The 230,686-nt window shown below is 70.6% G+C and carries 170 protein-coding genes, 2 tRNA genes, 3 rRNA genes, 8 pseudogenes and 1 riboswitch (2 of these 184 running past the window's edge); of the genes and pseudogenes, 79 read left to right on the forward strand and 104 right to left on the reverse strand.

The features are described 5' to 3' along the window. Together ACVW19_RS12925 and ACVW19_RS12930 are read left to right on the forward strand one after the other, a co-directional pair. Window positions 1-1,099: the 3' portion of a carbohydrate ABC transporter permease gene (locus ACVW19_RS12925; RefSeq protein WP_457459401.1), read on the forward strand. Its footprint begins 248 nt before the window's first position; only the last 1,099 of its 1,347 coding nucleotides appear in the window; its start codon lies beyond the left edge, outside the window; it ends in the stop codon at window positions 1,097-1,099. After that, entirely contained in the window at window positions 1,096-2,001 is a 906-nt protein-coding gene (locus ACVW19_RS12930) for a carbohydrate ABC transporter permease (protein ID WP_457459403.1), read from the forward strand. Before ACVW19_RS12925 ends, ACVW19_RS12930 begins: the two co-directional genes overlap by 4 nt. A 372-nt stretch (window positions 2,002-2,373) precedes the next feature. Here ACVW19_RS12930 and ACVW19_RS12935 read toward each other — a convergent pair whose 3' ends face one another. Beyond that, entirely contained in the window at window positions 2,374-2,787 is a 414-nt protein-coding gene (locus tag ACVW19_RS12935) for an organic hydroperoxide resistance protein (protein WP_457459405.1), read from the reverse strand. Window positions 2,788-2,924: 137 nt separating this feature from the next. Here ACVW19_RS12935 and ACVW19_RS12940 point away from each other — a divergent pair, with 137 nt between their 5' ends. From ACVW19_RS12940 to galE (ACVW19_RS12950), 3 genes are all read left to right on the forward strand, one after another. Further along, window positions 2,925-3,452, forward strand: a complete 528-nt coding sequence (locus ACVW19_RS12940; protein WP_457459407.1) for a MarR family winged helix-turn-helix transcriptional regulator — start codon at window positions 2,925-2,927, stop codon at window positions 3,450-3,452. 98 nt (window positions 3,453-3,550) lie between these two features. Continuing rightward, window positions 3,551-5,173, forward strand: coding sequence for a glycosyltransferase family 2 protein (locus tag ACVW19_RS12945; protein WP_457459409.1), 1,623 nt, complete (start codon window positions 3,551-3,553; stop codon window positions 5,171-5,173). Between the two features lie 62 nt (window positions 5,174-5,235). Next, on the forward strand, window positions 5,236-6,216 hold the full coding sequence (galE, locus tag ACVW19_RS12950) for a UDP-glucose 4-epimerase GalE (protein WP_457459411.1): 981 nt from the start codon (window positions 5,236-5,238) through the stop codon (window positions 6,214-6,216). A 10-nt stretch (window positions 6,217-6,226) separates the two neighbouring features. On the opposite strand, the gene ACVW19_RS12955 is transcribed toward galE (ACVW19_RS12950), so the two are convergent. Further along, window positions 6,227-6,865, reverse strand: coding sequence for a TetR/AcrR family transcriptional regulator (locus ACVW19_RS12955; RefSeq protein ID WP_457459413.1), 639 nt, complete (start codon window positions 6,863-6,865; stop codon window positions 6,227-6,229). A gap of 253 nt (window positions 6,866-7,118) precedes the next feature. On the opposite strand from ACVW19_RS12955, the gene ACVW19_RS12960 reads away from it, so the two are divergent. From ACVW19_RS12960 to ACVW19_RS12975, 4 genes are all read left to right on the forward strand, one after another. Further along, window positions 7,119-8,048, forward strand: coding sequence for an ABC transporter permease (locus ACVW19_RS12960; protein ID WP_457459415.1), 930 nt, complete (start codon window positions 7,119-7,121; stop codon window positions 8,046-8,048). Next, window positions 8,041-8,970, forward strand: a complete 930-nt coding sequence (locus ACVW19_RS12965) for an ABC transporter ATP-binding protein (RefSeq protein ID WP_457459417.1) — start codon at window positions 8,041-8,043, stop codon at window positions 8,968-8,970. The genes ACVW19_RS12960 and ACVW19_RS12965 overlap by 8 nt, the downstream gene beginning before the upstream one ends. Before the next feature lie 99 nt (window positions 8,971-9,069). Continuing rightward, window positions 9,070-11,358, forward strand: a complete 2,289-nt coding sequence (locus ACVW19_RS12970) for a CDP-glycerol glycerophosphotransferase family protein (RefSeq protein ID WP_457459418.1) — start codon at window positions 9,070-9,072, stop codon at window positions 11,356-11,358. Beyond that, a complete protein-coding gene (locus tag ACVW19_RS12975) occupies window positions 11,358-13,040 on the forward strand; it encodes a glycosyltransferase (RefSeq protein WP_457459420.1) in 1,683 nt (560 codons plus the stop codon). The genes ACVW19_RS12970 and ACVW19_RS12975 overlap by 1 nt, the downstream gene beginning before the upstream one ends. 9 nt (window positions 13,041-13,049) lie before the next feature. Here ACVW19_RS12975 and ACVW19_RS12980 read toward each other — a convergent pair. From ACVW19_RS12980 to ACVW19_RS12995, 4 genes and pseudogenes are all read right to left on the reverse strand, one after another. Continuing rightward, window positions 13,050-14,667 (reverse strand): annotated as a pseudogene (locus tag ACVW19_RS12980) (hypothetical protein). 168 nt (window positions 14,668-14,835) lie between these two features. Continuing rightward, window positions 14,836-19,764: an NAD-glutamate dehydrogenase gene (locus ACVW19_RS12985; protein WP_457459422.1), complete on the reverse strand. Its 4,929-nt coding sequence runs from the start codon at window positions 19,762-19,764 to the stop codon at window positions 14,836-14,838. A 463-nt stretch (window positions 19,765-20,227) separates the two neighbouring features. Next, window positions 20,228-20,893 carry an HAD family hydrolase gene (locus ACVW19_RS12990; protein WP_457459424.1) on the reverse strand — a complete coding sequence of 222 codons (666 nt, stop codon included), beginning with the start codon at window positions 20,891-20,893 and terminating at the stop codon, window positions 20,228-20,230. A 48-nt stretch (window positions 20,894-20,941) separates the two neighbouring features. Next, window positions 20,942-21,442: a DUF6912 family protein gene (locus ACVW19_RS12995; RefSeq protein ID WP_457459426.1), complete on the reverse strand. Its 501-nt coding sequence runs from the start codon at window positions 21,440-21,442 to the stop codon at window positions 20,942-20,944. A gap of 349 nt (window positions 21,443-21,791) precedes the next feature. Between ACVW19_RS12995 and ACVW19_RS13000 the strand changes: the two genes are divergently transcribed. After that, the gene (locus ACVW19_RS13000; RefSeq protein WP_457459427.1) at window positions 21,792-22,436 is read left to right on the forward strand and encodes an Rv3235 family protein; all 645 of its coding nucleotides are present in this window, start codon (window positions 21,792-21,794) and stop codon (window positions 22,434-22,436) included. A gap of 105 nt (window positions 22,437-22,541) precedes the next feature. Here ACVW19_RS13000 and secA read toward each other — a convergent pair whose 3' ends face one another. Next, window positions 22,542-25,379, reverse strand: coding sequence for a preprotein translocase subunit SecA (gene secA, locus ACVW19_RS13005; protein ID WP_457459429.1), 2,838 nt, complete (start codon window positions 25,377-25,379; stop codon window positions 22,542-22,544). A 278-nt stretch (window positions 25,380-25,657) separates the two neighbouring features. Between secA and ACVW19_RS13010 the strand changes: the two genes are divergently transcribed. Then, a complete protein-coding gene (locus tag ACVW19_RS13010; protein WP_457459431.1) occupies window positions 25,658-26,227 on the forward strand; it encodes a GNAT family N-acetyltransferase in 570 nt (189 codons plus the stop codon). 87 nt (window positions 26,228-26,314) lie between these two features. Further along, a complete protein-coding gene (locus ACVW19_RS13015; RefSeq protein WP_457459433.1) occupies window positions 26,315-27,502 on the forward strand; it encodes a winged helix-turn-helix domain-containing protein in 1,188 nt (395 codons plus the stop codon). A gap of 2 nt (window positions 27,503-27,504) precedes the next feature. Here ACVW19_RS13015 and ACVW19_RS13020 read toward each other — a convergent pair whose 3' ends face one another. From ACVW19_RS13020 to mtnA, 7 genes are all read right to left on the reverse strand, one after another. Then, window positions 27,505-28,284, reverse strand: coding sequence for a response regulator (locus ACVW19_RS13020; RefSeq protein WP_457459434.1), 780 nt, complete (start codon window positions 28,282-28,284; stop codon window positions 27,505-27,507). A gap of 207 nt (window positions 28,285-28,491) precedes the next feature. Beyond that, window positions 28,492-29,184, reverse strand: a complete 693-nt coding sequence (hpf, locus tag ACVW19_RS13025; RefSeq protein WP_109378276.1) for a ribosome hibernation-promoting factor, HPF/YfiA family — start codon at window positions 29,182-29,184, stop codon at window positions 28,492-28,494. A 373-nt stretch (window positions 29,185-29,557) separates the two neighbouring features. Then, window positions 29,558-30,529, reverse strand: a complete 972-nt coding sequence (locus ACVW19_RS13030; RefSeq protein ID WP_457459437.1) for a ComF family protein — start codon at window positions 30,527-30,529, stop codon at window positions 29,558-29,560. Window positions 30,530-30,617: 88 nt separating this feature from the next. Beyond that, a complete protein-coding gene (locus ACVW19_RS13035; protein ID WP_457459438.1) occupies window positions 30,618-32,501 on the reverse strand; it encodes an LpqB family beta-propeller domain-containing protein in 1,884 nt (627 codons plus the stop codon). Beyond that, window positions 32,491-34,683, reverse strand: coding sequence for an MtrAB system histidine kinase MtrB (gene mtrB / locus ACVW19_RS13040; RefSeq protein WP_457459440.1), 2,193 nt, complete (start codon window positions 34,681-34,683; stop codon window positions 32,491-32,493). Before mtrB ends, ACVW19_RS13035 begins: the two co-directional genes overlap by 11 nt. Window position 34,684: 1 nt before the next feature. Beyond that, on the reverse strand, window positions 34,685-35,374 hold the full coding sequence (gene mtrA / locus ACVW19_RS13045; protein WP_193478414.1) for a two-component system response regulator MtrA: 690 nt from the start codon (window positions 35,372-35,374) through the stop codon (window positions 34,685-34,687). 4 nt (window positions 35,375-35,378) lie between these two features. Next, complete coding sequence (mtnA, locus tag ACVW19_RS13050) at window positions 35,379-36,527, reverse strand: S-methyl-5-thioribose-1-phosphate isomerase (protein ID WP_457459442.1); 1,149 nt, start codon at window positions 36,525-36,527, stop codon at window positions 35,379-35,381. Window positions 36,528-36,683: 156 nt separating this feature from the next. On the opposite strand from mtnA, the gene ACVW19_RS13055 reads away from it, so the two are divergent. Genes ACVW19_RS13055 through ACVW19_RS13075 form a run of 5 tightly spaced genes read left to right on the forward strand, consistent with a single transcriptional unit; the run spans window position 36,684 to window position 42,339 of the window. Then, on the forward strand, window positions 36,684-38,060 hold the full coding sequence (locus tag ACVW19_RS13055; RefSeq protein ID WP_457459444.1) for a hypothetical protein: 1,377 nt from the start codon (window positions 36,684-36,686) through the stop codon (window positions 38,058-38,060). Window positions 38,061-38,064: 4 nt separating this feature from the next. After that, window positions 38,065-38,853 (forward strand): DUF4129 domain-containing protein, encoded by a 789-nt coding sequence (locus ACVW19_RS13060; RefSeq protein WP_457459446.1) that lies wholly within the window; start codon window positions 38,065-38,067, stop codon window positions 38,851-38,853. Then, entirely contained in the window at window positions 38,850-40,040 is a 1,191-nt protein-coding gene (locus ACVW19_RS13065; protein ID WP_457459447.1) for a DUF4350 domain-containing protein, read from the forward strand. Before ACVW19_RS13060 ends, ACVW19_RS13065 begins: the two co-directional genes overlap by 4 nt. Continuing rightward, window positions 40,040-41,029: an AAA family ATPase gene (locus ACVW19_RS13070; protein ID WP_457459449.1), complete on the forward strand. Its 990-nt coding sequence runs from the start codon at window positions 40,040-40,042 to the stop codon at window positions 41,027-41,029. The genes ACVW19_RS13065 and ACVW19_RS13070 overlap by 1 nt, the downstream gene beginning before the upstream one ends. Continuing rightward, on the forward strand, window positions 41,029-42,339 hold the full coding sequence (locus ACVW19_RS13075) for a DUF58 domain-containing protein (RefSeq protein ID WP_457459451.1): 1,311 nt from the start codon (window positions 41,029-41,031) through the stop codon (window positions 42,337-42,339). Before ACVW19_RS13070 ends, ACVW19_RS13075 begins: the two co-directional genes overlap by 1 nt. Window positions 42,340-42,434: 95 nt before the next feature. On the opposite strand, the gene rrf is transcribed toward ACVW19_RS13075, so the two are convergent. From rrf to ACVW19_RS13095, 4 genes are all read right to left on the reverse strand, one after another. Then, a 5S ribosomal RNA gene (gene rrf / locus ACVW19_RS13080) occupies window positions 42,435-42,551 on the reverse strand. 90 nt (window positions 42,552-42,641) lie between these two features. After that, window positions 42,642-45,763, reverse strand: a 23S ribosomal RNA gene (locus ACVW19_RS13085). Window positions 45,764-46,070: 307 nt separating this feature from the next. Beyond that, a 16S ribosomal RNA gene (locus tag ACVW19_RS13090) occupies window positions 46,071-47,596 on the reverse strand. Together the 16S, 23S and 5S rRNA genes form the textbook arrangement of a ribosomal RNA operon. 566 nt (window positions 47,597-48,162) lie before the next feature. After that, window positions 48,163-49,170: a stage II sporulation protein M gene (locus tag ACVW19_RS13095; RefSeq protein ID WP_457459453.1), complete on the reverse strand. Its 1,008-nt coding sequence runs from the start codon at window positions 49,168-49,170 to the stop codon at window positions 48,163-48,165. A gap of 189 nt (window positions 49,171-49,359) precedes the next feature. Between ACVW19_RS13095 and ACVW19_RS13100 the strand changes: the two genes are divergently transcribed. After that, window positions 49,360-50,289: an RDD family protein gene (locus tag ACVW19_RS13100; RefSeq protein ID WP_457459455.1), complete on the forward strand. Its 930-nt coding sequence runs from the start codon at window positions 49,360-49,362 to the stop codon at window positions 50,287-50,289. Between the two features lie 32 nt (window positions 50,290-50,321). On the opposite strand, the gene ACVW19_RS13105 is transcribed toward ACVW19_RS13100, so the two are convergent. The 9 genes from ACVW19_RS13105 to ACVW19_RS13145 all read right to left on the reverse strand — a co-directional run bounded on the left by ACVW19_RS13105 (window position 50,322) and on the right by ACVW19_RS13145 (window position 60,671). After that, window positions 50,322-50,936 carry a hypothetical protein gene (locus tag ACVW19_RS13105; RefSeq protein ID WP_457459457.1) on the reverse strand — a complete coding sequence of 205 codons (615 nt, stop codon included), beginning with the start codon at window positions 50,934-50,936 and terminating at the stop codon, window positions 50,322-50,324. 151 nt (window positions 50,937-51,087) lie between these two features. Continuing rightward, window positions 51,088-52,545 (reverse strand): adenosylhomocysteinase, encoded by a 1,458-nt coding sequence (gene ahcY, locus ACVW19_RS13110; protein WP_457459459.1) that lies wholly within the window; start codon window positions 52,543-52,545, stop codon window positions 51,088-51,090. A 312-nt stretch (window positions 52,546-52,857) separates the two neighbouring features. Continuing rightward, window positions 52,858-53,832: a cation diffusion facilitator family transporter gene (locus ACVW19_RS13115; RefSeq protein ID WP_457459461.1), complete on the reverse strand. Its 975-nt coding sequence runs from the start codon at window positions 53,830-53,832 to the stop codon at window positions 52,858-52,860. Window positions 53,833-53,977: 145 nt separating this feature from the next. Beyond that, window positions 53,978-55,129 carry a mannose-6-phosphate isomerase, class I gene (manA, locus tag ACVW19_RS13120; RefSeq protein ID WP_457459463.1) on the reverse strand — a complete coding sequence of 384 codons (1,152 nt, stop codon included), beginning with the start codon at window positions 55,127-55,129 and terminating at the stop codon, window positions 53,978-53,980. 188 nt (window positions 55,130-55,317) lie between these two features. Beyond that, window positions 55,318-56,454: an SIS domain-containing protein gene (locus ACVW19_RS13125; RefSeq protein ID WP_457459465.1), complete on the reverse strand. Its 1,137-nt coding sequence runs from the start codon at window positions 56,452-56,454 to the stop codon at window positions 55,318-55,320. A 78-nt stretch (window positions 56,455-56,532) separates the two neighbouring features. After that, window positions 56,533-56,703 (reverse strand): Trm112 family protein, encoded by a 171-nt coding sequence (locus tag ACVW19_RS13130; protein ID WP_109380987.1) that lies wholly within the window; start codon window positions 56,701-56,703, stop codon window positions 56,533-56,535. Between the two features lie 159 nt (window positions 56,704-56,862). Further along, the gene (locus tag ACVW19_RS13135; protein WP_457459467.1) at window positions 56,863-58,227 is read right to left on the reverse strand and encodes a phosphomannomutase/phosphoglucomutase; all 1,365 of its coding nucleotides are present in this window, start codon (window positions 58,225-58,227) and stop codon (window positions 56,863-56,865) included. 194 nt (window positions 58,228-58,421) lie between these two features. Then, the gene (locus tag ACVW19_RS13140; protein ID WP_457459469.1) at window positions 58,422-60,038 is read right to left on the reverse strand and encodes an L-lactate permease; all 1,617 of its coding nucleotides are present in this window, start codon (window positions 60,036-60,038) and stop codon (window positions 58,422-58,424) included. A 216-nt stretch (window positions 60,039-60,254) separates the two neighbouring features. After that, a complete protein-coding gene (locus ACVW19_RS13145; RefSeq protein WP_457459470.1) occupies window positions 60,255-60,671 on the reverse strand; it encodes a DUF3499 domain-containing protein in 417 nt (138 codons plus the stop codon). Between the two features lie 320 nt (window positions 60,672-60,991). Between ACVW19_RS13145 and ACVW19_RS13150 the strand changes: the two genes are divergently transcribed. Continuing rightward, window positions 60,992-61,441, forward strand: coding sequence for a metallopeptidase family protein (locus ACVW19_RS13150; protein ID WP_457459472.1), 450 nt, complete (start codon window positions 60,992-60,994; stop codon window positions 61,439-61,441). Between the two features lie 35 nt (window positions 61,442-61,476). Here ACVW19_RS13150 and ACVW19_RS13155 read toward each other — a convergent pair whose 3' ends face one another. The 3 genes from ACVW19_RS13155 to ACVW19_RS13165 form a co-directional block, all read right to left on the reverse strand. Next, window positions 61,477-63,096, reverse strand: coding sequence for a DUF5719 family protein (locus tag ACVW19_RS13155; RefSeq protein WP_457459474.1), 1,620 nt, complete (start codon window positions 63,094-63,096; stop codon window positions 61,477-61,479). Continuing rightward, window positions 63,093-66,836 carry a glycosyltransferase gene (locus ACVW19_RS13160; RefSeq protein WP_457459476.1) on the reverse strand — a complete coding sequence of 1,248 codons (3,744 nt, stop codon included), beginning with the start codon at window positions 66,834-66,836 and terminating at the stop codon, window positions 63,093-63,095. Before ACVW19_RS13160 ends, ACVW19_RS13155 begins: the two co-directional genes overlap by 4 nt. A gap of 256 nt (window positions 66,837-67,092) precedes the next feature. Further along, on the reverse strand, window positions 67,093-67,356 hold the full coding sequence (locus tag ACVW19_RS13165) for a WhiB family transcriptional regulator (RefSeq protein ID WP_109380992.1): 264 nt from the start codon (window positions 67,354-67,356) through the stop codon (window positions 67,093-67,095). Between the two features lie 820 nt (window positions 67,357-68,176). Between ACVW19_RS13165 and ACVW19_RS13170 the strand changes: the two genes are divergently transcribed. From ACVW19_RS13170 to ACVW19_RS13185, 4 genes are all read left to right on the forward strand, one after another. After that, window positions 68,177-68,725, forward strand: a complete 549-nt coding sequence (locus tag ACVW19_RS13170; RefSeq protein ID WP_457459477.1) for a cysteine dioxygenase — start codon at window positions 68,177-68,179, stop codon at window positions 68,723-68,725. 42 nt (window positions 68,726-68,767) lie between these two features. Further along, a complete protein-coding gene (locus ACVW19_RS13175) occupies window positions 68,768-69,826 on the forward strand; it encodes a 2-phospho-L-lactate transferase (protein WP_457459479.1) in 1,059 nt (352 codons plus the stop codon). 5 nt (window positions 69,827-69,831) lie between these two features. Further along, a complete protein-coding gene (locus ACVW19_RS13180) occupies window positions 69,832-71,181 on the forward strand; it encodes a coenzyme F420-0:L-glutamate ligase (RefSeq protein ID WP_457464588.1) in 1,350 nt (449 codons plus the stop codon). Between the two features lie 135 nt (window positions 71,182-71,316). Beyond that, window positions 71,317-72,318, forward strand: a complete 1,002-nt coding sequence (locus ACVW19_RS13185; protein ID WP_457459481.1) for a DNA-3-methyladenine glycosylase family protein — start codon at window positions 71,317-71,319, stop codon at window positions 72,316-72,318. A 140-nt stretch (window positions 72,319-72,458) separates the two neighbouring features. Here the strand turns inward: ACVW19_RS13185 and manB are convergent, their stop codons facing one another. After that, window positions 72,459-73,541, reverse strand: coding sequence for a mannose-1-phosphate guanylyltransferase (gene manB / locus ACVW19_RS13190; RefSeq protein WP_457459483.1), 1,083 nt, complete (start codon window positions 73,539-73,541; stop codon window positions 72,459-72,461). A gap of 131 nt (window positions 73,542-73,672) precedes the next feature. Next, complete coding sequence (locus ACVW19_RS13195) at window positions 73,673-75,319, reverse strand: peptidoglycan recognition protein family protein (protein ID WP_457459485.1); 1,647 nt, start codon at window positions 75,317-75,319, stop codon at window positions 73,673-73,675. A gap of 128 nt (window positions 75,320-75,447) precedes the next feature. Here ACVW19_RS13195 and ACVW19_RS13200 point away from each other — a divergent pair, with 128 nt between their 5' ends. The 5 genes from ACVW19_RS13200 to ACVW19_RS13220 all read left to right on the forward strand — a co-directional run bounded on the left by ACVW19_RS13200 (window position 75,448) and on the right by ACVW19_RS13220 (window position 83,521). Beyond that, window positions 75,448-76,203 carry a TIGR03089 family protein gene (locus ACVW19_RS13200; RefSeq protein ID WP_457459487.1) on the forward strand — a complete coding sequence of 252 codons (756 nt, stop codon included), beginning with the start codon at window positions 75,448-75,450 and terminating at the stop codon, window positions 76,201-76,203. A gap of 212 nt (window positions 76,204-76,415) precedes the next feature. Further along, window positions 76,416-77,693, forward strand: coding sequence for an LCP family protein (locus ACVW19_RS13205; protein WP_457459489.1), 1,278 nt, complete (start codon window positions 76,416-76,418; stop codon window positions 77,691-77,693). Window positions 77,694-77,932: 239 nt separating this feature from the next. Then, window positions 77,933-79,768 carry an LCP family protein gene (locus tag ACVW19_RS13210; RefSeq protein WP_457459491.1) on the forward strand — a complete coding sequence of 612 codons (1,836 nt, stop codon included), beginning with the start codon at window positions 77,933-77,935 and terminating at the stop codon, window positions 79,766-79,768. A 267-nt stretch (window positions 79,769-80,035) separates the two neighbouring features. Further along, entirely contained in the window at window positions 80,036-81,745 is a 1,710-nt protein-coding gene (locus tag ACVW19_RS13215) for an LCP family protein (RefSeq protein ID WP_457459493.1), read from the forward strand. A 153-nt stretch (window positions 81,746-81,898) separates the two neighbouring features. Then, complete coding sequence (locus tag ACVW19_RS13220) at window positions 81,899-83,521, forward strand: LCP family protein (protein ID WP_457459495.1); 1,623 nt, start codon at window positions 81,899-81,901, stop codon at window positions 83,519-83,521. Between the two features lie 63 nt (window positions 83,522-83,584). Here ACVW19_RS13220 and ACVW19_RS13225 read toward each other — a convergent pair whose 3' ends face one another. Then, window positions 83,585-84,622, reverse strand: coding sequence for a glycosyltransferase family 2 protein (locus ACVW19_RS13225; RefSeq protein WP_457459497.1), 1,038 nt, complete (start codon window positions 84,620-84,622; stop codon window positions 83,585-83,587). Window positions 84,623-84,792: 170 nt separating this feature from the next. Between ACVW19_RS13225 and ACVW19_RS13230 the strand changes: the two genes are divergently transcribed. Further along, complete coding sequence (locus ACVW19_RS13230) at window positions 84,793-86,277, forward strand: LCP family protein (protein WP_457459498.1); 1,485 nt, start codon at window positions 84,793-84,795, stop codon at window positions 86,275-86,277. Between the two features lie 117 nt (window positions 86,278-86,394). On the opposite strand, the gene ACVW19_RS13235 is transcribed toward ACVW19_RS13230, so the two are convergent. Then, window positions 86,395-86,952, reverse strand: coding sequence for an acyl-CoA thioesterase (locus ACVW19_RS13235; protein WP_457459500.1), 558 nt, complete (start codon window positions 86,950-86,952; stop codon window positions 86,395-86,397). A gap of 210 nt (window positions 86,953-87,162) precedes the next feature. Between ACVW19_RS13235 and ACVW19_RS13240 the strand changes: the two are divergent. Continuing rightward, window positions 87,163-88,363: pseudogene (locus ACVW19_RS13240) on the forward strand (LCP family protein). 59 nt (window positions 88,364-88,422) lie between these two features. Here ACVW19_RS13240 and ACVW19_RS13245 read toward each other — a convergent pair. Next, a complete protein-coding gene (locus ACVW19_RS13245; protein WP_457459502.1) occupies window positions 88,423-88,788 on the reverse strand; it encodes a four-helix bundle copper-binding protein in 366 nt (121 codons plus the stop codon). A gap of 238 nt (window positions 88,789-89,026) precedes the next feature. Continuing rightward, entirely contained in the window at window positions 89,027-90,184 is a 1,158-nt protein-coding gene (locus ACVW19_RS13250) for an acyl-CoA dehydrogenase (RefSeq protein ID WP_457459504.1), read from the reverse strand. A 206-nt stretch (window positions 90,185-90,390) separates the two neighbouring features. Here ACVW19_RS13250 and ACVW19_RS13255 point away from each other — a divergent pair, with 206 nt between their 5' ends. Then, window positions 90,391-91,734 (forward strand): UDP-glucose dehydrogenase family protein, encoded by a 1,344-nt coding sequence (locus ACVW19_RS13255; protein ID WP_457459506.1) that lies wholly within the window; start codon window positions 90,391-90,393, stop codon window positions 91,732-91,734. A 156-nt stretch (window positions 91,735-91,890) separates the two neighbouring features. Here the strand turns inward: ACVW19_RS13255 and ACVW19_RS13260 are convergent, their stop codons facing one another. After that, the gene (locus ACVW19_RS13260) at window positions 91,891-92,406 is read right to left on the reverse strand and encodes a CGNR zinc finger domain-containing protein (protein WP_457459508.1); all 516 of its coding nucleotides are present in this window, start codon (window positions 92,404-92,406) and stop codon (window positions 91,891-91,893) included. Window positions 92,407-92,533: 127 nt separating this feature from the next. Here ACVW19_RS13260 and ACVW19_RS13265 point away from each other — a divergent pair, with 127 nt between their 5' ends. Beyond that, on the forward strand, window positions 92,534-92,893 hold the full coding sequence (locus ACVW19_RS13265) for a VOC family protein (RefSeq protein ID WP_202280613.1): 360 nt from the start codon (window positions 92,534-92,536) through the stop codon (window positions 92,891-92,893). Between the two features lie 13 nt (window positions 92,894-92,906). Continuing rightward, the gene (locus ACVW19_RS13270) at window positions 92,907-93,293 is read left to right on the forward strand and encodes a VOC family protein (protein ID WP_457459510.1); all 387 of its coding nucleotides are present in this window, start codon (window positions 92,907-92,909) and stop codon (window positions 93,291-93,293) included. A gap of 91 nt (window positions 93,294-93,384) precedes the next feature. Here ACVW19_RS13270 and ACVW19_RS13275 read toward each other — a convergent pair whose 3' ends face one another. From ACVW19_RS13275 to ACVW19_RS13285, 3 genes are read right to left on the reverse strand one after another with little or no spacing between them, the layout of a single operon-like run. Then, window positions 93,385-94,578 carry a dipeptidase gene (locus tag ACVW19_RS13275; RefSeq protein WP_457459512.1) on the reverse strand — a complete coding sequence of 398 codons (1,194 nt, stop codon included), beginning with the start codon at window positions 94,576-94,578 and terminating at the stop codon, window positions 93,385-93,387. Window positions 94,579-94,583: 5 nt separating this feature from the next. Next, window positions 94,584-95,114 (reverse strand): 5-(carboxyamino)imidazole ribonucleotide mutase, encoded by a 531-nt coding sequence (gene purE / locus ACVW19_RS13280; RefSeq protein WP_457459514.1) that lies wholly within the window; start codon window positions 95,112-95,114, stop codon window positions 94,584-94,586. Beyond that, window positions 95,111-96,250, reverse strand: coding sequence for a 5-(carboxyamino)imidazole ribonucleotide synthase (locus ACVW19_RS13285; protein WP_457459515.1), 1,140 nt, complete (start codon window positions 96,248-96,250; stop codon window positions 95,111-95,113). Before ACVW19_RS13285 ends, purE begins: the two co-directional genes overlap by 4 nt. Window positions 96,251-96,465: 215 nt before the next feature. Between ACVW19_RS13285 and ACVW19_RS13290 the strand changes: the two genes are divergently transcribed. Next, the gene (locus ACVW19_RS13290; RefSeq protein ID WP_457459517.1) at window positions 96,466-97,029 is read left to right on the forward strand and encodes a GtrA family protein; all 564 of its coding nucleotides are present in this window, start codon (window positions 96,466-96,468) and stop codon (window positions 97,027-97,029) included. Window positions 97,030-97,078: 49 nt separating this feature from the next. On the opposite strand, the gene ACVW19_RS13295 is transcribed toward ACVW19_RS13290, so the two are convergent. Together ACVW19_RS13295 and ACVW19_RS13300 are read right to left on the reverse strand one after the other, a co-directional pair. Then, a complete protein-coding gene (locus ACVW19_RS13295; RefSeq protein ID WP_457459519.1) occupies window positions 97,079-98,350 on the reverse strand; it encodes an ATP-binding protein in 1,272 nt (423 codons plus the stop codon). Between the two features lie 38 nt (window positions 98,351-98,388). Continuing rightward, entirely contained in the window at window positions 98,389-99,066 is a 678-nt protein-coding gene (locus tag ACVW19_RS13300; RefSeq protein ID WP_406727230.1) for a response regulator transcription factor, read from the reverse strand. Between the two features lie 514 nt (window positions 99,067-99,580). On the opposite strand from ACVW19_RS13300, the gene ACVW19_RS13305 reads away from it, so the two are divergent. After that, on the forward strand, window positions 99,581-101,074 hold the full coding sequence (locus ACVW19_RS13305; protein ID WP_457459521.1) for an oligopeptide:H+ symporter: 1,494 nt from the start codon (window positions 99,581-99,583) through the stop codon (window positions 101,072-101,074). A 158-nt stretch (window positions 101,075-101,232) separates the two neighbouring features. On the opposite strand, the gene ACVW19_RS13310 is transcribed toward ACVW19_RS13305, so the two are convergent. Both ACVW19_RS13310 and ACVW19_RS13315 read right to left on the reverse strand, forming a co-directional pair. Then, window positions 101,233-101,796, reverse strand: coding sequence for an ATP-binding protein (locus tag ACVW19_RS13310; RefSeq protein WP_457459522.1), 564 nt, complete (start codon window positions 101,794-101,796; stop codon window positions 101,233-101,235). A gap of 320 nt (window positions 101,797-102,116) precedes the next feature. Beyond that, entirely contained in the window at window positions 102,117-102,494 is a 378-nt protein-coding gene (locus ACVW19_RS13315; protein ID WP_457459524.1) for an STAS domain-containing protein, read from the reverse strand. 239 nt (window positions 102,495-102,733) lie between these two features. On the opposite strand from ACVW19_RS13315, the gene ACVW19_RS13320 reads away from it, so the two are divergent. Together ACVW19_RS13320 and ACVW19_RS13325 are read left to right on the forward strand one after the other, a co-directional pair. After that, window positions 102,734-103,663, forward strand: coding sequence for an RNA polymerase sigma factor SigF (locus tag ACVW19_RS13320; protein ID WP_457459526.1), 930 nt, complete (start codon window positions 102,734-102,736; stop codon window positions 103,661-103,663). Window positions 103,664-103,871: 208 nt separating this feature from the next. Beyond that, the gene (locus tag ACVW19_RS13325; RefSeq protein WP_457459528.1) at window positions 103,872-105,440 is read left to right on the forward strand and encodes a ricin-type beta-trefoil lectin domain protein; all 1,569 of its coding nucleotides are present in this window, start codon (window positions 103,872-103,874) and stop codon (window positions 105,438-105,440) included. Window positions 105,441-105,449: 9 nt separating this feature from the next. Here ACVW19_RS13325 and hutI read toward each other — a convergent pair whose 3' ends face one another. The 4 genes from hutI to hutU all read right to left on the reverse strand — a co-directional run bounded on the left by hutI (window position 105,450) and on the right by hutU (window position 111,170). Continuing rightward, window positions 105,450-106,619, reverse strand: a complete 1,170-nt coding sequence (hutI, locus tag ACVW19_RS13330) for an imidazolonepropionase (protein WP_457459530.1) — start codon at window positions 106,617-106,619, stop codon at window positions 105,450-105,452. Between the two features lie 104 nt (window positions 106,620-106,723). Beyond that, window positions 106,724-108,100 (reverse strand): formimidoylglutamate deiminase, encoded by a 1,377-nt coding sequence (locus ACVW19_RS13335; RefSeq protein WP_457464589.1) that lies wholly within the window; start codon window positions 108,098-108,100, stop codon window positions 106,724-106,726. Continuing rightward, entirely contained in the window at window positions 108,100-109,302 is a 1,203-nt protein-coding gene (locus ACVW19_RS13340; protein ID WP_457464591.1) for an allantoate amidohydrolase, read from the reverse strand. The genes ACVW19_RS13335 and ACVW19_RS13340 overlap by 1 nt, the downstream gene beginning before the upstream one ends. Window positions 109,303-109,409: 107 nt before the next feature. After that, window positions 109,410-111,170: a urocanate hydratase gene (hutU, locus tag ACVW19_RS13345; protein WP_457459532.1), complete on the reverse strand. Its 1,761-nt coding sequence runs from the start codon at window positions 111,168-111,170 to the stop codon at window positions 109,410-109,412. A gap of 125 nt (window positions 111,171-111,295) precedes the next feature. On the opposite strand from hutU, the gene ACVW19_RS13350 reads away from it, so the two are divergent. After that, on the forward strand, window positions 111,296-112,786 hold the full coding sequence (locus ACVW19_RS13350; RefSeq protein WP_457459534.1) for a diaminopimelate decarboxylase: 1,491 nt from the start codon (window positions 111,296-111,298) through the stop codon (window positions 112,784-112,786). Window positions 112,787-112,823: 37 nt separating this feature from the next. Here ACVW19_RS13350 and ACVW19_RS13355 read toward each other — a convergent pair whose 3' ends face one another. Both ACVW19_RS13355 and ACVW19_RS13360 read right to left on the reverse strand, forming a co-directional pair. Beyond that, window positions 112,824-113,405: a hypothetical protein gene (locus ACVW19_RS13355; RefSeq protein ID WP_457464593.1), complete on the reverse strand. Its 582-nt coding sequence runs from the start codon at window positions 113,403-113,405 to the stop codon at window positions 112,824-112,826. 116 nt (window positions 113,406-113,521) lie between these two features. Further along, window positions 113,522-114,364, reverse strand: a complete 843-nt coding sequence (locus ACVW19_RS13360; RefSeq protein ID WP_457459535.1) for a MurR/RpiR family transcriptional regulator — start codon at window positions 114,362-114,364, stop codon at window positions 113,522-113,524. A gap of 228 nt (window positions 114,365-114,592) precedes the next feature. Here ACVW19_RS13360 and ACVW19_RS13365 point away from each other — a divergent pair, with 228 nt between their 5' ends. Continuing rightward, window positions 114,593-115,021: a hypothetical protein gene (locus tag ACVW19_RS13365; protein ID WP_457464595.1), complete on the forward strand. Its 429-nt coding sequence runs from the start codon at window positions 114,593-114,595 to the stop codon at window positions 115,019-115,021. 435 nt (window positions 115,022-115,456) lie between these two features. Here the strand turns inward: ACVW19_RS13365 and ACVW19_RS13370 are convergent, their stop codons facing one another. Continuing rightward, a complete protein-coding gene (locus tag ACVW19_RS13370) occupies window positions 115,457-116,845 on the reverse strand; it encodes a cystathionine beta-synthase (protein WP_457459537.1) in 1,389 nt (462 codons plus the stop codon). 176 nt (window positions 116,846-117,021) lie between these two features. Here ACVW19_RS13370 and ACVW19_RS13375 point away from each other — a divergent pair, with 176 nt between their 5' ends. The 3 genes from ACVW19_RS13375 (at window position 117,022) to ACVW19_RS13385 (ending at window position 120,655) form a co-directional block, all read left to right on the forward strand. Continuing rightward, entirely contained in the window at window positions 117,022-118,083 is a 1,062-nt protein-coding gene (locus ACVW19_RS13375) for an SGNH/GDSL hydrolase family protein (protein WP_457459539.1), read from the forward strand. Window positions 118,084-118,249: 166 nt separating this feature from the next. Then, on the forward strand, window positions 118,250-119,470 hold the full coding sequence (locus tag ACVW19_RS13380; RefSeq protein WP_457459541.1) for an acetyl-CoA C-acetyltransferase: 1,221 nt from the start codon (window positions 118,250-118,252) through the stop codon (window positions 119,468-119,470). Between the two features lie 330 nt (window positions 119,471-119,800). Then, window positions 119,801-120,655: a hypothetical protein gene (locus ACVW19_RS13385; RefSeq protein ID WP_457459543.1), complete on the forward strand. Its 855-nt coding sequence runs from the start codon at window positions 119,801-119,803 to the stop codon at window positions 120,653-120,655. A 24-nt stretch (window positions 120,656-120,679) separates the two neighbouring features. Here the strand turns inward: ACVW19_RS13385 and ACVW19_RS13390 are convergent, their stop codons facing one another. Beyond that, a complete protein-coding gene (locus ACVW19_RS13390) occupies window positions 120,680-120,991 on the reverse strand; it encodes a hypothetical protein (RefSeq protein WP_457459545.1) in 312 nt (103 codons plus the stop codon). 100 nt (window positions 120,992-121,091) lie between these two features. On the opposite strand from ACVW19_RS13390, the gene ACVW19_RS13395 reads away from it, so the two are divergent. After that, window positions 121,092-121,322 (forward strand): DUF4287 domain-containing protein, encoded by a 231-nt coding sequence (locus ACVW19_RS13395; protein ID WP_109382459.1) that lies wholly within the window; start codon window positions 121,092-121,094, stop codon window positions 121,320-121,322. 152 nt (window positions 121,323-121,474) lie between these two features. Here ACVW19_RS13395 and ACVW19_RS13400 read toward each other — a convergent pair whose 3' ends face one another. The 3 genes from ACVW19_RS13400 to ACVW19_RS13410 form a co-directional block, all read right to left on the reverse strand. Continuing rightward, window positions 121,475-122,383, reverse strand: a complete 909-nt coding sequence (locus ACVW19_RS13400; protein WP_457459547.1) for a Bax inhibitor-1/YccA family protein — start codon at window positions 122,381-122,383, stop codon at window positions 121,475-121,477. Between the two features lie 191 nt (window positions 122,384-122,574). Further along, window positions 122,575-123,801 carry an RCC1 domain-containing protein gene (locus ACVW19_RS13405; RefSeq protein WP_457459549.1) on the reverse strand — a complete coding sequence of 409 codons (1,227 nt, stop codon included), beginning with the start codon at window positions 123,799-123,801 and terminating at the stop codon, window positions 122,575-122,577. Window positions 123,802-124,062: 261 nt separating this feature from the next. Continuing rightward, window positions 124,063-124,150: transfer RNA gene (locus ACVW19_RS13410), tRNA-Leu, on the reverse strand. 467 nt (window positions 124,151-124,617) lie between these two features. Between ACVW19_RS13410 and ACVW19_RS13415 the strand changes: the two genes are divergently transcribed. Next, on the forward strand, window positions 124,618-125,388 hold the full coding sequence (locus ACVW19_RS13415) for an ABC transporter ATP-binding protein (protein ID WP_457459551.1): 771 nt from the start codon (window positions 124,618-124,620) through the stop codon (window positions 125,386-125,388). Window positions 125,389-125,509: 121 nt separating this feature from the next. Continuing rightward, complete coding sequence (locus ACVW19_RS13420; RefSeq protein ID WP_457459553.1) at window positions 125,510-128,038, forward strand: ABC transporter permease; 2,529 nt, start codon at window positions 125,510-125,512, stop codon at window positions 128,036-128,038. Window positions 128,039-128,142: 104 nt separating this feature from the next. Here the strand turns inward: ACVW19_RS13420 and ACVW19_RS13425 are convergent, their stop codons facing one another. Both ACVW19_RS13425 and ACVW19_RS13430 read right to left on the reverse strand, forming a co-directional pair. Continuing rightward, window positions 128,143-129,441, reverse strand: a complete 1,299-nt coding sequence (locus ACVW19_RS13425; protein WP_457459555.1) for a class I SAM-dependent methyltransferase — start codon at window positions 129,439-129,441, stop codon at window positions 128,143-128,145. A 234-nt stretch (window positions 129,442-129,675) separates the two neighbouring features. Further along, window positions 129,676-131,070 (reverse strand): NAD(P)/FAD-dependent oxidoreductase, encoded by a 1,395-nt coding sequence (locus ACVW19_RS13430; RefSeq protein WP_457459557.1) that lies wholly within the window; start codon window positions 131,068-131,070, stop codon window positions 129,676-129,678. 524 nt (window positions 131,071-131,594) lie between these two features. Here ACVW19_RS13430 and ACVW19_RS13435 point away from each other — a divergent pair. Both ACVW19_RS13435 and ACVW19_RS13440 read left to right on the forward strand, forming a co-directional pair. Then, window positions 131,595-131,867, forward strand: coding sequence for a type II toxin-antitoxin system Phd/YefM family antitoxin (locus ACVW19_RS13435; RefSeq protein ID WP_361454999.1), 273 nt, complete (start codon window positions 131,595-131,597; stop codon window positions 131,865-131,867). Next, complete coding sequence (locus tag ACVW19_RS13440) at window positions 131,864-132,133, forward strand: type II toxin-antitoxin system RelE family toxin (RefSeq protein ID WP_457459559.1); 270 nt, start codon at window positions 131,864-131,866, stop codon at window positions 132,131-132,133. Before ACVW19_RS13435 ends, ACVW19_RS13440 begins: the two co-directional genes overlap by 4 nt. A 19-nt stretch (window positions 132,134-132,152) precedes the next feature. On the opposite strand, the gene ACVW19_RS13445 is transcribed toward ACVW19_RS13440, so the two are convergent. From ACVW19_RS13445 to ACVW19_RS13485, 9 genes are all read right to left on the reverse strand, one after another. Further along, the gene (locus ACVW19_RS13445; protein WP_457459561.1) at window positions 132,153-133,115 is read right to left on the reverse strand and encodes a Ppx/GppA phosphatase family protein; all 963 of its coding nucleotides are present in this window, start codon (window positions 133,113-133,115) and stop codon (window positions 132,153-132,155) included. Further along, entirely contained in the window at window positions 133,112-133,663 is a 552-nt protein-coding gene (locus ACVW19_RS13450) for a DUF501 domain-containing protein (RefSeq protein WP_457459562.1), read from the reverse strand. The genes ACVW19_RS13445 and ACVW19_RS13450 overlap by 4 nt, the downstream gene beginning before the upstream one ends. A 201-nt stretch (window positions 133,664-133,864) precedes the next feature. After that, window positions 133,865-134,341, reverse strand: a complete 477-nt coding sequence (locus ACVW19_RS13455; protein ID WP_457459563.1) for an FtsB family cell division protein — start codon at window positions 134,339-134,341, stop codon at window positions 133,865-133,867. 103 nt (window positions 134,342-134,444) lie between these two features. Beyond that, a complete protein-coding gene (eno, locus tag ACVW19_RS13460; RefSeq protein WP_457459564.1) occupies window positions 134,445-135,728 on the reverse strand; it encodes a phosphopyruvate hydratase in 1,284 nt (427 codons plus the stop codon). Window positions 135,729-136,084: 356 nt separating this feature from the next. Further along, window positions 136,085-136,849, reverse strand: a complete 765-nt coding sequence (locus ACVW19_RS13465) for a transglycosylase family protein (protein WP_457459565.1) — start codon at window positions 136,847-136,849, stop codon at window positions 136,085-136,087. Window positions 136,850-136,853: 4 nt separating this feature from the next. Further along, a riboswitch (cyclic di-AMP (ydaO/yuaA leader) is annotated at window positions 136,854-137,022 on the reverse strand. A gap of 205 nt (window positions 137,023-137,227) precedes the next feature. Further along, complete coding sequence (locus tag ACVW19_RS13470) at window positions 137,228-138,208, reverse strand: transglycosylase family protein (protein WP_457459567.1); 981 nt, start codon at window positions 138,206-138,208, stop codon at window positions 137,228-137,230. A gap of 335 nt (window positions 138,209-138,543) precedes the next feature. Next, window positions 138,544-139,824 (reverse strand): cytochrome P450 family protein, encoded by a 1,281-nt coding sequence (locus ACVW19_RS13475; RefSeq protein WP_457459568.1) that lies wholly within the window; start codon window positions 139,822-139,824, stop codon window positions 138,544-138,546. Window positions 139,825-139,866: 42 nt separating this feature from the next. Beyond that, entirely contained in the window at window positions 139,867-140,859 is a 993-nt protein-coding gene (locus ACVW19_RS13480; RefSeq protein WP_457459570.1) for a nucleoside triphosphate pyrophosphohydrolase, read from the reverse strand. An 83-nt stretch (window positions 140,860-140,942) separates the two neighbouring features. Continuing rightward, complete coding sequence (locus tag ACVW19_RS13485; RefSeq protein WP_457459572.1) at window positions 140,943-141,587, reverse strand: SurA N-terminal domain-containing protein; 645 nt, start codon at window positions 141,585-141,587, stop codon at window positions 140,943-140,945. A gap of 460 nt (window positions 141,588-142,047) precedes the next feature. Here ACVW19_RS13485 and ACVW19_RS13490 point away from each other — a divergent pair, with 460 nt between their 5' ends. Further along, a complete protein-coding gene (locus ACVW19_RS13490) occupies window positions 142,048-142,419 on the forward strand; it encodes a hypothetical protein (RefSeq protein WP_457459574.1) in 372 nt (123 codons plus the stop codon). A gap of 19 nt (window positions 142,420-142,438) precedes the next feature. Here ACVW19_RS13490 and ACVW19_RS13495 read toward each other — a convergent pair whose 3' ends face one another. The 3 genes from ACVW19_RS13495 to ACVW19_RS13505 form a co-directional block, all read right to left on the reverse strand. Beyond that, window positions 142,439-144,175 carry a M16 family metallopeptidase gene (locus ACVW19_RS13495; RefSeq protein WP_457459576.1) on the reverse strand — a complete coding sequence of 579 codons (1,737 nt, stop codon included), beginning with the start codon at window positions 144,173-144,175 and terminating at the stop codon, window positions 142,439-142,441. 97 nt (window positions 144,176-144,272) lie between these two features. Continuing rightward, on the reverse strand, window positions 144,273-145,232 hold the full coding sequence (locus ACVW19_RS13500; RefSeq protein ID WP_457459577.1) for a hypothetical protein: 960 nt from the start codon (window positions 145,230-145,232) through the stop codon (window positions 144,273-144,275). A gap of 194 nt (window positions 145,233-145,426) precedes the next feature. Next, entirely contained in the window at window positions 145,427-145,846 is a 420-nt protein-coding gene (locus ACVW19_RS13505) for an ATP-binding protein (RefSeq protein ID WP_457459579.1), read from the reverse strand. A gap of 230 nt (window positions 145,847-146,076) precedes the next feature. On the opposite strand from ACVW19_RS13505, the gene ACVW19_RS13510 reads away from it, so the two are divergent. The 10 genes and pseudogenes from ACVW19_RS13510 to ACVW19_RS13555 form a co-directional block, all read left to right on the forward strand. After that, window positions 146,077-146,913: a helix-turn-helix domain-containing protein gene (locus tag ACVW19_RS13510; protein ID WP_457459581.1), complete on the forward strand. Its 837-nt coding sequence runs from the start codon at window positions 146,077-146,079 to the stop codon at window positions 146,911-146,913. An 8-nt stretch (window positions 146,914-146,921) separates the two neighbouring features. After that, the gene (locus ACVW19_RS13515) at window positions 146,922-147,137 is read left to right on the forward strand and encodes a DUF397 domain-containing protein (protein WP_457459583.1); all 216 of its coding nucleotides are present in this window, start codon (window positions 146,922-146,924) and stop codon (window positions 147,135-147,137) included. 104 nt (window positions 147,138-147,241) lie between these two features. Next, on the forward strand, window positions 147,242-147,571 hold the full coding sequence (locus ACVW19_RS13520; RefSeq protein WP_457459585.1) for a hypothetical protein: 330 nt from the start codon (window positions 147,242-147,244) through the stop codon (window positions 147,569-147,571). A gap of 34 nt (window positions 147,572-147,605) precedes the next feature. Further along, entirely contained in the window at window positions 147,606-147,953 is a 348-nt protein-coding gene (locus tag ACVW19_RS13525) for a DUF6247 family protein (RefSeq protein WP_457459587.1), read from the forward strand. After that, on the forward strand, window positions 147,950-148,273 hold the full coding sequence (locus ACVW19_RS13530) for a hypothetical protein (RefSeq protein ID WP_381207482.1): 324 nt from the start codon (window positions 147,950-147,952) through the stop codon (window positions 148,271-148,273). Before ACVW19_RS13525 ends, ACVW19_RS13530 begins: the two co-directional genes overlap by 4 nt. Before the next feature lie 606 nt (window positions 148,274-148,879). Next, entirely contained in the window at window positions 148,880-149,758 is an 879-nt protein-coding gene (locus tag ACVW19_RS13535; RefSeq protein ID WP_457459589.1) for a helix-turn-helix domain-containing protein, read from the forward strand. Next, on the forward strand, window positions 149,755-150,075 hold the full coding sequence (locus ACVW19_RS13540) for a tetratricopeptide repeat protein (RefSeq protein ID WP_457459590.1): 321 nt from the start codon (window positions 149,755-149,757) through the stop codon (window positions 150,073-150,075). The genes ACVW19_RS13535 and ACVW19_RS13540 overlap by 4 nt, the downstream gene beginning before the upstream one ends. A 137-nt stretch (window positions 150,076-150,212) precedes the next feature. After that, on the forward strand, window positions 150,213-150,521 hold the full coding sequence (locus tag ACVW19_RS13545; RefSeq protein WP_457459592.1) for a hypothetical protein: 309 nt from the start codon (window positions 150,213-150,215) through the stop codon (window positions 150,519-150,521). Next, on the forward strand, window positions 150,518-150,886 hold the full coding sequence (locus ACVW19_RS13550; protein WP_457459594.1) for a hypothetical protein: 369 nt from the start codon (window positions 150,518-150,520) through the stop codon (window positions 150,884-150,886). Before ACVW19_RS13545 ends, ACVW19_RS13550 begins: the two co-directional genes overlap by 4 nt. A 134-nt stretch (window positions 150,887-151,020) precedes the next feature. Further along, a pseudogene (locus tag ACVW19_RS13555) lies at window positions 151,021-151,463 on the forward strand (tyrosine-type recombinase/integrase); the annotation flags it as partial. Between the two features lie 371 nt (window positions 151,464-151,834). On the opposite strand, the gene ACVW19_RS13560 reads toward ACVW19_RS13555, so the two are convergent. The 4 genes from ACVW19_RS13560 to ACVW19_RS13575 all read right to left on the reverse strand — a co-directional run bounded on the left by ACVW19_RS13560 (window position 151,835) and on the right by ACVW19_RS13575 (window position 164,114). Further along, window positions 151,835-152,131 carry an Imm53 family immunity protein gene (locus ACVW19_RS13560; RefSeq protein ID WP_457459596.1) on the reverse strand — a complete coding sequence of 99 codons (297 nt, stop codon included), beginning with the start codon at window positions 152,129-152,131 and terminating at the stop codon, window positions 151,835-151,837. Further along, window positions 152,128-162,681 (reverse strand): LamG-like jellyroll fold domain-containing protein, encoded by a 10,554-nt coding sequence (locus ACVW19_RS13565; RefSeq protein ID WP_457459598.1) that lies wholly within the window; start codon window positions 162,679-162,681, stop codon window positions 152,128-152,130. Before ACVW19_RS13565 ends, ACVW19_RS13560 begins: the two co-directional genes overlap by 4 nt. A 237-nt stretch (window positions 162,682-162,918) precedes the next feature. Further along, window positions 162,919-163,614 carry a BMP family ABC transporter substrate-binding protein gene (locus ACVW19_RS13570; protein ID WP_457459600.1) on the reverse strand — a complete coding sequence of 232 codons (696 nt, stop codon included), beginning with the start codon at window positions 163,612-163,614 and terminating at the stop codon, window positions 162,919-162,921. Continuing rightward, window positions 163,611-164,114: a hypothetical protein gene (locus ACVW19_RS13575; RefSeq protein WP_457459602.1), complete on the reverse strand. Its 504-nt coding sequence runs from the start codon at window positions 164,112-164,114 to the stop codon at window positions 163,611-163,613. Before ACVW19_RS13575 ends, ACVW19_RS13570 begins: the two co-directional genes overlap by 4 nt. Before the next feature lie 165 nt (window positions 164,115-164,279). Between ACVW19_RS13575 and ACVW19_RS13580 the strand changes: the two genes are divergently transcribed. Then, window positions 164,280-165,515, forward strand: a complete 1,236-nt coding sequence (locus ACVW19_RS13580; protein ID WP_457459604.1) for an AHH domain-containing protein — start codon at window positions 164,280-164,282, stop codon at window positions 165,513-165,515. Between the two features lie 78 nt (window positions 165,516-165,593). Next, on the forward strand, window positions 165,594-166,055 hold the full coding sequence (locus ACVW19_RS13585; protein WP_457459606.1) for a hypothetical protein: 462 nt from the start codon (window positions 165,594-165,596) through the stop codon (window positions 166,053-166,055). Between the two features lie 93 nt (window positions 166,056-166,148). On the opposite strand, the pseudogene ACVW19_RS13590 reads toward ACVW19_RS13585, so the two are convergent. The 3 genes and pseudogenes from ACVW19_RS13590 to ACVW19_RS13600 all read right to left on the reverse strand — a co-directional run. Beyond that, a pseudogene (locus ACVW19_RS13590) lies at window positions 166,149-166,557 on the reverse strand (tyrosine-type recombinase/integrase); the annotation flags it as partial. 134 nt (window positions 166,558-166,691) lie between these two features. Further along, window positions 166,692-167,060: a hypothetical protein gene (locus ACVW19_RS13595; RefSeq protein ID WP_457459607.1), complete on the reverse strand. Its 369-nt coding sequence runs from the start codon at window positions 167,058-167,060 to the stop codon at window positions 166,692-166,694. Window positions 167,061-167,328: 268 nt separating this feature from the next. Then, window positions 167,329-167,511 (reverse strand): annotated as a pseudogene (locus ACVW19_RS13600) (IS701 family transposase); the annotation flags it as partial. 206 nt (window positions 167,512-167,717) lie between these two features. Between ACVW19_RS13600 and ACVW19_RS13605 the strand changes: the two are divergent. Then, window positions 167,718-168,152 carry a pentapeptide repeat-containing protein gene (locus tag ACVW19_RS13605; RefSeq protein WP_457459609.1) on the forward strand — a complete coding sequence of 145 codons (435 nt, stop codon included), beginning with the start codon at window positions 167,718-167,720 and terminating at the stop codon, window positions 168,150-168,152. Between the two features lie 130 nt (window positions 168,153-168,282). On the opposite strand, the gene ACVW19_RS13610 is transcribed toward ACVW19_RS13605, so the two are convergent. The 9 genes and pseudogenes from ACVW19_RS13610 to ACVW19_RS13650 all read right to left on the reverse strand — a co-directional run bounded on the left by ACVW19_RS13610 (window position 168,283) and on the right by ACVW19_RS13650 (window position 186,201). After that, complete coding sequence (locus ACVW19_RS13610) at window positions 168,283-168,723, reverse strand: SUKH-3 domain-containing protein (protein ID WP_457459611.1); 441 nt, start codon at window positions 168,721-168,723, stop codon at window positions 168,283-168,285. A 52-nt stretch (window positions 168,724-168,775) separates the two neighbouring features. Further along, a pseudogene (locus ACVW19_RS13615) lies at window positions 168,776-169,529 on the reverse strand (transposase family protein). Between the two features lie 235 nt (window positions 169,530-169,764). Continuing rightward, window positions 169,765-170,538: a tetratricopeptide repeat protein gene (locus ACVW19_RS13620; protein WP_457459612.1), complete on the reverse strand. Its 774-nt coding sequence runs from the start codon at window positions 170,536-170,538 to the stop codon at window positions 169,765-169,767. A gap of 66 nt (window positions 170,539-170,604) precedes the next feature. Then, the gene (locus ACVW19_RS13625) at window positions 170,605-171,111 is read right to left on the reverse strand and encodes a hypothetical protein (RefSeq protein WP_457459614.1); all 507 of its coding nucleotides are present in this window, start codon (window positions 171,109-171,111) and stop codon (window positions 170,605-170,607) included. A gap of 133 nt (window positions 171,112-171,244) precedes the next feature. Next, window positions 171,245-172,587, reverse strand: a pseudogene (locus ACVW19_RS13630) (IS1380 family transposase). Window positions 172,588-172,813: 226 nt separating this feature from the next. Next, the gene (locus ACVW19_RS13635) at window positions 172,814-173,326 is read right to left on the reverse strand and encodes a hypothetical protein (RefSeq protein ID WP_457459616.1); all 513 of its coding nucleotides are present in this window, start codon (window positions 173,324-173,326) and stop codon (window positions 172,814-172,816) included. 384 nt (window positions 173,327-173,710) lie between these two features. After that, window positions 173,711-174,214, reverse strand: a complete 504-nt coding sequence (locus ACVW19_RS13640; protein ID WP_457459618.1) for a hypothetical protein — start codon at window positions 174,212-174,214, stop codon at window positions 173,711-173,713. Further along, entirely contained in the window at window positions 174,214-184,854 is a 10,641-nt protein-coding gene (locus ACVW19_RS13645; RefSeq protein WP_457459620.1) for a LamG-like jellyroll fold domain-containing protein, read from the reverse strand. Before ACVW19_RS13645 ends, ACVW19_RS13640 begins: the two co-directional genes overlap by 1 nt. Window positions 184,855-185,490: 636 nt before the next feature. Then, a complete protein-coding gene (locus ACVW19_RS13650; RefSeq protein ID WP_457464597.1) occupies window positions 185,491-186,201 on the reverse strand; it encodes an HNH endonuclease family protein in 711 nt (236 codons plus the stop codon). Between the two features lie 299 nt (window positions 186,202-186,500). Here ACVW19_RS13650 and ACVW19_RS13655 point away from each other — a divergent pair, with 299 nt between their 5' ends. Continuing rightward, window positions 186,501-186,686, forward strand: a complete 186-nt coding sequence (locus ACVW19_RS13655) for an antitoxin (protein WP_457459621.1) — start codon at window positions 186,501-186,503, stop codon at window positions 186,684-186,686. Between the two features lie 150 nt (window positions 186,687-186,836). Here ACVW19_RS13655 and mfd read toward each other — a convergent pair whose 3' ends face one another. From mfd to ACVW19_RS13670, 3 genes are all read right to left on the reverse strand, one after another. Further along, complete coding sequence (gene mfd / locus ACVW19_RS13660; protein ID WP_457459623.1) at window positions 186,837-190,370, reverse strand: transcription-repair coupling factor; 3,534 nt, start codon at window positions 190,368-190,370, stop codon at window positions 186,837-186,839. A gap of 263 nt (window positions 190,371-190,633) precedes the next feature. After that, window positions 190,634-193,213 (reverse strand): ABC transporter permease, encoded by a 2,580-nt coding sequence (locus tag ACVW19_RS13665; RefSeq protein WP_457459625.1) that lies wholly within the window; start codon window positions 193,211-193,213, stop codon window positions 190,634-190,636. Beyond that, window positions 193,210-193,998 (reverse strand): ABC transporter ATP-binding protein, encoded by a 789-nt coding sequence (locus ACVW19_RS13670; RefSeq protein WP_457459627.1) that lies wholly within the window; start codon window positions 193,996-193,998, stop codon window positions 193,210-193,212. Before ACVW19_RS13670 ends, ACVW19_RS13665 begins: the two co-directional genes overlap by 4 nt. A 428-nt stretch (window positions 193,999-194,426) precedes the next feature. Here ACVW19_RS13670 and ACVW19_RS13675 point away from each other — a divergent pair, with 428 nt between their 5' ends. The 3 genes from ACVW19_RS13675 (at window position 194,427) to ACVW19_RS13685 (ending at window position 197,268) form a co-directional block, all read left to right on the forward strand. Then, window positions 194,427-194,960 (forward strand): GNAT family N-acetyltransferase, encoded by a 534-nt coding sequence (locus ACVW19_RS13675; RefSeq protein WP_457459629.1) that lies wholly within the window; start codon window positions 194,427-194,429, stop codon window positions 194,958-194,960. A gap of 173 nt (window positions 194,961-195,133) precedes the next feature. Then, the gene (locus tag ACVW19_RS13680) at window positions 195,134-195,646 is read left to right on the forward strand and encodes a DUF485 domain-containing protein (protein WP_457459631.1); all 513 of its coding nucleotides are present in this window, start codon (window positions 195,134-195,136) and stop codon (window positions 195,644-195,646) included. Window positions 195,647-195,651: 5 nt separating this feature from the next. Further along, window positions 195,652-197,268: a sodium/solute symporter gene (locus ACVW19_RS13685; protein ID WP_457464599.1), complete on the forward strand. Its 1,617-nt coding sequence runs from the start codon at window positions 195,652-195,654 to the stop codon at window positions 197,266-197,268. A 139-nt stretch (window positions 197,269-197,407) separates the two neighbouring features. Here the strand turns inward: ACVW19_RS13685 and ACVW19_RS13690 are convergent, their stop codons facing one another. Next, window positions 197,408-199,867, reverse strand: a complete 2,460-nt coding sequence (locus tag ACVW19_RS13690; RefSeq protein ID WP_457459633.1) for an SUKH-4 family immunity protein — start codon at window positions 199,865-199,867, stop codon at window positions 197,408-197,410. Window positions 199,868-199,876: 9 nt separating this feature from the next. Continuing rightward, the gene (locus tag ACVW19_RS13695) at window positions 199,877-200,866 is read right to left on the reverse strand and encodes an SMI1/KNR4 family protein (RefSeq protein WP_457459635.1); all 990 of its coding nucleotides are present in this window, start codon (window positions 200,864-200,866) and stop codon (window positions 199,877-199,879) included. 353 nt (window positions 200,867-201,219) lie between these two features. On the opposite strand from ACVW19_RS13695, the gene ACVW19_RS13700 reads away from it, so the two are divergent. Together ACVW19_RS13700 and ACVW19_RS13705 are read left to right on the forward strand one after the other, a co-directional pair. After that, window positions 201,220-201,750: a YwqJ-related putative deaminase gene (locus ACVW19_RS13700; RefSeq protein ID WP_457459637.1), complete on the forward strand. Its 531-nt coding sequence runs from the start codon at window positions 201,220-201,222 to the stop codon at window positions 201,748-201,750. Window positions 201,751-201,812: 62 nt separating this feature from the next. Continuing rightward, window positions 201,813-202,346 (forward strand): SUKH-3 domain-containing protein, encoded by a 534-nt coding sequence (locus ACVW19_RS13705; RefSeq protein WP_457459639.1) that lies wholly within the window; start codon window positions 201,813-201,815, stop codon window positions 202,344-202,346. Window positions 202,347-202,398: 52 nt separating this feature from the next. On the opposite strand, the gene ACVW19_RS13710 is transcribed toward ACVW19_RS13705, so the two are convergent. Then, window positions 202,399-203,718 (reverse strand): sensor histidine kinase, encoded by a 1,320-nt coding sequence (locus ACVW19_RS13710; protein WP_457459641.1) that lies wholly within the window; start codon window positions 203,716-203,718, stop codon window positions 202,399-202,401. Between the two features lie 1,050 nt (window positions 203,719-204,768). Between ACVW19_RS13710 and ACVW19_RS13715 the strand changes: the two genes are divergently transcribed. The 6 genes from ACVW19_RS13715 to ACVW19_RS13740 all read left to right on the forward strand — a co-directional run bounded on the left by ACVW19_RS13715 (window position 204,769) and on the right by ACVW19_RS13740 (window position 209,768). Continuing rightward, window positions 204,769-204,842, forward strand: a tRNA-Gln gene (locus ACVW19_RS13715). Window positions 204,843-204,954: 112 nt separating this feature from the next. Continuing rightward, complete coding sequence (gene glmU, locus ACVW19_RS13720) at window positions 204,955-206,400, forward strand: bifunctional UDP-N-acetylglucosamine diphosphorylase/glucosamine-1-phosphate N-acetyltransferase GlmU (RefSeq protein ID WP_457459643.1); 1,446 nt, start codon at window positions 204,955-204,957, stop codon at window positions 206,398-206,400. Window positions 206,401-206,572: 172 nt separating this feature from the next. Continuing rightward, window positions 206,573-207,553, forward strand: coding sequence for a ribose-phosphate diphosphokinase (locus ACVW19_RS13725; RefSeq protein WP_457459645.1), 981 nt, complete (start codon window positions 206,573-206,575; stop codon window positions 207,551-207,553). Window positions 207,554-207,762: 209 nt separating this feature from the next. Continuing rightward, window positions 207,763-208,347 (forward strand): 50S ribosomal protein L25/general stress protein Ctc, encoded by a 585-nt coding sequence (locus ACVW19_RS13730; RefSeq protein WP_457459647.1) that lies wholly within the window; start codon window positions 207,763-207,765, stop codon window positions 208,345-208,347. Between the two features lie 135 nt (window positions 208,348-208,482). After that, window positions 208,483-209,115 (forward strand): aminoacyl-tRNA hydrolase, encoded by a 633-nt coding sequence (gene pth, locus ACVW19_RS13735; protein WP_457459649.1) that lies wholly within the window; start codon window positions 208,483-208,485, stop codon window positions 209,113-209,115. Window positions 209,116-209,345: 230 nt separating this feature from the next. Further along, window positions 209,346-209,768 carry a hypothetical protein gene (locus ACVW19_RS13740; protein ID WP_457459651.1) on the forward strand — a complete coding sequence of 141 codons (423 nt, stop codon included), beginning with the start codon at window positions 209,346-209,348 and terminating at the stop codon, window positions 209,766-209,768. Between the two features lie 88 nt (window positions 209,769-209,856). Here the strand turns inward: ACVW19_RS13740 and ppc are convergent, their stop codons facing one another. Next, window positions 209,857-212,598, reverse strand: coding sequence for a phosphoenolpyruvate carboxylase (ppc, locus tag ACVW19_RS13745; protein ID WP_457459653.1), 2,742 nt, complete (start codon window positions 212,596-212,598; stop codon window positions 209,857-209,859). A gap of 289 nt (window positions 212,599-212,887) precedes the next feature. On the opposite strand from ppc, the gene ACVW19_RS13750 reads away from it, so the two are divergent. The 3 genes from ACVW19_RS13750 to ACVW19_RS13760 are packed head-to-tail and all read left to right on the forward strand — an operon-like array spanning window position 212,888 to window position 214,878. Further along, a complete protein-coding gene (locus tag ACVW19_RS13750) occupies window positions 212,888-213,919 on the forward strand; it encodes an acyl-CoA desaturase (protein WP_457459655.1) in 1,032 nt (343 codons plus the stop codon). Then, window positions 213,916-214,593 carry a TetR/AcrR family transcriptional regulator gene (locus tag ACVW19_RS13755; protein ID WP_363039416.1) on the forward strand — a complete coding sequence of 226 codons (678 nt, stop codon included), beginning with the start codon at window positions 213,916-213,918 and terminating at the stop codon, window positions 214,591-214,593. The genes ACVW19_RS13750 and ACVW19_RS13755 overlap by 4 nt, the downstream gene beginning before the upstream one ends. Window positions 214,594-214,626: 33 nt before the next feature. Beyond that, complete coding sequence (locus ACVW19_RS13760; protein WP_457459657.1) at window positions 214,627-214,878, forward strand: type II toxin-antitoxin system prevent-host-death family antitoxin; 252 nt, start codon at window positions 214,627-214,629, stop codon at window positions 214,876-214,878. A 22-nt stretch (window positions 214,879-214,900) separates the two neighbouring features. On the opposite strand, the pseudogene ACVW19_RS13765 reads toward ACVW19_RS13760, so the two are convergent. Next, a pseudogene (locus ACVW19_RS13765) lies at window positions 214,901-215,233 on the reverse strand (glyoxalase); the annotation flags it as partial. A 24-nt stretch (window positions 215,234-215,257) separates the two neighbouring features. Further along, the gene (locus ACVW19_RS13770; RefSeq protein WP_457459659.1) at window positions 215,258-216,079 is read right to left on the reverse strand and encodes a trans-aconitate 2-methyltransferase; all 822 of its coding nucleotides are present in this window, start codon (window positions 216,077-216,079) and stop codon (window positions 215,258-215,260) included. Between the two features lie 113 nt (window positions 216,080-216,192). On the opposite strand from ACVW19_RS13770, the gene ACVW19_RS13775 reads away from it, so the two are divergent. Next, window positions 216,193-216,690: a MarR family winged helix-turn-helix transcriptional regulator gene (locus ACVW19_RS13775; protein WP_457459661.1), complete on the forward strand. Its 498-nt coding sequence runs from the start codon at window positions 216,193-216,195 to the stop codon at window positions 216,688-216,690. On the opposite strand, the gene ACVW19_RS13780 is transcribed toward ACVW19_RS13775, so the two are convergent. Continuing rightward, complete coding sequence (locus ACVW19_RS13780; RefSeq protein ID WP_457459663.1) at window positions 216,649-217,428, reverse strand: LuxR C-terminal-related transcriptional regulator; 780 nt, start codon at window positions 217,426-217,428, stop codon at window positions 216,649-216,651. The two genes, ACVW19_RS13775 and ACVW19_RS13780, sit on opposite strands and share 42 nt — an antisense overlap. A gap of 321 nt (window positions 217,429-217,749) precedes the next feature. On the opposite strand from ACVW19_RS13780, the gene ACVW19_RS13785 reads away from it, so the two are divergent. Further along, complete coding sequence (locus ACVW19_RS13785; RefSeq protein ID WP_457459665.1) at window positions 217,750-218,235, forward strand: GNAT family N-acetyltransferase; 486 nt, start codon at window positions 217,750-217,752, stop codon at window positions 218,233-218,235. Between the two features lie 75 nt (window positions 218,236-218,310). Here ACVW19_RS13785 and galK read toward each other — a convergent pair whose 3' ends face one another. From galK to ACVW19_RS13820, 7 genes are all read right to left on the reverse strand, one after another. Beyond that, window positions 218,311-219,489 carry a galactokinase gene (galK, locus tag ACVW19_RS13790; RefSeq protein ID WP_457459667.1) on the reverse strand — a complete coding sequence of 393 codons (1,179 nt, stop codon included), beginning with the start codon at window positions 219,487-219,489 and terminating at the stop codon, window positions 218,311-218,313. A 30-nt stretch (window positions 219,490-219,519) separates the two neighbouring features. Next, window positions 219,520-220,491, reverse strand: coding sequence for a UDP-glucose 4-epimerase GalE (galE, locus tag ACVW19_RS13795; protein ID WP_457459669.1), 972 nt, complete (start codon window positions 220,489-220,491; stop codon window positions 219,520-219,522). Continuing rightward, on the reverse strand, window positions 220,488-221,552 hold the full coding sequence (gene galT / locus ACVW19_RS13800) for a galactose-1-phosphate uridylyltransferase (protein ID WP_457459670.1): 1,065 nt from the start codon (window positions 221,550-221,552) through the stop codon (window positions 220,488-220,490). Before galT ends, galE (ACVW19_RS13795) begins: the two co-directional genes overlap by 4 nt. 223 nt (window positions 221,553-221,775) lie before the next feature. Continuing rightward, the gene (locus ACVW19_RS13805) at window positions 221,776-222,468 is read right to left on the reverse strand and encodes a helix-turn-helix transcriptional regulator (RefSeq protein ID WP_457459672.1); all 693 of its coding nucleotides are present in this window, start codon (window positions 222,466-222,468) and stop codon (window positions 221,776-221,778) included. 220 nt (window positions 222,469-222,688) lie between these two features. Further along, window positions 222,689-224,656 carry an outer membrane protein assembly factor BamB family protein gene (locus ACVW19_RS13810; protein WP_457459674.1) on the reverse strand — a complete coding sequence of 656 codons (1,968 nt, stop codon included), beginning with the start codon at window positions 224,654-224,656 and terminating at the stop codon, window positions 222,689-222,691. 121 nt (window positions 224,657-224,777) lie between these two features. After that, window positions 224,778-226,586 carry an outer membrane protein assembly factor BamB family protein gene (locus ACVW19_RS13815; RefSeq protein WP_457459676.1) on the reverse strand — a complete coding sequence of 603 codons (1,809 nt, stop codon included), beginning with the start codon at window positions 226,584-226,586 and terminating at the stop codon, window positions 224,778-224,780. 286 nt (window positions 226,587-226,872) lie between these two features. After that, on the reverse strand, window positions 226,873-228,690 hold the full coding sequence (locus tag ACVW19_RS13820; protein WP_457459678.1) for an ABC-F family ATP-binding cassette domain-containing protein: 1,818 nt from the start codon (window positions 228,688-228,690) through the stop codon (window positions 226,873-226,875). Between the two features lie 144 nt (window positions 228,691-228,834). Between ACVW19_RS13820 and ACVW19_RS13825 the strand changes: the two genes are divergently transcribed. Then, window positions 228,835-229,443, forward strand: coding sequence for a Uma2 family endonuclease (locus ACVW19_RS13825; RefSeq protein WP_457459679.1), 609 nt, complete (start codon window positions 228,835-228,837; stop codon window positions 229,441-229,443). A gap of 5 nt (window positions 229,444-229,448) precedes the next feature. Here the strand turns inward: ACVW19_RS13825 and ACVW19_RS13830 are convergent, their stop codons facing one another. Together ACVW19_RS13830 and rsmA are read right to left on the reverse strand one after the other, a co-directional pair. Continuing rightward, on the reverse strand, window positions 229,449-230,345 hold the full coding sequence (locus ACVW19_RS13830; protein ID WP_457459681.1) for a 4-(cytidine 5'-diphospho)-2-C-methyl-D-erythritol kinase: 897 nt from the start codon (window positions 230,343-230,345) through the stop codon (window positions 229,449-229,451). Next, window positions 230,342-230,686, reverse strand: the end of a protein-coding gene (rsmA, locus tag ACVW19_RS13835; protein WP_457459683.1) for a 16S rRNA (adenine(1518)-N(6)/adenine(1519)-N(6))-dimethyltransferase RsmA. It continues 543 nt past the right edge of the window; 345 of the gene's 888 nt are visible here — the last part of the coding sequence; its start codon lies beyond the right edge, outside the window — the gene reads right to left on this strand; the stop codon is at window positions 230,342-230,344. The genes ACVW19_RS13830 and rsmA overlap by 4 nt, the downstream gene beginning before the upstream one ends.

A 230,686-nucleotide genomic window follows, 5' to 3' on the forward strand; every position in this document is an offset into this window, starting at 1 on the left:
CCTGAAGAACAACGTCATCTGGGTGGTGTTCGCGCCGACGGTCGCGACCGCGCTCGGTCTGGTCTTCGCGGTGCTGACCGAACGGATCCGCTGGGGCACGGCGTTCAAGCTGGTCATTTTCATGCCGATGGCGATCTCGATGCTGGCGGCGGGCATCATCTTCCGTCTGGTGTACGACCAGGACCCGGACAAGGGCGTCGCGAACGCGGTGTGGGTGGGGGTGCACGACACCTTCGCCGAGTCGTCGGCGTACCCGAAGGCGCACCCGGGCCGCGAGTCGCCGCTGGAGGCGGCCGGCGGGGGCGCCTTCGTCACCAAGCGGACGGTGCGCGTCGGGGACACCGTCACGCTGCCGCTGGTCGGTGTCGCCCCGGACCTGATCCCGGGCGACGCCGAACGGGCGGCCGCGCCGAAGCCGGAGCCGGACCGGATCACCGGCACGACCTGGCAGGACTTCACCCGCGGCAAGGGCGTCGGCACGCTGAACGGCGTCGACGCCGACGAGCTGGGCTATCCCGGCATGAGGATCGAGGCGGTCAGGGACGGCACGGTGGTGGAGACGGCCACGGCGGCGGCCGACGGCACGTTCTCCCTGTCGTCCAAGGCGGACGGGGCACAACTCCGGCTTCCGGCGAGCAACTTCAAGGAGCCGTACAACGGCCTGGACTGGCTGGGCCCGTCGTTGGTCACGCCCGCCGTCATCGGCTCGTACATCTGGATGTGGGCGGGCTTCGCGATGGTGCTGATCTCGGCCGGACTCGCGGGCATGCCCCGGGAGTTGCTGGAGGCCGCGCGGGTCGACGGCGCGGGCGAGTGGCAGGTGTTCAGACGGGTCACGGTGCCCCTGCTGGCGCCGGTGCTCGCGGTCGTCACCGTCACCCTGATGATCAACGTGCTGAAGGTGTTCGACCTGGTCTTCATCATCGCCCCCGGCTCCTCCCAGGACGACGCCGACGTCCTCGCGCTGGAGCTGTACCGCAAGGGCTTCTCCGAGGACCAGCCGGGCATCGCCAGCGCGATCGCGGTGTTCCTGCTGCTCCTGGTGATCCCGGTGATGTGGTTCAACGTGCGGCGGCTGAGGCGGGAGGTCAGGCGATGAGCCCACGTCTGCTCAAGGCGCGGCCACCGGTCGAGGCGCGTCCGCCGGGCTCCCGTTCGCTCGCCTCCCGGCTCGCCGACCGGGTCGGCGGGGGGCTGGTCCAGGCGTTCCTGATCGTCGTCGGGATGTTCTGGCTGGTCCCGACGATCGGGTTGCTGCTGGCCAGTCTGCGCACCCCCGAGGACATGGCCGCCGACGGCTGGTGGACGGTGTTCACCGAGCCCTCGCAGCTCACCTTCGGCGCCTACGAGACCCTGCTGGAGAACGGCGACATCACCGGCTCCCTGCTGAACACGGCGTACATCACCGTCCCGGCGACGGTACTGGTGGTGGTGATCGGTTCGCTCGCCGGATACGCCTTCGCCTGGATGGAGTTCCCGGGCCGGGACTGGTGGTTCCTCGGTGTGGTGGGGCTGCTGGTGGTGCCGGTGCAGGTGGCGCTGATCCCGATCGCCGAGCTCTTCGGCAGTCTCGGCATCTTCGGCTCGCTGGTCGGGGTGGTGCTGTTCCACGTCGGCTTCGGTCTGCCGTTCGCGGTGTTCCTGCTGCGGAACTTCTTCGCGGAGATCCCGAAGGAGCTGCTGGAGGCGGCCCGGTTGGACGGTGCGGGTGAACTGCGCCTGTTCGCCCGGGTGGTGATGCCGCTGGCCGGGCCGGCGGTCGCCTCGCTGGGCATTTTCCAGTTCCTGTGGGTGTGGAACGACATGCTGGTCGCGCTGATCTTCACGGACTCCGGGAGCCAGCCGATCACGGTCGCCCTGCAGACGCAGGTACGGCAGTTCGGCAACAACATCGACGTGCTGGCGCCGGGCGCGTTCATCTCGATGGTGATCCCGCTGGCCGTGTTCTTCGCCTTCCAGCGGCAGTTCGTCTCCGGGGTGATGGCGGGCGCCGTGAAGTGAACTGCACGGAGGCAGAGTTGGAGGACGGGCCCGGGGCTCCGCACAAAGGGCCCCGGGTCCGCCCCTTCGGGTGACGGATGCCCCCGGACGCCGTACACGGCGTAACCCGGGCGGCCCGGCGGCCGTTCCCGGGCCGAACCCCCGTGCCGACCGTTGGATGCCCCTTGCCCAGGTTCCGTGTCACCGTCCCCGTGCGCCCGGGGTGGGCGCACCCGCCGCACCGGGTCCGGGTGTGCCGGGCCGTCCGCCCGGCGCGGCCCGCTCCGACCCGGCCGCCCACCTGGCGGCCCTCCGGACGGCCTTCGGGACGACCCGGCCGGTGAGGCCGGGTCGGTGAGGCCGGGTCTGCTGCCCGACTGCTCGGCTACTCGGTCACTCGATGACGAGGTCGACCGGGACGTTGCCGCGGGTGGCGTTGGAGTAGGGGCAGACCTGGTGGGCCTGCTCGACCAGCTTGCGGCCGGTCTCCTCGTCCACGGTGTCGGGCAGCTCGACACGCAGCGTCACGGCGAGCGCGAAGCCCTCGCCCTGCTTGCCTATGCCGACCTCGGCGGTCACCGCGGCCTCGCTGACGTCGACCTTCGCCGCCCGGCCGACCAGGCCGAGGGCGCTGCCGAAGCAGGCCGCGTAACCGGCGGCGAACAGCTGCTCCGGGTTGGTGCCCTCGCCGCTGCCGCCCAGCTCCACGGGGGCGCTGAGACCGAGGTCCAGCTTGCCGTCGGAGGTGACGGCGCGGCCCTCGCGGCCGTGGGTGGCGGTGGCGACAGCGGTGTAGAGCGCGTCCATGGGAAACCTTCCCTCTCGAGTCGTGGCCGGGCAGCCGGCCCTCTGCCTTCAGGGGCTCCGGCCGCCGCACGACCGTAAGTAGAGCACACAATTAAATTGCACACAATCAAATGGCTCGAAAGGGCTACCCTGGAGCCATGACACCGACCCCGAACCCCCCGCCGGCCACGTCTCCGCCGTCGGCCACGGACCCGGCCGGTGCCCCGCCGCCCGGTCCCGCCGACGACTGGCTCCGCCTCGACCGGCAGATCTGCCTCTCCCTGCACGCCACCTCGCGCGCCTTCAACGGCGTGTACCGCGTGGTCCTCAAGGATCTCGGCCTCACCTATCCCCAGTACCTGGTGATGCTGGCTCTCTGGGAGCACGGCACCCTGCCCGTCAAGAAGCTCGGCGAACATCTGCGGCTCGACTCCGGCACCCTGTCCCCGCTGCTCAAACGGCTGGAGACGGCCGGCCTGGTGCGCAGGGAGCGCAGCGCGCTCGACGAGCGCTCGGTGGAGGTGCGACCCACCGAGGAGGGCACCGCGCTGCGCGAGCGGGCCGTGGACGTCCCGCGCCGGATCGTCGCCGCGACCGGCTTCGAGATCGACGAGATCCAGTCACTGCGGGCCCGCCTCGACCGGCTCACCGCCGCACTGGACACGGCGGCGGCGAACGGCGCCTGACGGCCGCCGCGGCGCCGCCACGGCGGACACGGGGGTACGAAGCACCTCTTAACGGGCAAAAGGTCAGTGACCAGTCACCCGAGCCCCAGGGGACGCCTATGCACCCCCACCGCCCCCAGACCGCCGACGACGGCGGCACCGGCGTCACCGTCGTGGTGATAGGCCACGACGACGCCGCCCATGTGACCGACGCCGTGCGCTCGGCGCTCGGACAGGGGCCGGCCGTGCGCGAGGTCGTGGCCGTCGACGACTGCTCGACGGACGGCAGCGCGGGCCTGCTCGCCCGGCTGGCCGGGACCGAACCCCGTCTCCGGCTGATCCGGCACCGCGCCAACAGCGGCGGCTGCGGCTCCCCGCGCAACACCGGGCTGGACGCGGCGACCTCGCCGTACGTGATGTTCCTGGACAGCGACGACGTCCTCCCGCCCGGTGCCGTGGACGCGCTCCTCGGCGCGGCGGGCGCGGCGGACGCGGACGTCACCGGCGGGCTGTGCGTGCGCCGCGAGCTGCCGTCGGGGCGCGAGGTGCCGTGGCAGCCCGGTCTGTACGCGGCGCCCCGGGTGCTCGCGCACCCCGCCCGGCGCCCCCGCCTGGTGCACGACACCCTCTGCGTCAACAAGCTCTACGCGACGGCGTTCCTGCGCGCGCACGGCATCCGCTTCCCCGAGGGGCGCTTCCCCTACGAGGACTTCGTCTTCACCGCGCGCCTGTGGTCCGCCGCCCCACGCGTCGCCCTGGTCCCGGACCGGGTCTACGTCTGGCAGGTGCGCCGGTCCGCCCGGCGGCTGTCGATCTCGCTGGACCGCGCGGGCCTCGACAACTGGCGGGACCGCACGCGCGCGTGCCGCACGGCGTACGAGATCCTGCTGGCCGCCGGGCAGAAGGAGCTGGCGCGGGCGGCGCGGGCCAAGTTCCTCGACCACGAGCTGCGCATGTACGTGCGGGAGCTGCGGCTGCACGACGCGGACTACCGGCGCGCGTGGTGGGCGCACACGCGCGCGTTCCTCGCCGAGTACGACGCGGCCGACTGGGCCCGCGACCCGGTCGCGCCCGGCCGGCTGATCGGGCGGGTCCTGCTGGCCTCCCCCGAGCCGCGCGACCTGCCCCGCCTCCAGGAACTGGCGGGCCGCCCGGCGCGGCTGTGCCCGCCGTACCCCCGCACGGCGGACGGTACGCCCTGCTGGTCCGCCGACCTGCCCGGGGTCACCCTGGAGCCCCTGCTGGCCCGCCCCGTGACCCGGCTGCCGCTCGCCGTCGACGCGGAACTGCGCCCCCGCGCCCGTGCCACCCGGCTGCGCCTGCACCTGCACGAGCTGTACGGCCTGCTGGAGCGGGCGCACCCGTCGGAACTGGAGATCGAGTGGCGGCACCGGGACGGCGGCGGCAGGAGGGCGTGCACGGTTCCGCTGCGGGCGGCGGCGGGGGGCGGCTGGTCCGCGGAGACGACCGTACGGCCGGCCCGGCTGGCCGCGCTCGGCGCCGGCGCCTGGGACCTGCGTCTGCGGGTGCGCTTCGGCGACGGCTCGAGCCGCGAGGTCACCGCGCACGCGCGTGCGGGCCCCGGCCTGCTGCGCCGCCGCGCCGTGCCGAGCGCCCGGCACGGCGTGGTGCTGGTCCAGCCGTACGCCACCCACTCGGGCGCGCTGGCACTGCGGGTCGCAAGCGGCGCACACGGTGCCGCCTCGGTCGTACGCGGGAGACTGCGGCGCCTGCTTCACTAGGATCCGGGAGAGCGGCGGGGACCGACCACCCACCGTGGCCAACGACGAGGGGACCTCCGCACATGACCTGGTTGATCACCGGTGGCGCCGGCTACATCGGGGCGCACGTCGTACGGGCGATGGCCGAGGCGGGCGAGCGGGCGGTGGTGTACGACGACCTGTCCACCGGCATTTCCGACCGGGTGCCGGACGGAGTGCCGCTGGTGGTCGGCTCGACCCTGGACGACGAGCGGGTGGCACGCGCCCTCGCCGACCACGAGGTCACCGGCGTCGTCCACCTGGCGGCGAAGAAGCAGGTCGCCGAGTCGCTGGAACTGCCCCTGCACTACTACCGGGAGAACGTCGAGGGCCTGCGCGTCCTGCTGGAGGCGGTGACGGCGACCGATGCCGTGTCGTCCTTCGTCTTCTCCTCCTCGGCGGCGGTGTACGGCATGCCGGAGACCGCCGCCGAACTCGTGACCGAGGACACCCCCTGCGCCCCGATGTCCCCGTACGGGGAGACGAAACTGGCCGGTGAGTGGCTGGTCCGTGCGGCGGGCCGGGCCACCGGTCTGTCCACGGCCTGCCTGCGCTACTTCAACGTGGCGGGCGCCGCGAGCCCGGAACTCGCCGACACCGGCGTCTACAACCTCGTCCCCATGGTCTTCGAGAAGCTCACCGATCAGGCGCCCCCGCGCATCTTCGGCGACGACTACCCGACCCCGGACGGCACCTGTGTCCGCGACTACATCCATGTGGTCGACCTGGCCGAGGCCCACGTGGCCGCGGCCCGCGCCCTGCGCGCCGCTCCCGGCCGGGACCTCACCCTCAACATCGGCCGCGGCGAGGGAGTCTCGGTCCGGGGCATGATCGACCGCATCAACGCCCTCACCGGCCACGACCTGCCGCCCACGGTCGCCCCCCGCCGCCCCGGCGACCCGGCGAGCGTCGTCGCCTCCGCCGACCGCGCCGCCACCGAACTCGGCTGGAAGGCCCGCCACACCGTCGACGACATGATCACCTCAGCCTGGAAGGGCTGGCTCCGCCTCCACCCGTCGGCGTGACCGCGCCCGCTCACAGCGCCTTCAGGGCCGCCGTCGTGGCGCGGGCGAGGGCGGGCAGGTAGCCCTTCGGCAGTTTCGGGTTGCGGATGACCACCGAGCGCCAGTACAGGGGGCCGGAGATCAGGTCGAGGGCCAGGGCGTGGTCGACGCCGGGGCGTACCTCGCCCCGCTGCTGCGCCGCCGTGACGACGCCCCTGGCGACCCCGTCCTGGCCCTCCCGCAGCGCCTTCTGGAGTGCCTCGGCGATGTCGGGGTTGCGGGCGGCCTCGGCCTGGAGGTCGGGGAGGATCTGCGAGGCGACGGGGTGGCGCAGGGCGCGTGAGGTGACCTCGTACAGCAGCCGCAGGTCTCCCTCCAGGGAGCCGGTGTCCGGCGCGGGCAGTCCCTGCACGGCGAGGGCGGAGACCAGGTCGAGGACCAGGTGCAGTTTGGAGCGCCAGCGGCGGTACACCGCGGTCTTGCCGACGCCCGCGCGGCGCGCGATCCCCTCGATGGACATCCGGGCGTAGCCGACGGCCGCGAGTTCCTCGAAGACGGCCGCCCGGATGGCCTCCGTCACGTCCTCCCGCAGTACGGCGGCCCCGGCGGGGGCCCTGCGGCGCGGACGCGGCTGGGGCTCGTCGGCGTTGGTCGTCATGCGGCTCAGCATAGGGCGTGACGACGATACGGGTCCGTTCTGACGCCGACACGTACACCGATCCGGCACAGACCGGCACCGCCCGCCTCGGTCGTTGCGACGGAACGGTTGCGTTCCGACGTGCGTTCACCCTACGCTCACGTTGCGACGATACGGTGCCGTCCCGACGTAAGTGAACGCGCGAAGACACGCGGGGAAACACCGGGCGGAACACGGCATCGCACCGCCCCGCCGCCACCCCCACCCCCTAGCGAAAGAAGCGGATGTGAGTCAGGCCCTCCACACACCGCCTTCCCCACCGGTCCGCCCGGCCCCGGTCGAGGACGATCTCCCGGCGCTCGCCGCCCGGTACGGGCTGACGGTCAGCGGCGCCCGCCCCACCCTGCCCGCCTACGTCCGCGAGCTGTGGGCGCGCCGGCACTTCGTCCTGGCCTTCTCCCGGGCGAAGCTGACCGCGCAGTACAGCCAGGCCAGGCTGGGCCAGCTGTGGCAGGTGGCCACCCCGCTGCTGAACGCGGCGGTGTACTTCTTCATCTTCGGGCTGCTGCTGGGCGCCCGCCGGGGCATCCCGCACGAGATCTACGTGCCGTTCCTGGTGACCGGGGTGTTCGTGTTCACCTTCACGCAGAGCTCGGTGCTGGCCGGGGTGCGGGCCATCTCCGGCAATCTGGGCCTGGTGCGGGCGCTGCACTTCCCGCGGGCGGCGCTGCCGGTCTCCTTCGCGCTGCAGCAGCTGCAGCAGCTGCTGTTCTCGATGGTGGTGCTGGTGCTGGTGGTGCTGGCGTTCGGCAGCCTGCCCGGGTGGTCCTGGCTGCTGGTGGTGCCCGCGCTGGGGCTGCAGTTCGTCTTCAACACCGGGCTGGCGCTGATCTTCGCGCGGCTCGGCAGCCGGACGCCGGACCTGGCCCAGCTGATGCCGTTCGTGCTGCGCACCTGGATGTACGCCTCGGGGGTGATGTTCAGCATCCCGGCGATGCTGGCCGGCAGGGACGTGCCGGGCTGGCTGGCCGAGGTGTTGCAGTGGAACCCGGCCGCGGTCTACATGGACCTGGTGCGCTTCGCGCTGATCGACGGTTACGGCTCCGGGTATCTGCCGCCGCATGTGTGGGCGGTCGCGGTGGGCTGGGCGCTGCTGGCCGGGGTGATCGGTTTCGTCTACTTCTGGAAGGCCGAGGAGACCTACGGTCGTGGCTGACAACACCGACAACACCGACAACACCGAAAATGCTGACACCGCTGCCGAGAAGGTCCCCACCGTCATCGTCGACGGCGTCGACATCGTCTACCGGGTCAACGGCACCGGCGCCGGGCGCGGCTCCGCCACCGCCGCCCTCAACCGCATCGTGCGGCGCCGGAAGACCGAGAAGGCGGCCGGCGTGCGCACGGTGCACGCGGTGCGGAACGTGTCCTTCGTCGCCTACCGGGGCGAGGCCATCGGCCTGATCGGCACCAACGGCTCGGGCAAGTCGACCCTGCTCAAGGCCGTCGCCGGCCTGCTCCCGGTGGAGAACGGCCGGATCTACACCGGCGGCCAGCCCTCCCTGCTCGGCGTCAACGCCGCCCTGATGAACGACCTCACCGGCGAGCGCAACGTACACCTCGGCGGCCTCGCCATGGGCATGTCCCGCGAACAGGTCCGGGAGCGCTACCAGGAGATCGTCGACTTCTCCGGCATCAACGAGAAGGGCGACTTCATCACCCTGCCGATGCGCACCTACTCCTCCGGCATGGCCGCCCGGCTGCGCTTCTCCATCGCCGCCGCCAAGGACCACGACGTCCTCCTCATCGACGAGGCGCTGGCCACGGGCGACCGCTCCTTCCAGAAGCGCTCCGAGACCCGCATCCGCGAGCTGCGCAAACACGCCGGGACGGTGTTCCTGGTCAGTCACAGCAACAAGTCGATCCGCGACACCTGCGAGCGCGTGCTGTGGCTGGAGCGGGGCGAGCTGCGCCTGGACGGGCCGACGGACGACGTGCTCAAGGAGTACGAGAAGTTCACCGGCGGCCCGGACAAGGCCCGCAAGCCCAAACCGAAGCCCAAACCGAAGCCCGAGCCGAAGGCAGCGGCCGAGCCCACGACGGTGACCGAGCCGGAGGCCGCCACCGCTCCCTCGTGAGGCGCCGCCCGTCCGTCTCCGGGCGGCCCCTTCGTCGCATTGATGCCACTATGACCGAAGGGAACGCCCGGATCGGTGACGAGACGAAGGAGCCCCGAGATGCCCGAGCTCAGCGTCATCGTCCACGGGCCGAACACCCAGGACCACCTGACCGGCCTCCTCGACTCCCTCTGCTCCCCCGGCTCCCTCGCCGCCTTCGAAGCCTCCCCCTTCCCGGACATCGAGGTCATCGTCGCCGCCGTGGGCGACTGGGCCCGGGAGACCGCCGAGCGGCACACCCCCGACGTCCAGGTGCTGCCCCTGCCCGACGGCACGTCCGACGCGGCGGCCAGGGCGGCGGGGGCGGCCCTGGCCACCGGCCGCTGGCTGCACTTCGTCCCCGCCAAGGACGGCCTGCCGCCCGGCGGTCCGCGGACCGTCGCCGAGCACCTCGCCCGGCTCCCCGACACCGTGGACGTCCTGCTCCTGGACCACGTCCGCAGCACCTGGCGCAGCCCCGGCCTGCCCTCCCCCGACGGCCCCCTGCTCGTCCGCGCGGGCCGCGCCGACCTCGCCCTCGACGACTGCGCGCGCCTGCTGCGCCTCACCCCGCTGCTCGGCACCCGCGTCCTGCGCGCCGCCTTCTGGCGAGCCCATCACACCCGGCTCACCACGGCCGGAGCCACGGACGGCACCCCGACCGGCACCACGGCCGACACCACGTTCGACGAACCGTACGCCGCCCGCGCCGCCCTCCTGCTCGCCGACCGCGTCGCCTGTCTGCCCCGCGTCGCCCACGAGGACCGGCGGCTGCGGCCCGCCGCTCTCCCGCCGGTCACCCCCGAGCAGCGCTACGCCCTCGTCGAGCACTACGAAGCCCTCCTCGGCCTCGCCGGTGACCGTCCCGTCGTCCACGGTGTGCTGTACGAGATCATGGTCCGCGACTGCCTGCGCACCTTCGTCCGCGGCGGCATGCCCGATCCGGTCGCCCGGGAGTTCTTCCGCCGCGCCTCGCTGGCCGCCGTACGTCACCGCCCCGAGGGCCACCGGCGCCCGGCAGGCATCGAGGGCGTACGGCGCTCACTGCTCGAGGAGGGCGCCTACACCCGGTACCGCGCCCTCCAGGCCGCCAACCGCACCCGCCGTGCCGCCGGGTCCGCGGCGCGCGCCGGCAGGCGGCAGCTCGGCGCCCTGCTCGGCGACCACCACTACCGCAGGGCCCTGCGCCGCCCCGTCGACCCGGACCTGGCGGTGTTCACGGCGTACTGGAACCGCGGGGTCGCCTGCAATCCGGCCGCGATCGCCGCCAAGCTCGCCGAACTCGCCCCGTGGATCCACCCGGTGTGGGTGGTGACCGCCCACCACGCCGCCCTGCTCCCGCCCGGCACGGACCATGTGGTGCCCGGCACCCGCCGCTACGGGGAGGTGCTCGCCACCGCGAAGTACCTCGTCAGCAACGTCAACTTCCCGGACGCCGTGGTCAAACGCCCCGACGCCGTCCACCTCCAGACACATCACGGCACCCCGCTCAAGCGCATGGGCGTGGACCAGATGCCGTTCCCGGCCGCCTCCCGGGGCCTGGACTTCCAGGCGCTGCTGGAGCGCGTCGACAAGTGGGACTACAGCCTCTCCAGCAACAGCCACACGACCCGCATGTGGCAGCGGGCGTACCCGTCCCGCCATGTCTCGCTCGACTACGGCTATCCGCGCAACGACGTCTACTACACGGCCGGCGCCGACGACGTCCGCGCGGTCCGCGAGCGCCTCGGCATCGCCCCGGGGCGCCGGGCCGTGCTGTACGCGCCCACGCACCGCGACTACGAGGCCGGCTGGGTCCCGCACCTGGACCTCGCCGCGCTCGCCGACCACCTCGGCGAGGACACCGTCCTGCTGGTTCGAGGCCACTACTTCTACGACGGAACCGCCGGGAGCGCCTCCCCCCTCACCGCGCTGCGACGCGGCGGCCGCAGCGCCCGCATCGTTGACGTCTCGTCCTACGACCCGGTCGAGGACCTGTGCCTGGCCGCCGACCTGCTGGTCACCGACTACTCGTCGATCATGTTCGACTACGCCAACCTGGACCGCCCCCTGGTGATCCACGCCGACGACTGGGACGTCTACCGGGAGACGCGCGGCGTCTACTTCGACCTGACGGCCGAGGCGCCGGGTCCGGTGGCCCGTACCCAGGAGGAGCTGACCGGGATCCTCACCACCGACGCCTGGCGCGACGCGAGCGCGGCGAAGGCGCGGGCCGTCTTCCGGCGCCGGTTCTGCGAGTACGACGACGGCCGTGCCGCCGAACGCGTCGTACGCCGGGTCTTCCTCGGCCAGGACGAGGAGTCGCTGCCGCCGGTGCTGCTCCTGGAGGAGCGCACTCCGGCGCCCGACCCCGAGGAGGCGAGCTCCTGATGAGGCCGCCCCCCGAGGCGAGCGACCTTCGAGAGGCACTCGACGCGCCCGACGTCACCGTGACGGTCATCGTCTACAACGACGCCGAACGCCTCCCCCGCGCGGTCGAGTCGGTCCGTCGGCAGACCCACCGCGACCTCGAGATCGTCATCAGCGACGACCACTCGACGGACGAAACCCCCCGGGTGGCACGGCGGTTGGCGGCCTCGGACCCGCGTATCCGGTATCTGCGCCTGCCGTACAACAGCGGCGGCTGCAGCGCGCCCCGCAACCGTGCCCTGGAGACCGCCCGCGCGCCGTATCTGATGTTCCTCGACAGCGACGACGAACTCCCCGCGAACGCCGTGGCGTTGCTGCTCGCCGCCCACCGCGAACGGGACATCGACTTCGCGATGGGCGCGGTACGACGCGTCCGCACCGACACCGGCCGCCGCTCCACCTGGATGCCGCATCTGGTGCGCGAGCGCCGCACCCTGGACGGCATCGAGGCCGATCCGCGGCTGTTCTTCGAGCACCTGTCGACCGGCAAGATGTACTCCCGGGCCTTCCTCGACCGGCACGGCCTGCGTTTCCCCGAGGGCATCCACTACGAGGACCAGTTGTTCTCGGCGCAGGCGTACTGCCTGGCGAGGAGGTTCACGATCGTCCCGGAGCCGGTGTACCTCTGGCACATAGCGCCCTACGCCGCCCAGGAGTCGGCTTCCATCTCCAACCAGCGGCACAAGTTGGACAACGTCCGCGACCGGATCCGCGTCCAGCACCTCATCGACGCCTTCCTCACGGAGAGCGGGCACGCGTCGCTGCGGGCGGACAAGGACCACAAGTTCCTCAAGCACGACGTCCGGATGTACACGGGCGACCTGCCCCACCGGGACGACGAGTGGCTCGCGGGCTTCGCGGACCTGCTGAACCCGTACCTGGAGACGCTGTCGCCCGGCGCGTACGCCCGCCTCCCGCGCGCCGAACGGGTCGTCCTCCGGTTGCTCCGTGACCGCCGCCTGTCCGAGGCCCGGCAGGCGGCCCGCGGCCTGGGCCACGACATCGCCCCGAGGCAGCTGACCGTGGGCCCGGACGGCCGCGCCTACTGGGGCGACCGGGTTCCCGCGTCCGCCGCCGCCCGCGCCGAACTGGACCTCTCCGACCTGGAGCCGGACACCCGCCCCTTCCCCACCGCCCTGTTCCGCCACGAGATCACGGACATCGCCCGGGGTCCCGGCGGATCGGTCGAACTGACGGTGCGCACCTACGATCCGGCGCTGCGCCTCCCGCTCGGCCCGCAGCGCGCGACCCTCCTCGTCTCTCCCGGCCGGCGCCGCCTCACCGTGCCCTTCCGCCTCTCTCCCGTCCGCCCCGGTGTCTTCGAGGGCCGCGTCGGCCTCGACCCGGCGGCCGCCTCCCTGCCGGTGAGCGGGTTCGCCGGGGTGCGCCATCCGCTGCTCCGCCTCACTCTCCGGGGGCAGGGCAACGCGGGTCTCCTGCTGGCGCCCCTGGCCTTCCCCTCGTTCACCGCCCGTGTCCCGTACCGCTGTGGCACGGCCCCGCACCTCGTCACCGTCGAACCGGAGGGCCACGGCGCGGGCCGCCTGCAGCTCCGCTGGGAACCCGTGGGCGTGACGGCCCGGGTGACCCGCCCGGCGGTACGGCGCCTGGCCCGCCCGGTGGCGAACGTGCTGGGGTGGTGAGGTGCCCGGTCAGCGCACCGCGTAGAGCGTCTGGCCCTCCGGTCCCCGGGTCACGGCCCGCAGCCCGGTGTCGTGCAGTGTGCCCGTCGTGTCCACCACCCACCGCACCCCGTAAGCCCGCTCGATGTCCCGGCGCACCCGCTCCGGTGTGCGCGGCGCGAAGTACTGCTCCGTGGCCGCCGCCCTGCGCTTCTCGTCCAGCAGGAAGAAGTCGGGGTAACCGGGGGCAACCGTGTAGGGCCCGTACGCGGGAATCCGGCGGGCCTGCTCCGTCGCGGCCATGACGACGTCCCCGTACTCCACCCACGGTGTCATCCAGTCGTACCCCGTCCACGGCTCCCGGTACCGGGCCTCGACCGCCCGGGGCAGTGCGTCGCGCGGGACGACGTAGCCCACCGCTCCCGCCTGCGCCCACGCGCCGACGGCCAGCGCACCGGCCAGGACGACGGCCCACCCCGCGCGCAGCGTGCGCCGCGCCGCGCCGAACGTCTCCAGGGCGGCCGCGAGCTGTGCCGGGATCAGCACGGCGGGCAGTGCGCGCCCCCACGCGTAGTGGCCGCTCAGCAGGCCCGCCGCGAAGACCGGCACGCCCAGCGCGAAGAACAGCGCGAGCGGATCCCACCGGTCGCGCCGCCACCGCACGGCCAGCGCGGCCACGCCGAGCAGGACGAGCCCGAACCGGGCCGGCAGGTCCCGGTACAGCTCCCGGTGCACCGACTCCAGCTCGGCGCCGGCGCCCATCAGCGCGAAGAAGTCGTAGTACGGCCAGGCCCACAGCACGAGGACGCCCAGCAGCAGTCCGGTGCCGAGCCTCGGCCACACCGCCCGCGGCAGTCGCGCGGGCCGTGCCGACAGCACCGTGGCGAGGGCGCCGACCGTGGCCACGACGCCGGCGAACTGGTGGCACAGCAGGATCACCGCCCACAGCGTGCCCAGTCCCGCCCACGTTCCCCACCCGGCCCGGCGGCGCAGCGCGGCCGTCAGCCAGGCCCAGAGGTGGAAGGCGAGGCCGAGGGTGAGGGTGCTCGGGTAGGACACCGTCAGTGCGAGCGAGTGGAGCCCCGGGAAAGCCGCTCCACAGGAACGGGGCCGTGCCCCACAGGAACAGCAGGCTCAGCAGGGCGAGTGCGAAGACCGCCCGCTGCCCCGGCCCGGGCGCGGTCCGTGGCCCGGTCTCGTGCGCTGCCCGGGCCCCGCCCGCGGGACGGCTCACGGTCCCGCCCGCGGCCCGGGGCCCGGTCCCGCGAGCCGTCCCGCATACGGTCAGTGCCCGTACGTAGCGCCATACGCCCGTCACCAGCAGCGCGAGTCCGGCCAGGGCGGCGAGCCGCAGCACTACGAGAACAGGCAGCCCCGTCAGCCGGGCGAGGCCGCCGAGCAGCACGGTCCACGGCGAGTAGTACGGGCTCTGCGTGTCCGCGTCGACCAGGGGGTTGCCGGGGTCGGCCAGGTCGTGCCGCAGGCGTTGCAGGGTCGCCGCGTGCATGCCGAGGTCACCGGCCCACGGGAGCCGGACGATCACCGCGAGCAGCAGGACCAGGGCCAGCCCGGCGGCGACCTGAACGGCGGTCCGGGCGATGTCCGCCGGCCGGGGCGCGGCACGCGGCCTGCCGGTCCCCCCGGACAGGGCGGACCGGGTACCGGAAGAACGGCCGGAGCGGGCAGGACGGACAGTCACTCTCCGAGCCTTAACACCACATCGGGTCCGGGGCACCCCGAGCACACCGCAGGGGTGCCCCGGACCCGACGGTCCGGGACACCCCTGTGTGCGTCAGTGCCGTGCCGGCGCCGTGGCCTACGCGTGCGGGCGCAGCAGCGTCCGCATCGTCCGCATCGCCACGGACAGGTTGGCCAGGTCGAACGTGTCCGAGCTGCGGATCTCCTCCAGGGTGGTGCGGGCCCGGCCGAGGAGGGCCTCGTTCTTCTCCTCCCACACCTGGAACCGCTGCTGCGGTGACGCCGTGCCGTTGCCCTGCGCCAGCACCTCGGCCGTCACCGCCGCGTGCGCCGCGTACAGGTCCTCGCGGATCGCCGCGCGGGCCATGGACTGCCAGCGGTCCGCGCGGGGCAGCTCACTGATCCTGTCCATCAGCTGGGTGATGCGCAGCCGGTCGGCGAGGTCGTAGTACACCTCGGCGACGTCCAGCGGCTCCTTGCCCAGGCGGTCGGCCACCGAGACGATGTCGATCGCCGCGAACGCGGAGGAGAAGCCGGCCACGCGGGTGGCGAGTTCGCCGGGGACGCCGACGCCCGTCAGCTCGTCGTGGATCTTCTGGAACCACTCCAGGTCCGCGCCGCGCAGCAGCTTGGGCAGCTGCGACCAGACCTGCTCGACGCGCTCGGCGAAGAACGCGACCGTCTCCTCGAGTTCCAGCGGCTGCGGCCGGTTGTTGAGCAGCCAGCGCGTGCCGCGCTCCACCAGCCGCCGCGAGTGCAGCCGGATCCGGGTCTGGACGTCCGCGTCGACCTTGGTGTCGAGCTCCTCGACGGCGTCCCACACCAGGGCGGAACGGAAGATCGCGCGGGCCGCGGTCTGGGCCCGGACGATCTCCTCCAGCGATGCTCCCGTCTCCTCGCGCATCCGGTGCAGGTACGTCGTACCGCCGGTGTTGACCGTGTCGTTGACCAGGACGGTCGTGGTGATCTCGCGGCGCAGCGGGTGGCCGTCGATCCGGTCGAGGAACTGCTCGCGCAGCGGGGTCGGGAAGTACGCGTGCAGCAGGCTCTTGAGGTACGGGTCGTCGGGCAGCGAGGTGCTCAGCAGCTCCTCGGCGACCGTGATCTTCGTGTACGCCAGCAGGACGGCCGTCTCCGGGCCGGTCAGGCCCTGCCCGGCGGCCAGCCGCTCGCGGATCTGGCGGTCGGTGGGCAGGAACTCCAGGGCCCGGTCGAGGTGGCCCTCGCGCACCAGGTGCTTCAGGAAGCGCTGCTGGGCGTGGAGCATGTCCTTGGACTGGGCCAGGGCGTTGGCGATGGCGGTGTTCTGCGCGTAGTTGGTGCGCAGCACCATCCGGCCGACCTCGTCGGTCATCGAGGCGAGCAGCTTGTTGCGCTGCTTGACCGTCATGTCGCCGTCCGTGACCAGGCCGTTGAGCAGGATCTTGATGTTCACCTCGTGGTCGGAGGTGTCCACGCCCGCGCTGTTGTCGATGGCGTCGGTGTTGATCCGGCCGCCGTGCAGCGCGACCTCGATCCGGCCGAGCTGGGTCATGCCCAGGTTGCCGCCCTCGCCGACGACGGCGACCCGCAGGTCCTTGCCGTCGACGCGGATCGCGTCGTTGGCCTTGTCGCCGACGTCCGCGTTGGACTCGGTGGACGCCTTGACGTACGTACCGATGCCGCCGTTCCACAGCAGGTCCACCGGCGCCTTGAGGATCGCCTTCATCAGGTCGGCCGGGGTCGCCTTGGTGACGCTCTCGTCGAGGCCGATGGCCTCGCGGATCTGGGCGTTGACCGGGATGGACTTGGCGCTGCGCGGGAACACCCCGCCGCCGGCCGACAGCAGGTCGGGGTCGTAGTCCGCCCAGGAGCTGCGCGGCAGCTCGAACAGGCGGCGGCGCTCGGCGTAGCCGACGGCCGCGTCCGGGTTCGGGTCGATGAAGATGTGCCGGTGGTCGAAGGCGGCGACCAGCCGGATGTGTTCGCTGCGCAGCATGCCGTTGCCGAACACGTCACCGGACATGTCACCGATGCCGACGGCCGTGAACTCCTGGCTCTGGGTGTCCACGCCCAGCTCCCGGAAGTGCCGCTTGACGGACTCCCAGGCGCCGCGGGCGGTGATGCCCATGCCCTTGTGGTCGTATCCGGCGCTGCCACCGGAGGCGAAGGCGTCGCCGAGCCAGAAGTCGTAGGACGCGGCGACCTCGTTGGCGATGTCCGAGAACCGCGCGGTGCCCTTGTCGGCCGCGACGACGAGGTAGTTGTCGTCCCCGTCGTGCCGGACGACGTCCACCGGGGGCACGACCTGGCCGGCCACCATGTTGTCGGTGATGTCCAGCAGCGCCGAGATGAACGTCTTGTAGGAGGCGACGCCCTCGGCCATCCAGGCGTCGCGGTCCACGGACGGGTCGGGCAGCTGCTTGGCGACGAAACCGCCCTTGGCGCCGACCGGCACGATGACGGTGTTCTTCACCATCTGTGCCTTGACCAGGCCGAGGATCTCGGTGCGGAAGTCCTCCCGGCGGTCCGACCAGCGCAGGCCGCCGCGCGCTACCTTGCCGTAGCGCATGTGCACGCCCTCGACGCGCGGCGAGTACACCCAGATCTCGAACGCCGGACGCGGCGCCGGCAGGTCGGGGATGGCCTGCGGGTCGAACTTCATGGAGATGTAGTCGTGCGGGCGGCCGTCACTCGCCCCCTGGAAGAAGTTGGTGCGCAGCGTCGCCTTGATCACGGTGAGGAAGGAGCGCAGGATGCGGTCCTCGTCGAGCGAGGCTACCTGGTCGAGGGCGGCGTCGATCTCCTCCAGCAGGGCGTCCAGCAGCTCGAACCCGGCGCCCTGCCGCTCCGGCGACAGCCGCGCCTCGAACAGGGAGACGAGCAGCCGGGTGGTGTGGACGTTGTTGCGGAGGGTGTCCTCCATGTAGTCCTGGCTGAACGTGGAGCCGGCCTGGCGCAGGTACTTGGCGTACGCGCGCAGCACCGTCGCCTGCCGCCAGTCCAGTCCGGCGCTCAGCACGAGGGCGTTGAAGCCGTCGTTCTCCGCCTTGCCGGTCCAGGTCGCGGCGAAGGCGTCCTGGAACCGCTCACGGGCGTCGTCACCGAAGTGGTCGGCGCCGCCGGGTGCCTTGGGCATCCGCAGCCCGAAGTCGTAGATCCAGGCGACGCTGCGGTCGGCGCGGCGCAGCTCGTAGGGCCGCTCGTCGACGACCTCGACGCCGAGCCGCTGGAGCACGGGCAGCACGGCGGACAGGGAGACGGCCTCGCCCTGGCGGTAGATCTTGAAGCGGCGCTCCTCGGGAGCCGCGCCCACCGGCTCGTACAGGCTGAGCTCGAAGTTCTTCTCCTCGTCGAGCTGTTCCAGCCGGACGACGTCGGCGACGGCGCTGCGCGGGGTGTGGTCGTCCTTGTAGCCCTCGGCGAAGGCCCCCGCGTAGCGGCGCAGCAGTTCGGCGCCGCGCTCCTCGCCCAGCTCGGCGGTGAGTGCCTCGCCGAAGCCGTCGGCCCAGGAGCGGGCGGCCTCGACCAGGCGGGCCTCGATGCGCTCCTTGTCGGCGTCGGACAGCTGGAGCAGCTCGGTGCCCTGCGGGACACGGACCACGAAGTGCAGCCGGGACAGGATCGACTCGGTGTTCCAGGCGGTGAAGTCGACGCTGGTGCCGCCGAGCTCCTCCTTGAGGATGTCGATGATCCTGAGGCGTACCCCGGTGGTGTAGCGGTCGCGCGGGAGGTAGACGAGGGCGGAGTAGTAGCGCCCGTACTCGTCCTGGCGCAGGTAGAGCCGCAGGCGACGGCGCTCCTGGAGGTAGAGCACCGAGGTGGCGATGGCCTGGAGCTCGTCGACCGGAGTCTGGAAGATATCGTCGCGCGGGTAGGTCTCCAGGATCTGCAGCAGGTCGCGCCCGTCGTGGCTGTGCGGCGAGAAGCCGGCCCGCTCGAGGACCTCCTCGACCTTGCGGCGGATCACCGGGACCCGGCGGACGGACTCGGTGTAGGCGGCGGAGGAGAACAGTCCGAGGAAGCGGCGCTCACCGACGACGTTGCCGTCGGCGTCGAACTTCTTGACGCCGATGTAGTCCAGGTACGACGGCCGGTGCACGGTGGCCCGGCTGTTGGCCTTGGTCAGCACGAGCAGCTTGTGCTCGCGCGCCTTGGCGCGGGCGTCGGCGGGCAGCCGCTCGAAGGACGGGCTGACCGGGTGGCCCTCCGGGGTGGCGTGGTGCGGGTCGGCACGCAGGATGCCCAGACCGGTGCCGGGGAGGGCGCCGAGGGAGTCGTCGTCGCGCAGCTGGTACTCGCGGTAGCCGAGGAAGGTGAAGTGGTCGTCGGCGAGCCAGCGCAGCAGCTCCCGGGCCTCCTCGACCTGCTGCTCCGGCACGTCCCCGGGGACGGGTTCGTCGGGCAGTCGCTCGGCCAGTTCGGTGGCGGCCTGCCGCATCTTGCCCCAGTCCTCGACGGCCTCACGGACGTCGGACAGGACGCGCAGCAGGTCGGCGGTGATCTGCTTGAGGTCGCCGCGGTCGGTCTCGCGGTCGATCTCGACGTGGATCCAGGACTCGGTGTGGGCGTCGTGCGGGAGGTCGGCGGCGGGCGGGTTGGCGAGCACCTCGATCAGCTGCCCGGTGAGGTCGCGGCGGACCACGATCTGCGGGTGGATGACGACGTGGATGCCCCGGCCCTGACGGGTCAGCTCGTTGGTGACGGAGTCCACGAGGAAGGGCATGTCGTCGGTGACCACCTCGACGACGGAGTGGCTGCAGGTCCAGCCGTTCTCCTCGACGGTCGGGGTGTGGACCTTGACGTTGGCCGTGCCCTGGGGACGGTTCCCGGCCAGCCGGAAGTGCGCGACGGCGGCTCCGAAGACGTCGACCGGGTCGCGGCCGAGGAGGTCCTCCGGGGCGGTGTGCAGGTAGTAGCGCTGGAGGAACGCGAGCACGGTGTCCCGGTCGGGCATGCCCTTGTCCGTCGTCCCGGTCGGCAGTTTCCCGCCGGCCGGGCTGTTCTCAGCTACCCGGGCGGCCTGTTCGAGCAGCTCGGCCTTTGCTTCGTCCAGCTTGGTCTGCATTGTCCTCTGACTCCTGTCGCGCGCCATTGCGTGACGTAGAAGGAAGTACTGTCTCCGCGCTTGCGGTGCGGTGGTACGACGCGGGGTGCCCGGTCCGTTCCGACGCTATGCCGCAAGATGAGACGAGCGGGGGCTTCTCTGCCAACTTCGACGCGCCCGCCGGGTGTGACGCTGCTCTCTGCCGCGTCCGTGCCCGGGGAGTGCCGCGCGCCCCTGGAACCCTTCGGGCCCTCTCCCGCCCGCGAGGACCAGCGAGTTCCGCCCGGCCACGGATGTCGTCCGTGCTCTCCGGGCGCACGGCGGGGACGACGAGGCCCCCGCGAGCTATCGCGCTGATCACGCCACCCAGGCTATCGCCCCCCGCAGGGGGCCCGTCATGAGCCGTATGTGTACAAAACATGGGGTGGAACTTGGACGTTCTGCACAGTGCGCGCCCGCGGTGCCGAGTGCGCGAGCCCGGTGTTCAGCCGACCAGGCGTTCCGCTTCCGCTACGGCCTCCGCCAGCGTGTCCACCACCGGCACCCCGACCGCTTCGAGGCTGGCCCGGCTGTGCGAGCCGCCGGTGTAGAGCACGGCTCCCGCCCCGATGTGCCGGGCGGCCAGCGCGTCGTCGGCGGCGTCCCCGATCACCATCGTGCGCGTCGGGTCGACGCCGGCCAGCGCGCCGAGGTGGCGCACCATGTGCTCCGCCTTGCCTCCGCCGGACGGCCCGGTCCGCCCGTCGACGCGTATGAAGTGCGGCTCGATGCCGAAGCCCCGGACCAGCGGCACCAGGTCGTCGTGCCCGTACATGCTGAGGATCGACTGGCTGCGCCCCGCCGCCGACCACTGCGCCAGCAGTTCGGCCGCGCCCTCGGCGAGCGCGCACCGCACCCGGTGCTCGGAGTAGTACCGGTGGAAGGTCGCGTCCATCAGCTCCCACTCGGCCCCGCTCGGCAGCCGCCCCATCAGCCGCTCGTAGAACTTCGGCACCGGCACGCAGTACAGCTCCCGGTACCGCTCCAGCGTGAGCGGCTCCAGGCCCAGCTCGGCGAAGGCCGCGTTCGTCGCGCCGATGACCGCGTCGACGTCGTGGAACAGCGTGCCGTTCCAGTCCCAGACGATGTGCGCGTCCGTGTGCATCCCCATGGAAGAAAAAGTACCCGCCGCCACTGACAATCGGGCTCCCGGCAGGCTCTAAGCCGTCGGGCCCAGCAGGTTCGGGATCTCCTGGGTGGCGTACCACAGCAGTTCGTGGTCCTCCGCCCCGTCCACGGTGGACTGGGCGACGGCGTCCCCGCCGTCCGCGGCCGGCAGCGCGTCCGCGGCCGACGCCACGTCCGCCTCCGCGTCCCGAGCGTCCACGTGCACCGCCGCCACCCCGTCCAGCCGGACGGGCCCGTCGATCCGCACCGCACCGGGGCCGGGGGCCGGATCGGCCGAGGCCGCCCGGTCGGGTACGTCCACGGCGACCACGACCCGGCGCCGCGGCGCCGCGGCGTCCGCCGCCAGCAGCCGCAGCGAGGCCAGCGCGGCACCGCCCAGCGCCGCGTACTCCAGCTCCTCGACGTCCTCGGAGCGGCACCACTCGCGCAGCGCGGGCGTCACACCGTAGGCGGCGAACGGTCCCGCGCCCAGCTCACCCGTCCGGTACGCCTCGGCGAGACCCGGGAGGGTGAGGGGGACGTAGACGCGCATGTCGGCCGCTTTCGTGGTCGGAGGTCCGCCGGCGTTCCGTCGAGGCGTGGTCGCACCCGGCCGGCTGGGCCTTCAGGATACGTGCGGCGTCCCCCATCGGGTCCCTGCCCACCCCCTGGGCCGCGTCCACCCCGAGTCCGGAATTCACCCGGTGCGCCCGCCCCAGTGCGGGGCCGAGGCGCCGCCATTCACTCGGATAAGTGAATTCCACTGCCGTCCCGACACGGCTCACGGCGCCTTGCCGCCGCACTCCACCGCCCCGTACAAGATCCCCAACCCCTAAGTTACTGCTCGGTATCGCCTCGGTCCCCCGGCCGACGGCGACTCCCGGCCCGTCGAACGGAGTCCTGTGAACAAGGTCATGACCAGGGCGCAGCACCGCACCGGCACCCGCCCTCCCGGCCGCCGCGACACGCGCCGCCCCACCGGCGGCACCGTCCCGCCGCGCACCCCTGCCGGAGGCACCGCACCCGCCCCGCCCCCCGGCGGGGGCCGCCCCTCCCCCGTGCCCGCCCCGGCGTCCACGCGTCCCGCCGACAACCGCCCGCCGTCCTTCACGCCGACGGCCAGGGCCACGGCCACGGCCATCGCCCCGCTGCGACGGCGCCCGGCTCTGCCGGCGGCCCCCGCACCCCGGCCTCCCCGGCCGGCGCAGCCCCGCCCCACCGACCGTTTCGCCGAGCTGCTGCTCGCCGTCCTGAGCGGTCAGCGGCCCGTCCACTCGATGCTCCGGCACACCGCGGGCCGCGCCTACGACGAACTGGCGGACCTCGCCGAGCGCGGTCCGCTGCGCACCCGTGGCACCCGCCCGGTGGTGCGGGACATCGGCTACTACGTCCCCCGCGAGGGCGCGCTCGAGGTGTTCGCCCGGATCGGTGCCGGTGACCGGCTGCGGGCCATGGCCTTCCGCCTGGAACAGGGCCAGGACCTGCGCTGGCGCTGCACCGCCGTGGAACTGGGCGGTACCCGCCCACCCCGCCCCCACGACCACTGACGCCGGAGGGCCGGGCGACCCTGGGGTCTGCCCGGCCCTCCGCCTGCTCTCACGGCTCCGTACGGAGCCTCACCGCTCGATCGGCTCAGAAGCCTCGCAGCTCGCTCACTTCTTGCGGCGGCGACCGCCCCGCGCCTGCTTGCGGCGCTCGGCGCGCGTGAGGCCGTCGGCCTCGGAGCGCACCGGCTCGTCCTCGGCGAACTCGCCCTCGATGGTGCCGCCCGCGCCGTCCACGGTCGGCGCGGAGAAGTGCAGGTTCCGCCGCTGCGGGGCGTCGAGCCCCTTGGCACGGATCTCCGGCCGGACACCCGCCTGCGCGGGCACCGCGTCCTGCGCCACCGGCTCCGGCTTGACCTCCTCGACCGGGACCTCCTCGACCTGCTGCTCGACCTGGACCTCCAGGTTGAACAGGTAGCCGACGGACTCCTCCTTGATGCCGTCCATCATCGCGGTGAACATGTCGAAGCCCTCACGCTGGTACTCGACCAGCGGGTCCTTCTGCGCCATCGCGCGCAGGCCGATGCCCTCCTGGAGGTAGTCCATCTCGTAGAGGTGCTCGCGCCACTTGCGGTCCAGGACCGACAGCACGACCCGGCGCTCCAGCTCACGCATGATCTCGGAGCCGAGCTGCGCCTCACGCTCCTCGTACTGCTTGCGGATGTCCTCCTTGATGGAGTCGCCGATGAACTCGGCCGTCAGCCCGGCGCGGTCGCCGGCCTCCTCCTCCAGTTCCTCCACGGTGACCTTCGCCGGGTAGAGCTGCTTGAAGGCGCCCCACAGCCGGTCCAGGTCCCAGTCCTCGGGGAAGCCCTCGGACGTCTCGGCCTGGACGTAGGCGTCGATGGTGTCGTCCATGAAGTGGTGGATCTGCTCGTGCAGGTCCTCGCCCTCCAGGACGCGGCGCCGCTCGCCGTAGATGACCTCGCGCTGCCGGTTCATGACTTCGTCGTACTTCAGGACGTTCTTACGGGTCTCGAAGTTCTGCGTCTCGACCTGCGACTGGGCCGACGCGATCGCGCGCGTGACCATCTTGTTCTCGATCGGCACGTCGTCCGGGACGTTCGCCATGGACATCACGCGCTCGACCATCTGGGCCTTGAACAGGCGCATCAGGTCGTCGCCGAGCGAGAGGTAGAAGCGGGACTCGCCGGGGTCGCCCTGACGGCCGGAACGACCGCGCAGCTGGTTGTCGATCCGCCGCGACTCGTGCCGCTCGGTGCCGAGCACATAGAGCCCGCCGAGCCGCTCGACCTCTTCCTTCTCGGCCTTGACGGCTTCCTCGGCCCGCGCCAGAGCGTCCGGCAGGGCGTGTGCCCACTGCTCGATGTGCTCCTCGGGGTCGAGACCGTGCTGGCGCAGCTCCGCCTCGGCGAGGTCCTCGGGGTTGCCGCCGAGCTTGATGTCCGTACCACGGCCGGCCATGTTGGTGGCCACCGTCACGGAGCCCCTGCGGCCCGCCTGGGCGACGATCGTCGCCTCACGGTCGTGGTGCTTGGCGTTCAGCACCTCGTGCTGGATGCCGCGCTTGCTGAGCTGCTGGGAGAGGTACTCGGACTTCTCCACCGAGGTGGTGCCCACGAGGATCGGCTGACCCTTGGAGTGCTTCTCCTCGATGTCGTCGACGACCGCCTCGAACTTGGCGACCTCGGTGCGGTAGATCAGGTCCGCCTGGTCCTTGCGGACCATGTCCCGGTTGGTCGGGATGGGCACCACACCGAGCTTGTAGATCTGGTGGAACTCGGCGGCCTCGGTCATCGCCGTACCGGTCATGCCGGACAGGCCGGGCTGTTCCTTGCCGTTGTGGTCGTGGCGCTTGTAGAGGCGGAAGAAGTTCTGAAGGGTGATCGTGGCGAGCGTCTGGTTCTCGTCCTTGATCGGCACCGACTCCTTCGCCTCGATCGCCTGGTGCATGCCCTCGTTGTAGCGGCGGCCGGCGAGGATACGGCCGGTGTGCTCGTCGACGATCATGACCTCGTCGTCGATGATCACGTAGTCCTTGTCGCGCTTGAAGAGCTCCTTGGCCTTGATGGCGTTGTTCAGGTAGCCCACCAGCGGGGTGTTGACCGACTCGTAGAGGTTGTCGATCCCCAGCCAGTCCTCGACCTTGGCGACCCCGGACTCGTGGATGGCGACCGTGCGCTTCTTCTCGTCGACCTCGTAGTCGCCGGTCTCCTCGATGCCCTTGAGCGGGTTGCCGGCCTCACCGCGCTTGAGGCGCTTGACCAGCTTGGCGAAGTCGCCGTACCACTTGGTGGCCTGGTCGGCCGGGCCGGAGATGATCAGCGGCGTACGGGCCTCGTCGATGAGGATGGAGTCGACCTCGTCGACGACGGCGAAGTTGTGGCCGCGCTGGACGAGCTCGTCCTTGGACCACGCCATGTTGTCGCGCAGGTAGTCGAAACCGAACTCGTTGTTCGTGCCGTAGGTGATGTCGCAGCCGTACTGCTCGCGGCGCTGGGCCGGCGTCATGTTGGCCAGGATGCAGCCGACCTCGAGGCCCAGGAACTTGTGGACGCGGCCCATCAGCTCGGAGTCGCGCTCGGCCAGGTAGTCGTTGACCGTGATGATGTGGACGCCCTTGCCGGACAGGGCGTTCAGATACGCGGGCAGGGTACCGACGAGGGTCTTGCCCTCACCGGTCTTCATCTCGGCGACGTAACCCATGTGGAGGGCGGCGCCGCCCATGATCTGCACGTCGTAGTGGCGCTGGCCCAGGACGCGCTTGGCGGCCTCGCGGACGGTGGCGAAGGCCTCGGGGAGCAGGTCGTCCAGGCTCTCACCGTCGGCGTACCGCTCCTTGTACTCATCGGTGAGGGCACGCAGCTCGGCGTCGGAGAGGTCGACGAAGTCCTCTTCGATGGAGTTGACCTGGCCCGCGATGCGGTGCAGTTTGCGCAGGATCTTGCCTTCGCCTGCACGCATGATCTTCGAGAGGACGGACACGGGGGGTGGTCTCCTTGCCGGTCGGGCCTGGGACGGTCGGTTTCCATTTCATTGCTGAGCAACGGCCATCGTATGCGAGGACCCCACCACGTCGGGAGGCCTGCCGCGACGGTGACCACGCACGGCTTCGTATCTGTTTCACGGCTGCTTCAAAGGGGACAACGTCCGGAGCCCACGGATGGTGCCGCTTCACCCATCGGGTTGTGCGAAGGGTGACCGTTTCCTCACGTACGGCAAAGGGTTGGCGCCGCTCACTCCTCCACGAGCAGAATCGGCCGATGGAACCCGTCACGCTCACCACCGACCGCCTTCTGCTGCGCACGGTCGGCCCGCAGGACACCGACGCGGTGTACGCCGCCTGCCAGGACGCCGACATCCAGCGCTGGACCACGGTCCCCTCCCCGTATCTTCCCGAGCACGCGCGGGGCTTCATCGAGCAGATGTGTCCGGACGGCTGGGCGAACGGTTCGATGTTCACCTTCGGTGTGTTCCTCCGCTCCGGGGAGTTCACGGGCATGCTCGGCGTCACGATGCGCTCCCTGGGGGTGGGCGAGATCGGCTACTGGGGCGTCAAGGAGCACCGCGGCAACGGCTACATGACCGAGGCCGTCGTCACCGTCTCCCGCTGGGCCTTCACGAAGATGTCGATCGACCGGGTGGAATGGCGCGCCGAGGTGGGCAACCGGGCCTCCCGCGCGGTGGCGGAACGGGCGGGCTTCGTCGTCGAGGGCACCCTGCGCTCCGCGGTCAACAACAAGGGCGTGCTGCGGGACTGTTGGGTGGGCTCCCTGCTGCCGTCCGACCTGGGACTCCCGTCCACGGCGCCGTACCTGCCCGCCGGGGAGTGAGCGGGTGAGGGAGCGGAAGAGGAAGAGGGGGCGGCGTCCGTCCGGACCCGGAGCCGGTGTCAGTGCCAGCCCCTATCGTGCGGACGTATGACGACTCTCCCGCGTCCGGCCACGGACCTTTCGGCGGCAGAGGCCCGCCGCATCGCCCTGCGCGCCCAGGGCTTCCTGGGCGCCCCCGACCGCCGTTCCGGCGTCCGGGGGGTCCTGCGTCACCTGGGCGCGGTGCAGCTCGACACCATCTCCGTCCTCGCCCGCTCCCACGAGCTCATCCCCTATGCCCGCCTCGGCGCCGTGGGCCGGGAAACGGTCGAGGCCGCGTACTGGAAGGCCGGCATCCAGCCGCCGCACGCGTTCGAGTACTGGTCGCACGCGGCCTGCATCCTGCCCGTCGAGGAGTGGCCGCACTTCGCCTTCCGCCGCCGCGCCTACCGCGGCCGCCCGCACTGGAACCACGAACTTCCCGACGGTGTCTACGACCAGGTCGTCAAGCAGCTCCGCACCCAGGGCCCGCTCACGGCCACGGAGTTGGGCGGCGCGAAACGCACCAGCGAGTGGTGGGACTGGTCCGGTGCCAAGGTCGCCGTCGAGCGTGCCCTGATGTACGGCGAGGTGGTGTGCGTCGAGCGTCGCGGCTGGAAGCGGGTCTACGACCTCGCCGAACGCGCGATCCCCGACGCCCTGCTGCACGACGAGCTGGACGACGCCGAGTGCCTGCGTCGGCTGGTCCGCCTGGCCGGCCGGTCCCTCGGCGTCGGGACCCGCGCGGACCTCGCCGACTACCACCGTCTCAAGGGCGATCAGGTCGACGCGGTGATCGCCGACTCGGGCCTGGTGCCGGTCACGGTCGAGGGCTGGTCCAAGCCGGCCTGGGCCGATCCGGAGGCCCTCGCCGCGCCTCCGCGCGGACGTCACCGCACGACGCTGCTGTCCCCGTTCGACTCCCTGGTGTGGGAACGGGCGCGCACCGAGCGGATCTTCGGCTTCACTCACCGCCTGGAGGCCTACGTGCCGAAACAGAAGCGGGTGCACGGCTACTTCGCGATGCCCGTGCTCGCCGGGGGCCGGCTGGTCGGCCGCGTCGACCCGGCGCGCGAGGGTCGCACGCTGGTGGCCAGGCAGATCACGCTGGACGGCCCCGAGGCGGTCCCCGCCGTCGCACAGGCCCTGGTCGAGGCGGCGAGCTGGGTGGACTGCACGAACGTCCGCGTGGAGCGCGTCGACGCGCCCGAACTGCGCGAACCGCTCACCCGGGAGCTGACCCGCGCCCTCGCCTGACGTCACCGGATCTCGAGGATCTTCTCCCGCATCGCGTAGACCACCGCCTCCATCCTGGAGTGCAGCTGCAGCTTCTCCAGGATGTTGCGCACGTGGTTCTTCACGGTGTTCTCGGAGATGAACAGCTCCTTGGCGATGTCGCGGTTGTTCATCCCCGTGGCGACGAGCTTGAGCACCTCGAGCTCACGGTCCGTCAGCCGGGGCGCGGGCACCAGCCGACGCTCGTCGGTGCGCTGGATCATCGACTTGAACTCGGTGAGCAGCTTCGACGCCATGGAGGGGCTGATCTGCGACTGTCCGTCGGCCACCGCTCGAATGGCGGTGGCCACCTCGTCCGTGGAGATCTCCTTGAGGAGGTAGCCGGTCGCACCCGCCTTGATGGCGTCGTAGAGATCGGCCTCCTCGTCACTGATCGTCAGCATGATGATCTTCGCGCTGGGGGCCACCTCCTTGATGGAGGTGCACGCCTCGATGCCACCCCGCTTGGGCATCCGCACATCCATCAGGACGATGTCCGGCAGCAGGTCCGCGGCCTTCTCCACGGCCTCGGCACCGTCCCCCGCCTCACCGACGACCTGGATGTCCTCCTCGGCCGCGAGGACGATCTCCAGTCCCCGGCGGAACAGCGCGTGGTCGTCCACCACCAGGACCCTGATCGGCTCCCTGCTCGCCTCCCCGGCCGGTTCACCGACCGACTCCTGGTACCTGGAGCCCGCGTGCGGGCCCATGCCGGTGACGCCGTCGGAGTCCTCTCCACGCATAGGGCCGAAGCTGTCCGCCATCGTTCCTCCCCCTGAAGGCTGTGGCCGTGGTCGTGAGCCATCGCCAACCCAAGGCAACGGCCCACCGATTGGGCCGTTGCCGCCATGATTCCATGCCCGGACGGCACCGGGGTGCCGACGTGGGACGGGAAGTGGTCGCACACCGGTGCCCCCGGGGGCGCACACGCGCGCCCAGGGGCACCGGTTCGGCCACTGTCCCCCGCAGGGTCAGCCGCCGAGGGGCCCGCCCGCCTCGGGAGCATGCGGCTGCGTGACCATGGTGTCCGTGCTGAGGTGGATCACGCCGTAGTCGTAGGCGTGCCGCCGGTAGACGACACTGGGTTCCTTCGTCTCGGAGTCGACGAACAGATAGAAGTCGTGCCCGACCAACTCCATCTCGTAGAGGGCCTGATCGAGGGTCATGGGGGCGGCCACGTGGGTCTTCTCGCGAACGACGAGGGGGCCGTCACCCTGCACTTCCAGTGTGCCGATCTTCTTGGTGGGGACTGCGTCCTGCCCCTCCTCGGGGGAATGCGCGCCCGTCCCGTTGAGCGTCGCCGCGCCCGGGACGTGGTCGGGGACCTCCGCTGCCGAGATCCTGCGCGCGCCACGCCGTGAATAACGCTTGTCGTGCTGCTTGCGCAGCCGTGCGTCCAGCTTCTCCGCTGCCAGGTCGAGCGCCGCGTACGGGTCGCTCGCCGCTGCCTCCGCCCGGATCACCGGACCGCGGGAGTGGAGCGTGATCTCCACTCGGGCGCTGCGGTCGGCCTGCCGGGGGTTGGGCTCCTTGGACACCTCGACGTCGAGGCTGATCACCTTGCCGTCGAGCTTCTGGATCCTCTCCAGCTTCAGCTTCTCGGCCACGTGCTTCCGGAACCGCTCGGGCACCTCGATCTTGCGGCCCTTGACGACGATGTCCACGCAGAACTCCGTTCCCGGATCACTCCGCCTCGGTGCGGAGCGTCTCCCTTTTGCACCAGGCCCCGGTCGATCCCGGAACCTCGGACTCGGTGACTTCCACCTCCATCCCCCATGGACGAGATCTCCAGTCCACCAGCCCGGGTGATAACAGAAAACCCGTGGCACGGCATTCGGATTCGAGAGGTGTGGCCTGCGGCTTTCCCTCTCAACCGAACATATCTCGCCCGGACGGATGTCGTCACCCTCTACTGCCGCGTACCTCCGTTCAGGTGAATTGACCCTCTCACTACCTGCAACGATGCAAGTTCCCAGTCAGTTCCGGTTTATTTCGAAATAATCTGGTGAAGCCGCAACAACCGCCGCGCACTTCACGTCAATGGGCCGATCGGCCCCACCCGTACCCGCCACCAGGGTCGAACGGCCCTGGCCCTTGATCCACCCTCTCGTGAGCCGATCCGTTTCGTCGTTCCCGTTGTTCCCGTCGTACCCGTCGTTCTTGTCCTTCCCCTCGTGCCCCTCTCCTTTCCCATGTCTCACCCCTGTACACGAACACGGGCGCCGAAATACTCGAATCAGGACCGACATCCACCTCCATGCGCGCCCCTCGCGCCCCCCGCGCCCCCACAAGCGCTCCCGCACGCGGCTCGGTGTGCGACGCGAGACGCACCGCGCGCGCGGCCTCCGCCAACGACGCCCCGGTCGTCATCAGGTCGTCGACGAGTACGACGGAGCCCTCGCTCAGCAGCCGGTCACAGCCCGGCGCCACCGCCAGCGCACCGGCGAGATTGGCCAGCCGCCGCCGGGCGTCGAGCCCCGACTGGTCGGCCACGTCCCGCCGATGCCGCAACGCGGGCAGCACCGAAACGGGCAGCCCCTGGCGCCGCAGCGCACCCGCCGCCGCCCGCGCGATCCGCAGCGCCGGGTCGTGTCCACGGGCCCGCACGGCCCGCCGCGCGGACGGCACGGGTACCAACAGGACCGCCCCGCGGTGACCGCGTACCGCCCCCGGGACCCCGTCGGGGCCCGACCGCGCCGCCTCCAGCAGACCCGTCTCCCGCAGCCCCGCGCGCACCGCTTTCGCCAGGGCCTCGCCCAGCGGCCGGGAGAGGGCCAGGGCGCCCCGCTCCTTGTGCGCCAGCAGCGCGGCACGCACCTCGTCCGCGTAGGGGGCGGCGGCGTGCACGACCGGCAGCCCGGCCGGCCGGGGCACCGGGCACACCCCGCGTGGCGCGGCGCCGCTCAGTGCCGTACGGCACCGCTCGCAGAGCACCGCACGAGGTCTGCCGCACCCGCCGCACTCGGCCGGGAGCACCAGGTCGCTCAGGTCCTGCCACCAGCCCCGCATGGCCCCACTGTGCCAACGCCCGCGGCCTCCGGCCACCCCTGTGGAAAACTCCGCACGGCCCGCAGACCGGTCACCCCGGACAGACCGGTCACCCCGGATAGACCGGCGCGGTTCCCTCCGTCACCTGCTGCCACTGCGCACCCGACGGCAGCCGCACGATCCCGTCCACCGAGTACGCCACCAGCGGCATCTGTTCGTCGGGAGAGGCGGTCACCGCCTTGACACCGGTCAGGGCGGCGGGCTGAGGCACCTCGGGTATGGAGCCGTCGACCTCGACGTACCGCATCTGCTCCACGCCCCCTTCCTCCCGCCCGACCACCACAAGCCGGCTGTCCCCGGTCCAGGACATGGCGGTGACCTTCTCCAGCTCCGGCGTCGCGGGCCGCAGTCCCAGCACGGTGACGGTCGGCTGCTCGCCCGTGGTCCGTTCCTGCCCGTCCTGCCCGTCCTGCCCGTCCTGCCTGTCCTGCCCGTCCCGCTCGATCCGTCCGATCACCAGGGACCGCCGGTCGCCCTTGGCCACGACGAGCGCGACCCTGACCCCGTCGGCGGCGACCCGGACCGCCTGGATCCGCCCGTCCAGGCCCGGTGTGCGTACCTCCAGCGGCTCGCCCCCGCCCTCCTCCAGCAGGAGCAGCCGGGGGTTCCGGGGGTCCTGATCGGCCACCCACAGGCCGCCGTGCGCGTCCCAACTGGGCGCGGTCAACCGGTCGCTCTCGGACTTGCCCCGGCTGGTCAGCACGGGTTCACCGAGCGAACCGCCCGGCACCAGCGATCCGACGTACAGCAACTTCCCGTCGAACGCGACCCCGGCCGCAGTGCGCTCGTCCCACGAGACCGCCACCGACCGCAGCGGCTCCGCGCCCTCGCCGAGCGGCCCCGGCACCGGCTCCGGCTGGGTGGCGCTGTTGCCCGCGGTGAGCCGTACCAGCCGGTGCTCCTCGTCGATGAAGTACAGGTAGTCGGGGTGGTTCAGCGACCCCCGGTCGGCCACGGTCTCGATGGCCTCCTGGTTCAGCGAGCACAGCTTCTTCCCGGCGGCCCGCAGCTCGACCTCGTCCACGACGGGGCTGAGGTTGCGCAGCGTGAACAGCAACTGGGCCGCCATCTCCCCGCATCTCCTGGTGCCGACGTCGGCCGCCTTGTCGTTGAGCGGCACGGTCAGCCTGCCCCGGTCGTCCGCCGTCAGCGGACCGGCGCCCTTGCGCAGCGCCGTACCCGCGGGGAAGCTCGACCTGACGGCCGGGTCCAGCCAGTTCGTGGGTCCGCCCAGAAGGGAGCGGACCATCTGGGTGGTGGGCTCCACGTGACTGCGCACGTAGACCGGGTCGGCGACCGCCATCGGCGGCCCGTCCGCATCGGACCCACCGACTCCCGCGATGTTCGAGGCGAAGTAGTACTTGCTGACGGACATGTAGTTGCGCTGGAAGTCCGACTTGCCCATGACGACGCCCTGCGGCACCCCGTCGATGCGCCACTGGCGGGTCTTCACGTCCCGTGTGAGATGTACGAGCTGGCCGTACGGCCCGGAGTCGGCCGTGTACGCCTGCTGCGCGTCCACGGTGGCGACCTTGTCGCCGGTCAGCTTGAAGGAGAGTTCCCCGGCGTCCTCGCGGCCCGGCGGGTCGGCCTGGGCGCCCGGTCCGTCCGCCAGCACCGTGGTGGACAGCTCCGGCTTCCAGGCCTTCGCCGCCTCGGCGGTCAGATACTGGCGCGCGGTGCTGTAGTCCGGATCGTCGCTGGTCAGCGCCTCCAGGAAACCTTGCACAATCTGGTTCGGCGACGCGTCCTCACTCGGCGGCATCGCGAACACCCGCACCTGCGCGTCCTGGCGGGGCGTGGATTCCACGCCCCGCACATCCCCGCTGTCGGGCATCGATGCGCACCCGGCCAGCAGTACGACACCGCTGGTGGCGCACGCCACCACTCGTGCCGGCGCCGTCCTGCCGCGCCCTGCGCGCTCACCACCCACGCGAAGCCTCCCCTTGCCTGTCCGCCTGCCGGTCCCCGGACCGGTCCTCGGGTTCGTTATCTCGCCGGTCCGTGGCCGCCGTCCCGCTCTCCCCTCCGGGGTCGCCGAAACCGGCGTCCGCATCGACGTCGGCCTGCTCCCCTGCCCCCGACGGCTCTCCCTGCCGCGCACCGTGCCCCGACGGCCGCGACACCACGCGCGCGCCGTTGCCGGGCAGTGCCGTCGGGTCGGCTGTGGGTGCCACGCTGGCCGAGAGCGTCGCGAGCGGATCGCGGGCCGCGCGGGCCGATCCGTCGGTGTCCACGGACCGCGCGGGCACGGTGGACTGTTTCTCGCCGTCCCCGCCGTCCCCGCCGTCCCCGCCGTCCCGGCCGCCCCGCGGCTCTCCGGCGCCGCCGAGTCCGCTGTTGCGCCGTGAGTCCCTGGGCTCCAGGGGGATCGGGGAGCCCCGCAGCGGCTCGTCGGCCGTCCTGGGCAGCGTCAGCCGGAACTGCGAGCCGCCGCCCGGCTCGCCCCATGCCTGGAGCCAGCCGCCGTGCAGCCGCGCGTCCTCCAGTGCGATGGACAGTCCCAGCCCCGTACCGCCGGTGGTCCGCGCGCGTGCCGGGTCCGCCCGCCAGAAGCGGCTGAAGACCCGGGTCGCCTCACCGGGCTTGAGCCCGACACCGTAGTCGCGCACCGCGACCGCGACCGCCCCGCCCGCCGCGGCGAGTTTGACGACGACGTCCTTGCCGTCGCCGTGCTCCACGGCGTTGACGACGAGGTTGCGCAGGACGCGCTCCACGCGCCGCGCGTCGGCCTCGGCGACGACGGGCTGCTGGTCGCCGACGATCTTGATCGTCGTGCCCTTGCGCTCGGCGAGCGGCTCGGCCCCGCTGACCACGCGCCGTACGACTTCGCGCAGGTCTATCGGCTCCGCCTCGAGCGCCGCCGCGCCCGCGTCGAAGCGGCTGATCTCCAGCAGGTCCGAAAGCAGCGACTCGAACCGGTCGATCTGGTCGGCGAGCAGTTCGGCCGACCGCGCGGTGACCGGGTCGAAGTCCTCACGCGCCTCATGGATGACGTCCGCGGCCATCCGTACGGTCGTCAGCGGCGTCCGCAGTTCGTGGGACACGTCCGACACGAAACGGCGTTGCATCCGCGACAGTTCCTCGAGCTGGTTGATCTTCAGCTGGAGGTTCTGCGCCATCTTGTTGAAGGCCTCGCCGAGCCGCGCGATGTCGTCCTCACCGGTGACCTTCATCCGTTCCTGGAGACGCCCGGCGGACAGCCGCTCCGCGATCCCGGCGGCCATCCGCACCGGCGTCACGACCTGCCGCACCACGAGCCAGGCGATCGCCCCGAGGAGGACGACGACGAACAGCCCCGCGGTCGCCAGAGTGCCCTTGACCAGGCTCAGTGACTTCTCCTCCTGCGTGAGCGGGAAGAGGTAGTACAGCTGGTACGGATCACCGTTGGGGTCGTTGACCTGCTTGCCGATGACCAGGCCGGGCTGCGAGTCCGCGCCGTTGCTGTAGACGATCCGCGTGTACCGCTGCGCCGCCGCGGTGTTGGTGTCGATCTTGTCCCGCAGGTTCCCGGGCACGCTCTGCGACGGGTCGACGTGCCCCGAGGCACGCGGACCGCGCCCGCCTCCGCTCTCGTCGCCCATGGGCAGGGTGACCACGTCGAAGGCACCCTGGCCACCGCTGGAGAGCGACTCCACGAGGTCACTCATCCACTGGATGACGCTCTGCGAGGACCGGTCGCCCACCGCGGCCACGTCCTCGCCTGCGCCGCTCGCGGCCTCGTCGGCCTGCTGCTTGGCCACCGCGAACCCGCCGGTGGCCTGGCTCTGCGACGCCTTCACCTTGGCGTCCAGCAGACCGTTGCGTACCTGGCCGATGACGACGAAGCCCAGCAGCAGGACCACGCCCAGCGACATCAGCAGCGTGGTGACGACGACCTTCAACTGGATGTTCCGCCGCCACAGCCGTATGACGGGCAACAACGGCCGGTGCACCCAGCGGACGAACAGGCGGATCACCGGGCTGCCCTGGACTCCGCCCTGCAGCAGCCCGTCCTTGAGCAGGCGCCCCCAGCGGGAGCGCCCTGATGCCCGGCTGCCGGACGACCGGCCGACAGGCCGCTCCGATCGGTCCCCGGACCGGCCGGGCGCCGAAGCGGCACTGTCCCCGGACATGTCAGCTCGGTCCTGCCTTGTATCCGACGCCACGAACGGTCACCACGATCTCCGGCTTCTCCGGGTCCTTCTCGACCTTGGAGCGCAGCCGCTGGACATGGACGTTCACCAGCCGGGTGTCGGCCGCGTGACGGTACCCCCAGACCTGTTCCAGCAGCACCTCCCGCGTGAACACCTGCCACGGCTTGCGGGCCAGTGCGACCAGCAGGTCGAACTCCAGCGGGGTCAGCGCGATCGACTGCCCCTCCCGCTTCACGGAGTGTCCGGCCACGTCGATCACCAGGTCGCCGATGGCGAGCTGTTCCGGCGCCGGCTCCTCCGACCTGCGCAGCCGCGCCCGGATCCGGGCGACCAGCTCCTTCGGCTTGAACGGCTTGACGATGTAGTCGTCGGCACCGGACTCCAGGCCCACCACGACATCGACGGTGTCGCTCTTCGCCGTGAGCATCACGATCGGCACCCCGGACTCCGCCCTGATCAGGCGGCACACCTCGATACCGTCCCGGCCGGGCAGCATCAGATCGAGCAGCACCAGGTCGGGCTTGGCCTCACGGAAAGCGGCCAGCGCCTTGTCGCCGTCGGCTACGAAAGACGGTTCAAAACCTTCACCACGCAGCACAATGCCGAGCATCTCGGCCAGTGCGGTGTCGTCGTCGACGACAAGGACTCGTCCCTTCATAAACGACATCATCCCATTAGCTCATCGTGACCGGGCGTGACCTGGCGCACAGCTCGGCCAGGGCCTCGGTCGTCACGGGTGAGACGGCACCTTCCTCCGTGACGATCGCCGTCACCAGTTCCGGTGGTGTCACGTCGAATGCCGGGTTGTACGCCTGGGTCCCCAGGGGTGCCACAAGAATCCCGCCTCCTGCTTCGGTTCCGGCCACCGGCACCCGCGGTGCGGTGACCTCGGTCACTTCTTGTCCGGGGCGCTGCTCGACCTCGATGGACGCCCCGTCCGGCGTCTGCGGATCCACCGTCGTCACCGGGGCCACGACGATGAACGGCACATGGTGGTACCGCGCCAGCACCGCGAGCGGATAGCTCCCCACCTTGTTCGCCACCGAGCCGTCGGCCGCGATGCGGTCCGCCCCTATGAGTACCGCGTCCACCTCCCCGGCCGCGAACAGCGATCCCGCCGCGCTGTCGGTGAGCAGGGTGTACGCCATTCCGCTACGGGCCGCCTCGTATGCCGTCAGGCGAGCACCTTGCAGCAACGGACGCGTTTCGTCCACCCACAGCCGCCTGAGACGGCCCGCCCGGTGCGCCGCCAGCGCCACCGCGAACGCCGTTCCCTCGCCGCCCGACACCAGTGAGCCGGTGTTGCAGTGGGTGAGGATCCGGTGCCCGCCACCGGGCAGCAGTTCGTCCAGCAGCGCCAGTCCGTGCCCGGCCATCCGCGCGCTGGCCTCGGCGTCCTCGCGGTGCAGCCGCCGTGCCGCGGCCAGCGCGGCCACCGCCGCCTCCCGCTCGTCGCCGCCCCGGGCGAGAACGCCCTGGTGGGCGGCGAGGGCCCGGCGCACTCCCACCGCGAGGTTCACCGCGGTGGGCCGGGCGCCCTCCAGCGCGGCCGCGGCGTCGTCCACGTCGAAGCCCCGTGCGGCGGCGAGTGCGACGCCGTACGAACCGGCGATGCCCAGCAGCGGCGCACCGCGCACGGCCAGCGAGCGGATCGCCTCCACCAGCGCGGGTGCGTCCGTGCAGACCAGCTCGACCTCCTCGGCCGGCAGTCTCGTCTGGTCGAGAAGGATCAGAACGGGCCCTTCGGGTGGCTCTTCCCAGCGGAGCGCAGGGATCTCGGTCGGCCGCTTGTTGTCGCCGCTGTGTGCGTACTGATCAGCCATGCGGCCAGTCTGCCCCCTGAGGCGCGGACAATTGAAGGTACGGCCCGTCCCTCGGCAGATCCGACAGGTCCGGCAGGTCCGTTGACGAACACCCCATGGCACGATGGCTGCGAACCTGCCGCCGCGACCGCGGACGGGCACCGTGAAGGAGCGACGATGAACGACACTCCGGGCTGGGCCTCGCCCGGATCCGCCCCGTCCGACGGGCAGCAGCCGGGCGAGTCCCGACCTGCCGGGCCCGCAGACCGCCCGGACCCCGAGCAGCCGGGGCAGAACGCGCCCCAGGGTCCGGGCGTCAAGTGGTCGAAGGAGCAGCCGCCGCCCAGCCAGTGGTCCGCGCCCACCGGCCCACCCGGCGCCACGGGCCCCGGCCAGGCTCCCCATCCCGCACCGCCCGGCCCGGGATGGGGCACCCCGCCCCCCGGCGGCCCCACAGGGCCCGGAGGATACGGCGGCCCCGGCGGCTACGGCGGTGGTCACGGCGGCCCCGGTGGCTACGGAGGTCCCGGTGGTTACGGGGCTTGGGGAGGCGGCTGGGGCGGTCCCCCACCTGCGGCAAAGCCCGGTGTGATCCCGCTCCGCCCGCTCGGTGTGGGTGAGATCCTCGACGGCGCGGTCTCCACCATGCGCACCCACTGGCGCACAGTCCTCGGCATCTCGCTGACCGTCGCCGTCCTCACCCAGATCGTCGTCGTCCTCGTCCAGGGACTCTTCCTGAACAGCTCCAGCGCCGCGGCACTCGGCGACCCGAGCTCCACCCTCGACGAGCTGACCAGCGCCATGGGCGACGCCATGCTCAGTAACGGGGTGGTCTCCGTGATCACTCTGATCGGCACCACCATCGCCACCGCCCTGCTCACGACGGTCACCAGTCGCGCCGTACTCGGCACGTCGGTCACCGCCGCCGAGGCCTGGCGCGACGCCCGCCCCCAGGTCCTGAAGCTGTTCGGCCTGATCTGCCTGCTGCTGCTCATCACTGTCGGCGTCATCGCCATGGGCGCGCTGCCCGGCATCCTCGTGGCCGTCACGGTGGGCGGTCCGCCCGGCGTAGCGCTCACCGTGCTGGGCATCATCGGTGCCGGCATCGTCGCCGTGTGGCTGTGGGTCCGCTTCTCGCTGTCCGCGCCCACGTTGATGCTGGAGAAGCAGGGCGTCATGAAGGCGCTGAGCCGGTCCGCGAAGCTGGTGCGCGGCTCCTGGTGGCGGATCTTCGGCATCCAGCTGCTCGCGTCGCTCATCGCGGGCCTGGTCGCGTCGCTCATCGTCATCCCCTTCGCCGTCCTCGCCACGGTGTTCAGCAGTGACGGCGCCTCCGGTTTCCTCTACAGCGCGGGCGGCGACATAGGCTGGGCGTTCCTCATCATCAGCGGGATCGGCTCGGTCATCGGCTCCACCATCACGTTCCCGATCACAGCCGGCGTCGCCGTGCTCCTCTACGTCGACCAGCGCATCCGCCGCGAGGCCCTCGACCTCGAACTGGGCCGCGCCGCCGGCGTCCAGGGCTACGGTCCCGGCACCACCCCGGGGAGCTGAGGGGGTGCACACCGCGGGGGGAGTTCTCACTTCGGCACGGGCGCTGCCCGAAGCCGCCGGCGGCGCCGTGCACACACTGCTGCGCGGCGACGGCGAGCCACCCCTCACCATCCCGCGCGATCCCGCACGGGAGGCGGCCCGGCGCGAGCTGTCCAAGCAGATGTACCACGAGAACGATCCCAGCTGGTTCCAGCGGGCTCTGGACGCCTTCTGGGAGTGGGTCGGCAAGCTGTTCGACACCGCCGCCACCGCGACACCCGGCGGTGCGCTCGGACTGATCGTCGTCATCGCCGCCGTGGTCGCCGTCCTGGGCGCCCTGTGGTGGCGGCTGGGCACCCCAGGGCGCCTGCCGACCTCCGCGCCCGCGCTGTTCGACGACCGGCCCCGCAGCGCCGCCGAACACCGTGCGGCCGCCGAGGCGCACGCCGCCCAGGGCCACTGGAACCAGGCCGTGCAGGAACGCATGCGCGCCGTCGTCCGCGCCCTGGAGGAACGCGCCCTGCTCGACATCCGCCCGGGCCGCACCGCTGACGAGGCGACAGCCGAGGCGGGCCGCGCCCTGCCCGCCCACGCCGACCGGCTGCACACCGCCGCGCGGAGTTTCGACGACGTCACATACGGCGGCCGGACCGCGACGGAACAGTCGTACCGGCACCTCACCGAACTCGACCGCGACCTGGAACGCAGCAAACCCCAGCTCGCGGGCACCGCTGCCGGCAACGGCAACGGCACGAACACCAGCGACCGCAGCGACAACACGGGCGGCAGCGCCCGCCAGGGAGCCGCCGGATGACGACCGAGGTCACGCTCCCCCCCACCTCGGCCTCGCCCACCGCCCGCCAGGTGTGGACCCGCGCGCGAGGTGTCGTCCTCGCGCTCGTCCTGCTGCTCGTGGCGGCCGTCGTCATCGCCGTGGTCCGCTCCGACGCCCGACACGGCGAACTCGACCCGCGCTCCGCCGACCCCTACGGCAGCCGCGCCGTCGCCGAACTCCTCGCCGAACGCAGTGTGGACACGCGCGTGGTCACCACCCTGCACGAGGCATCCGCCGCCGCGAATCCCGACACGACCCTCCTGGTCGCCGTCCCCGACCGCCTGACCCACCGCCAGCAGTCGAGACTGCACGCCGCGGTCGCCGACTCCGGCGGCCGCACCGTCCTGGTCTCCTCCGGCAGCGCGTCCGTCGACCGGCTCGCCCCGGGTGTCGTCGCCGACCCGGTCACCAGCTTCGGCTCCACCCTCTCCCCCCGCTGCTCCCTGCCCGCCGCCCGCAGCGCGGGCACCGCCGACACGGGCGGCATCCGCTACACCACCACCCATCTCGACGCCGACGAGTGCTACCCCAGCGAGCGCCTGGCCACCCTGCTGCGTGTCCCCGCGGCCACCGGCGGCGGGGACACCATCCTCATCGGTGCCCCCGACATCCTCCTCAACGACCGCCTCGACGAGCACGGCAACGCCTCGCTCGCCCTCCAACTCCTCGGCTCCCGCCCTCATCTGGTCTGGTACCTCCCCTCACTCGCCGACGCCTCCGAGGACGGCGAGAGCGGCTTCTTCGACCTGCTCCCCTCCGGCTGGCTCTGGGGCACCCTGCAGCTCTTCATCGCCGCAGCCCTGGCCGCCCTGTGGCGGGCACGCCGGCTCGGCCCCCTCGTGCCCGAAAGACTTCCCGTCGCGATCCGCGCCTCCGAAACCGTCGAAGGCCGCGCCCGCCTCTACCGCAAGGCGAACGCCCGGGACCGCGCGGCCGCCGCTCTTCGCTCCACCACACGCACCCGCCTCGCCCCCCTCGTAGGCGTCCCCGCCTCCCAGGCACACGCGCCCGAGGCCCTGCTGCCCGCCCTGTCCGCCCGCCTTCACGGCGACGGACAGCCGTCCCCGCACGATCTCCTGTTCGGCCCGCCGCCCGGCGACGACGCAGCCCTGACCTCCCTCGCCGACCGACTCGACGCCCTCGAAAGAGAGGTACGCCGTCCATGATGGACCCGACCACTGACAACGCCGCGCACACCGGGAATCCGGCCGCCGCCAGGGCCTCCCTGGAGGCACTGCGCGCCGAGATCGCCAAAGCCGTGGTCGGCCAGGACCCCGCTGTCACCGGCCTCGCCGTCGCCCTGCTGTGCCGCGGCCACGTGCTCCTCGAAGGCGTTCCCGGCGTCGCCAAGACACTGCTCGTCCGCACCCTCGCCGCTGCTCTGGAACTCGACACCAAGCGCGTCCAGTTCACCCCCGACCTGATGCCTAGCGACGTCACCGGCTCCCTGGTCTACGACGCCCGCACCGCGGAGTTCTCCTTCCAGCCCGGCCCCGTCTTCACCAACCTCTTCCTCGCCGACGAGATCAACCGCACGCCTCCGAAGACCCAGGCGTCGCTCCTGGAGGCCATGGAGGAACGGCAGGTCACCGTCGACGGCACCCCCCGCCCCCTCCCGGAGCCCTTCCTGGTCGCCGCCACCCAGAACCCCGTGGAGTACGAGGGCACCTATCCCCTCCCCGAAGCACAGCTCGACCGCTTCCTCCTCAAGCTCACCATCCCTCTCCCGTCCCGTCAGGACGAGATCGACGTCCTCACCCGCCACACCGAGGGCTTCGACCCCCGCGACCTGCGCGCCGCCGGCGTACGCCCCGTCGCGAGCGCCGCCGACCTGGAAGCGGCCCGCGCCGCGGTCGCCAGGACGACGGTCTCCCCCGAGATCACCGCCTACGTCGTCGACATCGTCCGCGCCACGCGCGAATCGCCGTCCCTCGCCCTGGGCGTCTCCCCCCGAGGAGCCACCGCCCTCCTGTCCACCGCCCGCGCCTGGGCCTGGCTGACGGGACGCGACTACGTCACCCCCGACGACGTCAAGGCCCTCGCCCTCCCCACCCTCCGCCACCGCGTACAGCTCCGGCCGGAGGCCGAGATGGAAGGCGTCACGACCGACTCGGTCATCAACGCCATCCTCGCCCACGTCCCCGTTCCCCGCTGATGGCCCTCACCGGACGCGCCGCCCTCCTCGCGGCACTCGGCTCTCTCCCCGTCGGCATCTGGGACCCCGGCTGGACGGGCATCCTCGCCGTCAACGCCCCCCTGGCGGTGGCCTGTGCCTGCGACTTCGCCCTGGCCGCCCCCGTACGCAGGCTCGGTCTGAGCCGCTCCGGCGACACCTCGGTGCGCCTGGGCGACAGCGCGGACGTCACCCTGACGCTCACCAACACGTCCCGCCGTCCGCTCCGTGCCCGCATCCGTGACGCCTGGCCTCCCAGCAGCTGGCAGCCCGGCACCGAGGTGGCGGCCTCCCGCCACCGCCTGTCGGTCCCCGCCGGTGAACGCCGGCGCATCACCACCCGGCTGCGTCCCACCCGCCGGGGCGACCGCCAGGCCGACCGCGTCACCATCCGCTCCTACGGCCCACTCGGTCTCTTCGCCCGCCAGGGCACGCACCAGGTTCCCTGGACGGTACGGGTGCTGCCGCCGTTCACCAGCCGCAAGCACCTGCCGTCCAAACTGGCCCGCCTGCGCGAACTGGACGGCCGCACCAGCGTCCTGACCCGCGGTGAGGGCACGGAGTTCGACAGCCTGCGCGAGTACGTTCCCGGCGACGACACCCGCTCCATCGACTGGCGTGCCACGGCCCGCCAGTCCGCCGTGGCGGTACGCACCTGGCGCCCCGAGCGAGACCGCCACATCCTGCTCGTCCTCGACACCGGCCGCACCTCCGCGGGCCGTGTCGGCGACATCCCCCGCCTCGACGCCTCCATGGACGCGGCCCTGCTCCTCGCGGCACTCGCCTCCAGGGCCGGCGACCGCGTGGACCTCCTCGCCCACGACCGCCGCCTCCGCGCCCTCGTACAGGGCCGGTCTGCAGGCGATGTTCTCCCGTCCCTGGTCAACGCCATGGCCACGCTCGAACCGGAACTCGTCGAAACCGACGCCCGGAGCCTCACCGCCACGGCCCTGCGGACGGCCCCCCGCCGTTCTCTGATCGTCCTGTTCACCACGCTCGACGCGGCCCCCATCGAAGAGGGCCTGCTTCCCGTACTGGCCCAACTCACCCAGCGGCACACAGTCCTGCTCGCATCGGTCGCGGACCCACATCTGGCCCAGATGTCGAAGGCCCGCGGAAACGCCGATGCGGTGTACGAGGCAGCGGCGGCCGCCCAGGCCCAGACCGAACGTGACCGGACAGCGGAGCAGCTCCGCCGCCACGGCGTCACCGTCGTCGACGCGACCCCGGACAGCCTGGCGCCGGCCCTGGCCGACGCCTATCTGGCGCTGAAAGCAGCGGGCCGCCTCTGACAAAGAACCCAATGACCAGAAAAGGCAGGTGGAAGGCCCGCCCCTGAAATGCAGAAAGCCCCGCACCATATCGGTGCGGGGCTCTCCCACAATTTGTTCGGCGGCGTCCTACTCTCCCACAGGGTCCCCCCTGCAGTACCATCGGCGCTCTGGGGCTTAGCTTCCGGGTTCGGAATGTAACCGGGCGTTTCCCCCACGCTATGACCACCGAAACACTATGAAACACGCAACCGCACCACACCACGGGCACGGGCGTGGGGTCGTTCGTGGTTTCAGAACCAACACAGTGGACGCGAGCAACTGAGGACAAGCCCTCGGCCTATTAGTACCGGTCAACTCCACACCTTACGGCGCTTCCATATCCGGCCTATCAACCCAGTCGTCTACTGGGAGCCTTACCCCATCAAGTGGGTGGGAGCCCTCATCTCGAAGCAGGCTTCCCGCTTAGATGCTTTCAGCGGTTATCCCTCCCGAACGTAGCCAACCAGCCATGCCCTTGGCAGAACAACTGGCACACCAGAGGTTCGTCCGTCCCGGTCCTCTCGTACTAGGGACAGCCCTTCTCAAGACTCCTGCGCGCGCAGCGGATAGGGACCGAACTGTCTCACGACGTTCTAAACCCAGCTCGCGTACCGCTTTAATGGGCGAACAGCCCAACCCTTGGGACCGACTCCAGCCCCAGGATGCGACGAGCCGACATCGAGGTGCCAAACCATCCCGTCGATATGGACTCTTGGGGAAGATCAGCCTGTTATCCCCGGGGTACCTTTTATCCGTTGAGCGACGGCGCTTCCACAAGCCACCGCCGGATCACTAGTCCCGACTTTCGTCCCTGCTCGACCCGTCGGTCTCACAGTCAAGCTCCCTTGTGCACTTACACTCACCACCTGATTGCCAACCAGGCTGAGGGAACCTTTGGGCGCCTCCGTTACCCTTTAGGAGGCAACCGCCCCAGTTAAACTACCCATCAGACACTGTCCCTGATCCGGATCACGGACCCAGGTTAGACATCCAGCACGACCAGACTGGTATTTCAACGACGACTCCACCACCACTGGCGTGGCGGCTTCACGGTCTCCCAGCTATCCTACACAAGCCGAACCGAACACCAATATCAAACTGTAGTAAAGGTCCCGGGGTCTTTCCGTCCTGCTGCGCGAAACGAGCATCTTTACTCGTAGTGCAATTTCACCGGGCCTATGGTTGAGACAGTCGAGAAGTCGTTACGCCATTCGTGCAGGTCGGAACTTACCCGACAAGGAATTTCGCTACCTTAGGATGGTTATAGTTACCACCGCCGTTTACTGGCGCTTAAGTTCTCAGCTTCGCCACCCCGAAGAGTGACTGACCGGTCCCCTTAACGTTCCAGCACCGGGCAGGCGTCAGTCCGTATACCTCGCCTTACGGCTTCGCACGGACCTGTGTTTTTAGTAAACAGTCGCTTCTCGCTGGTCTCTGCGGCCACCCCCAGCTCACCGAGTAAATCGGATCACCGGTGATGGCCCCCCTTCTCCCGAAGTTACGGGGGCATTTTGCCGAGTTCCTTAACCATAGTTCACCCGAACGCCTCGGTATTCTCTACCTGACCACCTGAGTCGGTTTGGGGTACGGGCCGCCATGAAACTCGCTAGAGGCTTTTCTCGACAGCATAGGATCGTCCACTTCACCACAATCGGCTCGGCATCGGGTCTCAGACTACGTGTCAGACGGATTTGCCTGCCTGACGTCCTACACCCTTACCCCGGGACAACCACCGCCCGGGCTGGACTGCCTTCCTGCGTCACCCCATCACTCACCTACTGCAGGTCTGGTCCGTCGGCTCCACCACTCCCCTTCACCCGAAGGATCCGGGGCGGCTTCACGGACTTAGCATCGCCTGGTTCGATGTCTGTCGCTTCACAGCGGGTACCGGAATATCAACCGGTTGTCCATCGACTACGCCTGTCGGCCTCGCCTTAGGTCCCGACTTACCCTGGGCAGATCAGCTTGACCCAGGAACCCTTGGTCAATCGGCGCACACGTTTCTCACGTGTGTATCGCTACTCATGCCTGCATTCTCACTCGTGAACCGTCCACAACTCGCTTCCGCGGCTGCTTCACCCGGCACACGACGCTCCCCTACCCATCACGATCCCCGTTGGGGGCACATATCGCAATGACACGACTTCGGCGGTACGCTTGAGCCCCGCTACATTGTCGGCGCGGAATCACTAGACCAGTGAGCTATTACGCACTCTTTCAAGGATGGCTGCTTCTAAGCCAACCTCCTGGTTGTCTGTGCGACTCCACATCCTTTCCCACTTAGCGTACGCTTGGGGGCCTTAGTCGATGCTCTGGGCTGTTTCCCTCTCGACCATGGAGCTTATCCCCCACGGTCTCACTGCCGCGCTCTCACTTACCGGCATTCGGAGTTTGGCTAAGGTCAGTAACCCGGTAGGGCCCATCGCCTATCCAGTGCTCTACCTCCGGCAAGAAACACGCGACGCTGCACCTAAATGCATTTCGGGGAGAACCAGCTATCACGGAGTTTGATTGGCCTTTCACCCCTAACCACAGGTCATCCCCCAGGTTTTCAACCCTGGTGGGTTCGGTCCTCCACGAAGTCTTACCTCCGCTTCAACCTGCCCATGGCTAGATCACTCCGCTTCGGGTCTTGAGCGTGCTACTGGGGCGCCCTGTTCGGACTCGCTTTCGCTACGGCTTCCCCACCCGGGTTAACCTCGCAACACACCGCAAACTCGCAGGCTCATTCTTCAAAAGGCACGCAGTCACGACGCGGGGACGAATCCCCGCGCGACGCTCCCACGGCTTGTAGGCACACGGTTTCAGGTACTATTTCACTCCGCTCCCGCGGTACTTTTCACCATTCCCTCACGGTACTGTCCGCTATCGGTCACCAGGGAATATTTAGGCTTGGCGGGTGGTCCCGCCGGATTCACACGGGATTTCTCGGGCCCCGTGCTACTTGGGTGTCTCTCCAACGAGCCGCTGACGTTTCGACTACGGGGGTCTTACCCTCTGCGCCGGACCTTTCGCATGTCCTTCGTCTACGCCAGCGGTTTCTGACTCGTCTCATGGCCGGCAGACCATGACCGAGAGATCCCACAACCCCGCATGCGCAACCCCTGCCGGGTCTTGCACGCATGCGGTTTGGCCTCATCCGGTTTCGCTCGCCACTACTCCCGGAATCACGGTTGTTTTCTCTTCCTGCGGGTACTGAGATGTTTCACTTCCCCGCGTTCCCTCCGCACTGCCTATGTGTTCAGCAGTGGGTGACAGCCCATGACGACTGCCGGGTTTCCCCATTCGGACACCCCCGGATCACAGCCTGGTTGACGGCTCCCCGGGGCCTATCGTGGCCTCCCACGTCCTTCATCGGTTCCTGGTGCCAAGGCATCCACCGTGCGCCCTTAAAAACTTGGCCACAGATGCTCGCGTCCACTGTGCAGTTCTCAAACAACGACCGACCACCCGTCACGCACCGCGTGCGCGGTGCTGTACCGGGGCCGGCACCGAGAGACAGGCCGTGCGGCCGTGCCCTCAGACACCCAACAGCGTGCCCGACACGGCCGGCCGACCAGATCAGCGTTCCACGCCCCGAGGGGCAGTACTAGCGCCTGGTCCGTCCTGGACCGTGCCGAATAATCAACGTTCCACCCATGAGCTGACCACCGCCGGACGGATGCCGGCGCAGTGGCTCTGGCTGCCTGCGGCAGCTAGATGCTCCTTAGAAAGGAGGTGATCCAGCCGCACCTTCCGGTACGGCTACCTTGTTACGACTTCGTCCCAATCGCCAGTCCCACCTTCGACGGCTCCCTCCCACGAGGGGTTGGGCCACCGGCTTCGGGTGTTACCGACTTTCGTGACGTGACGGGCGGTGTGTACAAGGCCCGGGAACGTATTCACCGCAGCGATGCTGATCTGCGATTACTAGCGACTCCGACTTCATGGGGTCGAGTTGCAGACCCCAATCCGAACTGAGACCGGCTTTTTGAGATTCGCTCCACCTTGCGGTATCGCAGCTCATTGTACCGGCCATTGTAGCACGTGTGCAGCCCAAGACATAAGGGGCATGATGACTTGACGTCGTCCCCACCTTCCTCCGAGTTGACCCCGGCGGTCTCCCGTGAGTCCCCAGCACCCCGAGGGGCCTGCTGGCAACACAGGACAAGGGTTGCGCTCGTTGCGGGACTTAACCCAACATCTCACGACACGAGCTGACGACAGCCATGCACCACCTGTACACCGACCACAAGGGGGCGCCCGTCTCCGGGCGTTTCCGGTGTATGTCAAGCCTTGGTAAGGTTCTTCGCGTTGCGTCGAATTAAGCCACATGCTCCGCCGCTTGTGCGGGCCCCCGTCAATTCCTTTGAGTTTTAGCCTTGCGGCCGTACTCCCCAGGCGGGGAACTTAATGCGTTAGCTGCGGCACCGACGACGTGGAATGTCGCCAACACCTAGTTCCCACCGTTTACGGCGTGGACTACCAGGGTATCTAATCCTGTTCGCTCCCCACGCTTTCGCTCCTCAGCGTCAGTGTCGGCCCAGAGATCCGCCTTCGCCACCGGTGTTCCTCCTGATATCTGCGCATTTCACCGCTACACCAGGAATTCCGATCTCCCCTACCGAACTCTAGCCTGCCCGTATCGACTGCAGACCCGGGGTTGAGCCCCGGGCTTTCACAATTGACGCGACAGGCCGCCTACGAGCTCTTTACGCCCAATAATTCCGGACAACGCTCGCGCCCTACGTATTACCGCGGCTGCTGGCACGTAGTTAGCCGGCGCTTCTTCTGCAGGTACCGTCACTTGCGCTTCTTCCCTGCTGAAAGAGGTTTACAACCCGAAGGCCGTCGTCCCTCACGCGGCGTCGCTGCATCAGGCTTGCGCCCATTGTGCAATATTCCCCACTGCTGCCTCCCGTAGGAGTCTGGGCCGTGTCTCAGTCCCAGTGTGGCCGGTCGCCCTCTCAGGCCGGCTACCCGTCGTCGCCTTGGTGAGCCGTTACCTCACCAACCAGCTGATAGGCCGCGGGCTCATCCCTCACCGCCGGAGCTTTCAACCCCCGCCCATGCGGGCGGGGGTGTCATCCGGTATTAGACCCCGTTTCCAGGGCTTGTCCCGAAGTGAGGGGCAGATTGCCCACGTGTTACTCACCCGTTCGCCACTAATCCCCACCGAGGTGGTTCATCGTTCGACTTGCATGTGTTAAGCACGCCGCCAGCGTTCGTCCTGAGCCAGGATCAAACTCTCCGTGAATGCTTCCGGGGTGTCCCGGTGACACACACGGGAGCGGAACCGCCGGAGGAATGATCCGGCGGTTCACAGCGTCCTCGCTGTGTTTTTTCAAAGGAACCTCGTCCCGGCCCTGGGGGCCGGAGACGGGGTATCAACATATCTGGCGTTGATTTTTGGCACGCTGTTGAGTTCTCAAGGAACGGTCGCTTCCTTTGTACTCACCCTCGCGGGTTTTCCTCCGGGCGCTTCCCTTCGGTCCTGCGTTTCCGACTCTATCAGATCTTTCCGATCCGGTTTCCTCGGGGTTTTGCTTTCCAGGTGTACGCTTTTCGCGTTTCCCTTTCCGGCGGGTCCGACTTTATCAGAAGTTTCGCGCCGGATTGACCGGCAGTAGCTTTCCGATTCATCGGGAGGGGCTTCGTCGAAAGTTTGAAGTATCGAGAAGCAGTCAGATGCTCACCGTTGCCGCTGCGGATCCAGGGACCCTGCTCCAGGCAACTGTTCAAATCTACCTCCCCACACCGCTTGTGTCAACGGCTCCTGCGGGGCGAAGAGGAGACTAGCAGCTCAACCGACCGGTCCGCACATCAGGCGGCTGTGGGTACGACCGCGCTGCGCTCGGCGGCCTCCAGGTCACCGGTCTCTCCGGCCCGTGCCGCACGTCCGCCCACTACGTAGACGTAGACGAGGAAGAGCAGCTCCGCGACGACGCCGATGCTGATGCGGGCCCAGGTGGGAAGGCCCGAGGGGGTGACGAAGCCTTCGATCGCGCCGGAGACGAAGAGGACCAGCGCGAGGCCTATCGCCATGGCCAGTGCTGCTCGGCCCTCCTCCGCGAGGGCCCTGCGCCGGGGCCGCGGACCGGGGTCGATGAGGGTCCAGCCGAGGCGTAGACCGGTGCCGGCGGCGACGAAGACCGCGGTCAGTTCCAGGAGGCCGTGGGGCAGCACGAGACCGAGGAAGGTGTCGAGTCGGCCGGCGGAGGCCATCAGACCGAAGCCGATACCCAGGTTGAGCATGTTCTGGAAGAGGATCCAGATCACCGGCAGGCCCAGGAAGACGCCCAGGATCAGGCAGAGGGCGGCGGCCCACGCGTTGTTCGTCCAGACCTGGGCGGCGAAGGAGGCCGCGGGGTTGCTGGAGTAGTACGTCTCGTACTGGCCGCCGGGGCGGGTGAGCTCGCGCAGTTCGCTGGGGGCGGCGATGGACGCCTGGACCTCGGGGTGGGTACCTATCCACCAGCCGAGGAGGGCCGCGACGGCGGTGGAGAGGAGTGCGGTGGGCACCCACCAGTGGCGCGCTCGGTAGACGGCGGCCGGGAAGCTGTGGGAGAGGAAGTGTGTGACGTCCCGCCAGGATGCACGGCGGGCTCCTGTCACGGCGCCGCGCGCGCGTGCCACCAGCTGGCTGAGCCTGCCGGTGAGCTGCGGGTCGGGAGCCGCGGACTGGATCAGCGACAGGTGGGTGGCCGTGCGCTGGTAGAGCACGACGAGTTCGTCGGCCTCGGCACCGGTCAGGCGGCGCTGGCGCCGGAGCAGGGTGTCGAGGCGGTCCCACTCCGCGCGGTGGGCGGAGACGAAGACGTCGAGGTCCATCGGTGTGCCTGCTCCTCGGCTGTTCGTCGGCTCTGGGCCGAAGGCTCGTCGTCGATCGTGCGGGCCGGCCTCATCGGTCGTACGGCATGAGTCGTACGACATGATCAGCTGGTCGTACCGCGGTGCGATGTGTCATCAGCTTGGCAGACTGGCGGTGTTCGGGGCAGGCCAGGGGAAGGACGTGCGGACATGAGTGAGCTGGTGACGGGCGAGGCGGTGGCGCTGGAGTTGCGCCCCGCGAAGGTGCCCAGCAGGGCGCTGGCCGTGCTGCTCGACCTGGCCGCGGCCTTGACGGTGTACGTCGTGGCGACGATCGCGCTGGTGGCCGCCACGGCCTCCCTGGACGAGGCGGCGCAGGCCGCGATCTTCATCGCGGTGTTCGTGTTGTTGCTGGTGGGCGGGCCGATCGCGGTCGAGACGCTCAGTCACGGGCGGTCGCTCGGGAAGATGGCGTGCGGGCTGCGGGTCGTACGGGACGACGGCGGACCGATCCGCTTCCGGCACGCGCTGGTACGGGGCTTGATCGGTGTGATCGAGATCCTCATGACGATGGGCGTCATTGCGTGCATCGCCTCGCTGGCGTCGTCTCGGGGGCGGCGGCTCGGGGATGTCTTCGCGGGGACCCTGGTCGTGCGGGAAAGGTTGCCGGTCGGGCCGATGGGGTTCGTACCGCCGCCTCCGCCCTGGCTGGCCGGTCGTTTCTCCGGGCTCGATCTGTCCGCGGTGCCCGACGGTCTGTGGCTCGCCGTCCGCCAGTACCTGACGCGGATGCGGCAGCTGGACCCGCAGGTGGGCCGGACGATGGCGGAGCGGTTGGCCGCGGACCTGGCGGACCGGACCGGGGCGCCGGTGCCGCAGGGCGTTCCGGCGGCGGCGTATCTGGCGGCGGTGGTGCAGGAGCGGCAGGCCCGGGAGGCACGGCGTGCCTTCGGACAGGCCTCGGCCGCGGGGAGCGGGACGGTCGGTGCCGTCGGCCCGGTGGGTGCGTACGGATCGCCCGCGCACCATGCGGCTCCGCCGTCCCCGTCTCCGTCCGCTCCCGCCGTGCCCCTCACACCTGCCTCGCCCGCCTCGCCGCCGACCGAGGGCCCCTCGACCGGGTTCGTGCCACCGGTGTAGGCCGGTTGCGGGTCGGTCGCTCGCGTCTTCGGTCAGTCGAAGACCGAGGGCGGTGATTCGAGGTCCTCGAGTTCGATGCCGGGGGCCGCGAGGACCACGTCCCCGGCGAGGTGCACGGTGTGCTGCTCGCCCGTGTCCAGGGCCGTGACCTGGTATTCGTCCACGGTCAGGGGTCCGTTGTCAGTGGCGTGTGCTTCTCTTCTCACCAAGGCCCAGGACTGGTCCACGGTGCGCGGGGCGAGCACCGGATCGGTGAGGGCGACGAGGCGTACGCGGGTGGCTGACGCGGAGGGGGTGAGGCGCAGCAGACGGGCGGTGGCGACGAGGAACGCCGGGGACGAGCCGGTGAAGGCGTGGGCGCGCACATTGCCTTCGGTGGCGTGGGTTCCGGTCGGGTCGGTACGGACCCAGGTGACGCCGTCGAGAGCGGCGCCGCGGACCTGCCAGCTCGCGGCGTGCAGTTCGAGGCGGATGGGACGGCCGAGCTCGTCGAGGGCGAGGTCGACCGAGCCCAGGTGATCGCCGGAGGGGGCGGTGAGCTGGGAGACGTAGCGCCAGCCGGAGGGGCCGGGGGCGCACTGGAAGTGCTCTTCGGCGAGGGGGGTGTGATCGTGCGGATCGTGGAGCGAATAACGGCCGCGGGGCATGGGGGTCCTGGATCTTGACGGGCTGGGCCGGTCGCCTGCCGACCCATGGGGCAGGCCCCCGACACGGGGGTGCGGGGGCCTGCCTCGGATGGGGCCGCTGCCGGGGAGCGCGCCGGTGGACCGGTGCGCTCTCCACGGCGGGTGCGTGGGCTCAGTAGCGGTAGTGGTCCGACTTGTACGGGCCCTCGACCGTCACACCGATGTACTCGGCCTGCTCGGGGCGGAGCGTGGTCAGCTTCACGCCGAGCGCGTCGAGGTGCAGACGGGCGACCTTCTCGTCCAGGTGCTTGGGCAGCACGTAGACGCCGGTCGGGTACGCCTCGGGCTTGGTGAACAGCTCGATCTGGGCCAGGGTCTGGTCCGCGAAGGAGTTGGACATCACGAACGACGGGTGACCGGTGGCGTTGCCCAGGTTCAGCAGGCGGCCCTCGGAGAGGAGGATGAGCACCTTGCCGTCGGGGAAGGTCCAGGTGTGGACCTGCGGCTTGACCTCGTCCTTGACGATGCCGGGGATCTGGGCGAGGCCGGCCATGTCGATCTCGTTGTCGAAGTGGCCGATGTTGCCGACGATGGCCTGGTGCTTCATCTTGGCCATGTCGGCGGCCATGATGATGTCCTTGTTGCCGGTCGTGGTGACGAAGATGTCGGCCTTGTCGACGACCTCGTCCAGCGTCGTGACCTGGTAGCCGTCCATCGCCGCCTGCAGGGCGCAGATCGGGTCGATCTCGGTGATGATCACACGGGCGCCCTGGCCCCGGAGGGACTCCGCGCAGCCCTTGCCGACGTCGCCGTAGCCGCAGACGACGGCGGTCTTGCCGCCGATCAGGGTGTCGGTGGCGCGGTTGATGCCGTCGATCAGGGAGTGGCGGCAGCCGTACTTGTTGTCGAACTTCGACTTGGTGACGGCGTCGTTCACATTGATCGCCGGGAACAGCAGGGTGCCGTCGCGGTGCATCTCGTACAGGCGGTGGACGCCGGTGGTGGTCTCCTCGGTCACGCCGCGGATCTCGGACGCCAGCTGGGTCCACTTCTGCGGCGACTCGGCCACCGTGCGGGTGAGGAGTTCGAGGATGACGCGGTGCTCGTCGGACTCGGCGGTGTCGGGCGAGGGGACCTTGCCGTCCTTCTCGTACTCGACGCCCTTGTGGACCAGGAGGGTGGCGTCACCACCGTCGTCCAGGATCATGTTCGGGCCGCCGGTGGGGGTGTCCGGCCAGGACAGCGCCTGCTCCGTGCACCACCAGTACTCCTCCAGCGTCTCGCCCTTCCAGGCGAAGACCGGGACGCCCTGCGGGTCCTCGGGCGTGCCGTTCGGGCCGACGGCGATGGCGGCCGCGGCGTGGTCCTGGGTGGAGAAGATGTTGCAGGACGCCCAGCGGACCTGGGCGCCGAGGGCGGTCAGGGTCTCGATGAGGACGGCGGTCTGCACCGTCATGTGCAGGGAACCGGTGACACGGGCGCCGGCCAGGGGCTGTGCCTCGGCGTACTCCTTGCGGATCGCCATCAGGCCGGGCATCTCGTGCTCGGCGAGGGTGATCTCCTTGCGGCCGAAGGCGGCCAGGGAGAGGTCGGCGACCTTGAAGTCCTGTCGGTTGTCGACAGTCGTCATGAAGAGCTGCTCCTCGGGGTGTGGGTCGAGGTGGGTACGGCTGGTCTGCGCGGCGGCGGACACAGGAGTGCCCGAGGAGGACACAGGCATGCCCGCGTGCGGCGCAGCGCAGTCCGTCGGAGGCCCTCTCTCCCTCGGCCGGTCCGCAGGGACCGCCCGACCGCCATCAGCAGCGACGTCTGGCTTCGTCCCAAGCTACACCGACGGGCCCGGTCATCCCCAGTGAGTCACCGAACACATCACGCCGACCGCCGACCGCCGAACACTGACCGCCGACCGCCGGCCGCCGAACACTGACGGCCCGGGCCTGGGTCAGTGTTCCGTCCGGGCCGGGCCGCCGGGGGTGGCCTCGGCGTCGGCGCCCTTGGCGGATTCGGCCTCGCTGTAGATGTCGGGCTCCAGGTAGATCACGCGGGCGATCGGGACGGCTTCGCGAATGCGGGACTCGGCGGCGTCGATGGCGGCGGCGACCTCCGCGGCCGTGTCGTCGTGCCGTACGGCGATCTTCGCGGCGACCAGGAGTTCCTCGGGGCCGATGTGGAGGGTGCGCATGTGGATGACGCGGGTGACGGTGCCGCCGTCGACGACGGCTGCCTCGATCTTTTGGGTCTCCTCGGCGCCCGCGGCCTCGCCGAGCAGCAGCGACTTCGTCTCGACGGCGAGGACCAGGGCGATCAGGACGAGCAGGACGCCGATGCAGAGGGTGCCGATGCCGTCCCAGACGCTGTCGCCGGTCAGCAGGGCGAGCCCGACACCGCCGAGGGCGAGGACGAGGCCGACGAGGGCACCGAGGTCCTCCAGGAGGACTACCGGCAGTTCCGGGGCCTTGGCGTGGCGGACGAACTCCTTCCAGGAGCGCTTGCCGCGCAGGGCGTTGGACTCCTTGATGGCGGTGCGGAAGGAGAAGGCCTCGGCGATGATCGCGAAGACGAGGACTCCGACCGGCCAGTACCAGTGCGTGAGCTCGTGCGGGTGCTTGATCTTCTCGTAGCCCTCGTAGAGGGCGAACATGCCACCGAGCGAGAACAGCACGATGGAGACGAGGAAGGCGTAGATGTAGCGCTCGCGACCGTAGCCGAAGGGGTGTTGCGGGGTGGCCTGCCGCTGCGCCCGCTTGCCGCCGACCAGCAGCAGGGCCTGGTTGCCGGAGTCGGCCACGGAGTGCACCGATTCGGCGAGCATCGACGAGGAGCCGCTGAAGAGGAACGCCACGAACTTCGCTACCGCGATCGCGGCGTTGGCGGCGAGTGCCGCGACGATCGCCTTGGTGCCGCCTGACGCGCTCATGTGTTCGCGTTGTCCCTTCGTACGCCGTTCACGGGCCCGGGCGGACGTCTTCGTACGCCGCCCGGGGCTCCGACTGTCCTTTGACGGGGGGACATTGTTGCAGCTCGATGGGGCGACGGTGGGCCAGAACGTCGCCATCGGGCGGTCAGACGACGACAGTTGCCCTGAACAGGATTCCGGTACCGGAGACTTCCGCCTTTTCGCCCGCCGGTACGAACACCGAGGTGCCCGGGGACAGCTCGTGCTCACCGGCCCGTACCGAACCTGCCGTGCAGAGCAGGATCTGCGGGGTGGCCAGCGTGAGGTCGTGGGTGGTGCCGCCCGCCGGGAGGACGTAGCGGGAGAGCCGGAACTCGTCGGTGGGGGTTTCGTAGAGTTCTTCGCCGTCCGGTGCGGCTTCCGGGCGCAGCACGCCGGGGTCGCGGGGCTCGAAGCGGACGATGCGCAGGAGTTCGGGGACGTCGACGTGCTTGGGGGTCAGCCCGCAGCGCAGGACGTTGTCGGAGTTGGCCATGATCTCGACGCCGAGGCCGTTCAGGTAGGCGTGCGGGACGCCGGCACCGAGGTAGAGGGCTTCGCCGGGCTGGAGCCGGACGTGGTTGAGGAGCATGGCGGCGATGACGCCGGGGTCGCCCGGGTAGTGGTGGGCGATCTCGGCGTACGGGGCGTGGTCGCCGCCGAGGCGTTCGCAGGCGGCGGCCGCTTCCGTGACGGTGTGGGCCATTTCGTCGCGGTCTGCGGTGAGGATCGCGGTGAGGACCTCGCGCAGGGCCGCGTCCTCGGGGCGGGCGCGCAGCAGGTCGACGTACGGCTTGAGGGAGTCCACGCCGAGGGCGTCGAGCAGTTCGGCGGCGTGCCGCGGGTCGCGGAAGCCGCACAGGCCGTCGAAGTCGGTCAGTGCGCAGACCAGTTCGGGCTTGTGGTTGGCGTCCTTGTAGTTGCGGTGCGGGGCGGTGACGGGGACACCGCGTCGCTCCTCGTCCGCGTAGCCCGCCTTCGCCTGGTCCAGGTCGGGGTGGACCTGGAGGGAGAGGGGCGCTCCGGCGGCGAGGAGTTTGAGGAGGAAGGGCAGGCGCGGGCCGAACTTCGCGACCGAGGCCGCGCCGAGTTCCCGTTCCGGGTCGGTGTCGATGACCTCGGCGAGCGTGCCCCGGTCGGTGCGCGAGGGCGCGCCGGGGTGGGCGCCCAGCCACATCTCCGCCTGCGGCTCGCCGGTCGGTTCGACGCCGAGCAGTTCGGCGATGGCGGTGGTGGAACCCCAGGCGTAGGGGCGGATGGTGTTGTCGAGGCGATCCATCGGGTTCTCTCTGGGTCCTTCGGCAGGTTCTCGTACGGAGGGGCGGGGCGCCCGTGCCGGGCCGCCCGACACGGGCCCGTCCGCGTCGGGGCTTGCGCGTCTGGACGTCCGCGTGTGGACGTCCACGTGCGGACGTCCGTGTCTGGACGTCCGGGCGGGTCGCCCGGGTCAGGCCGTCCCGGGCATGATCAGGCTCCCGAGGTGAGCGCCAGGTAAACGGCGGCGAAATCCGTGACGGCGATCAGTTCGGCGAGGGTCTCCAGTTCGCCGCCCTCCTCCGGTTCCAGTTCGCTGATCGGCGTGTCGTGGCTGAGGGCCAGTTCACGGGCGGCCGGGGCGGCGGTGAGGCCACCGATCGGGCGGTCGCGGAGCAGCACCACGCGCGCGTGCAGGGCGGGCGGCTCCTCCACGCGGTCGCGGAAGAAGTCGTCCGGGTTGGCGCGGGCGGCGAGCGGGCCTGCCAGCAGGGCGCTGTGCACGCCGAGCGCCTCGGGGAGTTCGGCGACGACGGCGGGGTTGCCGGACAGTTCCGCGAGCGCGGCGGCGAAGCGGCGGCCCGCCGGGCCGGCCGAGGTGCCCTCGGTCCATACGACGGGGAGCGCGTCGGCCAGTTCGGCGGCCAGGGTCTTGGCGGGGTTGTTGTAGATGGCGATGGCCGGGCCGCAGCGTTCGGCGACGCGGTCGAGGCGGTCGGCGACCTTCTCCAGGGCGTCCGGCGGGGCGGTGAGCAGGCCGGTGCGGTCCAGCAGCGCGAGCAGCGGGGTGAGCAGCGCCCACAGGACTCCGGGGGCTGAGGAGGCGAGCGGTTCCTCCTGCTCGTCCTGCTCGTAGGGTGCGGTCGCCATGGGGACGAACAGGCCGTGGGAGCCGTTGACCGCTTCGGCGAGCGGGGTGCGGGCGGGGGCCACGGCGACGACGGTGCAGCCGCGCCGGTAGGCCTGTTCGGAGAGCAGGGACAGGCCCGGTTCGGTGCCGTCCGGGGTGGTGATCAGGAGCAGGTCCACGGAGCCGGCCCAGCCGGGCAGCTCCCAGCGCAGCGCGCCCGCGGCGGGGGCCACGCCGGTGGGCGCGATCCGGGTGACGGGGCTGCCGGCGCCGGCGAGGGTGCCGAGGAGGTCGGCGGTCTGGGTGGCGGCGGCGCCGGGGCCCGCGATCAGGACGGCGCGGGGACGGCCGTCGGGCTTGAGGTCGTGGACTCCGGCCTCGGCGGCGTACCGGGCGGCGGTGCGGACTCGGGCGCCTGCTTCGGCGGCGCCGCGGAGCAGCCCGCGGTGGTCGGCCTCGGCGAGGCCCTCCGGTGAGTCGAGCAGCGATTCGTCGATCATGGGCGGCAGCCTTCGAACGGCGGGGCGTCGGTACGCGGGGCGGCGGGTCGCTGATGCGCAGGGTCGCCGGGTCGTCGGTTACACGGGGCGGCGGGCCTCGTCGACGAGGAGGACGGGGATGCCGTCCCGGATCGGATACGCCAGGCCGCATTCCTGGCCGGTGCAGATCAGCTCACTGTCCTGCTCCTTGAGGGGGGAGTGGCAGGCCGGGCAGGCGAGGATCTCCAGGAGGCCGGTTTCCAGCGGCATGGGGGTTCCCTTCGGGCGGGCGTATGCGGATGTGCCTGGTCAGGGTACCGCCGGTGGAGCCGGTGCGGGCGGGCAGCGGCTGTCGGGCCGACGCCCGGCCCGCCCGGACGCCACGAGGACGCCGGGCGGCCACCCGCGCGGGGCGGGCGTCGTGGGGCTTCAGCCTCGGATGATGTCCAGGGCCTCGTCGCGGACCCTGGTCATGGTGGCCTCGTCGCGGGCCTCGGCGTTCAGGCGCAGGAGGGGCTCCGTGTTGGAGGGGCGGACGTTGAACCACCAGTCGGCCGCGGTGACGGTGAGGCCGTCCAGTTCGTCCAGGGTGATGCCCTCGCGGCCCTCGTACGCGGCCCTGATCGCGGCGAGGCGGGCCGCCTGGTCGTCGACCGTGGAGTTGATCTCGCCCGAGCCGGCGTAGCGGTCGTACTGGGCGACCAGGTCGGACAGGGTGCCCTGCTGGCCGCCGAGGGCGGCGAGGACGTGCAGGGCGGCCAGCATGCCGGTGTCGGCGTTCCAGAAGTCGCGGAAGTAGTAGTGCGCCGAGTGCTCCCCGCCGAAGATCGCGCCGTGCGTGGCCATCTCGGCCTTGATGAAGGAGTGGCCCACGCGCGTGCGTACCGGTGTGCCGCCGTTCTCCTCGACGACCTCCGGCACCGACCAGGAGGTGATCAGGTTGTGGATGATCGTGCCCTTGCCACCGTTGCGGGCCAGTTCGCGGGCAGCGACCAGGGCGGTGATCGCGGACGGGGAGACCGGTTCGCCCCGCTCGTCGACGACGAAGCAGCGGTCGGCGTCGCCGTCGAAGGCGAGGCCGAGGTCGGCGCCCTCCTCACGGACCCGCTGCCGCAGATCGACGAGGTTGGCCGGGTCGAGCGGGTTGGCCTCGTGGTTGGGGAAGGTGCCGTCGAGTTCGAAGTACATCGGGACGACGGTGAGCGGCAGGTCCGCCAGCACCGTGGGAACGGTGTGCCCGCCCATGCCGTTGCCCGCGTCGACGACGACCTTCAGGGGGCGGCCGGCGGTCAGGTCCACGAGGGAGCGCAGATGCGCCGCGTAGTCGCCCAGCGTGTCCCGCCGGGTGATCGTTCCCATCGGGCCGACCGGCTCGGGGGCACCCGACTCGCTCCATTTCTCGACGAGTTCGCGGATCTCCACCAGCCCGGTGTTCTGACCGACCGGGGCGGCGCCCGCGCGGCACAGCTTGATGCCGTTGTACTGGGCCGGGTTGTGCGAGGCGGTGAACATCGCGCCGGGCAGGTTCAGCGCGCCCGAGGCGTAGTAGAGCTGGTCCGTGGAGCAGAGGCCGATCTCGGTCACGTCGACGCCGTGGGCCGCGGCCCCGCGGGCGAAGGCGCCCGACAGGCCGGGCGAGGAGGGCCGCATGTCATGGCCGGTGACGATGGCGCTCGCGTCGGTCACCCGGGCGAAGGCCGCGCCGAAGAGTTCGGCCAGGGGCTCGTCCCACTGGTCGGGGACGATCCCACGTACGTCGTACGCCTTCACGATCTGTGACAGATCAGCAGCCACGGCCAACCCTTCCGAAAGTCCTGTGGTCACCACAAACTACCCGCAGCGGATGACACTCCGCTGCGGGCGGTTCGGTGTGGCCCGACCGGGCTCACGGGACGTCGTCCCGGGTGCCCTCTCCGGTGTCGTCTCGGGTGTCCTCCCAGGTGTCGTTCCAGGTGTCGTTCCAGGTGTCGTTCCAGGTGGGTCTCGGGTCAGGGCAGCATCCACCCCAGCACCGCGGTGCTCTGGCCCACCACGACCAGGCACATCACGAACAGCAGGACGAGGCTCCAGGGCAGCACCTTGCGCAGCAGGTCTCCCTCCTTGCCCGCCAGCCCGACGGCGGCGCAGGCGATGGTGAGGTTCTGCGGCGAGATCATCTTGCCGAGGACACCGCCCGAACTGTTCGCGGCCGCCAGCAGGTCGGGCGACAGCCCGGACTCCCGGGCGGCGGTCACCTGGAGGGCGCCGAAGAGGGCGTTGGCCGAGGTGTCCGACCCGGTGACGGCGACGCCGAACCAGCCCAGCACGGGCGACAGGAAGGCCAGTCCGGCACCGGCGGCGGCCACGAAGTAGCCGATCGTCGCCGCCTGGCCGGAGAGGTTCATGACGTAGGCGAGCGCCAGCACGGAGGTCACCGTGAGGATGGCGAAGCGCAGTTCGTACACGGTCGCCGCCCATTCCCTGACCGCCACGCGCGCGTGCACACCGAGCACGACCGCGGTGGCCACCCCGGCGAACAGGACGAGGGTGCCGCCGGTCGAGACGATCGGCCAGGTGAACACGTTGGCGCCGACCGGCTCCCCGTTCGGCGCGGCGACGTCGAGGAAGGGCCAGTCGGTCCTCCGGGTCGCCCCGGCCAGCCAGTCCTTGATCACCGGGATCTGCGCGACGGAGAAGACCACCACGATCAGCGCGTACGGGGCGTACGCCCGCAGGACCTCGCCGCGCGGGTCCTCCTCGTCCAGCTCCTCGCTGCGTACGCCGGTCAGTACGGAGGTGCGTACGGCCTCGGAGGCCGGCACGCGCGAATGCGGTACGGCGACCAGGGCGCCCGCGCCCGCCATGGCCGCGGCGATGTCGGCGAGTTGCGCGGAGACGTAGTTGGACGCGACGAACTGGGCGATGGCGAAGGCGACCCCGCACACCACCGCGGGCACCCAGGTGTCCCGCAGCCCGCGCCGCCCGTCCACCAGCCAGACCAGCACCAGCGGCACCACGAGGGCCAGCAGCGGGGTCTGGCGTCCGACCACGGACGCCACCGAGTCCAGCGGCAGCCCGGTGACCTGGGCGAGCGTGACCACCGGTGTTCCCATGGCGCCGAACGCCACCGGCGCGGTGTTGGCGACCAGCGCGACGATCGCGGCGCGCACCGGATCGAAGCCGAGCGCCACGAGCATCACGGCGGAGATCGCGACGGGAGCGCCGAAACCGGCGAGCGCCTCCAGCAGCGCCCCGAAGCAGAAGGCGACGACCAGGGCCTGGATCCGCGGGTCGTCGGAGAGCCGGCCGAAGGAGCGGCGCAGGATGTCGAAGTGCCGGGTGCGGACCGTCATCCGGTACACCCACAGCGCGTTGACGACGATCCACATGATGGGGAAGAGACCGAAGACGGCTCCCTGGACGGCGCTGGAAGCCGCCTGGCCCCACGGCATGCCGTACGCCAGGCAGGCCACCAGTACGGCGCCCAACAGCCCGATCAGGCCCGCCAGGTGCGCCTTCATACGGAAGCCGCCGAGCAGGACGAGGACGATCACGAGGGGTAATGCCGCCACGAGGGCGGAGAGAGCGAGTGAGCCGGCGACTGGTTCCAGTTCCTGGACGTACACGGACGCGCCTCCCGAATTCCGCAATGCGAAAGAGGTTTCTCGCTACGTGCCCGGAATGGTCGTGTCCCCGACAAGCGCGCGTCAATGGGCGTGCGGCACCTTACTGACGGGACAGGTGGGACGGGAGGGACGGGAGGGACGAGAAGGGGAGAGCGGAGAAAGCCGGGAGAAGCGGGAAGAACGGCGAGAACAGGAAGCGGCGAAACGCGGCCGTGGTCAGTTGTCGGGAGAGCGGAGCACGCGCAGATGGCCGCGGCGTGCGACCTCCATCGGGTCCGCTCCGCGCCCCGCACCACCGACCGCTCGCTCCTGGGGGCGGGCGGCTTCGCGCACCGCGTCCGCGAGCGCTTCCAGATCGTCCCCGCTGGGCTGCGCGGGAGCCGAACCGTCGAGCAGGCGGACGACCTCCCAGCCGCGCGGCGCGGTGAGGCGCTCGGAGTGCTCGGCGCACAGGTCGTAGCAGTGGGGTTCGGCGTAGGTGGCGAGCGGGCCGAGGACCGCGGTCGAGTCGGCGTAGACGTACGTCAGCGTCGCGACGGCGGGACGGCCGCAAGCGGTGCGCGAACAGCGACGTACAGGGCTCACGATGTTGGACGGTACCGCACTCTTGAGCGGGTCGCGAAGACTCCCCACCCCGGCATTCCCTCGTGTCGTGGCCTGAAACACCTCACCCGCCCCCGCGGGCACACGCCGTTGACCTGCCTCGACGCCCGCGTTCGAGGTACTCGCGCCCCCTGTTCCGGTCATCAGTTGGTACAAACACCGTCAAATACCTTGAGATCACCGGCCCGCGAAAGATATCGAATCGAACCGAACCTTGGCCGGAATGGTCATGTGACGACATGCCGTTCCGGGCAGACCGGCACCGCGCCCCGACGCCATGCGGGTGTCGCGGTCCCGAGGCCGTGTGGGGGCCGGGCGCGCCGGACCGCCGGAGACTACCCTTCACCCTGATGGACACCCCTGTGACTCCCCGTGCCGCCGACCGCGGGCCCCGCCGCCGTGATCGCCACGGCCGGGGCATGCGTGGGCCGATCGCACCGCCCCAGGTGCCGCTCGCCGCCAGCCGCGCGGAGACCTTCGCCGATCTCGTGCAGGACTCCGTGGAGCGGCTGGAGCGGCGCTGGCCGCAACTGACCGACATCGATTTCCTCGTCCTGGAGGTGCCGCGGCTGGACGGGCCCGGACTTCAGTGGAGCGACGAGGCGGTGCCGCTGGGCGGCACCGTGCCGGGCCGGGAGGGGCACCCCGCGCGGGTCGTGATCTATCGCCGGCCGGTGGAGATCCGCACCAAGGGACGCGACGAGCGGGCGGCGCTGGTCCACGAGGTCGTCGTGGAGCAGGTCGCCGAGCTGCTGGGGCTGACGCCGGAGACCGTCGATCCCCGGTACGGGGAGGACTGAGCGGCGGCTCCGGCGCCCGCTTTGCCGAAGGGCCCCTACCTCTGCAGGACCGACAGGTTCTCCTCCGCCTTCGGCACCGCCACCAGGCCCCGATCGTCGGGAAGGGTCTGGACGGTGAAGGCCGGGAGGCTGTCGTCGGTGACGGAGAGGGTCCGCGACGCGTACACGGGGGTGCCGTCCGACTCGGGTTCGATCGTCAGGGCGTACGTGCCCTTGACGCCGTCCGGGGCCGGGAGCTCGATGTGCTGGGTGGTGCCGGCCTTGATCGTGTACGTCTCGGACACCGGGTCACCGCCCTCACTGCCCGCGGACGCGGTGACCTTGACCTTGGCGGCGCCCTCGGGCGCGGTCACGGCGAGGGTGCTGCCCTTGGCCGTGTTGCCGACGGCCGTGGCGCGCAGGCCGACCGGGCGGGCTGCCGGCACGAAGGCCGACTCCTGGTTGCCGTCCTTGCCGCGCAGCACCCGGACCGCCGCCACGACCGGCACCGAGCGGCCCGTCGGCGTGAGGACCAGGGAGCCCGCCTCGCCGCGCGTGACGTCGCCGAGGTCGACGGCGGTCGTCATGCCGCCCTTCACATGCACCGTCTCGTTGCCGGCCGGTGTGATCAGCCCGGAGGGCGAGGCGAGCCGCACCTTCAGGTCGGCGTCCACACCACCGGGGGTGAAGGCGACCAGGCGCACGGCGGTGGCGTCCTTGGGGATGCCGGGCAGGACCAGGCTGCCCGCGGGGTCGGCCGACGCGGTGAGCCAGTCACCGCCGAGCGTGTCGTCCAGGGCCTGCACGGCCGCGCCGATCCGCCCGCTGCGGACGACGACGTGCACGGTCACATCCGTCTGCTCCTCGTCGGTGAGCGTGGACAGCAGCACCGGCTCGGCGGAGTGCGGCTGGACCGTGATGCCCTCTCCCGCCTCCGTCTCGAGGGCGCCGTCCTTGCCGTAGATCTCGATGTCCACGACGGCCGCGGAGTCGTCGGGGTTGGTGAGGTGGACGTAGTCGGTGCGCTCGGTCGCGGTGCTCGCGCCGGGGAACCAGAACTCCGTGTCGGGGGCGGCGCAGTTGACGCCCTGCAGGCCCCGGCCGATGCCCGCGGCGACCTCGGTCGTCTGCTGCACGGTCCACCCCGGGGCGAGGCGGCCCTCGGCGGTGCCGACGAGCGCCGGCTCCTCGCCTCCGGAGACGTCCGCGACGACCGGCTTGCCGGGTTCCTTGGGCTCGAGAACCGGCTTCTCGGCCTTCTTGGCGTCCGCGGTCTTCTCGCCATCGGCGGCTTCTCCGCCGTCCTCGGCAGGCTCTTCTCCGTCGGCAGGCTCTTCGCCGTCGGCAGGCTCTTCGCCGTCGGCGGCCTTCTCGCCGTCGCCGTCCTTCGCGTCCTCCGCCGCGGACCGGCCCTCGGCAGCCGACCGGAGTTCGGCCCTGCCCTCGCCCTCCGCGCCCTTGGTGACGGGCGTGAAGGACGTGTACGTCGTCTCGGCGAGGTCGGAGGTGCTGGGCGTCGGGCACAGCAGGCTGGTGCGTTCCACGGGCAGGTGCGCCGCAGCGGCCTCGACGCCGTCCTCCGCGGCCGTGGGGTCCGGCGCGGACAGTACCGCGAAGCCGGTGACGGCGGCGAGTGCGGTGGCTCCCGCGATCAGGGACAGGGTGGTGCGGTTCACTGCTGGCTCCCGTCGGAACGCTCACTGCCCGGCTGAGGACGGTGCGGCTGCTCGGGGTCGTACGACGTGTCGTAGCCCTGCGCGTAGGTCTGGTCGTAGCCCTCGTAGCCCTGTCCGTACGTCGCGGGGTCGTACGGCGGCTGCTGCTGGGGCGTGCCGTCGTAGGCGTACGGGTCGTACTGGCCGCCCTGGTACTGATCCGCGGGGTACGTCCCGCCGTAGCCGTCCGTCACGTACTGCTGTTGCTGCTGGTACTGCTCGGCGGGGTAGGCGCCGTCGTACTCGGGCTCGGGGGCCGGATAGCTCGACGCGTCCCACTCGTCGTAGGACCGCTGTTGCGGAACGGCCCCGGAAGCCGGCTCCGGCTGGGTGTCGAACCCGTCGTCGTCCTCCGTGCCCGTGTCCTCACCCGCTTCCCCGTGCGTGCCCGCCGCCTCGGCGGCGGCCTCCGCCTCCGCCTCGGCCTGGGCGCGCAGACGGCGGGCGCGGCGGCCGTCACCGGCGAGCGCCTCGGCGGCGACGGCCGGTTCCTCGGGCAGGTCGTCGTCGATGTCGCGGCGCCGGCCGGGCAGGGCGAGGACGACGAGGACGACGGCGAGCAGGCCCTGCGCCCACAGCCACGCGGTGTGGGTGATCGGGTCGTCGTAGGTGACGTCCAGTTGTCCGCCGGTGGCGGGCAGTTCGAAGCCCTGGGCCCAGCCGTCGACCGTGGTGGGGGTCAGCGGCTTGCCGTCGAGGGTGGCGGTCCAGCCCTCGGCCGCGGAGTCGGCCAGGCGCAGGACGCGCCCCTCGGAACCGTTCGGGATCTTCGTGTGGATCTCGACGGGTCCCGCGGCCACGGGCTGCGACTCGCCCTCGCTCCCCTTGCCGGGGACGATGCTCGCGCGGGCCACGTCCTGGTCGACGCGCCACAGCGCGCCGCCTGCCTGCTGGCTGAGCCGGGTCAGGCCGGGAGTGGCGTCCAGGACGCGGGTCACGTCGCGGGGCGCGCCCGGGTGGACGAGGACGTAGCGCACCGCGAATCCGTCGAGCTGGTCGGCCTGGTCGGCGCCCGAACCGGCGACGAGGTTGGCGACGACCTTGTCGAGCCCGCTGTTCCCGCTGTCCGAGGCGGCGATCTCGGCGTCGCCCATCCGGGCGCCGGAGCCGCGGACCAGCACGTAGTCGACGCGGGCGGCGGAGTCGCTGTCGAGGACGAGGGTGCGGGCCTGGTCGCGGGTGCCGCTCTCCTCGGCGACGAACGCGGGCACCTGCACGGGGTCGCGCCGCTGCAACGGTCCGTCGGCGCCGCGGATCACCCAGCCGGCGGCGGCCAGCAGCGGGCCGACCGCGCAGGCGAGGGCGATCAGGACGGCGACCGGCTGACGCCAGCCGAAGCTCTGCTCGGCGACACGCGCGCGTGCCCCGTCGGCGCCGAGGGTGGCGGCGGCCAGCAGGGCGATGCCGTAGACGAGCGTCGCGGGACCTGCCCAGGTGGAGCCGTTGGACAGGACCGCGAAGACGAGTCCCACCAGGGCGGCCGTCCAGGCGGCGCGGATGGCGAGATTCCGCTCGGAGCGGAGCAGGGCGGCGAGGGCCGCGAGCACGATGCCGATGAGCACCGCCCCGCCGACCGCGCCGGGCCCGCCGGGGCTCGCGCCGAGCAGGTCGAGGGCGGAGGCGGCGGAGGGGCCGTACTCCAGGCCCGCCTCCTGGAAGAAGCCGAACGGGAGCAGCGACAGCGACCAGGGGGCCAGCACCAGCAGCGGAGTGCCGAGCTGGGCGAGGAAGCGGAGCCCGTACGCCGGGAGGTCGGACCTGCGCAGGGCGAGGACGCCGATGCCGAGGACCAGGGCGATGGGCCACACGATCGGGGTGAACGCGGTGGTGACGGTGAGCAGCAGCGCGTACGCCCAGGTCGCGCGCCAACTGCCGCGGACGTCCGGGGGGTTCGTGAGTCCGCTCGCGGCGATGCCCGCCCGGGCGATCAGCGGCAGCAGCACGGCGAGGACGGCGGTGCCGATCCGGCCGCCTGCCAGGGCGCCGGCGACGGCGGGCAGGAAGGCGTAGGCGACGGCGGCCCACGCGCGCAGCAGCCGGGACTCGACGAGCGGGCGGGAGGCGAAGTACGCGCTGAAGCCGGCCAGTGGCACCGAGCCGACGAGCAGGACCGTTACGGCAACCCCGGGGGAGCCGAGCAGCAGGGTGCCCAGGGCCGCCACCACGGCGAGGTAGGGCGGCGCGGACCCGGTGCCGCCGGCGCCCACCGCGTGCCAGGTGTCGGTGTACCGCGCCCAGAGGTCGGCGGAGTCGGCGGGGACGGGGAGCAGTGCGCCGCCCGCGAGCGCGCCGCCGCCGAGGAGCTCGCGGCAGGCCGCGAGGGAGATGAACAGCAGGGCCAGGAAGAGCACCGGGCCGGGCTTGCGGGCGATCCGCTTGAGCCGGGCGAACTGCTCGACCTGCAGGAAGTCGGCGTCGTCCCCGCCGGGTCCGGACTCGACGGCGCCGCCGTGCCGTCCGGCACCGGAGGTGGTTTCGGGGTCGGAGCGGCCGACGAGGCTGCTCGCGGCCTGCTCGACGGTCACGCGGATGGTCGCGCCGGGGGGCGGGAACAGCGGCCGCAGTTCGCCCTTGTCGACCTGCGGGCTGCCGCGGCGGCGCCGTCCGGCGAGGATGCGCTCGGGCCGCAGCAGGGTGCCCATGAGACCGCGGATCTCGTCGACGGCCTGCCCGGGGACCTTGCCGACGAGGTAGGCGAGGGTCCGCAGCAGGGTGCCGAGGACGACCCGCAGCAGCACCCAGGGCAGGGCCGCGGTACGGGTGTTGACGAGCAGGGTGTGGACGGCGCCCGCCTTGTCCACCTTGTGCGGGGAGGCGGCGGTGCGGCCCACGCAGTCGACGGCGCGGCGCTCGCGGGAGGCAGCCTCGGCGTGCCGCACGACCGCGTCGGGGGCTATGAGCACCCGGTACCCCGCCGTGTGCGCGCGCCAGCACAGGTCGACGTCGTCACGCATCAGGGGCAGGTGCCGGTCGAAGCCGCCGAGTTGTTCGAAGACGTCGCGGCGGACCAGCATGCCGGCGGTGGACACCGACAGCACGGACCGGACCTGGTCGTGCTGGCCCTGGTCCTGTTCGCGGCGGTCCAGGCCGGTCCAGCGGCGGCCGGAGTTGGCGATGGAGACGCCGACCTCCAGCAGTTGCCGGCGGTCGTACCAGCCGCGCAGCTTGGGGCCGACGACGGCGACGTCGTCACGGCCGAGCTCGTACTCGTTGTCCACGACGCTCAGCAGCCGGGCCAGCGCGTCGGGTTCGGGGGCGCAGTCGTCGTGCAGCAGCCACAGCCACTGCACCGGCTCGCCGTGCGGGAGGTCGGGCAGGTCGTAGGCGTCGTCGTGCCAGCTGCGCGTGACCGGGTCCCAGCCGCTCGGCCGCTTCAGGTAGGGCAGGTCGTCCGGGGTGAGGTGCGGCGCGGCGTGGTTGCACTCCTCGACGGCCTGGCCGAAGCCGGTGCGCCGGGCGAGGTGCAGGACGTGGTCGTCGCCGAGGGCTTCGGTGACCAGTCGGGCGGAGTCGTCACCGCTGCCGGTGTCGGCACCCATGGCGAACTGGACGGGACGTTCCTGGCCGAGTAGCCCGGCGAGCGCGTCGGGCAGCCAGCGGGCTCCGTCGTGGGAGACGAGGACCGCGGTCACCACATGACGCGGGAACTCTGGAGCGGCAGCTACGTCTTGACGGGCTGCCGGGTGACTGTGCACGGACATCGAGGTACGGGCCCCGGTTCGGTGGACTGTGGGGGACGCCCGTGCCCGGTGGGGGCGGCGTGACGTCTCGGACGAGCGCCCACACTATCGGCTGGGCGGCAAGGCGGCCCGCCGCCTGTGGACAACCCACCCGCGACGGGCCGCACTCGACACATGCACGATATGCACACATGCAGAACATCTGACACATACGCTGACATGGCGCGCATACGGATGCGGCGCATCGGATGTGACGCACCGTTCACCGGCGGCACCCTCAGACCACCGCCTTCTTCAGCCTGCGCCGCTCCCGCTCGGACAGGCCGCCCCAGATGCCGAAGCGCTCATCGTTGGCGAGGGCGTATTCAAGGCACTCGGAGCGAACCTCACAGGCGAGACAGACCTTCTTGGCCTCCCGGGTGGAACCGCCCTTCTCGGGAAAGAACGACTCGGGGTCGGTCTGGGCGCACAGCGCGCGCTCCTGCCAGCCGAGTTCCTCGTCCGCGTCATCGACCAGCAGTTGCTGCACCAGCTCCGTCATGTGCGCCCCTCGTCTGTCTTTCGTGTCCCCGTGACGCTGCCGTTACCTGTCCCGGCCAAACGACACGAGTGAAATTACAAGTGTGCTGCTTCGGGCGAGTCAAGCTGAGATCTGCTATTGGCGCCCTTATTCACTCTGCGGAACCAAGCCCAAGCCGAAAGTGTTCAAATCGCCATAAACCTTGACACACCGACGGCCCTGGCAGAGCCTCCCACCCCGCGCGAACCCTCCACCAGGGAGGACGCCCGGTCGATCGACCCCGTTGTCGCACCGGCACCACGGCGCGCCGGATCACATTCGGATCACAGGACCGCAACAGCACTTGCGTGCCCGGCTGTGCGCACCTTGTGTCCCCGGAATCACACGAACAAACCTTTCGCCCCGCAGGTGAACCGGATGGAGTGAACCGTGTCCCACGATCCGGGCGTCGAGTTGACACTGAAGGTGTGAACCGCTGTCCTTGTGGGCATGCTCGCGAACTTGGCACTCGCCTCGACCCGCTCCGCCGGGTCCCTCGGTGCTGCCCGCGCTCGCTGTAGCTGTCACTGTTCCGGTTGTTGAGCCCAACGCGCTCCGACCCTTCGAGTCACTCTCGACTCGAGGCCAGTTTTCTTCAGCCCGGTTCCCTCCGCTCCCACCGGGGCACTCCTCGCCGCCGTCCGCGACCCGGACGCACGCGACAGCACACGCTGTAGTCCCCCTCGCGTCTCTCCCCTTCCTCCCCTCCCTCCCCTCCCTCCCCTCCCTCCCCTCCTTCCCCTCCCTCCCTATTCCGCTCACTGCTTCCCGACCGCTTCTCCGCCGAGGAACACCGCATCCCATGAACAGCGACAGCGACCTCCAGATCGCCGGCGACATCCTCGAAGTCCCGCACCTGCTGCAGACCCCGCGCGAGCACCCGGCGACCGTCGCCGAGTTCGTCGGGCTGGCCCGTTCCCTCGCCGCCGACCGCTCATCGTGGGAGCACCTGGTGCGGTACGACGCGACCAGCCGCTGGTACCACCGGCTGCGCACCGTCCCCCGAGGCCTCGGCTCCGCTCGAGCCGAGGAGACCCCGATCGGCTACGAGGTGTGGCTGCTGTCCTGGATTCCCGGCCAGGGCAGCGGACCGCACGGCCACGGCCCCTCCTCCGGAGTCATGACCGTCCTGGACGGCACCCTCACCGAGCGCACCGGGCGCGGCACACGCGCGTTGACGACGGGTACGGAGCGGGTGTTCCCGCCCGGCTATGTGCACGAGGTCGTCAACGACACACTGGAGTCGGCGGTCAGCCTGCACGTGTACTACCCGGGCCTGACCGAGATGCCGATGCGCCCGCTCGCCCCGCACTGCGAGGCACGGCCGGTGCCCGGGACCCTGACCGTCTGAGACGGTGCCACGGCCGGCCCGGCGGCTGAGACACTGTTTCCCATGCGCATTGTGGTTCTGGCAGGCGGCATCGGCGGTGCCCGTTTCCTGCGCGGTCTGAAGCGGGCCGCGCCGGACGCGGACATCACGGTCATCGGCAACACCGGGGACGACATCCACCTCTTCGGGCTGAAGGTCTGCCCGGACCTCGACACGGTGATGTACACGCTCGGCGGCGGCATCGACGAGGAGCGGGGCTGGGGGCGGACCGACGAGAGCTTCCGCCTCAAGGAGGAGCTCGCGGCGTACGGCGTCGGCCCGGGGTGGTTCGGGCTCGGTGACCGGGACTTCGCCACCCACATCGTGCGGACGCAGATGCTCGCCGCCGGATATCCGCTGAGCGCGGTGACCGAGGCGCTCTGCGACCGCTGGCAGCCGGGCGTCCGGCTGATCCCGATGACCGACGACCGCGTCGAGACCCATGTCGCCGTCACCCTCCCCGCCGACGACTCGGCGGGGACCACGGCGGAGACCGGTGCGGGCTCGACCGCCTCGACGACGGGGCCGGCGGCGGGGTCCGAGGCGGGAGCCGCGGGACCCGGCGAGCGCAGGGCGATCCACTTCCAGGAGTACTGGGTACGGCTGCGGGCGTCGGTCCCGGCCGAAGCGGTCGTGCCGGTCGGCGCGGAGCAGGCCAAACCGGCGCCGGGCGTACTGGAGGCGATCACCGGGGCGGACGTGATCCTCTTCCCGCCGTCCAACCCGGTCGTCTCCATCGGCACGATCCTCGCCGTCCCCGGCATCCGTGAGGCGATCGCCGACGCGGGCGTGCCGGTGGTCGGCCTGTCGCCGATCGTCGGGGACGCGCCCGTGCGCGGCATGGCCGACAAGGTGCTCGCGGCGGTCGGCGTCGAGTCCACCGCACCGGCGGTGGCCGAGCACTACGGCTCGGGCCTGCTGGACGGCTGGCTGGTCGACACGGTCGACGCGGCCTGTGTGGAGCGTGTCGAGGAGGCCGGGATCCGCTGCCGGGCGGTGCCGCTGATGATGACCGACGCCGACGCGACCACGCGGATGGCGCGGGAGGCGCTGGCGCTGGCGGAGGAGGTGCGGTCGGTTTGAACGACGTGAACGACGCACGCGTGCACGACGACCCGCACGCGGGCGGCGCGGCGTCCGCGGGATACCGGGTGTGGGCCGTCGCGGGCCTGCCCGAGGTCCGGCAGGGGGACGACCTGGCCAAGCTGATCGCGGCCGCGGAGCCGGGGCTGGCCGACGGTGATGTGCTGCTCGTCACCTCCAAGATCGTCTCCAAGGCGGAGGGCCGGATGCTGGAGGCGTCCGACCGGGAGGCCGCGATCGACGCGGAGACGGTACGGGTGGTGGCCCGGCGCGGGGCCCTGCGCATCGTGGAGAACCGGCAGGGCCTCGTCATGGCCGCGGCCGGGGTCGACGCGTCCAACACCCCGGCCGGCACGGTGCTGTTGCTGCCCGAGGACCCGGACGGGTCCGCGCGGGCGATCCGCGAGGGCCTGCGCGACGCCCTGGGGGTCACGGTCGGCGTGCTGGTCACCGACACCTTCGGGCGCCCCTGGCGCGCAGGGCTGACGGACGTCGCGATCGGCGCCGCGGGCGTTCACGTACTGGACGACCTGCGCGGCGGCACGGACGCGCACGGCAATCAGCTCGGCGCCACCGTCGTCGCCACCGCCGACGAACTCGCCGCGGCGGGCGACCTGGTCAAGGGCAAGGCCGCCGGCCTGCCGGTGGCCGTCGTCCGCGGGCTGCCCGGCCTGGTCACGGCCGACGACGACCACGGCGACGGCGCACGGGCCCTGGTCCGAGACTCCCGCGACGACATGTTCCGGCTCGGCACGTCGGAGGCGATACGGCAGGCGGTGACCCGGCGCCGCACGGTACGGGCCTTCACCGACGAACCCGTCGACCCGGGGTCGGTGCGCCGCGCGGTGGCCGCGGCCGTGACGGCTCCGGCACCGCACCACACCACACCGTGGCGTTTCGTCCTGCTGGAGTCCCCGGAGTCCCGTGTCCGTCTGCTGGACGCCATGCGGGACGCCTGGATCGCGGACCTGCGCCGGGACGGGAAGACGGAGGAGTCCATCGCCAAGCGCGTCCGCCGCGGCGACGTCCTGCGCAACGCACCCTGTCTGGTCGTGCCCTGCCTGGTCATGGACGGCTCGCACACCTACGGGGACGCGCGGCGGGACGCCGCCGAGCGGGAGATGTTCGTGGTCGCGACGGGCGCCGGCGTGCAGAACTTCCTGGTCGCCCTGGCCGGTGAGCGGCTGGGCTCGGCCTGGGTGTCGTCGACGATGTTCTGCCGGGACGTGGTCCGCGAGGTCCTGGACCTGCCCGCGGACTGGGACCCGATGGGCGCGGTGGCGGTCGGCCATCCCGCCGAGGACCCCCGGCCACGACCGGAGCGGGACGCGAGCGCGTTCATCGAGGTGCGGTGAGCCGGGCGCGCGGGACGCCTACCCTCGTAGGAGCCCCCGCCCACCGGCCGGGCGGAGCCCCGCTCCGGTAGGGCTTCCCGCGCTCTCCTCTCTCTTTTCCCGCATCTCCCGTTTCCCCACTCCCCGGAACTCTCTGTGGCAGGACGTTTCGCTCCCCGGCCCGCTCGCACGACCGTGCGAGGCGGACGGGCCGCCGTACCCATGGGAGTGCCGCGCCAGGCACCGGTCCCGGCCCTGGTGCGGACCTGGGTGCCGGACGGGCCGCTGGACCTCGGTCTGGTCCTCGCGCCGCTGCGGCGCGGACCCGGGGACCCGACGTTCCGCGCGCTGCCGGACGGCTCCGTCTGGCGGGCGAGCCTGACGCCCACCGGGCCGGGGACGCTGCGGGTGACGCGGCACGGTGGCGAGGTGCGGGGCGAGGCCTGGGGCCCCGGCGCCGGCTGGCTCCTGGAGCGGCTGCCGGACCTGCTCGGGGCCGCGGACGACCCGGCGGCCTTCGTCCCCCGGCACAAGGTGCTGGCGCTCACCCGGCACCGGCGTCCGGGACTGCGGCTGCTGCGGACCGGGCTGGTACTGGAGTCGTTGATCCCGTCGGTCCTGGAGCAGAAGGTCACCACGGACGAGGCGTACCGGGCATGGCGGCTGCTGGTACGGAAGTACGGGGAGCCGGCACCCGGGCCCGCGCCCGAACGGATGTCGGTGATGCCGTCACCCCGGACCTGGGCGCTGATCCCCTCCTGGGAGTGGCACCGGGCCGGCGTCGACGACAAGCGGGCGTCCACGGTCCTGCGGGCGGTGCGCGTCGCCGCGCGGCTGGAGGAGGCGGCCGGGATGGCTCCGACGGCGGCGCGGGCACGGCTGGAGCTGGTGCCGGGCATCGGCCCGTGGACGTCTGCGGAGACGGTGCAGCGCAGTCACGGCGCGGCGGACGAGGTGACCGTGGGGGACCTGCACCTGCCGGGCATCGTGGGATGGGCCCTCGCCGGGGACCGGGACGCGGACGACGCGGTGATGCTCGAACTGCTGGAGCCGTACGCCGGGCAGCGGCACCGGGCGGCCCGGCTGATCCTGCTGAGCGGAAGAACGCCGGCTCGGCGGGCTCCGAAGAGGCCGCGCTGGGACATCGGACGGCTGTGAGGCCCGAGCCCCCAGCCGCCCGAGCCCCAGCCGCCCGAGCCTTCAACCGCCCGAGCCCCAGCCGCCCGAGCCTTCAACCGCCCGAGCCTTCAGCCGTCCCGGTCCCGCACCGGGCCGGTACACGGCCGGTTTCCGCCCGGCTACTCGTCCGAGGAGAACCGCACCGCCCCCGCCGGTATCCGCGCGTCGCACCACACCCGCACCCCGTCCCGGAGTTCGTTGCGGGCGCCGATGACCGCGCCGTCGCCTATGACCGTCCCGGTGAGGACCGACCGCTCCCCCACCCGCGCGCGTGTGCCGATCAGCGAGTCGGTGACCACCGCGCCCGGTTCGATGACCGCACCCGGCAGGATCGTGCTGCCGAAGACGCGTGCGCCCTCCGCCACGAACGCGCCCTCGCCCACCACCGTCCCGCCCGCCAGCTTGGCGTCCGGTGCCACCCTCGCCGTCGGCATGACCAGCCGGTCGCCGCAACGGCCGGGGACCGCCGGGGACGGGGCGCGGCCCAGCACCAGGTCCGCGGAGCCGCGGACGAAGGCGGCCGGGGTGCCGAGGTCCAGCCAGTACGTGGAGTCGACCAGACCCTGGAGGTGGGCCCCCGCCGACAGCAGGTCCGGGAACGTCTCCCGCTCCACCGACACCGGCCGGCCCGTCGGGATCGTGTCGATGACCGAGCGGCGGAACACGTACGCCCCCGCGTTGATCTGGTCGGTGACGATCTCCTCGGGCGTCTGCGGCTTCTCCAGGAACGCCAGGACCCTGCCCGTGTCGTCCGTGGGGACCAGTCCGTACGCCCGTGGGTCGGTCACCTTCGTCAGATGCAGCGAGACGTCCGCGCCCGTCGTCTCGTGGGTGCGCACCAACGCCCGGATGTCCAGGCCCGTGAGGATGTCGCCGTTGAAGATCAGCACGGGTTCGTCCGGGCCGGAGTGCAGCCGGGACGCGACGTTGCGGATCGCGCCGCCCGTGCCGAGCGGCTCCACCTCCGTCACGTACTCGATGTGGAGCCCCAGCGACGACCCGTCGCCGAAGTACGGTTCGAAGACCTCGGCCAGATAGGACGTGGCCAGGACGATGTGCTCGACGCCCGCCGCTCTCGCTCTCGCCAGCTGGTGCGTGAGGAAGGGCACCCCGGCAGCCCGGACCATGGGCTTCGGTGTGTGCACCGTGAGCGGGCGCAACCGCGTGCCCTTGCCGCCGACCAGGAGGATCGCTTCTGTCACCTGTCGTCTCTGCTTCCTGCCGGGACCGGCCGAACTGTCTTTCGGCCGGCCAGTTTATGCAGACCGTTCCACAGCGCTTTCGACGGTGTGTCTCCGGCAGGAAGGGACCCGGCCCGGCGGCTCCGCGCAGATCAGCGGCCCTGGTAACCGGCCGCCGTGGAGCGGGTGATGCCGAGCTGGTCGTAGAGCTTCCCCCCTGGGCACAGGGTGTTGAACCCGTCCCGGTGGCCGGAGATCACGTTCAGTCGTACCTTCGTGCCTTTTGCGTAGAGATTGCCACCGCCGGACGTCAGATATGTCTCCGCGTTCGGATCCACGCCGTACAGCCCGAGCTTCCACGCGGCGAGCCGGGCGACGCCCTTCACCGCCGAGTCCGACGGTTCCGTGGAGTCGTACGTGCCGAGAACCGCCACCCCCATGCTGTTGGAGTTGAACCCCAGAGTGTGGGCGCCCAGGACCGGCTCCGCCACTCCCCCGGCACGGCCCTCGTAGACCTTTCCGCACTTGTCGACGAGGAAGTTGTAGCCGATGTCCCGCCAGCCCATGCTCTCCGTGTGGTAGCGGTAGATACCGCGGATGAGCGAAGGCGCCTCCTCGCACGTGTAGTCGTTGCCGGAGGCGGTGTGGTGCACGAAGGCCGCACCGACCTCGTCCGTGTAGACGAACTCCTTCGCCCGCAGGCTCTCGTCCGCCCCCCAGTCGGCCCGTGTGACGATGTCGGGGCGCGGGCCGACGTACGGATTCGCCCGCTGTCGCGCGACTGCGCCCTTCCGCTGTGCGCCCGCGCCGTCCGCGGCGCCGTCTGCCGTGCCGTTCGCCGACGCGGTGCCCTCACCGGGGTCGATGAGTTCGAGGCGCATCCCGGACGGCAGCGGCAGCACTGCGTGCTCGGCGTGCTCGGCGTGCTCGGCGTGCTCGGCGTGCTCGGCGTGCTCGGCGTGCTCGGCGTTCTCGGCGTGCTCGGCGTGCTCGGCGTGCTCGGCGTGCTCGGCGTGCTCGGCGTGCTCGGCGTGCTCGGCGTGCTCGGCGTGCTCGGCGTGCTCGGCGTTCTCGGCGTGCTCGGCGTGCTCGGCGTTCTCGGCGTGCTCGGCGTGCTCGGCGTTCTCGGCGTGCTCGGCGTGCTCGGCGTTCTCGGCGTGCTCGGCGTGCTCGGCGTTCTCGGCGTGCTCGGCGTGCTCGGCGTTCTCGGCGTGCTCGGCGTGCTCGGCGTGCTCGGCGTTCTCGGCGTGCTCGGCGTGCTCGGCGTGCTCGGCAGCCGTACCGGTGCGCCCCGAACCTCCGGACTCCGCCAGGACCCTGATCTCCACGCCGTCCGAGTCGCCCACCCACAGCGGTGCGGTGGCGCCGCGGACCCGGCCCGAGGCACGTTCCCCGTCGCCGGGGGTGCCGGGGTCGGCCGCGTGGTCGGCGTTGCGGGCCTCGACGTCCCGCCAGTCGGACCAGGAGCCGGTGCGGGCCGCGCGGGTGCGGACCTGGACCTGGCCGTGGAGTTCGGCTGTGGGGTCGTCCCAGACGACGCCGAGGAGGGAGAAGTTCCGTACGGCCCGGGGGGTCAGGCCGAACGTGGCGGCGCCGGAGGCACGGTCGGGGTCGAGGGGTTGCAGAGGCAGCGACTCGGTGCCGCCCGTGGTACCGGACCCGGCCGTCACCGCCGCACGCGGGGCCGCCCGGGCCGGCTGCCCCGGCCCCGTGGTCGCCGCGACGGCGGACGGCGCAAGGGGGAGCGCGAGAGCGGTCGCGCAGGTGACACCGATGGCGGAAGCAGGAATTCTACGCATGCCCCTGATCTTGGACATATTCATACAAATATGTCCATCGGGGAGTTGACGGGTTGTCGGGGCCGTTCCACCGAACCGGCACCCCCGCCACTCGGTGCGCACAGCCGCGTCCGCGTACCCTTGCGCGGGTGAACGCCACCGACCGCACCCCCGCCGACCTGCTGGGTTCCGCGCTCGCCGCGGACCCGGGCCGCCCCCTGGTGACCTTCTACGACGACGCCACGGGCGAACGCGTCGAATTGTCCGTGGCCACCTTCGCCAACTGGGTGGCCAAGACCGCGAACCTGCTCCAGGACGAACTGTCCGCCGAGCCGGGCGACCGCGTGTCGCTCCTGCTGCCCGCGCACTGGCAGACGGCCGTGTGGCTGCTGGCGTGCGCGTCGATGGGCGCGGTCGCGGACGTGTCCGGCGACCCGGCGGCCGCCGACATCGTGGTGAGCGGGCCGGACTCGCTGGAGGCCGCGCGGGCGTGCTCGGGCGCGCGGATCGCGCTGGCGCTCAGGCCGCTCGGGGGACGATTCCCGCAGCCTCCGGAGGGCTTCGCCGACTACGCCGTGGAGGTGCCGGGGCAGGGCGACCGGTTCGCGCCGTACGCGCCGGTCGACCCCGAGGCTCCGGCGCTGATCGCGGCGGGGCGGGAGTTCACCGGGGCCGAGGTGGTGGAACGGGCCCGCGCGGAGGCGACGGACCTCGGGCTGACCGGACCGGGCTCGCGCATCCTGTCGGGCCTGTCGTACGACACGTGGGAGGGCCTGCACGCGGGCCTGTACGGGCCGCTGGCGACCGGCGGTTCGGTGGTCCTGTGCCGCAACCTGGACCGGCTCGGGGACGAGGCCCTGGACAAGCGCGTCGAGAGCGAACGGGTCACGGTCATCTCCCGCTAGCGGGAGGCTTCGCCGCGGCCCGGACCCGTTCGGCGCGGACGGACTCGTCCAAACCGAACCCGCCGGGCCGTACCCCGTTCGCCGCACCCCCTCCCCCGTACGGCTCAGCAGTGCCCGCCTCCGCCCCGCATCCGGGGCATCGTCGTATCAGCGGCACGCACGGCACGTACGGCCTCCACCGCACGCCGTACGCAGTGAGGGGTGGACCGGTCATGAGCGACACCGCAGGCACGTCCCCCGCGGGCGCGGAGGGCGTGCGTGCCCTCGGGCCGGGGACGGGAGCCTCGGCGAGCGGGACGGGGCTGACACGGCGCAGGCGGCGACGGTGGGTGCGGGGCACCGGGCTCGGTCTCGCCACGCTGCTCGTCCTGGCCGCCGGGGCCGGGTGGGCGGTGTACGTGAAGCTCGACGGGAACATCACGCCGGACGAGGCGGCCGCGGCCGAACTCGCTCGGTTCGAGAGGGAACGGCCCACCGCGCTGGTCAAGGAGGCCCGGAACATCCTGCTGATCGGCTCGGACTCGCGCTCCGGGGACGACAACCGCCACTACGGCCGGGACTCGGGGACGGAGCGGTCCGACACCGCGATCCTGCTGCATCTGTCGGCGGGCCGGCGCAGCGCCACCGCCGTGTCCCTGCCCCGTGACCTGATGGTGGCCGTGCCGGGCTGTCTGCGCGGGGACGGCACCCGCGCCGAGCCCGTGTTCACGATGTTCAACCAGGCCTTCCAGCGGGGTGGTTCGGCCTGCACCGTCCGCACCGTCGAGAAACTCACCGGCATTCGCGTGGACCATCACATCGTCGTGGACTTCCACGGTTTCAAGGAGATGGTCGAGGCCGTCGACGGCGTCGAGGTGTGCCTGCGCGAACCCATCGACGACAAGGCGGCGAAACTGAGACTGCCCGCGGGCCGGGTGACGCTGAACGGGGAACAGGCCCTCGGTTACGTCCGCGCCCGCAAATCGCTCGGTGACGGCAGCGACACACACCGTATGGAACGTCAGCAGCGGTTCCTCGGAGCGCTCGTCAACAAGGTGCGCGGCAATGACGTTCTGCTGAATCCGGTGAAGTTGTATCCCGTTCTGGACGCGGCCACTTCGGCGTTGACGACCGACCCGGAACTGGCGAGTCTGCGCGGTTTGTACGAACTCGTCCGCGGGCTGCGCGAGATTCCGACGGAACGTGTGCAATTCCTCACCGTCCCACGGGAGCCGTATGCCGCCGACGCCAATCGGGACCAACTCTCCCAGCCCGAGGCGGAGGCCCTGTTCGAGCGGTTGCGCAGGGACGCTTCGGTGACGGTCGCACAGGAGGCGACGCAGGGCCCCGGCGCCGGAACCGACTCCGTCACACCGTCCGGGAATTCGGACGACGGCGGCACGGACAGTGACGGAAAGGTCACTCGGGGGGAATCCGCGGAGCCGTCCGGGCCCCCTTCCCCCACGCCCACATTCTCCGGGAACACGGCGGCCGAGGACGGCTGCGCGTAAAGCCGACGCACAGTCGACCCCAAGATCGTGAAGTCACGTCAAGGGATATGCGCGAATTGCCCAGTTGTAGGGACATGGAATGTGCCACCGGCGTCGCCGGAAGTCATTCGGTGCCGTTAGTGTGAGCGCTCCGGTGCGCGCGCACCCGAGGTTCGTCCTGCAGTCGCGCACTGCGTGACCGACCGAGCGCCCAGGAGGGGAAGGGCGCCGCGTGGCACCGACGGAGGACTCAAACGACCGTGGACGCGCAAGGCCGTGAGCGGGGCAACGACATGGACCCCGCAGACCAGTGGGTGCTCAACCCGGACACCGGCGATTACGAACTGCGGCTGAACGATTCCGCACCGCAGTCATCGATCCCTTCTCCCCGTAGACCGCGCCCCGCCGGCGTGGGTGCGGGCAGGGGCGCGGGCGCACCGCGTGGTCGCGGCGACGCTCCCGGGCGCGCGGCCGCTTCCGGACGCGCGCCGGAACGGCCTCCCGGCCGCAGGGCGGCCGAACGCGGGGCGACCGAACCCGAGGCGGCTGGAAGTGAGGCACCGCCGCCGCGCAGGCGCCGGGGTGCGCCGGAGGAGCCGCCGCCGGGCCGGCGCGGACGCCGCCCGGCGAAGAAGAAGTCGAAGGCGAAGAAGGTCCTGCTCTGGACGGGCGGGGTGATGGCGTTCGTGGTGCTCGCCACCGGCGTGGGCGGCTACCTGTACCTGGAGCACCTCAACGACAACATCGACGCCATCCCCGACGACGGCGCGAGCACCGGTGGCTTCCAGAAGGACAAGGCCATCAACATCCTGCTGATCGGCACCGACAAGCGCACCGGTGCGGGCAACGAGGACTACGGCGACAAGAACAGCGTCGGGCACGCCGACACCACGCTGCTGCTGCACGTCTCCCAGGACCGCACCAACGCCACCGCGCTCAGCATCCCGCGCGACCTCATCGTCGACATCCCCGACTGCCCCACCACACTGGAGGACGGGACCCAGAAGGTGATCCCGGGCTCCCGGGACCGCTTCAACACCAGCCTCGGCCAGCAGGAACGTACGCCGAGCTGCACCATGCGCACCGTCACCGAGCTGACCGGGATCACACCGGACAACTTCATGGTGGCGGACTTCAACGCGGTCAAGACGCTGACCACAGCGGTCGGCGGGGTCGACGTCTGTCTCGACAAGGACGTCGACGACCGGGACTCCAAGCTCCAGCTGACCGCCGGCCCCCACACCATCGAGGGCGAGCAGGCGCTGGCGTTCGTCCGCACCCGGAAAGCGTGGGGCAACAAAGGCGACCTCGACCGCATCAAGGTGCAGCAGCAGTTCCTCGGCGCGCTGATGCGGCAGCTGAAGTCCAGCGACACCCTCACCAGCCCGACGAAGATGGTCAAGCTCGCGGAGGCGAGCACCGAGGCACTCACCGTCGACGCCCAGCTGGACAGCATCAACAAGCTGAAGGACCTCGGTCTGGAGCTGGGCAAGCTCAACGTCAAGAACCTGACGTTCACCACCCTGCCGGTGAAGGACAACCCCGCGGAGACGGTGAAGGCCACCGTCGTCGTGGACGAGTCCAGGGCGCCGCAGATACTCGACCTGATCAAGAACGACGTGTCGTTCACCGAGGTCGAGAAGAAGGAGAAGAAGGAGAAGAAGGAGGAGAAGGCCGCCGTCGCCGCCCGTCTCAAGGGCCCCAAGGCAGAGGCCTCCGAGGTCCGGGTGCGGGTCTTCAACGGCGGCGCCCCGTCGGGCAGCGCCCAGGACACTCTCAGATGGCTCCAGCTCGAGGAGGGCGTCAGCAAGTCGGAGAACGCCGGCAACGCCCCCAGGACGCTGAAGAAGACCACCCTCGAGTACGCGCCCGACCAGGCCGACCAGGCCCGCCGCCTCGCCGACATCCTCGGCCTGTCCGGATCCGGGATGAAACCCGGCGAGAGCGCCACCAACGCCCAGGGCCTGCCCACGATGACGCTGACCCTCGGCGAGGACTTCAAGGGCGCGGGCATATCCCTGACGGCTCCGTCCAAGGCACCGGACGACGTTGTCAAGGACGCGTCCACGGCGGACAAGGTCGAGTGCGCCAAGTGACCTGCCGGGCGGGGCGCCAGAAGCCTTGCCCGGCAGGCAGGCGCCGACGGTGCCGTTTCCCCACCCAATAGGGCGGTTTGCCCCGTTCCGGGGGCGAGGAATTCGTCACTGAAGCCACTTCCCGCTCAGCCGGGCGGCTAATGTGAACGCTCCAGTGCCCCGGCCGCGAGGACCGTCCTGGCGTCGCGCACGGTGGTGACCAGTACGCGCGGACACCCTCTGGAGGGGGAGGGCGCCGCGTGGCCCGGACGGAGGATTCGGACGAGCGTGGACGCGCAGAGCCGTGGGCGGGCGGACAATGTCGACCCCGCAGACCAATGGATACTCAACCCGGCCACCGGTGAGTACGAACTGCGGCTGGGCCCCTCCGCACCCCAGTCACCCGTCCCGGGCCCCCGCCGCAGCGGTCACTACCCCGCCGACGCCATGCCCGGCCGTACCCGGGCGCCCGGCCGTGAGGTCCCGCCGCCGCGGCGGCGCGGTGCCCCCGAGGTGCTGCCCGGACGGCGCGGCAACCGGCCGGCCCAGCGCAGGCCGAGGGCGAGGAAGGCCCTGCTGTGGGCGGGCGGGGCGATGGCGTTCGTGGTGCTCGCCACCGGCACGGCCGGCTACCTCTATCTGAAGCACCTCGAGGGCAACGTCCACACGACCGACGTCGGCGACGCGGGCTCGGGGAACTTCAGCAAGGACGAGGCCTTCAACATCCTGGTCCTCGGCACCGACAAGCGCACCGGCGCCGGCAACGAGGGCTACGGCGACAGGAACAGCGTCGGGCACGCCGACACCACGATCCTGCTGCACGTCTCCGAGGACCGCACCAACGCCACCGCGCTCAGCATCCCGCGCGACCTCATCGTCGACATCCCCGATTGCCCCACCACACTGGAGGACGGGACCCAGGAGGTGATCCCGGGACTGCAGGGCGCCCGGTTCAACCGCAGCCTCGGCGAGGGCGGCCGGGATCCGGGCTGCACGATGCGCACCGTGGAGGAGGCCACCGGCATCCCGGTCAACCACTTCATGATGGCCGACTTCAACGCGGTCAAGACCCTCACCACGGCGGTCGACGGCGTCAAGGTGTGCCTGGAGCACGCGGTCGACGACAAGCAGTCGAAGCTGAAGCTGCCGGCGGGCGAGTCGACGGTGGCGGGCGAGGACGCCCTCGCCTTCGTCCGTACCCGGCACAGCTTCGGCAACGAGGGCGACCTCGACCGGATCAAGGTGCAGCAGCACTTCCTGGCCTCGCTGATGCGCAAGATCTCCTCCGGCGACACCCTCACCAGCCCCACCCGGCTGGTGAAGCTGGCCGATGCCGCCACCAAGGCGCTGACCGTGGACACCGGTATCGGCAAGGTGAGCACGCTCAAGGACGTGGCCCTGGAGCTGAAGAAGGTACCGCCGAAGAACATCTCCTTCACCACGGTGCCGGTGAAGGACAACCCCGCGGAGACGGTGAAGGCGACCGTCGTCCTCGACGAGGCCAAGGCGCCCCAGCTCTTCGCGGCGATCGCGAACGACGTGTCGCTGACCGAGGTCGAGCAGCGGAAGAAGGAGAAGAAGACCGCCGTCGCCGCCCGCCTCAAGGGCCCCAAGGCAGAGGCCTCCGAGGTCCGGGTGCGGGTCTTCAACGGCGGCGCCCCGCCGGGCAGCGCCCAGCAGATGCTCAACCGGCTCCAGCTCAAGGAGGGCGTCAGCAAGTCGGAGAACGCCGGCAACGCCCCGAAGAAACTGAAGAAGACCACCCTCGAGTACGCCCCCGACCAGGCCGACCAGGCCCGCCGCCTCGCCGACATCCTCGGCCTGTCCGGATCGGGGATGAAGCCCGGCGAGAGCACCACCAACTCCCAGGGCCTGCCCGCGATGACACTGACCCTCGGCGAGGACTTCACGGACGCCGGGGCACAGCTCGACGGCTCCGCGGCAGGGGCTTTGGACGTGGAGAAGTCCACGGCCGACAAGGTGGAGTGCGCGAGCTGACGCTCAGCCGAGCGAGTGCGGAACCCTCGCCAAAAGTTGTTGAATCGGTTGCGTCCCGCGTGCAACTGACGGGCCCGTCGTGCGTCTAACACAACGCAGGACGGGCCTTGTTCCATGACGCGAGGAGTATCAGGGGTGGGGAGGACGGCGGTAGTGACGCAGAGCGCCGCGCGGAGGACACTCCGCGACGACCGGCGTGAACCGGACGACGGTTCGACCGACGGCCCGGCCGACAAAGCGTCCGACGGCGACGGCGGCGACATACCGGCGTCCGGTGCGGACGGCGGCCACCGCCCGCGGCGCCGGATGCTCAAGTGGTTCGCGGCGGTCCTCGCGTTGCTCCTCGTCGGCTCGGCCGGGGCCGGCTACGTCTACTACCGGCACCTGAACGACAACATCAAGCAGAACCCGCTGAACCTGGGCGACAACAAGGTCGCCGAGCCGACCCCGAACGCCGCCGGACAGACCCCGCTGAACATCCTGCTGATCGGCTCCGACGCCCGGGACAGCGAGGAGAACCAGCAACTCGGCGGCGCCCGCGAGACGTTCGGCTCGACCCCGCTGGCCGATGTGCAGATGCTGCTGCACCTGTCCGCCGACCGGACCAACATGTCCGTGATCAGCATGCCCCGCGACACCCTCGTCCAGATCCCCAAGTGCACCGACCCCGACGACGGGACCGTGTACGAGGCGAGCAACGGGCGGACCATGACCAACCAGAGCCTCGGGCACGGCGGTCCGGGCTGCACCGTGGCCACCTGGCAGGAGCTCACCGGCATCCACATCGACCACTTCGTCATGGTCGACTTCGCCGGCGTGGTCGCCATGGCGGACGCCGTCGGCGGCGTCCCGGTGTGCGTGGACGCCAACATCCTCTCCCGCGACAGCAAGGGCCACGGCTCCGGACTGAAGCTGCCCGAGGGCACCCACCCGGTCAAGGGCGAACAGGCCCTGCAGTGGCTGCGCACGCGCTACGGCTTCGAGGACGGCAGCGACCTCGCCCGCGCCAAGGCCCAGCACATGTACATGAACTCGCTGGTCCGCGAGCTGCGCGAGAACGCCACCCTGAGCAGCCCCAACAAGCTGCGCAGGCTGGCCGAGGAGGCCACCCGGGCGCTCACCGTCGACCCCGGCCTCGACACCGTCAAGAAGCTGTACGACCTCAGCAACGAGCTGCGCAAGGTGGAGCCGGAGCGCGTCACCATGACCACGATGCCGAACCGGTACGTGGGCGCCCGTGTGGAGCCGACCGAGGACGCCGAGCAGCTCTTCCGGCTGGTCCGTGAGGACATCGCGCTGGACGGCAAGGACGAGAAGTCGACGGAGGCCGAGGAGAAGGCCACGTCCACCGAACCGGCCGCCCCCGACGCCGAGATCGCGGTCCAGGTCGTCAACGGCACCCGCACCGACACCCTGGCCGCGGCGCCCGCCCGCGCGAGCACCGTGACCGGAATCCTGCGGGAGAAGGGCTTCACCGGTGCGTTCGCCGACACCGCCGGTTCCCTCAGCAGGGAGCGGACGGTGGTGCGGTACCCGAGCGCCGACCTGGAGGGCGACGCGCATCGCGTCGCCGAGTCCCTGGGGATTCCGGAGAGTTCGGTGCGGCGGTCCACCGACGTCTCCGGCGTCACGCTCGTCGTGGGCGCCGACTGGCGTGAGGGGACGACGTACGAGGCCCCCGAACAGGACGACACCACCCCCGAGTCGGCCGAGGCCCTCAACGGCGCGGACGACACGGCCTGCATGAAGGTCAACCCGGCCTTCACCTGGTCCTGACGCGGCAGGGCCCCCTCCCGAACTCGGGGAAGGGGGCCCTGTGGTGTCCGCGGTGAAGGCGGGTCAGGTGGCCGGGGCGTCCGCGTGGACCGCGGGCCGCCGGGAGGCGATGACCTTCTTCGCGAGCGAGCGCGGGCTCGTCAGAAAGCCCCAGCCCCACGACATGTGCATGGTGCCCAGCGCCACCGGTATCCGCAGCCGCGCCTTCAGCGGCAGCCCCTTGCCGGCGGGTATGGAGCCCAGCACGATCGCCGCGAGATACCCGCCGGGCACCACGAAGCCCCACGGCGTGAGCGCCGCGCCCACCACGGTTCCGGCCGCGATCGCGCACACCGCGGCCGGCGGGGCCAGATACCGCAGGTTGATGGAACCGGAGTGGTAACGGGCGACGACGTGCCGCCAACGGCCGTATTCCTTGTACTGCTTGGCCAGTGCCCGCACGCTCGGCCGGGGCCGGTACGACACCTTCAGCTCCGGCGAGAACCAGACCAGCCCGCCGGCCTCGCGGATACGGAAGTTCAACTCCCAGTCCTGGGCGCGGATGAACTCGACGTTGTAGCCGCCCTGCCGCTCCAGCGCCTCGCGCCGGAACACCCCGAGGTAGACGGTCTCGGCGGGGCCCGCCGCGCCACCGGTGTGGAAGGCCGCGTTGCCGACGCCTATCCGCGAGGTCATCGCGGCGGCGACCGCGTGCTCCCAGTCGTTCTCCCCCTCGGCGTGCATGATGCCGCCGACGTTCTGCGCGCCGGTCTCCTCGAGGAGCCGTACCGCGGTGGTGATGTAGCCCGGCGAGAGCATCCCGTGCCCGTCGACGCGGACCACGATCGGATGGCGCGAGGCCTTGATCGCCGCGTTGAGGGCGGCCGGGGTGCGGCCGGTCGGGTTGGGCACGGTACGCACCCGCGGGTCCTCGGCCACGAGTTCGGCGGCGATCTCGTCCGTGCGGTCCGTGGACGGACCGAGGGCGATCACGACCTCCATCTCGCCGGCGTACTCCTGGGCGAGGATCGCGTGGACGGCGCCACGCAGATACCTTTCCTCGTTGAGGACGGGCATGATCACGGAAACGGCGGGGTGCCGCACGTCGGGATTGGCGTTCATAGGGGCCTCACGTTACCGCGAACGGGGGACAGCGGTGCGCGCGCCGGGTGCGGCTGCGCCGGGCCGCAGATCGTATCGGCCTACGGTGCTCGGGATCCCGGGCACGGCTCCGTACGGCCCCGTACGGTCCCGCGGCCCTCGTACGGCCCTCGTTCGGAGGTGTCCTCCTTTTGCCCCCGCAGCCACCGTCCCCCCGCCCTCGTCCCCGCCCCCGCTCCGGGCCGCAGCGCCGCCCGCGACCGCCCGGCCGGGGCGGTCCGAAACCGGCGGGGCGCCGGAAGCCTCGCTGGGGCATGCGGGCGGTGACCACGCTGTCGGTCGTGGTGCTCGCCTCCGCCGGGATCGGGCACGCGGTGGTCACCAGCCTCGACTCGGGGATCGACCGGGTCGACCCGTTCCGGGACATGAAGAACCGTCCCGAGGCCGGCCACGGCATGAACGTCCTGCTCGTCGGCACGGACGGCCGCGAGAAGCTCGACAAGGAGCAGCGGCGGAAGTACCGGCTCGGCGGGACACCCTGCAACTGCACCGACACCATCATGATCGTGCACATCTCGGAGGACCGGGAGCGGGCCAGCGTCGTCAGCCTGCCGCGCGACTCGTACGCCATGACGCCCCCGCACACCGACCGGGTGAGCGGCGAGGAGCACGAGGGGCACCCCGTCAAACTGAACGCGGCGTACGCGGAGGGCGGGCCGCAGCTGACCGTGCGCACGGTGGAGAAGATGACCCGGGTGAAGATCGACCACTACCTGGAGCTCGACTTCACCAGCTTCATGAAGACCGTCGACGTGGTCGGCGGTGTCGAGCTGTGCACCACCGAACCGCTGAAGGACAGCCACACCGGCCTCGACCTGCCCGCCGGCCGGCACACCCTGCGGGGCGGCGAGGCCCTGCAGTACGTACGCGCCCGGTACGTCGACGGCGCCTCCGACCTCGGCCGGATGAAACGCCAACAGCGCTTCATGGCGGCGCTGGTGGACCGGGCCACGTCCTCCGGGATCCTGCTGAATCCGATGAAGTTCCGGGACGTGACCCGCGCGGTGCTCGGTTCGGTCCGCGCCGACAAGGGCTTCGGCACCGACGAACTGCTGGACCTGGGGCGGGCGATGCGGAACTTCTCGCCCTCCTCCTCCGAGTTCACCACCGTGCCGCTCGCGAAGCGGGGAGTCGCGGTCAAGGGCCTCGGCTCGACCCTGAAGTGGCATCCCGAGAAGTCGAAGCACATCTTCGAGGCGCTGCGCGAGGACAAGCCGCTCTCCGCGCACTCCTCGCCCGACGCGGCGCTGCGCGTCCCGGTGGACCCCCGGCAGATCCGCGTCCAGGTCGAGAACGGCACCGGGATCCAGGGGCTCGGCCGCCGCGTGGACGCGGCCCTCGCGGCGACCGGCTTCAACACCACCCGCGCCCCCGTCAACGCGGCGGACCGCTCCGTACGGCGGACCGTCGTCGCCCACGACCCCCGCTGGGACCGCTCCGCGAAGTCCCTCGCCGCCGCCCTGCCGGGCAGTGAGCTGCGTGTGGTGAAGGGGCAGGGCGCGACCCTGAAGGTGATCGCCGGCAGCGACTTCGAGAAGGTCCGCAAGGTCCGGGCCGAGGACCCCGGGAAGGACGAGTTCGGAGTGGTGCGGGGCGACGAGGTGGGGTGCTCGTAGGCCCGCGACGGAGGTGCGCGGGGCCGCGGGAAGCGGGCGCGCGGGTCGGCCGGGTCGGCCGGGTCAGTCGGGTCGGCCGGGTCAGTCGGGTCGGCCGGGTCAGTCGGGTCGGCCGGGTCAGTCGGAGATCCCCTCCGCCGCCCGCTTCTCGCGCAGCTCCATGATGGCGCGGCGGCGGGCCAGGCGGTGGGTGCGGCGGATCTGGGCCTCCTGGCTACGGCGCCGGTCCCGCTCGGTCTCCGGTATCACCGGCGGCACCCGGCGCGGCTTGCCGTCGGCGTCGACGGCCGCGAAGACGAGGTAGGCGGAGCCGACCTGAGTGGGCGGGGCGGACTCGTTCCAGCGCTCGGCCAGGACCCGCACGCCGACCTCCATGGACGTCCGGCCGGTCCAGTTGACCTGGGCCTTCACATGGACCAGGTCGCCGACGCGGACCGGCTCCAGGAAGGCCATCTCGTCCATGGAGGCGGTGACGGCGGGTCCTCCGGAGTGGCGGCCGGCGACCGCGCCCGCCGCGTCGTCGACCAGTTTCATGATCACGCCGCCGTGCACCGTACCCAGCAGGTTGGTGTCGTTGTGGGTCATGATGTGGCTGAGGGTCGTCCGCGACGCCGAGGTGGGCTTGCCCGGGATGTCGGGAATCTCCGTGGGTGCGGCTGGAGCCTGATCTGTCATGGCCTCCACCTTATGCCGAGGCCGCATCCGGGGAATTTGTGTCAGCTTGGCAACAGCGCCGCTGTTATTTTCCGGTGACTGGTACGGCACGCGGCCCGGACCTGCACACTGTTGCGCATGACTAACTGGCCCGAGGCATGGCCCCAGGACGACCGCGGCGCCCGCTACGGACGCGGGAGCGGGAGCGCACAGCCCGAGAGCGCCCGCGTCATGCGGCAGGTCCGCCGCGGCCCGGCGGTCCCGCCCGGCCAGGGGGCGTACGGCGGCGGAGTGCCGCAGCAGGCGTCGTACGTGGACGGCCGCGGGCACGGCGGCCACGGCGACTACGGCAACCATGAAGGCGATTACAACACCGGCCAGGTCTACGGGTCCCCCGCCGGGGGCGGCCACGGCGGACCGGGCGGCGACGGCCGTTACGCGCACGGTCCCGCGCCGGACTGGCGCCGTCGCATCAAGCTGACGGCGATCACGGTCGCGACGCTGCTGGTCGTGACGACCGTCGGCACCTACTTCTGGGCCGACTCCAAGCTCAACCGCGAGGTCGACCTGTCCATCGTCCTCGACCGGCCGGAGGCGGGCGAGGGCACGAACTACCTGATCGTCGGCTCCGACAGCCGGGCCGGGCTGACCGACGAGCAGAAGAAGAAGCTGCGCACCCGGGTCCGCCGAGGGCAAACGCACGGACTCGATGATGATCCTGCACACCGGCAGCAACGGCCCCACCCTGATCTCGCTGCCCCGCGACTCGAACGTGGAGATACCCACCTTCAAGGGCTCCGAGTCCGGCAAGACGTTCCAGGGCACGGGCCGACAGGTGAAGCTGAACGCCGCGTACGCGGAGGACGGTCCCGAACTCCTGGTCCGCACGGTCGAGTTCAACACGGGCCTGCACATCGACCACTACGTGGAGATCGGCTTCGCCGGCTTCGCGAACATCGTGGACGCGGTCGGCGGCGTGGAGATGGACATACCGCAGGACATCAAGGACACCAAGTCCGGCGCCGACTTCAAGAAGGGCAAGCAGACCCTGAACGGCGAGGAGGCCCTCGCCTTCGTCCGCACCCGGTACGCGCTGGCCGGCTCCGACCTGGACCGTACGAAGAACCAGCAGAAGTTCCTCTCCGCCCTCTCGAGCCAGGTGGCGACGCCGAGCACGGTCCTGAACCCGTTCAGGCTGTACCCGACCATGGGCGCGGGCCTGGACTCCCTGATCGTCGACAAGGAGATGGGCCTGTTCGACCTGGCCGGCATGTTCTGGGCGATGAAGGGCGTCAGCGGCGGCGACGGCACCTCCATGAACATGCCCATCGCGGGTTCCTCCGGCGGCAACCTGCTCTGGGACAAGGCGAAGGTCAAGCAGCTGGTGACCCAGCTGAACAACGACGAGAAGGTCACCGTCAAGGGCAACTGACCCCGCAACGGGCCGAGGGCACCGGCGAACGGCGCCCTCGGCCGTGTCGGACGGCGGTGTCACATCGTGGCGCCCGCCATGGCACGGCAGGACTCGGCACAGCGGCGACACGCCTCGGCGCAGCGCATCATCTGCTCGTCGTCCGGCATGGACATACACGCCTCGGCGCACAGGTCGCAGGCCCGCGCACACATCGCGCACATCTCGCCCGCGAGCGGCGAACGGCGCATCATCATGTCGGCGCACATACGGGTCATCTCCGAGCAGTCCATGAGCGCCCGCATGATCGGCATCTGGGCCTGGCCGCCCATCTGCAGACACGAGCTCATGGTCTCCTCGCACACACCGTGGCAGGACATGCACGCCTGGATGCAGTCCTGCATCTCCTTGCTCATCGGGGTCGCGGCGGCTGACTGCTGGGTCATGGTTCCTCCCGGGGACCGCGAGGGCCGGGGGTTCGACCCCCGCTTCTCCGTCCTACGCCTCCCCCTCCATGACCACCACAGGAGCCCCCGGCCCCCGGCTCCGGCACGGGACACGACGCGCCCGGCGCCTGCGGGAAAGCACCGACGGCGGAAAAGGTGTGGGAGCGCCCCGAGGCGCCCGGCAAAAAGTGAAGGGTGCCCGTCGCCGGGCACCCTTCGGTCGTCGGTCTGCCGACTGCTACGGCAGGTTGCGGGCCATGACGATCCGCTGGACCTGGTTGGTGCCCTCGTAGATCTGCGTGATCTTCGCGTCGCGCATCATCCGCTCCACCGGGTAGTCGCGGGTGTAGCCGTAGCCGCCGAGGAGCTGGACGGCGTCCGTGGTGACCTCCATGGCGACGTCGGAGGCGAAGCACTTGGCGGCGGCGCCCTGGAAGGTGAGGTCCGCATCACCGCGCTCGGACCTGGCCGCGGCCGCGTAGGTCAGCTGGCGGGCGGCCTCGATCTTCATGGCCATGTCGGCGAGCATGAACTGCACGCCCTGGAAGTCGGCGATCGGCTTGCCGAACTGCTTGCGCTCCTTGACGTAGCCCTTGGCGTAGTCCAGGGCGCCCTGGGCGATGCCCAGGGCCTGGGCGGCGATGGTGATGCGGGTGTGGTCCAGGGTCCGCATCGCGGTGGCGAAGCCGGTGCCCTCCTCGCCGATCATCCGGTCGGCGGGGATGCGGACGTCGTCGAGGTAGACCTCGCGGGTGGGCGAGCCCTTGATGCCGAGCTTCCTCTCCGGGGCGCCGAAGGAGACGCCCGCGTCGGACCTCTCCACGACGAAGGCGGAGATGCCCCTGGAGCGCTTGGTGGGGTCGGTGACCGCCATCACCGTGTAGTACTCCGACTCGCCGGCGTTGGTGATCCAGCGCTTGACGCCGTTGAGGACGTAGGTGTCGCCGTCGCGGACCGCCCGGGTCTTCATGCCGGCCGCGTCCGAGCCGGCCTCCGGCTCGGAGAGGCAGTAGGAGAACATGCCGTCGCCCTGGGCGAGCGGGGTCAGGTACTGCTTCTTCAGCGCCTCGGAACCGGAGAGGAGCACCGGCAGCGAGCCGAGCTTGTTCACGGCGGGGATGAGCGAGGAGGAGGCGCAGACCCGGGCCACCTCCTCGATCACGATGACCGTGGCGAGCGCGTCGGCGCCCGCGCCGCCGTACTGTTCGGGCACGTGCACGGCGTGCAGGTCGTTCGCGACCAGCGCGTCGAGCGCCTCCTGCGGGAAGCGGGCGTCCTCGTCCACCGCGGCGGCGTACGGCGCGATCTTCGCCTCGGCCAGCGAGCGGACGGCGTCGCGGAGCATGTCGTGCTCCTCGGACGGGCGGTACAGGTCGAAGTCAGCCGATCCGGCCAAGGTCTCTCACTCCAAAGACGACGAGGGCGACGAGGGCGACGCTCTGATGATGCTAACTACCGTTAAGTAACTCCCATAGTAGAACTCCCGCCCGTGCGGGAGTACGTGAGTTTGCCGACAACTGCCGGGTCGCCCGCTGCGGCGCGCCCGCCGCCCCCGGTTATGCTCGGGCCCGCACTACCTGCCGTATACCCCTTGGAGCACGCATGGCCCTCAGGATCACCGTGATCGGCACCGGTTATCTCGGTGCGACACACGCCGCGGCCATGGCGGAGCTCGGGTTCGAGGTGCTGGGCCTCGATGTCGTGCCGGAGAAGATCGACATGCTCCGGCGGGGCGAGGTCCCGATGTACGAGCCGGGTCTCGATGAGCTGCTGCGCCGGCATGTGGCGGGGATCGAGGGGTCCACCGGCAGGCTGCGGTTCACCATGGACTGGGCCGAGGTCGGGGCGTTCGGCGACATCCACTTCGTCTGCGTGAACACTCCGCAGCGGCACGGCGAGTACGCCTGCGACATGTCGTACGTCGACTCCGCGTTCGCCTCGCTGGCCCCGCACCTGACCGGCCCCGCGCTGGTCGTCGGCAAGTCGACCGTGCCGGTGGGCTCCGCCGACCGGCTGGCCGCCTACCTGGCCGAGCACGCCCCGGCCGGCGCGGACGCCGAGCTGGCCTGGAACCCGGAGTTCCTGCGCGAAGGCTTCGCCGTCCAGGACACACTGCACCCGGACCGGATCGTGGCGGGTGTGCGCAGCGAGCGGGCGGAGAAGCTGCTGCGGGAGGTGTACGCCACACCGGTCGGCGAGGGCACCCCGTTCGTGGCGACCGACTTCCCGACCGCGGAGCTGGTGAAGACCTCCGCGAACTCCTTCCTGGCCACCAAGATCTCGTTCATCAACGCCATGGCCGAGCTGTGCGAGGCCACGGGCGGTGACGTGGCCAGGCTGGCGGAGGCCATCGGGTACGACGACCGGATCGGCCCGAAGTTCCTGCGGGCCGGGATCGGTTTCGGCGGCGGGTGCCTGCCGAAGGACATCCGGGCGTTCATGGCACGCGCCGGTGAGCTGGGCGCGGACCAGGCGCTGACCTTCCTGCGGGAGATCGACTCGATCAACATGCGCCAGCGCGGCCGAATGGTGGAGCTGACCCGGCAGGAGCTGGGCGGCGGGGCGTTCCTGGGCAAGCGGGTCGCGGTGCTGGGCGCCACCTTCAAGCCGGACTCGGACGACGTACGGGACTCGCCGGCGCTGAACGTCGCCGGCCAGATACACCTCCAGGGCGGCCAGGTCACCGTGTACGACCCGAAGGGCATGGACAACGCCCGGCGCCTCTTCCCCACCCTGGGATACGCGGACTCGGCGCTCGAGGCGGTGCGCGGTGCCGACGTCGTGCTGCACCTGACGGAGTGGCGGGAGTTCCGCGAGCTGGACCCGGCGGCGCTGGGCGAGGTCGCGGCCCAGCGGCTGGTCCTCGACGGACGCAACGCCCTGGACGCCGAGGCGTGGCGCCGGGCCGGCTGGCGCCACCGCGCGATGGGCCGCCCCACCGCCTGACGGAGCGGGTGACGCCGGTTCGGCCGAGGCTCAGTCGGCCGAACCGGCGTCCGACTGCATTCTGCACCACGGGGTGGGCCGGGCGGGGCTCCCGGGGCCCATCGGCCGCCGCAGGGCTCCCTCGGGGCCCCTCCGCCCCTCTGCTCCTCTTCCCCTTCAAGCCCCCTTCGCGCGGTAGCGGCGCATCTTGGCGCGGGCCCCGCACACCTGCATGGAACACCAGCGGCCGCGCCCGGCGGGACTGCGGTCGTAGTACGCCCAGTGGCATTCGGCGGCCTCGCAGGCCTTCAGTCTGTTCCAGGTGCCCGCCGTGACCGCTTCCGCCACGGCCGCCGCGATCCGCGAGAGCAGGGGCCCCTCGTCGACGGGGGCGAGGGCGGCGGAGCCGTCCGCCGGGTCGACGGTGACCACCAGCGGGGCACGCGCGAGCAGCACGCCGAGCGGGACGACCTCGCGGTGCGGCGGATGGCCGGCGTGGGCGAGCAGGGCCGCGCGCAGCGCCTCGCGCAGCTCGCGTGCCGCCTCGACACCTGCCGCGTCGTCCTCCGGGAGTCCGAAGCGGGCGCGGCCGTCCGCCGTGTCCAACGCGTCGGCGCCCGTCTCCAGGTCGAGCGTGTTGACGAGGCCCTCGACCAGGGCCAGCCCACCGGGCGCAGCCGATCTCTCACTCATGTCCGGACGGTACCTCTCGCGTCCCCGTGCGTTTCCCCTTGCGACGTTACCTCCTGTACGGCAGCATGCAGTAACGGTTACTGGCTACCCGCCTTTACGGGTAACCGAGGGATTCGAGGAGGAAGTCATGTCCGTTGCCAAGGTGGGCGCCGTCGTCCTGGACTGCCCCGATCCGCGTGCGCTGGCCGGTTTCTACGCCGAGGTGGTGGGCGGCACGATCGTGGACGAGGGTGACTGGGTGGACCTCCGGGTGCCCGGCGGGCCCACGCTCGCGTTCCAGGCGGCCCCCGGACACGTACCGCCCCGGTGGCCGGCGCCCGACCACTCGCAGCAGTTCCACCTGGACCTGACCGTCGAGGACCTGGACGCCGCGGAGAAGGAGGTGCTGGCGCTCGGTGCGAAGCCGCTGGAGACGGAGGACCGCTCGCGGACCTTCCGGGTCTACGCGGACCCGGCGGGGCACCCGTTCTGCCTGTGCGCCTGCTGAACCGGGAGGACCCATGACCGCGGTGGCCCGTCCGCGATCCGTCGTCGACTGCCCCGAGCCACGCGAACCGGGCCGCTTCTACGCGGCCGTCGCGGGCGGCACGCCCGAGGAGCAGGACCCGGACCGGGTGGTGCTCCAGATCCCCGCGGGACCGCGGCCGGCCTTCCAGCGGGCACCCGGGTACGCCCCGCCGGACCGGCCGCGGGCCGACCACAACGCCCAGTGGTTCCACCTCGTCCTCGACACGGGCGGCACCTGGGAGGAGGTCGACGAGGCCCAGCAGAAGGTGCCGGCGCCGGGGGTGCGGGTACTGGACCGGGAGAATCCCGAGCAAGGCTTCCGGGTGTACGCCGATCCGGCGGGGCATCCGTTCCGCCTGTGCCGGATCGAACAGCCCTGATCGAGCAGCACCGACCGGGCGGGTACGGGAAACGGGGGCGGAGGGCGGGTACGTACCCGCCCTCCGCCCCCGTTCGGGTGCGCCGGTGCGCTCAGCCGTCGAGCGACTCGATGGTCGCGTGGGACGGTCCGCGGATCGCCCGGAGCTCCCGGGCCGTGTCCTCGGCGGCGCCCAGTACCCGTACCGCGTTCTGCCAGGTCAGCTTGGCCAGGTCGGACCTGGACCAGCCGCGGTCGTGCAGCTCGGCGATCAGGTTCGGGTAGCCGGAGACGTCGTTCAGGCCGTCCGGGGTGAAGGCGGTGCCGTCGTAGTCGCCGCCGATGCCGAGGTGGTCGACGCCGGCCACCTCACGCATGTGGTCCAGATGGTCGGCCACCGTGGCGACCGTGGCGACCGGGCGCGGGCGGCGCTCCTCGAAGGCGGCGTGCACCTTCATCGCCTCCGCGGTGGTCTCCAGGTGGTGGAAACCGTGGGCGCGCATGTTCTCGTCGGCCTCGGCCGTCCAGTCGACCGCCGCCTGGAGCACGAACTTCGGTACGAACGTCACCATCGCGACACCGCCGTTGGCGGGCAGCCGCTCCAGTACGTCGTCCGGGATGTTGCGCGGGTGGTCGCAGACCGCGCGGGCGGAGGAGTGGGAGAAGATCACCGGCGCGGACGTGGCGTCCAGAGCGTCCCGCATGGTCGTGGCGGCGACGTGCGAGAGGTCGACCAGCATGCCGAGCCGGTTCATCTCGCGGACCACCTCGCGGCCGAACGCCGACAGGCCGCCCACGCCGGGCTCGTCCGTCGCCGAGTCCGCCCAGTCCACGTTGTAGTTGTGGGTGAGGGTCAGATAGCGCACGCCGAGGTCGTACAACCCGCGCAGGGTACCGAGGGAGTTGGCGATGGAATGGCCGCCCTCCGCCCCCATGAGCGAGGCGATGCGGCCCTGTCCGCGGGCGGCCTCCATGTCGGCGGCGGTCAGCGCGGGCGCCAGGTCCTTCGGGTGTCGGGCCAGCAACTGCCGCACGCAGTCGATCTGTTCCAGAGTGGCCGGCACCGCGTCGGGCAGGTCCGCGCGGACGTACACCGACCAGAACTGGGCACCCACGCCGCCCGCGCGCAGCCGGGGGATGTCGGTGTGCAGGTGCGCGGTCTGGTCGTCGGCGATGTTCCGGGCGTCGAGGTCGTAGCGGACCTGTTCGCGCAGTGCCCAGGGCAGGTCGTTGTGCCCGTCCACGACGGGGAAGTCGGCGAGGAGGGCGCGGGCGGCGTCGAGTGAGGCACCGTCGGGAGCGGTCACGGGACTCACTTCCCGAAACCGAAGCCGTTGCCGGAGCCTTCGGCCCTGGCGCGCAGGCGCTTGCCCTTCTCCGTGGCCTGGTCGTTGAGGTCCTGCTGGAACTCCCGCATCCGGCCGAGGAGTTCCTCGTCGTGGGCGGCGAGCATACGGACCGCCAGCAGGCCCGCGTTGCGGGCGCCGGCCACCGAGACGGTGGCGACCGGGACACCGGCCGGCATCTGCACGATGGAGAGCAGGCTGTCCATGCCGTCGAGGTGCTTCAGCGGCACCGGGACGCCGATGACGGGCAGCGGGGTGACCGAGGCGAGCATGCCGGGCAGATGGGCCGCGCCGCCCGCACCCGCGATGATCACCTTCAGCCCCCGGTCCGCGGCCTGCTCGCCGTAGGCGATCATCTCGCGGGGCATGCGGTGCGCGGAGACGACGTCGACCTCGTGGTCGATCTCGAACTCGTCGAGGGCCTTGGCCGCGGCCTCCATGACGGGCCAGTCGGAGTCCGATCCCATGACGATGCCGACTACGGGGCTGGGGCTCATTCGGTGATCGTGCCTCTCAGGTAGCCGGCTGCGTGACGGGCGCGTTCCAGCACGTCGTCCAGGTCGTCGCCGTAGGTGTTGACGTGGCCGACCTTGCGGCCGGGCTTCACGTCCTTGCCGTACATGTGGATCTTCAGCTGGGGGTCGCGGGCCATGCAGTGCAGGTAGGCGGAGTACATGTCGGGGTAGTCGCCGCCGAGGACGTTGGCCATGACCGTCCACTTGGCGCGCGGGCGCGGGTCGCCGAGCGGGAGGTCGAGGACGGCGCGGACGTGGTTGGCGAACTGGGAGGTGATCGCGCCGTCCATGGACCAGTGGCCGGAGTTGTGCGGGCGCATCGCGAGTTCGTTGACGAGGACGCGCCCGTCGCGGGTCTGGAACAGCTCCACGGCGAGATGGCCGACGACGCCGAGTTCCTTGGCTATGTTCAGCGCCATCTCCTCGGCGCGCAGCGCGAGGGCCTCGTCGAGGTCGGGGGCGGGGGCGATCACCGTGTCGCAGACGCCGTCGACCTGCTGGGACTCGACGACCGGGTAGGCGACGGCCTGGCCGTGCGGGGAGCGGACCACGTTGGCGGCCAGCTCGCGCACGAAGTCGACCTTCTCCTCGGCCAGCACCGGGACGCCGGCCTTGAAGGGCTCGGCGGCCTCCTCGGCGGAGTCGACGACCCACACGCCCTTGCCGTCGTAGCCGCCGCGGACGGTCTTGAGGACCACCGGGAAGCCCGCGCCCTCCGCCGCGAACGCGGCCACGTCCTGGGGATCGGTGACGATGCGGTGCCGCGGGCAGGGCACGCCCATCGCGTCGAGCTTCGCGCGCATCACGCCCTTGTCCTGGGCGTGCACCAGCGCGTCGGGGCCGGGGCGGACGGGGATGCCGTCGGCCTCCAGGGCCCTGAGGTGCTCAGTGGGCACGTGCTCGTGGTCGAAGGTGATCACGTCGCAGCCGCGCGCGAAGGCACGCAGCGTGTCCAGGTCGCGGTAGTCGCCGACGACGACATCGCTGACGACCTGCGCCGCGGAATCCTGCGGAGTGTCACTGAGGAGCTTGAACCTGATGCCGAGCGGGATGCCCGCCTCGTGTGTCATACGAGCGAGCTGCCCCCCGCCGACCATGCCGACTACCGGGAACGTCACACCCCCAGGGTATCGGTCGAGCCACGGTGGCCGGTTCCGCGGCGGTTTCCCGGCCCCTTCGGTGATCAGCCCGCGCTCTCCGGCCTTTCGCCGGTCATTCCCGGACGGTCTGCGGCCGGGAGGGGCGTCCGCAGGAAGATCACGAGAAGGGGTGGTTAGCATGGTGTGGTTGACGCCACTTTGACGCCACTCTACGGACGGGGGCCGGCACGACCATGGGACGCGGTTCCTCGGGGCCTTCGACGGCCCCGGCCCCGCGCGGCACCGTGCGGCAGCGCCTCGATCGGCTCGTCCGTGAGGTCGTGAAGTTCGGCGCGGTCGGCGGAGCCGGGCTGTTGGTCAATCTCCTCGTGTTCAACCTGGTCCGGCAGGTGACCGACCTCCCGGTGGTGCGGGCGAGCGTCATCGCGACCATCGTCGCGATCGTCTTCAACTACCTGGGCTTCCGCTACTTCACCTACCGGGACCGCGACAGGTCCGGACGCACCAAGGAGATGTCGCTGTTCCTGCTGTTCAGCGTGGTCGGTCTGGTGATCGAGAACGGCCTGCTGTACACGGCGACGTACGGGTTCGGCTGGGACAGCCCGCTGCAGAGCAACATCTTCAAGTTCCTCGGCATCGGTGTCGCCACCCTGTTCCGCTTCTGGTCCTACCGCACGTGGGTGTTCCGCGCGCTGCCGGCCCGGGAACCGGGCACCGGGAGCGCGACGGCGGGAGCGAGCGCGGGTCCCCTCGCCAAGGGCGGGGCGAAGCCGCCTGCCCGGCAGCGCGTGCCGTAGGCGCCGACGGCCCCGCCCCGCCTGTCATCCGTCCTCCTCGGACCGTCCGCTACCTGACCGTGCGGCGGTCCTCGTCCCGGGACTTCCGCGGCGGGGTACGGGACAGGAACAGGCCGAAGACCGGGGGCTTGGCCTGGAGCATCTCCAGCCGGCCGCCGTCCGCCTCCGCGAGGTCCCGGGCGACCGCGAGGCCGATGCCGGTGGAGTTGTGGCCGCTGATCGCCCGTTCGAAGATGCGGGCGCCCAGTTCGGTGGGCACCCCGGGGCCCTCGTCCGTGACCTCCACGACGACCTGGTTGCCGGTGACCCGGGTGCGCAGGGCGACCGTGCCGCCGCCGTGCATGAGCGAGTTCTCGATCAGGGCGGCCAGCACCTGGGCGACCGCGCCCGGTGTGCCCACCGCCCGCAGGTTCCGCTTGCCGGAGCTGACGACGGCGCGGCCGACACCGCGGTAGGCGGGACGCCACTCGGCGAGCTGCTGCTGGATCACCTCGTCGAGTTCGAAGGTGACCGCGGAGCCGTTGCGCGGGTCGCGGGCGTTGGTCAGCAGCCGTTCCACCACGTCCGTGAGGCGTTCCACCTGCGTCAGCGCGATGGTCGCCTCCTCCTTCACCGTGTCCGGGTCGTCGGTGAGGGTGATCTCCTCCAGGCGCATGGACAGGGCGGTGAGGGGGGTGCGCAGCTGGTGGGAGGCGTCGGCGGCCAGTCGTCGTTCCGCGGTCAGCATGCGGGCGATGCGCTCGGCGGAGGAGTCCAGCACGTCCGCGACCCGGTCCAGCTCGGGGACGCCGTACCGCCGGTGGCGGGGGCGCGGGTCGCCCGAGCCGAGGCGCTCGGCGGTCTCCGCGAGGTCGGTCAGCGGGGAGGCGAGCCGGTTGGCCTGGCGGACCGCCAGCAGCACCGCGGCGATCACCGCCAGCAGCGCCACCAGCCCGATGATCAGCAGCGTACGGCCGACCTCCCGGGTCACCGAGGAGCGCGGCTCCTGGACGGTGACCGTCTCGCCCTCCTCACCCGGGGCCGTGGCGCTGATGACGTCGCCGTCCGGCTTGTCGCCCACCTCGATGGGCGCCCTGCCGGGGATGCGGATGACGGCGTAGCGGTCCTCGGTGATCTGGTCGCTCAGGACCTCGGCGGTGACCTTCTCCTCGACGAGCAGTCGGCTGTCGACGATGCTGGCCAGCCGTACGGCCTCGGACTCGACCCGTTCCCTGGCGGTGTCGCTGATGGTGCGGGTCTCCACGATCACCAGGGACACGCCGAAGACGGCGATCACGACGAGCACCACGGCGAGCGTGGACTGGATCAGTCGGCGGCGCATGACCTCTTACCTGAAAGAACCCCCTGCGGTGGCGGGGTTCAGCTCTTCTCGAAGCGGAAACCCACGCCCCGGACGGTCGCGATGTAGCGGGGGTTGGCCGCGTCGTCACCGAGCTTCTTGCGCAGCCAGGAGATGTGCATGTCGAGGGTCTTGGTGGACGACCACCACGTGGTGTCCCAGACCTCGCGCATCAGCTGGTCGCGGGTGACGACCCGGCCCGCGTCCCGGACCAGGACCCGTAGCAGGTCGAACTCCTTGGCGGTGAGCTGGAGTTCCTCCTCGCCCATCCACGCCCGGTGCGACTCGACGTCGATGCGCACGCCGTGGGTCGCGGGCGGTTGCTGCGGCTCGGTGGCACCGCGCCGCAGCAGGGCCCGTACCCGGGCGAGCAGTTCGGCGAGCCGGAACGGCTTGGTGACGTAGTCGTCGGCGCCGGCGTCCAGACCGACGACGGTGTCCACCTCGTCGGCGCGCGCGGTCAGGATCAGGACGGGAACCGTGTGGCCGTCGGAACGCAGTCGGCGGGCGACCTCCAGACCGTCCATGCCGGGCAGCCCGAGGTCCAGCACCACCAGGTCGATGCCGCCCTGCAGGCCTGCGTCGAGCGCGCTGGGTCCGTCCTCACGCACCTCCACCTCGTAGCCCTCCCGGCGCAGGGCGCGGGCCAGTGGCTCCGAGATGGACGCGTCGTCCTCGGCGAGCAGTACACGGGTCATGCACTGATGGTAGTCCCGCCGCGGCGCGGTCCGGGGTGTGATCACGGCGGCCGGTTCTCACCGCGCGCACACCTGTTCCTCACCTCGGGGACCCGCGAAAGGAGCCTGGAACTGTGGGGTGCGATCCTGAAAAGAACCTTCGAATGAGTGATCACGGTTCCCCCGGAACCTGTGATCCCTGTCTCAAGTCCTTCCATATCGGGCACTGTCCTGCCGTATGGTGAACCAACGCCTGTTGCACGGCGGGGACCTTTGGCGCAGTTGCCGCTGAAGGTCTCTTTTGCGTGCCGGTCGGCTTCCCGCCGACCTCGTAAGAAATGACCTGTGGCCGGGCCTCTACGCACATCGACGCGCGTAGAGGCGTGGATCCCGGTGGTCGCCGTCCCCCGCTCCGTGATCCGGAGCGGACTCCCCAAGGGCGTGGGGTGGACGGCACGGCCCGCCGGTGCCGGCCGCCCCCCCCACCGGGCGCGTACCCGCTTGCGCGACGCGTCCCGACCAGCAAGGAACGACCATGGCGTCCAGCCTGACGAAGGACTCGGTCTCACCCGGCACCCCCGGCTCCGAGAAGACCTTCTTCGGCCACCCCCGCGGACTGGCCACTCTCTTCATGACCGAGATGTGGGAGCGGTTCTCCTACTACGGCATGCGAGCTCTGCTCCCGCTGTACCTCGTCGCCCCGGGCGGCATGGGCCTGAACGCCGGCACGGCGACGGCCATCTACTCGGTGTACCTGTCGCTGGTGTACCTGCTCACGATGCCGGGCGGCTGGTTCGGCGACCGGGTCCTGGGCCCGCGCAAGACCGTCGCCGTCGCCGGTGCGATCGTCGTGCTCGGCCACCTGACGCTGGCCCTGCCGTCCGCCGGCACCTTCTACGCCGGCCTCGGCCTGGTCGCCATCGGTTCCGGCCTGCTGAAGGCCAACATCTCCACGATGGTCGGCCAGCTCTACGACGGTCCGGACGACCCGCGCCGCGACGGCGGCTTCACCATCTTCTACATGGGCATCAACCTCGGTGCCTTCTTCTCTCCGCTGATCATCGGCACCGTCGGTGAGGGCGTCAGCTGGCACCTGGGCTTCGGGCTCGCCGCGGTCGGCATGAGTCTCGGCCTGCTCCAGTTCATGCTGGGCAGCCGTCACCTCGCCGCGCACTCCAGCGTCGTGCCCAAGCCGCTGTCCGCCGCGGAGAAGTCCTCCACGCTGCGCAAGGCCGCCCTCTGGGCCGGCATCGCCGTCGTCGCCTACACCGTCCTCGGCTTCTCCGGCCACTACACCCTGAACTGGGTCCTGGTCCCGCTGACGCTGCTCGGCCTGATCATCCCGGTGCTGGTGCTGGTCCGGATCAAGCGCGACCGGGACCTGGACCAGGCCGAGCAGTCGAAGATGTCCGCGTACATCTGGTTCTTCGTGGCCGCGGCCGTCTTCTGGATGATCTACGACCAGGGCGGCTCGACCCTGGCGCTCTTCGCCGACTCGTCGGCCGAGAACAGCGTCCTCGGCTGGGAGTTCCCGGTCTCCTGGTACCAGTCGGTCAACCCGGTCCTGATCATGGCGCTGGCCCCGGTCTTCGCCTGGTTCTGGCTGGCGCTGAACCGGCGCGGCAAGGAGCCCAGCACGATCGTGAAGTTCGGCTCCGGTCTGGTCCTGGTCGGCGCGTCCTTCTTCCTGTTCCTCGCCCCGCTGTCCATCGCCGGGGGCGGTCAGAAGGCGGCGGCGATGTGGCTGGTGGCGATCTACTTCACCCAGACCGTCGCCGAGCTGCTGCTCTCCCCGGTCGGCCTGTCGGTGACCACGAAGATGGCGCCCGTGAAGTACGCCTCGCAGATGATGGGCGTCTGGTTCCTGGCCGTCACCGCCGGTACCGCCACGACCGGCCTGCTGTCCACCGCCGTCGACCTGAACAAGCCGGGTGTCGTCGCGATGGAGGCCACCCTCGCCGTGGTCGCCGGTGTCGCGGTGTGGATGTACCGCAGCAAGGTCAAGGCCCTCATGGGCGACGTCCGCTGACCCGCTGAGCCCGGCCGGCTGGCCGGCCACCGTCTCGCGACGGAGGGCCCCGCGTCCACGTACTTGTGGATGCGGGGCCCTTCAGTCGTTTGCGCGGCGGGCGGAGCGGTGATGCCCGTGACGGCCGGGACGGGGCCGGTCGGGGACGCCGCCGTCGGTCAGGCGGGTGCCCCGAGTTCCGCCCACACGGTCTTGCCCGCGATGCCCGGGGTGCGGACGACCCCCCAGTCGAGGCAGAGCCGCTGGACGATGAACATGCCGTGGCCACCGGGCCGGCCCGACCGGTGCGGGGTGCGCGGGGCCGGCTGTCCGGTGCCCCGGTCGGTGACCTCGAGCCGGATCATCTTGTTGTCGCAGACGATGCCCAACTGGTCGGGCCCCTCGGCGTGCAGGCAGGCGTTGGTGACCAGTTCGGACACGACCAGCAGGACGTCCTCTGCGGCGGCCCGCCGGTCGGCGGTGGCGGCGGGCAGCCAGCCCCACGCGTGCAGCGCCTGGCGGGTGAAGTCACGGGCGAGGGGCACGACGCCGCTCTGGTCGTCGAAGCTCAGCCGACGGACCTGACGCCCTCCCGGCGAACCCGGTGACCCGGACGACGCCCCCGCCGGCCCGGACGGCACGGCCACCTCTCCGGACGCGCTCGCCGTCGGCGCGCCGCCCCCGGGAGCGCCGCCGGGCTCCGGACCGCGGTCGCCCGGCGGATAGGGCCGGGTGGTGCTCATCAGCGCTTCACCTCACCGATTCACCAGTTCATGATTTCAAATAATCCGTATTCAGTCAGTCACACGGTGCGGGATCGTCCGGTTCTCGGCATCCCCGCGGCCATGGCAGCGGACACGTTCAGCTTGTCTCCTGCCCGGGGCGCCCCGGGGAACACTTCCGTGTTCGCACGAGGAGGGCGCGACGGCAGGCAGGTGACACGAAGGGGACTCAGGGAGGGACGCGTCGCGAGGCGCGCCCCGGGGCGCGAAGAAAAACGCTCCGGAAGGAGAACGCCGGCCCCGGGACCCGCCCCGGGGTGGCGCCGGCCTGCCCCGCGCGGTCATCCGGAATCGTCGGCGAGGGCCGCCTCGAGGCTGTCATGAAGGGTGAACACCGCTTCCGCCCCGGTGATTTCGAACACGCGTGCGACAACAGGCTGCATCCCCGCGAGGTGCACCCCGCCCCCCGCGGCGTCCGCCTTCAGCCGGGCACCGAGCAGCACGTTGAGCCCGGTGGAGTCACAGAACTCCAGTCCGGAGCAGTCGATGACAAGCCGGCTGAATCCCCTGGCGAGGCATTCCTCCAGCGGCTCACGCAACAGATCGGCGGTGTGGTGATCCAGCTCACCCGCCGGGGTCACGACGGCACTGGAACCCTCTTCCCGCACCTCCACCAGAAGCCGGCCCGACTGTGCGCTGCCGACCGTCCCGCGGTCCATGCCGACTCTCTCTCCCACCGGTCGTGACTGCTACTGACGTTGTCGAACATTACGCCCTACCGCCGCACTTCGACAGCCGAACAATCAGCAGCAAACGGACATATGGCAACAGAACTCACTTGCGATGAGTTCATGGAAACGGGTAGGGCTAGTAAGGACACGTACCCGACACGGCCGGCTTTGGAGGCGCCGCACACCGCAGTGCACGTAACGGCATCGGCAGCCATATGCCGAGAACGATGGAGGACATCATGTCACCCCGGCTCGACGAATCGCGTACCCAGAAAGCGACGTCGACACTCCCTCCGGAACATCTGGCTCCCATCGAGCAGGACGACACGGGTGTCGTCCCGGACGGCGACCTCCTCGCCGGTCTCCCGGAGATCCCTCCCTATGACGAGGTGGGCCCGGTCGACGCGCGGGCGTTGTCCAAGAGCCTCTTCGAGCGACTGGAGTCGCTGGAGGAAGGCACCCACGAATATTCGTACGTACGCAACACGCTCGTCGAACTGAACCTGGCCCTGGTCAAGTTCGCCGCCTCCCGGTTCCGCTCGCGCAGTGAGCCGATGGAGGACATCGTCCAGGTCGGCACCATCGGTCTGATCAAGGCGATCGACCGCTTCGAGCTTTCGCGCGGTGTGGAGTTCCCCACCTTCGCGATGCCGACCATCATCGGCGAGATCAAGCGCTTCTTCCGTGACACCTCGTGGTCCGTGCGCGTACCGCGCCGGCTGCAGGAACTCCGGCTCGACCTGGCCAAGGCCGGCGACGAGCTGGCCCAGCAGCTCGACCGGTCCCCGACCGTGGCCGAACTGGCCGAGCGCCTGGGCATCTCCAAGGACGAGGTCGTCGAGGGCATGGCGGCGTCGAACGCCTACACCGCCTCCTCCCTGGACGCGCAGCCGGAGGAGAACGACGTCGAGGGCACCTTGGCGGACCGGATCGGTTACGAGGACCACGGACTCGAAGGCATCGAGTACGTCGAGTCGTTGAAGCCGCTGATCGCCGAACTGCCGCCGCGCGACCGCACCATCCTCTCGCTGCGCTTCGTCGCCGGAATGACCCAGTCGGAGATCGGCGAGGAGCTGGGTATTTCACAGATGCACGTCTCCCGCCTGCTGTCGCGCACACTGGTGCGGCTGCGCAAGGGGCTGACCGTGGAGGAATGACGGTCGAGGACCGACGGGGCCGCGCCCCGTGCCCTGTCGGCGCCGGACGCCCCTCGCGGGTACCGGGCGCCGACAGGGCACGGGGCGCGACGCGTTACCCGCGGTCACCCCTTTCCCCGCGGGCCTTCTTCCTCCACTATGGGCACGCCCAAACCAGCTGGTATGTCAGGACCACCTGATCCGCCGGGCAGGCCTGAGGAGGCGGTGCATGGAGCGGGGCGACGGAGCCGTCCACGGCGACGGGGTCGGCGGGGGACACCCGGGTACGCACGCGGGCGCGTCCGACATCCGGCTGACCGAATCGCTGCGCGCCGACACCTCGGCCGCGTACTCGGCGCTTCAGGAACTCCGCGCCCGGCACGGCCCGTCCGTGCTCGCCTACGCCCGCCAGTGCACCACGGGTGACTCCGGCGCGCGTCAACTCGCCGCGCAGGCCTTCACGGACGCCGCCCGCGAGACCGCCCGCGGTACCGATCCCGGCGGCCCCCTGCGCCACCGGCTCCTGCTGCTGACCGCCCGGGCGGCAGCGACCTGGGCCACCGACGGACGGGCCGGCGGGCTCGACCCCGGACTGCACCTCGTACTGAGTTCGTCCGGTCCCGACGGCCCGGTCCCGTCCATGCTCGCCGCCTTCCGGACACTGCCGTACCGGGCGCAGGGCCTCATCTGGTACGGCATCGTGGAACAGGAACCCGCGGACCGTACGGCGACGCTTCTCGGCCTCGCCCCTCAGGACGTGGCCTACGGCACCCAGCCCGCGCTGCAGTCACTGGGCCGGGCCTGTCTGCGGTCCCGGCTGGCCGCCTCGGACGACCCCCGGTGCGTCGACTTCCGCCGGCTCATCGAGGAGGCGGTACGGCCCGACGGCCCCCGCGACAGCGCCGACCTGAACACCCACATGGCCCGCTGCGGGCACTGCGCCGCGGCGTACGAGGAACAGCGCGCCCTGCGGGAGGCGCCGCGCACCACCCTGGCCGAGGGGCTGCTGCCGTGGGCGGGCACGTCGTACACCGCCCCCCTGCCGGGGCCCGCCGAGCCGTCGCCCGGCCCCGGTACCGCGGTCGGGACGTGGCCGCTGTCCCGGCGCCTGGTGCTGGCCTCGACGGCACTCGGCGTGGCCGTGGTGCCGCTGCTGCTCCTGCTGTTGTCACCGGCCGGCACGCCGGCCGAACACGCTTCGGAACCGGGCCCCACCCTGGCGGTCCCACCGCCGGTGACCGTGACGGCCACCCCCTCACCGCCCCCCACCGCGTCCGCGACGCGCTCCCCCGCACCGTCCCCCTCGAAGACCGGGAGGCCCAGCCCGTCGGACACCCCACACCCCACGCCGTCCCCGACACCGCCTCCCACACCGTCCGCCACACCCGCGTACCCGCCGCCGGGCGGCGCGTACGCGCAGGTGGTGAATCTGGCGTCGGGCCTGTGCCTGGACATCGACGGCGACCTGGAGAACCGCACGGACGTGGTCACCGCACCCTGCGACTCCTCCCGGTCCCAGCGGTGGCGGGTCGACGCGGAGCGCGGTGTGCTGCAGTCCTACGCCGACTCCGACTACTGCCTGGACAGCCGTGGCGCGGTGGGCCGGGGGACCGGCATCTGGGAGTGCGACTCGGTGGACGGGCGCAACGGACAGAACCTGCGCTTCGCCGTCGACGCCCGTGGAGTGATCCGCCCGGCCATCGCGCCGGACCACGCGGTGACACCGACCGGGGGCGACTCGGTGTCCCTGGCCGAGGAGGCGGGGCGGGCGGATCAGCGGTGGCGGGCCGGGTCCTGAGCCCGCTGCTCAGAACGCGCGGACGCCGCGCCGCCACACTCCGCGGACCAGCGGGACGCCGGGGCGGTAGGCCAGGTGGACATGGCTCGGGGCGTCGAGGAGGACGAGGTCGGCGCGGGCGCCGGGGGTGAGACGGCCGATGTCGGTGCGCCGCATGGCCGCGGCGCCGCCCGCGGTGGCCGACCAGAGGGCCTCGTCGGGCGTCATCCCCATGTCCCGCACGGCGAGCGCGACGCAGAACGGCACCGAGGAGGTGAAGGACGACCCCGGGTTGCAGTCCGTGGAGAGCGCGACGGTGACGCCCGCGTCGATCAGCCGGCGGGCGTTCGGCCACTCGGCCCGGGTGGAGAACTCGGCGCCCGGCAGCAGGGTCGCGACCGTGCGGCTGTTGGCCAGGGCGTCGACGTCCGGGTCGGTGAGGTGGGTGCAGTGGTCGGCGCTGGCCGCGTCGAGTTCGACGGCGAGTTGGACGCCGGGACCGTGGGAGAGCTGGTTGGCGTGGACGCGCGGGTGCAGGCCCTTCGCCCTGCCCGCGGTGAGGACGGCGCGCGCCTGGTCGCCGTCGAAGGCGCCCTTCTCGCAGAAGACGTCGATCCAGCGGGCGTGCGGCGCGCAGGCGTCCAGCATCGCGCCGGTGACCAGGGCGACGTAGCCGGCCGGATCGTCGGCGTACTCGGGGGCGACGATATGGGCGCCGAGGTAGGTGACCTCGTCGGTGTGGCGGACGGCCAGCCGCAGGGCGCGGGCCTCGTCCTCGACGGTGAGGCCGTAGCCCGACTTGGTCTCGAGGGTGGTGGTGCCCTGGCGGAGCGCCTCGGTGAGCAGGCGGGTCAGGTTCGCCTCCAGTTCCGCGTCGCTCGCGGCCCGGGTGGCGGCGACGGTGGTGCGGATACCGCCCGCGCTGTAGGGGCGGCCGGACATCCGGGCGTTGAACTCGTCGGTGCGGTCGCCCGCGAAGACCAGGTGGGAGTGCGAGTCGACGAAGCCCGGGATCACCGCCCGGCCCTCGGCGTCGACCCGATTGTCAGTGGCGGGTGCTTTGCTTGTTTCACCGGTCCACACGATGCGGTCACCGTCCATGACGACGGCCGCGTCCCGGACCAGACCGAGGTGAGAGTCGCCGAGGGAGGGGTCGTTGGTGACCAGCGTGGCGATGTTGACGATGGCGGTGCTGCTCATGGCGTCCTCGTGGGTGGCGGCGGTTGCGGGGCCGGGGGGCGTACTCGGTCGCTCGATGTTCAGGCGCTGGTTGTTCAGGCGCTCGATGTTCAGGCGCTCGATGTTCAGTCGCTCAGTGCCTCGATCGCCTGCGCGAGGGCGTGCGGCACATCGGGGACGAGGGTGTGCGCCCCGTCGCGTACGACGTGCCGGCCGGCCACGATCGTGTGCCGTACGTCGGCCGCCGTCGCGGCGAATACGGCCGTCTCGGCGCCGAGTCGGGGCGGTGGCCCCGCAGTCCTGACCGACTCCAGCGTGAGGGTGGTCAGGTCGGCGAGCGCTCCGGGCTCGATGGTGCCCGCCCGCTCCCAGCCGAGTGCGGCGTGGCCGTCGACGGTGGCCGCCCGCAGCAGGGCGTTCGCCGTCCAGTGGCCGCGGGTGCGGGTGCGCAGGCGCTCGTTGAGCTCCAGGGCGCGCGCCTCCTCCAGCAGGTCGATGACGGCGTGGCTGTCCGAGCCGAGGGAGAGCGGGGAACCGCGGCGCTGGAGGGAGGCGGCGGGGCCGATGCCGTCGGCGAGGTCGCGTTCGGTGGTGGGGCACATGCAGGTGCCGGTGCCGCTGCCGCCGATCAGCGTCATGTCCTGGTCGGTGAGGTGCGTGTTGTGGATACCGGTGGTGCGCGGTCCGAGCACGCCGTGGTCGGCGAGGAGGCGGGCCGGGGTGCGGCCGTGCGCCTCCTGGCAGGCCTCGTTCTCGGCGGTCTGCTCCGACAGGTGCACATGCAGCGGAGCCCGCCGCTCCTCGGCCCAGCGTGCCACGGTCGCCAACTGACGGGCGGGCACGGCCCGTACGGAGTGGACGGCGGCACCGATCCTCGCGTGATCCCGTTCCTTGAGAACCGAACAGCGTTCCGCCCAGGCCTCGGCGGTGCCGTCGGAGAAGCGGAGCTGGTGGGCGCCCGGCGGCTCGCCGAAGCCGGCGGACAGGTAGGCGGCGTCGAGGAGGGTGATGCGGATGCCGGCCTCGGCGGCGGCCGCGATGAGGGCCTCGCCCATGACGTTGGGGTCGGCGTAGCGGGTGCCGCCGGGCGCGTGGTGGACGTAGTGGAACTCGCCGACGGCGGTGATGCCGGCGAGGGCCATCTCCGCGTACACGGCACGGGCGAGCCGGTGGTAGTTCTCGGGGGTGAGCCGGTCGGCGACCGAGTACATGACCTCGCGCCAGGTCCAGAAAGTTCCGGAGCCCACCTGGACGGTGCCGCGCAGCGCGCGATGAAAGGCATGGCTGTGGGTGTTGGCCAGGCCGGGGATCGTCAGGCCGCGCAGCGCCTCGGCGCCGTGCGGCGGGGCGGGTGTCCCCGGGCGGACGGCGGTGATGCGCCCGTCCGCGACCTCGACGGCGACACCCGGCTCGATGGGGGTCCCCCCTGCTCGAGCGGAGCCGAGAGCTTGGGGGAGGGTGCCGAGCCAGGCGTGCTCCAGCCAGTACGTCCGTGGGGTGATCACGTGCGGGCCAGTCCTTCCAGTACGTCGGCGAGGGCGAGCACCCCGGCCACGCAGTCGTCCTCGTCGGCGTGCTCGGCCGGGGAGTGCGAGACGCCTGTGGGGTTGCGCACGAACATCATGGCGGTCGGGATGCTTCCGGAGAGGATTCCGGCGTCGTGGCCGGCACCGGTGCCGAGGACGGGGACGGGCACCGCGCGGTCGCGGCCCAGGATGCGGGCGAGTTCGTCACGCAGGACGTGGTCGAACTCGACGACGGGCGTGCGGGACTCGCGGACCACGTCCAGTTCCACGCCGTGGGCGGCGGCGTGCTCGCGGGCCGCCTTCTCCACCGCGGCGACCACGGCGTCCAGGTTCGGCTGGTCGACGGCGCGGGAGTCGAGCCAGCCGCGCACCAGGGAGGGGATGGCGTTGACGCCGTTCGGTTCCACGGCGATCTTGCCGAAGGTGGCGACGGCACCGGCGAGTTCGGCCTCGCGGCGGGCGGCGAGGACGGCCTCGGCGTACGGCAGCATGGGGTCGCGGCGGTCGGCGAGGCGGGTGGTGCCGGCGTGGTTGGCCTCGCCGCGGAAGTCGAACCGCCAGCGGCCGTGCGGCCAGATGGCACTGGCGATGCCGACCCGGTCGCCGGACAGGTCGAGGGCCCGGCCCTGTTCGACATGCAGTTCGACGAAGGCGCCGATGCGGGCGAGCCGTTCGGGGTCAGGGCCGATGGCGTCGGGGTCGTGTCCGGCGGCCTCCATCGCCCGGGGCAGAGTGGTCCCGTCGCCGTCGGTGAGGCGGTGCGCCTGCGCGCGGGTGAGCCGGCCGGCGGTGAGCCGCGAGCCGACGCAGGCGAGCCCGAAGCGGGCGCCCTCCTCGTCGCCGAAGTTGACGATGCCGAGGGGACGGCTGAACGACGTTCCTCTCCGGCGCAGTTCGTCGAGGGCGGCGAAGGCGGAGACGACTCCGAGGGGCCCGTCGAAGGCTCCGCCGTCCGGCACGGAGTCCAGGTGGGACCCGGTGACGACGGCGTCCCCGTCTGCGGGGTCGCCCAGCCAGGCCCACTGGTTCCCGTTCCGGTCCACTTCGTGGCGCAGCCCCCGCAGTTCGGCCTGGGTGGCGAACCAGGCCCGGCATTCGGCGTCGGCGCCGGTCCAGGCGTATCGCCGGTAGCCGCCGGTGCCGGGGTGGCGGCCGAGGGGGAGCAGTTCGCGCCACATCGCCTGGAAGGTGGGGGGTGCGGCCTGCGGGGTCGGTGGGCTCGGTGGGCTCGTCGCTGTGGCCGGTGGGGCCGGTGCGGTGCCGTGGGTCCCGCTCTCGTCGTGGGTCACGCGCTCTCGTCCCCACCCTCGCGGCCTTCGTGGCCTTCGTGGCCCTCATGGCCCTCATGGCCCTCATGGCCCTCATGGCCCTCATGGCCTTCATGGCCTTCATGGCCTTCGTGCATCGGCACGCGCACCCCTCGCTCCGACGCCACCGAGTCCGCGATGTCGTACCCCGCGTCCACGTGCCGGATGACGCCCATTCCGGGGTCGTTGGTCAGCACGCGCCGGATCTTCTCGCCGGCCAGGCGGGTGCCGTCGGCGACCGTCACCTGGCCGGCGTGCAGGGAGCGGCCCATGCCGACGCCGCCGCCGTGGTGGATGGACACCCAGGAGGCCCCGGACGCCACGTTCACCATCGCGTTGAGCAGGGGCCAGTCGGCGATCGCGTCGGACCCGTCGAGCATGGCCTCGGTCTCGCGGTACGGAGAGGCGACGGAGCCGCAGTCGAGATGGTCGCGGCCGATGACCACGGGGGCGGACAGCTCGCCGCTCGCGACCATGTCGTTGAACCGCTCACCGGCCTTGTCCCGCTCGCCGTATCCGAGCCAGCAGATGCGCGCGGGCAGGCCCTGGAAGTGGACGCGTTCACCGGCCATGCGCATCCAGCGGGCCAGGGACTCGTTCTCCGGGAACAGCTCGAGGACGGCCCGGTCGGTCTTCGCGATGTCGGCGGGGTCGCCGGACAGGGCGGCCCAGCGGAAGGGGCCCCTGCCCTCGCAGAACAGCGGGCGGATGTAGGCGGGGACGAAGCCGGGGAAGGCGAAGGCCCGGTCGTATCCGGCGAGTTCGGCCTCGCCCCGGATGGAGTTGCCGTAGTCGAAGACCTCGGCCCCGGCGTCCATGAAGCCGACCATCGCCTCGACGTGCCGGGCCATGGACTCGCGGGCCCGGGCGGTGAAGCCGGCCGGGTCCTTGGCGGCGGCGTCGGCCATGTCCTCGAAGGCGACCCCGGCGGGCAGGTAGGCCAGCGGGTCGTGGGCGGAGGTCTGGTCGGTGACGATGTCGACGGGGGCACCCAGGGCGAGGAGCTGCGGGAGCACCTCGGCGGCGTTGCCGAGGACGCCGATCGACAGCGGCCGGCGGGCGTCGCGGGCCTCGGTGGCCAGCCGCAGGGCGTGGTCGAGGGAGTCGGCCCGCACGTCCAGGTACCGGTGCTCGATGCGGCGGTCGATGGCCCGGGGGTCGCAGTCGACGCAGATCGCGACGCCGTCGTTCATGGTGACGGCGAGCGGCTGGGCGCCGCCCATGCCGCCGAGGCCGGCGGTCAGGGTGACGGTCCCGGCGAGGGTGCCGCCGAACTTCTTGGCGGCGACGGCGGCGAACGTCTCGTAGGTGCCCTGGAGGATGCCCTGGGTGCCGATGTAGATCCAGGAGCCGGCGGTCATCTGCCCGTACATGGTCAGGCCGAGGGCCTCCAGGCGGCGGAACTCCTCCCAGTTGGCCCAGTCGCCGACGAGGTTGGAGTTGGCGATGAGGACGCGCGGGGCCCATTCGTGGGTCTGCATGACGCCGACGGGACGGCCGGACTGGACGAGCATCGTCTCGTCCTGCTTCAGGGTCCTGAGGGTGCGGACCATGGCGTCGAAGGAGCGCCAGTCACGGGCCGCCTTCCCGGTGCCGCCGTAGACGACGAGCCGGTCGGGGTGTTCGGCGACCTCCGGGTCGAGGTTGTTCTGCAGCATGCGCAGAGCGGCTTCCTGGGGCCAGCCCAGGGTGCTCAGTTCGGTACCGCGCGGTGCTCGGACGACTCTGGGTCCTGACATGGTCCGCCTCCTGGTGACGTGCTCCCGCCCTTACTGCAGATATTCACACATTCGCATCCTGAATAGAACTAGTCAATACGGCCGGTGTGTCGGCGCGGGCCGCCGGGCGGTGTTTGGCTGGATGTATGGGCACTGGCATGGAGAAGGCCGGGAAGGCCGAGCACGCTGAGAACACCGAGGAGGCGAGGGAGGCGGTGGCTCATGACGAGGGCGGGCCGGGCGACGAGGGTGGCCCGGACGGCGGGACCGAGCCGGGAGCCGGGCGGGCGGCCCGGCGGGACGAGGCGGTGCGGGCGGCGGTGGAACAGGGGCTGCTCGGTCCCGGCCGCCCCTTGGTGGCCCTGCTCGACGTCACCGGCATCCGGGAGTCGGCGGCCGAACTGCGGGCGGCCTTCGCGGCGGTGACACCGCCCGGCACACCCGTGCTGCACGCCTTCGCCGTGAAGGCCACCCCGCTGGTGCCGGTGCTGCGGCTGCTGCACACGGAGGGCATCGGGGCGGAGGTGGCGAGCCCCGGTGAGCTGGCGCTGGCGCGGGCGGCGGGAGTTCCCCCGGAGCGGACGGTACTGGACTCGCCCGCCAAGACACCGGCCGAGCTGCGGGAGGCGCTGGCACTGGGCATCGCCGTCAACGCGGACAACCCGCAGGAGCTGGCGCGTGTCGACGCCCTGCTGGCCGACGCCCCGGCGCGGCCGGCCGGTCCCCGCTCCCCCCGCTCCCCCCGCTCCTCCTTTGGCATTCGGGTGAACCCACAGGTCGGCGGTGGCGCCATCGAGGCGCTGTCCACCGCCACGGCGACCTCGAAGTTCGGGGTGGCGCTGCGCGACGAGGGAGCACGGGAGTGGGTCGTGCGGGCCTACCTGGACCGGCCGTGGCTGACCCGGCTGCACGCGCACACCGGCTCCCAGGGCATCGCGCTGCCCCTGATGGCGAGGGGGGTGGCGGAGACGTACGCGCTGGCGGAGGAGATCAACCGGCGCGCGGGGCGGCAACAGGTCGACACCGTCGACATCGGCGGCGGCCTGCCGGTGAACTTCGCCTCCGACGCGACCAGCCCGACGTACGCGCGGTACGCGCGGCTGCTGAAGGAGACCGTGCCCGGACTGTTCGACGGGCGGTACGGGCTGGTCACCGAGTTCGGACGGTCACTGCTGGCCAAGCACGGCACGGTCGTCGCCCGGGTGGAGTACACCAAGAGCGCCGGCGGGCGTCCGGTCGCGGTGACGCACGCGGGCGTGCAGGTGGCGACCCGGACGGTGTACGCGCCGGCCTCGTGGCCGCTCAGGATCGCCGCGTACGACGCCAAGGGGTTGCCGAAGGAGGGCCCCGCGGTGGTGCAGGACGTGGCGGGGCCGGCCTGCTTCGCGGGCGACCTGCTCGCCCAGGGGCAGGCGCTGCCCCTGCTGGAGCAGGGCGACTACGCGGCGGCGCTGGACACGGGCGCGTACTACTTCGCCCACCACTACGCGTACAACTCGCTCCCCCGCCCGGCCGTCCACGGCTTCACCGCCGACGGCCCCGGCCGGGTCGTGTTCGCACTCGTGCGCCCGGCCCAGAGCGTCGAGGAGATCGTGGCCGAATCGGGCGGCGCCCACGCGGACGCCCTGACCTCCTGACCGTCCGACCACCCGGCCGTCCGGCCCCTGACCCGGGTCAGGCCAGGGCGGAGGCGCGGCGGCGGGCCCCGCCCGGGGTCGCGTCGCCCGCCGCGATGCCGGTGGTGCGGTACGCCTTGACCGCCTTGCCGGCCGGGCTGCCCGCGCCCGCGCGCAGCCAGTCGACGCGGACCCACAGCAGGCTCTGGTCGGCCTCCTCCAAGCGGCCGATCCAGGACGCCTTCCACCACAGGCCGGCCCCGCACCCAGCGAGCAGCAGGCCGCCCGCCGCGGGCAGCGCGAACGAGCCGCCCAGGGCGGCGAGGAAGGCGAGCAGCAGCCACCAGCGGTGGCCGCGGCGCCAGTTGCGCACGCTGACCGCACGGTCCTGGAGCGCATCGTGCTTGCCCGCCCGGACCGCCGGCCGGGCCAGCGCGCGGTACCGCCCCCGCCGCGTGTACGCCACCACGGCCATGGTCACGAGGAACAGCGCCGTCCCCGCCAGCACACCGATCCGGCGGCCGGTCAGCCCCGGCACCAGCGCCCCGATGCCCGCCGCGAACACGCCCAGCCACCACAGCGGGGCGGCCCCGGCCCGTACGACGACGGCCACCCGAGCCAGCCCCTGTCCTCCGCGCATCACGTCCAGCCTCCCGTCCCACGTCAGTGGAGCGTCCTTATGCTCCCGGGGCGCAGGGTAGTGAACCGACGTGAGAGAAGTCTGAGACACCACCCCTGCCCGCCCCCGCCCCGCCGTCAGTCCACGAACAGACCGCGGGCCGCCGCCTTCGTGTCGAACTCCTCCAGCCGGGCCTGCGCGTCGGGCAGGTCGTCGCACATCGCCTCCAGCAGCACCCGGCCCAGCAGCATCGGCGCGCACGCCGTGTCGAAGGCGAGCCCGGTGCCGACGGCGGCGGGCAGCAGCAGGTCGGAGACCTTGGCGACCGGCGCGAAGGCGGAGTCGGCGACGGTGACGACGGTCAGCCCCGTCTCCCTGGCGTGCGTGAGGGCGTCGACGACCTCGCGGGGATGCCGGGGCAGCGCGAAGCACAGCAGGGCCCCGGCACCGGCCCCGGCAGCGGCGTCGATGCGGTCGTGCAGCATGGTGCCGCCCTCGTTGAGCAGCCGCACGTCGGGGTGGACCTTGGCGGCGAAGTAGGCGAAGCCGTGGGCCTGCGCCGCCGCCGCGCGCAGCCCGAGCACGGGCAGCGGCCTGCTGTCCGCGAGGATCCGTCCCGCCCGCCGTACTGGCTCCGGATCGGCCAGCACCTCCGCGAGGTGCCGCAGGTTCTCGATCTCGGCCTCGACGGCCTGCTGGTACTCGTTGTACGGGCCGGTCTCCGGCGTGGGCCCGGTGGGCGCGACCTCGCGCAGATGCCGCCGCAGCGCGGGGTAGCCGTCGAAGCCCAGGGCGACGGCGAACCGGGTCACGGAGGGCTGGCTGACCCCGGCCAGCTCGGCCAGTTCCACGCTGGACAGGAACGGGACGTCGGCGGCGCGCCGCACCATGCTGTGCGCGATGCGCCGCTGCGTGGGCGTCAGCCGGTGCCCCTCGAAGAGCGACTGCAGACGCGCGCCCGGGCCCTCGGTGACGCTCATGACGTGGCTCCCCCTCGACCTGTTCCTCGGTCTGTTACTCGGCCTGTTCCTCTGCCTATTCACATACCGCGATTCCTGTATGCCGTTATACAGGCGAACGGAGGGCGAACACGACCGGGAACGGGCCCCGAAGCGGGCGCCGGGCCCCTGCGGGCCCCCGGCCGACAACGGGGGCTACCCCCAGTGTCATGGGCCGCCGGCCTGCCTACCGTGGTCGGCATGAGCGGAATGGACGCGCGGGACGCCGAGCTGAAGAAGGAACTCAACGCCACCTTGCAGGCCCGCAGGGAACTGGGCGACGAGTACGAGTCCGCGCTGATCGACTCGTTCCTGGAGAAGGTCGACCAGCGCATCGACGGCGCGGTGGAGCGCCGGGTGCGCCGGCAACTCGCCGAGCAGCAGACGACGGTGGCCCGGGGCTCCCGGGTGCCGAAGGCCACGGACAGCTGGGGCGAGCGCTTCGGCTTCGGGATCGTCTCCCTGGTCCTGGCGGTGCCGCTGTCCGCGATCGGCGGGGGTGTGGGCCACCTGCCCGGTCTGGTGGTCGCCTGGCTGGGCATCGTCGGCGTGAACGTCGTCCAGGCCGCACGCGTCAACCCGGGCCTGTTCGGCGGCCGCCGCCGGCGACAGGAGCCGGACGACGCCTGGGAGGACTGAGCAGACCGGGCAGCCGTCGAGGACCCGCGGAAGGGCTGTACGCGGGGACCACCGCACCCCCGTCACCGGGGGGCGGGACGACGGCGGTCCCCGCGCGGGGACGCGGGCCGGCCGGGCCGCGCGTCCTGGCGTCCGTGGAGGTCCGGGAGCCGCTCCGGAGGCCCTGTGACGCCGTTCCCTGTCGGCCGGGGAAGGGAATTCCCCCCTCAGCGCTGAACGCCTGGGGAGGTGCCCCCGCCTTCCCGCCGACACCCCTCACTCTGCCGGACCGGTGTTAAGCGCGTGCTGCGCGCACATGACACCCGTGTGCCACTTCCGCGAAGTCCACGAAGATCGCGCACGAAGGTCGCGTACGGTGCTGCCCCGCGGTGTTCACGGCCGGTTCACCGGCACTTCGCCGAAGGCCGTCACGGGCCGTCCGTCGGTTCCCGTCCGTCAGTTCCCGTCCTTGGCGAGGAAGGACAGCAGGTCCTGGCGGCTGACCACACCGGTCGGCTTGCCCTCGACCAGGACGATCGCCGCGTCCGCCTTGCCCAGCACGGCCATCAGGTCCGCGACGGGCTCACCGGAGCCGACCTGCGGCAGCGGGGCCGACATGTGCTTCTCCAGCGGGTCCTCGAGCGAGGCGTGCTTGCTGAACAGCGCGTCCAGCAGTTCCCGTTCCACCACCGAGCCGACGACCTCGGCGGCCATCACGTCCGGGTGGCCGGCGCCCGGCTTGACGACCGGCATCTGCGAGACGCCGTACTCGCGCAGCACCTCGATGGCCTGCCCGACCGTCTCGTCGGGGTGCATGTGCACGAGGGACGGGATATGGCCGTGCTCCTTGTGGTCGAGGACGGCACCGACGCGGGCGCTCGGGCCGGCGTCCTCGAGGAAGCCGTAGTCGGCCATCCACTCGTCGTTGAAGATCTTGCTGAGGTAGCCGCGCCCGCTGTCCGGGAGCAGCACCACCACGACGTCGTCCTCACTGAGCCGCTCGGCCACCCGCAGGGCCGCCACGACGGCCATGCCGCACGATCCGCCGACGAGCAGGCCCTCCTCCTTGGCGAGGCGCCGGGTCATCTGGAAGGAGTCCTTGTCGGACACGGGGACGATCTCGTCCGCGACGGTCCGGTCGTAGGCGGTGGGCCAGAAGTCCTCGCCCACGCCCTCCACCAGGTACGGCCGCCCGGAGCCGCCCGAGTAGACGGAGCCCTCGGGGTCGGCGCCGATGACCTTGACGCGGCCGTCGCTGGCCTCCTTCAGGTAGCGCCCGGTCCCGGAGATGGTGCCGCCGGTGCCGACTCCGGCCACGAAGTGGGTGATCTTCCCCTCGGTCTGCTCCCACAGCTCCGGGCCGGTGGACTCGTAGTGGCTGAGCGGGTTGTTGGGGTTGGAGTACTGGTCCGGCTTCCAGGCCCCCGGCGTCTCACGGACCAGCCGGTCGGAGACGTTGTAGTAGGAGTCGGGGTGCTCGGGGTCGACGGCGGTCGGGCAGACGACCACTTCCGCCCCGTACGCCCGCAGCACGTTGATCTTGTCCAGGGAGACCTTGTCGGGGCAGACGAAGATGCACTTGTAGCCCTTCTGCTGGGCCACGATGGCAAGACCGACCCCGGTGTTGCCACTGGTCGGCTCGACGATGGTGCCGCCCGGCTGCAGCTCTCCGCTCTTCTCCGCCGCCTCGATCATGCGCAGGGCGATGCGGTCCTTCACCGATCCGCCGGGGTTGAAGTACTCCACCTTGGCCAGGACAGTCGCCCCGATGCCCTTGGTGACGTTGTTGAGCCTCACGAGCGGGGTGTCGCCGACGAGGCTGATCATCGAGTCGTGGAATTGCACCGTTGTCTCCGGATGCTGCAAAAGGTGTGGTTGTCGTGGTGCTGCCAGCCTAGAGCCTGCTCCTGAGTCACTGTCCGCCACGGCCCGGCCGGTCCGTTCACCCACCGTCGAGATTGGACCACGGTCCGTACGGGGCAAGCACTGGGTGTACGGCTTCGAGGAGGTGGCGGCGAGGCATGACACGCATGTCGAGGGCGAGAGCGGCCCGGCGGATCGCGGCGGGCGCGGCGTACGGCGGCGGAGGCATCGGGCTGGCCGGCGCGGCCGCCGTCGGGCTGCTGCTGGCCGAGGCCCGGCTGGCGCGGCGGCGGGTGGGCAACGGCGCGACTCCTCACGTACCGAACCCGGACGGCCTGTACGGCGCCGCCTACACGGTGCCCGGTGAACCGGCGCTGCGACTGACGATGCTGGGCGACTCCACGGCCGCCGGTCAGGGGGTGCACCGGGCCGGGCAGACCCCGGGCGCGCTGCTGGCGTCGGGCGTCGCGGCGATCGCGGAACGGCCCGTGGGGCTGAGCACGGTGGCGGTGCCCGGAGCCCGCTCCGACGACCTGGACCGGCAGGTGAGCCGGGCCCTGGCCGATCCGGCCCGGGTGCCCGACATCTGCGTGATCATGGTCGGGGCGAACGACGTCACGCACCGCCTGTCGCCCGCCCTCTCCGTCCGTCACCTGGCCTCGGCGGTACGCCGGCTGCGGACGGCCGGAGCGGAGGTCGTCGTCGGCACCTGTCCGGACCTGGGCACGATCGAGCCGGTTTGGCAGCCCCTGCGCTGGCTGGCCCGGCGGGCCTCCCGGCAGCTGGCGGCGGCCCAGACGATCGGCACGGTCGAACAGGGCGGGCGCACGGTGTCACTGGGCGATCTGCTGGGCCCCGAGTTCGCGGCGAACCCCCGTGAGCTCTTCGGCCCCGACAACTACCACCCCTCCGCCGAGGGGTACGCCACGGCCGCCATGGCCGTCCTGCCGACCGTCTGCGCCGTGCTCGGACTGTGGCCCGCGCTGGAGGAGCGTCCCGACGCGGCCCGCCGCGAGGGCTTCCTCCCTGTCGCCCGGGCGGCGGCCGAGGCCGCTTCGGAGGCGGGCACCGAGGTCACCGCGGCCGCGCCGACGGGCCTCCGGGGGCCCTGGGCCCTCCTCAAGCGCCGCAGGCGCCGCCGGGTGCCGGAACCGGAGCTCGAGCCGGAATCCGCTCCGGCGGCGGATTCCGGGGAATCCCAGGCCAAAGCAAGCGCTTAGTAAACTGCGGCCAGAGTCACACCGCGCCCCTCGTGACCCCGCCACTACGGCCGGGTAATTTCCCAAGCAGCCCTCCCGTCGCCCGACCACCACCCCTCAACGAGGCGCCACGCGCCGCCCCTTCCATTTCCGTTCCGTCGCCCGACCACCACCCTCAGGAGCCGTCATGCCCGAAGCCGTGATCGTCTCAGCCGCCCGCTCCCCCATCGGCCGCGCCTTCAAGGGCTCCCTGAAGGACGTGCGCCCGGACGACCTGACCGCCTCGATCATCCAGGCCGCCCTCGCCAAGGTCCCCGAGCTGGACCCGAAGGACATCGACGACCTGATGCTCGGCTGCGGCCTGCCCGGCGGCGAGCAGGGCAACAACCTCGGCCGCATCGTCGCCGTGCAGATGGGGATGGACCACCTCCCCGGCTGCACCGTCACCCGCTACTGCTCGTCGTCCCTGCAGACCTCCCGCATGGCACTGCACGCCATCAAGGCCGGGGAGGGCGACGTCTTCATCTCGGCCGGCGTCGAGACGGTCTCCCGGTTCACGAAGGGCAACTCCGACAGCCTTCCCGACACCCGCAACCCGTTCTTCGCCGAGGCCGAGGCCCGTACCGCCGCCGTCGCGGAGCAGGAGGGGACCACCTGGCACGACCCGCGCGAGGACGGTCTCGTCCCGGACGCCTACATCGCGATGGGCCAGACCGCCGAGAACCTGGCGCGCGCCAAGGGCGTCACCCGCCAGGACATGGACGAGTTCGGCGTCCGCTCGCAGAACCTCGCCGAGGAAGCCATCAAGAACGGCTTCTGGGAGCGCGAGATCACTCCGGTGACGCTGCCCGACGGCACGGTCGTCACCAAGGACGACGGCCCGCGCGCCGGAGTCACCATGGAGGGCGTCTCCGGCCTCAAGCCCGTCTTCCGCCCCGACGGCCTGGTCACCGCCGGCAACTGCTGCCCGCTCAACGACGGTGCCGCCGCGCTGGTCGTCATGAGCGACACCAAGGCCCGCGAGCTCGGCCTGACCCCGCTCGCCCGGATCGTCTCCACCGGCGTCTCCGGCCTCTCCCCCGAGATCATGGGCCTCGGCCCGGTCGAGGCGAGCAAGCAGGCGCTGTCCCGTGCCGGTCTCACCATCGACGACATCGACCTGGTCGAGATCAACGAGGCGTTCGCCGCCCAGGTGATCCCCTCCTACCGCGAACTCGGCATCCCGTTGGAGAAGCTGAACGTCAACGGCGGCGCCATCGCCGTCGGCCACCCCTTCGGCATGACCGGCGCCCGCATCACCGCCACGCTCATCAACTCCCTGCAGTTCCACGACAAGCAGTTCGGCCTGGAGACGATGTGCGTCGGCGGCGGCCAGGGCATGGCCATGGTCATCGAGCGCCTCAGCTGATCGGCTCGACTCGACCGACCGCCTCGACCGACCGCCTCCTCGGCCGACCGCCGCAGCGAGCCGCACAGTAGCCGGAGCGGCACGGTCGGTGAGACAACGGCCCGGAACCCCTGAACCACCGGGGTTCCGGGCCGTTCCGTGATCCAATCGCCCCCAGGATGTGACCTATCTCCCTCGTCGAGGAGATTCACGCAGGTCAGAGCCCTGCCCCCACCCAGTCCGGAAACCACACTCTGTCCGTTTCGTGACGTTACGCACTGACAGATGGTTAGTCCGCCCTTCAAGCTGATGTAGGAAGTCGGGGGTCGACTTTGAACCGGGAGTACGTCAGTGAGCGCCATGCCGATCGCCCTGCTGGTCACCACGGCCGCCACCGGCGCCGTGGGCGTCGCTGTCCTGCGCAGCATCTTGGTGCTGCGCCGACAGGTCGCGGCTCTGCACACCGAGCTGGCCAGGAACAACGCCGCCGCCCTGCGCGCGCTGCTGCCCACCGCCCGCTCGGCCCACGCCGACGAGATACGCGCGGCCGTGGCCGAGGCACTCGCGGAGGAACGGGAACGGGAACTCGCCGAGGCGCGGGCGTTCTGGGCCGCCCAGGAGGCCCGGGACAGCTCCGACGCGCCGACCCTGCTGGGCCTGGCCGACAGTGAGCTGTTCCTTCCCCGGCAGGCCGATTTCGTCGGTCTGGAGCCGGTGACCGAGCCGGGCGCCGACGCCGACACGTACGCCCCCAAGGAAGCCAAGGACTCCAGGGACTCCAGGGACTCCAGGGACCCCAAGGACTTCGTCCAGGGCGGCACCCCCGCGGACTCCCCCGAGCTGGCCGCGGCCCGCCGTCGGCACCCCTCACACCCGGACTTCGTGCCCAACCCGGCCCCGGCCGTCGCCGACGACGAGCGCACCGTGTCCACACTGGAGGAGCTGGCCGCCGCCGAAGTGGAGCTGACCGAGGTCCGCCCCGGCCCGCTGGGCACGCTGGACGTCTACGTCTTCGCCGACGGCACGACGCTGTGCATGACACCGGGGCACCGCGAGACCGCGGAGCGCCTGGCCGCGGCCCTGCGCAAGGGCGAGACCCCGTTCCTGCTCGGCGGCTCCGGCATCTCGGGCGCGTACACGCTGACCTTCGCCTGCGGCGAGGAGAACGTCTACATCCTGGCGGACCGCGTCATCGCGTCCCTCTGACCCGGGGCGCCTCCCCGCGGGCGCCTACACCCCGGCGCGTTTCTGCGCCTCCTCCACGAGCCGCACCGCCTCCTCGACCTCCCTCTCGTTCTTCAGTACGAGGGCCAGGTCGTGGCCGGCGACGGAGATCTGGTCGGCGGCGGCGAACATGCCCGCGTCGGGCATCTCTCGGGGCTCGGTGCCCGGCTCCTCGACGCGCTGGGTCCACCGCGCCAACTCCCTGGCCAGAGCGAGTGCCTCGGCAGCGGCTCCCCGCTGCAGCCGGCTCTGCGGCGCGGCCCGCAGGCGGTCGGCGAAATGGTCCACGGCACGGGTGAGGGGCGTCGTATCAAGCACGCGGTGAGCGTACGCGGCGTGGCAGGGCTGTTGCCAACGGACGAACACTCAGGCACGGTGACCTGAAGGACCGGCTCACACCCCTGCGCTGGAGGCGCCGATGTCCCAAGTCTTCTCCGAGGAGACCCATCGCAACCTGCTCGCCCGTATCCCGCACTGCACCGGTCGTGAGATCTCCGACTGGCTGCGCGCCGTCGAAGAAGGCCCGTCTCTCTTCCGTTTCGAGGAGAAGGTCAGCTGGCTCCGCCACGAATACGACCTGGCATACGGCCACGCCAAGGCGATCGTCCACGAGTACGACCTGAGAAGGGCCGCGCGCAAGCTGCTCTAGGCACGCGCGCCACCCCCGGGTCGGCACTTCCCGCTCCGCTCGCTTCCCGCTCCACCGTTCACCGTCCGCCGTTCACCCGTCCGCACCACGGCGAAGGGCCCCGGGGAGACCCGGGGCCCTTCGCCTGCACGTGCCACTGCCGTGGCGTGGTGTCAGTCGCTGCTGTTGAGGATCGAGATGAGCCTCAGGAACTCCAGGTAGATCCACACCAGCGTCAGCGTGAGACCGAAGGCCGCGAGCCAGGCCTCCTCGCGCGGGGCACCGTAGGCGAGGCCGTCCTCGACCTGCTTGAAGTCCAGGGCGAGGAAGCAGGCACCGAGGATGATGCCGACGACGCCGAAGACGATGCCGAGCGGGCCGCTGCGGAAGCCGAGGCCGTCACCGCCGCCGAACACCGCGAACAGCAGGTTCACGCCCATCAGCAGGATGAAGCCGAGCGCGGCCGCCATCACGAAGCCGTAGAAACGGCGGTTGACGCGGATCCAGCCCGCCTTGTACGCCACCAGCACGGCGGCGAAGACCGCCATGGTGCCGAGCACGGCCTGCATGGCCGCACCGTTGGCGACGTGGCTGTCGACGATGTTGGAGATGACACCGAGGAAGACACCCTCGACGGCGGCATACGTCAGGATCAGCGCGGGCGAGGCCTTGCGCTTGAACGACTGCACGAGCGCCAGGACCATGCCGAGCAGCGCGGCGCCGATGCCGATGCCGTAGGACCGGCTGATGTTGGCCTCGTCGACGGGCAGCAGGGCCCAGGCGAGGGCCGCGGTGACGATGAGCAGGCCGAGCGTGCTCGCCGTGCGCATGATGACGTCGTCGATGGTCATCCGGCCGGTCGCGGCCGGCGCCTGCGGCGGCGCACCGTGCTGCAGATCCTGCTGTCCGTACGGGTTCTGCGCGTAGGGGTTCTGCGCGTACGGGTTGCCGGTGGGCTGCGCGTACGGGTTACCCTGCGTGGCGACAGCGGGACCCCCGGCCTGCGGCGCGGTGTTGAAGCCCGCGTAGCCGTTGTCGCGGCTGAACCCCCGTCGCGAGAAGACCGGGTTTCTGCTCCTCATTGCACTCCTCCATGGCCACACAGCATGGCCTTGGGCTCAAGAGTAATGGGTAGGCAAAGGAATGACCCCCCTACCTCGGGAGGATCTTTCCCCTGTCATGCTGCGCAACACGCTACGCGGCCGCGTGATTCCCCTCACCACAGGGGCCCGAACCATGACGGACCTGGAACCTGTCCGGAACCGGCCGGAGATCACCCCCAGCCGGTCGCTCCCACGGCGCCCTCGGTTTCCTCGGAGGCCGCCTCGACGATCACATGCCGACCGGAGACGTCGAGGACCGGCCCGGGAGCGGGGATGCGCACGGGCGCCCCACCGGCCCGGCCCTTGCCGTGGTCGCCCAGCACCAGTCCGGAGCCCCAGCCCCAGAGCCCGCCGTCGGTGTCGATGGCGAGGCCGGTGTTCTGGAAGGCCCCGATACTCCGAATGGCGGGAAGGCCCCGCACCCGGACCGGCTTCGCCGAGGAGTGCTCCGAGGTGTCGCCGTCACCGAGGGCACCGCTCGCCCCGCGCCCCCAGGCCCAGACGGCGCCGTCCTCGTCGAGGGCGAGCGCGAGGTCGTTGCCGCCCGCCACCCGCACGATGTCCTCCAGCCCCGGTACCAGCACCGGACGCCCGGTCTGACCACCGCGCGGCTCCACGCCGAGCAACCCGTGAGCGTTGTTCCCCCAGGCGCAGACCCGGCCGTCGCCCTTCAGCGCGACCACCGCGCCGCCCGCCGAGGCCACGTCGACGACGCCTTCGACGCCGTCGATCTCCGTCAGGCCGGTGCCGTCCTCGTCCCCCAGGACGTCGGTGAGGTTGACGCCCCACCCGAGCACCCGTCCGTCGGACCGCAGGGCGAACATGGTGAGGGAGCCCGGCCCCATGGAGACGACGTGGTCGGCGCCGGGGACGGCCCGGGGCGTGGTCACACCGTCGTGCCCCTGCCGCTTTCCCGCGTTGACCAGGATGTTCTCCGCCCCCCAGGCCGTCACCGCGCCGTCCCGCCGTACGACGAAGAACGTCGAACCGCCGACGTGGACGGAGCGCGCGTCACTGATCCCGGCCACCCGGCGCGGCTCACCCTCGTAGACGCGTTCGTGTGCGCCGTGCCCCAGGGAACCCTTGATGTTGTGGCCGTACGCCCAGACGGTGCCGTCGGCCTTCACCGCCACGGTGGTGTGGCCGCTGTCGGCGACCGAGACGACGTCCGACCACCCCGGCACCGCGCCCCCGGCCCGCGCACCGGCGGGCGGACCGAAGTGCGGCCCGTAGGCCCACACCGCACCGGGCTCCGGACGCGCCGGCTCCGGACGCCCGGACCCCCCGTCCGGACAGCCCGGCGCCCCGATCACCGCCCGGTCCGCCTTGCTGCACCCGGCAAGACCCAGCACGGCCACCCCCGCGACCAGCACCCGCAGCCACGCCGAAACGACCACAGTCCCCACCCCCGTCGAGAGACCCCCGAAGCACGGACCGCCCCGGACACCCGGATCATCACATCCCCATGACCCGTTTCCGATGAGTCGCCGTACTCATATGCGAGTGCGCAGTCGTACGCGAGCACGTGCCCCGGCCGCTCAATGCGAACCGCTCAGCGGGTGCGGACGGGCGGACTCGTCAACGACGCCCCGAGCGTGCCGATCCCACACGGGCCGGGCCGCCTCACTGACGCCCCTGGAAGGCCCCCTGAGCGTGGATGGTGCCCGGAGCCGGACTTGAACCGGCACGCCCCTCGCCGGGGCAGCGAGGTTTAAGCTCGCCGTGTCTGCATTCCACCATCCGGGCAGGCCATGGGCTCCGCGTCGGGCACACGCCGAGCCTATCGGGACCCCTCTCCCCCGCAGCGGGGTGGTGACCCCATGTTGTCTTATTTTATTGGCGCCTGAGGGTGCATCAGGCCACGGAAAACGCCATCAGCACTTGCCACCAGCCTTGCGGGCGGGGGCCGGCCGCGCATGCGGAATGACGGAATTTCACCGTATGAACAAGGGCACTCCACCTGTTCTGACGATGTCCGCCGCTCGGGTTGTCTCCCCCCGGGGTCAGGGTCGGCCGTCATCCCCAGGTATGACGGCGGCCCCGGTGGTCAGCCCCGAGTCGCCCCCCACAACCGGAGCAGCGGGTGACTAAACGGCGGTGAGCGCGCGAAACGATGGACCACGTCCCCGTTCCCACGCAACGCGTCGTCGCACCACAGGCCGTCGCGAAAGACGTCGTCGCGAAACAGTCGTCCCGACAGGAGTGCCCATCCCGTGACCACCGCACCCATTGCCGACCGGACCATCGCCGTGGCCGCGCGCGCCACGGACCTGTCGAAGATCTACGGCCAGGGCGAGACCCAGGTGGTCGCCCTCGACCAGGTCTCCGTCGGCTTCCAGCAGGCAGAGTTCACCGCGATCATGGGCCCGTCGGGGTCCGGCAAGTCCACGCTGATGCACTGCGTCGCCGGTCTCGACACGTTCTCGTCCGGTTCCGTGCGCATCGGTGACACCGAGCTGGGCTCCCTGAAGGACAAGCAGCTGACCAAGCTGCGCCGGGACAAGATCGGCTTCATCTTCCAGGCGTTCAACCTGCTGCCGACCCTCACGGCCCTGGAGAACATCACCCTTCCGATGGACATCGCGGGGCGCAAGCCGGACAAGGAGTGGCTGGACACGGTGATCCGGATGGTCGGCCTGTCCGACCGGCTGAGCCACCGGCCCGCGCAGCTGTCCGGCGGCCAGCAGCAACGGGTCGCCGTGGCACGGGCGTTGGCCTCCCGGCCCGACATCATCTTCGGCGACGAGCCCACCGGCAACCTCGACTCCCGTTCCGGCGCCGAGGTGCTCGGCTTCCTGCGCAACTCCGTGCGTGAGCTGGGGCAGACGGTGGTCATGGTGACCCACGACCCGGTCGCCGCGGCCTACGCGGACCGGGTGGTGTTCCTCGCGGACGGCAGGATCGTGGACGAGATGCACGGGCCGACGGCCGACTCGGTGCTCGACCGCATGAAGAAGTTCGACGCCAAGGGCCGCACCAGCTGAGTAAGCGTCATCAGCTCTGTTTACGAAGCTGATTGAGGCCCAGTCACCGGTAGGCGTCCCGACGCCCCGCTGCACGTCCCGCACCCCCGCCCTCGTACCTCTGGACTCGAGAAGACACCCAATGTTCCGTACCGCCTTGCGCAATGTGCTCGCGCACAAGGCCCGGCTCCTGATGACCGTGCTCGCCGTGATGCTCGGCGTGGCCTTCGTGTCGGGGACCCTGGTCTTCACCAACACCATCTCCAACGCCCTCCAGAAGCAGTCCGCCAAGGGCTTCGACCACATCGACGTCGCCGTCACCGCCGAGTGGAAGGAGCCCGAGGGCGACAAGGTCGGCGAGTACCACGAGCTGACGCCGGCCATGGTCGACGACAGCGCCGGGGTGCCCGGCGCCGCGCGGGCCATCGGGGTCGTCCAGGGGTTCACCGCCCTCGCCGGCAAGGACGGCAAGCTGGTCGGCGACGGCTTCCAGTCGCAGGGCGGCAACTACTGGGGCGACGACGACCCCCGCTACCCGCTGACCGACGGACGCGCACCCAAGGGCGCCGGTGAGATCCTCATCGACTCCGAGACCGCCAAGCGCACCGGCTACCGGGTCGGTGACACCGTACGGATGTCGGTCGACGGTCCCGTGCTGGAGCCGGTCGTCACCGGTGTCTTCACCACGGACGACGGCAATGTCGCGGCCGGTGGAAGCCTCACCCTGTTCGACACCGCGACCGCGCAGAAGCTGTTCGGCAAGGCGGGCACGTTCGACGAGATCGCCGTCAAGGCGAAGGACGGCGTCTCCGAGGCCACGCTGCGGTCGCAGCTGGAGAAGGCGCTGCCCGCCGGCGCCGTCAGCACCAGGACCGGCGGCGAACTCGCCGACGAACAGGCGGAGATGATCGCCTCGTCGATGAGCGGTCTGAAGCAGGGCCTGCTGGTGTTCGCCGGTATCGCACTGTTCGTCGGTACGTTCATCATCGCCAACACCTTCACCATGCTGGTCGCCCAGCGCACCAGGGAACTGGCGCTGATGCGCGCGGTCGGCGCCTCCCGCCGGCAGGTCACGCGGTCGGTGCTGATCGAGGCGTTCCTGGTGGGGGCGGTCGCCGCCGTGGTCGGGCTGCTCACCGGTGTCGGCATCGGCGCCGGGCTGCGTTCCCTGGTGGGTTCGCTGGGTGCGACCATGCCCGACGGCCCCTTGGTGGTCACGCCGGGCACCGTCGGCACCGCGTTCGCGGTCGGCGTCCTGATCACCATGCTCGCCGCCTGGCTGCCCGGGCGCCGGGCCGCGAAGATCCCGCCGGTGGCGGCGATGAGCTCGGTGCACGCCCAGGCGACGACCAAGTCGCTGGTGCTGCGCAACACGCTCGGCGCGCTCTTCGCGGGGGCCGGTGTCGCGGTGGTCCTCGTGGCCACGACGATGGACGCCTCGGACGGCCAGGCCCCCATGGGGCTCGGCGCGGTGCTGCTGATCATCGGTGTGTTCGTCCTGACACCCCTGCTGTCCCGTCCGCTGATCGCCGCCGCGGCTCCGGTGCTCCGCGTCTTCGGGGTGTCCGGGAAGCTGGCCCGGCAGAACTCGGTGCGCAATCCGCGCCGCACCGCCGCGACCGCGTCCGCGCTGATGATCGGACTCACCCTGATCACCGGTATGACGGTGGTGGCGGGCAGCCTGCAGAAGTCCATCGACAAGATGGCGGCCTCCTCGATCAAGGCCGACTACGTGGTGTCCATGGCGAACGGTCACGGGCTGACGCCGGACGTGGGGCGCACGCTGCGGGAGGCCGACGGCGTCGCCGCCACCAGCCCCATGCGCAACGCGGCGGCCCGCATCGGCGGGGAGACCGTCTTCCTGACCGGCGTCGACGGCGCCGCGATCGGCGAGCTGACCGAGTTCCCGGTCCGGGAGGGCGCCTTCGAGGTGGGCGGCACGCGGATCGTCGTCGACCACGAAACGGCCGAGCGCCGCGGCTGGAAGGCCGGCTCCGGTCTCACCGTCGCCTACGAGGACGGCAAGAAGCAGAAGTTGACGGTCGCCGGGGTCTACGAGGGCAACGAGATGTTCCGCGGCATCATGCTCGACACCGCGACGCTCGCCCCGCACCAGTCGGACCCGGGCGACATGCTGGTCCTGGTGAAGACCTCCGGCGGCGCCTCCGACACGGCGAAGGACAACCTGGCGAAGGCCCTCGGCACCAACCCCGCGATCAAGATCCAGGACAAGCAGGACCTCTCCGACGAGTTGGCGCAGATGTTCACGCTGGTACTGAACATGGTCTACGGGCTGCTGGCCATGGCCGTGCTCGTCGCGGTGATCGGGGTCATCAACACCCTGGCCATGTCGGTGTTCGAGCGGTCCCAGGAGATCGGCATGCTCCGCGCGGTCGGCCTGGACCGCAGGGGCGTCAAGCGGATGGTCCGCCTGGAGTCCCTGGTGATCTCCCTGTTCGGCGGGGTGCTCGGCATCGGGCTGGGCGTGTTCTTCGGCTGGGCGGCCGGCCGGCTCCTGGGTACCAAAATGTCGACGTACGAACTGGTCCTGCCCTGGGACCGGTTGGCGCTCTTCCTGCTGCTGGCCGGTGTCGTGGGCGTCCTGGCGGCGCTGTGGCCGGCCCGGCGGGCGGCACGGTTGAACATGCTGCAGGCGATCAAGACCGAGTAGCCGAGTAACCGAACAGCACGCGCGGGCGGGCCCCGTTGCGGTGACCGACGACCGGTCACCGCAACGGGGCCCGCCTCTTCGCGTCAGGACCCGGGGTGAGCCGGTCAGTTCCAGGTGCGGGCGCGCAGGGGGAGGCCGGAGGTGCCGGAGTCGGGGGTCTTCACGGCCAGCACCTGGTTGACGCCGATGCGGCCGTGCTCGAAGGCGAGTGCGGAGGCGGCCATGTACAGCAGCCAGACGCGGGCGCGTCCCGGGCCGACGAGCGCGACGGCCCGCTCCCAGCCCGCCTCCAGGTTCGTCACCCAGCGGCGCAGGGTGAGGGCGTAGTGCTCGCGGATCGACTCGACGTCGCGCGCCTCGAAGCCGACCCGCTCCAGCAGGGACACCGTGGTGCCCACGGGGGCGAGTTCACCGTCGGGGAAGACGTAGGCGTCCATGAACGAGTTCAGGCGGTACGCCGATTCGTTTCCCTGCGGGCGGCGCGCGATCTGGTGGTTCAGCAGCCGTCCGCCGGGCTCCAGGAGGCGGTGCAGGGCCGTGGCGTACTCCAGGTACCGCTGGGAGCCGACGTGTTCGGCCATGCCGATCGAGGAGATCGCGTCGTAGGGGCCGTCCGGGACGTCCCGGTAGTCCTGGACCCGGATCTCGACGCGGTCGGTGAGCCCTTCGTCGGCGACGCGCTTACGGGCGTAGGCGGCCTGCTCCTCGGAGAGGGTGATGCCGACGACGTTCACCTCGTGCTCGCGGGCCGCGTGGATCGCCATGGAGCCCCAGCCGCAGCCGACGTCCAGCAGGCGCCGGCCCGGCGTCAGGGCGAGCTTGCGGCAGACGAGTTCCAGCTTGTCGCGCTGGGCCTCCTCGAGGGTGCCCTGCGGGGGCGGGGCCGGCCAGTAGGCGCAGGAGTACACCATGGACGGGCCGAGGACGACCTCGTAGAAGTCGTTGCCGACGTCGTAGTGGTGGCTGATGGCACGTCGGTCGCTGCGCTTGGTGTGCAGGCCGCGGCGGGGCCTGCGGGCCTCCTCCGGAGGCGGGCCGGGCGGCAGCGGCGGGCCGGCCAGCACGAGGAGGCCGCGGACGGCGGAGCGGACCTCGGGGTCGCGCAGCGACCGGGCCGGGGTGGGGGCGTCCTCATCGCGCTCCCAGACGAGGCCGGAGATCAGGTCGAGGGTGGTGTAGAGGTCGCCGTCGATGCCGAGGTCGCCGGTCACCCAGGCGCGGGCGAGGCCGAGTTCGCCCGGCTTCCACAGCAGATGGCGCACGGCCCGGCGGTTGCGTACGACGAGGGTCGGTGCGCCCGGGGGGCCGGCTTGTGATCCGTCCCAGGCGCGGATGCGCAGCGGGACGGGTGTGCCCAGCAACTGTTCGACGAGGCCCTTCAGCCGCGGAGCGGCGTCTCTCATGGTGTACACCTCCGCTAGGTGCGTCCCCTGCTCGAGCGAGGTCGAGAGCTCGGGGAAGGCAGTCCCGGAATGTCCTCACCACGTAAACACCTGCGGGCCGCCGGACGGTACCCGGCGCGCGTCAGGAACGGGCAAAAGCACCGAAGGGGCCGCCCGCACCACGGATGGCGGGCGACCCCTTCGGGTGACCGATGGTCCTGGGGCCGGACGGGTCCGGGCCCGAAGACCGGCGGGTCAGGAAGCCTTGGCCTCGGCCTTCTCGGTCTTCACCGGCTCGGCGGCCGCGGGCACCGGGGCCGGCTTCGCGGCCTCGTAGAACTCCTCGCGCGGGGACTGGATCGCACCCAGCGAGACGACCTCGCGCCTGAGGAACATGGCGAGCGTCCAGTCGGCGAAGACCCGGATCTTGCGGTTCCACGTCGGCATCGCCATGCCGTGGTAGCTCCGGTGCATGTACCAGGCGAGACGGCCCTTGAGCTTGATCTTCATCTTGCCGACGACGATCATCGCGACGCCCTTGTGCAGGCCCAGGCCCGCCACCGCGCCCTTGTTGGCGTGGCTGTACTCCTTCTGCGGGAAGCCCCGCATGGCGGAGACCACGTTGTCGCCGAGCACCTTGGCCTGGCGCAGCGCGTGCTGGGCGTTCGGCGGGCACCAGGCGTTCTCGTTGCCGGCCTTGCGGCCCACGAGGTCCGGCACCTGGGCGTTGTCGCCCGCGGCCCAGATGTAGTCGCTGCCGGTGACCTGGAGGGTCGGCTGGGTGTCGACGTGGCCGCGCGGGCCCAGCGGGAGGCCGAAGCGGGCCAGGGCCGGGTTCGGCTTGACGCCCGCCGTCCACACGATGGTGTTGGAGTCGACCTCGAGGCCGTTCTTCAGCACGACGTGGCCGTCGACGCAGGAGTCCATGGAGGTGGAGAGGTAGACCTCGACGCCGCGGCTCTCGAGGTGCTCCTTGCCGTACTGGCCGAGCTTCGGACCCACCTCGGGGAGGATCTTGTCGGCGGCGTCGACGAGGATGAAGCGCATGTCCTCACGGGACACGTTCTTGTAGTACTTGGCCGCGTCCCGGGCCAGGTCCTCGACCTCACCGATGGTCTCCGCGCCCGCGAAGCCACCGCCGACGAAGACGAAGGTGAGCGCCTTGCGGCGGATCTCCTCGTCCGTGGTGGAGTCGGCCTTGTCGAGCTGCTCGAGGACGTGGTTGCGCAGGCCGATGGCCTCCTCGATGCCCTTCATGCCGATGCCCTGCTCGGCGAGGCCGGGGATCGGGAAGGTGCGGGAGACCGCGCCGAGCGCGATCACCAGGTAGTCGAAGGGCAGCTCGTAGGCCTCGCCGACCAGCGGCGCGACCGTGGCGACCTTGCGGTCCTGGTCGATGGTGGTGACCCGGCCGGTGAGGACCTCCGCCTTGGGGAGCACGCGTCGCAGGGGAACGACGACGTGCCGCGGGGAGATGTTGCCGGCGGCGGCTTCGGGCAGGAAGGGCTGGTAGGTCATGTACGACCGCGGGTCGACGACGGTGACGGTCGCCTCGCCGTAACGCATCTTCTTCTGGATGCGCCGAGCTGCGTACAGGCCTACGTACCCACCGCCTACTACGAGGATCCTGGGACGCTCCGTGGTGCTCATGCCATCGAGTATCCCCCGCCCCTCGGGGGCGGGCTCGTGCGCCCCTTCACAAGCTTGTTCAGCGCCTGTGTTACACTTCCCGGCTTTTGTGATCAAGCCCATGCCGGGAAACGGGAACGAGTGCTCCGCGCGGCCCGTTGTCAATACCTCGCGAGCTGCCCCTCTTCGAATTTCGGGGCACCACGAGGCCGTAAACCAGACCCCTGCGGTGACCGATCCGGGGACACTCGCCCACACCTTCTGAACGTGTTCAAAGGGTGTTTGGCAGCCCGAAAGGGTCAACCGGGCCCTCTTCTTCGACTCGCCGGGCCCGATTCCTTGTGAAGAACTTCACGAACTTTCCCGCCGACACCCTCGGGAAGGGGCCGATCGACCCCTTCCCCTCACCGCTCGAACGCTGTCCACGCTGCTCAGCAGAGTGCTACGCGCCGGCGGCGACGGACCACGCGACGCCGTCGAGGATGTCCCGCGAACGCGACTCCCACGCCTGGCGACGTGTACACGAAAGTGCGTACACTTGATCCATGACCGACAACACCGTGACCGTCAGGGAAGCGCGCGCACACCTGGCGGAACACATCAACCGGGCCGAGGAAGGCACTCCGACCGTCATCACACGCAACGGCGCCCCAGTGGCCGCGGTCGTTCCGATCACCGACTTCGAGGCACTGGAGGAGGCCGCCGACGTGATGCTGGCTCGCGAGGCGGAAGCAGTCCTGGCCGACGGCGGGCCCACCGTTTCGATGGCCGAGCTGCTGGCGGATCTGTTCGACGAGCGCGGTGAAGGCGCGGCGTGAAGTACGCGTTCAGGTTCACCACGGCAGCACAGCGGCAGCTCCGGTCCATCAGCCGACTTGATGCCATGCGCATCCTGACCGCGCTGACCGCGCTCGGTGACGATCCGTACCGCGAGGACGCCGACGTCAAGAAGCTCACCGGCCCCTCAGGGCTCTACCGGCTTCGGGTCGGCAGCTACCGGATCGCCTACCAGATCAACGACGGTGAACTCGTCGTCCTCGTCGTCAAGGTGGGCAACCGACGGGACGTCTACCGAAACCTGTAACGTCCCGTCTCTCCTCGTCTCATCCCTCGTCGATCGCCAAAGACCAGCCGATACCGTCCAGGATGTCGTGCTCGCTGACCACGACCTCCTTCGCGTCGATCCGTTCCATGATCGAGAGGAGGACGAGAGCGCCCGCGCCGATCACGTCGACGCGGCCCGGGTGCATGGACGGGATCGCCGCGCGCTCGGCGTGGGTGGCACGCAGGAGCCACTCGGTGATCTCGCGGACGCGTTCCTGGGAGACCCGGGAGTGATGGATGGCCGCCGAGTCGTACGCGGGAAGCCCCTGGGCGATCGCCGAGACCGTCGTGACCGATCCGGCCAGGCCGACCAGGGTGCGCGCCTCGCGCAGCGGGACCGTCTCCTCGGCCCGGTCGAGGGCGGCCTCGATGTCGGCGCGCATCGCCGCGATCTGCCGCTCGGTCGGCGGGTCCGCCACCGCCCCGTCCCGCACCAGGTGCCGCTCGGTCATCCGCACACAGCCCACGTCGACGGACCGGGCCCCGCGCACGCGGTCGTCGCCGACGACGAACTCGGTGGAGCCACCGCCGATGTCCACGACCAGGAACGGGCGGCGCAGGTCCGCACGTCCCGTCAGTTCCTTGGTGGCACCGGTGAAGGAGAACTCGGCCTCCTGGTCGCCGGAGATGACCTCGGGCTCCACACCGAGGATGTCCAGCACCCCGCGTACGAACGCGTCCCGGTTCTCGGCGTCGCGGGAGGCGGAGGTGGCCACGAAGCGCAGGCGCTTCGCACCGTGCTTCTTGATGATCTCCGCGTACTCGCGGCAGGCGGTGAACGTCCGCTCCAGCGCCTCGGGGGCGAGCCGACCCGTGCGGTCGACGTCCTGACCGAGCCGGACGACCGTCATGCGCCGGTCCAGGTCGACGAGTTCACCCGTCCGCGGGTCGGCGTCGGCCACCAGGAGCCGGATCGAGTTGGTGCCGCAGTCGACGGCGGCCACCCGGGACCCCGCGCTCACTGCGCGTCCTCCTTCGGGGCGGTCGGCGTGTCGCCGGGCAGGGTCACGCACGGGCCCTTGCGCCACCACTCCGGCAGCATCGCGAGCGCCTCGTCGCCCAGCGGGTTGACGCCGGGGCCGGCGGCCAGCGAGTGGGCGACCAGGACGTGCAGGCACTTCACCCGGTCCGGCATCCCGCCGGCGCTCGGGAAGTTCTTCAGTTCCTCGATCTCGTCACGGCGCCGGATGTAGTCCTCGTGCGCCGCGCGGTAGGCGGCCGCCAGCTCCGGGTCCGTCGCCAGCCGCTCCGTCATCTCCTTCATCACGCCGTTCGCCTCCAGCGTGCCGATCGCGGAGTTCGCCTTCGGGCACGTCAGGTAGTACAGCGTCGGGAAGGGGGTGCCGTCGGGCAGCCTGGGTGCGGTCTCGACGACGTCGGGCTGTCCGCAGGGGCAGCGGTGCGCGATGGCGCGCAGCCCGCGCGGGGGCCGTCCGAGCTGCTGCTTGAAGGCCTCGACGTCCGCGTCGGTCGGCTCGGTGCGCGGGGTCGTGGGCGGGAGGGTGTCCATACGTGTCTTTCTGCGGGTCTCTGTACGGGGCGTGCGGGCTTTTCCGGACTCCTGGAGGACTCTTGGAGAACTCCTGAGGACTCCTGAGGACTCCTGGAGGACTCCTGAGGGCTTCAGAAGGCCCAGAGGGCTCCGGAAGGGGCTCCGGAAGGTTGGTGGCCCGGAACGACGGCTGAGGGTAATAAGGCTAAACCCGGGGGCTCACCGCGCGGCGGCGTCGGACTTGTCGACCCCGTCCCAGACGTTCGCGTACCAGGGGCGGTCCGCCGCTCCGAGGTCGGTGCGCGACTTCTCGGCCGTGCCCGGGTCGATCACGATGTAGCCGGTCTCGCCGGGCATGACGTAGTGCAGCCGCTCACGGGCCCGCTGCTCGGCGTAGGCGTCGTCCTGCCAGCGCGCCTTGAGGTCGCGCAGCTGCTCGACCCGCCGGCGGGCCTCGTCCTGCTCCTGCTGGAGGTCGGCGATCTCGGCGCGCTGGGACACGTACTGCCGCATGGGGTAGGCCAGCGCCACGATCAGCGAGCAGACCACCAGGGCGAGCAGCGCCGCCCGGCCGGTCAGCCGGGAGCGGCGGGCCTGGCGTTTGGTCTGCGAGCGGTAGACCCGGGCCGCGGTCTGCTCACCGATCAGCCGGATCCTGGTCGCGGTGGAGAAACGGTCCCGGTCCTTCACGGCCATGTCCCCGTCTCCCGTTCCCATGTCATACGCGCGTACGTCCCCGGACACGGTACGGGACCGTGTCCGGGGACGTACGGACGACCGGCAGAGCTGAGCCGCGTCGTCAGGCGTTGCGGAACCGCGGGAAGGCGCTGCGGCCCGCGTACACCGCGGCGTCGTCGAGGATCTCCTCGATGCGCAGCAGCTGGTTGTACTTGGCCACGCGCTCGGAGCGGGCCGGGGCGCCGGTCTTGATCTGGCCGCAGTTGGTGGCGACGGCCAGGTCGGCGATGGTGACGTCCTCGGTCTCGCCGGAGCGGTGCGACATCATGCACTTGAAGCCGTTGCGCTGGGCCAGCTCGACGGCGTCCAGGGTCTCGGTGAGCGAACCGATCTGGTTCACCTTGACCAGCAGGGCGTTGGCCGCGTCCTCCTCGATGCCGCGGGCCAGGCGCTCCGGGTTGGTGACGAACAGGTCGTCGCCGACGATCTGGACCTTGTCGCCGAGCTTGCCGGTGAGGGCCTTCCAGCCGTCCCAGTCGTCCTCGAACAGCGGGTCCTCGATGGAGACGAGCGGGTAGTCCGCGACGAGCCCCTCGTAGTACTCCGTCATCTCGGCGGCGGAGCGCTCCTTGCCCTCGAAGAGGTACGAGCCGTCCTTGTAGAACTCGGAGGCGGCGACGTCGAGCGCGAGGGCGATCTGCTCGCCCGGGGCGTAACCGGCTTCCTTGATGGCCTCGAGGATGAGGTCGAGGGCCTCGCGGTTGGAGCCGAGGTTCGGGGCGAAGCCGCCCTCGTCGCCGAGGCCGGTGGACAGGCCGCGGCTCTTCAGCACCTTCTTCAGGGTGTGGTAGACCTCGGTGCCCCAGCGCAGGGCCTCGGAGAAGGACTCCGCACCGATCGGGGCGATCATGAACTCCTGGATGTCCACATTGGAGTCCGCGTGCGAGCCGCCGTTGAGGATGTTCATCATCGGCACCGGCAGCAGGTGCGCGTTGGGTCCGCCCAGGTAGCGGAAGAGGGGCAGGTCGCTGGCCTCGGAGGCGGCGTGGGCGACGGCCAGGGAGACACCGAGGATGGCGTTGGCGCCGAGGGAGCCCTTGTTGTCGGTGGCGTCCAGGTCGAACATCGCCTGGTCGATCAGGCGCTGCTCGGTGGCGTCGTAGCCGACCAGCTCCGGGCCGATCTGCTCGATGACGGCCAGGACGGCCTTCTCCACTCCCTTGCCCTGGTAACGGTCGGGGTCGCCGTCACGGAGTTCGATGGCCTCGAAGGCGCCGGTGGAGGCGCCGGACGGGACGGCGGCACGACCCGTGCTGCCGTCGTCGAGGCCGACCTCGACCTCGACGGTGGGGTTGCCTCGGGAGTCCAGGATTTCCCGGGCTACGACGACGTCGATGGACGGCACGAGCATCTCCTTCATGGATGTGACGTGGATCAGCCGGGCCACCGGGGCCCTGCGGGACCGAGCCTATCCGGCTCCGGGCGATCGGCCATCCGGTCGGCCGCCCCTCGGACGGAACCGAGAGTAAATTGTTTCCGAACGGAACAAAGACGGGCCCGGAAACCGGGACCACCCTCGCGCCCGCCGGCCGGCACCGAGCAGCGAGCACCGAAAAGATCCGTTATATACGGAAAAGCCCCGCCCCGGTGCGTACGGGGAACACGCACCGGGGCGGGGAGCCCCCGTGGGGACGGGGGAGGCCCCGTGGGGACGGGGCGGGGGCTCCGCGGGGACGGAGCCCTGAGCCTGCGGCCGCCGCCTTACTTCAGGTGCAGCTGCTGGCCCGGGTAGATGAGGTCGGCGTCCTCGACGATGTCGTCGTTCAGCTCGAACAGCTTGTTCCAGCCGCCCTTGACGTCGTGCTCCTCGGCGATCGAGCTGAGGGTGTCGCCCTTGACGACCTTGTACTCGCCGTCGCCCTTCTCGACCTTCTCGCCGGTCGGGGTGGTGACGGTCTTCTTCTCGGCGGCCGGACGCTCGTCGGAGCGGGAGGCCTTCTGCTCGGTGGAGCGCTCGGGGGCGGAGCCGGTGTTCTGCTCCTGGGTGTTCTGCTTCTGGGCGTTCTGCTTCTGGGTGCCCTGCGAGGAACCGCTGTTCTGGTTCCCGGCGCTCTGGTTGCCGGTGCCCTCGGTCGAGCCGCCCCCGGTGTGGGCGGCGTTGGACAGGCCCTTGCCGCAGACGGGCCAGGCACCCTTGCCCTGACCCGCGAGGACCTTCTCGGCTATCTCGATCTGCTGGGCCTTGCTGGCCTGGTCGGCGGTGGCGGCGTACTGCGTGCCGCCGTAGCCGGCCCAGGTGGAGGCGGAGAACTGCAGACCGCCGTAGTAGCCGTTGCCGGTGTTGATGGACCAGTTGCCGCCGGACTCGCACTGGGCGACGGTGTCCCACTCGGAGGCGGTGGCGGCGGAAGCGTTGCCGACCGCCAGCAGCGGGGCGGCGACGGCGGCACCGGTGACGCCGGCTACGGCGATGACCCGGGTGGCCTTGGACGGACGACGGTGCTTGCCCTTGCCGGAAAACAGCATGGAAGGATCCCCTCACCGACGCCTACGAGGTGAGCTGTCGGGTTCGGGCCGGTTGAGTTGCCCGGCCGCGTCCCTCACGGGACGCGGCTCCACCCCTAGCCGAATCCGGCGTCAATCACCGGCTCCGGCGCCTACCTTGGTTCCCCCGCTCCTGCCTACGGCGCATGACGCGACGGCTGTTCCCGTGCTGCCACTGGCAGGATTCGGCGTGGCGGCAGCCGGGGCCCGCGGTGGCGAGCGGTCCTGACGGTAGACACGCGCCCGGCGGATAATCAAAGACGATCAGGGCTTCTGAGACCTATCTCTCATCGTCTTTATAACGGACATTCAGCGCGAACCGTGACCTCAACTGCCGCCATCGACGCACCTTTTCGAAGGTCAGCCTTCACTCGATCCGAAAAGGATGAGATGGGAAGCCGCCGCACCCGCACCCTCGCCGCCCCCGCCGTACTGGGCGAGCCATCCGCCGCCGAGCGCGAGGGAGTCGGCGGCAGCCGAGGAGTCGATTCCGGTGCCCGCGGGGGCCCTGTCGGCCGGGGACGAGACGTCGAGGCCTCGCGAGAAACCGAGACCGCCGCGTGAGGCGTGCCGGCCGGAAGCTCCGGACTCGCGGTCCTCGCGCACCTCCTCCTCGGCGCTGGCGCCGCGGTGGCGGCCGGTGGGGGCCTCGCTCGCGGACGCGTCCGAAGAACCCGCCTCCTGCCCCGACTTGCCCGAGTCCCCACCCTTGGCGGAGGCCGAGGCGGAGGGGGAAGCGGAAGCGGAGGGAGAGGCGCCGGGCTCGGCGTCCGAACCGCCGGACTTGGAGGCTTCGTCCGTCTTCTTCCCCTTACCGCTATCGGCGCCCTTATTGCCCTTGTTGCCCTTGTTGTCCGACGAGGCTTCGGAGGACTGCGAGGGCGACGGAGTGGCGGAGCTTCCGGTACCGGAGGAGTCGTACGACGAGCCGCCGTCCGCACCGGTGTCCACACCGGCCTTGCCCGAGTCGGTGTTCAGGCCCGCCAGCAGGCCGCAGGCCCGCCACGCGCCGACCCCCTGGTCGGCGAGGACCTTCTCGGCCACGGCTATCTGCTGGCCGCGGCTGGCCTGGTCGGCGCTGGACGCGTAGTCGAGGCCGCCGTACTTCTCCCAGTCCGTCTGGGTCAACTGCAGGCCGCCGTAGTAGCCGTTGCCGGAGTTCTGGCTCCATGAGCCACCGGACTCGCACTCCGCGACCCGGTCCCAGGTCGCGCCCTCGGCCGCGCTGGCGCCGCTGGCCCCGAGAAGCGGAATCGCGATGGCTGAGCCGGTCACTCCGGCAGCGACGACAAGAGCCGGAGCCTGGCGGGGGCGACGGTGACGACCGTTCCCGGAGAGCATGCGGAGACCTTTCGCAGGACAACAGTTACCCGCACGGCGAGTCGAACTGCGCAGCTGTGCAACCGAGGCACCGTGCTTGATGGGTGAACGTAGCCGCAGACAATCACTTGTCACAAGTTCATGCCGCGCAGATCACACGGAGATCACAGAGTTGAGTGGGTGTCACGTTTGTGCCACTTCGGCGACGAGGCGACGGACCGTGTCCGGAGGGGTCCCGACGGTCACGCCGGAGGCATGCGGAGGCTGCACAAAAGCCACTTCGGCGGCAACCCGGCGGCCGTCACGGGCCCGTCCGGCGGATCGCTACGTCAGACGTCCGGTGACCGTTCAGGAAATCACTTCGGCCATGGGCTGAATTCCACCGGCAGGGTGCGCAGTCCGCGCATGATGAGTCCGCCGCGCCAGCGCAGTTCGGCCGGATCCGACGCGAGCCTGAGGTCCGGCAGCCGGGTCAGCAGCGTGGCGAGCGCGGTCTGGCCCTCCAGCCGGGCCAGCGGGGCGCCCAGGCAGTAGTGGATGCCGTGGCCGTACCCCAGGTGCTGGTTGTCCCGCCGTGCGAGGTCGAGCACGTCGGGGTCGGCGAACCGCTCCGGGTCGCGGTCCGCGGCGGCCAGGACGACGAGGACCGGGTCGCCGGCCGCGATGTGCTGCCCGCCGAGGGTGAGCGCCTCGGTGGCGAACCGCCAGGTGGCCAGCTCCACGGGCCCGTCGTAGCGCAGGAGTTCCTCCACACCGGTCTCCAGCAGCCCGTGCTCCCCTGCGGCGAGTGAGGCTTGCAGGCGCTCGCGCTGCTCGGGGTGGGTGAGCAGCGCGTAGGTGCCGTTGCCGATCAGGTTGACGGTGGTCTCGAAACCGGCGAACAGCAGGATGAACGCCATGGCGGCGGCCTCGTTCTCGGTGAGGTGCTCGCCGTGGTCGGAGGCGCGGATCAGGCCGGAGATGAGGTCCTCGCCGGGGGCGGGTTCGGCGGGCAGTGCCTCCCGTTTGCGGTGGATGAGGTCGGCGAGATAGCCGCGCATCTTCTTCACCGACCGGGCGACCCCGCCCCGGGGCCCACCCTGATGCCGGATCATCATGCCCGCCCAGTCCCGGAAGTCGTCCTGGTCCTCCCGGGGGACGCCGAGCAGGTCGCAGATGGCGTAGATGGGGAGCGGGAACGCGAACTCGTGGATGAGGTCGGCGGAGCCGCGCTCCGCGAACCGGTCGATGAGCCCGTCGGTGAGCTCCTGCACCCGGGACTCGAACTCGGCGACGCGGCGCGGTGTGAACGCCTTGCTGACCAGTCTGCGCAGCCGGGTGTGGTCCGGCGGGTCGATGTTGAGCAGGTGCGTCATCAGCTCGGCCTTGCGCTCACCGGGGATGCCGGTCTTCCCCTTGGCGTGGGCGGGCTCGTCGTGGTGCGCCGGGTTCTTGGAGAGGCGGGGGTCGGCGAGGGTCTGCCGGGCGTCGGCGTACCGGGTGACCAGCCAGGCCTCCACCCCGCTGGGCAGCCGCGTCCGGTGCACGGGCGCGTACTCACGCAGCCAGGCGTAGGCGGGGTACGGGTTGCTCGCGAACTCCCAGGTGAAGAGTTCGGGCGCGGTGTTCTCGGGCTGAGGCTGGTGCTGGTCGGTCACGCCCCGACCGTATCTGTCCTCTTCTCCTCGAAGGCCCTCCCGTTATTTCCCACCCGTCTCCTCGCTGGCTCGTATCGCGTCCCGGTACGCGCGGGCCGCCGCGCGCAGGGCCGCCTCCGGGTCGACGCCCTCCGCCTCGGCCCGCACTGCCAGGGCGAGCAGGTCGTAGCCGATGCCCTCGGCCCGGGGCAGAGGGACGTCCAGGCCCGCGGTGCGGACGCGGGAGGCCAGCTTGGCGGCGAGGGCCAGGCCGGGCTGGCCGAGCGGGACGCCCTCGGTGACCGAGGTGCGCTGCTTCTCGACGGCCTTGGTGCGCAGCCAGTGCGCCTTGACCTCCTCGGGGGTGGTCGCCGTCTCGTCGCCGAAGACATGGGGGTGGCGGTGGATGAGCTTGGCGACGATGCCGCCGGCCACGTCGTCGACGGAGAAGGGCTCCTCCGGGTGCTCCTCGGCTATCCGGGCGTGGAAGACGACCTGGAGGAGGACGTCGCCCAGTTCCTCGCGCAGTTCGTCCCGGTCGCCCTCCTCGATCGCCTCGACGAGTTCGTACGCCTCCTCGATGCCGTACTTGGCCAGGCCCTTGTGGGTCTGCAGTGAGGACCAGGGGCATTCGGCCCGGATGCGGTCCATGACCTGGACGAGGTCGAGCAGGCGGGCGCCCGGCAGGTCGTAGGAGGCGGGGAGCAGTTCCAGCTCCGGCATCCGGACGCGGCCGGTGCCCGCGAGACGGGCCAGGCCGTCGGTCAGGGCGGGTTCGCCCTCTCCCGTCGCCACGACGACCACGGTCCGCCCGCCGGCGCAGGCCTCGACCAGGTCCTGGGCGGTCGGGGACGCCTCGTCGACCGCTATCTCCGCCTCCCGCAGATACGGCAGCTGCGGGTGGGCGCCGTCCGCGCACAGCACCCGGTCGGCGGCGTGCAGGGCCTGCCAGGCGGGCCAGGACAGCAGGCCGGGCGCGACGCGGTGGCTGGTGGTGAGCAGGACGATGCGGCCGGGCGGTGCGGCGGAGGGGGCCGCGGGGCTGGTTGCGTTCACGATCCGAAACTAACCCACGGCGCCACCGGCCCCCGAAAGTTGTCCACAGGGGGCCGGCATGGTGTGACGGTATGCCCGGCGCGTCAGGCGATCGGCTGGGTCCCGTCCACCGTGACGTCCCGGACCCACGGGGTCCTGGCGTCGACGCGGCTGCTCTTCTCGTCGTCCCAGGTGCCGTAGCGCGGATTGAGGTCGACGTCGAGCTTCCTGCTCGCCTCGGACAGGGCCTGCCAGAACTCCGGCCGGCTGGTGTCGGTGCCGAGCCGCTGCGCGAGCTTCTGCGCCTGGACCTGGAGGCGGAGGTTGTCGTCGAGGCGCCGCGGCGGGATGCCGTACTGCTGCAGCCAGGCCGTCTCCAGCGCCTCGGCTCCGCCGGCCTGCTGCTCCAGGCCGGCCCGCATCCCCTGGACCTCCTTGGGGGTGACGGTCACCCCGGCGTCACGCGCGGCGCGCTCCAGCACACGGTCGAGGACCATGCCGTGCAGGGTGTCGCGGGTGAGGCTGCCGGTGCGGGCGATGGCCTGCTCGTACTGGGCCTCCGGCACCGCCTCCCGCTGGGCCGCGCGGATCTCGCCGACCCGGTTCTCCAGCTGCGACACCGTGATCCGCTGGCCGCCCACGACGGCCGCCGCGCCGGGATGCGCGTCGTTCCCGCAGGCGGTGAGCAGGGGGGCCGCTGCCGTGAGGGCGGCGGTGAGGAGGAGCGCGGTGCGACGACGGCGGTGCAAGGAAACCTCCTGAGGAGAGCTTGTGCGGCGGTGCACAAAGTCCTGCGGTGATCGATAGTAGGCAGCGGCCGGGCTCTGGCCAACCCATTCGACCAACGATTCACCGCGACTTCCGGCACCGCCGCCGACATCGGCGCCCCGGCTTCGCCGTCGCCCCGGGCGAGGCCGGGGCGACGGCGACACCTGCACACCTGCGTCGACGGCCCTTGCCGCCAAGTCCGACCGCACCAAGCCGGGCGGCGCCGCCTGGAGAGAGATCACCGGGATCACCGGGGCACCCTTCGCGCAGAACGACTACGTCGACAAGAACGCCTCCGAAAACATCGGCCAGGAGATCACCGCTTACCGGAGCACAACGGCGGCGGACGCCCCGAAGGGCGTGAAGCAGACTTCCTGACCGGGCCCGCCCGCGCCGCCCGGTGGCTTAATCTTGCCCCCTGCACTGCCTCGGGGGGTAGAGATGGAAAAGCGTCTGGAAGCCGGCTGGTTCCAGCGGATCGCCTGGTCGGTCCTGGTGTGGGGCTCGCTGGGCCTGCTGGTGTGGGTTCCGTTCCTGTACGTGGCGATCCGCCGCGGTCGGGGCTCGGACTGGGGGGCGTTCGCCGCCTTCGTCCTCTACGAGTGCGTGACGCTGTCGTGGTCCTCCCTCACGTCCCGCGACGGAGACCCGATCCTGGGCGCCGTCGCCTTGCTGTGCCTGCTGACGGCGACGGTGATGCTGCTGTTCGCCGTCTTCGACGGACGGCAGCCGACGCAGGTGGTGCCGTCGGCGTACAACACACCGACAGCACCTGCTCAGGGACAGCCGTACGGATACCCGTACGGCCGATAGCGGCAGGCCCCGGTACCGGTCACACCCGCCGGGTGCGGCGCAGGATGCGGACAGCCGGCCAGGTCACCAGTCCGGTGAGTCCCCACATGAAGCCCGCGGTGGCGACCCAATCACCGGTACTGGTGTCCGGCTCGTCGGCCCCGAAGACCGTGACCGAGAGAGCCAGGAAGCCGAGCAGGACGCCGAACAGTGCGGAGACGACCAGGGCCGCCGTCTGGAGGCCGGTCCGCCGGGTGGCCGTGGCCCGCTCCGACGAACCGGCGCGGGTCGCGCCGCTCCCGCCAGGGGCCGGTTCCGGCGCGGGCGTCCGCTCCCGGGGCGGCAGCCGCACCACAGCGGTCGGCGGCACGGCGGCGTCCACGGTGGCCACGGTGTGTGCGTCGACGCCGTACAGACCGGGTTCCACGTCGACGACCAGACCGTCGGTGCCGATGAGCCGACGGCCGCCGTCCGGCCAGCTCAGCATGGCCGCGCAGGCGCGGTAGGGCACGGTCACCGCGCACTCCGTGCCGTCCTGCGCGCCCGCCGTCAGACTGACCCCCTCCGCTCCCACCGTCAGCGTCGAACCGTCACGGCTCTTCGAGGCGAACCGCCGCCCGGTCACGGCGTACGACGAGCTCGTCGGGGCCTCCGTGTACCCGGCCCAGTCCGCCCTGTGCCCACTGGGCACCTGCATCAGAGCCGTTCCCTCCGCCTCCACGGCCACCCTGTGCAGGTGCTCGGGCGTCACCGCCCGCAACTCGGCGCGCAGTTCGTCCGGGGTGCGCGAGGGCCGTCCGGCGAGCAGGTCCTCCGCCGCTCCGGGCAGCCTCAGTGCGGCCGCGTCGGGCGCGGTCAGCGCGCTGTCGGCCCGGGTGCGGACCGCGTCCAGGTCGCCCTGGCCGATCCGGCCCGCCCGGAGCGCGGCGAGGACGTCGACGAAGCCGCCGAGCACCGCGTCCTGCTTGGCCGGCAGGGCGTCCGCGAAGGCCGTCACCACGGCGAAACCGTCACGGCGCGCGGTGTAGTCGGCTGCCGCCGTGTACGAGAAGCCGCCCTCCTGGCGCAGGGCGCGGGACAGCTCCCGCTCGAGAACACCCGCGTACAGCCGGGCGGCGGTGCTGTCGGCGACGACGGCGTCCAGCAGCACGCCGCCCGTGCCGTCGGAGAAGTAGGCGGGGGTGGCGGGAAGGGCGGAGGTGACGGCGGGCAGGGAACGGCGCGGCCCGGCGGGCAGCTTGAGCGTGAGTCCGGCCGGCAGGCGCTCACCGGCGACCCACAGCACGGCGTTGCCCTGGGTGAACCAGTTCCGTACCCAGGCTTCCACGTCCTGCGGACCCAGGTTCCGCGCACCCCACTCCGGGTAGCTGACCAGACCGTATCCCTGGGCGCCGTAGCGCCACAGCGGCAGTCGGGGGGCCTCGCGCCGTGACTCCTCGGTGCGCAGGATCTCCTTCTCGGTCTCCAGGCGCTCCATGGGCAGGGCGGCGAGGGAGTCGCAGACGCCCTGCAGGGAGGCGACCACCTCGTGTTCGGCGCCCTCCACGTGGAAGTGGGTGAAGGCTGCCTTGGTGGCGCCGTTGAAGTGGTAGTCGGCCAGGCCCTGACGGTGCAGGGCCAGGTGCTCCACCAGGTGGGTGACGCCGACCTGGGCCAGCGTCTCGTCGGCGACGCCGACGCGGAAGACGAGTCCGGCGCGCATCGGTCCGGCGGCCTGTGCGAAGAGGGTGGGTATGCCGTCGGTCTCGGTGAGGTGGACGGCGTCCTGCGGGTTCATCTTCGGCCTCTGTTCGGCGCGTTCGTCAGGTTCATGGGATTCAGGCGGGTTCGGGCGGGTTCGGTCCGGTCCGACGCGCGCTCGGGGTCGTGGGCCGTCAGCCCGAGGCGAAGGCGGCGTCGCGGTGCTTGACGTAGGCGTCGGCCGGCTCACCCAGGTAGCTCCACGGGTACTCCGAGGCCAGGTTGCCCAGCGCGCGGAAGTGCGCGGCGGCCCGTGCGCGGTCCCCGATCAGCGAGAAGAGGGCGGCGAAGCACCCCTGGACGGTGACCCATCCGTAGGTGGGCCGGAAGTGCGGGTGGGACACGGAGTGCTCGGCGGCCTCCACGAGTTCGGCGTGGAGGTGGGGCTGCCGCAGGTACTCGGCGCGTTCCCGGTCGGTCGGCAGCTCCAGCCAGTGCTCCATGTGCATCTCCGCGACCAGGCCGCCGTTCAGGGCCCCGTCCGGAGCACCCCGCAGGCACTCCTGGGCGAAGCCGTGGGTGGCCTGCCAGCTCCCGCCCCATTTGGGAAGGAGCTGCTGGAGCAGGCGGGCCTGGCCGGTGAAGTGGTGCGGATGATGAGCGGCCAGCCGGTCGTACCGGCGCCGGGCCTCGTTCTGCCCGAGATTCAGTCCGCGAGCGGTGTTGAGCCGCTCGGCCCAGGCCGCGTCGTGGGACGGGTCGAGGGCGGTGGCCCGGATGAGCAGCTTCTCGGCTTCCCCCAAGCGCGCGTGGAAGGCGGCGAACTGCTCGCGGCTGACGTCCTCGGCGCGCGCCTCGGTGCGGATATCCCAGGCGGCCCCGACCTCATGGGAACCGAGCACGGTCAGGGCGAACACGTCGTCCGGAGCCTTGGCGATCAGTTCCCGCAGCAACTGTTCGATGCCAGGCACCTCGGTCAGCACGCCCACCGCGAAGGCCCGGTCCGTTCCCTGCGGCAGGGAGTCGACGTACTGACGCACCGAGGCCCAGTCCCCCGCGGCGGCGACCTGCCGCAGCCGGACGACCTCGGGAAAGGCGGAGGCGACCTCAAAGTCGGGCGGCGGCAGGGAGGACGCGGAGAAGGCGAACGACATGTGGCGGATCCTAAGCGAGGCCTGTGACAGTGCCGCCACCGGGAAGCCCGCAGGTCAGGCGACACAAGGACACGGCTGGGCCTGAGGGCCGTGTTCCCGGTCCAGTACCGGGGAGACAGGCCACGGTTCGCGGCGGCACTGCCGTTGACCGCGGACGGGGAGCCCGTCCCCGGGCCACAGGGCGAACCCTTCGGTCAGGCGGCGGCCAGCTCGCACCAGACGACCTTGCCCCGGTCGCCCTCCCTCGCCAGCGGCTGCCACCCCCACAGATCGGCGTAGGCCTTGACCAACGCCAGCCCGCGCCCCTCCTCCATGTCCATGACCCGTTCCAACGGCACCGGCGGCTCCGGCGGCGCGGGGTCCGCGTCCCACGCTCCGATCCGCAACACCCCCGCCGCCCACCGCACCCGCAGCGCGGCGGGTCCCTTGGTGTGCCGCACGGCGTTGGAGACCAGCTCGGCGGCGAGCAGCTTGGCGGTATCGACGAGACGGATCAGGCCGTGCATGGTGAGGATCAGGCGGAGGGTGCGGCGGCTGATCGTGACGGCGCGGGGGTCGTCGGGGATGTAGAGGCAGTACTCCCAGGGGTCGGTCGTGGTGCTGGTTTCAGGCATGGGTCAGCTCCGATCGTCGAGTGAGGGGTTGGGCCCTACGGCGGTGTGCGGGCGGTGGCATTGCCGCAGCCGTCGTGGCAGGACGGAGCGGTGCGCTTCCGGGGCCCCGGCGTGCCGCAGCGTGTGCGTCGCGTCACCGACGGTAGATCTAAATCTAGGGACGCGGCAAGCCGGTCGCGTAATCTGACGCCGAACGAGTCGCGTCTACAAGCACGTCAGGGAGCCGGACAATGGTGAAGAGGCGCGAACCAACGGCACGCCAGGTGCGGCTGGCAACTGAACTGCGCAGACTCCGCGAAACCGCGGGCCTCAACTCCCGCCAGGCAGCCGGGCTGCTCGGCGTGAGCCCCGCCCAGATCACCCATATCGAGTCCGCACTCGCGGGCGTGAGCGAGCAGCGACTTCGCCGCCTCGCCTCCCACTACGCCTGCACCGACAAGGAGTTCATCGACGCCCTGGTGACGATGGCCACCGATCGGACGCGCGGCTGGTGGGAGAAGTACCGAGGCCTCCTCCCCACGTCTTTCCTGGACTTGTCCGAGTTGGAGCACCACGCCCGGTTCCTGCGTCACGTGGCGGTTCTGTACGTGCCAGGCCTGCTGCAGACGGAGGACTACGCGCGTGCCGTCTTCTCATCCAGGCTGCCGGAACTGACTGCTGAGGAAATCGAGTTGCGCATCCAGCACCGAAGGGCGCGCCAGGAGTTCACCATCCCGTACGAAGCGGTGATCCATGAGGCGGCTCTCCGGATCAGAGTCAGCGACCGTGCCACCTCAAGGGCCCAGCTCACCCGGCTCCTCGAACTCTCCGAAGCGGACCACATCACCGTGCGCGTCATCCCCTTCGACCTGGACGACTTCGCCAGCGCCTCAGGCACGATGACGTACGTTGGCGGCCCCCTGCCCAAGCTTGACACCGTGGTCCGCGACGCGCTGCACGGCTCGGCCTTCATCGACTCCGAGGCTCAGCTCAACACCTACCGAACGAGTTTCCGTAAGGTGGAGGCCGCGTCACTCGAACCCGAACAGGCGCGTGAATTCGTCCACAGGCTGGCGAAGGAGTTGTGAGGAACCCCATGGACACCTGGCGGAAGTCGTCCTACTCGGGCCCGGGCGACGGCAACGAGTGCGTCGAGATCGCAAACTCCCCCACCCGCATAGCCATCCGCGACTCAAAGGCTCCGTCCAGGGCCATCCTCACCTTCCCGGCCGACGTCTTCAGCGGCTTCGTCCAAGCTCTCAAGGGCGAGGACCACTCGACGGGGACCAAACTCGCCGGATTCCACGACTGATCAGTCCGGCACGACTGGACAGGAGCCGGGAGCGCCACGGTGCAGCCGAGTGCATATCAGCAGAATTGATTGTTGCACGCAGGGCTGCATGGCATGCTGGGCGTGTGAATGCGGAGGACACCCGGTATCAAGCGGATCTGAAAAGTCCGGATCTGATCGCCATCGCACGCCAGCGGGAGGTCGTCCGCCGGGCAGAAGAGGAAATACAGAAGGAGCGGGAAAGGCTCGCCGAACTGGTCTGCACCGCTACGACCAGGACTCCGGGCAACCCCATCCCGTACGGTCGCGTGGAACACGTCGCGCGGTTGCTCGGTGTCAAGCGCGACCGCGTCGCCAAGATCCGCAATGCCGTGCGCAAGAGCCGGAGCGGGGAAGCGGAGCGGTACGTCGAAACCGACGGCCACGCGTCCCCCTCGCTTCCCGCCACCGCCTGACTGCTGCACTGCTTCAGAAAGGAACCCGCCGGCCATGACCACCGCGCCTCTCGGGGAGGGGACACCCGTCCCTCCCATGCCCGAGAGAACCCCGAAGGCACTCCGCGCCGCCATCGCCCAGCACGCACCGCAGCTGCTCGTCGACTTCGACCGCCACTGGCGGCGGGACATCGCCGACGCCTACGACCTCGCCCCCGTCCCCGCCTTCATGGCCCGTTGGTGGAGCGAGTACGCCCTCGCTCGTGACCCCCGGCTCGAAGCCAAGGTTCACCGCCTGGAGGACGAGGCCGCCCAGGAGCCCGACTACGTCCGCGCCAAGGCCCTCATCGAGGAAGCCGGCCACATCCGCCGCTCGGCCGCGAGGGCGGAGCCCGGCCGATGACCGGCGAATTCATGGGGCCACCCTGGCAAGCAGACTGGACGAAGGAAGCAGAGGGCAACAGAAACACTCTTCCCGCTCATGCCTGCGCGCTGGTCGACGCCGCCCGTGCCGAGCTCGTCACCGCGAAGGATCCGTACTTCCGTGGCATCGACAGCGACCGCGACCTGCCGGCCGGAATGAGCGTGGAGCCCGTCCAGTCCACCCGCCCCGGTGGTGAGCACGTCCTCTACTTCGACCATGGCCGCGGGTGGCTGCGCTACCACTTCACACCCCGCGCCACCGACCCCCAGATCGTGATCGACGAGTGCTTCTGGCAATGAGCCCGGGGGCGCTCCAGAGCTCTTGACGGGGTCAGCAGAGTAGCTTCACGGAACGCTGCCGATGCAGCAGCCGACCGCCTGGAACTGCTCGAAGGCCTCCGCACCCTGCCCGCAATATGCACGAGTGGCCCCCTGGCCTTGCCCGGCGCGGGCCCCGACCCGGGGCGGTGGGTAAAGCCCACGGAGCAGACCGTCCCCACCACCGGGCTTGCGCCCCGGCCAACTACCCGCCGTCGCCTCACCTTGAGCGTGGCGCTCACCGGGCGGGCGCGTCCCCTCTTCGCTTGCTTCTGTCTGGTCGTCCGCTGTGCTGTCTCTGCGCGGCCTGGTCGCCGGCCGGCCCGCGGTGTCGGAGCCGAGAGCGGCCGGGTGGGGCGGCCGCGCCACGCGCCAGCGGGTCGCCCTGAAGACGCGGAGAAAGTTCGGACGCATCCCGCTTCGGTGGTACGCCGCAGGCATCAGCTGGTCGTTCGGCTGGGGGCGTGGTCCGAAGCGTCGGGCCGGCGTGGTGGGGTCCTGCGGGTAGCCGGGATGATCTTTGTTCGGCCGGTCCGTGACTGTGCGGCAGGGGTACCGTCTGAGTGTTGCCGCAGAACGGAGTTCGCCGTGCCGCAGAGCATCGAGGAGCACACCGGCGCTCGGATCGCCCGTATCCGGAAGCAGCGTGGCCTGACTCAACAGGGGCTGGCGATGCGGGCTCACGTGTCGAAGTCGCTGTTGTCGAAGGCCGAGTGCGGACAGAAGCCCGCCTCTCCGGCTCTCGTCGCGGCCTGTGCCCGCGCGCTGGGCGTCTCCACGTCCGAGCTGTTGGGGCAGCCGTACGCCGACGAATTGCGCCGGGACCGGATGGATGCGCTGATCCAGCCGATCCGTGAGGGGCTGGAGAACTGGGACATCGCTCTGGACTGGGAGGCGGCTCCGCGCCCGGCCGCGTTGATCTGGTCGGATGTCCAGCGGGCTCTGGAGCAGCGCCGTCAGGCGCAGTACACGGACATGGTGCGCGACCTGCCCGTGCTGATCGACGAGTCGGTGCAGGCGGTGCACACCAGTACCGGGGAAGAGCAGCGGCTGGCTTACGAGTGTCTGGCGGAGACGTTCCGCTGTGTGTTCACCGTGGCGTGGAAGCTCGGCTTCCACGATCTGGCGACCGTCGCGCTGGACCGGCTGGCCTGGACCGCACCGCGCGCCGACGAGCCGGGACTGGCCGCCATGCATGCCTTCCTGCGTGCGCAGACCACGATGTCGTCGGGTCGGTACGACGTGGGGCTGCGGGTGGTCGACAAGGGTCTGCGTGACCTCGACGGCCAGGAGTCACGCCGCCCAGCGGGTATTGAGGCGATGCGGGGCATGCTGCACCTGCGCGCCGCGACCATCGCGGGTCGCATGAAGGACCGGGACCACGCCGACGCCCGCCTGGCCGAGGCCCGTGCCCTTTCCCGGGCCACAGCGAGTTGCCCGACTTCGGCGTCACCTGGGGGCCGGTGAACGTCGGTGTGCATGCCGTGGCCATCGCCTCGGAGGCCGACGACTTCGGGCGTGCGATCGAACTCGCCGAGAACGTACGCATCCCACGCGGCTGGACCCGCTCCCGGGCCGGGCACCACTGGATGGACCTCGGCCGGGCTCACGCCTGGTCAGGCCGCCCGGAGCAGGCATTGGACTGTCTGCATCAGGCTCGGCGCATCGCTCCGCAGCAGACCCGCTATCACCCGACCGTGCGGGAGACCGTGCTGGCCCTCAAGCGGCAGGAGCGGGCGCGCAACGGTTCGTTGGCGCAGTACGCGGAGTGGGTCGGGATATAGCGGATTCCTGGCAGGAGGAGTTGCACCCTTCGGTGCAACTGCCGTGCATCACCGGTCGGCAGGCTGACGTCCCGTCAGGACCTCCGCGACCGGGCAAACGGTCCGGGGCATGGCCAACGCTGACAAGGAGCGTCGACATGCCGCACCGTATCGCCCGCATCTTCGCACTGTCGCTATGGCTGCTGTGGCCCGCACCGGGCCGCCATCGCAGACCAGATCACCCGTCCGCCGGCCTTGCTGCAGAGGCATCGCCCGCATGTCCGGCTCGCGTCCCGGCCGCCCGGGTACTGCGCGGCGAGGAGAGCGGGCTGGTCCGCCCGTACCTGACCGCGCACGAGCGGCGGGAAGCACGGAAACAGCAGGCTCGGCGTCGCACGCTCCGGCTGGCAGCGCGCGGTATCGACATCTGTCCCCGGCTGATCCACGGAATGGAGGTCACAGCATGACCAGCAGGACCGGACAATTGCGCCTGCTGCCGTGGGCCGGGCCCGAGGGCAAGCCGTGTTACCTCGCAGGCGACGGGGCCGGATACCTGTCCCGGCTCGCCGACAACATGGAAGCGACCCAGCTCGGCCTGGCCGGGGAACTCTTCCAGGAGGCCAGGCACGTCCTGGACAAGCGGCAGTGGACGCAGGGGGAACTGCACCTGCTCGCAGTCCGGTTGACCGAAGCACTCGGCAATGTGCACCGCATCGCGGTCAGCCGCGGCACACGCCTTCCCACACCCGTCGACGACGATCTCGACACCGTGGACAACCTGGAGGACGAGGAAGACGGACAGGACAGCTCGTACCCAGCCGTCTGCCGCTGACCACGCCTCGCGGCCCCCTGGTCCCGGCCGGGTGGAGTGGGGTGCGGCGGCTACTCTCCTGAGTTGCTATCGGTACCGCTCACGTCTGCCGGTTCACCCCATAAGAGGCTTTCGCCAATGACGTAGGCCAACTCCTCCCGCTCTCGACCGAATGCGTTCCCTCCCTCAATCAACACAAGCAGCAGGACACGGAGCGCGAGACCGCAGGGCCAGCCTGGCAGGACAGCAGCCTGGCCTTCACCACGCCGACTGGACGACCTCTCGACCCAGCCAACCTCACTCGCCGTTTCCGCAGCTTCCTCAACCAGGCCGGGCTCCGGCGCATCCGTTTCCACGGCCTCCGGCGCTCGACCGCGACCCTGCTGCTGGAACAGGGGGGGGCGAACTCGTCGTCATCAAGGAACTCCTCGGCCACGCCCACATCGGCGTCACCGCCGACGTCTACGCCCACGTCCGGCTCCGCCTCCAGCGCGACGCCATCGACACCCTCAGCACCGCCCTCGACAACCCGGAAATCACCAAGACGACCAACGGCAACGGCAATGAACCGCCACCCTGCACCGCCTTCGTCCGCTGACGTTGCCGTCAACTACTGCCGTCATCCCACGCAGAAGCCCCGCCAGGACGAACCTGACGGGACTTCGATTTTACTACTGCTTGACTTGCTTCACGGGAGCGCCAACGTTCACGGCACTCTTAGCGGCAAACCCAGGGAAGATTCCCCGATCAGGTCGAATTGCGCCCCCGAAGGTTGGATGCCGCCCTCCCGGTCGTCTCCAACGGGCCAAAGAGCAACTTCTTTCGCTGCAGCTCCGACAGCAGGGCAGGTGCCGCGCCATGCAGCACCCGCCCTCTGAGGTTGCCGTCAACTACTGCCGTCAAAGGCTCCCCAAGGCCTATCCGGCAGCGGAGTTTTCATCCACTGGATTGCGGTCAAGCGGCCGGCCATCACGCAAGCTCAGGAGCAGAGAATTCGATGAAATAATCGATCACCCTCTCCAGTGAGCCTGGGTCACATGCCGCCACAAACTCGGTTCCGTCACTCTTTGCCGAAATCCAAGACCCGTCAACGGATTGCTCTTCCCTCTCGCAGATGCGACCCTGCAGCGGAGTTCGGACCAGGTCGACAATGAAGATCCAGCCAGGGTTATCGGCTGTTTCGATTCGAATGCCGTATGAATGCTCCCAGTCTCCGTCACAGACGGACGCGTACCACTTCTGGAGAATCTTCAAGGTCGAATTCATGGGTTCCTCCTAGGGATTTCCCAGGGTTCCGCAGGAATCGCCGATCCGTCCGGAAGGTTTACGTGCGGCGTCGGAACTCTGGTCTGAGTCTTCTTGTCGTAGTGAGGCTTACCCTTCACGTCGACTCGCTTCGTCGGAATCCATGGCCTCGGATCCCGGGGGTTTGACGGTCGGTCATAGGACTCATAGTGGTCGATCTCGCCAGTCGTTCCGTCCCGACGGAATGTCGTATGGGGCCCTTCCGCGTCTGGGTGCGGACACAGATTTCCAGCGCGAGAATTGTGGACGAGGACGGGTGTCTCGCCCGCCAGTACATGGTAGGTGTGCAGGCCGTCGATGCTGAGGTCATAGGTGGTGCGCTGGGCGGTGTAGGCGGCGGTGTCGACGATGGTGGCCGGAGCGCCGTCGCCGTCCTGGAGCTGCTGGCCGGGCTGGAGGTCGCCGGCCTGGGTCCAGGAGTTGCGGGTGATCTCGTAGAACTGGTGGTACTTGGTGGTCTCGATCGTCTTCGGGCCCGCGTCCGTGTACACGACGACGTCGACGTAGTTGCGGTCGGTCTTGGTGACGATCACCTCCTTGACCTTGCGCTTCTCCTTCTCCTTCTTGCCCGGTTCGGCGGTCAGGACGTAGTCGCCAGCCTTCACCTCGGAGATCGGCTTCACCGTGCCGTTCGCCATCAGCACGCCGGTCAGGCCGGTGAAGCTGTGCGGAGTCCCCTTCACAGGGCAGCTGGTCGGCCGCGGGGGTGCGGGCTGGGAGTTGGCCTGCGGCCGCGGCGGTGTGGGCTGGGAGTTGGCCTGCGGCTGCGGGTCGGCCTTGGGGCCGTAGCGGCTGGCCGCGGCGCCGAACGCGCCGCCGGTGACGGCGCCGGCCGCGGTCGCGGCCGCCGCACCGCCCGCGGTGCAGTTGCGCTGGGCCGCGCAGGAGACGCCGTAGCCGACGGCGCCCTCGGCCGCGCCGCCCGCGGCGCCCGTGACGGCGCCGGTCGCCACGCGGCTACCGACGTTGGCCAGCAGACGGCTGACCGCGCCGACCGCCGCGCCACCGGCCATGCCGCCCAGGGCGCCGGTCAGCGCGCCCACGCCGACCGCCGCGGCGAAGCCGCCCAGCGACTTCGGGCCGTCACTCATCGCGTAGCCGACCGCGCCGGCCGCCGCACCCGCGAGCATCCCGCAGCCGACGACACCCGCACCGGCCGTAGCGGCGGTGCAGCCGGCGAAGACCGCGACCCCCACGACGACCGACGCGATCGTGCCCGCGTGCTGCTTGACGAAGTTCGCGGTCGCCTTGGCCGCCTTCTTCACGGCCGCGCCGACCTTCTTCGCCTGTTTCACGACCTTCTTCGCCGCGCTCTTGACGACCTTGGCCGCCGCCTTCACCTTCCGCTTGACGGTCTGCGTGACCTTGTGCGCGACCTTCTTGACGGTCTTGTACGTGCGTTTGACGTACCTCTTGACCTTCTTCACGCTGTCAGCGACGTAGTGGACGGCCTTGCGGACCACCCTCTTCGCCTTCTGGACCACCTTCTTGACGGTCTTCTTGACGACCTTCGCGGCCTTCTTGACGACCTTCGCGACCTTCTTGACCGCCTTCTTGGTCTTCTTCCAGGCCGTCTTGACGGTCTTCTTGACGGTCTTCTTGATCTTCTTGACGGCCTTGTCGACGAAGCTCGGCCAGTGGCCGGTCGGGTCCGTGGCGGTCAGCGGGTTCTGGTCCGCGTACGCGTACCGGTTGGCGCTGACCGAGTTCGGCAGCGGGTTCAGCGAGACCGTGTCCCGGCTGTTGAACTGGCCCGTCTCCGGCGAGTACCAGCGCGCGGCCATGTTGACCTTGGCGGTCTCCGGGTCCGTCCAGCCCGACTGGTAGCCGAGCTGACCGAGCATGCCGTACGAGTCCATGACCTTGCCGAACGGCGAGTAGGTCGTCGAACCGGTCAGCGCCTCACCGGACTCCGTGAACTGCCCCACCACGTCGTCGTGCAGATCGGTCAGCACCAGCACCGCCGACGCCGTCGACTTCGTGCCCAGCACCGAACCGTCCGCGTTGCGGCTGTAGGTGGTGTATCCGTCCGAGGCGACGTCGTTGCCCGCACCGCTGTAGGCGAAGTCGGTCGCACCGCCGCCCTGGTTCTCGGCCTTGAGCACCCGGTCGAAGCCGTCGTACGTGTACCTCCGGTCGCCTTCCTCGATGATCCGGTTGAAGGCGTCCGCATTGATCGAGGTCTGCTGCCCGGACTCGTCGGTGAGCACGCTCAGCGTGCCGCGGGCCGTGTACTTGTAGGTGTTGTGGCCGTCCGAGGTGAGCCGGTTGCGGGCGTCGTAGGTGTACGTGTCACCGGCGACCCGGGTGCGGTTGCCGGAGGCGTCGTACCCGTACTGCTCGGTGGTGGTGCCGTTGTTCCAGGACGTGATCCGGTTGGCCCGGTCGTAGGTGTAGGTGTTGGTGGAGGCTCCCACGACCCCGGTGGTGGTCTTGGACGTCTCGTTGCCGTTGGCGTCGTAGCCGTAGGTCGTCGACGCCAGCAGCTTTCCGCTCGGTGAGGTCAGCCGGTCGGAGGTGAGGCGTTCCAGGGCGTCGTAGGAGAAGACCCGCCGGGACTTGTCCTGCCCGTAGTCCACCGACGTCACGTTGCTGTTGACGTCGTAGCCGTAGGTCATGGACGTGCCGGTCGAGGCGTCCTTGGCCGTCTTCAGCCGGCCGGCCGTGTCGTAGCCGTAGGTGGAGGTGCCGGACGCGTCGGTGCGCGAGGTGATCGCTCCGTCGGCGTTGTAGCTGAAGGAGGAGTCACCGGACGGTCCCCTGGCGCTCAGCAGCAGACCGCGGTCGTCGTACGAGAAGGTGTTGCGGTCCTCTTCGTAGCCGGTGATGGAGGTGATCCGGTCGTCGGAGTCGTAGGTGTAGCTGTGGTCGACGGTCTCCGCCTCCGCGCCCTTGCCGGTCTGCTTGGTGAGCCGTCCCTTGTTGTCGTAGGTGTTGTCGATGACCACGTTGCCGGGCGAACGGGACTGGCTGGGCCGTCCGTTGCCGTCGTAGATCATCGTGAAGGTGCGGTCCTCCGGGTCCGGGTGGGCCGGGGTGGCGGGCTCGATCTCCGATTCGGGCAGGCCCCAGTTGTTGTACGTGGTCAGGAAAGGGTTGCCGCGGCCGTCGGTGAAGCGCGTGCGGTTGCCCGCCGCGTCGTAGCCGAAGGTCGTGGTGATCGACTCGCTCTCGGAGACCGGCTGGACGGCCTTGGTGATCTGGCCGGTCGCGTCGGTGGTGAGGGTGACGGTGTTGCCGCGGTAGTCGGTGACCGTACGGGGGTTGCCCGCCCGGTCGTAGCTCGCCCGGCTGGTGCGGAGCACCTTGCCGTCCGCGTCCAGGTCGCTGGTGGCGGTCAGCTGGCCGAAGCCGTCGTAGGTGTTGCGGGTGCTGGTGCCGTCGGGCCCGGTGGAGGTCAGCAGCTGACCGTCCATGTCGTAGGTGAAGCGGGAGACGTTGCCGGCGCTGTCCGTGACCGAGGTGGTCTCGCCCAGTGCGTCGTACGTGTACGACTCGCTGGCCCCGCTGGGGCTGACGGTCCGGGACAGTTCACCGCCCGGAGCGTCGTACTCGTTGATCGCGGTGTACGCCCGCTGGGTGGGCTGACGCACGATGTCGGTGCTGGTCAGCGGACGTCCGAGGTAGTCCCAGGTGGTCTCCTCGCGGGCGCCGTCGGGCCGCGTCGCCGACAGCTGCTCACCGTTCGGGGTGTAGGCGAAGCGCGTGGTGTCGCCGCCCGGGTCGGTGACCGAGGCGAGGTCGCCGAGCTGGGTGTAGGTGTAGGTGGTGCGGTTGCCCAGCGGGTCCACTTCCGCGGTGACCTGGCCGAGCCTGTTGTACTCGTTCCACGCGGTCGCGGTGATGGGTGTGCCGGCGCCGGGCGGGGTGTAGTTCGGCAGCGTCGTCGAGGACTCCTGGCCCTCGGCGTCGTACGCGGTCACCATGACGTTGCCCAGCGGGTCGGAGTGCTCCGTCGGCTCGCCGTAGGTGTTGTAGCCGGTCATCGAGACGGGCCGGATGGTGACCGGGGTGCCGCCGTTCTGCTCGGACCGGACGGCCGGCTCGGTGACCGTGGTCTGCTGGCCGTTCTCGTCGTAGCCGTAGTCGGTGGTGTCACCGTTCGGGTCGGTGAAGGACACCGGCATTCCGCGCTGGTCCAGCTTCCAGGTGACCGTGCGCACCTCGCTGCCCTCGGCGGGCAGGGTGCCGCCGCGCAGTGCGGAGATCTGGGAGGCGGTCAGGGCCTCGCTGTAGATCTGGACGTCGGAGAGTCCGCCCCTGTGGTTCTCCTTGTGGGTGGCGTTGTGCCAGAGGCGGCCGATCTGGAGGGGGCCGTTGGCGTCCCAGGGTGCGCTGAAGGCGGCCGGAGTGCCGACGGCGGTGCCGTTGACGTACAGCCGCACCTGCCCGGCGTCCTTGTCGTAGACACCCGCGAGGTGGGTCCAGGTGCCGGTGGTGACGGCGGCGGCGCCGGAGGCGGCGCGGACGATCGCCGGGCTCGCGGTGTCCGTGACGTGCCGGTTGAAGGTCCAGCCGTGGGCCGTGGAGTAGTACAGCTGGAAGCCGCTGGCGTTCTTGCCGCTCTGGGCAACGAAGGTGCTGTTGGCGGCGGTGGAGTCCAGCTTGACCCAGGTGGAGACGGTGAAGCTGTCGGTGGTGTTGACCACCGGTGCGTCGGTCGCGCCGTAGGAGTCGGCCGAGCCGTTGAAGAGGGCCGAGCCGCCGCGCTCGGTGGAGCGGGTGACCGCGCTGCCGAGGACCACGTCACGCGTGCCGCCGGAGGAGTCCTCGGCGTCGGTGCCCGAGGTCTCGTTCAGCTTCCAGCGGCCGACCGGGGCGGTGGTCCCGTCGTGCACCGTTGTGCCGGTGACGTTGCCCAGGTTGTCGTAGGTGGTGTCGGCGGTGCTGGTCCGGCCGGTCGCCGGGTCGAAGTCGCTCTCGCTGACGACATTGTCGTCGGGGTCGTAGGAGACGGTCGTGGAGCGGGGCAGGCCCCCGGGGTCCAGCACGCTGGAGGTGACCCGGTCGGCCGCGTCCACCGTGAAGGTGTTGGTGGTCCGGCCGTCGTTGGTGACCTGCTTGATCAGGTTGCCGGCCGCGTCGTAGGTGTTGGCCTGCTCCGTGAACGAGGCACCGGTCTGCGGGTCCTTGCGGACCACGGTGGCCGAGAGCCCGTCGTCGGTGTAGGTGTACGCGGTCACCCAGCCCATCGAGTCGGTGAGCGAGGCCAGCCGTCCCGCCGGGTCGTAGGCGCGGGACTCCTGGACGAGGGTGGTGGGCTCGGTCGGGTCGGACGGGTCGCCCGTGTAGTCGAGCAGATTGGTGGTGAGGGGACGGCCCTCGGCGTCGAAGGTGTAGGTGTTGACGTTGCCCTCGGCGTCGGTCTCACGGATCTTGTTGCCGTAGACGTCGTAGGCGAAGGTGGTGGTCGCGCCGCCCGGGTCGGTGCGGCTCACCATCCGGTTGTACTCGTCGTAGGTCACCTCGGTGGTGCGCGGGGCGTCACCGCCGGTGAGGTCGGCGACGGTCTGTTCCAGGACGTTGCCGTCGGCGTCGTAGACCGTGGTGGACCGCGCGGTGTGGACCGCGCCGGTGACCCGGTTGGTGACGGCGGGGCTGGTCTCGGTGGCGACCTGGTCGTTCTTGTCGTAGGTGTAGCGGGTGGTGAGTCCGTCGGGGTGGGCGTCGGACACCTCGGTGCTCGTCGTCTGACGGCCGAGGGCGTCGTACCCCATCTTCAGCTTGGCGCCGTTGGCGTCCGTGATCTCGGCGAGGTCGCCGTTCTTGTTGTAGGTGTACGTGGTCCGCTTGTCACCCGGGGTCACCACGTCGGCGACCAGTCCGGCCGGGGCGTTGCCGCCGCCCGCCGCCGGGGTCGAGGCGGTGGTGTACGTGGTGGTGGCGGTGCGGCCCTGCGGGAAGCCCGGCACCGGCGGGGAGGTCACCGAGGTGAGATTGCCCCCGGCGTCGTAGGCGTAGCTGGTCAGGTACGTGTTGTCGGTGGGGCCGGAGGAACGGCCGTCGCGCTCGGTGAGCGGCAGGTCGTTGCGCGGGTCCATCGGCGGGAAGGCCGTGGTCGCGTCCGGGTAGTAGGTGTAGTACTCGGTGGAGCACTTGTCGGCGGCCGTGTCCTGGCAGGTGGTCGTGGAGACCGTGTTGCCGCGGACGTCGTGGCCGGTGATGCTGCGGTTGCCGTTGGCGTCGGTGACCGTGTGCAGGAAGCCGCCGGTGTCGTAGCCGTAGGTCGTCCGCTTGCCGTTCGTGTCGATCGCGGCCAGCAGGCGGTTGCCCATCTCCGCGTCGTACACGTAGGTCAGCGTCTTGTCGGTCGGATCGGTCAGCTTGACCGTGCGGACCGGGGCGATGCCGGAGGACGCCTTGTACGCGGACCAGTGGCGCTCGACGTCGTCGGCGCTCAGCGGTGCGGAGTAGACCGAGACGTCGGCCATCGCGCCGGTGAAGTAGCTGATCTCGCCGGGCGAGTTGAACCAGGACTTGGCGAAGCCCGCGCCGAGGAAGGTCCGGGTGTTGGACTGGTCCTTGGCGGCGCCGGTGAAGTCGGCCTGCTGGACGCCGTCGACGTAGAGGGTCTGCTTGGTGCCGCTCGCGGAGAGCACCACGTGGTGCCACTTGTTGTCGGTGACCGTGGCCTTGGAGCCGAAGTCGACGCTGCCGGAACCGGAGACGCTCCACCAGTGGCCGCGCAGCTTGCCGTCGCTGCCGACGTAGAGGGTCGGGGTCCAGGTGCCGCCGACGCCGGCCGGATCGTTGGGGGCGCGGTTCTGGTCCGCCATCAGGACACCGGGCTTGGCGGTCTTGAACCAGAGCTCGACCGCGCGGTCCTGCTTGCCGTGCCAGGGTCCGTACGGGATCTCCGCGAAGGAGGAGGTGCCGTTGAAGGTGACCGCGGTGGAGTCACCGGCACCGAAGGGTCCGGTGGTGCCCTGGGTGACGCTGTTGTAGGTGCCGAACCCGGTGTTGACCTCGTTCGCGGCCTGCGGAGCGCCCTGGGTGTCGTTCAGACGCCAGTAACCGGTGGGCGCGGAGCCCATCACGGCGGAGCGGTAGACCTGGGAGGAGCCGGTGACGGTGGCGGGGTTGAGCTTCCAGGTGCCGCCGTCGCTGTCGGTGGCCTGGAGGACCAGGTCGTCGGTGGTGCTGTAGGTGACCGAGGACTGGGTCCTGCCGCCCGGAGAGGTGATCTTGTTGAGAAGTCCGGTGGACCGGGTGGCGGCCTGGTGCTGAGCGGTGATGACCGAGGGCTGGAGGGCGTCGGAGTAGATGGCGACCTCGGCCAGCTGGCCGGAGTAGTGCCCGAGCTTGTCGTTCGGGTTCATGCTGGGCCAGCCGTCGGTGTTCACTCCGGCGCCGAGCGAGATGTAGGGCTGCTCCCAGTCGTTGATGGTGCCGGACAGGCTGCCCTGGCTGACGCCGTCGAGGTACAGGGTCTGGGTGTTGGCCGCGCCGGTGAGGACCGCCTGGTGCCACTTTCCGTCGGTGACGGTGGCGCTGGAGGTGATGGTGCTCATGCAGCCGGGGGACATGGCCAGGCAGCCGCGCAGCTTGCCGTCCATGCCGACGTACACCGCGGGGGTGTTCTTCGTCGTGTTCTTCACCGGGTCGGCATCGCTCAGCGGCTTGTCACCGTAGTAGAAGAGGACACCTCCCGGCTTGGTGGTCTTGAACCACAGGGAGACGGTGGCGTACGAGGGGGTGGCGCCGGGGGCGCTGGGCATCTCCACGTAGGAGGTCGTGCCGTTGAAGGTGGCGGCCTTCTGGGTGGAGCCCGCCAGCGGGCCGGCGGCCCCCAGGGTCACATTGCGGAACTGGCCGTCGTACTTGCCCTGGTTGAGGTCGACGGAGTCCTTGGCGAGGGTCTCACCCGCGGCTTCGCCGAGCCGCCAGTAGGCGTACGGGGAGGCGTCGAGGACGGTGGTGCGGTAGTGGTTGCCCGTCGTGTAGCCGTAGGTGGTGCACTTGGTGGCGTCCGCGGGCGGGCAGACCGTGGTGAGCTGGTCGCCGTCGTAGCCGTAGGACCAGGTCTGGGCCGTGCTCGCGTCGCCGGGGGTGGCCGGGTCGGTGGTCACGGTGGAGACGTGAGGGGCGGTGGCCCCGGAGGGCGTGTTCCAGGCCAGTGCCAGGGACCGGCCGGACGTCACATTGGTGATCTTGGACAGTCTGCCGGAGGTGTAGGTGAAGGTCTCCGTGCGGCCCGCGTAGTCCTTGATGCCGGATATCGCGAAGGAGCCCGCCTGCCCGGTGGCCTGCTGGAAGCTGTAGGTGGTGAAGTCCTTGTCGGTCAGCGTGTAGCCGCCGCCGCTGGTGGCCGGGGCGAGCCGGGCGTAGCGGCCCATCGGGGGGACGAAGGTGCCGTCGCTGTTGCGGCCGAAGGCGACCTGCTCGCCACCGGGGTAGGTGATGATGACGCTGGAGAGCGCGCCGGCGCCGTCCTTGACCTCGGTGGCCTTCATGTCGAGGGCGGTGGACCAGCCGGCGCCGAAGGCGCCGTCACGCCGGGGGTCGCGGCTGTTGTACGAGCGCTCGACGGACAGCGAGGGGCCGACGACCTCGATCTCGGCGTCCGTGTCGGTGGTGGTGTAGTTGCCGTCGCTGGGGTCGAATTCGTGGCCGTCGGTGTTCTGCGCGAGGCCCGAGGTGACCGGCGGCTGGGGGACGGTGGTGGAGAAGCTGCTGGCCGAGTACATCACCGAGTCGTAGCCGTCGGAGACGCTGACGAACCACTCGTAGTTCTTGCTCCACTTGAGCTTGCCGGCGGGGACCTTCCAGCTGCCCTTGGTGATCACGCCGGAGGTGGCGACGGGGGTGGTGCTGGTGCTGTCGGCGTCGTACACCTCGAAGGCGTAGCTGAGCTTGGGCATCGGCCACTTGTCGGCGTCGCTGGCGTAGACGAACAGCTCCGGGCGCAGAGTGGGCGCCTGGTAGTTCTCCGGCGGGTACTGGGCGTTGACCTGCGGCTTCGCGTTGGACGTGTAGGTCAGGTCCAGCGCCGGGCGGAAGTCGGCCTTGGTGGCGTTGTCGGAGTGGAACTTCTTCCAGTGCAGCCCGTCGTTGACGGGCGCGGTGACCGCGAGGCCGTAGTTGGCGCTGCCGGTCGCGACGGCGTCGAACCAGTCGGTGGAGAGAGTGGCCGGCATCTTCACGCCGACGCCGGTGCTGCCGCTGGTGTTGGAGCAGGAGGCCCCCGGAGCGACGGTGGCACCACCGATGGCCGGGGCGATGGCCGGGCCGGGGTATTCGGTGACTCCGGCAGGCGTCCAGGACTTGGCTATCGGGTGGACGGAGAACGGCTTGGCGGTGCAGGTCGAGGACCACAGGGCATGCAGATTGAGGGTGGCCGCGGTGACCCGCTTGCCCTTGAGGGTGGTGCCCAGGGAGGAGAACTGGAGGAAGGAGATGGCTCGGTTGACGCCCGCGTCGTACGAGCCGACCTTGATCTGGTCCTCGGTCGAGTGATTGCCGGGAATCGTGTTCTGGGCGTAGGTGGAGTTGCTGGCGGCGATGGTCGGGTCGACGGTGACGGGGTAGACGCGGGCGGGGTCGTCCAGCCAGGCGCGGTCGGCGGTCATCCGCAGAGCGGGCTTGTCGTCGACGGTGGTCAGTTCGTAGTCGACGGCCTGCGAGAGGGTCGGGTCGCCGGACCGCTCGTCGATCTTGGAGTCGGTCATGAAGGCGTGCGGGATGGTCGCGGTGACCTCGCCGTCGGCGTCGGTGAACTCCACGTCGCCGTCGTCGGTGATGCGCGGGGTCAGGCCCTTGAGGTCGAGGGGGAACACCCAGGAGTTCGCGGCGTCCTTCGAGTGCAGGACGAGGTGCTCCTTGAAGCCCTCGGTGAGCGGGGCGAGCAGCAGGTCGGTGCCGGGCAGGACATTCGGGTAGGTGACCGTGCCGTCGTCGTTCCTGACCGGGGACGCCGCGCGGGCGTCCTGCAGCGCGTAGGCGAGGGAGCGACCGGAGCCGAAGTCGACCGAGGCGAGCGCCTGGTCGGCGGCGTCCGGGGCGAATTCGACCTCCAGGGAGTTGGCGGTCTGCTCCAGCCGGCCGTCCTCGGCCTCGGTGAGGGTCGTGTCGATGGGCTGCCAGGTGTCGTCCGCGGCCTGGAAGTTCGTGCGGCCCGGGAAGTGCCGGACGGTGGTGGAGCCGTCGGCGTTGACGTAGTGGTCCGAGGTCGCGGTGGACTTCTTCGGGTCCCGCTCGCTGGTCTTCTCGTCGAAGCTGTCGGTGGTGCCGGCGCCCGGTGCGGTCGTGGCCCTGGCGGCGTCGGGCACCGGCCGCTCGTACGCGTCGAGTTCACCGTGGCCCTTGCCGGGCTTGCGCCCGGCGCCACCCTCGGCGGAGGTGTCGTCCGCGGAGGCGGTGTGGCTCTTCCCGCGGGCGGTTCCGCCCTGCTGGTCGGGGGTGTCCAGCGGGGAGGTGTTCACCCACTCCCAGAGCCCGGCCAGGGACACCTCGGGCATGGAGAGCCGGGGCAGCGTGGCACCCGTCGCGGCGGCCGTCTCCGTCGTGAGCATGAAGGAGAAGGCGACGAGAACGGACAGGGCTGTCCGTCTCAGTCGTGTGCGCCCCCGGGGGCCGGACGGAAATATTCGGGCCGTTCTGGCCCAACGAGAACGCATCAGCGCTGCCCTTTACTTATGCTCCGCTTACAAGATCTTCATAAGGGTGCACGAGATCCGAACAAAAAGATCATCACTCAGGGCATCGCTTTTGTGACTTAAATCACTTTCTGGCGGTATGTCACATTTCGGCTAGTTCTGCGCGGGGACGGCTTTCTGGATGATCTGGGCGATCCTTTCCTCCAGCCCGTCCCCGTCCTCCGCGACGACCGTCACGTTTTCCGGCGCGTCCCCCGCCGCATGCCCATCGGACTTGGCGGGCTCGGGGTCCGTCACCACGACGAAGTGGATCGCCGGGTGACGTCCCGCCTCCGCGCGCGCCACCTCCACCTGGCTCTCACCCACCGCCAGCACCACGTCGCACTGGCGCTGAAGCAGCGAATTCAGGTGGGGCAGTGCACTCTTCGACGACTGCTCGCCCATGACGGGTACGTAGTTCACGCGGGTCCGGGTCTCCAGCGACGCTTTCTGCATCCCCGCCCACACCGGCGCTCCGGGCGTACCGGCCGTGATGCCCTGCTCCCCGGTCAGCAGGCAGGAGTTGACGTCCCGGTACTGGCGGGCACGCGGGTCCGGCGGGCCCGGCTCCTCCCCCAGGAGCACCACGGCGCCTGCGACGGCGGCCAGCGCCACCACCGTGCCGCCCGCCACCCAGCGGCCCCGGCGCGAGCGCACCGCACGCCAGGCGGCGGCTGCTGCGGGGCGCACCCACAAGGACACCTTGTGGGCCGCGCCCGGCTCGCTCTTCGCCGAGTTGTTCCTCCATGTGCGTCGCGTACGCGGAGGCTTCGAGGTGCGCTGGGTGCCGGGGGTGTGCGAGGTCTTCACTGGTGGTCTCTCTCGAACGGAACGGCCCGTGCGGGCCAGGCGAACAGGCAGTGCACCGCCGCCCCGGCGGTGGTGAGGAGCAACAGCAGGAGATCCACGCCGAAGGACAGGCCGTGTGTCTCCTCCGGGGTGAACGCGATGTCCAGCAGCCAGGCCACGGTGACAGCGGTGAACAGGCCGCACAACAGCCAGTGGGTCCGGCCGCGACGCCGTATCGCGATCACCAGGGACGGCAGCGGGCCCAGCACGCCGAAGGTGGCCACCGGTACGGCGGCCAGCAGGGTCCGGGGTGCCACGTCCCGTAGCCGACGGAAAAGCCGGACCGCACGGCCGGGCGGCGGTCCCGGCCGGGACGGCGCGGACTCCTGCGGCTGCGACGGGCTCGGCAGGTCCGGCGGGCTCAGCGGGGACGGCTGATTCACCGGGCCGGACAGGCTCGCCGGGTCGGGCGGGCTCGTGACGGGAGCGGAGTCCGGGGCGGTGTCCGCGAAAGGCTTCACGGCTGGCTCCTCCCGGGCGGACGACGAGGTCGATGAGAACGCTCGTACGGTATCGCCTGCCCCTGCCGGACTTCCTCCGAGGTCAGGCACGGATTCGGCGGTGCGCCACGGGCCGGTGCGGCCTGCACCGCCGCTACGGCCGGTGCGGGTGTCGTCGGCTGCGGGATGCTCGCGGGTGCGGCGGCCGGCGCGGTCGGCTACGCGATGAGTGACGGCCCGAAGTCGCTGGGCGGCTTCGCCGCGGCGGTCGGCGTGGGCGCGCTGACCGGCGCCCTGGGCGGCATGGCCGGCGGCGCGGCGGTCGGCGCGGTCAGCCGCCTGCTGGCCAACGTCGGTAGCCGCGTGGCGACCGGCGCCGTCACGGGCGCCGCGGGCGGCGCGGCCGAGGGCGCCGTCGGCTACGGCGTCTCCTGCGCGGCCCAGCGCAACTGCACCGCGGGCGGTGCGGCGACCGCGACCGCGGCCGGCGCCGTCACCGGCGGCGCGTTCGGCGCCGCGGCCAGCCGCTACGGCCCCAAGGCCGACCCGCAGCCGCAGGCCAACTCCCAGCCCACACCCCCGCGGCCGACCGCCTGCCGGGTGAAGGGGGCTCGGACTTCGCAGCTCCGCACTCCGCACAGCTTCACCGGCCTGACCGGCGTGCTGATGGCCAACGGCACCGTCAAGCCGATCTCCGAGGTGAAGGTTGGCGATCACGTCCTGACCGCCGAACCGGGCAGGAAGGAGAAGGAGAAGCACCAGGTCAAGGAGGTGATCGTCACCACCACCGACCGCAACTACGTCGACGTCACCGTGCAGACGGACGCGGGCCCGAAGGCGGTCGAGACCACCAAGCACCACCAGTTCTACGAGATCACCCGCAACTCCTGGACCCAGGCCGGCGACCTTAAGCCCGGCCAGCAGCTCCAGGACGGCGACGGCGAGCCGGCCACCATCGTCGACGTCACCTCCTACACCGCCCAGCGCACCACCTACGACCTCAGCATCGACGGCCTGCACACCTACCATGTACTGGCAGGGGCAACTCCGATTTTGGCGCATAATGCTGACCCGGGTTGTGCCACCAAGCTCAGGAATGCCCTCAACGCTGCTGGCAACTTGGAACCGGCAACGCCCCACTCGCCGCACCACATCATGGCAGGGAATTCAGCGAAGACCGCTCCTGCAAGGGCTCAGCTGGACAGATTCGGAATCGGTGTAAACGATGCCGAGAACGGTGTCTGGCTGCCGCGAAGCAGTTCGTCTCCCAATCCGCACGGGTTGTCGGTGCACTCGAAGATTCACACGAATTACTACTATGCCTACGTGAATTACTTGATGAGTGGAGCCAGGAATAGGAGTGAAGCGCTTGACGTCATAGACCACGTCAGGCGGCAGCTGCAGGGTGGTCGCTGGCCGTAGGTCGAAAGTGCCCGCCCGCCGAGGGGTAGGCGGGCGGGCACTGGTCAGGGTGCGTACCGCTGGACTCGAAAGGTGATCATGTCTAGGAAACAGCAGGTCGATTCGGCGGAGGGCATCGCACGCCGACTCGTCGAGGAGATGGATGGCTTCGAACGGTCGCTCTCGGGGCTGACTCAGTTGGTGAGGCGATTTTCGGCGATCGAGTTTGAAGTGCCGGAACTCCCCGACGCGGACGGATATCTCTTTCAGTACGGGAAAGTGAACTGGTTTTCGGAGCCCACCTTCGCTCTCGGTATTGTCCGACAACTTGAAGTCGTTGACGCGGCCGGCGGGCACGAGTCTTACGTTCAGGTGCAATTAGAATTTAGGTACCCCTTGGATGACGTCCTTGATTCTGTAGGCAGTCATTCGGAGTGGTGGTTCCCCGGTGGTGGGACCTCGTTCGATAGTTGGCTGGATTCCGTGGATCGAGCTGAAATTTCGAATCGTATTGCTGCGAAAAGGCCTCGCGATTTTGCGATCTGGCAAGAGATGGTTTAGCTAGATCGTTGTTTCTCTTGAAAGCAGGAGGCTCCACCGGTTTGATTCCGGTGGGGCCTCGTGACGTATTTGACGGCAGCGCTGACGGCAACGTCAGCGGACAGCGGCTGTGGCGGGTAGATCGTCGGAGTCGTCGTCGGTGGGGCCGAGGGCGTCGTCCAAGCGTCGATGGCTTGGCGTTGAAGACGGAGCGGGACGGGGACGTAGACGGCGTGGTGACGCCGATGTGGGCGTGGCCGAGGAGTTCCTTGATGACAACGAGTTCGCCACCCTGCTCCAGGAGCAGGGTGGCGGTCGAGTGGTGGAGGTCGTGGAAGCGGATGCGTCGGAGCTCTGCTTGGTTGAGGAAGCTGCGGGTGAGATTCGCCGGGTCGAGAGGCCGTCCAGTCGGCGTGGTGAAGGCCAGGCTGCTGTCCTGCCAGGCTGGCCCTGCGGTCTCACGCTCCGTGTCCTGCTGCTTGTGTTGCTTGAGAGAGGGAACGCACCCGGTCGAGAGCGGGAGGAGTTGGCCTACGTCATTGGCGAAAGCCCCTTATGGGGTGAACCGGCAGACGTGAGCGGTACCGATAGCACCTCAGGAGAGTCGCCACCGCACCCCATTCCACCCGGCCGGAACCAGGGAGCCGCGAGACGCGGTCAGCGGCAGACGGCTGGGTACGAGCTGTCCTGTCCGTCTTCCTCGTCCTCCGGGTTGTCCACGGTGTCGAGATCGTCGTCCATGGGTGTGGGCAGGCGTGCGCCGCGGCTGACCGCGATGCGGTGCACATTGCCGAGCGCTTCGGTCAACCGGACTGCGAGCAGATGCAGTTCTCCCTGCGTCCACTGCCGCTTGTCCAGGACGTGCTTGGCCTCCTGGAAGAGTTCCCCGGCCAGGCCGAGCTGGGTCGCCTCCATGGTGTCGGCGAGCCGGGACAGGTATCCGGCCCCATCGCCTGCGAGGTAGCAGGACTTGCTCTCGGGCCCGGCCCACGGCAGCAGGCGCAGTTGTCCGGTCCCGCTGGTCATGCCGTGACCTCCATTTCGTGGATCAGCCGGGGACCGATGTCGATACCGCGCACTGCCAGACGGAGCGTGCGACGCCGAGCCTGTTGTTTCCGTGCTTCCCGCCGCTCGTGCGCGGTCAGGTATGGGCGGACCAACCCGATCTCCTCGCCGCGCAGTACCCGGGCGGCCGGCACGCGAGCCGGACATGCGGTCGATGCCTCTGCAGCAAGGCCGGCGGACGGGTGATCTGGTCTGCGATGGCGGCCCGGTGCGGGCCACAGCAGCCGTAGGCGTCGGCGTCCCAGACGGCCCGGCACAGCAGATGCTGCATGCCGTGCGGGCCGGCCTCCCGGGCCCACTCCGCGATCGTCCAGCAGTTCTTCCGCGGCAGGTCCGACAGCAGCCCCAGCACCAGCCGCCCGGCCCGGCGCCGGGGCTCAACTTGCTTGAACCGGCCCGCGACCCGCCCCATCAGGCCCTCGAACACCTCCCGTCACCACGCGGGATCTATGCTGTGACCCGCGGCCACCGTCTCTTCGTCAGTCCACACAACTCACGATGATCAACGGTGGCCGTACCCGTTCCCGGACCAGCCTGGACCTGTGTGATCGACTGGCGGGCGGCGAACCGTCGGAAATCCGGGCGACGGCCACCGACCCGGCTGACACCCTGGCGCACATGACCACGTCACCGACCGCGAGACAACGACTTGCCGCGCTGCACAGCCATGCGGCCGTGAACCGTGAGGACTTCACCGGCCAGAACCTTGCTTCCACTCGCACGTCACGGCTGCGGTTCACCCGCTGCTCGTTCAGCGGGACAGATCTACGCCACGCCACCCTGGACGGGTGCTGGTTCAAGCTCTGCGACCTCAGTGGCGCAGACCTGCGCGGGGCTTCACTGCGCGAGGTCAGCCTGGCCGGATGCGATCTACGGGGTGCTGACCTGCGCGACACCGATCTGACCGGCGCCAGACTCGGAAGCGTGAACACCGGTCTGTCCCCGCTCGGGCTGACCGACGTCACCGGGGCCCGGTTCGACGGAGCGACCCTGCGCAATGTTCAAACGGAAGGCGTCATCGGCTGGCCACCCGAGCACGAGAGGAACGAGTAGGGCCTGCCAGACGGCGCGCCGGCCTCAAACCCCACCAAGCTGAGGTTGGACACCAGCCCGCGCCAACCGAAGCACCCACGACACCACGTGAGATCACGACCTACAGCTGGAGTGCTAGGTTATTCAGCCACTACTCCTCCGCGACAACGGTCGGGGCGATTCCGAGGAGCAGCCCTTCCAGAGCTTGGACATGGGTACCGAGGCTCGCTACCCAGTCCGCCACGAGGTAAATCTCCCCGGTCTCGTCAATGGCCAGGAAGTAGCGACCTTGGTCGCCTTCGCCGATCGGGAAGAGTGACCTCCCGACCTCTTCACCCCACTCAGTGAACCTGTCGTGCTCGCCGTCCGCCAGCGTCGGATCCAGTTCGAACGGCTCGCACGCGCAGGAAATTCCAGGACCACTGATGTCGAACGCCAGGCCGCCGAATTCCGAGAGGAAGGCCTCTGCGGATTCGTGCATGCGGTAGCCGCCGGCTTCAAGCTGGGTACGCCACGAGGAAATATCCACCTTGCGTTCAGGACGCCATCCGACGTCGCGGAGCAACTGCTCCGCCTCGGTTGAGAATCTCACCTTCACCCCTCCTTGTCCCCTCGGGCACTTTCGCGGTCGTCAGTGAGGGTTTTCAGCAGTGCCGCTCCAGGGTGAGGACGGCCTCGGTGATTGACGTCATGCGGTTGGGGCTGCATCGGGCTCTGCGGAAGATTCGCCAGGATTTCAGGCGGGCGATTCCTCGTTCGAGGGTACGCGGACGGCGGACAAGGCCCGGTTGACCGTCTGCTCGGTCGGGGTGAATTCGCCCTGGGGCGGCCGGCGTTTGGGGGCGGTGACCTACTCGCCCGCGCCGATGGTAGGCCATGTCGGCGAGGACGGGGACGCGCTGGCGCTCGCAGATTCTGATGATCTTGTGGGTGCGGGCTGGGGGCGGTCAGGTCGTGCGTCCGACCGGGCAGGGCGGGTGAGAGCCACAGCATGCGACCGGCCGGATCCGCGATGACCCGCACGTTCACACCGTGCCGCTGGTGCCTCGTCGAACAGTCCGCGCGTCCGTCGCCGACCCGGTCGCACTCGGCGAGCGTGCCGTCCAGGAGAACGTGGTCGGGGTCTGACTCGCGTAGGACCTTCAGCAGGCCCGGCGCTTTGGCGGCCGGGTGCTCGACGCCCGTGGTGACGTAGGCGTGGGCGGTGCCGACGGAAATACGGAAACCCGCGGCGAGTTGAGCCAGGGGGTCGTGTCGGCGCAGGTATGCCAGAGCGATCACCGCACGCTCGGACGGCCGGAGTGTACAGCGTCGGTCACCCTCACGGGTGACGATCAGCATCGTCCCCCACTCCACGAGTGCGTGCGGCAGGTCGAGTGCGGCAGGATACGGGATCAACAGGGCTCCTGAGCTGGAGAGTTGAGATCTAGACACCTCCCTCAACGGCACGGGAGCCCTGTCCGTTGCCTACGGTCCCGCCGTCACCCGTCCGGGGGCCACCCTGAAAACCCTCAGTCTTCCTGGTGTACGGGGGTGCCGCGCCCACGCGGCGTCGAAGCTGTCGGACATGCCGCGGACGGCTGCATCGGCCGGCCAGGCTCAGCAGCCCCGGCCGCCGGGGGACGGTCGCGCGTCAGCGGTACTTCTGTACCGTCCCCACCATCGCCTCGGCTTCCCCGGGGCAGCCCGCCAGGTTCCCGGCACTGCGGATCTCCTGGTCGCTCATGCCGCGCGCTACGGTGATCGCCTCGTGCAGCCCGTCGGCGTTTCCGGCTTTGAGTACCTTGAAAAACCACTTCAGGGCCTCGACCTTGTCCGGGCGTCCGGCAGTGCCGTCCCGGTACCAGCAGGCAGCAACGTACATCGCCCCGTCATGGCCGGACTCGGCGGCCTTCAGATAACAGCGCAGCGCCTCGGCATCCTGGTCCATGGCCGCGAGCAAATCACCGAGGACGACATAGGCGTCGTCGACGCCTCCCTCCCCCGCCGACCGCAGCAGCTCGGCGATCATATGAGGGTCGCGCTTCCCCCACCACAGCTGCGCCAGATTGAACTGCGCGTAGGCGTCCCCCTGGTCGGCAGCTTCTTTGAACAACCGTTCAGCCTCCGCGAGATCCTGCGGGACTCCCAGCCCGTTCGCATAGAGATGTCCCAGGCTTCGCTTTCCCGTGGCACTGCCTCGGTCAGCAGCCTTCTTGAACCAGAAAGCAGCATCGGAAGGATTCCCCTCAAACTCGAGGAGAATCCCTCCGAGTGCATTCTGGGCATCCATTTCGCCCGACCCTGCCGCCGCCCTGAGCCGTGGAAGAATCTCGGCGAGCCGACCAGCGACATCCGGATCCCTTCCTCTCAGGGACTCCAAAAGAGCCACAGTAGTTGCTGTGATACTAGTAAGTTCGTCTGCCACTTCAGCATGATAAGGCCAGATTCCGGCGCACGAGGCAGCTGCGCTCCGGGACCGAAGCTGCAGACCTCAAGAGATTCCGCAAACATCCTGGATCGCCGTCAACTGAAGATCGACTGCCTGCCGACAGTGGGAACTTTCCCGCTCGGCATCAACAGTGACCTTTCGGCCGAGCGCAGCAAAGGAGAGCACCGACTCATAGCACGAGGAGAGAACTTCTAGGATTTCCTCCTCCGAATTACCCCCTCCGAGGATGAAGTCAGCGTATTGCGCCAGCGCTTGACACAGCGAGGCCGCCGTAAAAGGGGACTTGCTGTCCTGCCAGTCATAGGCATCCGCGAACAGTTGGTCCCACCTTCCCGAAACTCCCACCACGGAGCCCGCGAAGAGGTGGAACTCTTCGAGAGCATTCCGAAAAAGGGTCACTGTCGCTTGGTCAAACACCTCCTCCAGAGGCTGTCCGTAGACCCTCACCGTCTCCTCGATGACCCGCAGGCCGAGATTTCGCAGAGAATCGACAGAACACTCCAAAAGTTTATCCTCGAATCGCCCAACCTCAGCATCCCAAAGATTCATCAGATCCCCTTAGCCTCGATCTTTCTTGGCTGTTGGTGGGCAGGCCGTGGGCCCGAGCGTCGTCTCGGGTGGACGCCGGATTCTACTGCTCCGGGCTGGGTCTTCTTTTCGTAGGGACAGGCGAATCCGCTGGTCAGCCGGGGTTCGGCAGGAGCATGAGTCGTTCGAGGGCGCCTGTGATCTCACGTGTCCAGGGCCAGTGGCGGGTGAGGCGAAGGATCCGGCGCCGGCCGGTGGTGACGAGCTGGGCGGCCGCGAAGAGCAGGCGGAACCGCAGACGGCGGGGCTCCCAGAGCCTGGCCTTGCCGGTCAGGGCAAGCATGGGCAGCCTCCCACAGACTCCGTCCGGGGGTACCCCCAGCCGACAGGTCGAGAGCGATCTGGACGATCTCCAGCCAGATCTTGTTCTGCGCGGTGTGGCGGAGGGGCAGGTTGCGCAGGCAGGTGGACCGGGCGGCCCGGATCCGGTCCTCGGCGCGGGCCCGCAGCCGGTGACGGAGCTCGAGCTCGGCGATCGGCCGGTCAGGGGTGTTGGTGGCGAAGCACGTGATCCGCATGCCGTCCGCGTCGGTGATTCTCAACTGGGCCCCGGGATGCGGTCGTTCCTTGCGGACGATCAGCCGCATGCCCTTCGGCCGGCCGTCCAGCAGGCTGCCGGTGAGCTCGGCGCCCCAGGCCCCGTCGCGGACCGTGCCGCCGGCCTCGACGGCCGGCGCCCAGGCCGGGGCCGGGATCTTCAGCACATGCCGGTGGACGGTGTCGGTGATCACCATGCCGACCGGGTAGGACAGCCACCGGCCCCGCTTCGCGAGCCAGCACACGAAGTCGTGAGTGCCGCCCGCGGAGTCGCAGCGGATCAGCGTCCGGCACCCTCGCCGGTAGTGCTTGGGCAGTCGGGCCAGGGCCAGGTGGGCGGTGGTGATGTGATCGGCGGCCGTGTTCGAGCCCGCGTTTCCCGGGCCGAGGAAGGCGGCGACCGGCTCACCGGTTCCGCCCGGTCCGTGGTCGACGAAGGCCGTCAGCGGGCGATGCCCATAGGTCTTCTTCCCGGTCGCGGCCGCGTCCTCCTTCTCCGAGTGCGCGATCACGAGGACGCCGTCGAGATCGAATACGACCTGACCGTCGGCGTCCGGGGCGTGCTTGCCCGCCAACGGCCAGGCACGATGACGGACTTCGGACCGCGCGGACCGGATGGCCTGCAGGGCTTTCTCGCCGGAGGCCGCGAGGGTGTCGATCAGGCGGGAGACGGCCGGGTCGGAGGCGACCGGGCCGAAGACGGCCGGCTCACACCGCAGCATCGCGACGTCCGAGAGGCAGTCCCCGCCCAGTGCGACCGCCAGGGCGAGGTCCAGGAGGGCCTTGCCAGGGTCGTAAACGGCCCGCGGTGTGCGCCACGGCGCCAGAGCCTGGGATATGGCCTGGCGGCCGTCGTCCTGGACGCGGACCCGGGGGGGAGGACCCGATAGAGTGCTTCACCTGGGAAGTTCCTCTGCTTTCGGCGGGAGCAAGGACCTCGACGATCCTCATTCTTGCTGGTCAGAGGCGCTTTCTGCTTTCCTGACCGCCTGCCGGACAGCCCGCTTCATGAAAGCGCGAGGCTAACCGGGCGAGAGGCGGCGTACGGGTTATTCGCCTCCTCTGAAAATGAAGAGCCCCAGCCGGAAAGTTCGGTTGGGGCTCTGGTGTCACTTCGTCACTGTACTCATGTGCCGTCCGGTCGGGAGTTCGTCTCGATCGCGATCCACTGATCGTCGTCCGCGTCGAGGGTTCCATCCTCGGCCACGAAGAACACACCAGTTTGGTAAAGTTCCCGGAAAGTGTTCGTCATCTGTTCCAGGCTTCCGTACGCCATTCTTGATTCTCCGCCGATCATGACGCTGACTACGCGTGACGAAATTGACGAAGGCTCATGGATGGCCGCGTAGAAATCTCCACCACCAGTGGCAAGCAGTGGAAACCAGTTCTCCCCCAGAAGGGGATCCCCGATACCGTAAGACGCCTTGACGGCGGCAGCATCGCTTGCCGAAAGAGGTTCGTATCCCGGAATCAGTGCGGCGTCATCCTGAATCTGATCCGGATGCCACTCGACGCCGTTGCACCAGCCGAACCACGTGGCGACATCGCTGGGAAGAGAGGCGCCGAAGGTGTGCTCCAATTCGCCAGTGGTGATACCTGGAACCCGAAGTGAGACAACCGGGCGATTCAGCTTATCCACCTCTCGCCAGAGATTTTCGATAGATTTCGAGAGGGCCGTTTAAACCCTCCTTCCTGTCTAGTTAATCTTAATCATCCCGAACAGCTGGACTGTCGAAAATGGGGCCCGATAACCTGTAAGGCCCGCCGATGAAACGGCGGGCCGTTCCAGGAATAAGATCAAGAAGGTTTGCTGAACCTCCTTGCAGCCGCGTCGAGGAAGGTCGTGAGTGACGGACTGTCTGAAGCGACGCCGCAGATACCTTTACCTGAGGTTTCGCCTTGTGGTTGAGCGCCACCGGTGGAACAGGATCACTCAGTTTCCGGCCGCCACTTGACGGCCGGCTCACGCCTTGACAAGGACCAGGAGAAAGAAGGATCCGTGACCTTCGGGACCGCGGATCCTCTACGCATACCCCAACCGGCGCAACAAAAGCCACCACTCATCAGACTCTGAGGAGTTTACGAGTCGCAGGTAGCCAGAGCCGAGTCCGTAATGCAATACAAACTCGGCAAGACTGTCCGCCACTCTCTCGAATCGGTGACTCTCCCACCAGGAAGTCAACATGTCAGGGTAGGCCCAAATCGAGCCATCTTGCCGGTTGATCAGCACAGGGTTCTCATTGATCTTTCCAACGACGAACCAGCTACCTGGATCCTCAGGAATCTCGACCATGCCTGGCGAAATCAATGCCTGCGCCTTCACCACGAACTTCCTATCGAGGATCACCACTGACCCCATGATGGCCCCATCAGCAGCCAGCAAGAATTCCAGATACTCCTCCGGAGCATCCAACTCCGGCCGCCGAGAAACGCCGGCCGGAACAGAGTTGAAGATACTCAACTCGGCGCTGGAATCAATGGCTTCACGGACCCTCGAAAGGGTTCGCCTGAACTCATCTGTAATCACTAGGGCCCCTGAATGGTGACAGATATGGGTGTATAGTCTGGCAGTTTCATGATCTGTTGCCTAATCTGTCTACCTATTACCTGATTGGTGTGGGCATCGAGCATATGGAGATTATCTACGCTGTCAGGACCGCCCAACTGAAGCTCCCAGACGTGATCCGGGTTCATGTTTCCGAAGATCCTTCGACGGGCCGCCGCAACGAACTCCGGGTTCTTGTCATTGTATTGAGCATAAACCTTCCTGAAGAATTCCTGCTTGTAGCCCCGCTCGATGCCGACTCGCGGCGGAAGCGGATTGGGGGCTTTGAAAAGTTTTCCCTCGTCACTGAGTTGCTTGAGTGCGTCTGCCTTGACCTTGAACTGGGACTTGGGCATCCCTGGCTCCCAGCCAACCGTGATGTTAGTCGGGCAGGTTTCTTTGCCGCCTCCGTTCGTATTGTGGACGAGGACCGGAGTGTCGCCTGCGAGCACGTGGTAGGTGTGCAGGCCGTCGATGCTCAGGTCGTAGGTGACACGGGTCGCCGTGTATGCCTTGACCTTGACGATCGTGGTCGGGGCGCCGTCGGCGTTCTGGAGTGTGTGGCCGGCCTTGAGGTCGCCGGCCTGGGTCCAGGTGTCGCGGCCGGCCTCGTAGAACTGGTGGTGCTTGGTGGTCTGGATCGTCTTGGGGCCGGCCTTGGTGTCGACGACGACGTCGACGTAGTTGCGGTCGGTCGTGGTGACGATCACCGCCTTGACGCGGTGCTTCTCCTTCTTCTTCTTGCCGGGTTCGGCGGTCAGGACGTAGTCGCCGGCCTTGACCTGGGAGATCGGCTTGGTGAGGGCGTTGGCCATCAGGACGCCGGTGGAGCCGGTGAAGCTGTGCGGGGTGCAGCCCTTGCGGCCGAACTTGCTGGCCGCCGCGCCGAAGATGCCACCGGCCACGGCGCCGACCGCGGTGGCCTTGGCCGCGCCGGAAGCGCTGCAGCCCTCATCGCTGGCCGCGCAGGAGATGCCGTAGCCGACGGCGCCTTCCGCGGCTCCGCCGGCGGCGCCCATGGCCGCGCCCTGGGCGACCTTGCCGCCGGCGTTGGCGAGCAGGCGGCCCACCGCGCCGGAGGCCGCGCCGCCGACCACACCGCCCGCGGCGCCGGTGACGCCGCCGATGGCGACCGCGCCGGCGAGGCCGCCGAGGGTCTTGGGGCCGTCGCTCATCAGGTAGCCGACCCCGTTGGCCGCGGCGCCCGCCAGTGCCGCGCAGCCGATCACACCGACGCCGAAGGAGCCGGCGGTGCAGCCGGTGAAGACCGCCACGCCGACCGCGACCGAGACGATGGTCGCGGCGTGCTGCTTGACGAAGTTGGCCGAGGCCTTGGCGGCCTTCTTGACGCCTCTGCCGATCTTCTTGACGGCCTTCTTGACCGCCTTGACCGCTTTCCCAGCTACGTGTTTGACGGCCTTGGCGGCCTTCTTCGCTGTCTGTTTGACGTGGTGGACGACCTTGTGGACCTGGCGTTTGACCTTTTTATAGGTGTGTTTGACGTATCTCTTGACCTTCTTGACGCTGTCGCTCACATAGCGCACCGCCTTGCGGACCGTGCGCTGCGCCTTGCGTACGGTCTTCTTGACGGCCTTCTTGACCGCCTTGACCGCCTTGCTCACCTTCTTGGCGGCCTTCTTGACCGTCCTCTTGGTCTTCTTCCAGGCCGACTTGGCGACCTTCTTGACCTTCTTGGTGACCTTCTTGGCGACCTTCTTGACGGCCTTCTTCGCGAACTCGAACCAGTGGCCGGTCGGGTCCACGCCCGTCATCGGGTTCTGGTTGGCGTACGCGTACCGGTTGGCGTTCACCGACGCCGGCAGCGGGTTGTTGCCGACGGTGTCGCGGCTGTTGAACTGGCCGGTCTGCGGCGAGTACCAGCGCGCGGCCATGTTGACCTTCGCGGTCGCCGGGTCGGTCCAGCCGGACTGGTAGCCCAGGTTGCCCTGCATCCCGGCGGAGAGGGCGACCTTGCCGAACGGCGTGTAGGACGTCGAACCCGTCAGCGCCTCACCGCTCTCGGTGAACTGGGCCACCACGTCGTCGTGGATGTCGGTCAGCGCCAGCACCGACGACGAGCCGTTCCTCACGCCCACCAGCGAGCCGTCCACGTTGCGGCTGTAGGACGCCACACCGTCGAAGGCCACATCGTTCCCGGCGCCGCTGTACTCGAACGCGAAGACCTCGGCACCGGTCTCGTCCCTGGCGTTCAGGACCCGGTCCAAGCCGTCGTAGGCGTACCTCCGCTCGCCCTCGCTGATCACACGGTTGAAGGCATCGGCCCTGAGCGGTGTCTGGGTCCCGCCCTCGTCCGTGATCGTGCGCAGTGTGCCGCGCGAGGTGTAGGTGTACGTGTTGTGCCCGTCCGAGGTGAGCCGGTTGCGCGCGTCGTACGTGTACGTGTCGCCGGCCACCCGCGTGCGGTTGCCGGAGGCGTCGTAGCCGTAGGCCTCCGTGGTCATCCCGTTGTTCCAGGACGTCAGCCGGTCCGCCCAGTCGTACGTGTACGTGTTCGCGGACGCCCCCGCCACCCCGGCCGTCACCTTCGACGTCAGGTTGTCGTTGTCGTCCCAGCCGTACGTGAAGGAGGACAGCACCTTGCCGGTGGGCGAGGTCAGCTTGTCGCTGGTCATCCGCTCCAACGCGTCGTAGGAGAACGTCCGCCCGGCCTTGCCGGTGCCGTGGTCGATCTGCGTGACCTTGCTGTTGACGTCGTAGCTGTAGGTCATCTTGGAGCCGGTGGCCCCGTCGTCGACCGTCTTCAGCCGGCCCGCCGAGTCGTACCCGTAGGTCGACGTGCCCGACGCGTCCTTCCGCGACGTCATCGCCCCGTCGCCGTCATAGGTGAACGACGAGGTTCCCGACGGGCCGGACGTCGACAGCAGCAGACCCCGGTCGTCGTAGGCGAAGGTGTTCAGATCCGTGTCCGTCCCCGCGACGGCCGTGACGCGGTCGTCGGAGTCGTACGCGTAGGTGTGGTCGACCGTTTCGGCCTCCGCACCCCTACCGGCCTGCCGGGTCAGCCGGCTCTTGGCGTCGTACTCGTTGGCGATGACCACGCCGCCCGGGGAGCGCAGCTCCTCGGGCCGACCGCCCGCGTCGTACACCGTGGTGAAGGTGCGGTCCGCCGGGTCCGGGTGGGCCGGGGTGGACGGCTCGATCAGCGACTCGGGCAGCCCCCAGGTGTTGTACGTGGTGACGAACGGGTTGCCGCGGCCGTCGGTGAAGCGCGTGCGGTTGCCCGCCGCGTCGTAGCCGAAGGTCGTGGTGATCGACTCGGTCGCCGAGACCGGCTGGACCGCCTTGGTCACCAGACCCGTCGCGTCGACGGTGAACGTGGTGGTGTGGCCTCGGTAGTCGGTCACCGACACCGGGTTGCCCGCCCGGTCGTAGTCGGCACGGCTGGTGCGCAGCACAGCGCCGGTCTTGTCCAGGTCGCTGGTGGCGATCAGCTGGCCGTAACCGTCGTAGGTGTTCTTGGTGCTCGTGCCGTCGGGATCCGTCGCGGTGAGGACCTCGCCGTCCATGTTGTAGGTGAACCTCGACACCTGGCCCGCGCCGTCGGTCACCTCAGTGACCTCGCCGAGAGCGTCGTACTTGTACGACTCCGACACACCCGCCGGGCTCACCGACCGGGACAGCTCGCCGCCCGGCGCGTCGTACTCGTTGATCGCCGTGTACGCCCGCTGCGCCGGCTGGCGCACGATGTCCGTGCTGGTCAGCTCACGCCCCAGGTAGTCCCACGTGGACTCCTGACGCGCACCGTTCGGCCGGGTCGCCGACAGCAGGTCGCCGTTGGTGTCGTACGTGAAGGTGGACTTGCCGCCGCCGGGTTCGGTGACCGAGGCGACGTCGCCGAGTTGCGTGTACGTGTAGGTCGTGCGGTTGCCCAGCGGGTCGACCTCGGCCGTGACCTGGCCGAGCTTGTTGTACTCGTTCCAGGCCGTGGCCGTGATCGGCGTCGTGGACCCCGGCGGGGTGTAGTCCGGCAGCCTCGTCGAGGTCTCCTGGCCCTCGGCGTCGTAGGCCGTGACCGTGACGTTGCCCAGCGGGTCGGACGCCTCGGTCACCTCACCGAAGGTGTTGTAACCCGTCATCGAGACCGGACGTACGGCGACGGACGTGCCGCCTCCCGTCTCGGCGTTGACGACCGGTTCGGTGACCGTGGTCTGCTGGGCGGCCTCGTCGTACCCGTAGTCGGTGGTGTTGCCGCTTGTGTCGGTCATCGACACCGGCAGACCGCGCTGGTCCAGCTTCCAGGTGGTGGTACGCACCGAGCTGCCGTCCGCGGGCAGCGTGCCGCCGTACACGGCGGACACCTGCGACGCCGTCAGTGCCTCGCCGTAGACCTGGACGTCGGCGAGGCTGCCCTTGTGGTACTCGCCGTAGCCGCCGGCTGCCTTGCGGCGGCCGATCTGCAGCGGTCCCGTGGCCTCCCACGAGGAAGTGAACGCCTTGCTGTTGGTGAGCGCGCCGTTCACGTACAGGCGGATCTGGCCCGCGTCGGCGTCGTAGACACCGAGCAGATGGGTCCAGGTGTCAGTGGCGACGGCCGGATTACCCGACGACGTGTTCACGATGGTGCGGGTGGTGTCGTCGGACGTTATGCGGCTGAAGGACCAGCCGTTCGCGGTCGAGTAGTACAACTTGAATGCTGTGTCGACATCGCCGTCCTGCGACACGAAGGTGCGGTGTGCGGTGGTGTCGCTCAACTTCACCCAGGCGGCAACGGTGAAGCTGCCGTTGGTGTTCACCGCCGGACCGTCCGTCTGCCCGTAGGTGTTCGTGGTGCCGTTGAAGACCGCGGCGCCGCCCTTCTCGGTGGAGCGGGTGACGGCACTGCCGAGGGTCATCTTGCGGTTGCCGCCGGAGGAGTCCTGGGCCGTGAGGCCGCTGGTCTCCGACAGTTTCCACCGGGCCACGGGCGCGGTGGTCCCGTCGTGCACCGTTGTGCCGGTGACGTTGCCCAGGTTGTCGTACAGCGTGTCCACCGTGCTGACGTCACCGGTCGCCGGATCGGTCTCCGTCTCCGTCGCGACGTTGTCGTCGGGGTCGTAGGAGACCTTCGAGCTGTGGTTGGCTCCGGTCGGGTCGAGCACCGAGGACGTGACGCGGTCGGCCGCGTCCACCGTGAAGGTGGTCGTGGTCCGGCCGTCGTTGGACACCTGCTTGATCAGGTTCCCGGCCATGTCGTAGGTGTTGGACTGTTCGACGAACTGCTTGCCGTTCGCCGGGTCCTTGCGCACGACCGTGGCCGGCATGCCGTCGTCGGTGTAGGTGTACGCCGTCACCCAGCCCATCGAGTCGGTGATGGAGGCGAGTCGGCCGGCCGGGTCGTACGCCCGCGACTCCTGGACCAGCGTGGTCGGCGCCTGGGGGTTGTTCGGGTCCCCGGTGTGGTTGAGCAGGACGGTGGTCAGCGGCCGCCGCTCGGCGTCGAAGGTGTAGGCGTTGACGTTCCCCTCGGGGTCGGTCTCCTTCACCTTGTTGCCGTAGCCGTCGTACTCGAACGACGTGGTGCCGCCGCCCGGATCCGTCCGCGAGGCGAGACGGTTGTGGGCGTCGTACGTCATCGCCGTGGTACGCGAGGCGTCACCGCCGGTCAGGTCGGCGACGGTCTGCGAGGTGATGTTGCCGTCGTCGTCGAAGACGGTGGCGGTCCTCGCCTGGTGGACCGCACCGGTGACGCGGTTGGTGACCGGGGGGCCGGTCTCGGTGACCACCTGGTCGTTCTTGTCGTACGTCCATCTGGTGGTCAGGCCGTCCGGGTGGGCGTCGGACACCTCGGTCTGCGCGGTCCGCCGGCCCAGGTTGTCGTACGTGTACTTCACCTTCGCGCCGTTGGCGTCGACGGCCTCCGCGAGGTTGCCGTTCGCGAAGTAGACGTATTTCGTCTTCTTGCCGCCCGGTGTGGTGACCGTGTCCATCAGCCCCGCCGGCGCCACGGCCGTTCCGCCCTCCGCCGCGGGAGTCGAGGACGTGGTGTAGGTCGTGGTGGCGGTGCGGCCGTTCGGGTGACCGGCCACCGGCGGGCCGGTCACCGACAGCAGGTTGCCGCCGGCGTCGTAGGTGTACCTGGTCAGGTAGGTGTTGTCCGTCGCGGACGTGGAACGCGCGTCCCGCTCGGTCAGGAGCAGGTCGTTCCTGGGGTCCATCGGCGGGAAGGCCGTGGTCGCGTCCGGGTAGTAGGTGTAGTACTCGGTGGCGCACTTGTTCGCGGCCGTGTCCTGGCAGTCGGTCTGGGAGACCGTGTTGCCGCGGACGTCGTGGCCGTTGATGCTGCGGTTGCCGTTGGCGTCGGTCACGGTGTGCAGGAAGCCACCGGTGTCGTAGCCGTAGGTCGTCCGCTTGCCGTTCGTGTCGATCGCGGCCAGCAGACGGTTGCCCATCTCCGCGTCGTACACGTAGGTCAGCGTCTTGTCGGTCGGGTCGGTGAGCGTGACCGTGCGGACCGGGGCGATACCGGAGGACGCCTTGTAGGCCGACCAGTGCTGCTCGACCTGGTCCTCGGTCAGCGGGTGGCCGTACACGGAGACCTCGGCGATGGAGCCCTTGAAGAAGCTCACGTCACCGGGGGAGCTGTACCAGTGCTTGCCGAAGCCGGCGCCGACGAAGGTGCGGGTGTTGGACTGGTCCTTCGCCTCACCGGTGTAGTCGGCCTGCTTGACGCCGTCGAGATACAGGGTCTGGGTCGTGCCCGAGGCGGACAGGACCGCGTGGTGCCACACGTTGTCGTTGACGGTCTTCGTCGATCCGAAGGCGGTGCTGCCGGAGCCCGAGACGCTCCACCAGTGCCCGTGCAGCTTGCCGTCGGCGCCCACGTAGAGCAGCGGGTTCCAGCTGCCGGTCGGGGTGGCGCCGGTCGGCGGCTGCGACTGGTCGGACAGGATCACACCGGGGCTGCCGGTCTTGAACCACAGCTCGACGGCACGCTCCGAGGAGCCGTGCCAGGGGGCGTACGGGATCTCGGCGTACGAGGAGGTGCCGTTGAAGGACGCGGCCGTGACGTCACCGGCGCCGAACGGACCCGCCCCACCTTGGGTGACGGTGTTGTACGTGCCGGGTCCGGTGTGTATCTCGTTGGCGGCCTGCGGCGCGCCGAGGATGTCGGCCAGACGCCAGTAGCCGGCCGGGGCGGAGCCCATCACCGCTGAGCGGTAGACCTGTGAGGAGCCGGTGACGGTGGGCGGGTTGAGCTTCCAGGTGCCGCCGTCGCCGTCCGTGACCTGCTGCACCAGGTCGTCGCTGGTGCCGTAGACGACCTGGGACTGGGTCTTCCCTTCGGGCGTGGTGATCTTGCTGAGCAGCCCGGCGGACCGCTTGGCGGCCTGGTACTGCGCGGTGATCACCGACGGGTCGAGGGGCTCGGAGTAGATCGCCACCTCGGCCAGCTGGCCGGAGTAGTGCCCGAGCTTGTCGTTCGGGTTCATGCTGGGCCAGCCGTCGGTGTTCACCCCGGCGCCGAGCGAGATGTAGGGCTGCTCCCAGTCGTTGATGGTGCCGGACAGGCTGCCCTGGGCCACGCCGTCGAGGTAGAGGGTCTGGCTGTTGGCCTGGCCGGTGAGGACCGCCTGGTGCCATTGGCCGTCGGTGACGGTGGCACCGGAGGTGATGGTGCTCATGCAGCCGGGGGACATGGCCAGGCAGCCGCGCAGCTTGCCGTCCATGCCGACGTACACCGCCGGGGTGTTCTTCGTCGTGTTCTTCACCGGGTCGGCATCGCTCAGCGGCTTGTCACCGTAGTAGAAGAGGACACCGCCCGCCTTGGTGGTCCTGAACCACAGGGACACCGTCATGTACGAGGGCGTGGCGCCGGGGGCGCTCGGCATCTCCACGTACGACGTGGTGCCGTTGAAGGTGGCCGTCTTCTGGGTGGAGCCCGCGAGGACGGACGAGCTGCCCAGCGTCACGTTGCGGTAGAGACCGTTGTAACGGCCCTGGTTGGTGTCGACGGTGTCCTTGGCGACGGTCGCACCGGCCGCCTCACCGAGCCGCCAGTACGCGTACGGGTCGGCGTCCAGCACCGTGGTGCGGTAGTGGTTGCCGGTGGCGTACGTGTAGGTGGTGCACTTGGCCGGGGACGCGGGCGGGCAGACGGAGGTGAGCTGGTCACCGGAGTAGCCGTAGGTCCAGGTCTGCGCCGTGGACGAGTCGCCCGCGACCGCCGGGTCGGTGATGACGGTGGTGACGTGCGCGGTGGTGGCACCGGAGGGCGTCGACCAGGTCAGACCGAGTGATCGCTTGGACGTCTCGTTGGTGATTTTGGTCAGCTGCTTGGACGTGTTGTAGGTGAACGTCTCGGTACGGCCCGCGAAGTCCTTGATGCTGGATATCGCATACGTGCCCGCCTTGGCGGTCGCCTGCTTGAAGGCGTACTCCGTGAAGTCCTTGTCCGTCAGCGTGTAGCCGCCGGTCACCGACTGGAGCCGGGCGTACCGGCCGAGCGGGGGCTGGAAGGTGCCGTCGCTGTTGCGGCCGAAGGCGACCTGCTCGCCACCCGGGTAGGTGACGATCACGCTGGTGACCGTGCCCGCCGGATTCTTGACCTGGGCCGCCTGCATGTCGGCGATCGTCGACCAGCCGGCACCGAAAGCGCCGTCGATACGCGGGTCGAGGCTGTTGTACGAGCGGTCGATCTGCAGCGAGGGGCCGATGACCTCCACGTCCGCGTCGGTTTCCTCGGTGGTGTAGTTGCCGTCCGAGGGGTCGAACTCATGGCCGTCGGTGTTCTGGGCCAGGCCCGAGGTGACCGGCGGCTGCGGCACGGCGGTGGTGAAGTGGCTGGAGTACGTCACCTCCTCGTAGCCGTCGCTCACCCCCACGTACCACACATAGTTCTTCGACCATGTGAGCTTGCCCGAGGGAATCTTCCAACTGCCCTTGGACAGGGAGCCGGAGGTGGCGACCGGGGTGGTGCTGCCGGCGTCGGCGTCGTACACCTCGAAGGTGTACGTCAGCGTGGAGTTCGGCCACTTGTCGGCGTCGCTCGCGTAGACGAGCAGCTCCGGCTGGAGGGTGTTGGCCTGGAAGTTCTCCGGCGGGTACTGGGCGGTGACCTGCGGCTCGGTGTTCGGCGTGTAGGTCAGGTCCAGTGAGGGGCGCCAACCGGTGGTGGCCGAGTTGTCGGAGTGGAACCTCTTCCAGTGCAGGCCGTCGCCGGTCGGCGCGGCGAGGGCGAGACCGTGGTTGGCCCCACCGGTGGCGACCTGGGTGAACCACGACGTCGACAGCGTCACCGGCATCTTCACCCCGACGCCGGTGCTGCCGGTGGTGTTGGTGCACGAGGAACCCGGATTCACCGTGGCGGAGCCGATGGAGGAACCGTACGCCGGGCCGGGGTACGTCGTGGTCGTCGACGGGGACCACGACTTGGTCACCGGATACACGGAGAACGGCGTGGCGGTACAGGTCGAGGACCACAGCGCCCAGACGTTGAGGGTCGCCGCGGACACCTTCTGGCCGGCGACCTTCGAGCCCAGTGACGAGAACTGCAGGAACGAGTTCGCCTTGGTGGTGCCCGCGTCGTACGACCCGACCTTGATCTGGTTCTCGGCCGAGCGGTCGGCGCTGTAGTCGCTCTGCACGTACGTCGACTGACTGGCGGCAAGGACCGTCGTCGGGTCGACGATGACCGGATAGACCCGCTCGGGGTCGTCCAGCCAGTCCCGGTCGGCGGTCATCTCGAGCGCCGGCTCGCCGTCCACCGTGGTCAGCTCGTACGAGACCTGCTGGGAACGGGCGCCTTCACCGGAGCGAGGGTCGATCCCCGAATCCTCCATGAAGGCGTGGGGGATGGTGGCGGTCACCTTGCCGCCGTCATCCGTGAACTTCACGCTCCCGTCCTCCGCGATGTGCGGAGTCAGGCCCTTCAGGTCGAGCGGGAACACCCAGGAGTTGGCCGCGTCCCTGGAGTGCAGGACCAGGTTCTCCTTGACGCCGTCGGCGATGGGGACAAGCTGCACGTCCGTGCCGGGAAGCACATCGGCGTAGAGGAGAGTTCCGTTCTCGTCCTGGGACGCCGTGGCCTGCTGGGCGCCGCGCAGTGTGTACGCCAGGCTGCGGCCGCCCCCGAAGTCGAGGGAGACCAGCCGCTGGTCGGCGGCGTCCGTGGCGAACTCGACGTCGAAGGAGTTGGCGTTCTGTTCGAACCGGCCCTGCTCGTTCTCGACCAGGCTGATGTCGATCGGCTTCCAGGACCCGTCCGCCGTCTTGAAGTTGGTGCGGTCGGTGTAGTGCCGGATCGTGGTGGAACCGTCGGCATTGACGTAGTGGTCCGATGTCGCCGTGGACTTCTTGGCGTCACGCTTGCTGGTCCGGAGATCGAAGCTCTTCCCTGTGCCGGGGGCCTTGGCGGTCGTGGCCGTCTCGGTCCGGGCCGTCGGACGCTCGTACGGGTCCAACTCGCCGCGGCCCTTACCGGGTTTGCGGCCGACACCACCCTCGGCACTGGTGGCCGCGGCCGAGGCGTGGTGGCTCTTGCCTCGAGCGGTGCCGCCTTGCTGGTCGGGCGTCTTCAGCGGAGACTCGCCAACCCACTTCCACAAACCGGACAGGGACAACTCGGGCATGCTCAGCGCCGGCAGCGTGGCACCGGCGGCCGCCGCCGTCTCGGTGGTGAGCATGAACGAGAAGGAAACCAGGACAGAAAGAGCCGTGGCTCTCACTCTGCGCCTGCCGGTGCGGCCCGGCGGGAACAGGCGAGGGCCACGGTCCCAGCGGACACGCATGGGCAGCCTTCACTCTCGAAACCTACAAATTTTCGAGAGCTTCCCCAAAGATCAAACAAAGTATCTACACAGGATCAACAACTTTAGTTGATCTTTACCAACCTCCCTGTTTCACAAGGACGCTGGTCACGCGTCAGATGCCGAACGGCATGTTTGACCGCTTTCACCACCGTCTCCTCGAGACCTTCGTCGGGCTTCGCGACGGTGACGTCTCCGGCTCCGACCGCTCCCCTTCCCGGGGCCGAAGGGACAGGGTGCCGGCGTCGACGGGCGTACCGGTCCACGAGCTCGCCGTCGTCGCGGGGCGGACGGCGACCCGCCCGGCTCGACAGCCCACCGTGCCCGCTTCGCACCGGGCGTCGTGAGTCTCCCGGCGTCTCGGCCCGGCCGCATCGGCGGTGCCGGGGGCGCGCCGGTCGAACCGCCGCACCCCCGGCACCGCTCGTCACCGCCGCCCCGCCACGCCGCACGCCGACCGCGTGGCGGGGCGGCCGGTCCGGCAGGCGTGCCACTACGGCACGCGGCCGAAGTTCAGCCGCCGCACTGCTCCAGCATCATGCGCTTGTCGGCCGTGGTCACCGGCATCTCGTACTTGACGGCGACCTGCGCGAAGCGGACCGCGTACGCGCACCGTACGCGCTTGTTCGGCGGGAGCCAGGAGGCGGGCCCGGAGTCGCTCTTGGCGGAGTTGGCGCGGCCCTCGACCGGGATGAGGTTGAGGGTGTCGTTCGCCAACTGCTCCCGTTTCTCCTTCGACCAGCGGGAGGAGCCCATCTGCCAGCTGTAGGAGAGCGGAACCACGTGATCTATCTGGACCTCGGACGCGTTCTCCTTGCGCCACTCGATGGTCTTGCCGGTGTACGGGTCGGCCAGGGTCATGGCCACCACCACGCAGTTGGAACCGGAGCGGAAGCGCACCTCCTGCCCGTCGCGCTGCAGCAGGTCGTTCCGGGTGTCGCAGCCGTTGCGTGCGAGGGGGACGCCGTCGGCGGTGTCCTTCCAGGCGTAGCCGAACTCGTCGCGGTCGTAACCCGTCCTCGGTCCGCGGCCCTTGGTGGTCACCTTCTCGATGAGGTCGACGGCCGCCGCCCGGTCCGCCTCCCCGGTCAGCGGCGCGAGGCCCGGCTCGGTGCCGTCCGGGTTGCCCAGGGGGCTGACGGCGTGCCCGTCCACTGCCGCCGGGCTGTCCCCGGCGGGGGAGCCGGTGTCCACCACACCCTCGCAGCCGGCGAGGAGCGCCATGGCGGCCAGCGCCGACACCGCGGTCCCCGTACGGCGCGGAAGCCCCGGTTTGCCGCCGCGGCGTATTCGCCCGCCGGCCCGCCCCGCACGGTCCGTCCCGCCCCACGTCGAGTACCGCGTCACGGCACCCCTCCCTTGCTCCGCTGTTCTGCACGTTCTTCTTACCCGTCCGCGCAGGGTCGGTATCGCACCCGGTCCACCGTAGCCAGGGAGAGGTCCAGACCATATCGGCACAAAAGGAGCATTCCTCTCATGTCGCGCGTAGGGTCGATGCTGAGTCACCTCGGAAGGAGCTCCGGATGGGCATCTTCGACAAGTTCAAGAGCAACAGGTCGGCACAGGAGAAGGGCAGGAAAGCCTCCGACGCCGTCGAGAAGAAGATCAACGAGCGGACCGGCGGGAAGTACGAGGACCAGATCGACGCCGGGCAGCGGCAGGCCGAGGAGCGGCTCGGCATGAAGCGCGACCGCCCCGATCAGCCGTAGGCGTGCGTCCGGACCGGAAGCCGCCCACGGAATCCCCTGCCGTGGGCGGCTTCACTCATGCCTCGCGCGCCTCGCGTGCCTCTCGCGTCCCGCACGCCCGGCGTACCTCGCACGCCTCGCACATCCGGGCCGGCCGGCGGGGCTTTGCGGTCACGACCCCAGGATCGACGTCAGGAACTCCCCGACCCACGCCAGCAACTCCCGGCCGACCAGCGGCTTTCCGCCCACCTTCGCCGTCTTCGGCCGGGGCACCAGCGCCTGGTGGACGGCCGGCTTGAGGACCGTGCCCGGGTAGAGCCGCTTGAGGCGCAGTTCCTGGGACTCGCGCAGCTCCACCGGGGCGAACCGGATGTTGTTGCCCTGCAGGACGATCTCCCCGACACCGCACGCGCGCGCCAGCATGCGCAGGCCCGCCACCAGCAGCAGGTTCTCCACCGGCTCCGGCAACTTGCCGTAGCGGTCGACGAGTTCCTCGCGTACGGCCTTGACGTCCTCCTCCGAGTTGGCGGAGGCGATCGCCCGGTACGCCTGGAGGCGCAGCCGCTCGCCGGGCGCGTAGTCGTGCGGGACGTGCGCGTCGACGGGCAGCTCGATCTTGACCTCGAGCGGCGGCTCCTCCTGGATCTCGCCGGTCTCCAGCTGGCGCCGGTAGTCCGCGACGGCCTCGCCGACCATCCGGACGTACAGGTCGAAGCCGACGCCCGCGATGTGGCCGGACTGCTCGCCGCCGAGCAGGTTTCCGGCGCCGCGGATCTCCAGGTCCTTCATCGCCACGTACATGCCCGCGCCCATCTCGGTGTGCTGGGCGATCGTCGCGAGCCGCTCGTGCGCGGTCTCCGTCAGCGGCTTCTCCGGCGGGTACAGGAAGTACGCGTATCCGCGCTCCCTGCCCCGGCCGACCCGGCCGCGCAGCTGGTGCAGCTGGCTGAGGCCGAAGTTGTCGCCGCGCTCCACGATCAGGGTGTTGGCGTTGGAGATGTCGATGCCGGACTCGACGATCGTCGTCGACACCAGCACGTCGTACTTCTTCTCCCAGAAGTCGACGACGACCTGCTCCAGCGCCGACTCCGACATCTGCCCGTGCGCGGTCGCGATCCGCGCCTCGGGCACGATGTCCCGCAGCCGGGCCGCCGCGCGGTCGATCGACTCCACCCGGTTGTGGATGTAGAAGACCTGCCCCTCCCGCAGCAGTTCGCGGCGGACGGCCGCGCCGATCTGCTTCTCCTCGTAGGGGCCGACGAAGGTGAGCACCGGGTGGCGCTCCTCCGGCGGCGTGGTGATCGTCGACATCTCACGGATGCCGGTGACCGCCATCTCCAGGGTGCGCGGGATGGGGGTGGCGGACATGGTCAGCACGTCGACGTTGGCGCGCAGCTTCTTCAGCTGCTCCTTGTGCTCGACGCCGAAGCGCTGCTCCTCGTCGACGATGACCAGGCCCAGGTCCTTGAACTTGGTCTCGGAGGAGAACAGCCGGTGGGTGCCGATGACCACGTCCACCGACCCCTCGCGCAGGCCCTCCAGGACCGCCTTGGCCTCGGTGTCGCTCTGGAAGCGGGACAGCGCCTTCACGACCACCGGGAACTGCGCGTACCGCTCGCCGAACGTCCCGAAGTGCTGCTGCACCAGCAGCGTGGTGGGGACGAGCACGGCGACCTGCTTGCCGTCCTGGACGGCCTTGAAGGCTGCCCGGACCGCGATCTCGGTCTTGCCGTAGCCGACGTCGCCGCAGATCAGGCGGTCCATGGGAACCGTCTTCTCCATGTCCTCCTTGACCTCGGCGATGGTGGTGAGCTGGTCGGGCGTCTCCGCGTACGGGAAGGCGTCCTCCAGCTCCCGCTGCCAGGGGGTGTCGGCGCCGAAGGGGTGCCCGGGGGCGGCCATACGGGCGCTGTACAGCTTGATCAGGTCGGCGGCGATCTCCTTGACGGCCTTCTTCGCCCGCGCCTTCGTCTTGGTCCAGTCGGCGCCGCCGAGGCGGTGCAGGGTGGGTGCCTCACCGCCGACGTACTTGGTGATCTGCTCCAGCTGGTCGGTGGGGATGTAGAGGCGGTCGCCGGGCTGGCCGCGCTTGGCGGGGGCGTACTCCACCACCAGGTACTCGCGGGTCGCGCCCTGCACGGTGCGCTGCACCATCTCGATGTAGCGGCCGACGCCGTGCTGCTCGTGGACGATGTAGTCGTCCGTCTCCAGGGAGAGCGGGTCGATGGTCTTGCGGCGCCGGGCCGGCATCCGGGCGCCCTCGCGGCCGGAAGCCTTCTGGCCGGTCAGGTCGGTCTCGGTGAGCACGGCGAGCTTGAGCGCCGGGTCGACGAAGCCGTGGTCGATGCCGCCGCAGGCGACGTGCACGACGGACGGGGCGATCGCGCCGAGGTCCGCCTCCAGCCGGGCCGCGATGCCCTCGCCGCCCAGCACCTCCACCGTGCGGGAGGCCGGGCCGTGGCCCTCGGTGACGAACACCGTGCGCCAGCCGTCGGCGAGCCAGCCCTTGGTGTCGGCGAGCGCCCGCGCGGTGTCCCCGCGGTAGGTCTCGGGGGCGTGCATGCCGAGCTTGAGGGTGTCTCCGTCCAGCTCCTCGCCGGCGGCGAACGGCGACACCGACCACCACATCATGTCCAGCTCGCGCGCCCGCTCACGGACGTCCGCGATGGACCACAGGGAAGCCGCGCCGACGTCGATGGGGGCCTCCCCGCCTCCGGCGGTGGCCGCCCAGGACGCCTGCAGGAACTCCTGCGAGGTCGCCACCAGGTCGGCGGCCCGCGTACGCACCCGCTCCGGGTCGCAGACGACGGCCATGGCGCCCTCGGGCAGCACGTCCAGCAGCAGCTCCATGTCGTCGACGAGGACGGGGGCCAGGGACTCCATGCCCTCGACCGCGATCCCCTCCGCGATTTTGCCGAGCAGCTCGCCCAGCTCGGGGTGCTGTTCGGCGAGCGCACGCGCGCGCTCCCGCACGTCGTCGGTGAGCAGCAGCTCCCGGCAGGGCGGGGCCCACAGGCCGTGGTCGGCGATCTCCAGGGAGCGCTGGTCGGCGACCTTGAAGTAGCGGATCTCCTCGACGTCGTCGCCCCAGAACTCGACGCGCAGGGGATGTTCCTCGGTGGGCGGGAACACGTCGAGGATGCCGCCGCGCACCGCGAACTCGCCGCGCTTCTCGACCAGTTCCACGCGCGCGTACGCGGCGGCGGCGAGCGCCTCGACGACCTCGTTCAGGTCGGCGGTCTGTCCCGTCCGCAGCGCGACGGGCTCCAGCTCACCCAGGCCTTTGACCTGCGGCTGGAGCACGGAACGCACGGGCGCGACGACGACGGAGACGGGACCGGTCTCGGGGTCGTCCGACCGGGGGTGGGCCAGCCGGCGCAGGACCGCCAGGCGGCGTCCGACGGTGTCGCTGCGGGGGCTGAGCCGCTCGTGCGGCAGCGTCTCCCAGGACGGGTACTCCACGACCCCCTCCGGCGGGAGGACGGAACGCAGGGCCGCCGCCAGGTCCTCCGCCTCACGGCCGGTCGCCGTCACGGCCAGCACGGTACGGCCGGTGTCCCGGGCCAGGGCCGCGACCGCGAAGGGGCGGGCGGCCGGGGGTCCGACCAGGTCGACGTGCATCCGGTTGCCGTCGGCGGCCGCCGAGATCGCTTCCGCGAGGGCGGTGTCCTTGACGACGGCGTCCAGCAGACCGTGCAGGCTCATTCGAGGCGCTTCCATCCGGGGGTGTGCAACACGACAGGCCCGACACGCGCCGCGGGCCGGGGGTGTCCAGAGTACGACGCCACGCCCGCGGACGCCGGAAGCCTGTGGACAACGTCCGGTGCCCGTGGCCCGGTGCCGGCCCACCGCCCGAGCCGGCCGGCCGGAGGCCCGGGCACCAACGGGCCCGGCGCCGGGGAGTCCCTCAGGACTCCCCGGCGCCGGGCGCTCCCCCACTGCCCCGTGTGCGGTGGCCAGGGCGGTGGCTACTCGGTGGCGATGGCGTTCAGGACGTTCATCCGGCCCGCCCGGAACGCCGGGACCAGGGCCGCGAACAGACCCACGAACGCCGAGCCGATGAACACACCGATGATCGTCGGCCACGGGATCTCCAGGACCTTCAGCCCCTCCAGCGCGAGCAGCTGCTGGGCGGTGGCGCCCCAGCCCATGCCCAGCCCCAGGCCCAGCAGGGCGCCGAAGAGGGCGATGACGACCGACTCCAGGCGGATCATGCGGCGCAGTTGACGGCGCGAGAGGCCGATGGCCCGCATCAGGCCGATCTCCCTCGTCCGCTCGACCACCGACAGGGCCAGGGTGTTGACCACACCCAGGATCGCGACGACGATCGCCAGGGCCAGCAGACCGTAGATCATGTTCAGCAGCTGGCCGATCTGGTCCTTGAGCGCTTCCTTGTAGTCGGTCTGGTCGCGCACGGTGTACTGCGGGTACTCGTGCAGCGAGTCCTTCAGCGCCGTGTACGCGGCGTCCTGCCGGCCGTCCTTCGCCGAGACGAAGAGCAGCATGTCCAACGGCATCTTGTCGGCCGGAACGTACTTGGCCATGGTGTCGATCGACGTGTACATCGCACCCGCGTCGACCACGGCGTCGCTGCTGGTGATCGCCCGGACGGTCAGGCCGGCGGTCGACCCGTCCTTGAACGCGACGTCGATCTTCGATCCGAGGCCGATGCCGTGGTCCTCGGCGAACTTCTCGTGGACGGACATCGAGTCGGGCCGGTAGGCGTCCGCGAGCTGCCCCTCGACCGTCTCGACCCGCAGGTCGGTGGCGTACGTCGGGTCGGCCGCGGTGATCGCCGTGTTCTTGAGCGTCTTGCCGTCGGGCGTGGTGAAGTCGGCCTCGGTCCACTTGTACTCGGTGACCCGCTCCACCTGCGGGGTGTCCTTCACGGCCGCCACGGCCTGCGGGGTGATCAGCTGACCCGCGTCGTTCTGAATGATGAAGTCCGTGCCGACGCTCTTGTCCAGCTCCTCGGTCGCCGAGGCCACCATGGAGGCGCCGACCACCGACAGGCACGCCACCAGGGCCAGCCCGATCATCAGCGCGGCGCCCGTGGCACCGGTGCGGCGCGGGTTGCGCAGGGCGTTGCGCTCGGCCATCCGCCCCACGGGGCCGAAGACCCGCAGCACGACGACGCCGAGGACACGCACCACACCGCCGGCGAGCAGCGGACCGATGAGGACGAAGCCGATCAGCGACAGCACCACACCGAGGCCCAGCCACATCGAGCCCTCCGCGGCCTTCTCCGCGGACCCCGCGAGATACAGGGCGAACGCGCCGACCGCGGTCAGCAGCGTGCCGACGCCACCCCGGATCCAGCCGGCCCTGGCGTCCGCGGGGGCGCCCGCGTCACGCAGTGCGGCCATCGGGGAGATCCTGCCGGCCCGCCGGGCCGGCAGATAGGCGGCCAGGACGGTCACGACGACACCGAGGAGCAGTCCGATCGCCGGAGTCGTCCAGGCGACGGTGAGGTCGTCCGTGGACAGCTCCATGCCCGCCATGCCCATGAGCTTCATCAGCCCGACGGCGAGGCCGACGCCCGCGCCCGCACCGAGCACCGAACCGACGACGCCGAGGAGCAGCGCCTCGATCAGCACCGAGCGGTTGACCTGCTTGCGGGAGGAGCCGATGGCCCGCATCAGGCCGATCTCCCGGGTCCGCTGGGCGACCAGCATGGAGAAGGTGTTGATGATCAGGAAGATGCCGACGAGGAACGCGATCCCGGCGAAGCCGAGCATCGCGTACTTCAGGACGCTCATGAAGCCCTCGACGTCCTTCTGGCCCGCCTCCGCGCTCTCCTTCGCGGTCATCACCTTGTAGTCGCCGCCCAGCGCGGCCACGACGTCCTTCTTCAGCCGCGCCTCGCTGACGCCGTCGGCGGCCGTGGCGTTGACGTTGGTGAAGACGCCGCTCTCGCCGACCAGGACCTGCTGGGCGGTCTTCGTGTCCAGGTAGAAGATCGCGGCACCGGGGTTGGTGACGGTGAAGTCGGCGATGCCGGAGATCTTCGCGGTGTGCGTGCCGACCACGCTGATCACGCCGATCTCGTCACCGAGCTCCAGGCCGTGCTTGTCGGCGGTGTCGGCGTCCACCATCACCTGGTCGGAGCCCTCGGGCGCCGCACCGGAGGTGATCTTCATGGTGCGGGCGTCGTTGTCGTTCCAGCTGCCGACGATGGTCGGGGCGCCGCTGGTGGGCGAGAGGCTCTCCTTGTCGCCGTCGACGACGGTCACCGAGGTGGAGAACACCGCGCCCTCGGCCGACTGCACGCCGTCCACCTTCCGCACCTCGGCGAGCACGGAGGCCGGGATGACCGGCGGCTTGCCGTTGTCGGAGGTCGTCTCGCCGCCGTCGGAGGCGTCCTTGGCGCTGACCGTGACGTCCGACGACGTGGCCGCGAACAGCTTGTCGAACGTCGTGGACATCGTGTCGGTGAACACGAGGGTCCCGCACACGAACGCCACGGACAGCAGCACCGCCACCGCCGACAGCGCCATCCGCCCCTTGTGCGCGAGGAAGTTGCGCATCGAGGTCTTCAGCACGGTCATGACGTGCGCCCCCGGGCGTCGAAGTCCTTCATCCGGTCCAGGACCTGTTCGGCCGTCGGCTGGTGCATCTCGTCGACGATGCGGCCGTCGGCGAGGTACAGCACACGGTCCGCGTAGGAGGCGGCGACCGGGTCGTGGGTGACCATCACGATGGTCTGGCCCAGGTCGTCGACCGAGCGGCGCAGGAAGCCGAGGACCTCGGCGCCGGCGCGCGAGTCGAGGTTCCCGGTCGGCTCGTCACCGAAGATGATCTCGGGCCGGGCCGCCAGCGCCCGCGCCACGGCGACGCGCTGCTGCTGACCGCCGGAGAGCTGGGTGGGCCGGTGCTTCAGCCGCCCGGCGAGCCCCACGGTCTCCACGACCCGGTCCAGCCACTCCTTGTCGGGCTTGCGTCCGGCGATGTCCATGGGCAGCGTGATGTTCTCGAGCGCGTTCAGCGTCGGCAGCAGGTTGAACGCCTGGAAGATGAACCCGATCCGGTCCCGGCGCAGCTGCGTGAGCTTCTTGTCCTTCAGGCCGGTGATCTCGGTCTCGTCCAGATGGATCTGCCCGCTGGTCACGGTGTCGAGCCCGGCGAGGCAGTGCATCAGCGTGGACTTGCCGGACCCCGAGGGGCCCATGATCGCGGTGAACTGGCCGCGGGCGATGTCCACGTCGACGCGGTCGAGCGCGACGACGCGGGTCTCACCGGCCCCGTACGCCTTCACGACCTGCCGCGCCCGCGCGGCAACGGCCGTACGCTCTCCAGTACCCCCGTGCCTGGGAATGGTCACAGCCGATGTCACGGTAATTCTCCTATGTCGGTCAGTAATTGGGACAGTAGTGCCCGGCGCGACCGCCGTCGTGCCCGACGGCCGCTCCGTGCGTGTTCGTTCGACGTGGTTCAGTCTGACGGCGGGGAGGATCGTGCGCCCTGGTGCCCGGCGCAGTCTTCTCCTGAGGAAAACCCCACCCCCGGTGGTGTGCCTTGCCGCCCCCCAGCGGCGTAAAGCCAGGTTAAGTACCGCCCCCGCCCCGTCTCGTCATCCGCCGGTACGAACCCTCCCCGAGCCGCAGTACGGAGGTACCCCTAAGGGCTCTCCCCCGACAGGCGTAGTGCTTCTCAGGGTTGTCTCCTTCCGACGCCCCACTCAGCCTCCACCCTCCCGCCACGTCAGGGTCAAGCCGTGAAAACCCCGATGCTCCGGAAGCGGTCCCCGCATACCGTTCCGGCATGCCGATCCTGGAACGCCTCCGCGCGGAGCACGCGCCCGCACTGCTGGCCTTCGAGCACGACAACCGCGCCTACTTCGCCCGCTCGGTACCGGACCGGGGGGACGCGTACTTCACGCCGTCCGGCTTCGCCGCCCGCCACGCCTCGCTCCTGGCCGAACAGGAGGCGGGCACCTGCCACTTCCATGTCGTCCTGGACGGGGACGGGAGGGTCGTCGGCCGGGTGAACCTGATCGACGTCGTGGACGGCTCGGCCGAACTCGGCTACCGCGTGGGGGAACGTGCGGCGGGCCGCGGCGTGGCGACGGCAGCGGTGGCCCGGGTCTGCCGTCTGGCAGCGCGGCCGTACGGCCTCACGACGTTGACCGCGGTCACCACGTCGGACAATCCCGCGTCGATGACCGTCCTCACCCGCAACGGCTTCACGCGCGTGCGGGACGTCACACTCGACGGCCGCCCCGGGGTGGGCTACGTCCGCCGGCACCTCCCACCCGGAGACGGGCGCGGGCACGGGCACGGCAAAAGCCCGGGTTGACGCCGGCAACACCCTCCATTCGGCCCCCAGACGATCCGGACGTCACATACCGACCGATCAGTTTGGCCAAAACGCGGCGCAGGACCCTACGCGCGAGTAGCGTGCGTGGCTCGCTCCCCCACCCCCCAACTCCCTGCCGTCCCCGCACGGACCGAGCCTGCAAGGAGCACGGGATGTCCTACGACCCGTATCCATCACCACGGGACCGTTCCCCGTGGGAGCCCACCCCATGGGACCCGCCGACGCCCCCGCGCCAGAACCCGTATCCCCCCGCCCCGAACCGCGACGCGTACGCCCCCTCCCACGCCACCCACCCGTGGCAGCCCGCTCCCCCGCCCCACCCCCCGACCCCACCGCGGCGGACGGCGGCCCGGGCCCCGCTCGGGCACCACAGCGACCTGCGCATCCTGCGCGGTGCCTACCGCTGGCAGCGACGCGTGGCGACACTCACCGCGCTCGGCTACTTCACCGTCTTCTTGATCCTGTCCGCGTACGCGCCGTCGTTCATGACCGGCACCGTCACCGACGGAGTGCCCATCGGCCTGCTGCTCGCCCTGCTCCAGGTGCCCGTGACCTGGCTGGCGATCGCTATGTACGAAGGCACCGCACGCCGCCGTGTCGACCCCCTCGCGGATCTCATCCGCAGGCAGACCGCGCTGGACGCCAGGCGGGAGGAGGCGCGATGACCGCCATGAGCCCGGAGTTCACCGGGAACGCGCAGGCCATGGCGCTCGTCGGCTTCTGTGCCGTCGTCACGGTCACGCTGCTGCTGTGCGTGATGACCGGCCCCGACCGTGACGACCTCGACGAGTTCTACACCGGCTACGGTTCCCTGTCCTCCCTGCGCAACGGCCTGGCGATCGCCGGTGACTACATCTCCGCGGCGACCGTCCTCGGCACCGGCGGGGTGATCGCCCTGTTCGGGTACGACGGCATCGTCCTCGCGCTGAGCACCGCCCTGTCGTTGATGCTGCTGATGTTCCTGCTGGCCGAACCGCTGCGCAACGCGGGCCGGTTCACCATGGGCGACGCCCTGACCCGGCGGATGCCGCAGGGACGCGCGGTACGCGTCACCGCCTGCGCCGTCACCCTCGCCGCGCTGCTGCCCATGATGCTGGTGCAACTCGCCGGCACCGGGCAGCTGATGGCGTTCCTCCTGGGCTTCTCCGGCGAGTCGCTGCAGACGGGCTGCATCATCGGAGTGGGCGCCCTGATGATCAGCTACGCGGCGATCGGCGGCATGAAGGGCACCGCCCTCATCCAGATCCTGAAGATCGTGATGCTGCTCGGCTCCGGCATCGTCGTCGCCGCCCTCATCCTGCACCGGTTCGACTGGAACCCGGGCGCCCTGTTCGACGCGGCCGCCGACAACAGCGGTGCGGGCTCCGCCTTCCTCGCCTCCGGCCTCCAGTTCAGCGGCGGCGCCGGCCCCGGCCTGGACATGATCACCTCGCATCTGACGGTCGTCCTCGGCGGCGCCTGCCTCCCCCACGTCACCATGCGCATGTACACCGCCTCCAGCGCCCGCCAGATACGCCGCTCCATGTCCTGGGCGGTGTCGAGCGTCGCCCTCTTCGTCCTCGTCATCACCGTCGTCGGCTTCGGCGCGACCGCGCTGATCGGACGGGAGGCGGTCGCACAGGCCGACCCGCGGGGCAACACCGCCTATCTGCTCGGCTCCCAGGCCGCGTTCGGCGCCGAGGTGACCACGGCGGAGACCTTCCTGTTCACCACCGTCACCACGGCGATCTTCCTCACCGTCCTCGCCTCCGTCGCCGGCATGATCCTCGCCTGCGCCAACTCCCTCGCCCACGACGTCTTCGCGGCCCGTGTCCAGGAGATGTCACCGCGCCGCGAGATGACCCTCGCCCGCCTCTCCGCGCTCGCGGTGGGCGTCCCCGCGATCCTGCTCGCCACCCTGGTGCAGCACCACAGCCTGCAGCCCCTGGTCACCCTGTCGTTCTGCCTCGGCGCGTCCGCCATCGCACCCGCCCTCGTCTACAGCCTCTTCTGGCGCCGCTACACCCGGACCGGTCTGCTCAGCACCCTCATCGGCGGCGCGCTCGCCGTGCTGCTGCTGATGCCGGGCACCAACCTCGTCTCCGGCTCCCCCCTGTCCGCGTTCCCGAACGCCGACTTCAACTGGTTCCCCTTCACCACGACCGGCCTGCTGTCCATCCCCGTCGGCTTCGCCTGCGGCTGGCTCGGCACGATGGCCTCCGGCCGGGCCGAGTCGGAGCAACAGCGGCACCAGTACGAGGCGGTGGAGGGGCTGATCCTCGCCGGAGCGGCACGCCGGAAGCACTGACCGCACCGCCGGACATGGCTGTCGAAGGCAGCGGGAAGAGCCCGCCCGCCCCCACCCCCGCACACAGCCGAGCCGGGCCCGGTCGTCCCATCCGACCGGGCCCGGCTCCCGCCTGTTCGCCGCCCTCAGCGGCGAGGGGTCACAGCAGGCCGTCCCACATCTGCTCCAGCAGGACCGACCACCAGCTGTCCGGCGAACCGAGAGCCGCCGGGTCCAGCGCCGCCAGTTGCATCTGGAAGTCGACGGTCCAGCGGCCCGCCTGCTCCTGGTTCAGCCCGTACCGCAGCCGCCACATCCGCCCCAGCAACGCCAGGCAGCGCGCGAACTCCGGCAGACCCGTGTTCACGAACTGCGGCGGTACGGGCGCACCGCCCGGCCCCGGCTCCACCGGCACCGCGACGATGTTCGCCGTGCCGTACTGCACACAGATCGCCTTGCCGAAGTCGCTGCCCATCACCAGGTACGAACCCGCGTCCGAGGCCGGCTGCACACCCCGCTCCACGGCCAGCTCCGCCAGCGTGGGCACCGGACGCCCCGGCTGGGCCTGCGCCCAGAAGAACGGACCCATGTCCAGCGGCAGTCCGGCCACCACCAGCGTGTGCGCCACCACCGGCGGCACCCCCTGCCGGGACACCGCGGCCTGCTCGAACCGGAACACACCCGGCCCGAACGCCCCCGCCAGTTCCTGTCCGATGACCTCCGGAGGAACCGGCGGCGCCGGCGGAACCGGCGTCAACGGCGCACGCACCGGCGCCGGCCGGGCAGGACCGTCTGCCACCTGATGCAACTCGCCCTGATGCGCCAGTAGTTGCTGCATGCCCTGCTGCCGGCTCGCGTGATCCGTGCCGTACGGGGCGATGTTCGTGATCCGCGCCTGCGGCCACTGCTCCCGGATCATCCGGGCACAGTACGCACCCGGCAGCTCACACGACTCCAACTCCGTGTGCAGCTCAAGCACTTGGTTCGGCGGCACATTCATCGCACGCAGCTCGTGGAAGATCTGCCACTCCGGGTGCGGCGTACCCGGCGCCGAACGCCGGATCAGCTGCTGCTCGGAACCGTCCTGCGCGCGGTAGCGCAGAACCGCCTGATAGCCGGGGCCGACCGTCGGCTGTCCGACGGGCTGCGGCGGACAGCCGTACGCCGGAGGCACCGCGCCGGGCACACCGCCGGGGACGCCGGGGGGTGCGGGAGGCGGCGGCATCCCGGGGACACCGGGCGGCGGCGGAGGTACGCCGGGGCCGCCGACCGGAGGACCGGCCAGCACGGTCTCGGCGTGGTGCACGGGACCACGCCCTCCTACGCCACCCGGGGCACCCGCAGCACCCGGGTGCCCCGGGTGCTGCGGCGCGCCGGGGACACCGGGCGGGGCGGGAGGCTGCGGCGCGCCCCCGCCGGACTCCGGCCGACCGGGGTCGGCGAACATCGTCGCGGCGTGATGCACCCCGCCGGGCGGCGTACCACCGGGCGCGGGCGGCGCCCCGGGCGGAGGCGGAGTACCGGGCGGCGGCGTCGGGCCGCCGGCCGGCGGCCGCCCGCTCGGGGCGCCTCCCGGGCCCTCGAAACCGCTGAGGCCGTTGGACCCCAGCGACGACACCATCTGCGTCGGTACGTACCCGCCCGCCGGACCACCCGGCGTGCCGGGGCCCGACGGGGGCGCGGACGGCGGCGGAGGCGTGGTCCCCGCCCGCACGCCCGGGGCGCCCGGCGGAGGCGGCGTCGTCGGGCCCGAGCCACGACGCGGCGGCGGCGCCTTGCTGGTCGCGGCATCGGCGATGTCCCCGGCGTCCGGCGCCGCCGGATGCGCCGGCGCACCCGGCGGAACCTGCGCGCCCGGAGCCTGGAGCGCCGGGCTCACCGCCGTCGGCGGCAGCCGGCTGCCTCCCGACATCAGCGCCGTCTGCGCATCCGGCGCCGACGGCGGCGGCGTGTCGTCGTCGGACTGGCTCAGCGGCGGAGCGAACACGGTCTCCGGCAGCGGCACGGAACGGTCCTCGCCGGCATCGGCGTTCGTATCCGTACCGGCCCACGGCGTCGCCTCGGCCGGCTCACCCGACGCACCGGAACCGGACCCGGCGGCCCCCGCCTGGGAGTCACCCCCACCGGCAGCGGGCCAGACAGCACCGGAGGAACCGGCCCCCGGACCCGCCGCCGCGGCGGCACCACCGGCGGTATCGCCGGTACCGGCCGCCCCCGCCGCACCGCTCGACGTCTCCCCCCGACGATCCGGAATCCCCAGCCGGTCCGCGGCCTCCTGCAACCACTCCGGCGGACTCAACAGGAACGACGTCTGATTCAGATCCACCCGCGCCGCGGGCGCCGGCTCCGGCACCGCCTCCGCACGGCCGTACTCCTCCTCGTACCGGCGGATCACCTCACCCACCGCCAGCGCGGGCCACAACGTCGCCTCACCACTGTCCCGGGCGATCACCAGCCGCTGCGCGCCGCCGTCCGAACGCGGCCCGTCCGCACGGTCCTCCGCCCACACCACGAACCCGAGGTCGAACTCCCTCACCCGCACCTCACGGTGCTGATACGACGGCACATCCCCGTTGATCCACTCTTCCGCACGCTCCTGCGCCTGCGCGAACGTCACCATCGCCAGACCTCACTCCCCCGCGGAGGAAACCGGAACGACCTGCGCGAAGCCGCCGTCCACCATCAGATTCGCCACCGTCTCCAACTCGGGCGGCGACCCCGCCAACCGTGCCAGAAACGCGTCGAAGTCGTCCCCGCACGGCAGCAGCAGCCGCTCCACCCGCTCCGCCGGCGTCCACGACGGATCCACGTCCCGCGCGTCGTCGTACGCGCAGAACCACACCGAACCCACCCGGTCGCCCTTCACCTTCACCGCCAGCAGACCGCCCTGGACGAAAGCGACCCCCAGGTAGTCCTTGGTGAGGTGATCACGCAGACACTTGTTGACATACACCAGGTCATTGACCGCGGCCTCGTCCCGCACCGTGAAGAACGGCTGGTCGACCAGCAGCCCCAACTCCGCGTCCAGCGCCGTCCCCACCGGGGCACAACCACCCGCCACCTTCAGGAACGACCGGTACGCGCCCGGCAGCCGGTACCCGAGGTCCTCCTCGACCTCCAGCACCTGCGCCTCGGTCACCGCGAGCCCCGACTTCGGCAGCCCGAAATGCGCCGGCCGCGTCTCCTGCAACGGCCGCGTCCCCCGCTTGTCCTGGTCCACGCCCGACGTCACCACACCACCGTGGTGCCGCAGCAACGCCTTCACCTCGACCGGCACCAGCTCCAGCCGCCGCGACGCCACCGCGTGATGCCACGTCCAGCCGTGCGGCGTCGCCACCGCCGGCACCGTGTCCCACAGCTCATGACCGGTCGCCGCCAGCGCCGCGTTCGCCGACACGTAGTCCGTCAGCCGCAGCTCGTCGACACCGAAACCCTCCGGCGGCTCCGCGATCTCCGCGGCCGCACGCGCGTACGGCGAGAAATCGGGGTAACCACGCTCGTCCACCCGCACCCCTCTCGGGTGACGGGCCGCCCGCACCGGATCCGGGAAGTGCACGACCTGCCCGGCATAGGCCGCATTCGGCGGCACGGTTTTCTGCCCGAGCCGACCTGTCGTCATGGCGGTTGCCCCCTGCGGCACTCTGTACGACCCACACCGACCACCCTCGGGCCGTTACGGAACGTATTCGACTGTCACGTCTGTTTCGACTGCTTACCGCCACTCCCCCGCCGGTGCCCCGCACGCCCTCCGCACGGCTCACCGCAGGAATCGCGGTGCCGACAGCCTATGCGGTACGACGACACCGGTCACCGGGCACCGGCCGCTCGCCCCTTCGGCTCCGTGACCAAACGTCACCCTCCCGTGACAGTCAGCCCAAACCTGGGCGTGTCACCCCGCCCCAGCTTCCCCATCAGCCACGCCATTTGGCACTCTGTGACCTTCCGGGGGATGCGCGGGAGGAAAAGACGATCATGAATATGACGCAAACAGGGACCCACCAGGGAACCCACACGGGTCGACCCGGCGCCCCCCGCACCGGCGACCCCCGCGTCGGCTGGAGCGCCACCGACGCCGCCCACACCCCCCTCCTCCACCACCGCCGCGACGGCATCCTGCCCACCATCGCCGCCGCCCTCTCCATCCGCGGCGCCACCCTCACCGGCACCGCCGCCCGCGGCGACACACCCCCCGACCTGCACCCCCTCGTCCAGGACTTCCTCGACACCCTCACCAGCGGCCAACGCGACCGCTTCACCGGCCGCTGCGCCGAAACCATCCTCATCTCCCGGCACATCACCGCCGCCGACAACGCCCGCAGCAAACGCGCCGCACGCAAACCCATGACCAACGGCGAAGCGCGCAAAGCACTCAAACAAGCCAAACTCACCGCCCGCCACATCCGCGAGGACGGCGACCCCCTCCACGGAGGCTTCGCCGCCCCCTGCCGCGCCTGCACCGCCCTCACCGCCCACTTCGGCGTCCGCGTCGTCGACCCCGGATAACCCCCGCCCCCCCTACCCCCCGGCACCGACCGGCCACCACCACGACGACGAACGAACGGCAGATGCACACCGACCGCACCCCCGCCCCCCACCACCCGGCCCCACCCGAGCCGGGGGGAACCCCAGCGCGCTTCCCCGACCCCGTCGACGCCGCCCTGCGCACCGCCGGCTGGAAACCAGGCCGCTGGGACATCAGACAAGCCGAAATCTGGGCCGACACCCTGCGCGACCACACCTCACCCGCCGGACACCGCCACGCCGTCTTCCCCTCCGCCGTCGAAGCCTGGGCCGAATTCGGCGGCCTCCACATCACCCCCACCGGCACCGGCCGCCAACTCGCCCCCGCCACCCTCCACCTCGACCCCCTGCACGGCCTCCACATGGCCCGCACCCTCGGCGACCTCGGCCGCGCCCTCGACACCGACGTCTGCCCCATCGGCGCCGAAACCGACACCCACACCCTCATCGCCATCGACACCCAGGGCCGCGTCTACGCCCTCGACCACACCGGCGACTGGTACCTCGGCCACCACATCGACCAGGCCCTCACCGCCCTCGTCACCGGCACCCGACCCGCCCGCCTCACCACCGGCTGACCACCCCTCCGGGCCCTGCCGGCCCGGCTCCCGGCCCCAGCCCGGCCCTCAGCTACGACGCCGGAATCACCGCCGACACCCGAAAACCCCCCGCATCCGTCGGCCCCGACACGAACACCCCACCCAGCGCCGACACCCGCTCCTTCATCCCCACCAGACCGTTCCCACCCGACGGCAACCGCGCCGACGCCCCCGCCTCCGGCGGCGGCTCGTTCTCCACCTGCATCGCGATCTCCGACACCCGATGCGCGAGCCGCACATACGTCTTCGCCCCCGGCGCATGCTTGTGGACGTTCGTCAACGCCTCCTGCACCACCCGATACGCCGTCGACTCCACCTCCCCCGCATACGACCGGCCCTCACCCTCCACCGACAGATCCACCACCACCCCCGCAGCCGCCGACTGCTCCACCAACTCGCCGATCTCCGCCAGCCTCGGCCCCTCGCCCCCCGCGCCCCGCGCCTCGTCCACCGCCCGCGACGCGGCCGCGGCCGCCGCCACACCCACCGCCACCAACGGCACCGCATCCCCCGCGCCCCGGCCCCCGCCGTCCCCACCGGACCGCAGCACCCCGAGCATCTCCCGCAACTCCGTCAACGCCTGCCGGCCCATGTCCCCCACCAGCGCGGCGTTCTTCACCGCCTTCTCCGGATCCTTCCGCGCCACCGCCTGCAACGCCGCCGCATGCACCACCATCAGACTCACCCGGTGCGCGACCACGTCGTGCATCTCCCGCGCGATCCGCGTCCGCTCCTCGTTACGCGCCCACTCGGCCCGCTCCTCGGCCCGCTCCGCCAACAACTGGAGCTCCCGCTCCAGACTGTCCGCCCGCTCCCGCAGACTCTCCATCAACCGCCGCCGCGCCCCCACGTACAACCCCAGCAGCACCGGCGGCGCGGTCAGCCCCAGCGACGTCGTGATCGACGCGAACGGAACGAACCAGTCCCCCAGGGTCAGCTCCCCGCGCGCCATGTCCTGCCGCACCCGCACGAACGTCACGATGAGCGTCCCCACCAGCGACATCCCCGCCAGCGACCCGATGATCCGGCGCGGCAACTCCGACGCGGCCAGCGTGTACAGGCCGACCAGGCCCATCAGAAAGCCCATCTGGGCCGGCGTGATGGCGATCACCACCAGCACCACGGCGATCGGCCAGTGCCGCCGCACCACCAGCACGGAACCCGCCAGCAGACCGAAGACCACCCCCGCGGCCACCGGAATCCCCGCGTCCCGCGCGAACGGGATCCCCTCCAGCCCGCACTCCAGCGCGGACACCGCCGCGAGGCTCACATCCAGCGCGGCACTCCGCCGCCTGCCCCACCACCACGGCCCTCCGCCGGCCGCCACATGGTCTTCCCCCGTCGTGGTCATGCCCTCCAGCCTACGGGCGCGCGGTGCCGCTTTTCCGGGCGGTTTCCCCGACTGAATCCCATCACGACCCGTGACCGTCCGGATGCGATACGGGCCGAAATCACTCGAACTACTGAATCGCACGCCGTTCGATCCCGGAAGCCCGCATTCCGCCCGGACGGTACGCGTATGACACACGCACCAGGCAAATACGCCGACTTCGAGGGGCTGCGGGAGCAGGCGGTGGCGCTGCGGCGGACGGGACTGAGCCGACGCCAGATCCGCGACCCCGGCTCCACGTCGACAACGACGACATCCCCAACCGCCTCCTGGAGGGCGAGCCGCCCCCGGAGTGGACGAAGCGCCCGAACGCGAAGGACGACCTACGGGACAAGGCGAGGGAGCTCCGACTCCAGGGCTGGACGTACGACCAGATCCAGGTCGAGCTGGGCTGCTCCAAGGGCTCGATCTCGCTGTGGGTCAGGGACCTGCCGAAACCGGAGCGACGCGACCCGACGGGACAGGCGAAGCTGGCGGCTCGGAAGAGGTGGGAGCACACGCTGGCGATCCGCGACGCGGAGCGCAAAGAAACCAAGGCGGCGGCACGCCAGGAGATCGGCTCCCTCACCGAGCGAGAGCTGTTCCTTCTCGGCGTTGGCCTCTACTGGGCAGAGGGTGCAAAGGACAAGGCATACAGCCGCCGCGAGTTCGTCCTCTTCGTCAACAGCGACCCAGGCATGATCACGGTGTTCATGGCATGGCTCGACCTGCTCAAGGTCGACCGTGAGCGCCTGCGCTTCCGCGTGATGATCCACGAGTCCGCCGATGTGGAGGGCGCGGAACGCCACTGGGCTGCCCTCGTAGGCATGGACAGCTCCCGCTTCAGCAAAACCACGCTGAAAAGGCACAATCCGAAGACAGTCCGCAAGAACGTCGGGGAGCACTATCGGGGCTGCCTCGTCATCAGCGTCACCCAGAGCGCCGACCTGTACCGGCGGATCGAATCGAGGGGTGGTGGAACGGAATCGTTCTTGGCACCCTGCCAGGCTCCGGTAAGGTCTGATGCAGCAATCCGCCGTAGTGTAATTGGCAGCACGGCACCCTTTGGAGGTGTTTCGGTCTAGGTTCGAGTCCTAGCGGCGGAGCTGTTCATCCGGGCCCTGACACCGCTGTCAGGGCCCGCACTCATACCCCCCTCGAACACCCCCGGTATCCTGCGGTTGTCCACCCCCACCCCATACAGCCGAAGGGCATCCCGTGAGCGCCAACCGCCCGGCAGCCGTCGTCGTACTCGCAGCGGGTGAGGGCACCCGTATGAAGTCGGCCACTCCGAAGGTCCTGCACGACATCTGCGGCCGTTCCCTGGTGGGCCACGTGCTCGCCGCCGCCGGTGAGCTGGAGCCGGAGAACCTGGTCGTCGTCGTGGGCCACGCCCGCGAGCAGGTGACCGCGCACCTCGCCGAGGTCGCCCCCGCCGTCCGCACCGCCGTCCAGGCGGAGCAGAACGGCACCGGGCACGCCGTGCGGATGGGGCTGGAGGAGCTGGGCGGTCCGGTGGAGGGGACCGTGGTGGTCGTCTGCGGCGACACCCCACTGCTGACGGGTGAGACGCTGCGGCAGCTGTCGGCCACGCACTCCGCCGACGGCAACGCGGTGACCGTGCTGACGGCCGAGGTGCCGGACGCGACCGGGTACGGCCGGATCGTGCGGGACGACACCGGCGCCGTGACGGCGATCGTGGAGCACAAGGACGCCACCGATGCGCAGCGGGCGATCCGGGAGATCAACTCCGGGGTGTTCGCGTTCGACGGGCGGCTGCTGGCCGACGCGCTGGGGAAGGTGCGGACGGACAACAGCCAGGGCGAGGAGTACCTGACCGATGTCCTGGGGATCCTGCGTGAGGCCGGGCACCGGGTGGGTGCGTCGGTGGCGGGTGATCACCGGGAGATCGCGGGGATCAACAACCGGGTGCAGCTCGCCGAGGCGCGGCGGATCCTCAACGACCGGTTGCTGACGGAGGCCATGCTGGCCGGGGTGACGGTGGTCGATCCGGCGACGACGTGGGTGGATGTGACGGTGACGTTCGAGCAGGACGTGCTCGTGCATCCGGGGACGCAGTTGCAGGGTGCGACGCATCTCGCCGAGGGCTGCGAGGTCGGTCCGAACACGCGGTTGGCGGACACGCGGGTGGGGGCCGGCGCGCGGGTGGACAACACGGTGTCGGCGGGTGCCGAGATCGGGCCGGAGGCGACCGTCGGGCCGTACGCGTATCTGCGTCCGGGGACGCGGCTCGGGCGCAAGGGCAAGATCGGTACGTACGTGGAGACGAAGAACGCGTCGATCGGTGAGGGGACGAAGGTTCCGCATCTGTCGTATGTGGGGGATGCCACGATCGGCGAGTTCTCGAACATCGGTGCGGCGAGTGTGTTCGTGAACTACGACGGACAGGACAAACATCACACGACGGTCGGGTCGCACTGCAAGACGGGGTCGGACAACATGTTCGTGGCACCTGTCACCGTCGGGGACGGGGCTTACACGGCTGCCGGCTCTGTGATCACGAAGGACGTGCCGCCCGGTTCACTGGCCGTGGCCCGTGGCCAGCAGCGGAACATCGAGGGCTGGGTGGCTCGTAAGCGTCCGGGGAGTGCTTCCGCGAAGGCGGCGGAGGCGGCTTCGCGGGGGTCGGCCGAGGAGGGTTGACCGGAAAGCGGCGCGTCCGATTCGGCGTACCGTGATAAATGCACATCTGCATCCCACCTGCTGAGACGGCTCCTCGCGTACGGACCGAGAGGCCGATCGTGACCGAGCCGCGTAACCCCTCGCCACCCGCGAGTCCCCGCGATACCTGCGAAACCTCTGAGGAGAAAGTGCTGTGACCGGGATCAAGACGACCGGCCAGAAGAAGATGATGTTCTTCTCCGGCCGCGCCCACCCCGAGCTTGCCGAGGACGTCGCCCGCCAGCTGGGGGTCGAGGTCGTCCCGACGAAGGCCTTCGACTTCGCCAATGGCGAGATCTATGTGCGGTACGAGGAGTCGGCCCGTGGTGCCGACTGCTTCCTGATCCAGAGCCACACGGCACCGATCAACAAGTGGATCATGGAGCAGTTGATCATGATCGACGCGTTGAAGCGTGCGTCGGCCAGGTCCATCACGGTCATCGTGCCGTTCTACGGTTACGCGCGGCAGGACAAGAAGCACCGCGGCCGTGAACCGATCTCGGCGCGTCTGATCGCGGACATGATGAAGACGGCGGGCGCGACCCGGGTGCTGACGGTGGACCTGCACACCGACCAGATCCAGGGCTTCTTCGACGGTCCCGTCGACCACCTCTTCGCGTTGCCGCTGCTCGCGGACTACGTGGGCGCGAAGGTGGACCGGGAGAAGCTGACCGTGGTCTCGCCGGACGCCGGCCGGGTGCGGGTGGCGGACCGCTGGTGCGACCGGCTGGGCGCGCCGCTGGCGATCGTGCACAAGCGGCGGGACAAGGACGTGGCGAACCAGGTCACGGTCCACGAGGTGGTCGGCAAGGTGAAGGGCCGCGTGTGCGTCCTGGTGGACGACATGATCGACACGGGTGGCACGATCTGCGCGGCGGCGGACGCGTTGTTCGCGCACGGTGCGGAGGACGTCATCGTGACGGCGACGCACGGTGTGCTGTCGGGTCCGGCGGCGGACCGGCTGAAGAACTCGCGGGTGAGTGAGTTCGTGTTCACGGACACGCTGCCGACTCCGCACGAGCTGAGCGGTGATCTGGACAAGATCAAGGTGCTGTCGATCGCGCCGACGATCGCGCGCGCGGTGCGCGAGGTGTTCGAGGACGGTTCGGTGACGAGCCTGTTCGACGAGCAGTAAGGGTTCTGCAGCCCGGCCCCCTGGTGGTCCGGGTGATCGTTTTGGGTGCGGCCTCCCTCGCCGAGTAGACTGCTGCAGTTGCTCGGCGAGGGAGGCCGTACCGCTTCGTGAGGAGCGGGGTACGGCGGTCCGTAATCGACGTGCTCTTCGTAGCAGGCCGTTCGTGGCCGGGTGACCACGTCCGTAACTGACTTCGAGGAGTGATGAGCATGGCCGATGTGAAGCTGCACGCCGAGACCCGTACCGAGTTCGGCAAGGGTGCCGCGCGTCGTGTCCGTCGTGACAACAAGGTCCCGGGTGTGGTGTACGAGCACGGTCTCGAGCCGCTGCACCTGACGTTCCCGGGCCACGAGCTGCTGCTGGCGCTGCGTACGCCGAACGTGCTGATCAACCTGGTCATCGACGGTGAGGGCAGCCAGCTGGCGATCCCGAAGGCGGTGCAGCGTGACCCGCTGCGCGGTGACCTGGTGCACGTGGACCTGCTGAAGGTGAAGCGGGGCGAGCGGGTCACCGTCGAGATCCCCGTGCACGCCGAGGGTGAGCTGGCCCCGGGTGGCAACCTGCTGGAGCACGTCCTTTCCGCGCTGCCGGTCGAGGCGGAGGCCACGAACATTCCGGACGGCCTGACCGTCTCGGTGCAGGGCCTGGCGGCCGGTGCCGCGGTCCTCGCCAAGGACCTGGTGCTGCCGGAGGGCGTGAAGCTGGCGGTCGAGGAGGACACCGTCGTGCTGCAGGTGCTGGCCGCGCAGGCCGAGGAGGTCTCGGGGGACGAGGACGAGGCCGCCGAGGCCTGATCGTCCTCGTGGGCTTCGTTGCCCGCGGAGGCTTCGCATTCTTCGATGCGCGTCGGCCGCTGTTCCCGTGCGGGGCAGCGGCCGACGCGCATTCAGGACTCGGATGCGCGGATGCGCGGATGTGTGAATGCGTGAATGCGTGAATACGTGGATGAGGGAGACACGGACGTGACGACCGATGACGCGGCGGCACCCTGGCTGATCGCGGGGTTGGGCAATCCGGGGCCGGAGTACGCGATGAACCGGCACAACGTGGGGTTCATGGTGGCGGACCTGCTGGCGGAGCGGGTCGGGGGCCGGTTCAAGCGGGCCGGGAAGGCCCAGGCGCAGGTGGTGGAGGGGCGGATCGGGCCGCCGGGTCCGGCGAGCCGGCGGGTGATCGTGGCGAAGCCGATGTCGTTCATGAACCTGTCGGGCGGTCCGGTGAACGCGCTGCGGGAGTTCTACAAGGTGCCGGTGGCTCATGTGGTGGCGGTCCACGACGAGCTGGACATCGACTACGGGACGCTGCGGCTGAAGCTGGGTGGCGGGGACAACGGTCACAACGGGTTGAAGTCGATGACGAAGGCGTTCGGGCGGGACTATCACCGGGCGCGGTTCGGGATCGGGCGTCCGCCGGGGCGGATGCAGGTGGCGGACTATGTGCTGCGGGACTTCTCGTCGGCGGAGCGCAAGGAGCTGGACTACTTCGTGGACCGGGCGGCGGACGCGGTGGAGTGTCTGGTGATCGAGGGGCTGGAGCGGGCGCAGGGCACCTACAACTCGTGAGCCGGATCCGGTGCCCCACACCCGGCCGAGGTTGACCGACCGTACAGGCATGGCCAAGGATCTCGGCCATGCCTTCTGCCGTCTCCTCCTCCCGGAGCGCTTCCCGGGGCTCTTCCCGAGGCTCTTCCCGAGGCTCCTCCCGGGGCTCTTCCCGAGGCTCCTCCCGGGGCTCCTCCCGAGGTTCCTCCCGGCGTTCCTCCGCCGCGCTGCGGCTGTGCCGGCTCGCGGCGATGGGCGCGGTCACCGTGCTGATCCTGATCGCGGGTGTGTGGGCGTCGTGGGGTACGGCGCAGTACGTGATGCTGACGAAGGGTCGGGAGCGGGGCACGGTCGCCGTGTCGTCGTGCGGTGCGGGGACCTGTGAGGGGGCGTACACGCCGTTGTCGCCGGGCTCGCAGCCGCGGGCCGCGGTCGTGCTGGAGGAAACGGTGGCGGTGGCGGAGGGACGGACGTACACGGTGGTGGTGAAGCCTGACGGGACCGAGGTGGTGCGTTCGGGTCCGGCGGGGGTGCTCTACGCGTGGGTTCCGCTGGGCGGGGCGCTGATGCTGGCGTCGGTGGTGGTGGCGGGCGGGTTGCTGCGGACACGGCCGGCGTGGGTGATGGGGTTGTCGGGCGTGGCGCTGGTGACGGCGGCGTTCCTGGTGAGGTGAGGGCGGGCCCGTACGCGGTCCGGTGTACGACGGACGACGGTGCCCCGGGCCGGTGCGCGGCTCGGGGCACCGTCGTGTGCCGCGGGGGTCAGCCGGTGTTGCGCAGGCCGGCGGCGACTCCGTTGACGGTGAGCAGGAGGGCTCGGGCGAGCAGGGGGTCGGGCTCCGTGCCGGCGGTGGCGGCGTCGCGCTGGCGCTTGAGCAGGGCCACCTGGAGGTAGGAGATGGGGTCGAGGTAGGCGTCGCGGATGGCGAAGGTCTGCTTGAGCACCGGTTCGGCGTCCAGGAGTTCGCTCTCGCCGGTGACGCGGAGCACCTCGGCGACGGTGAGTTCGTGTTCGACGCGGATGGTGTCGAAGACGTGCCCCAGGTGGTCGGGGACGAGGGTGTCGACGTAGTGCCGGGCGATGCGCAGGTCGGTCTTGGCGAGGGTCATCTCGACGTTGGAGATGAAGTTGCGGAAGAAGTGCCACTGTTCGTGCATCTCGTCGAGCACGGTGTCCAGGCCGGCTTCGCGCAGGGCCTTCAGGCCGGAGCCGACGCCGAACCAGCCGGGCACGATCTGGCGGGACTGGGTCCAGCCGAACACCCAGGGGATGGCGCGCAGTCCGTCCAGGCCGGCGCCGGAGTCGGGGCGGCGGGAGGGCCGGGAGCCGAGGTGGAGGTCGGCGAGCTGGTCCACCGGCGTGGAGGCGAAGAAGTAGGCCGGGAGGTCGGGGTCCTCGACGAGCCGGCGGTAGGCGGCGTGGGCGGCGTCGCTGACGACGTCCATGGCGGCGTCCCAGCGGGCGAGCGCGTCGTCGGACTGGCGGGGAGCGGTGTGCAGGGCGGACGCCTGGAGGGTGGCGGCGACGGTCAGTTCCAGGTTTTCCCTGGCGAGTGCGGGGATGAGGTACTTGTCGGAGATGACCTCGCCCTGCTCGGTGACCTTGATCTCGCCCTCGAGGGTGCCCCAGGGCTGGGCGAGGATGGCGTCGTGGGTGGGGCCGCCGCCGCGGCCGACGGTGCCGCCGCGGCCGTGGAAGAGGCGCAGGCGGACGCCGTAGCGGTGGGCGACGTCGCGCAGTCGGCGCTGGGCGCGGTGGATCTCCCACTGGCTGGTGGTGATGCCGCCGAACTTGGAGGAGTCGGAGTAGCCGAGCATGACCTCCTGGACGTCGCCCCTGAGCGCGACGAGGCGCCGGTAGGACGGGTCGGCGAGCATGTCCTCGAGGATGGTGTCGGCGGCCTTCAGCTCGTCGGTGGTTTCGAGGAGCGGGACGATGCCGATCTTCGCCCAGCCGGCGTGCAGGTCGATGAGTCCGGCCTCGCGGGCGAGGACGGTGGCGGCGAAGACGTCGTCGGCGCCCTGGCACATGGAGATGACGTAGGACTCGATGACCTCGGGGCCGAAGATCTCCAGGGCCCGCTTGACGGTCTGGAAGACGCCGAGGGTCTTCTCGCCGGCCGCGTCGACGGGCGCGGGGATGGGGGCGAGGGGGCGGCGTGAGCGCAGTTCCTTGGCGAGGAGCTTGGTGCGGTAGTCGCGGGGCATGTCGGCGTAGCGCCAGGATTCCTCGCCGAGCCGGTCGAACAGCTGGCCGAGGGCGTGGTGGTGGGCGTCGGCGTGCTCGCGTACGTCCATGGTGGCGAGCTGGAGGCCGAAGGCGGCGAGGGTGCGGATGGTGCGGGCGAGCCGGCCGTCGGCGAAGAGACCGCCGCGGTGTTCGCGCAGTGAGGCCTGGATGATCCGCAGGTCGGCGAGGAGTTCGCCGGTGCCGAGGTAGTCGCGGCCGGGCTGGTGCGGGGTGTCCTTGGCGAGGCGCTGCTTGGTGTTCTCGAGCTTCTGCCGGATGCAGGTGGCCTTGAGCCGGTAGGGCTCCTCGGCGTTGAGGCGCTTGTAGCGGGGGCTGATCTCGGGGAGGGCGTCGAGGTCGGCCTTCAGTGAGGTCAGCAGTTCCTCGGTGGCTCCGGCGTAGCGGATGGAGTTGGAGAGGAATCCGCGGAGTTCGTCGATCATCTCCAGGGCGTCGTTGATGCCGTGTTCGTGCTGGAGGATGAGGACGTCCCAGGTCACCTGGGGGGTGACGTTGGGGTTGCCGTCGCGGTCGCCGCCGATCCAGGTGCCGAAGGTGAGGGGGCGGGTGTCGTCGGGGAGCTTGACGCCGACGCGTTCGAGTTCCGCGGTGAGGTCCTCGAGGACGTCGCCGACGGCGCCGGCGTGGAGTTCGTCGAGGTAGTAGATGGCGTTGCGGGCCTCGTCGGCGGGTTCGGGGCGGACCACGCGCAGTTCGTCGGTCTGCCAGACGAGGTCGATGTTCTCGGCGAGGCGGATGTCGAGGCGGCGCCGGTCGGAGGCGATGACGGGGGTGTCGAGGAGGGCGGCGATGCGGCGCAGCTTGTTGAGGACGGAGCGGCGTGCGGCCTCGGTGGGGTGGGCGGTGAAGACGGGGCGGACGTTGAGGTGCCGCACGGTTTCCCGCAGGTGCTCGGGGTCGGCGTCCTTGAGGCGGTCGGCGGTGCGGGCGAGCAGTCCGCCCTCGGTGGCGCGCCGGGCGCGCAGTTCGCGGCCGCGGTGGACCTGCTCGGTGACGTTGGCCAGGTGGAAGTAGGTGGAGAAGGCGCGGACCAGCTTGGCGGCGGTTTCGAGTTCGGTGCCGCGCAGCAGTTCGGCTGCGGCCTCGCCGTCCTCGCGGGTGAGTCGGCGGACCTTTTCGACGAGGTCGAGGAGTTCGGGGCCGTCCTGGCGCACGAGGGTCTCTCCGAGGAGATCACCCAATCGGCGGATGTCGGCCCGCAGTTCGCTGCTCGTGGTCGCCGTGGACACGGTCTGGTCGTCGGCACTGCTCACAGGTGCGGCTCCTTGCAGTGTTGAAGCTGGTCTGGAGGGAACCCGGACGGCGTCTCGGGCGGCTGGTGCCGCATACGGGCCGGGCGTCCGGGAAGGAATCAGAGCGGACCGCGCTGTCCGACCGGCTTCCAGGATAGGTGTCAGCCGGGACGCGCAGGCTCGTGGGCTCGTGCCGCCGGGCCTCGCACTGCCATACTTACGATGCCGTAGGTTACGGGACCGTAGGGAGTGTCGCGCGGTTCCGCTGCCCGGCGTCGCCCTCAACCCTCATACCTCACAGGGGACACGCATGACCTCAGGCCCCGATGTCATCGACGAAGCCTCCAAGAGGCCCGCGCCCGACTCCGACACCGCCGCCGTCCCGTCCGCCACGCTGGGTGGCGAGCGCAAGCGTTCCATCGAGCAGATCACTCTGCTGCTCTTCATCATCGTGCCGTTCCTGGCACTGCTGGCGGCGGTGCCGCTGGGGTGGGGCTGGGGGGTGAGCTGGCTGGACCTCGGGCTGCTGGTGTTCTTCTACTTCCTCGGCTGCCACGGCATCACCATCGGTTTCCACCGTCACTTCACGCATGGTTCGTTCAAGGCGAAGCGGCCGTTGAAGATCGCACTGGCGGTGGCGGGGTCGATGGCGGTGGAGGGGCCGCTGGTGCGCTGGGTGGCGGACCACCGCAAGCACCACAAGTTCTCGGACGCGGAGGGCGACCCGCATTCGCCGTGGCGGTACGGGGAGTCGGTGCCGGCGCTGCTGAAGGGCCTGTGGTGGGCTCATCTGGGCTGGATGTTCGACGAGGAGCAGACCCCGCAGGACAAGTACGCACCGGATCTGATCAAGGACCCGACGCTGCGTGCGATCTCCCGCCAGTTCATTCTGTGGACGGTGTTGTCGCTGGCGCTGCCGGCGCTGATCGGTGGTCTGGTGACGATGTCGTGGTGGGGCGCGTTCACCGGCTTCTTCTGGGGGTCACTCGTTCGGGTGGCTTTGTTGCACCATGTGACGTGGTCGATCAACTCGATCTGCCACGCGGTGGGCAAGCGGCCCTTCAAGTCGCGGGACCGTTCGGGCAACGTGTGGTGGCTGGCGGTCCTGTCCTGCGGTGAGTCCTGGCACAACCTGCACCACGCCGACCCCACGTCCGCGCGGCACGGGGTGGAGCGGGGGCAGCTGGACTCCTCGGCCCGACTGATCCGCTGGTTCGAGCAGTTGGGCTGGGCGTACGACGTGCGGTGGCCGTCACGCTCGCGTATCGATTCGCGCCGTAACAGCCGTAACAGCGGGGAGGGCGGCTCCCGGCGCGGGCGGGAGACGGCTGAGGCGGCATGATGGTCGCTGTGGCGACCGACTCCAGCAACACCTCGAGCAACGACAAGCCGCGGCGGACTCGCCGCACCCGGATGACCGGTGCGGAGCGCCGTCAGCAGCTGCTGGAGATCGGCCGCACGTTGTTCGCCGCGAAGGGTTTCGAGGCCACGTCGGTGGAGGAGATCGCGGCGAAGGCCGGGGTCTCCAAGCCGGTGGTGTACGAGCACTTCGGCGGCAAGGAGGGCCTGTACGCGGTGGTGGTGGACCGCGAGATGCGGCGCCTGCTGGACATGGTGACGGGTTCGCTGACCGCGGGCCATCCGCGGGAGCTGTGCGAGCAGGCGGCGTTCGCGCTGCTGGACTACATCGAGGAGTACACGGACGGTTTCCGCATCCTGGTCCGCGACTCCCCGATCCCGCAGTCGACGGGGTCCTTCGCCTCCCTCATCTCGGACATCGCCACCCAGGTGGAGGACATCCTCGGCCGCGAGTTCAAGAGCCGCGGCTTCGATCCCAAGCTGGCTCCGCTGTACGCGCAGGCGCTGGTGGGGATGGTCGCGCTGACCGGCCAGTGGTGGCTGGACGTCCGCAAGCCGAAGAAGGCGGAGGTGGCCGCGCACCTGGTGAACCTGGCCTGGCACGGCCTGGACGGCCTGGAGCCGAAGCCGCGGCTGATCGGACACCGCAAGAGCTGAATCCTCGGCCCGGACACGTGGCGTCGTGTGCCCATGACCGAGATGACGATCAGCGCGGCCGCCTCCCGGCCGGAGGATCCGGTCCGCCGGCCGGGAGGCGGCCGCGAGCCCGTCGCTCTCACCGACGAGGGCGGCGTGACCGCGCTCCTCGTCGCTCCCCAGGTGATCGAGGATCCGGAAGACGCCCCGGCCGTCGCCGACCACCGGCGCCGGAAGGCCGAGGGGACCCTCGAAGAGGGCATCCCGCACGCGGAGGTCGGACGTCTGCTGGGCCCGCGTCCGTGAGCCGACGGGAACGCCAGCCGGCCGGCTCCAGGAACTCCAGCCGGTCGCCCACCGGGTCCTCGGAGTGGAAGCGCCTGTGGCCGGGGAGGTCGTCGTCCCGGATGACCGGGGCACCGCGGCCCGCCAGGCGGGCGGCGTACGCCTCGATGCCGGCCACCCTCAAGCCGGGGTGAGCCTTCCCGGCGGGCCGGAAGTCGTCCTCGATGCCCAGACGGAGCTGTACGCCTCCCGCCCGGAACCAGCAGCCGCCGCGCACGGCCGGAGCAGGCGGCTTCGGCGCCTCGGTCATGCCGAGGATGTCGGCGCAGTACGCGCGGAGGCGGCCCTCGGAGCCGGGCGGTGCGGCGAGCTGCACATGGTCGACGGCGGTGAGCGTCCGTCACGCCTCCTTGACGGCGACCGCGAAGACGCGGCGGAAGGGGAACGGGGTGCCGTGCGGGCCCGCCGGGTAGGCGGCGCGCAGGGCGGTGCGGTACTCCTCGACGAAGGCGTCCCGTGCCCCGGGGTCGTCGGCGAGGGCGGTGAGGACGGGCCGCAGGCCGGTGCCCCTGACCCAGTCCAGGACGGGGTCCGGCCCGTGCAGCAGGTGGATGTACGTCGTCTCCCACACGTCGGCCGTGCAGCCGGCGCCGGTGAGGTGGTCCAGGTAGGCGGCGGGGGTGAGGACGGCGCCGGCGTGGCGCAGGGTGCCGGAGAGGCGGGCCCGCCAGCGCGGGGAGTCGGCGAGTCCGCGCATGAGGGTGTGGCTGGGGGCGTCGAAGTTGCCGGGCACCTGGAAGGCGAGGGCGCCGCCGGGGGTGAGCGAGGCGATCCAGTCGGCGAACCGGTCCGTGTGCCCGGGGATCCACTGCAGGGTGGCGTTGCTGATGATCAGGTCGTACGGCCGGCCGGGCGTCCAGGTGCGGACGTCGGCGCGGGCGAAGTCCAGCCGGCCGCCGCCCGGGGTCGGGCCCTGGTGGTCGACGTGGGCCTTGTCGAGCATCTCGGGCGAGTTGTCGTAGCCGGTGATGCGGGCGGCCGGCCAGCGGTCGGCGAGCAGGGCGGTGACGTTTCCGGCGCCGCAGCCGAGGTCGGCGATGCGGGGCGGGTCACCGGGGAGCTCGGGGACGCGGGCGAGGAGGTCGAGGAAGGGGCGGGTGCGCGGACCGGCGTGACGCAGGTACTGGAGGGGGTCCCAGGTGGGATCGGTGACCGCGGGCATGGAGCCTCCTGGAGTCGGCCGACGGGTACCCAGCGTCCCGCACACACTGTCTCGCCGTCAAGAAACTTGACCTCAAGAGACTTCACATCGACACAACCACTACACTGATCGCCATGGAGGACGAGGTCGATCGGCTGGTCGCAGCATGGCGCCGGGAGCGCCCGGACCTCGACGTGGAACCGCTCGAGGTCCTCAGCAGGGTGAGCAGGCTCGCCCGGCACCTGGACCGGGCCCGCAGGCTCGCGTTCTCCGAGCACGGCCTGGAGCCCTGGGAGTTCGACGTACTGACCGCGCTGCGCCGCGCGGGCACCCCCTACCAGCTCTCGCCGGGGCAGCTGCTCACCCAGACACTGGTGACCTCGGGCACGATGACCAACCGCATCGACCGCCTGGCCAAGAAGGACCTGGTCGCCCGGCTGCCCGATCCCAACGACCGGCGCGGCGTCCTGGTCCGCCTCACGGACGAGGGCCGCGACCGCGCCGACCAGGCACTGGCCGGGCTGCTGGCGCAGGAGCGGGCGATCCTCGCCGAGCTCTCCCACACCCAGCGCGGCGAACTGGCGGGCCTGCTACGCCGGCTGACCGCCCCGTTCGACAACGTCCCGGGCTGAGGCCTGCCCGAGGTCGACGGGCCCCACGCCCGCCCGCCGGGCGAGGGCGACGGCGGCGAGCGTGGAGTGCACGCCCAGCTTGCCGAGCACGTTCTGCATGTGCGTACGGACGGTGTGCGGGGACAGGTACAGGCGCTCGGCGACGGCCTTGCGCCCCAGGCCCGCCACCATGCACCGCAGCACCTCCCGTTCCCGCGGGGTCAGGGACTCCACGAGCCGTTCGCTCTCCGTGCGGTGCTTGCGCGCGGCGGTCAGTTCACGCAGGACGCCGGTGAGCAGGGCGGGCGGCAGATGCGTCTCGTCGCGCAGCACGCCCCGGATGACGGTGAGCAGCCGGCTCAGCGAGCAGTCCTTGGCCACCCAGCCGCCGGCGCCGGCCTGCAGGGCGAGCGCGGCGCGGCGCGGGTCGTCCTTCTCGGCGAGCACCACGATCCTTACCTGCGGGTGGACCGAACGCACCCCGGTGACCAGGGACATTCCGTCGACGAGGCCGTCCTCGTCGGCCGCCTGCACCGGTAAGACGGACCGGCCGCCCGTCATCGTGCCGCCCAGGTCGGCGTCGACGAGGATCACGTCGAACCGCCGCCCCTCGCCGACGGCGCGCTCCAGGCAGCGCAGCGCGGCCGGGCCGCTGCCCGCCGCGGACACCTCGACGTCGGGCTCCGCGGCCAGGGCCGCGGCGAGCGACTCGGCGAAGATGCGATGGTCGTCGACGACCAGGACTCGGACACGTTGCACGAAACCCCCTTCCCCGAGCTCTCTGCAGAGCTGGGGACTACCCCATGGTCGGAGGACGACACCCACCCGGCGCGGGTGCGAACCCGAAGCCCGGTCCCGGACTCACCGGACCGGCCTCGACCGGACCCGGGACGGACCGTTCGGCACCGCCCGGCCGCCGCCGTGCGCCCCCGCCGCCCCGCCCCGGGCCTCGTACCCGAGTGTCTCGCCCCCCTGAACGGCGCCGGCCCCCACCGGCGCTGTTCATCAGAGTACGGGCGGGGGCGGTCGGCGGAAGGTTATTTGCAGAACTGGCGGCCTTGCGCGTTTATGGTGAGCCGCATGTTTCGTCTTGAGGCAGAAGTCGACAGAGCCCGACGTGATCTGCTCCGCAGGCGGCTGCGGGACACCAATACGGCTGCCTCACCGGTGCTGCGCGCCCTGCGCGGAACCCCCGACGAACGCGAGTCCCCTTTGCACGTGTGGGCATCGGACCCGGCCGGCGTTCTGGCGGGCGGCCTGGTCGGCCACACCTGGACGACCTGGCTGCACGTGACGTACCTGTGGGTCGACGAACGCCACCGCGGCGCGGGCCTCGGCGCCCTCCTCCTCTCCACGGCGGAACGCATCGCCGCCGACCGGCGCGGCTGCCGCGCCTCCCGCGTGGAGACCTGGGACTTCCAGGCCCCGGAGTTCTACCGACGCCACGGCTACGAGGTGGTCTGCGCCATCCCCGACTACCCCCCGGGCATCACGGAGTACACCCTGACCAAGCCCCTGGAGCCGGCCGCTGAAACCCGCCGAACCCGCCGAACCCGCCGAAGGTGACACCGCCCCGCCGCCACATCACGCCATTCGGCGCCCGAGCGCTTCTTCCGTCGCGCGGGACGGTGCGTCCGGCGCTCAGCGCACCCGTCGTGCCCCGGCCGAAGGCACCGCCTCGAAGATGCGGGGGGTCTTGAAGCCGGCCGTCGTGAAGGTTTTCCGTATCGCCTCGGTGATGGTGTCCACCTCCGTCGCCTCGGCCAGGACGATGGCGGAGCCGCCGAAGCCGCCGCCGGTCATGCGGGCGCCGAGGGCGCCGGAGGCCAGGGCCGTGTCGACGACCAGGTCGAGTTCGGGGCAGGAGACGCGGAAGTCGTCCCGGAGGGAGGCGTGGCCGGCGGCGAGGACCGGGCCGATGGCGCGGGTGTCGCCCGACTCCAGCAGGGCGATCACCCGTTCCACCCGCTCGTTCTCGGTCACGACATGGCGGACCAGGCGGCGGACCTCCTCCTCGTCGCCCAGCCGGGCCAGGGCCGCGTCCAGGTCCGCGTGGGCCACGTCGCGCAGGGCGTCGACGCCCAGCAGGGCGGCGCCCTTCTCGCAGCCGGCCCGGCGCTTGCCGTACTCGCCCTCGCTGTGGCTGTGCTTGACGCGGGTGTCGACGACCAGCAGGCGCATGCCCTCGGCGGCCAGGTCGAAGGGTATCTGCCGCTGGGAGAGGTCGCGGGTGTCGAGGAACAGCGCGTGGCCGCTCTCGCAGCAGGCGGACGCCGTCTGGTCCATGATGCCGACGGGGGCGCCGACGTAGACGTTCTCCGCGCGCTGGCACAGGCGGGCCAACTGCCAGCCGCGCAGGCCCAGTTCGTACAGGTCGTTCAGGGCCAGGGCGACGGCGACCTCCAGGGCCGCCGAGGAGGACAGGCCGGCTCCGGCCGGGACCGTGGAGGCGAGGTGGATGTCCGCGCCGGTCACCGGGTGGCCTGCCTCGTGCAGGGCCCAGACGACGCCCGCCGGGTAGGCGGTCCAGTTCTTGTCCGTGCCGGGGGTGAGGGAGTCCACCGTCAGTTCCACGACGGGCGCGTCCGCGTCCGCGGAGTGCAGGCGCAGGACGCCGTCGTCGCGCCGGGAGACCGCCGCGACCGCGGTGTGCGGCAGGGCGAACGGCATGACGAAGCCGTCGTTGTAGTCGGTGTGTTCGCCGATGAGGTTGACCCGGCCCGGCGCCGCCCAGACGCCGTGCGGTGCGGCTCCGTACAGTTCCCGGAATCGCTCGCCGACCGTTCCCTCGGCCGTCTCGCCGGCGTTGGACTCGCGCATACCCTGCCCCTGACCCTTCGTCACGTACTGCTAAACGCCTTGCCCGGTGTGCCGCTGCGCGAACTCCCACGCGTCCGCGACGATGCCCGGGAGGTCGGCGCGGGACGGCTTCCAGCCCAGTTTCTCGCGGGCCGTGGCGGCCGACGCCACCAGGACCGCCGGGTCGCCGCCCCGACGGGGGGCCACGACCTCGGGGATCGGGTGACCGGTGACCTGACGGACCGTCTCGACGACCTCGCGGACGGAGAAGCCGTTGCCGTTGCCGAGGTTGCAGATCAGGTGTTCACCCAGGGCCGCCGCCTTCAGCGCCAGCAGGTGTGCCTCGGCCAGGTCGGCGACGTGGATGTAGTCGCGTACGCAGGTGCCGTCCGGCGTCGGGTAGTCGTCGCCGTAGACGCTGATCGCCTCGCGCCGGCCCTGGGCGACCTGGAGGACGAGCGGGATCAGGTGGGACTCGGGGTCGTGCCGCTCGCCGAAGTCGCCGTACGCGCCGGCCACGTTGAAGTAGCGCAGCGAGACCGCGCCCAGGCCGTGCGCCGCCGCCTCGCCGGTGATCATGTGGTCGACGGCGAGCTTGGAGGCACCGTAGGGGTTGGTGGGCCGGGTCGGGGCGGATTCGAGGATCGGGACCTGTTCGGGCTCGCCGTAGGTCGCCGCGGTGGAGGAGAAGACCAGCCGGCGCACGCCCGCCGAACGCATCGCGTCCAGCAGCGCCATGGTGCCGCCTACGTTGTTCTCCCAGTACTTCTCGGGCCGCACGACCGACTCCCCGACCTGGGAGAACGCGGCGAAGTGCAGGACGCCGTCGAAGGAGGGGTCCAGCCAGGTGGCGGCGGAGCGGATGTCGCCCTCGATGAAGGACGCACCGGCCGGGACGGCCTCGCGCAGTCCGGTGGAGAGGTTGTCGAGGACGACGACCTCGTGGCCGGCTTCCAGCAGATGCTGGGCCACGACACTTCCGACATAGCCCGCGCCACCGGTGACCAGATACTTCCCGCTCATGAACTCGCTACCTCCCGCAGTCGCTCGGCCGCGCGCTCCGGCGGCACGTCGTTGATGAACACGTTCATACCGGACTCGGAACCCGCGAGGAACTTCAGCTTGCCGGGGGCGCGGCGAATGGTGAAAAGCTCGAGGTGGAGCGCGAAGTCGTCGCGCGTGACCCCGTCGAACTCCGCCGGCATGCCGAACGGGGCCTGGTGCCAGGCCGCGATGTACGGCGTCGGGGACCCGCCCTCCCCGCCGAAGATCCGGTCGAACCGCCGCAACAGTTCCAGGTAGATCCGGGGGAACTCCGCGCGTGCCGCCTCGTCGAGTCCGAGCAGGTCGGGCACCCGGCGCCTCGGGTACAGGTGGACCTCGTAGGGCCAGTGCGCCGCGTAGGGCACGAAGGCGGCCCAGTGTTCCCCCTCCAGGACGACCCGCTCGCCCGCGAGCTCCTCCGCCAGGACGGCGTCGAACAGATTTCCCCCTCCGGTTTCCTCCTTGTGCGCGGCCACCTGGCGCAGCATCAGGGCGGTGCGGGGGGTGGTGAACGGATAGGCGTAGATCTGCCCGTGCGGGTGCTGGAGGGTGACGCCGATCTCGGCTCCCCGGTTCTCGAAGCAGAACACCTGCTCGACGGAGGGCAGATGGGACAGCTCCGACGTCCTGTCCGTCCAGGCGTCCAGGACCAGCCGGGCCTGCCGCTCGCTCAGGTCGGCGAAGGAGGCGTGGTGGTCGGAGGTGAAGCAGACGACCTCGCAGCGGCCGGAGTCACCGGCCAGTGAGGGGAAGCGGTTCTCGAAGACCACGACGTCGTACGAGGAGTCCGGGACCTCGCTGAGCCGGTCGCCCTCGGAGGGGCACAGGGGGCATTCGTCGGCCGGGGGGTGGTAGGTGCGGCCCTGCCGGTGGGAGGCGACGGCGACACGGTCGCCGAGCAGCGGGTCGCGGCGGATCTCGGACGTCGTGACGGTGGCGGCCAGTGGGCGGCGGTCGGCCGCGTCGCGCACGGTGTCGTCGCGCAGGTCGTAGTAGATGAGTTCGCGACCGTCGGCCAGCCGGGTCGAGGTCTTCTTCACGCCGGACGCTCCATTCGAGCCGTTCACCGCACTGTTTTCCGCACAGCGCTGTTTTCTGCACAGCGCCGCCTTCACACTCTTCCAACAGAACCCAACACACCAAAACACAACACACCACAGCCGTCAATGTCACCATCGCGGGCACCACGCCGGAGAAACAGGAGCAGGGAGCAGAGGTGGGGGTGTCCGGCACCGCGGACACCCCCACCTCTGCTCCCTGCTCCTACTGCCCGGAGTGCGCCGTCCCCCGCACCGGCCCCACCCGGTCCAGCAGTCCCGTCCGGGCCGCCAGCGCCGCCGCCTCCAGCCTGGAGCCCACACCCAGTTTCATCAGCACGCGCTGCACATGCGTCCGTGCCGTGGACGGCGCTATCCCCATGCCCTCCGCGATCAGCCGGGTGTCCTCGCCGTCGGCCACCCGGACCAGGACCTCCACCTCGCGCGGGGTCAGCATCCGCAGCAGCCGCTGCCCCTCGTCGTCCGGTTGCACCGCCGGATTCAGCAGCTCGCCGAACGCCCCCTGCAGCAACTGCGGCGCCACCGCGGCCTCCCCCGCCCGCGCCTTCATGATCGCCCGTTCCACGCCCTCGATGCGTTCGTCGTGCCGCACATAGCCGGACGCCCCCGCCGCGAACGCCGCCGCGATCCCGCGAGGGCTGGGCACCGGGCCCAGCACCAGCACCGCCACCTGCGGCCGCTCCCGCTTGATCTTCACCACCGGATCGAAGATGCCGGGCTCCGCCGGCGCCGCCGTCCCCAGCAGGCACACCTCCGGCGCCCTGCTGATCACCAGATCCGCCGCCCCCGCCACCGGTGCCGCCGCGGCCAGCACCCGGTGTCCCCGCAGCTTCAACGCCGAGGCCAGCGCCTCGGCGAGCAGCCGGTGGTCGTCGACCACCATCAACCGCACGCCCATGTATCAACCCCCCATACCGCGAGCGCACCCCCGTGCGCCGCCTCCCCGTCCGGTCCCGGAAGCTACACGCTTGTTCGACGTTGCGCTCCCCCTACCGGCGAGAATCGCCCCGGATCACCGAAATTCTCGTATTCGGTGGCGATGGGCACCCGATGAGCGGTACGCGTACGGCCCCGCCCCTGAGCAGGGGCGGGGCCGTACGAACGGGCCGACGGAACGATCAGTCGGTACCGAAGGCGATCGCCAGGTACTCCTTCCTGTCCAAGGTGGACTCGCTGGCGTACACCTTCGACATGTACAGGCGCCCCTGCGAGAACAGCACCTCGGCGCTCCTGGGCGACATGTCCGTCTCCACGTCCCGCACCGACTCCGTCGCCGGGTTCTCCAACAGCTTGGTCTGCTTGAAGGTGCCGCCGTCGATGCTCACGACCTGCCCGCCCTTGTCGTAGGGCGGCCGCTTGTACGCCAGGACGTTGCCGCCGTCCATGCGCAGCGGGGTGATCGTGTAGCCGTCGCCGGCCTCGGCGCGCTGGCCGGTCTGCTTGCCGGTGGCCAGGTCGAAGGCGACGATCTCGTTGGTCCTGGTGAACTCGCCCGTGCCCTCGCGCTCCTCGGTCGGGATGTACAGCCGGTCGTTGCCGACCGCCAGCCCGTTGCAGTATTCGATCCTGGTGATGCCGTCGCAGCGGGCCGCGAACTCCTCACCGGGCGCGGAGATGCGGGTACGCAGCTTGCCGGTCTTGTTGTCGATGGAGAAGAAGTCCGAGATGCCGCTGCCGTCACCGGCGGAGTCGCCGACGTCGGCGGCCACGACCAGCGGGTCGGTGGACACGACCGCGGCGTACTCGATGCCCTCGGTCATCTTGTACTCGGAGATCACCTTGCCGGACTTCGGGTCGATGGTCTGGATGTGCAGCTGCCGCTGCTCGTACGAACCGCACTTGCGCACCGCGACCAGCTTCGGGCCGCCGCCGTACCCGGAGTCGTAGCAGGAGTCGGACGTCTTGGGCGCCCACAGGAGCTTGCCGGAGGTGAGCTCCCAGGCGGCGCCGCCGCTGGTGCTGGCCGCCGCGACGGTGTTCCCGCTGACGGTGACGTTGTTGAAGCTGATCTCCTGGGTGCCGGACTTGGCCGTCTCGGACCACAGCTTCTCGCCCGTGGCGAGGTCGAAGGCCGCGACCTGCGTGCACCGCTGCGGATCGTTCTTGGTCGGCATCCTCGGCTTGTAGACGATCGCCGTCTTGCCGTCCTCGGTGACGTGGTCGCTGGCCTCGCACACCGGTCCGGGCAGGTCGAGCGTCCACACCTTGCTGCCCTTGACGGCGTCGTAGCCGACGACCTCGGCGACGCCGCTCTTGGCGTACACCGTGTCGGTCAGCCAGGAACCGGAGACGGAGACGGTCGAGCTGTCCTTCGAGACCTTCGGCGCCGGAACCTGGAAGAGGACCTTGGCGGAGGGGTCGGCCGGGGCCTTCTCCTTGCTGCCGGCGGTGGAGTCGCCGCCGTTCTTGGCGTCCTTCTCGCCGCCGTCGGTGCCGCCCGAGTCCGCGGTGGTCTCCTTGTCGCCGCCGGACGAGGACGAGTACCAGACGCCGGCGCCGACGATCAGGGCGATGGCCACGACCGCCGAGACGATGATGGCCAGCTGCGCGTTGATCTTCCGCCCGCCGCCGGGCCCGCCGGGGTGCGGCGGCATCGGCACGGTCGGGTGCGGATAGCCGTAACCGGGCTGGCCGTACGGCTGCTGCGGGTGTCCGTACGCACCTGGCTGGCCGTACACACCTGGCTGACCGTACGGCTGCTGCGGCTGGCCGTACGGGCTCGGCTGACCCGGGTAGCCGTAACCGGCCGGGGGCTGCTGCGGGTAGCCGTACCCGGGCGGCGGCGTCGGGCCCGTCGGCGTGGGCGGGGTCTGCGGGGCGGCCTGCGGCGACTGCTGCGGGGCCTGCGGGGCCTGCGGGGCCTGCGGGGCCTGCGGGTAGCCGTATCCCGGCTCCGGGGCCTTGCTGAGGTCCGGCCCGCCCGGGACGGACGGCGGCTGCTGGGCCGGCGGCTGCGACGGATCGGTCGGCGGACCGAAACCCGGCGGCGGGGCCGGCGTGGCCGGCTGCTCGGGCTGTGACGGCTCGGGCTGCGGCCGCTCGGGCGGCTGCGGAGGCTGGTTGGGCGGCTGGGGCGGCTGCGTCATGACGTGTAGACCTCGAAAGGATCGAAGAACTCGAAGGAGGGGAAGGACGGCGGGGAAGTGGCCGGACGGAGCGAGGGCGCCGGCCGTACCCGGCCGACGCGCCTCACCACTGCTGCGCGCCTCACTTGCCGTAGGCGAGCATCAGCTTCTCCTTCGACTCGTCATTGCCGGACAGCCGGGTCGTCGAGATGTAGAAACGGCCGTCGACCCAGTCGATCGCCTTGCTGAAGAAACCGTTCTCGATCTCCGCGACGCCCTGCGGGTTCTGCATCAGCGTGACCGGCTCGTGGCTGCTGCCGGTGGTCGGGATGGACACGACCCGGCCGCCCGCGTCGTACGACGGCTCCACGTAGGCGATGAGCTTGTCGCCCTCGACCTTCATGGGCACCATCGAGTCCGCCGCCGGGGACTTCACCCGCCACTTCTCCTTGCCGGTGGCGAGGCTGATCGCGACGATCTCGTTGGCCCCGGTGGTCGCCTTGGTGGGCAGGTAGAGGGTGTCCGCGTCGGCGGCGACGCCCTCGCAGCCCTGGAGGTCACGGGCGAGGATGGCCCAGCCGCACTCGGCGGCGAAGTCCTCGTCGACGACGACCTGGGAGCGGAACGAGCCGCCGGCGCCGAGCGTGGAGATGTTCCACGCCTTCTTGTCCTTGTTGGTGCTGTAGATGACCACCGGGTCGACGGAGTAGGCGCGCTCGACGCGCCAGCCCTTGTCGAACTTCCGGGTCCACTTCACCTTGCCGGTCTTCGGGTCGAGCTCCTGGACCTCGTCGTGCTCGTTGTCGCCGCCGGCGCCACAGGAAGCGACCTGGACCAGCCGCTCGCCGCCCGCGAAACCGGCGGGGAAGCAGGCGTCGGCGTACTTCTTCTTGTCGTACATCTTGTCGCCGGAGGTGACGTCGAAGGCCGTGCCGGACTGCGAGCGTCCCACCATCAGCGTGTTGCCGCTGAGGGTCATCTCGATGGAGATCGCGGAGTCGAACAGCCCGCCGTCCTCGACCTTCTGTGTCCAGCCCTTCTCGCCGGTGTCGAGGTCGACGAGCTGGAGCTGGTTGCACTTGGCCCGGTCGCTGCTGCCGCTCATGTACGCGATGACGACCTTGTCGTCGGACGTCTTCTCCGGGGTGACCGCACAGATCTCCTCGGGGAAGGCGATGGGCTCCCAGGTCGGCTTGCCGTCGGCGACGTTGTAGGCGGAGAGCTCCTTGTAGGCCGCCTTCACCGCCGCCTTGTCGGTGATCCACATGCCGGGGGCGTCGGCTCCGGAACGGGGCGCGTCGGGCGCCTCCTTGTACCAGAGCACCTTGGACTCGCCGGACTTGCGGCCCTCGTTGAGGTCCTCCGGGTCCGAGCCGCCGTCGCCGCTGCCGTCGCCCGGATCGACCGGGGCGCCGGAGGCGTCGGGCTCGGGGGCGTCGCTCTGCTGGGCGACGGGCTTCTTGTCCTGCTTCCCGTCGTCGCCGGAGACCGCCCACACGGTGCCGCCGACCACCAGCAGCGCCGTCACCACCGCGGCACCGATGATCATGGCGGGCTTGCCCTTGAAGGGGTTGCGGGAGCCGGGCCCCGGCTGCGGGGCACCGGGCACGCCCGGGTACTGCGGCTGCGGGTAGCCGTAGCCCGGCTGCCCGTACGGGCCGGGCTGCTGCGGCTGGCCGTAGGGCCCGGAAGCGTACGGGCCGGAGGCGTACGGCCCCGGCTGCCGGCCGTACGGGCCCGGCTGCTGGGGCGGAGCCTGCTGCGGGTAGCCGTACCCCGGCTGCGGCGGCACACCGGACGGCGGGCCCTGCGGGGACGGCGGGGACGGCGGGGTCTGGGGCGGGCCCTGCGGGGGTGGCGGGGTCGGAGCCCCGAATCCGCCACCCGACGCGGACGGATCCTGTGGTGCTCCGAAGCCGCCCTGCGGCGGCTGGTTGGGCGGCTGAGCCATCAGCGCGTTCCCCCCTTGCTCACTGATTTTTAGCCACACCCTGAGGTACGTGGTGCTCCCAGAGTCGTATAAAGCCGGTTCTTACAGTTCTCAGACGGGGTCTTTCTATCACCCGGTACCGACGGGCCACCGGGCCGCGTCCACCCCTGTTCCCAAGGGAGGACCGGCCTGTGATGCCCTCGTTACGCGCCCCCACACGCCCCCACACGCCTCCACACGCCCTTCACACAACGCGCGCCCCGCGCACGGACCTGTGCGCGGGGCGGTACGGGCCCTGGTGCGGGCGTCAGGCGTCCTCGGCGAGTTCCAGCCACCGCGTTTCCAGCGCCTCGCGCTGACCTGCCGTCTCGCGCAGCTCCGCGTCGAGTTCGGCCACCTTCGCGAAGTCGGTGGCGTGCTCGGCGATGGCGGTGTGCAGCGTGGACTCCTTCTCGGAGAGCTTGTCCAGCTGCCGCTCGATCTTCTGCAGTTCCTTCTTGGCGGCGCGCACGTCGGCGGCGCTCTTCTCGGGGACGTCCGGGGCCGGTTTCGCCGCGGGGCCGGTGGCGGCGGCGGCCGCGGCGGCCTCCTCCATCCGCTTGCGCCGCTCCAGGTACTCGTCGATGCCGCGGGGCAGCATCCGCAGGGTGCCGTCGCCGAGCAGGGCGAACACCCGGTCGGTGGTGCGCTCGACGAAGAACCGGTCGTGGGAGATGACGATCATCGAACCGGGCCAGCCGTCGAGGACGTCCTCGAGCTGGGTGAGGGTCTCGATGTCGAGGTCGTTGGTGGGCTCGTCGAGGAAGAGGACGTTGGGTTCGTCCATGAGCAGCCGCAGCAGCTGGAGCCGCCGCCGCTCACCGCCGGACAGGTCGCCGACCGGTGTCCACTGCTTGTCCTTGTTGAAGCCGAACGTCTCGCACAGCTGCCCGGCGGTCATCTCCCGCCCCTTGCCGAGGTCGACGCGCTCCCGCACCGCCTGTACGGCCTGGAGCACCCGCCAGGTGGGGTCGAGTTCGGCGACCTCCTGGGAGAGGTAGGCGAGCCTGACCGTACGGCCGACGCCGATCCGGCCCGCCACGGGCTGTGCCTCGCCCTCGGTGCGGGCCGCCTCGGTCAGGGCCCGCAGCAGGGACGTCTTGCCCGCGCCGTTGACCCCGACCAGGCCGATCCGGTCGCCGGGGCCGAGCTGCCAGGTGATGTGCTTGAGCAGCACCTTGGGCCCCGCCTGGATGGTGACGTCCTCCAGGTCGAACACCGTCTTGCCGAGCCGTGACGAGGCGAACTTCATCAGCTCGCTGCTGTCGCGCGGCGGCGGGACGTCCTTGATCAGCTCGTTGGCGGCCTCGACCCGGAAGCGCGGCTTGGACGTCCGCGCGGGCGCTCCGCGGCGCAGCCAGGCCAGCTCCTTGCGGACCAGGTTCTGCCGCTTGACCTCCTCGGTGGCGGCGATGCGCTCGCGTTCGGCGCGGGCGAAGACGTAGTCGGAGTAACCGCCCTCGTATTCGTACACGGCACCGCGCTGCACGTCCCACATGCGGGTGCAGACCTGGTCGAGGAACCAGCGGTCGTGGGTGACGCAGACGAGTGCGGAGCGCCGCTCCCGCAGATGCCGGGCGAGCCAGGCGATGCCCTCGACGTCGAGGTGGTTGGTGGGCTCGTCGAGGACGATCAGGTCCTGTTCCTCGATGAGCAGCTTGGCGAGCGCGATCCGGCGCCGCTCGCCACCGGAGAGCGGTCCGATGACGGTGTCCAGGCCCTTGGGGAACCCGGGCAGGTCCAGCCCGCCGAACAACCCGGTCAGCACGTCGCGGACCTTGGCGTTGCCCGCCCACTCGTGGTCGGCCATGTCGCCGATGACCTCGTGCCGGACGGTGGCGGCGGGGTCGAGGGAGTCGTGCTGGGTGAGCACGCCGAGACGGAGCCCGCCGGAGTGCGTCACCCGCCCGGTGTCCGCCTCCTCCAGCTTGGCCAGCATCCGGATGAGGGTGGTCTTGCCGTCGCCGTTGCGCCCGACGACACCGATGCGGTCCCCCTCCGAGACCCCGAGGGAGATGCCGTCGAGGAGGGCACGGGTGCCGTACACCTTGCTGACGTTCTCGACATTGACCAGATTGACGGCCATTTCTCTCCTGCCTGGGGGTTCGATCAGCTTTCCAGCGTAGGGCGTCCCCGGGGGCGGTCGGGGCGCGAGGGGGCGGTCACCCTTTGTGATGACGTGATCGGAAACAGACGGCTACCTTGGAGGGCAGGCAGCAGGATCCCGTCCATGGGAGGAACCGTGACCGCCGAGTCCGTAGAGCACCGCCCCCACTGGCCGGTGCCGCCCGTGGACGGTTACACCGTGGACGACCTGTTCACCCTGCCGGATCTCCCGCCGCACACTGAGCTGATCGACGGGAGCCTGGTTTTCGTGAGTCCGCAGCGACGCTTCCATTTCCTTGTGATCGACCTGTTGGCCAACGGGCTACGCAGCTCTCTCGGCCCGGAGTTCAGTGTCGAGCGGGAGACGACCGTCGTCCTTGACAAGCGCAACGGCCCCGAACCCGATGTCAGCGTGGTCCGAGCCGACGCGGTCACAGGGCTGGACCAGACCACGTTTCGGGCCGAGGACGTCCTGCTCGCCGTGGAGGTCGTCTCCCCCGACTCGGAATCCCGCGACCGTACGACCGAACCGCACAAGTACGCCACCGCGGGAATCCCGAACTACTGGCGTGTCGAACAGGACGGAACCACCGGTCGGCCCCTCGTCCATGTCTACGAACTCGACCCCATGACGCGGTCCTACGTGCACATGGGTATGCAGCGCGACCGGATCAAGGTCGACGAACCTTCCGCCATCGCCATCGACCTGGGCACGGTCGAAACGCGGTCCTGAGCCCCTCAGACGACCGTCGCCCCCGGTACCGGCCCCGCCGCCGTACGCACCGTGTGGCAGGTGCCGGAGGCCCTCAGCGCGTCCGCGACCGCCTCCGCCGACTCCGCGTCCCCGGCGAGGAACGCCGTGGTCGGGCCCGAGCCCGAGACCAAGGCGGCGAGCGCGCCTGCGCCGCGCCCGGCGGCCAGGGTGTCGGCGAGTTCGGGGAACAGCGACAGCGCCGCCGGCTGGAGGTCGTTGGAGACCGTGGCGGCGAGCGCGTCCGGGTCGCCCTTGGAAAGCGCGTCCAGCAGGTCCTGCGAGGCCACCGGATCGGGGACGTCCCGGCCCTCCGCCAGCCGGTCGAACTCCCGGAAGACCGCCGGGGTCGACAGCCCGCGCCCGGCCATCGCGAACACCCAGTGGAAGGTGCCGCCCACCTCCAGTCCGGTCAGCCTCTCGCCCCGCCCGATGCCCAGCGCCGCCCCGCCGACCAGTGCGAACGGCACGTCGCTGCCCAGCTCGGCGCAGATGTCGAGCAGTTCCGCGGTCGAGGCGCCGGTCCCCCACAGCGCGTCGCAGGCCAGCAGCGCGCCCGCGCCGTCCGCGCTGCCGCCCGCCATGCCGCCGGCGACGGGGATGTCCTTGGCGATGTGGATGTGCACGTCGGCGTCCCGGCCGTACCGCCCGGCGAGCGCGAGGGCCGCGCGGGCGGCGAGGTTCGTACGGTCCAGGGGCACCTCGGCGGCGTCCGGGCCCGCGCAGGTGACGCGCAGCCCGTCCGGCGACGGGGTCACGGTGATCTCGTCGTGGAGGCCGACCGCGAGGAAGACGTTGGCCAGGTCGTGGAAGCCGTCGGGGCGGGCCGCGCCGACCGCGAGCTGGACGTTGACCTTGGCGGGCACGCGGACGGTGACGCTCACGCGGCGGACTCCTTGGACTGCTCGGGCTGCTTGTGTTCGGCGATGCGCGCGAACTCCTCGACGGTCAGGGACTCGCCGCGCGCCTGCGGAGACACTCCGGCGGCGACGAGGGCCCTCTCGGCCGCCGCCGCCGAGCCCGCCCAGCCGGCGAGGGCCGCCCGCAGGGTCTTGCGGCGCTGGGCGAAGGCCGCGTCGACGACCGCGAAGACCTCGCGCCGGGAGGCGGTGGTCCTCAGCGGCTCGCTCCGGCGGACGAGGGAGACCAGTCCGCTGTCGACGTTGGGGGCCGGCCAGAACACGGTCCGTCCGATGGCGCCGGCCCGCTTGACCTCCGCGTACCA

The sequence above is a fragment of the Streptomyces sp. TE5632 genome (assembly GCF_054061295.1).

What these genes read in the sequence shown, in the direction of transcription:
- ACVW19_RS12930 (WP_457459403.1), top strand. Translation starts at nt 1,096, where the DNA reads ATGAGCCCACGTCTGCTCAAGGCGCGGCCACCGGTCGAGGCGCGTCCG.
- ACVW19_RS12935 (WP_457459405.1), bottom strand. Translation starts at nt 2,787, where the DNA reads ATGGACGCGCTCTACACCGCTGTCGCCACCGCCACCCACGGCCGCGAG.
- ACVW19_RS12940 (WP_457459407.1), top strand. Translation starts at nt 2,925, where the DNA reads ATGACACCGACCCCGAACCCCCCGCCGGCCACGTCTCCGCCGTCGGCC.
- ACVW19_RS12945 (WP_457459409.1), top strand. Translation starts at nt 3,551, where the DNA reads ATGCACCCCCACCGCCCCCAGACCGCCGACGACGGCGGCACCGGCGTC.
- galE (WP_457459411.1), top strand. Translation starts at nt 5,236, where the DNA reads ATGACCTGGTTGATCACCGGTGGCGCCGGCTACATCGGGGCGCACGTC.
- ACVW19_RS12955 (WP_457459413.1), bottom strand. Translation starts at nt 6,865, where the DNA reads ATGCTGAGCCGCATGACGACCAACGCCGACGAGCCCCAGCCGCGTCCG.
- ACVW19_RS12970 (WP_457459418.1), top strand. Translation starts at nt 9,070, where the DNA reads ATGCCCGAGCTCAGCGTCATCGTCCACGGGCCGAACACCCAGGACCAC.
- ACVW19_RS12975 (WP_457459420.1), top strand. Translation starts at nt 11,358, where the DNA reads ATGAGGCCGCCCCCCGAGGCGAGCGACCTTCGAGAGGCACTCGACGCG.
- ACVW19_RS12985 (WP_457459422.1), bottom strand. Translation starts at nt 19,764, where the DNA reads ATGCAGACCAAGCTGGACGAAGCAAAGGCCGAGCTGCTCGAACAGGCC.
- ACVW19_RS12990 (WP_457459424.1), bottom strand. Translation starts at nt 20,893, where the DNA reads ATGGGGATGCACACGGACGCGCACATCGTCTGGGACTGGAACGGCACG.
- ACVW19_RS12995 (WP_457459426.1), bottom strand. Translation starts at nt 21,442, where the DNA reads ATGCGCGTCTACGTCCCCCTCACCCTCCCGGGTCTCGCCGAGGCGTAC.
- ACVW19_RS13010 (WP_457459431.1), top strand. Translation starts at nt 25,658, where the DNA reads ATGGAACCCGTCACGCTCACCACCGACCGCCTTCTGCTGCGCACGGTC.
- ACVW19_RS13015 (WP_457459433.1), top strand. Translation starts at nt 26,315, where the DNA reads ATGACGACTCTCCCGCGTCCGGCCACGGACCTTTCGGCGGCAGAGGCC.
- ACVW19_RS13020 (WP_457459434.1), bottom strand. Translation starts at nt 28,284, where the DNA reads ATGGCGGACAGCTTCGGCCCTATGCGTGGAGAGGACTCCGACGGCGTC.
- ACVW19_RS13030 (WP_457459437.1), bottom strand. Translation starts at nt 30,529, where the DNA reads ATGCGGGGCTGGTGGCAGGACCTGAGCGACCTGGTGCTCCCGGCCGAG.
- mtrB (WP_457459440.1), bottom strand. Translation starts at nt 34,683, where the DNA reads ATGTCCGGGGACAGTGCCGCTTCGGCGCCCGGCCGGTCCGGGGACCGA.
- mtrA (WP_193478414.1), bottom strand. Translation starts at nt 35,374, where the DNA reads ATGATGTCGTTTATGAAGGGACGAGTCCTTGTCGTCGACGACGACACC.
- mtnA (WP_457459442.1), bottom strand. Translation starts at nt 36,527, where the DNA reads ATGGCTGATCAGTACGCACACAGCGGCGACAACAAGCGGCCGACCGAG.
- ACVW19_RS13055 (WP_457459444.1), top strand. Translation starts at nt 36,684, where the DNA reads ATGAACGACACTCCGGGCTGGGCCTCGCCCGGATCCGCCCCGTCCGAC.
- ACVW19_RS13065 (WP_457459447.1), top strand. Translation starts at nt 38,850, where the DNA reads ATGACGACCGAGGTCACGCTCCCCCCCACCTCGGCCTCGCCCACCGCC.
- ACVW19_RS13070 (WP_457459449.1), top strand. Translation starts at nt 40,040, where the DNA reads ATGGACCCGACCACTGACAACGCCGCGCACACCGGGAATCCGGCCGCC.
- ACVW19_RS13075 (WP_457459451.1), top strand. Translation starts at nt 41,029, where the DNA reads ATGGCCCTCACCGGACGCGCCGCCCTCCTCGCGGCACTCGGCTCTCTC.
- ACVW19_RS13095 (WP_457459453.1), bottom strand. Translation starts at nt 49,170, where the DNA reads ATGGACCTCGACGTCTTCGTCTCCGCCCACCGCGCGGAGTGGGACCGC.
- ACVW19_RS13100 (WP_457459455.1), top strand. Translation starts at nt 49,360, where the DNA reads ATGAGTGAGCTGGTGACGGGCGAGGCGGTGGCGCTGGAGTTGCGCCCC.
- ACVW19_RS13105 (WP_457459457.1), bottom strand. Translation starts at nt 50,936, where the DNA reads ATGCCCCGCGGCCGTTATTCGCTCCACGATCCGCACGATCACACCCCC.
- ahcY (WP_457459459.1), bottom strand. Translation starts at nt 52,545, where the DNA reads ATGACGACTGTCGACAACCGACAGGACTTCAAGGTCGCCGACCTCTCC.
- ACVW19_RS13115 (WP_457459461.1), bottom strand. Translation starts at nt 53,832, where the DNA reads ATGAGCGCGTCAGGCGGCACCAAGGCGATCGTCGCGGCACTCGCCGCC.
- manA (WP_457459463.1), bottom strand. Translation starts at nt 55,129, where the DNA reads ATGGATCGCCTCGACAACACCATCCGCCCCTACGCCTGGGGTTCCACC.
- ACVW19_RS13125 (WP_457459465.1), bottom strand. Translation starts at nt 56,454, where the DNA reads ATGATCGACGAATCGCTGCTCGACTCACCGGAGGGCCTCGCCGAGGCC.
- ACVW19_RS13130 (WP_109380987.1), bottom strand. Translation starts at nt 56,703, where the DNA reads ATGCCGCTGGAAACCGGCCTCCTGGAGATCCTCGCCTGCCCGGCCTGC.
- ACVW19_RS13150 (WP_457459472.1), top strand. Translation starts at nt 60,992, where the DNA reads ATGGACACCCCTGTGACTCCCCGTGCCGCCGACCGCGGGCCCCGCCGC.
- ACVW19_RS13160 (WP_457459476.1), bottom strand. Translation starts at nt 66,836, where the DNA reads ATGTCCGTGCACAGTCACCCGGCAGCCCGTCAAGACGTAGCTGCCGCT.
- ACVW19_RS13165 (WP_109380992.1), bottom strand. Translation starts at nt 67,356, where the DNA reads ATGACGGAGCTGGTGCAGCAACTGCTGGTCGATGACGCGGACGAGGAA.
- ACVW19_RS13170 (WP_457459477.1), top strand. Translation starts at nt 68,177, where the DNA reads ATGAACAGCGACAGCGACCTCCAGATCGCCGGCGACATCCTCGAAGTC.
- ACVW19_RS13175 (WP_457459479.1), top strand. Translation starts at nt 68,768, where the DNA reads ATGCGCATTGTGGTTCTGGCAGGCGGCATCGGCGGTGCCCGTTTCCTG.
- ACVW19_RS13195 (WP_457459485.1), bottom strand. Translation starts at nt 75,319, where the DNA reads ATGCGTAGAATTCCTGCTTCCGCCATCGGTGTCACCTGCGCGACCGCT.
- ACVW19_RS13205 (WP_457459489.1), top strand. Translation starts at nt 76,416, where the DNA reads ATGAGCGACACCGCAGGCACGTCCCCCGCGGGCGCGGAGGGCGTGCGT.
- ACVW19_RS13225 (WP_457459497.1), bottom strand. Translation starts at nt 84,622, where the DNA reads ATGAACGCCAATCCCGACGTGCGGCACCCCGCCGTTTCCGTGATCATG.
- ACVW19_RS13235 (WP_457459500.1), bottom strand. Translation starts at nt 86,952, where the DNA reads ATGACAGATCAGGCTCCAGCCGCACCCACGGAGATTCCCGACATCCCG.
- ACVW19_RS13245 (WP_457459502.1), bottom strand. Translation starts at nt 88,788, where the DNA reads ATGACCCAGCAGTCAGCCGCCGCGACCCCGATGAGCAAGGAGATGCAG.
- ACVW19_RS13255 (WP_457459506.1), top strand. Translation starts at nt 90,391, where the DNA reads ATGGCCCTCAGGATCACCGTGATCGGCACCGGTTATCTCGGTGCGACA.
- ACVW19_RS13260 (WP_457459508.1), bottom strand. Translation starts at nt 92,406, where the DNA reads ATGAGTGAGAGATCGGCTGCGCCCGGTGGGCTGGCCCTGGTCGAGGGC.
- ACVW19_RS13265 (WP_202280613.1), top strand. Translation starts at nt 92,534, where the DNA reads ATGTCCGTTGCCAAGGTGGGCGCCGTCGTCCTGGACTGCCCCGATCCG.
- ACVW19_RS13270 (WP_457459510.1), top strand. Translation starts at nt 92,907, where the DNA reads ATGACCGCGGTGGCCCGTCCGCGATCCGTCGTCGACTGCCCCGAGCCA.
- purE (WP_457459514.1), bottom strand. Translation starts at nt 95,114, where the DNA reads ATGAGCCCCAGCCCCGTAGTCGGCATCGTCATGGGATCGGACTCCGAC.
- ACVW19_RS13290 (WP_457459517.1), top strand. Translation starts at nt 96,466, where the DNA reads ATGGGACGCGGTTCCTCGGGGCCTTCGACGGCCCCGGCCCCGCGCGGC.
- ACVW19_RS13295 (WP_457459519.1), bottom strand. Translation starts at nt 98,350, where the DNA reads ATGCGCCGCCGACTGATCCAGTCCACGCTCGCCGTGGTGCTCGTCGTG.
- ACVW19_RS13300 (WP_406727230.1), bottom strand. Translation starts at nt 99,066, where the DNA reads ATGACCCGTGTACTGCTCGCCGAGGACGACGCGTCCATCTCGGAGCCA.
- ACVW19_RS13305 (WP_457459521.1), top strand. Translation starts at nt 99,581, where the DNA reads ATGGCGTCCAGCCTGACGAAGGACTCGGTCTCACCCGGCACCCCCGGC.
- ACVW19_RS13310 (WP_457459522.1), bottom strand. Translation starts at nt 101,796, where the DNA reads ATGAGCACCACCCGGCCCTATCCGCCGGGCGACCGCGGTCCGGAGCCC.
- ACVW19_RS13315 (WP_457459524.1), bottom strand. Translation starts at nt 102,494, where the DNA reads ATGGACCGCGGGACGGTCGGCAGCGCACAGTCGGGCCGGCTTCTGGTG.
- ACVW19_RS13320 (WP_457459526.1), top strand. Translation starts at nt 102,734, where the DNA reads ATGGAGGACATCATGTCACCCCGGCTCGACGAATCGCGTACCCAGAAA.
- ACVW19_RS13325 (WP_457459528.1), top strand. Translation starts at nt 103,872, where the DNA reads ATGGAGCGGGGCGACGGAGCCGTCCACGGCGACGGGGTCGGCGGGGGA.
- hutI (WP_457459530.1), bottom strand. Translation starts at nt 106,619, where the DNA reads ATGAGCAGCACCGCCATCGTCAACATCGCCACGCTGGTCACCAACGAC.
- ACVW19_RS13340 (WP_457464591.1), bottom strand. Translation starts at nt 109,302, where the DNA reads ATGTGGCGCGAACTGCTCCCCCTCGGCCGCCACCCCGGCACCGGCGGC.
- hutU (WP_457459532.1), bottom strand. Translation starts at nt 111,170, where the DNA reads ATGTCAGGACCCAGAGTCGTCCGAGCACCGCGCGGTACCGAACTGAGC.
- ACVW19_RS13350 (WP_457459534.1), top strand. Translation starts at nt 111,296, where the DNA reads ATGGGCACTGGCATGGAGAAGGCCGGGAAGGCCGAGCACGCTGAGAAC.
- ACVW19_RS13355 (WP_457464593.1), bottom strand. Translation starts at nt 113,405, where the DNA reads ATGCGCGGAGGACAGGGGCTGGCTCGGGTGGCCGTCGTCGTACGGGCC.
- ACVW19_RS13360 (WP_457459535.1), bottom strand. Translation starts at nt 114,364, where the DNA reads ATGAGCGTCACCGAGGGCCCGGGCGCGCGTCTGCAGTCGCTCTTCGAG.
- ACVW19_RS13365 (WP_457464595.1), top strand. Translation starts at nt 114,593, where the DNA reads ATGGACGCGCGGGACGCCGAGCTGAAGAAGGAACTCAACGCCACCTTG.
- ACVW19_RS13375 (WP_457459539.1), top strand. Translation starts at nt 117,022, where the DNA reads ATGACACGCATGTCGAGGGCGAGAGCGGCCCGGCGGATCGCGGCGGGC.
- ACVW19_RS13380 (WP_457459541.1), top strand. Translation starts at nt 118,250, where the DNA reads ATGCCCGAAGCCGTGATCGTCTCAGCCGCCCGCTCCCCCATCGGCCGC.
- ACVW19_RS13395 (WP_109382459.1), top strand. Translation starts at nt 121,092, where the DNA reads ATGTCCCAAGTCTTCTCCGAGGAGACCCATCGCAACCTGCTCGCCCGT.
- ACVW19_RS13400 (WP_457459547.1), bottom strand. Translation starts at nt 122,383, where the DNA reads ATGAGGAGCAGAAACCCGGTCTTCTCGCGACGGGGGTTCAGCCGCGAC.
- ACVW19_RS13420 (WP_457459553.1), top strand. Translation starts at nt 125,510, where the DNA reads ATGTTCCGTACCGCCTTGCGCAATGTGCTCGCGCACAAGGCCCGGCTC.
- ACVW19_RS13425 (WP_457459555.1), bottom strand. Translation starts at nt 129,441, where the DNA reads ATGAGAGACGCCGCTCCGCGGCTGAAGGGCCTCGTCGAACAGTTGCTG.
- ACVW19_RS13430 (WP_457459557.1), bottom strand. Translation starts at nt 131,070, where the DNA reads ATGAGCACCACGGAGCGTCCCAGGATCCTCGTAGTAGGCGGTGGGTAC.
- ACVW19_RS13435 (WP_361454999.1), top strand. Translation starts at nt 131,595, where the DNA reads ATGACCGACAACACCGTGACCGTCAGGGAAGCGCGCGCACACCTGGCG.
- ACVW19_RS13450 (WP_457459562.1), bottom strand. Translation starts at nt 133,663, where the DNA reads ATGGACACCCTCCCGCCCACGACCCCGCGCACCGAGCCGACCGACGCG.
- ACVW19_RS13455 (WP_457459563.1), bottom strand. Translation starts at nt 134,341, where the DNA reads ATGGCCGTGAAGGACCGGGACCGTTTCTCCACCGCGACCAGGATCCGG.
- ACVW19_RS13465 (WP_457459565.1), bottom strand. Translation starts at nt 136,849, where the DNA reads ATGCTGTTTTCCGGCAAGGGCAAGCACCGTCGTCCGTCCAAGGCCACC.
- ACVW19_RS13470 (WP_457459567.1), bottom strand. Translation starts at nt 138,208, where the DNA reads ATGCTCTCCGGGAACGGTCGTCACCGTCGCCCCCGCCAGGCTCCGGCT.
- ACVW19_RS13490 (WP_457459574.1), top strand. Translation starts at nt 142,048, where the DNA reads ATGGAAAAGCGTCTGGAAGCCGGCTGGTTCCAGCGGATCGCCTGGTCG.
- ACVW19_RS13495 (WP_457459576.1), bottom strand. Translation starts at nt 144,175, where the DNA reads ATGAACCCGCAGGACGCCGTCCACCTCACCGAGACCGACGGCATACCC.
- ACVW19_RS13500 (WP_457459577.1), bottom strand. Translation starts at nt 145,232, where the DNA reads ATGTCGTTCGCCTTCTCCGCGTCCTCCCTGCCGCCGCCCGACTTTGAG.
- ACVW19_RS13505 (WP_457459579.1), bottom strand. Translation starts at nt 145,846, where the DNA reads ATGCCTGAAACCAGCACCACGACCGACCCCTGGGAGTACTGCCTCTAC.
- ACVW19_RS13510 (WP_457459581.1), top strand. Translation starts at nt 146,077, where the DNA reads ATGGTGAAGAGGCGCGAACCAACGGCACGCCAGGTGCGGCTGGCAACT.
- ACVW19_RS13515 (WP_457459583.1), top strand. Translation starts at nt 146,922, where the DNA reads ATGGACACCTGGCGGAAGTCGTCCTACTCGGGCCCGGGCGACGGCAAC.
- ACVW19_RS13525 (WP_457459587.1), top strand. Translation starts at nt 147,606, where the DNA reads ATGACCACCGCGCCTCTCGGGGAGGGGACACCCGTCCCTCCCATGCCC.
- ACVW19_RS13530 (WP_381207482.1), top strand. Translation starts at nt 147,950, where the DNA reads ATGACCGGCGAATTCATGGGGCCACCCTGGCAAGCAGACTGGACGAAG.
- ACVW19_RS13545 (WP_457459592.1), top strand. Translation starts at nt 150,213, where the DNA reads ATGCCGCACCGTATCGCCCGCATCTTCGCACTGTCGCTATGGCTGCTG.
- ACVW19_RS13550 (WP_457459594.1), top strand. Translation starts at nt 150,518, where the DNA reads ATGACCAGCAGGACCGGACAATTGCGCCTGCTGCCGTGGGCCGGGCCC.
- ACVW19_RS13560 (WP_457459596.1), bottom strand. Translation starts at nt 152,131, where the DNA reads ATGAATTCGACCTTGAAGATTCTCCAGAAGTGGTACGCGTCCGTCTGT.
- ACVW19_RS13565 (WP_457459598.1), bottom strand. Translation starts at nt 162,681, where the DNA reads ATGCTCACGACGGAGACGGCCGCCGCGACGGGTGCCACGCTGCCCCGG.
- ACVW19_RS13580 (WP_457459604.1), top strand. Translation starts at nt 164,280, where the DNA reads ATGCTCGCGGGTGCGGCGGCCGGCGCGGTCGGCTACGCGATGAGTGAC.
- ACVW19_RS13585 (WP_457459606.1), top strand. Translation starts at nt 165,594, where the DNA reads ATGTCTAGGAAACAGCAGGTCGATTCGGCGGAGGGCATCGCACGCCGA.
- ACVW19_RS13595 (WP_457459607.1), bottom strand. Translation starts at nt 167,060, where the DNA reads ATGACCAGCGGGACCGGACAACTGCGCCTGCTGCCGTGGGCCGGGCCC.
- ACVW19_RS13605 (WP_457459609.1), top strand. Translation starts at nt 167,718, where the DNA reads ATGACCACGTCACCGACCGCGAGACAACGACTTGCCGCGCTGCACAGC.
- ACVW19_RS13625 (WP_457459614.1), bottom strand. Translation starts at nt 171,111, where the DNA reads ATGAATCTTTGGGATGCTGAGGTTGGGCGATTCGAGGATAAACTTTTG.
- ACVW19_RS13645 (WP_457459620.1), bottom strand. Translation starts at nt 184,854, where the DNA reads ATGCTCACCACCGAGACGGCGGCGGCCGCCGGTGCCACGCTGCCGGCG.
- ACVW19_RS13650 (WP_457464597.1), bottom strand. Translation starts at nt 186,201, where the DNA reads ATGGCGCTCCTCGCCGGCTGCGAGGGTGTGGTGGACACCGGCTCCCCC.
- ACVW19_RS13655 (WP_457459621.1), top strand. Translation starts at nt 186,501, where the DNA reads ATGGGCATCTTCGACAAGTTCAAGAGCAACAGGTCGGCACAGGAGAAG.
- mfd (WP_457459623.1), bottom strand. Translation starts at nt 190,370, where the DNA reads ATGAGCCTGCACGGTCTGCTGGACGCCGTCGTCAAGGACACCGCCCTC.
- ACVW19_RS13665 (WP_457459625.1), bottom strand. Translation starts at nt 193,213, where the DNA reads ATGACCGTGCTGAAGACCTCGATGCGCAACTTCCTCGCGCACAAGGGG.
- ACVW19_RS13675 (WP_457459629.1), top strand. Translation starts at nt 194,427, where the DNA reads ATGCCGATCCTGGAACGCCTCCGCGCGGAGCACGCGCCCGCACTGCTG.
- ACVW19_RS13680 (WP_457459631.1), top strand. Translation starts at nt 195,134, where the DNA reads ATGTCCTACGACCCGTATCCATCACCACGGGACCGTTCCCCGTGGGAG.
- ACVW19_RS13685 (WP_457464599.1), top strand. Translation starts at nt 195,652, where the DNA reads ATGAGCCCGGAGTTCACCGGGAACGCGCAGGCCATGGCGCTCGTCGGC.
- ACVW19_RS13690 (WP_457459633.1), bottom strand. Translation starts at nt 199,867, where the DNA reads ATGGTGACGTTCGCGCAGGCGCAGGAGCGTGCGGAAGAGTGGATCAAC.
- ACVW19_RS13695 (WP_457459635.1), bottom strand. Translation starts at nt 200,866, where the DNA reads ATGACGACAGGTCGGCTCGGGCAGAAAACCGTGCCGCCGAATGCGGCC.
- ACVW19_RS13700 (WP_457459637.1), top strand. Translation starts at nt 201,220, where the DNA reads ATGAATATGACGCAAACAGGGACCCACCAGGGAACCCACACGGGTCGA.
- ACVW19_RS13705 (WP_457459639.1), top strand. Translation starts at nt 201,813, where the DNA reads ATGCACACCGACCGCACCCCCGCCCCCCACCACCCGGCCCCACCCGAG.
- ACVW19_RS13710 (WP_457459641.1), bottom strand. Translation starts at nt 203,718, where the DNA reads ATGACCACGACGGGGGAAGACCATGTGGCGGCCGGCGGAGGGCCGTGG.
- ACVW19_RS13730 (WP_457459647.1), top strand. Translation starts at nt 207,763, where the DNA reads ATGGCCGATGTGAAGCTGCACGCCGAGACCCGTACCGAGTTCGGCAAG.
- pth (WP_457459649.1), top strand. Translation starts at nt 208,483, where the DNA reads ATGCGTGAATACGTGGATGAGGGAGACACGGACGTGACGACCGATGAC.
- ACVW19_RS13740 (WP_457459651.1), top strand. Translation starts at nt 209,346, where the DNA reads ATGGGCGCGGTCACCGTGCTGATCCTGATCGCGGGTGTGTGGGCGTCG.
- ACVW19_RS13750 (WP_457459655.1), top strand. Translation starts at nt 212,888, where the DNA reads ATGACCTCAGGCCCCGATGTCATCGACGAAGCCTCCAAGAGGCCCGCG.
- ACVW19_RS13755 (WP_363039416.1), top strand. Translation starts at nt 213,916, where the DNA reads ATGATGGTCGCTGTGGCGACCGACTCCAGCAACACCTCGAGCAACGAC.
- ACVW19_RS13760 (WP_457459657.1), top strand. Translation starts at nt 214,627, where the DNA reads ATGACCGAGATGACGATCAGCGCGGCCGCCTCCCGGCCGGAGGATCCG.
- ACVW19_RS13770 (WP_457459659.1), bottom strand. Translation starts at nt 216,079, where the DNA reads ATGCCCGCGGTCACCGATCCCACCTGGGACCCCCTCCAGTACCTGCGT.
- ACVW19_RS13775 (WP_457459661.1), top strand. Translation starts at nt 216,193, where the DNA reads ATGGAGGACGAGGTCGATCGGCTGGTCGCAGCATGGCGCCGGGAGCGC.
- ACVW19_RS13785 (WP_457459665.1), top strand. Translation starts at nt 217,750, where the DNA reads ATGTTTCGTCTTGAGGCAGAAGTCGACAGAGCCCGACGTGATCTGCTC.
- galK (WP_457459667.1), bottom strand. Translation starts at nt 219,489, where the DNA reads ATGCGCGAGTCCAACGCCGGCGAGACGGCCGAGGGAACGGTCGGCGAG.
- galE (WP_457459669.1), bottom strand. Translation starts at nt 220,491, where the DNA reads ATGAGCGGGAAGTATCTGGTCACCGGTGGCGCGGGCTATGTCGGAAGT.
- ACVW19_RS13805 (WP_457459672.1), bottom strand. Translation starts at nt 222,468, where the DNA reads ATGGGCGTGCGGTTGATGGTGGTCGACGACCACCGGCTGCTCGCCGAG.
- ACVW19_RS13810 (WP_457459674.1), bottom strand. Translation starts at nt 224,656, where the DNA reads ATGACGCAGCCGCCCCAGCCGCCCAACCAGCCTCCGCAGCCGCCCGAG.
- ACVW19_RS13815 (WP_457459676.1), bottom strand. Translation starts at nt 226,586, where the DNA reads ATGGCTCAGCCGCCCAACCAGCCGCCGCAGGGCGGCTTCGGAGCACCA.
- ACVW19_RS13820 (WP_457459678.1), bottom strand. Translation starts at nt 228,690, where the DNA reads ATGGCCGTCAATCTGGTCAATGTCGAGAACGTCAGCAAGGTGTACGGC.
- ACVW19_RS13825 (WP_457459679.1), top strand. Translation starts at nt 228,835, where the DNA reads ATGGGAGGAACCGTGACCGCCGAGTCCGTAGAGCACCGCCCCCACTGG.